The organism is Pseudomonas sp. LBUM1656 (genome assembly GCF_059716065.1).
Genome location: NZ_CP166800.1, coordinates 2,634,233 through 2,859,721, shown reverse-complemented (window position 1 = coordinate 2,859,721; position 225,489 = coordinate 2,634,233). Strand labels below are relative to the sequence as shown.

Annotated in this window: 220 protein-coding genes, 1 tRNA gene and 6 pseudogenes (2 of these 227 only partly in view); 110 read left to right on the top strand and 117 right to left on the bottom strand. The window is 59.6% G+C overall.

The window, feature by feature from the left end; genetic code table 11:
* A protein-coding gene (locus ACA072_RS13090; protein WP_497624669.1) for an NEL-type E3 ubiquitin ligase domain-containing protein crosses the window boundary here: on the bottom strand, positions 1-2,494 show its 5' portion. The gene continues 2,366 nt to the left of window position 1, outside the view; 2,494 of the gene's 4,860 nt are visible here — the first part of the coding sequence; it begins with the start codon at positions 2,492-2,494; its stop codon lies off the left edge, out of view.
* Between the two features lie 131 nt (positions 2,495-2,625).
* On the bottom strand, positions 2,626-3,648 hold the full coding sequence (sohB, locus tag ACA072_RS13085; RefSeq protein WP_497624668.1) for a protease SohB: 1,023 nt from the start codon (positions 3,646-3,648) through the stop codon (positions 2,626-2,628).
* A gap of 205 nt (positions 3,649-3,853) precedes the next feature.
* On the opposite strand from sohB, the gene ACA072_RS13080 reads away from it, so the two are divergent.
* The 3 genes from ACA072_RS13080 (at position 3,854) to ACA072_RS13070 (ending at position 7,086) form a co-directional block, all read left to right on the top strand.
* Positions 3,854-4,564, top strand: a complete 711-nt coding sequence (locus ACA072_RS13080) for a histidine phosphatase family protein (protein WP_497624667.1) — start codon at positions 3,854-3,856, stop codon at positions 4,562-4,564.
* A gap of 64 nt (positions 4,565-4,628) precedes the next feature.
* The gene (locus ACA072_RS13075) at positions 4,629-4,943 is read left to right on the top strand and encodes an SCP2 sterol-binding domain-containing protein (RefSeq protein ID WP_007946492.1); all 315 of its coding nucleotides are present in this window, start codon (positions 4,629-4,631) and stop codon (positions 4,941-4,943) included.
* Positions 4,944-5,238: 295 nt separating this feature from the next.
* A complete protein-coding gene (locus ACA072_RS13070) occupies positions 5,239-7,086 on the top strand; it encodes an amidohydrolase (RefSeq protein WP_497624982.1) in 1,848 nt (615 codons plus the stop codon).
* Between the two features lie 141 nt (positions 7,087-7,227).
* On the opposite strand, the gene ACA072_RS13065 is transcribed toward ACA072_RS13070, so the two are convergent.
* A complete protein-coding gene (locus ACA072_RS13065; protein ID WP_497624666.1) occupies positions 7,228-9,858 on the bottom strand; it encodes an MGH1-like glycoside hydrolase domain-containing protein in 2,631 nt (876 codons plus the stop codon).
* A 261-nt stretch (positions 9,859-10,119) separates the two neighbouring features.
* Between ACA072_RS13065 and ACA072_RS13060 the strand changes: the two genes are divergently transcribed.
* The 3 genes from ACA072_RS13060 (at position 10,120) to ACA072_RS13050 (ending at position 13,316) form a co-directional block, all read left to right on the top strand.
* Positions 10,120-10,983, top strand: coding sequence for a LysR family transcriptional regulator (locus ACA072_RS13060; RefSeq protein WP_497624665.1), 864 nt, complete (start codon positions 10,120-10,122; stop codon positions 10,981-10,983).
* A gap of 99 nt (positions 10,984-11,082) precedes the next feature.
* Positions 11,083-12,228 carry a sterol desaturase/SRPBCC family protein gene (locus ACA072_RS13055; RefSeq protein WP_497624664.1) on the top strand — a complete coding sequence of 382 codons (1,146 nt, stop codon included), beginning with the start codon at positions 11,083-11,085 and terminating at the stop codon, positions 12,226-12,228.
* Entirely contained in the window at positions 12,225-13,316 is a 1,092-nt protein-coding gene (locus tag ACA072_RS13050; protein WP_497624663.1) for an SMP-30/gluconolactonase/LRE family protein, read from the top strand. The genes ACA072_RS13055 and ACA072_RS13050 overlap by 4 nt, the downstream gene beginning before the upstream one ends.
* A gap of 139 nt (positions 13,317-13,455) precedes the next feature.
* On the opposite strand, the gene ACA072_RS13045 is transcribed toward ACA072_RS13050, so the two are convergent.
* Entirely contained in the window at positions 13,456-13,698 is a 243-nt protein-coding gene (locus ACA072_RS13045) for a hypothetical protein (protein ID WP_497624662.1), read from the bottom strand.
* 111 nt (positions 13,699-13,809) lie between these two features.
* Entirely contained in the window at positions 13,810-14,052 is a 243-nt protein-coding gene (locus ACA072_RS13040; RefSeq protein ID WP_497624661.1) for a hypothetical protein, read from the bottom strand.
* A 218-nt stretch (positions 14,053-14,270) separates the two neighbouring features.
* On the opposite strand from ACA072_RS13040, the gene ACA072_RS13035 reads away from it, so the two are divergent.
* A complete protein-coding gene (locus tag ACA072_RS13035) occupies positions 14,271-14,792 on the top strand; it encodes a DUF4142 domain-containing protein (protein WP_497624660.1) in 522 nt (173 codons plus the stop codon).
* A gap of 54 nt (positions 14,793-14,846) precedes the next feature.
* On the opposite strand, the gene ACA072_RS13030 is transcribed toward ACA072_RS13035, so the two are convergent.
* Entirely contained in the window at positions 14,847-15,119 is a 273-nt protein-coding gene (locus ACA072_RS13030; RefSeq protein WP_497624659.1) for a hypothetical protein, read from the bottom strand.
* A 282-nt stretch (positions 15,120-15,401) separates the two neighbouring features.
* On the opposite strand from ACA072_RS13030, the gene ACA072_RS13025 reads away from it, so the two are divergent.
* Genes ACA072_RS13025 through ACA072_RS13000 form a run of 6 tightly spaced genes read left to right on the top strand, consistent with a single transcriptional unit; the run spans position 15,402 to position 20,829 of the window.
* Positions 15,402-16,253, top strand: coding sequence for an STAS domain-containing protein (locus ACA072_RS13025; protein WP_497624658.1), 852 nt, complete (start codon positions 15,402-15,404; stop codon positions 16,251-16,253).
* A 4-nt stretch (positions 16,254-16,257) separates the two neighbouring features.
* Positions 16,258-16,620 (top strand): STAS domain-containing protein, encoded by a 363-nt coding sequence (locus tag ACA072_RS13020; protein WP_109632121.1) that lies wholly within the window; start codon positions 16,258-16,260, stop codon positions 16,618-16,620.
* Complete coding sequence (locus ACA072_RS13015) at positions 16,617-17,021, top strand: anti-sigma regulatory factor (protein WP_109632122.1); 405 nt, start codon at positions 16,617-16,619, stop codon at positions 17,019-17,021. Before ACA072_RS13020 ends, ACA072_RS13015 begins: the two co-directional genes overlap by 4 nt.
* Positions 17,018-18,028: an ATP-binding protein gene (locus tag ACA072_RS13010; protein WP_497624981.1), complete on the top strand. Its 1,011-nt coding sequence runs from the start codon at positions 17,018-17,020 to the stop codon at positions 18,026-18,028. Before ACA072_RS13015 ends, ACA072_RS13010 begins: the two co-directional genes overlap by 4 nt.
* Complete coding sequence (locus tag ACA072_RS13005; protein WP_497624657.1) at positions 18,021-18,896, top strand: sensor histidine kinase; 876 nt, start codon at positions 18,021-18,023, stop codon at positions 18,894-18,896. The genes ACA072_RS13010 and ACA072_RS13005 overlap by 8 nt, the downstream gene beginning before the upstream one ends.
* Positions 18,886-20,829 (top strand): PAS domain-containing hybrid sensor histidine kinase/response regulator, encoded by a 1,944-nt coding sequence (locus ACA072_RS13000; protein WP_497624656.1) that lies wholly within the window; start codon positions 18,886-18,888, stop codon positions 20,827-20,829. Before ACA072_RS13005 ends, ACA072_RS13000 begins: the two co-directional genes overlap by 11 nt.
* Before the next feature lie 26 nt (positions 20,830-20,855).
* Here the strand turns inward: ACA072_RS13000 and ACA072_RS12995 are convergent, their stop codons facing one another.
* The 3 genes from ACA072_RS12995 to ACA072_RS12985 all read right to left on the bottom strand — a co-directional run bounded on the left by ACA072_RS12995 (position 20,856) and on the right by ACA072_RS12985 (position 26,747).
* On the bottom strand, positions 20,856-23,483 hold the full coding sequence (locus tag ACA072_RS12995) for an excinuclease ABC subunit UvrA (protein WP_497624655.1): 2,628 nt from the start codon (positions 23,481-23,483) through the stop codon (positions 20,856-20,858).
* A 143-nt stretch (positions 23,484-23,626) separates the two neighbouring features.
* Positions 23,627-25,738 (bottom strand): hybrid sensor histidine kinase/response regulator, encoded by a 2,112-nt coding sequence (locus ACA072_RS12990; RefSeq protein ID WP_497624654.1) that lies wholly within the window; start codon positions 25,736-25,738, stop codon positions 23,627-23,629.
* Positions 25,739-26,057: 319 nt separating this feature from the next.
* Positions 26,058-26,747 carry a GntR family transcriptional regulator gene (locus ACA072_RS12985; RefSeq protein ID WP_222586402.1) on the bottom strand — a complete coding sequence of 230 codons (690 nt, stop codon included), beginning with the start codon at positions 26,745-26,747 and terminating at the stop codon, positions 26,058-26,060.
* A gap of 140 nt (positions 26,748-26,887) precedes the next feature.
* On the opposite strand from ACA072_RS12985, the gene ACA072_RS12980 reads away from it, so the two are divergent.
* The 7 genes from ACA072_RS12980 to ACA072_RS12950 all read left to right on the top strand — a co-directional run bounded on the left by ACA072_RS12980 (position 26,888) and on the right by ACA072_RS12950 (position 34,241).
* Positions 26,888-27,973 (top strand): ABC transporter ATP-binding protein, encoded by a 1,086-nt coding sequence (locus ACA072_RS12980; protein ID WP_497624653.1) that lies wholly within the window; start codon positions 26,888-26,890, stop codon positions 27,971-27,973.
* Position 27,974: 1 nt separating this feature from the next.
* A complete protein-coding gene (locus tag ACA072_RS12975; RefSeq protein WP_497624652.1) occupies positions 27,975-28,892 on the top strand; it encodes an ABC transporter permease in 918 nt (305 codons plus the stop codon).
* A complete protein-coding gene (locus ACA072_RS12970; RefSeq protein ID WP_461958577.1) occupies positions 28,889-29,677 on the top strand; it encodes an ABC transporter permease in 789 nt (262 codons plus the stop codon). The genes ACA072_RS12975 and ACA072_RS12970 overlap by 4 nt, the downstream gene beginning before the upstream one ends.
* A 17-nt stretch (positions 29,678-29,694) precedes the next feature.
* Positions 29,695-30,747 (top strand): extracellular solute-binding protein, encoded by a 1,053-nt coding sequence (locus tag ACA072_RS12965; RefSeq protein ID WP_497624651.1) that lies wholly within the window; start codon positions 29,695-29,697, stop codon positions 30,745-30,747.
* A gap of 138 nt (positions 30,748-30,885) precedes the next feature.
* Positions 30,886-32,082 (top strand): amidohydrolase family protein, encoded by a 1,197-nt coding sequence (locus ACA072_RS12960; RefSeq protein WP_497624650.1) that lies wholly within the window; start codon positions 30,886-30,888, stop codon positions 32,080-32,082.
* Entirely contained in the window at positions 32,079-33,566 is a 1,488-nt protein-coding gene (locus ACA072_RS12955) for an amidohydrolase family protein (protein WP_497624649.1), read from the top strand. Before ACA072_RS12960 ends, ACA072_RS12955 begins: the two co-directional genes overlap by 4 nt.
* 12 nt (positions 33,567-33,578) lie before the next feature.
* The gene (locus tag ACA072_RS12950; RefSeq protein WP_497624648.1) at positions 33,579-34,241 is read left to right on the top strand and encodes a flavin reductase family protein; all 663 of its coding nucleotides are present in this window, start codon (positions 33,579-33,581) and stop codon (positions 34,239-34,241) included.
* Between the two features lie 47 nt (positions 34,242-34,288).
* Here ACA072_RS12950 and ACA072_RS12945 read toward each other — a convergent pair whose 3' ends face one another.
* The 8 genes from ACA072_RS12945 to ACA072_RS12910 form a co-directional block, all read right to left on the bottom strand.
* The gene (locus tag ACA072_RS12945) at positions 34,289-34,948 is read right to left on the bottom strand and encodes a DUF799 domain-containing protein (RefSeq protein ID WP_497624647.1); all 660 of its coding nucleotides are present in this window, start codon (positions 34,946-34,948) and stop codon (positions 34,289-34,291) included.
* Complete coding sequence (locus ACA072_RS12940) at positions 34,945-35,286, bottom strand: DUF4810 domain-containing protein (protein ID WP_370654478.1); 342 nt, start codon at positions 35,284-35,286, stop codon at positions 34,945-34,947. Before ACA072_RS12940 ends, ACA072_RS12945 begins: the two co-directional genes overlap by 4 nt.
* A 60-nt stretch (positions 35,287-35,346) precedes the next feature.
* Entirely contained in the window at positions 35,347-36,021 is a 675-nt protein-coding gene (locus ACA072_RS12935) for a CsgG/HfaB family protein (protein ID WP_497624980.1), read from the bottom strand.
* Positions 36,022-36,349: 328 nt separating this feature from the next.
* On the bottom strand, positions 36,350-39,448 hold the full coding sequence (locus tag ACA072_RS12930; protein ID WP_497624646.1) for an error-prone DNA polymerase: 3,099 nt from the start codon (positions 39,446-39,448) through the stop codon (positions 36,350-36,352).
* Entirely contained in the window at positions 39,424-40,839 is a 1,416-nt protein-coding gene (locus tag ACA072_RS12925; protein WP_497624645.1) for a Y-family DNA polymerase, read from the bottom strand. Before ACA072_RS12925 ends, ACA072_RS12930 begins: the two co-directional genes overlap by 25 nt.
* A 7-nt stretch (positions 40,840-40,846) precedes the next feature.
* The gene (gene imuA / locus ACA072_RS12920; protein WP_033061610.1) at positions 40,847-41,464 is read right to left on the bottom strand and encodes a translesion DNA synthesis-associated protein ImuA; all 618 of its coding nucleotides are present in this window, start codon (positions 41,462-41,464) and stop codon (positions 40,847-40,849) included.
* Complete coding sequence (gene lexA / locus ACA072_RS12915) at positions 41,464-42,081, bottom strand: transcriptional repressor LexA (RefSeq protein ID WP_497624644.1); 618 nt, start codon at positions 42,079-42,081, stop codon at positions 41,464-41,466. The genes imuA and lexA overlap by 1 nt, the downstream gene beginning before the upstream one ends.
* Positions 42,082-42,221: 140 nt before the next feature.
* Positions 42,222-43,157 (bottom strand): LysR family transcriptional regulator, encoded by a 936-nt coding sequence (locus ACA072_RS12910; protein WP_497624643.1) that lies wholly within the window; start codon positions 43,155-43,157, stop codon positions 42,222-42,224.
* 103 nt (positions 43,158-43,260) lie between these two features.
* On the opposite strand from ACA072_RS12910, the gene ACA072_RS12905 reads away from it, so the two are divergent.
* Both ACA072_RS12905 and ACA072_RS12900 read left to right on the top strand, forming a co-directional pair.
* The gene (locus ACA072_RS12905; RefSeq protein WP_497624642.1) at positions 43,261-45,003 is read left to right on the top strand and encodes an amidohydrolase; all 1,743 of its coding nucleotides are present in this window, start codon (positions 43,261-43,263) and stop codon (positions 45,001-45,003) included.
* Positions 45,004-45,111: 108 nt separating this feature from the next.
* Positions 45,112-45,849, top strand: a complete 738-nt coding sequence (locus ACA072_RS12900) for a TorF family putative porin (RefSeq protein ID WP_497624641.1) — start codon at positions 45,112-45,114, stop codon at positions 45,847-45,849.
* Positions 45,850-45,959: 110 nt separating this feature from the next.
* Here the strand turns inward: ACA072_RS12900 and ACA072_RS12895 are convergent, their stop codons facing one another.
* The 11 genes from ACA072_RS12895 to ACA072_RS12845 form a co-directional block, all read right to left on the bottom strand.
* A complete protein-coding gene (locus tag ACA072_RS12895; protein ID WP_497624640.1) occupies positions 45,960-46,247 on the bottom strand; it encodes a DUF971 domain-containing protein in 288 nt (95 codons plus the stop codon).
* Positions 46,244-47,206 carry a HEAT repeat domain-containing protein gene (locus ACA072_RS12890; RefSeq protein WP_497624639.1) on the bottom strand — a complete coding sequence of 321 codons (963 nt, stop codon included), beginning with the start codon at positions 47,204-47,206 and terminating at the stop codon, positions 46,244-46,246. Before ACA072_RS12890 ends, ACA072_RS12895 begins: the two co-directional genes overlap by 4 nt.
* Positions 47,203-48,051 carry an ABC transporter ATP-binding protein gene (locus ACA072_RS12885; protein WP_497624638.1) on the bottom strand — a complete coding sequence of 283 codons (849 nt, stop codon included), beginning with the start codon at positions 48,049-48,051 and terminating at the stop codon, positions 47,203-47,205. Before ACA072_RS12885 ends, ACA072_RS12890 begins: the two co-directional genes overlap by 4 nt.
* On the bottom strand, positions 48,051-48,824 hold the full coding sequence (locus ACA072_RS12880) for an ABC transporter permease (RefSeq protein ID WP_497624637.1): 774 nt from the start codon (positions 48,822-48,824) through the stop codon (positions 48,051-48,053). The genes ACA072_RS12885 and ACA072_RS12880 overlap by 1 nt, the downstream gene beginning before the upstream one ends.
* A 127-nt stretch (positions 48,825-48,951) precedes the next feature.
* Positions 48,952-50,370: an ABC transporter substrate-binding protein gene (locus tag ACA072_RS12875; protein ID WP_497624636.1), complete on the bottom strand. Its 1,419-nt coding sequence runs from the start codon at positions 50,368-50,370 to the stop codon at positions 48,952-48,954.
* 265 nt (positions 50,371-50,635) lie between these two features.
* The gene (locus ACA072_RS12870) at positions 50,636-50,881 is read right to left on the bottom strand and encodes a 4Fe-4S dicluster domain-containing protein (RefSeq protein WP_007946457.1); all 246 of its coding nucleotides are present in this window, start codon (positions 50,879-50,881) and stop codon (positions 50,636-50,638) included.
* A 25-nt stretch (positions 50,882-50,906) separates the two neighbouring features.
* Positions 50,907-52,637 (bottom strand): fumarate reductase/succinate dehydrogenase flavoprotein subunit, encoded by a 1,731-nt coding sequence (locus tag ACA072_RS12865; protein ID WP_497624635.1) that lies wholly within the window; start codon positions 52,635-52,637, stop codon positions 50,907-50,909.
* Positions 52,634-53,386: a GntR family transcriptional regulator gene (locus tag ACA072_RS12860; protein ID WP_497624634.1), complete on the bottom strand. Its 753-nt coding sequence runs from the start codon at positions 53,384-53,386 to the stop codon at positions 52,634-52,636. Before ACA072_RS12860 ends, ACA072_RS12865 begins: the two co-directional genes overlap by 4 nt.
* 292 nt (positions 53,387-53,678) lie before the next feature.
* A complete protein-coding gene (locus ACA072_RS12855) occupies positions 53,679-54,647 on the bottom strand; it encodes a Gfo/Idh/MocA family protein (protein ID WP_497624633.1) in 969 nt (322 codons plus the stop codon).
* A 16-nt stretch (positions 54,648-54,663) separates the two neighbouring features.
* Positions 54,664-55,551 carry a Dyp-type peroxidase gene (locus ACA072_RS12850; protein ID WP_497624632.1) on the bottom strand — a complete coding sequence of 296 codons (888 nt, stop codon included), beginning with the start codon at positions 55,549-55,551 and terminating at the stop codon, positions 54,664-54,666.
* A 205-nt stretch (positions 55,552-55,756) separates the two neighbouring features.
* Positions 55,757-56,806: an AraC family transcriptional regulator gene (locus tag ACA072_RS12845; RefSeq protein WP_497624631.1), complete on the bottom strand. Its 1,050-nt coding sequence runs from the start codon at positions 56,804-56,806 to the stop codon at positions 55,757-55,759.
* Positions 56,807-57,013: 207 nt separating this feature from the next.
* Here ACA072_RS12845 and ACA072_RS12840 point away from each other — a divergent pair, with 207 nt between their 5' ends.
* Positions 57,014-57,958, top strand: a complete 945-nt coding sequence (locus ACA072_RS12840; protein ID WP_497624630.1) for a SphA family protein — start codon at positions 57,014-57,016, stop codon at positions 57,956-57,958.
* A gap of 128 nt (positions 57,959-58,086) precedes the next feature.
* Here the strand turns inward: ACA072_RS12840 and ACA072_RS12835 are convergent, their stop codons facing one another.
* The 3 genes from ACA072_RS12835 to ACA072_RS12825 form a co-directional block, all read right to left on the bottom strand.
* Positions 58,087-59,295 carry a DSD1 family PLP-dependent enzyme gene (locus tag ACA072_RS12835; RefSeq protein WP_497624979.1) on the bottom strand — a complete coding sequence of 403 codons (1,209 nt, stop codon included), beginning with the start codon at positions 59,293-59,295 and terminating at the stop codon, positions 58,087-58,089.
* Positions 59,296-59,369: 74 nt separating this feature from the next.
* A complete protein-coding gene (locus tag ACA072_RS12830; protein WP_497624978.1) occupies positions 59,370-60,698 on the bottom strand; it encodes a D-arabinono-1,4-lactone oxidase in 1,329 nt (442 codons plus the stop codon).
* An 85-nt stretch (positions 60,699-60,783) separates the two neighbouring features.
* Positions 60,784-61,173: a c-type cytochrome gene (locus tag ACA072_RS12825; protein WP_497624629.1), complete on the bottom strand. Its 390-nt coding sequence runs from the start codon at positions 61,171-61,173 to the stop codon at positions 60,784-60,786.
* Positions 61,174-61,437: 264 nt separating this feature from the next.
* Between ACA072_RS12825 and ACA072_RS12820 the strand changes: the two genes are divergently transcribed.
* The gene (locus tag ACA072_RS12820; protein ID WP_497328606.1) at positions 61,438-63,063 is read left to right on the top strand and encodes an NADP-dependent glyceraldehyde-3-phosphate dehydrogenase; all 1,626 of its coding nucleotides are present in this window, start codon (positions 61,438-61,440) and stop codon (positions 63,061-63,063) included.
* Positions 63,064-63,110: 47 nt separating this feature from the next.
* The gene (locus ACA072_RS12815) at positions 63,111-64,151 is read left to right on the top strand and encodes an FUSC family protein (protein WP_497624977.1); all 1,041 of its coding nucleotides are present in this window, start codon (positions 63,111-63,113) and stop codon (positions 64,149-64,151) included.
* Positions 64,152-64,157: 6 nt separating this feature from the next.
* On the opposite strand, the gene ACA072_RS12810 is transcribed toward ACA072_RS12815, so the two are convergent.
* Positions 64,158-65,051 (bottom strand): DMT family transporter, encoded by an 894-nt coding sequence (locus ACA072_RS12810; RefSeq protein WP_497624976.1) that lies wholly within the window; start codon positions 65,049-65,051, stop codon positions 64,158-64,160.
* Positions 65,052-65,186: 135 nt separating this feature from the next.
* On the opposite strand from ACA072_RS12810, the gene ACA072_RS12805 reads away from it, so the two are divergent.
* Both ACA072_RS12805 and ACA072_RS12800 read left to right on the top strand, forming a co-directional pair.
* A complete protein-coding gene (locus tag ACA072_RS12805; protein WP_008006559.1) occupies positions 65,187-65,624 on the top strand; it encodes an Lrp/AsnC family transcriptional regulator in 438 nt (145 codons plus the stop codon).
* A gap of 57 nt (positions 65,625-65,681) precedes the next feature.
* Positions 65,682-66,011 carry a YceK/YidQ family lipoprotein gene (locus ACA072_RS12800; protein ID WP_497624628.1) on the top strand — a complete coding sequence of 110 codons (330 nt, stop codon included), beginning with the start codon at positions 65,682-65,684 and terminating at the stop codon, positions 66,009-66,011.
* A gap of 59 nt (positions 66,012-66,070) precedes the next feature.
* Here ACA072_RS12800 and ACA072_RS12795 read toward each other — a convergent pair whose 3' ends face one another.
* On the bottom strand, positions 66,071-66,742 hold the full coding sequence (locus ACA072_RS12795; protein ID WP_008006561.1) for a Bax inhibitor-1/YccA family protein: 672 nt from the start codon (positions 66,740-66,742) through the stop codon (positions 66,071-66,073).
* Positions 66,743-66,865: 123 nt separating this feature from the next.
* On the opposite strand from ACA072_RS12795, the gene ACA072_RS12790 reads away from it, so the two are divergent.
* Positions 66,866-66,953 (top strand) — tRNA-Ser (locus ACA072_RS12790).
* A 309-nt stretch (positions 66,954-67,262) separates the two neighbouring features.
* Here the strand turns inward: ACA072_RS12790 and ACA072_RS12785 are convergent.
* On the bottom strand, positions 67,263-67,628 hold the full coding sequence (locus ACA072_RS12785; protein WP_497624627.1) for a LysR substrate-binding domain-containing protein: 366 nt from the start codon (positions 67,626-67,628) through the stop codon (positions 67,263-67,265).
* Here ACA072_RS12785 and ACA072_RS12780 point away from each other — a divergent pair.
* A pseudogene (locus tag ACA072_RS12780) lies at positions 67,603-67,809 on the top strand (DUF1206 domain-containing protein); the annotation flags it as partial. The gene ACA072_RS12785 and the pseudogene ACA072_RS12780 sit on opposite strands and share 26 nt — an antisense overlap.
* A 488-nt stretch (positions 67,810-68,297) precedes the next feature.
* Here the strand turns inward: ACA072_RS12780 and ACA072_RS12775 are convergent.
* The 12 genes from ACA072_RS12775 to ACA072_RS12720 form a co-directional block, all read right to left on the bottom strand.
* The gene (locus ACA072_RS12775) at positions 68,298-68,789 is read right to left on the bottom strand and encodes a CS1 type fimbrial major subunit (RefSeq protein WP_497624626.1); all 492 of its coding nucleotides are present in this window, start codon (positions 68,787-68,789) and stop codon (positions 68,298-68,300) included.
* A gap of 62 nt (positions 68,790-68,851) precedes the next feature.
* Entirely contained in the window at positions 68,852-69,598 is a 747-nt protein-coding gene (locus ACA072_RS12770; RefSeq protein ID WP_497624625.1) for a molecular chaperone, read from the bottom strand.
* A 43-nt stretch (positions 69,599-69,641) separates the two neighbouring features.
* A complete protein-coding gene (locus tag ACA072_RS12765; RefSeq protein ID WP_497624624.1) occupies positions 69,642-70,916 on the bottom strand; it encodes a hypothetical protein in 1,275 nt (424 codons plus the stop codon).
* A 35-nt stretch (positions 70,917-70,951) separates the two neighbouring features.
* On the bottom strand, positions 70,952-73,477 hold the full coding sequence (locus ACA072_RS12760; RefSeq protein ID WP_497624623.1) for a TcfC E-set like domain-containing protein: 2,526 nt from the start codon (positions 73,475-73,477) through the stop codon (positions 70,952-70,954).
* 115 nt (positions 73,478-73,592) lie between these two features.
* Complete coding sequence (locus ACA072_RS12755; RefSeq protein ID WP_497624622.1) at positions 73,593-74,093, bottom strand: CS1 type fimbrial major subunit; 501 nt, start codon at positions 74,091-74,093, stop codon at positions 73,593-73,595.
* A 167-nt stretch (positions 74,094-74,260) separates the two neighbouring features.
* Positions 74,261-74,863 carry a histidine phosphatase family protein gene (locus ACA072_RS12750; protein WP_497624621.1) on the bottom strand — a complete coding sequence of 201 codons (603 nt, stop codon included), beginning with the start codon at positions 74,861-74,863 and terminating at the stop codon, positions 74,261-74,263.
* Between the two features lie 142 nt (positions 74,864-75,005).
* A complete protein-coding gene (locus ACA072_RS12745) occupies positions 75,006-76,211 on the bottom strand; it encodes an MFS transporter (RefSeq protein ID WP_497624620.1) in 1,206 nt (401 codons plus the stop codon).
* Positions 76,201-78,606: an ATP-binding protein gene (locus tag ACA072_RS12740; RefSeq protein WP_497624619.1), complete on the bottom strand. Its 2,406-nt coding sequence runs from the start codon at positions 78,604-78,606 to the stop codon at positions 76,201-76,203. The genes ACA072_RS12745 and ACA072_RS12740 overlap by 11 nt, the downstream gene beginning before the upstream one ends.
* 20 nt (positions 78,607-78,626) lie before the next feature.
* Positions 78,627-79,292 (bottom strand): response regulator, encoded by a 666-nt coding sequence (locus tag ACA072_RS12735; protein WP_497624618.1) that lies wholly within the window; start codon positions 79,290-79,292, stop codon positions 78,627-78,629.
* Positions 79,293-79,442: 150 nt separating this feature from the next.
* The gene (locus ACA072_RS12730) at positions 79,443-80,603 is read right to left on the bottom strand and encodes an EAL domain-containing protein (protein ID WP_497624617.1); all 1,161 of its coding nucleotides are present in this window, start codon (positions 80,601-80,603) and stop codon (positions 79,443-79,445) included.
* A 694-nt stretch (positions 80,604-81,297) separates the two neighbouring features.
* A complete protein-coding gene (locus ACA072_RS12725; RefSeq protein WP_497624616.1) occupies positions 81,298-82,659 on the bottom strand; it encodes an oxygen-independent coproporphyrinogen III oxidase in 1,362 nt (453 codons plus the stop codon).
* Between the two features lie 120 nt (positions 82,660-82,779).
* A complete protein-coding gene (locus tag ACA072_RS12720; RefSeq protein ID WP_497624615.1) occupies positions 82,780-83,223 on the bottom strand; it encodes a CopD family copper resistance protein in 444 nt (147 codons plus the stop codon).
* A 445-nt stretch (positions 83,224-83,668) separates the two neighbouring features.
* On the opposite strand from ACA072_RS12720, the gene ACA072_RS12715 reads away from it, so the two are divergent.
* From ACA072_RS12715 to ACA072_RS12705, 3 genes are all read left to right on the top strand, one after another.
* On the top strand, positions 83,669-83,857 hold the full coding sequence (locus tag ACA072_RS12715; protein ID WP_497624614.1) for a hypothetical protein: 189 nt from the start codon (positions 83,669-83,671) through the stop codon (positions 83,855-83,857).
* 123 nt (positions 83,858-83,980) lie between these two features.
* On the top strand, positions 83,981-84,208 hold the full coding sequence (locus ACA072_RS12710; protein WP_497624613.1) for a hypothetical protein: 228 nt from the start codon (positions 83,981-83,983) through the stop codon (positions 84,206-84,208).
* Positions 84,209-84,338: 130 nt separating this feature from the next.
* Complete coding sequence (locus ACA072_RS12705) at positions 84,339-84,569, top strand: DUF6555 family protein (protein ID WP_497624612.1); 231 nt, start codon at positions 84,339-84,341, stop codon at positions 84,567-84,569.
* An 18-nt stretch (positions 84,570-84,587) separates the two neighbouring features.
* Here ACA072_RS12705 and ACA072_RS12700 read toward each other — a convergent pair whose 3' ends face one another.
* The 3 genes from ACA072_RS12700 to ACA072_RS12690 form a co-directional block, all read right to left on the bottom strand.
* Entirely contained in the window at positions 84,588-84,809 is a 222-nt protein-coding gene (locus ACA072_RS12700; RefSeq protein ID WP_497624611.1) for a hypothetical protein, read from the bottom strand.
* 105 nt (positions 84,810-84,914) lie between these two features.
* Positions 84,915-85,250 carry a hypothetical protein gene (locus tag ACA072_RS12695; protein ID WP_497624610.1) on the bottom strand — a complete coding sequence of 112 codons (336 nt, stop codon included), beginning with the start codon at positions 85,248-85,250 and terminating at the stop codon, positions 84,915-84,917.
* Between the two features lie 71 nt (positions 85,251-85,321).
* Entirely contained in the window at positions 85,322-85,540 is a 219-nt protein-coding gene (locus ACA072_RS12690) for a hypothetical protein (protein WP_497624609.1), read from the bottom strand.
* Positions 85,541-85,717: 177 nt separating this feature from the next.
* Here ACA072_RS12690 and ACA072_RS12685 point away from each other — a divergent pair, with 177 nt between their 5' ends.
* Positions 85,718-85,966 (top strand): hypothetical protein, encoded by a 249-nt coding sequence (locus ACA072_RS12685; RefSeq protein WP_497624608.1) that lies wholly within the window; start codon positions 85,718-85,720, stop codon positions 85,964-85,966.
* An 11-nt stretch (positions 85,967-85,977) separates the two neighbouring features.
* A pseudogene (locus ACA072_RS12680) lies at positions 85,978-86,073 on the top strand (osmotically-inducible lipoprotein OsmE); the annotation flags it as partial.
* Between the two features lie 19 nt (positions 86,074-86,092).
* On the opposite strand, the gene ACA072_RS12675 reads toward ACA072_RS12680, so the two are convergent.
* Entirely contained in the window at positions 86,093-86,440 is a 348-nt protein-coding gene (locus ACA072_RS12675) for a hypothetical protein (protein ID WP_497624607.1), read from the bottom strand.
* A gap of 118 nt (positions 86,441-86,558) precedes the next feature.
* Positions 86,559-86,759: a DUF2188 domain-containing protein gene (locus ACA072_RS12670; RefSeq protein ID WP_497624606.1), complete on the bottom strand. Its 201-nt coding sequence runs from the start codon at positions 86,757-86,759 to the stop codon at positions 86,559-86,561.
* A 212-nt stretch (positions 86,760-86,971) separates the two neighbouring features.
* Between ACA072_RS12670 and ACA072_RS12665 the strand changes: the two genes are divergently transcribed.
* A complete protein-coding gene (locus ACA072_RS12665; protein ID WP_497624605.1) occupies positions 86,972-87,334 on the top strand; it encodes an NUDIX hydrolase in 363 nt (120 codons plus the stop codon).
* Positions 87,335-87,349: 15 nt separating this feature from the next.
* Here ACA072_RS12665 and ACA072_RS12660 read toward each other — a convergent pair whose 3' ends face one another.
* The 8 genes from ACA072_RS12660 to ACA072_RS12625 form a co-directional block, all read right to left on the bottom strand.
* Positions 87,350-88,123 (bottom strand): 1,6-dihydroxycyclohexa-2,4-diene-1-carboxylate dehydrogenase, encoded by a 774-nt coding sequence (locus tag ACA072_RS12660; protein ID WP_497624604.1) that lies wholly within the window; start codon positions 88,121-88,123, stop codon positions 87,350-87,352.
* Positions 88,124-88,336: 213 nt separating this feature from the next.
* Positions 88,337-89,350 (bottom strand): benzoate 1,2-dioxygenase electron transfer component BenC, encoded by a 1,014-nt coding sequence (gene benC, locus ACA072_RS12655; RefSeq protein ID WP_497624603.1) that lies wholly within the window; start codon positions 89,348-89,350, stop codon positions 88,337-88,339.
* A gap of 10 nt (positions 89,351-89,360) precedes the next feature.
* Complete coding sequence (benB, locus tag ACA072_RS12650; protein WP_461981499.1) at positions 89,361-89,849, bottom strand: benzoate 1,2-dioxygenase small subunit; 489 nt, start codon at positions 89,847-89,849, stop codon at positions 89,361-89,363.
* Positions 89,846-91,210, bottom strand: coding sequence for a benzoate 1,2-dioxygenase large subunit (benA, locus tag ACA072_RS12645; protein ID WP_497624602.1), 1,365 nt, complete (start codon positions 91,208-91,210; stop codon positions 89,846-89,848). The genes benB and benA overlap by 4 nt, the downstream gene beginning before the upstream one ends.
* Positions 91,211-91,487: 277 nt before the next feature.
* Entirely contained in the window at positions 91,488-92,447 is a 960-nt protein-coding gene (locus tag ACA072_RS12640; protein WP_497624601.1) for an AraC family transcriptional regulator, read from the bottom strand.
* A gap of 158 nt (positions 92,448-92,605) precedes the next feature.
* Entirely contained in the window at positions 92,606-93,535 is a 930-nt protein-coding gene (catA, locus tag ACA072_RS12635; protein ID WP_497624600.1) for a catechol 1,2-dioxygenase, read from the bottom strand.
* 55 nt (positions 93,536-93,590) lie between these two features.
* On the bottom strand, positions 93,591-93,881 hold the full coding sequence (gene catC / locus ACA072_RS12630; protein WP_497624599.1) for a muconolactone Delta-isomerase: 291 nt from the start codon (positions 93,879-93,881) through the stop codon (positions 93,591-93,593).
* Between the two features lie 10 nt (positions 93,882-93,891).
* Positions 93,892-95,040, bottom strand: a complete 1,149-nt coding sequence (locus ACA072_RS12625) for a muconate cycloisomerase family protein (RefSeq protein WP_497624974.1) — start codon at positions 95,038-95,040, stop codon at positions 93,892-93,894.
* Between the two features lie 127 nt (positions 95,041-95,167).
* Between ACA072_RS12625 and ACA072_RS12620 the strand changes: the two genes are divergently transcribed.
* Positions 95,168-96,052 carry a LysR family transcriptional regulator gene (locus tag ACA072_RS12620; protein WP_497624598.1) on the top strand — a complete coding sequence of 295 codons (885 nt, stop codon included), beginning with the start codon at positions 95,168-95,170 and terminating at the stop codon, positions 96,050-96,052.
* Between the two features lie 130 nt (positions 96,053-96,182).
* Here ACA072_RS12620 and ACA072_RS12615 read toward each other — a convergent pair whose 3' ends face one another.
* Both ACA072_RS12615 and ACA072_RS12610 read right to left on the bottom strand, forming a co-directional pair.
* The gene (locus tag ACA072_RS12615) at positions 96,183-97,082 is read right to left on the bottom strand and encodes a polysaccharide deacetylase family protein (RefSeq protein WP_497624597.1); all 900 of its coding nucleotides are present in this window, start codon (positions 97,080-97,082) and stop codon (positions 96,183-96,185) included.
* A 146-nt stretch (positions 97,083-97,228) separates the two neighbouring features.
* Entirely contained in the window at positions 97,229-98,176 is a 948-nt protein-coding gene (locus ACA072_RS12610) for an ABC transporter substrate-binding protein (protein ID WP_497624596.1), read from the bottom strand.
* A gap of 296 nt (positions 98,177-98,472) precedes the next feature.
* Here ACA072_RS12610 and ACA072_RS12605 point away from each other — a divergent pair, with 296 nt between their 5' ends.
* The 6 genes from ACA072_RS12605 to ACA072_RS12580 all read left to right on the top strand — a co-directional run bounded on the left by ACA072_RS12605 (position 98,473) and on the right by ACA072_RS12580 (position 102,823).
* Complete coding sequence (locus ACA072_RS12605; protein WP_497624595.1) at positions 98,473-99,459, top strand: aliphatic sulfonate ABC transporter substrate-binding protein; 987 nt, start codon at positions 98,473-98,475, stop codon at positions 99,457-99,459.
* A 143-nt stretch (positions 99,460-99,602) separates the two neighbouring features.
* The gene (locus ACA072_RS12600; protein WP_497624594.1) at positions 99,603-100,439 is read left to right on the top strand and encodes an ABC transporter permease; all 837 of its coding nucleotides are present in this window, start codon (positions 99,603-99,605) and stop codon (positions 100,437-100,439) included.
* Between the two features lie 3 nt (positions 100,440-100,442).
* Positions 100,443-101,156, top strand: a complete 714-nt coding sequence (locus ACA072_RS12595; RefSeq protein ID WP_497624593.1) for an ABC transporter ATP-binding protein — start codon at positions 100,443-100,445, stop codon at positions 101,154-101,156.
* A gap of 49 nt (positions 101,157-101,205) precedes the next feature.
* Positions 101,206-101,913: an SOS response-associated peptidase gene (locus ACA072_RS12590; protein ID WP_497624592.1), complete on the top strand. Its 708-nt coding sequence runs from the start codon at positions 101,206-101,208 to the stop codon at positions 101,911-101,913.
* Positions 101,914-102,137: 224 nt separating this feature from the next.
* Positions 102,138-102,410, top strand: a complete 273-nt coding sequence (locus ACA072_RS12585; RefSeq protein WP_497624591.1) for a hypothetical protein — start codon at positions 102,138-102,140, stop codon at positions 102,408-102,410.
* A 185-nt stretch (positions 102,411-102,595) separates the two neighbouring features.
* Complete coding sequence (locus ACA072_RS12580; protein WP_497624590.1) at positions 102,596-102,823, top strand: DUF6555 family protein; 228 nt, start codon at positions 102,596-102,598, stop codon at positions 102,821-102,823.
* Positions 102,824-102,893: 70 nt separating this feature from the next.
* On the opposite strand, the gene ACA072_RS12575 is transcribed toward ACA072_RS12580, so the two are convergent.
* Genes ACA072_RS12575 through ACA072_RS12565 form a run of 3 tightly spaced genes read right to left on the bottom strand, consistent with a single transcriptional unit; the run spans position 102,894 to position 104,118 of the window.
* The gene (locus ACA072_RS12575; protein ID WP_497624589.1) at positions 102,894-103,049 is read right to left on the bottom strand and encodes a hypothetical protein; all 156 of its coding nucleotides are present in this window, start codon (positions 103,047-103,049) and stop codon (positions 102,894-102,896) included.
* A gap of 59 nt (positions 103,050-103,108) precedes the next feature.
* Complete coding sequence (locus ACA072_RS12570; protein WP_162130447.1) at positions 103,109-103,420, bottom strand: AzlD domain-containing protein; 312 nt, start codon at positions 103,418-103,420, stop codon at positions 103,109-103,111.
* Positions 103,420-104,118 carry an AzlC family ABC transporter permease gene (locus ACA072_RS12565; protein WP_497624588.1) on the bottom strand — a complete coding sequence of 233 codons (699 nt, stop codon included), beginning with the start codon at positions 104,116-104,118 and terminating at the stop codon, positions 103,420-103,422. Before ACA072_RS12565 ends, ACA072_RS12570 begins: the two co-directional genes overlap by 1 nt.
* Before the next feature lie 167 nt (positions 104,119-104,285).
* Here ACA072_RS12565 and ACA072_RS12560 point away from each other — a divergent pair, with 167 nt between their 5' ends.
* The gene (locus ACA072_RS12560; protein WP_497624587.1) at positions 104,286-104,660 is read left to right on the top strand and encodes a DUF2784 domain-containing protein; all 375 of its coding nucleotides are present in this window, start codon (positions 104,286-104,288) and stop codon (positions 104,658-104,660) included.
* Positions 104,661-104,681: 21 nt separating this feature from the next.
* Positions 104,682-105,599: a LysR family transcriptional regulator gene (locus ACA072_RS12555; RefSeq protein ID WP_497624586.1), complete on the top strand. Its 918-nt coding sequence runs from the start codon at positions 104,682-104,684 to the stop codon at positions 105,597-105,599.
* 2 nt (positions 105,600-105,601) lie between these two features.
* On the opposite strand, the gene ACA072_RS12550 is transcribed toward ACA072_RS12555, so the two are convergent.
* The gene (locus ACA072_RS12550; protein WP_497624585.1) at positions 105,602-107,179 is read right to left on the bottom strand and encodes a sensor domain-containing diguanylate cyclase; all 1,578 of its coding nucleotides are present in this window, start codon (positions 107,177-107,179) and stop codon (positions 105,602-105,604) included.
* 154 nt (positions 107,180-107,333) lie between these two features.
* On the bottom strand, positions 107,334-107,861 hold the full coding sequence (locus tag ACA072_RS12545; RefSeq protein ID WP_497624584.1) for a DUF3087 domain-containing protein: 528 nt from the start codon (positions 107,859-107,861) through the stop codon (positions 107,334-107,336).
* Positions 107,862-108,087: 226 nt separating this feature from the next.
* Here ACA072_RS12545 and ppnN point away from each other — a divergent pair, with 226 nt between their 5' ends.
* Positions 108,088-109,461 carry a nucleotide 5'-monophosphate nucleosidase PpnN gene (ppnN, locus tag ACA072_RS12540; RefSeq protein WP_497624583.1) on the top strand — a complete coding sequence of 458 codons (1,374 nt, stop codon included), beginning with the start codon at positions 108,088-108,090 and terminating at the stop codon, positions 109,459-109,461.
* 811 nt (positions 109,462-110,272) lie between these two features.
* On the opposite strand, the gene ACA072_RS12535 is transcribed toward ppnN, so the two are convergent.
* Positions 110,273-110,518 carry a DUF2790 domain-containing protein gene (locus tag ACA072_RS12535; protein WP_497624582.1) on the bottom strand — a complete coding sequence of 82 codons (246 nt, stop codon included), beginning with the start codon at positions 110,516-110,518 and terminating at the stop codon, positions 110,273-110,275.
* A gap of 295 nt (positions 110,519-110,813) precedes the next feature.
* On the opposite strand from ACA072_RS12535, the gene ACA072_RS12530 reads away from it, so the two are divergent.
* From ACA072_RS12530 to ACA072_RS12510, 5 genes are all read left to right on the top strand, one after another.
* Positions 110,814-111,554 (top strand): response regulator, encoded by a 741-nt coding sequence (locus tag ACA072_RS12530; RefSeq protein ID WP_497624581.1) that lies wholly within the window; start codon positions 110,814-110,816, stop codon positions 111,552-111,554.
* The gene (locus ACA072_RS12525) at positions 111,551-112,864 is read left to right on the top strand and encodes an ATP-binding protein (protein WP_497624580.1); all 1,314 of its coding nucleotides are present in this window, start codon (positions 111,551-111,553) and stop codon (positions 112,862-112,864) included. The genes ACA072_RS12530 and ACA072_RS12525 overlap by 4 nt, the downstream gene beginning before the upstream one ends.
* Positions 112,865-113,087: 223 nt before the next feature.
* A complete protein-coding gene (locus tag ACA072_RS12520; RefSeq protein ID WP_497624579.1) occupies positions 113,088-113,468 on the top strand; it encodes a hypothetical protein in 381 nt (126 codons plus the stop codon).
* A gap of 239 nt (positions 113,469-113,707) precedes the next feature.
* Positions 113,708-114,442 carry a substrate-binding periplasmic protein gene (locus ACA072_RS12515; RefSeq protein WP_497624578.1) on the top strand — a complete coding sequence of 245 codons (735 nt, stop codon included), beginning with the start codon at positions 113,708-113,710 and terminating at the stop codon, positions 114,440-114,442.
* A 108-nt stretch (positions 114,443-114,550) separates the two neighbouring features.
* On the top strand, positions 114,551-114,775 hold the full coding sequence (locus ACA072_RS12510) for a hypothetical protein (RefSeq protein WP_497624577.1): 225 nt from the start codon (positions 114,551-114,553) through the stop codon (positions 114,773-114,775).
* Between the two features lie 229 nt (positions 114,776-115,004).
* On the opposite strand, the gene ACA072_RS12505 is transcribed toward ACA072_RS12510, so the two are convergent.
* From ACA072_RS12505 to ACA072_RS12450, 12 genes are all read right to left on the bottom strand, one after another.
* On the bottom strand, positions 115,005-116,438 hold the full coding sequence (locus tag ACA072_RS12505) for an FAD/NAD(P)-binding protein (RefSeq protein ID WP_497624576.1): 1,434 nt from the start codon (positions 116,436-116,438) through the stop codon (positions 115,005-115,007).
* A gap of 14 nt (positions 116,439-116,452) precedes the next feature.
* A complete protein-coding gene (locus ACA072_RS12500) occupies positions 116,453-117,220 on the bottom strand; it encodes an ABC transporter ATP-binding protein (RefSeq protein ID WP_497624575.1) in 768 nt (255 codons plus the stop codon).
* Positions 117,221-117,223: 3 nt separating this feature from the next.
* Complete coding sequence (locus tag ACA072_RS12495) at positions 117,224-118,564, bottom strand: ABC transporter substrate-binding protein (RefSeq protein ID WP_497624574.1); 1,341 nt, start codon at positions 118,562-118,564, stop codon at positions 117,224-117,226.
* 27 nt (positions 118,565-118,591) lie between these two features.
* Positions 118,592-119,641 carry a branched-chain amino acid ABC transporter permease gene (locus ACA072_RS12490; RefSeq protein WP_497624573.1) on the bottom strand — a complete coding sequence of 350 codons (1,050 nt, stop codon included), beginning with the start codon at positions 119,639-119,641 and terminating at the stop codon, positions 118,592-118,594.
* A gap of 4 nt (positions 119,642-119,645) precedes the next feature.
* Positions 119,646-120,527, bottom strand: coding sequence for a branched-chain amino acid ABC transporter permease (locus tag ACA072_RS12485; protein WP_497624572.1), 882 nt, complete (start codon positions 120,525-120,527; stop codon positions 119,646-119,648).
* Positions 120,527-121,303: an ABC transporter ATP-binding protein gene (locus ACA072_RS12480; RefSeq protein ID WP_497624571.1), complete on the bottom strand. Its 777-nt coding sequence runs from the start codon at positions 121,301-121,303 to the stop codon at positions 120,527-120,529. Before ACA072_RS12480 ends, ACA072_RS12485 begins: the two co-directional genes overlap by 1 nt.
* On the bottom strand, positions 121,300-122,205 hold the full coding sequence (locus ACA072_RS12475; protein ID WP_497624570.1) for an AMP-binding protein: 906 nt from the start codon (positions 122,203-122,205) through the stop codon (positions 121,300-121,302). Before ACA072_RS12475 ends, ACA072_RS12480 begins: the two co-directional genes overlap by 4 nt.
* Positions 122,206-122,444: 239 nt before the next feature.
* On the bottom strand, positions 122,445-123,848 hold the full coding sequence (locus tag ACA072_RS12470) for an LLM class flavin-dependent oxidoreductase (RefSeq protein ID WP_497624569.1): 1,404 nt from the start codon (positions 123,846-123,848) through the stop codon (positions 122,445-122,447).
* Positions 123,849-124,137: 289 nt separating this feature from the next.
* Positions 124,138-124,449, bottom strand: a complete 312-nt coding sequence (locus ACA072_RS12465; protein WP_497624568.1) for a hypothetical protein — start codon at positions 124,447-124,449, stop codon at positions 124,138-124,140.
* 264 nt (positions 124,450-124,713) lie between these two features.
* Positions 124,714-125,142, bottom strand: a complete 429-nt coding sequence (locus tag ACA072_RS12460) for an acyl-CoA dehydrogenase (RefSeq protein ID WP_497624567.1) — start codon at positions 125,140-125,142, stop codon at positions 124,714-124,716.
* 10 nt (positions 125,143-125,152) lie between these two features.
* The gene (locus tag ACA072_RS12455; protein WP_497624566.1) at positions 125,153-126,355 is read right to left on the bottom strand and encodes an SfnB family sulfur acquisition oxidoreductase; all 1,203 of its coding nucleotides are present in this window, start codon (positions 126,353-126,355) and stop codon (positions 125,153-125,155) included.
* Between the two features lie 156 nt (positions 126,356-126,511).
* Positions 126,512-127,075: a helix-turn-helix domain-containing protein gene (locus ACA072_RS12450; RefSeq protein WP_497624565.1), complete on the bottom strand. Its 564-nt coding sequence runs from the start codon at positions 127,073-127,075 to the stop codon at positions 126,512-126,514.
* Between ACA072_RS12450 and ACA072_RS12445 the strand changes: the two genes are divergently transcribed.
* Positions 127,070-128,107, top strand: a complete 1,038-nt coding sequence (locus tag ACA072_RS12445) for a DMT family transporter (protein ID WP_497624564.1) — start codon at positions 127,070-127,072, stop codon at positions 128,105-128,107. The genes ACA072_RS12450 and ACA072_RS12445 overlap by 6 nt on opposite strands.
* A gap of 55 nt (positions 128,108-128,162) precedes the next feature.
* On the opposite strand, the gene ACA072_RS12440 is transcribed toward ACA072_RS12445, so the two are convergent.
* Positions 128,163-128,624: a hypothetical protein gene (locus tag ACA072_RS12440; RefSeq protein WP_497624563.1), complete on the bottom strand. Its 462-nt coding sequence runs from the start codon at positions 128,622-128,624 to the stop codon at positions 128,163-128,165.
* Between the two features lie 484 nt (positions 128,625-129,108).
* Here ACA072_RS12440 and ACA072_RS12435 point away from each other — a divergent pair, with 484 nt between their 5' ends.
* The 8 genes from ACA072_RS12435 to ACA072_RS12400 all read left to right on the top strand — a co-directional run bounded on the left by ACA072_RS12435 (position 129,109) and on the right by ACA072_RS12400 (position 135,978).
* Positions 129,109-129,393 carry a DUF3077 domain-containing protein gene (locus ACA072_RS12435; RefSeq protein WP_497624562.1) on the top strand — a complete coding sequence of 95 codons (285 nt, stop codon included), beginning with the start codon at positions 129,109-129,111 and terminating at the stop codon, positions 129,391-129,393.
* Positions 129,390-129,656 (top strand): short-chain dehydrogenase, encoded by a 267-nt coding sequence (locus tag ACA072_RS12430; RefSeq protein WP_497624561.1) that lies wholly within the window; start codon positions 129,390-129,392, stop codon positions 129,654-129,656. Before ACA072_RS12435 ends, ACA072_RS12430 begins: the two co-directional genes overlap by 4 nt.
* Before the next feature lie 258 nt (positions 129,657-129,914).
* Positions 129,915-132,833, top strand: coding sequence for a monovalent cation/H+ antiporter subunit A (locus tag ACA072_RS12425; RefSeq protein WP_497624560.1), 2,919 nt, complete (start codon positions 129,915-129,917; stop codon positions 132,831-132,833).
* A complete protein-coding gene (locus ACA072_RS12420; protein WP_003192163.1) occupies positions 132,833-133,177 on the top strand; it encodes a Na+/H+ antiporter subunit C in 345 nt (114 codons plus the stop codon). The genes ACA072_RS12425 and ACA072_RS12420 overlap by 1 nt, the downstream gene beginning before the upstream one ends.
* Positions 133,174-134,859 carry a monovalent cation/H+ antiporter subunit D gene (locus ACA072_RS12415; protein WP_497624559.1) on the top strand — a complete coding sequence of 562 codons (1,686 nt, stop codon included), beginning with the start codon at positions 133,174-133,176 and terminating at the stop codon, positions 134,857-134,859. The genes ACA072_RS12420 and ACA072_RS12415 overlap by 4 nt, the downstream gene beginning before the upstream one ends.
* Complete coding sequence (locus tag ACA072_RS12410) at positions 134,856-135,344, top strand: Na+/H+ antiporter subunit E (protein ID WP_497624558.1); 489 nt, start codon at positions 134,856-134,858, stop codon at positions 135,342-135,344. Before ACA072_RS12415 ends, ACA072_RS12410 begins: the two co-directional genes overlap by 4 nt.
* Positions 135,341-135,619: a K+/H+ antiporter subunit F gene (locus tag ACA072_RS12405; RefSeq protein WP_007935991.1), complete on the top strand. Its 279-nt coding sequence runs from the start codon at positions 135,341-135,343 to the stop codon at positions 135,617-135,619. The genes ACA072_RS12410 and ACA072_RS12405 overlap by 4 nt, the downstream gene beginning before the upstream one ends.
* Positions 135,616-135,978 (top strand): Na+/H+ antiporter subunit G, encoded by a 363-nt coding sequence (locus ACA072_RS12400; protein ID WP_497624557.1) that lies wholly within the window; start codon positions 135,616-135,618, stop codon positions 135,976-135,978. Before ACA072_RS12405 ends, ACA072_RS12400 begins: the two co-directional genes overlap by 4 nt.
* Positions 135,979-136,091: 113 nt before the next feature.
* On the opposite strand, the gene hcnC is transcribed toward ACA072_RS12400, so the two are convergent.
* The 5 genes from hcnC to ACA072_RS12375 all read right to left on the bottom strand — a co-directional run bounded on the left by hcnC (position 136,092) and on the right by ACA072_RS12375 (position 141,093).
* The gene (gene hcnC, locus ACA072_RS12395; protein WP_497624556.1) at positions 136,092-137,342 is read right to left on the bottom strand and encodes a cyanide-forming glycine dehydrogenase subunit HcnC; all 1,251 of its coding nucleotides are present in this window, start codon (positions 137,340-137,342) and stop codon (positions 136,092-136,094) included.
* Complete coding sequence (gene hcnB, locus ACA072_RS12390; protein WP_497624555.1) at positions 137,335-138,744, bottom strand: cyanide-forming glycine dehydrogenase subunit HcnB; 1,410 nt, start codon at positions 138,742-138,744, stop codon at positions 137,335-137,337. The genes hcnC and hcnB overlap by 8 nt, the downstream gene beginning before the upstream one ends.
* Complete coding sequence (hcnA, locus tag ACA072_RS12385; protein WP_497624554.1) at positions 138,741-139,055, bottom strand: cyanide-forming glycine dehydrogenase subunit HcnA; 315 nt, start codon at positions 139,053-139,055, stop codon at positions 138,741-138,743. The genes hcnB and hcnA overlap by 4 nt, the downstream gene beginning before the upstream one ends.
* 236 nt (positions 139,056-139,291) lie before the next feature.
* Positions 139,292-139,831, bottom strand: coding sequence for a hypothetical protein (locus tag ACA072_RS12380; protein WP_497624553.1), 540 nt, complete (start codon positions 139,829-139,831; stop codon positions 139,292-139,294).
* Positions 139,832-140,151: 320 nt separating this feature from the next.
* Positions 140,152-141,093, bottom strand: coding sequence for a hypothetical protein (locus tag ACA072_RS12375; protein ID WP_497624552.1), 942 nt, complete (start codon positions 141,091-141,093; stop codon positions 140,152-140,154).
* Between the two features lie 391 nt (positions 141,094-141,484).
* Between ACA072_RS12375 and ACA072_RS12370 the strand changes: the two genes are divergently transcribed.
* Both ACA072_RS12370 and ACA072_RS12365 read left to right on the top strand, forming a co-directional pair.
* Positions 141,485-142,168 carry a response regulator transcription factor gene (locus ACA072_RS12370; RefSeq protein ID WP_010455216.1) on the top strand — a complete coding sequence of 228 codons (684 nt, stop codon included), beginning with the start codon at positions 141,485-141,487 and terminating at the stop codon, positions 142,166-142,168.
* Entirely contained in the window at positions 142,146-143,540 is a 1,395-nt protein-coding gene (locus ACA072_RS12365) for a sensor histidine kinase (RefSeq protein WP_497624551.1), read from the top strand. The genes ACA072_RS12370 and ACA072_RS12365 overlap by 23 nt, the downstream gene beginning before the upstream one ends.
* 179 nt (positions 143,541-143,719) lie before the next feature.
* Here the strand turns inward: ACA072_RS12365 and ACA072_RS12360 are convergent, their stop codons facing one another.
* The 3 genes from ACA072_RS12360 to ACA072_RS12350 are packed head-to-tail and all read right to left on the bottom strand — an operon-like array spanning position 143,720 to position 145,974.
* Positions 143,720-144,130: an SRPBCC family protein gene (locus ACA072_RS12360; protein WP_497624550.1), complete on the bottom strand. Its 411-nt coding sequence runs from the start codon at positions 144,128-144,130 to the stop codon at positions 143,720-143,722.
* Between the two features lie 27 nt (positions 144,131-144,157).
* Positions 144,158-144,955 carry an SDR family NAD(P)-dependent oxidoreductase gene (locus tag ACA072_RS12355; protein ID WP_497624549.1) on the bottom strand — a complete coding sequence of 266 codons (798 nt, stop codon included), beginning with the start codon at positions 144,953-144,955 and terminating at the stop codon, positions 144,158-144,160.
* A gap of 11 nt (positions 144,956-144,966) precedes the next feature.
* On the bottom strand, positions 144,967-145,974 hold the full coding sequence (locus ACA072_RS12350) for an aldo/keto reductase (RefSeq protein WP_497624548.1): 1,008 nt from the start codon (positions 145,972-145,974) through the stop codon (positions 144,967-144,969).
* Positions 145,975-146,173: 199 nt separating this feature from the next.
* Between ACA072_RS12350 and ACA072_RS12345 the strand changes: the two genes are divergently transcribed.
* From ACA072_RS12345 to ACA072_RS12330, 4 genes are all read left to right on the top strand, one after another.
* Positions 146,174-147,061, top strand: a complete 888-nt coding sequence (locus ACA072_RS12345; RefSeq protein WP_497624547.1) for a LysR substrate-binding domain-containing protein — start codon at positions 146,174-146,176, stop codon at positions 147,059-147,061.
* Positions 147,062-147,295: 234 nt separating this feature from the next.
* Positions 147,296-148,483: an MFS transporter gene (locus ACA072_RS12340; protein WP_497624546.1), complete on the top strand. Its 1,188-nt coding sequence runs from the start codon at positions 147,296-147,298 to the stop codon at positions 148,481-148,483.
* A gap of 614 nt (positions 148,484-149,097) precedes the next feature.
* Positions 149,098-149,457 carry a DUF6124 family protein gene (locus ACA072_RS12335; RefSeq protein WP_497317496.1) on the top strand — a complete coding sequence of 120 codons (360 nt, stop codon included), beginning with the start codon at positions 149,098-149,100 and terminating at the stop codon, positions 149,455-149,457.
* A gap of 328 nt (positions 149,458-149,785) precedes the next feature.
* Positions 149,786-150,706, top strand: coding sequence for a LysR substrate-binding domain-containing protein (locus ACA072_RS12330; protein ID WP_497624545.1), 921 nt, complete (start codon positions 149,786-149,788; stop codon positions 150,704-150,706).
* On the opposite strand, the gene ACA072_RS12325 is transcribed toward ACA072_RS12330, so the two are convergent.
* The 3 genes from ACA072_RS12325 to ACA072_RS12315 all read right to left on the bottom strand — a co-directional run bounded on the left by ACA072_RS12325 (position 150,627) and on the right by ACA072_RS12315 (position 152,955).
* Entirely contained in the window at positions 150,627-151,220 is a 594-nt protein-coding gene (locus ACA072_RS12325) for a DinB family protein (protein WP_497624544.1), read from the bottom strand. The two genes, ACA072_RS12330 and ACA072_RS12325, sit on opposite strands and share 80 nt — an antisense overlap.
* A gap of 339 nt (positions 151,221-151,559) precedes the next feature.
* Positions 151,560-152,498, bottom strand: a complete 939-nt coding sequence (locus tag ACA072_RS12320; RefSeq protein WP_497624543.1) for a cyclase family protein — start codon at positions 152,496-152,498, stop codon at positions 151,560-151,562.
* A gap of 274 nt (positions 152,499-152,772) precedes the next feature.
* A complete protein-coding gene (locus ACA072_RS12315) occupies positions 152,773-152,955 on the bottom strand; it encodes a hypothetical protein (RefSeq protein ID WP_497624542.1) in 183 nt (60 codons plus the stop codon).
* On the opposite strand from ACA072_RS12315, the gene ACA072_RS12310 reads away from it, so the two are divergent.
* The 7 genes from ACA072_RS12310 to ACA072_RS12280 all read left to right on the top strand — a co-directional run bounded on the left by ACA072_RS12310 (position 152,945) and on the right by ACA072_RS12280 (position 161,179).
* On the top strand, positions 152,945-153,949 hold the full coding sequence (locus tag ACA072_RS12310; RefSeq protein WP_497624541.1) for a GlxA family transcriptional regulator: 1,005 nt from the start codon (positions 152,945-152,947) through the stop codon (positions 153,947-153,949). The two genes, ACA072_RS12315 and ACA072_RS12310, sit on opposite strands and share 11 nt — an antisense overlap.
* A 346-nt stretch (positions 153,950-154,295) precedes the next feature.
* Positions 154,296-154,571, top strand: coding sequence for a hypothetical protein (locus tag ACA072_RS12305; RefSeq protein WP_497624540.1), 276 nt, complete (start codon positions 154,296-154,298; stop codon positions 154,569-154,571).
* A gap of 287 nt (positions 154,572-154,858) precedes the next feature.
* Positions 154,859-157,579, top strand: a complete 2,721-nt coding sequence (mgtA, locus tag ACA072_RS12300) for a magnesium-translocating P-type ATPase (protein WP_497624539.1) — start codon at positions 154,859-154,861, stop codon at positions 157,577-157,579.
* Between the two features lie 188 nt (positions 157,580-157,767).
* On the top strand, positions 157,768-159,423 hold the full coding sequence (locus tag ACA072_RS12295; protein WP_497624538.1) for a Na/Pi cotransporter family protein: 1,656 nt from the start codon (positions 157,768-157,770) through the stop codon (positions 159,421-159,423).
* Positions 159,411-159,764: a DUF2493 domain-containing protein gene (locus tag ACA072_RS12290; RefSeq protein ID WP_497624537.1), complete on the top strand. Its 354-nt coding sequence runs from the start codon at positions 159,411-159,413 to the stop codon at positions 159,762-159,764. Before ACA072_RS12295 ends, ACA072_RS12290 begins: the two co-directional genes overlap by 13 nt.
* 218 nt (positions 159,765-159,982) lie before the next feature.
* Positions 159,983-160,753, top strand: coding sequence for a PA4824 family protein (locus ACA072_RS12285; RefSeq protein ID WP_497624536.1), 771 nt, complete (start codon positions 159,983-159,985; stop codon positions 160,751-160,753).
* A 108-nt stretch (positions 160,754-160,861) separates the two neighbouring features.
* Positions 160,862-161,179, top strand: a complete 318-nt coding sequence (locus ACA072_RS12280; protein WP_497624535.1) for a DUF2388 domain-containing protein — start codon at positions 160,862-160,864, stop codon at positions 161,177-161,179.
* A 60-nt stretch (positions 161,180-161,239) separates the two neighbouring features.
* Here ACA072_RS12280 and ACA072_RS12275 read toward each other — a convergent pair whose 3' ends face one another.
* Both ACA072_RS12275 and ACA072_RS12270 read right to left on the bottom strand, forming a co-directional pair.
* Positions 161,240-162,160, bottom strand: coding sequence for a pyridoxal-phosphate dependent enzyme (locus ACA072_RS12275; RefSeq protein WP_497624534.1), 921 nt, complete (start codon positions 162,158-162,160; stop codon positions 161,240-161,242).
* A 101-nt stretch (positions 162,161-162,261) separates the two neighbouring features.
* Positions 162,262-163,053 (bottom strand): SDR family NAD(P)-dependent oxidoreductase, encoded by a 792-nt coding sequence (locus ACA072_RS12270; RefSeq protein ID WP_497624533.1) that lies wholly within the window; start codon positions 163,051-163,053, stop codon positions 162,262-162,264.
* A 125-nt stretch (positions 163,054-163,178) separates the two neighbouring features.
* Here ACA072_RS12270 and ACA072_RS12265 point away from each other — a divergent pair, with 125 nt between their 5' ends.
* Positions 163,179-164,126: a GlxA family transcriptional regulator gene (locus ACA072_RS12265; RefSeq protein WP_497624532.1), complete on the top strand. Its 948-nt coding sequence runs from the start codon at positions 163,179-163,181 to the stop codon at positions 164,124-164,126.
* A 3-nt stretch (positions 164,127-164,129) separates the two neighbouring features.
* Here ACA072_RS12265 and ACA072_RS12260 read toward each other — a convergent pair whose 3' ends face one another.
* The gene (locus ACA072_RS12260; RefSeq protein WP_497624531.1) at positions 164,130-165,146 is read right to left on the bottom strand and encodes an MBL fold metallo-hydrolase; all 1,017 of its coding nucleotides are present in this window, start codon (positions 165,144-165,146) and stop codon (positions 164,130-164,132) included.
* Positions 165,147-165,254: 108 nt separating this feature from the next.
* Here ACA072_RS12260 and ACA072_RS12255 point away from each other — a divergent pair.
* Positions 165,255-165,356 (top strand): annotated as a pseudogene (locus tag ACA072_RS12255) (isoprenylcysteine carboxylmethyltransferase family protein); the annotation flags it as partial.
* Between the two features lie 208 nt (positions 165,357-165,564).
* Here ACA072_RS12255 and ACA072_RS12250 read toward each other — a convergent pair.
* Together ACA072_RS12250 and ACA072_RS12245 are read right to left on the bottom strand one after the other, a co-directional pair.
* Positions 165,565-166,233 (bottom strand): HAD-IA family hydrolase, encoded by a 669-nt coding sequence (locus ACA072_RS12250; protein ID WP_497624530.1) that lies wholly within the window; start codon positions 166,231-166,233, stop codon positions 165,565-165,567.
* A 47-nt stretch (positions 166,234-166,280) separates the two neighbouring features.
* Positions 166,281-166,688, bottom strand: a complete 408-nt coding sequence (locus tag ACA072_RS12245) for a response regulator (RefSeq protein ID WP_497624529.1) — start codon at positions 166,686-166,688, stop codon at positions 166,281-166,283.
* Positions 166,689-166,886: 198 nt separating this feature from the next.
* Here ACA072_RS12245 and ACA072_RS12240 point away from each other — a divergent pair, with 198 nt between their 5' ends.
* Positions 166,887-167,828, top strand: a complete 942-nt coding sequence (locus ACA072_RS12240; protein WP_497624528.1) for a class I SAM-dependent methyltransferase — start codon at positions 166,887-166,889, stop codon at positions 167,826-167,828.
* Between the two features lie 142 nt (positions 167,829-167,970).
* Here ACA072_RS12240 and ACA072_RS12235 read toward each other — a convergent pair whose 3' ends face one another.
* Positions 167,971-168,744, bottom strand: a complete 774-nt coding sequence (locus ACA072_RS12235) for a helix-turn-helix transcriptional regulator (protein ID WP_497624527.1) — start codon at positions 168,742-168,744, stop codon at positions 167,971-167,973.
* Positions 168,745-168,855: 111 nt separating this feature from the next.
* On the opposite strand from ACA072_RS12235, the gene ACA072_RS12230 reads away from it, so the two are divergent.
* Positions 168,856-169,959, top strand: a complete 1,104-nt coding sequence (locus ACA072_RS12230; protein ID WP_497624526.1) for a polyamine ABC transporter substrate-binding protein — start codon at positions 168,856-168,858, stop codon at positions 169,957-169,959.
* A gap of 162 nt (positions 169,960-170,121) precedes the next feature.
* Positions 170,122-171,249, top strand: a complete 1,128-nt coding sequence (locus ACA072_RS12225; protein ID WP_497624525.1) for a DmpA family aminopeptidase — start codon at positions 170,122-170,124, stop codon at positions 171,247-171,249.
* A gap of 50 nt (positions 171,250-171,299) precedes the next feature.
* Here the strand turns inward: ACA072_RS12225 and ACA072_RS12220 are convergent, their stop codons facing one another.
* Positions 171,300-171,752, bottom strand: coding sequence for a cupin domain-containing protein (locus ACA072_RS12220; RefSeq protein WP_497624524.1), 453 nt, complete (start codon positions 171,750-171,752; stop codon positions 171,300-171,302).
* A 145-nt stretch (positions 171,753-171,897) separates the two neighbouring features.
* Complete coding sequence (locus ACA072_RS12215; RefSeq protein WP_497624523.1) at positions 171,898-172,347, bottom strand: winged helix-turn-helix transcriptional regulator; 450 nt, start codon at positions 172,345-172,347, stop codon at positions 171,898-171,900.
* 206 nt (positions 172,348-172,553) lie between these two features.
* Between ACA072_RS12215 and ACA072_RS12210 the strand changes: the two genes are divergently transcribed.
* The 5 genes from ACA072_RS12210 (at position 172,554) to msrA (ending at position 176,171) form a co-directional block, all read left to right on the top strand.
* Positions 172,554-173,336: an SDR family NAD(P)-dependent oxidoreductase gene (locus tag ACA072_RS12210; RefSeq protein WP_497624522.1), complete on the top strand. Its 783-nt coding sequence runs from the start codon at positions 172,554-172,556 to the stop codon at positions 173,334-173,336.
* Positions 173,337-173,507: 171 nt separating this feature from the next.
* Complete coding sequence (locus ACA072_RS12205; RefSeq protein WP_497624521.1) at positions 173,508-173,927, top strand: organic hydroperoxide resistance protein; 420 nt, start codon at positions 173,508-173,510, stop codon at positions 173,925-173,927.
* A gap of 552 nt (positions 173,928-174,479) precedes the next feature.
* Positions 174,480-174,932: an Ohr family peroxiredoxin gene (locus ACA072_RS12200; RefSeq protein WP_497624520.1), complete on the top strand. Its 453-nt coding sequence runs from the start codon at positions 174,480-174,482 to the stop codon at positions 174,930-174,932.
* A 109-nt stretch (positions 174,933-175,041) separates the two neighbouring features.
* The gene (locus ACA072_RS12195; protein ID WP_497336043.1) at positions 175,042-175,494 is read left to right on the top strand and encodes an Ohr family peroxiredoxin; all 453 of its coding nucleotides are present in this window, start codon (positions 175,042-175,044) and stop codon (positions 175,492-175,494) included.
* A gap of 170 nt (positions 175,495-175,664) precedes the next feature.
* Entirely contained in the window at positions 175,665-176,171 is a 507-nt protein-coding gene (gene msrA / locus ACA072_RS12190; protein WP_497624973.1) for a peptide-methionine (S)-S-oxide reductase MsrA, read from the top strand.
* 46 nt (positions 176,172-176,217) lie between these two features.
* Here msrA and ACA072_RS12185 read toward each other — a convergent pair whose 3' ends face one another.
* Positions 176,218-177,306 (bottom strand): polyamine ABC transporter substrate-binding protein, encoded by a 1,089-nt coding sequence (locus tag ACA072_RS12185; protein ID WP_497624519.1) that lies wholly within the window; start codon positions 177,304-177,306, stop codon positions 176,218-176,220.
* A 38-nt stretch (positions 177,307-177,344) separates the two neighbouring features.
* Positions 177,345-178,646: an NAD(P)/FAD-dependent oxidoreductase gene (locus ACA072_RS12180; RefSeq protein WP_497624518.1), complete on the bottom strand. Its 1,302-nt coding sequence runs from the start codon at positions 178,644-178,646 to the stop codon at positions 177,345-177,347.
* Positions 178,647-178,793: 147 nt separating this feature from the next.
* Here ACA072_RS12180 and ACA072_RS12175 point away from each other — a divergent pair, with 147 nt between their 5' ends.
* Positions 178,794-179,690 carry a LysR family transcriptional regulator gene (locus tag ACA072_RS12175; RefSeq protein ID WP_497624517.1) on the top strand — a complete coding sequence of 299 codons (897 nt, stop codon included), beginning with the start codon at positions 178,794-178,796 and terminating at the stop codon, positions 179,688-179,690.
* 132 nt (positions 179,691-179,822) lie between these two features.
* Here ACA072_RS12175 and ptrR read toward each other — a convergent pair whose 3' ends face one another.
* On the bottom strand, positions 179,823-180,701 hold the full coding sequence (gene ptrR / locus ACA072_RS12170) for a putrescine utilization regulator PtrR (RefSeq protein ID WP_497624972.1): 879 nt from the start codon (positions 180,699-180,701) through the stop codon (positions 179,823-179,825).
* 101 nt (positions 180,702-180,802) lie between these two features.
* On the opposite strand from ptrR, the gene ACA072_RS12165 reads away from it, so the two are divergent.
* Positions 180,803-182,194 carry an aldehyde dehydrogenase family protein gene (locus ACA072_RS12165; RefSeq protein WP_497624516.1) on the top strand — a complete coding sequence of 464 codons (1,392 nt, stop codon included), beginning with the start codon at positions 180,803-180,805 and terminating at the stop codon, positions 182,192-182,194.
* A 68-nt stretch (positions 182,195-182,262) separates the two neighbouring features.
* Positions 182,263-182,376: pseudogene (locus ACA072_RS12160) on the top strand (glutathione S-transferase family protein); the annotation flags it as partial.
* A 3-nt stretch (positions 182,377-182,379) separates the two neighbouring features.
* Here ACA072_RS12160 and ACA072_RS12155 read toward each other — a convergent pair.
* Positions 182,380-183,324 carry an aldo/keto reductase gene (locus ACA072_RS12155; protein ID WP_497624515.1) on the bottom strand — a complete coding sequence of 315 codons (945 nt, stop codon included), beginning with the start codon at positions 183,322-183,324 and terminating at the stop codon, positions 182,380-182,382.
* Positions 183,311-184,597: an NTP/NDP exchange transporter gene (locus ACA072_RS12150; protein WP_497624514.1), complete on the bottom strand. Its 1,287-nt coding sequence runs from the start codon at positions 184,595-184,597 to the stop codon at positions 183,311-183,313. The genes ACA072_RS12155 and ACA072_RS12150 overlap by 14 nt, the downstream gene beginning before the upstream one ends.
* Positions 184,598-184,721: 124 nt before the next feature.
* Here ACA072_RS12150 and ACA072_RS12145 point away from each other — a divergent pair, with 124 nt between their 5' ends.
* Complete coding sequence (locus ACA072_RS12145; RefSeq protein WP_497624513.1) at positions 184,722-185,486, top strand: alpha/beta hydrolase; 765 nt, start codon at positions 184,722-184,724, stop codon at positions 185,484-185,486.
* Between the two features lie 278 nt (positions 185,487-185,764).
* Positions 185,765-186,057 (top strand): annotated as a pseudogene (locus ACA072_RS12140) (bestrophin family protein); the annotation flags it as partial.
* A gap of 138 nt (positions 186,058-186,195) precedes the next feature.
* On the opposite strand, the gene treS reads toward ACA072_RS12140, so the two are convergent.
* On the bottom strand, positions 186,196-188,262 hold the full coding sequence (treS, locus tag ACA072_RS12135) for a maltose alpha-D-glucosyltransferase (protein ID WP_497624512.1): 2,067 nt from the start codon (positions 188,260-188,262) through the stop codon (positions 186,196-186,198).
* A 371-nt stretch (positions 188,263-188,633) separates the two neighbouring features.
* Between treS and ACA072_RS12130 the strand changes: the two genes are divergently transcribed.
* From ACA072_RS12130 to ACA072_RS12110, 5 genes are all read left to right on the top strand, one after another.
* Complete coding sequence (locus ACA072_RS12130) at positions 188,634-189,191, top strand: phage infection protein (protein ID WP_497624511.1); 558 nt, start codon at positions 188,634-188,636, stop codon at positions 189,189-189,191.
* Between the two features lie 195 nt (positions 189,192-189,386).
* On the top strand, positions 189,387-190,937 hold the full coding sequence (locus ACA072_RS12125) for a sensor histidine kinase (RefSeq protein WP_497624510.1): 1,551 nt from the start codon (positions 189,387-189,389) through the stop codon (positions 190,935-190,937).
* Between the two features lie 31 nt (positions 190,938-190,968).
* Positions 190,969-191,616: a response regulator transcription factor gene (locus tag ACA072_RS12120; RefSeq protein ID WP_497624509.1), complete on the top strand. Its 648-nt coding sequence runs from the start codon at positions 190,969-190,971 to the stop codon at positions 191,614-191,616.
* A 104-nt stretch (positions 191,617-191,720) separates the two neighbouring features.
* Positions 191,721-192,095 (top strand): response regulator transcription factor, encoded by a 375-nt coding sequence (locus tag ACA072_RS12115; RefSeq protein WP_497624508.1) that lies wholly within the window; start codon positions 191,721-191,723, stop codon positions 192,093-192,095.
* A gap of 176 nt (positions 192,096-192,271) precedes the next feature.
* On the top strand, positions 192,272-192,532 hold the full coding sequence (locus ACA072_RS12110; RefSeq protein WP_497624971.1) for a transmembrane sensor/regulator PpyR: 261 nt from the start codon (positions 192,272-192,274) through the stop codon (positions 192,530-192,532).
* Between the two features lie 103 nt (positions 192,533-192,635).
* Here the strand turns inward: ACA072_RS12110 and ACA072_RS12105 are convergent, their stop codons facing one another.
* Positions 192,636-194,039, bottom strand: a complete 1,404-nt coding sequence (locus ACA072_RS12105; protein ID WP_497624507.1) for an MFS transporter — start codon at positions 194,037-194,039, stop codon at positions 192,636-192,638.
* A gap of 128 nt (positions 194,040-194,167) precedes the next feature.
* Between ACA072_RS12105 and ACA072_RS12100 the strand changes: the two genes are divergently transcribed.
* Positions 194,168-195,067, top strand: coding sequence for a LysR family transcriptional regulator (locus ACA072_RS12100; RefSeq protein ID WP_497624506.1), 900 nt, complete (start codon positions 194,168-194,170; stop codon positions 195,065-195,067).
* A 193-nt stretch (positions 195,068-195,260) separates the two neighbouring features.
* Positions 195,261-196,943, top strand: coding sequence for a dihydroxy-acid dehydratase (gene ilvD / locus ACA072_RS12095; RefSeq protein WP_497624505.1), 1,683 nt, complete (start codon positions 195,261-195,263; stop codon positions 196,941-196,943).
* 181 nt (positions 196,944-197,124) lie between these two features.
* Here ilvD and ACA072_RS12090 read toward each other — a convergent pair whose 3' ends face one another.
* From ACA072_RS12090 to ACA072_RS12075, 4 genes and pseudogenes are all read right to left on the bottom strand, one after another.
* On the bottom strand, positions 197,125-197,850 hold the full coding sequence (locus tag ACA072_RS12090) for a methyl-accepting chemotaxis protein (RefSeq protein ID WP_497624970.1): 726 nt from the start codon (positions 197,848-197,850) through the stop codon (positions 197,125-197,127).
* Between the two features lie 132 nt (positions 197,851-197,982).
* Positions 197,983-198,738: pseudogene (locus tag ACA072_RS12085) on the bottom strand (MCP four helix bundle domain-containing protein); the annotation flags it as partial.
* A gap of 155 nt (positions 198,739-198,893) precedes the next feature.
* Complete coding sequence (locus tag ACA072_RS12080) at positions 198,894-199,253, bottom strand: hypothetical protein (protein ID WP_497624504.1); 360 nt, start codon at positions 199,251-199,253, stop codon at positions 198,894-198,896.
* Positions 199,254-199,289: 36 nt separating this feature from the next.
* Positions 199,290-199,850, bottom strand: coding sequence for a MarR family winged helix-turn-helix transcriptional regulator (locus tag ACA072_RS12075; RefSeq protein WP_497624503.1), 561 nt, complete (start codon positions 199,848-199,850; stop codon positions 199,290-199,292).
* Between the two features lie 133 nt (positions 199,851-199,983).
* Between ACA072_RS12075 and ACA072_RS12070 the strand changes: the two genes are divergently transcribed.
* From ACA072_RS12070 to ACA072_RS12060, 3 genes are read left to right on the top strand one after another with little or no spacing between them, the layout of a single operon-like run.
* Positions 199,984-200,724, top strand: a complete 741-nt coding sequence (locus tag ACA072_RS12070; RefSeq protein WP_497624502.1) for a hypothetical protein — start codon at positions 199,984-199,986, stop codon at positions 200,722-200,724.
* Positions 200,724-200,984, top strand: a complete 261-nt coding sequence (locus tag ACA072_RS12065; RefSeq protein WP_497624969.1) for a DUF2024 family protein — start codon at positions 200,724-200,726, stop codon at positions 200,982-200,984. Before ACA072_RS12070 ends, ACA072_RS12065 begins: the two co-directional genes overlap by 1 nt.
* 4 nt (positions 200,985-200,988) lie before the next feature.
* Positions 200,989-201,267 carry a Rho-binding antiterminator gene (locus tag ACA072_RS12060; RefSeq protein ID WP_497624501.1) on the top strand — a complete coding sequence of 93 codons (279 nt, stop codon included), beginning with the start codon at positions 200,989-200,991 and terminating at the stop codon, positions 201,265-201,267.
* A gap of 17 nt (positions 201,268-201,284) precedes the next feature.
* Here ACA072_RS12060 and ACA072_RS12055 read toward each other — a convergent pair whose 3' ends face one another.
* The 3 genes from ACA072_RS12055 to ACA072_RS12045 all read right to left on the bottom strand — a co-directional run bounded on the left by ACA072_RS12055 (position 201,285) and on the right by ACA072_RS12045 (position 203,193).
* Entirely contained in the window at positions 201,285-201,716 is a 432-nt protein-coding gene (locus ACA072_RS12055) for a DNA methylase (protein WP_497624500.1), read from the bottom strand.
* Positions 201,717-201,733: 17 nt separating this feature from the next.
* Positions 201,734-202,006, bottom strand: a complete 273-nt coding sequence (locus ACA072_RS12050) for a hypothetical protein (protein ID WP_497624499.1) — start codon at positions 202,004-202,006, stop codon at positions 201,734-201,736.
* Between the two features lie 209 nt (positions 202,007-202,215).
* The gene (locus ACA072_RS12045; protein WP_497624498.1) at positions 202,216-203,193 is read right to left on the bottom strand and encodes a TerC family protein; all 978 of its coding nucleotides are present in this window, start codon (positions 203,191-203,193) and stop codon (positions 202,216-202,218) included.
* Between the two features lie 387 nt (positions 203,194-203,580).
* Between ACA072_RS12045 and ACA072_RS12040 the strand changes: the two genes are divergently transcribed.
* The 5 genes from ACA072_RS12040 (at position 203,581) to katG (ending at position 211,432) form a co-directional block, all read left to right on the top strand.
* Entirely contained in the window at positions 203,581-204,483 is a 903-nt protein-coding gene (locus ACA072_RS12040) for a universal stress protein (protein WP_497624497.1), read from the top strand.
* Between the two features lie 342 nt (positions 204,484-204,825).
* On the top strand, positions 204,826-206,124 hold the full coding sequence (locus tag ACA072_RS12035; protein WP_497624496.1) for a sialidase family protein: 1,299 nt from the start codon (positions 204,826-204,828) through the stop codon (positions 206,122-206,124).
* Positions 206,121-206,735, top strand: a complete 615-nt coding sequence (locus ACA072_RS12030; protein ID WP_497624495.1) for a hypothetical protein — start codon at positions 206,121-206,123, stop codon at positions 206,733-206,735. Before ACA072_RS12035 ends, ACA072_RS12030 begins: the two co-directional genes overlap by 4 nt.
* Before the next feature lie 31 nt (positions 206,736-206,766).
* Entirely contained in the window at positions 206,767-208,803 is a 2,037-nt protein-coding gene (locus ACA072_RS12025) for an LTA synthase family protein (protein ID WP_497624494.1), read from the top strand.
* 373 nt (positions 208,804-209,176) lie between these two features.
* Positions 209,177-211,432, top strand: coding sequence for a catalase/peroxidase HPI (gene katG, locus ACA072_RS12020; protein WP_497624493.1), 2,256 nt, complete (start codon positions 209,177-209,179; stop codon positions 211,430-211,432).
* A gap of 75 nt (positions 211,433-211,507) precedes the next feature.
* On the opposite strand, the gene ACA072_RS12015 is transcribed toward katG, so the two are convergent.
* From ACA072_RS12015 to ACA072_RS12000, 4 genes are all read right to left on the bottom strand, one after another.
* Positions 211,508-211,909, bottom strand: coding sequence for a fe2+ zn2+ uptake regulation protein (locus ACA072_RS12015; protein WP_497624492.1), 402 nt, complete (start codon positions 211,907-211,909; stop codon positions 211,508-211,510).
* 87 nt (positions 211,910-211,996) lie between these two features.
* Positions 211,997-214,225, bottom strand: coding sequence for a TonB-dependent receptor (locus ACA072_RS12010; RefSeq protein WP_497624491.1), 2,229 nt, complete (start codon positions 214,223-214,225; stop codon positions 211,997-211,999).
* A gap of 133 nt (positions 214,226-214,358) precedes the next feature.
* On the bottom strand, positions 214,359-214,760 hold the full coding sequence (locus ACA072_RS12005) for a transcriptional regulator (RefSeq protein ID WP_497624490.1): 402 nt from the start codon (positions 214,758-214,760) through the stop codon (positions 214,359-214,361).
* A gap of 25 nt (positions 214,761-214,785) precedes the next feature.
* Positions 214,786-215,676 (bottom strand): HpcH/HpaI aldolase/citrate lyase family protein, encoded by an 891-nt coding sequence (locus ACA072_RS12000; protein ID WP_497624489.1) that lies wholly within the window; start codon positions 215,674-215,676, stop codon positions 214,786-214,788.
* Between the two features lie 610 nt (positions 215,677-216,286).
* On the opposite strand from ACA072_RS12000, the gene ACA072_RS11995 reads away from it, so the two are divergent.
* From ACA072_RS11995 to ACA072_RS11960, 8 genes are all read left to right on the top strand, one after another.
* Positions 216,287-217,681, top strand: a complete 1,395-nt coding sequence (locus tag ACA072_RS11995; RefSeq protein WP_497624488.1) for a Y4yA family PLP-dependent enzyme — start codon at positions 216,287-216,289, stop codon at positions 217,679-217,681.
* Between the two features lie 15 nt (positions 217,682-217,696).
* Positions 217,697-218,740 (top strand): PLP-dependent cysteine synthase family protein, encoded by a 1,044-nt coding sequence (locus tag ACA072_RS11990; RefSeq protein WP_497624487.1) that lies wholly within the window; start codon positions 217,697-217,699, stop codon positions 218,738-218,740.
* Between the two features lie 28 nt (positions 218,741-218,768).
* Positions 218,769-219,917 (top strand): NAD/NADP octopine/nopaline dehydrogenase family protein, encoded by a 1,149-nt coding sequence (locus ACA072_RS11985; protein WP_497624486.1) that lies wholly within the window; start codon positions 218,769-218,771, stop codon positions 219,915-219,917.
* 48 nt (positions 219,918-219,965) lie between these two features.
* Entirely contained in the window at positions 219,966-221,816 is a 1,851-nt protein-coding gene (locus tag ACA072_RS11980) for an IucA/IucC family protein (protein ID WP_497624485.1), read from the top strand.
* A gap of 16 nt (positions 221,817-221,832) precedes the next feature.
* A complete protein-coding gene (locus ACA072_RS11975; RefSeq protein ID WP_497624484.1) occupies positions 221,833-223,077 on the top strand; it encodes an MFS transporter in 1,245 nt (414 codons plus the stop codon).
* A 15-nt stretch (positions 223,078-223,092) separates the two neighbouring features.
* On the top strand, positions 223,093-224,277 hold the full coding sequence (locus tag ACA072_RS11970; protein WP_497624483.1) for an aminotransferase class V-fold PLP-dependent enzyme: 1,185 nt from the start codon (positions 223,093-223,095) through the stop codon (positions 224,275-224,277).
* A gap of 86 nt (positions 224,278-224,363) precedes the next feature.
* Complete coding sequence (locus tag ACA072_RS11965; RefSeq protein WP_497624482.1) at positions 224,364-224,879, top strand: sigma-70 family RNA polymerase sigma factor; 516 nt, start codon at positions 224,364-224,366, stop codon at positions 224,877-224,879.
* A protein-coding gene (locus ACA072_RS11960; protein WP_497624481.1) for a FecR domain-containing protein crosses the window boundary here: on the top strand, positions 224,880-225,489 show its 5' portion. It continues 368 nt past the right edge of the window; only the first 610 of its 978 coding nucleotides appear in the window; it begins with the start codon at positions 224,880-224,882; the stop codon falls past the right edge of the window.

Sequence of the window (225,489 nt, the reverse complement as noted above, 5' to 3'; positions counted from 1 at the left end):
GACTGACACGCATCAGCTGCAAGTAGCGACGGGCTTCTTCTGCCAGTCGCAACGGAACGTTGCCAGCATCCAGACTGTGTGTTTCTCCGGCTTCGGCGTACCGCACCAGTTCTTCGGCAATCGCCGTGGGTAAATGGGGAATCTTGTGCATCAACACCGTCACTCGAGCATCACTCGCCACTTCGGTGCGTTTATAGATCCGCTCGAACAATGCGAGTTTATTGCTTTCGGCTTGATCGGCAATGATCTTTGTCAAGGTCGCAGCCCCGGAGGTTGCGTCCGAAGTGTTCGAGCCCAGAAGGGTTTTGCGTTGAGCACTGTCCAGGGCCGTCAGCAGCGAGCTATGCAACTGCCCTTTGTGCAACGCGTCCTGATTGAGACTGACAGTTTTTCCCGATACCGCAGTGGCCGCGCCATAAAAGCCCGTTTGCCGACCGACAGCATTCAGGACTTTGACGGCGGAGTAGCTCGGCCAATGGCTGGACGTCGTCAGCAGGTGCAATTGCAGATCAGGGTCTGCCAGGGAAGCCGAGGATGGAGTTTTCAACTGCTCGATGAAGTTCGTGACCGCAGCATCAGCCCGAAACCGTTGCACCGTATCGACCAGCAAGGCCGGGGGCCTGCTGCGGTCAACGTGTGCCTGGCGCAAAACGGTGTCATCGATCCCGCAGACCGCAAGGATTTGCGTTGCGGCGGTATCTGGAAACTGATCGCTGGTGTAACCGAAACGGCGAAACAATTTAAGCCGATCCCATTCCTGCGGCAGTTCCGAGTCATGGCGCCATGCCCCGGCATCGTTGGTTTCGAGCAAGGGTGAATAGGTCCCATCATTACCGACCGGAAGCATCACCTCCCATAGATCAGTCTCCGTTTTTGGACGTACCGCATAAAGACTCGTATCGATGGGAAGGTACGCCTGGCCCCCCATCCAATGCAGTCCTCGGGCATCAGGCGCGAGCTCGCGGGGTAATCGCCGGCTCTGTTGATAGACCGCCAAGTCCGGATTCCACAACCGGCCTCGGGAGTCCGCGCCCGGGACTTTCCTCAGGCGCTCTATGAATATGGATGTCCTGATGGTTTTGTAGGCTTTGCCGACGGCCGCCGAACCTGCTGCAAAAGCAGCCATCAGGATCAGGTTTTCGATGGTATCGAACAGGTAATCCGTAGCCTGCTCCTGCTCGCCCCTGGACCAACTGGCGACGCCTTCATAAACCTCAGACAGTAGATCCATGACCGTCACTGCCAACAGGATATGGCCAACAAACGGAACGAACGATGCACCGAACAACAGAATATTGAGGCTTATGGACTTGTAGGTCTCCAGCCTGTCCAGTCGGGACTTTTCGTCCTCATCGTCGGTGGGTACCACCAGAAGCCGGGAATCGGCAATAACCTGGTTGGCATGCTGACGAAAAATCTCCTGAAATACATCGCCTTGTACGGCTGCACCAGACACAGACACATAAATGCTGGTCGCGGGGAGCGGCGAGGAAACGGGCGAAGACAACCCTTTATCAAGGGCTTGCTGAAAAGCCGACTGTTCACCCAGCTTGATGTAACGCATGAAGAATTTCCGGAATACGGCGCCCTTCAATCGGCGGCTCAACTCCACCTCGAAATCATTGAACGACACATACTCCTTCAACGGATGCAGCGGGTCGTCCGGCAGATAGACCACGCAGCGGTTATCGTCATGCTTTCCGGTCGGCCCGATAAACATTGCACCATTGATCGTTACATCAAACATCTTCAGCGTCTGATAACCCAGTGTGTTGTCACCCAGTTTGACAGGCTGCTGATCCTTGACAGCCTTCAACGCCTTATATACGTCTGAACTGACAGTCTTTTTCATCAGTGCCACATGCCGCTGCACTTCAAAGCTGTTCTTTGCGTGTGCAACATAGTTGTTGCGCAACTCGTTAACCCCGGATGCCGGTTGGAACAATGACTTCACATGAGCCTGGTATTGCTTTCCCAAGTCAAGTTTGCGGCACAATGCAGCAAACTCATGGGGCTCTATCGATACTATTTTATTGGCCGTACCAGTGATTGTCTCGGGGATATAAATTAATGACGTATCACTATAGTTTCCGGCCAGCGTCTCGCTGAGCTCGAAGTTTTCGCAGGCGGCGCAGAGCAAGTCCCGGTCAATCGGCAGGACCAGTTTCTTACGCAGCCCCAGCAGGCTGGACGTTGAACGTACGTGCTGGAAGATAACGCCTGCCGTATCAAATGGTGTGCCCAGCTTGTCCGACATGGCTTTGGCCAGCAACGGCGTGCAGAAACTTTCAGGCGATTCCAAGCCTTTCAGGATATCGGCAAGTTCATTTCTTGAATGATGACTGGCGATCAGACTTGTATAAAGTTCACCCCGCAGTTGACTCGACGCGGTCAACAGCCAGGCGGGGGCATTACTTTTAATCAGATCAAAAAAAACACCCTGTTGATCTGGCGTTAACACAGGCGTGTTTGAGTTTGTGGGTAAAGAAGACATTGTGATCACTCGAAACTGACTAGGACCCCTAGCCTATCGAGCCGATTTTTTTGAAAGTGCTACATATATATCGCCACAAAAAAAGGCCCCTTTCACTGCATGACAATGAAAGAGACCTTTGTTTGAAATTGTTACCAGAAGCGTTGCTGGGTCAAGCGGCTCCACCAACTCAGCAATACGCGATCGACCGAACCACTGGCCGCCATGCCGATGCGCTCTTGCAGGCTTTTGCGTTCGGCGTAATGCAAGTGGTACAGCTCGGACTTCTTCGCCCGTTCAGCGAGGTACTCGTCGCTGGTCTTGAGCTCGTCCACCAGCTGTTTGTCCAGCGCAGCGATGCCGAGCCAGATTTCACCGGTGGCGACCTCGTCGATGTCCAGTTGCGGGCGATAGCGCGAGACGAAGTTCTTGAACAGCTGGTGGGTGATGTCCAGGTCTTCCTGAAACTTCTCGCGACCTTTCTCGGTGTTTTCACCAAACACGGTCAAGGTGCGCTTGTATTCACCGGCGGTCAGGACTTCAAAGTCGATGTCGTGTTTTTTCAGCAAGCGATTGACGTTAGGCAACTGCGCCACGACGCCGATCGAGCCCAGAATCGCGAACGGGGCGCTGATGATCTTCTCGCCGATGCACGCCATCATGTAGCCGCCGCTGGCCGCGACCTTGTCTATGCAGATGGTCAACGGCACGCCCGCATCGCGGATACGCGCCAGTTGCGAAGACGCCAGGCCGTAGCTGTGGACCATGCCGCCGCCGCTTTCAAGACGCAGCACGACTTCGTCCTTTGGCGTCGCCAACGTCAACAGCGCGGTGATCTCGTGGCGCAGGCTTTCAGTGGCCGACGCCTTGATGTCGCCGTCGAAATCCAGCACGAACACCCGCGGTTTGGCCTCGGGTTTCTTCTTTTGCTTTTTATCGGTTTTAGCCTGGGTCTTGCGCAAGGCCTTGAGCTGGTCCTTGTCGAGCAAGGTTTGCTCCAGGCGTTCGCGCAGCCCTTTGTAGAAATCGTTCAGCTTGCTGACTTGCAACTGCCCGGCCGACTTGCGCCGACCTTTGCTGCGCAACGCCGCGAAACTGGCCAGGACCACCAGAATGGCGATCACCAGTGTCACAGTCTTGGCCAGGAAACTGGCGTACTCGGACAAAAACTCCACAGTCACTCCTTCAAAAACGATGCGCGGCCTGATAAACGCGCGGGATAACACCAGCATACCCATGCTCCGCCCCGGCGGCCAGCCGTGAAACCTCTGGCAACAAGCCTGTAACGGGCATTTCAAACAAGCGTATGTTTTTTCATTGACAGCTCCCTGCCATCCTCATAACCTCGCCAAACCTTCAACGTACCGGGATGACGCGGACGTGGGCAGCATCTATCTGATTCGACATGGCCAGGCCTCCTTTGGTGCAGACGACTATGACGTCCTGTCGCCGACCGGTGTTCGCCAGGCAGAAATCCTCGGCCAGCACCTCGCCGAGCTGGGTGTCAGCTTCGACCGTTGCCTGTCGGGCGACCTGCGCCGCCAGCAGCATACGGCCACCAGCGCATTGGAACAGTTCGCTGCCGTGGGCCTGCCGGTGCCGCCCCTGGAAACCGATTCCGCTTTCAACGAATTCGACGCCGACGCGGTGATCCGCGCGCTGCTGCCAGCCATGCTGGAGGATGAACCGGAAGCACTGGAGATTCTGCGCAACGCGGCGCAAAACCGTGCCGAGTTCCAGCGCATCTTCGCCCTGATCATCGAACGCTGGCTCGCCGGCACCTATGACACACCGGGGCTTGAAAGCTGGCTGGGCTTCGTCGAACGCGTGCAGGCCGGTCTTCACCGGATCCTCGAAAGCGCCGACAACACCCAGAAAATCGCCGTATTCACCTCCGGCGGCACCATCACTGCCCTGCTCCACCTCATTACGCAAATGCCGGCACGGCAGGCATTTGAACTGAACTGGCAAATCGTCAACACCTCGCTCAACCTGCTGAAGTTTCGCGGGCGCGAGGTGGCTCTGTCTTCTTTCAACAGTCATGCGCACTTGCAGCTGTTGAAGGCACCGGAACTCATCACGTTTCGCTGAGTCCGGACTATTGTGACCCTGGCTGTAATCACCCAGCTCTAATTACCCAAGAAAGGATCGAACCATGACCTCCGTAGCTGATGCCGTACAAGCAATGAAAGCCAAGTTCAACCCAGCCGCCGCTGCCGGTCTGGACCTGGTCTTCGGTTTCCGCATCGACGACACCAAGAACTTCTCGCTGATCGTCAAAGACAGCACCTGCGAGCTGCAAGAAGGCGAAAACCCTGACGCCCAGGTCACTCTGGTGATGGACGGCGAAACCCTGCAAGGCATCGTCGACGGTTCGACCGACGGCATGCAAGCGTTCATGGGCGGCAAACTGCGCGCTGAAGGCGACATGATGCTGGCGATGAAACTGTCCGAGCTGTTCCCAAGCTAAGACGACGGTTTCCGTCTTCGGAAACCTTCCTGGTTGCACACGAATCCCGCCCCTCGAGGCGGGATTCGTCGTTTTCCGCCCCCCGAAAACGGCTACCTGCGGATTTGCCGTCTATATTCCTTCTGGCCGCATGCGTCAGACATCGGTCTGCTTGCCTCCCAAATGAATTGCGCGGAGCACTGCCATGAGCCCACCTGACGACCACGACGGTTTCAACCGCCGACGTGTACTGCAAGGCCTTTCGGCAGGTGCCGTCGGTGCCTGGATCAGCCCGCTATTCGCAGGGAGTAAAACCATGCCCGACGCCCCGGCCGACCTCATTCTGTACAACGGACGCCTGCACACCGTTGATCGCAAGAAACCCCAGGCGAGCGCCGTCGCGATCAAGGACGGACGCTTCGTGGTGGTCGGCAGCGACGCCCAGGCCATGGCCCTGCAGGGCCCCGGCACGCAAATCGTCGACCTGCACGGCCGCACGGTGATTCCCGGTCTCAACGACTCGCACCTGCACCTGATCCGCGGCGGCCTGAATTACAACCTCGAACTGCGCTGGGAAGGCGTGCCTTCGCTGGTCGATGCGTTGCGTATGCTCAAGGACCAGGCCGATCGCACGCCCACGCCGCAATGGGTGCGCGTGGTCGGTGGCTGGAACGAATTCCAGTTCGCCGAAAAACGCTTGCCGACGATTGATGAGCTGAACAAGGCCGCGCCGGATACGCCGGTGTTCGTGCTGCACCTCTACGACCGTGCCCTGCTCAACCGCGCCGCGCTGAAAGTGGTCGGTTATACCCGTGACACGCCGAATCCACCGGGTGGAGAAATCCAGCGTGACGCCAACGGCGATCCCACCGGCATGCTGATCGCCCGCCCGAACGCGATGATTTTGTACTCGACCCTGGCCAAGGGACCGAAGTTGCCGCTGGAGTATCAGGTCAACTCGACCCGCCAGTTCATGCGCGAACTCAATCGCCTTGGCGTGACCAGCGCCATCGATGCCGGCGGCGGTTATCAGAATTACCCGGACGACTATCAGGTCATTCAGCAACTGGCCAAAGACCAACAACTCACGGTGCGCATCGCCTACAACCTGTTTACGCAAAAGCCGAAAGAAGAGCTGACCGACTTCAAAAACTGGACCAGCACTTCCCATTACGGCCAGGGCGACGACTTCCTGCGGCACAACGGTGCCGGGGAAATGCTGGTGTTCTCGGCGGCAGACTTCGAAGACTTTCTTGAGCCACGTCCGGACCTGCCGCAAACCATGGAACAGGAGCTCGAACCAGTGGTCCGGCATCTGGTGGAACAACGCTGGCCATTCCGCCTGCACGCCACCTACAACGAATCCATCAGCCGCATGCTCGACGTGTTCGAGAAGGTCAATCGCGACATTCCGTTCGACGGTTTGCCGTGGTTTTTCGATCATGCGGAAACCATCACCCCGCAGAACATCGAGCGGGTGAAAGCCTTGGGCGGCGGCATCGCGATTCAGGATCGCATGGCGTTTCAGGGCGAATACTTCGTCGACCGCTATGGAGCCAAAGCCGCCGAACACACGCCGCCAATCGCGCGCATGCTCGCCGAAGGCCTTCCGGTCGGCGCCGGCACCGACGCCACGCGGGTGTCCAGCTACAACCCCTGGACGTCGATGTACTGGCTGGTCAGCGGCCGCACCGTCGGTGGATTGGAGCTGTACCCGCAAGGCTTGAGCCGCGATACGGCGCTTGAACTGTTCACCCACGGCAGCGCCTGGTTTTCCTCCGAGCAAGGCAAGAAAGGCCAGATCAAGGTCGGGCAACTGGCGGATCTGATTTCGCTGTCGGCGGACTACTTCCACATCGACGATGAAGCGGTGAAATGGATCGAGTCGGTGCTGACCATTGTTGACGGCAAGATCGTCTATGGCGCCGTCGAGTTCGAAAAACTTGGGCCGCCGCCAATTCCTGTGGTGCCCGAATGGTCGCCCGTGGCCAAGGTGCCGGGCCATTGGAAGCCCATCGCGCCACTGACGGCGCAGGTGCATCAATGCGTCGGCGCGTGCGCGGTGCATGCGCACAGTCATGAGCGAGCGCGAATGTCGTCAGCGCCGGTGAGGGATTTTCAGGGATTTTGGGGGGCGTTTGGCTGCTCCTGTTTCGCTTTTTAACAGAGATTTTCGCCCATACCGATAACCCCTGTGGGAGCGGGCTTGCTCGCGAAGGCGGTGCATCAGTCTAAGCAGATATCGACTGACACTACGCCTTCGCGAGCAAGCCCGCTCCCACAGGAGTTTTGCGTAGGGCAGAAATCAAGGCTGCAACAACAACGCAATCAGCGCGCTCCATCCCGTTTGATGGCTGGCCCCCAATCCGCGTCCGGTTTCCCCATGAAAATATTCATGGAACAGCACAAGATCGCGGCTGGCGGGGTCCGCTTGCAACTGCGGATACGCCGCCATTGACGGCCGATTGCCCTCTTCATCGCGAAGCACAAGCCGGGTCAGTCGTTGGCTCAAGCTGTCGGCCACCTCTTCCAGTGACGCCAGAAACCCCGACCTCGTCGGGTATTCCACCGAAAAGTTCTGATCGTAGTAGCGATGAAACTCGCGCAGGGATTCGATCAGCATGTAGTTGATCGGCATCCACACCGGCCCGCGCCAGTTGGAGTTTCCGCCATACAGGCGCGATTCGGATTCTGCCGGCTCGTAATGGGCACAGAGCCGCTCGCCATTGATCTGCAGACCGAAAGGCTGTTCGGCAAAGGCTTTGGACAATGAGCGGATACCGAATTCGGAGAGGAATTCGTTTTCATCGAGCATGCGCTTGAGCAGGTCCTTGGTGCGCTCGCCACGCAACAGCGCCAGGAGCATCCGGTTGCCTTCGCCCGGTTCGGTCCAGCGTGAAACCAGGCTGGCGAGGTCCGGACGATGACGCATGAAACCGAACAAACGCTCACGCAAACCGGGTAAGCCTTCATGCTCGTGTTGCTCCAGCACTTGCACGGCAAACAGCGGCATCAGGCCGACGATAGAACGCAATCGCAGTGGTTCATTCACGCCATCGGGCCGATGCAGGACGTCGTAGAAGAACTGATCCTGTTCGTCCCACAGACCTTCGGCATCAGAGTCGACCCGATTGATGGCCCCGGCAATGTAGAGGAAGTGTTCGAAGAACTTCACCGCGATATCGACGTACACAGCGTTACGCCTGGCCAGCTCCAGTGCGATGCGCATCAGGTCCAGCGCATAGGCGGCGACCCACGCGGTGCCGTCGGCCTGGTCGAGCTGATAACCGGGCGGCAACAGCGCCGAGCGGTCGAACAGGGCAATGTTGTCCAGCCCCAGAAAACCGCCCTGAAACAGGTTGCGGCCTTCGGCGTCCTTGCGATTGACCCACCAGGAAAAATTCAGCAGCAGTTTGTGGAAGATCCGCTCGAGGAAATCCATGTCACCTGTGCCGGTCAGCGCCTTGTCCTGCCGATACACCCGCCAACTGGCCCAGGCATGCACCGGCGGGTTGGCATCGTCGAAACGCCATTCGTAGGCCGGCAGCTGGCCGTTGGGGTGCATGAAGCGGTCTTTGACCAGCAGCAATAATTGATGTTTTGCGAACCCCGGATCGATCAGCGCGAACGCCACGGCCTGAAAGCCCAGATCCCACGAGGCGTACCACGGGTATTCCCAGGTGTCTGGCATGGACACGATGTCGAAATTCGACAGGTGGCGCCAATGGGTATTACGAATATGCGAACGCCCGGGCGGCGGCGAAGGTTGCGCCGGATCGCCGTCGAGCCACTGGTTGACGTCGAAGTAATACAGCTGCTTCGACCAAAGCAAGCCGGCCAGGGCTTGACGCTGGACGTTGCGCGCATCCGCATCGCCGATACCGGATTGCAGCGCCGCATAAAAGTCATCGGCTTCGCGGCGACGCCGCTCGAACAGCGCCTTGGCGTTGACCCGAACCGCGCCGGCCGGAGCGAAACGCAGATAGACGCTTCGCCTTTGTCCGGCTTCAAAATCCAGGGCGAAGTGCGCCGCCACTCTAGTGCCCGCGTCATGTCGGATAGCATCGCTGTCACCGGCTACCAGGAAATCATTGATGCCGTCCTTGAAGGGACCACTCGCCGGCACGCCATCGAGCTTGGGAAAGTTGCTCTCGTTGTTGCAGAACAGCCATTGGCAGTCTTCCGCGCCCCAGGCGCTGACCTGCCGGTCGGCGAGTTGCGGGTGCCGGGCCAGCACCTCATCACCGTTCAGCGTCAGGCTCGGTGGTTGACCGTCCGCTGCCCAGCTCCAGGTGTTGCGAGCCCAGAGCTGCGGCAACACGTGAAGCCGTGCCGGCTGATCGGAACGGTTGTGCACGGTGACGCGCATGAAGAGGTCATCGGCGGTGTGTTTGGCGTACTCCACCGTGACGTCGAAATAACGGTTGTCCTCGAACACGCCGGTGTCGAGGATTTCGTACTCGGTGTCGGCCAGACCACGGCGAGCGTTTTCGGCCACCAGGTCGGCGTAGGGGAATTCGGCCTGCGGGTATTTGTAGAGCATGCGCATATAGGCATGGCTGGGTACGCCATCGACGTAGAAATACAACTCCTTGACGTCCTCGCCGTGATTGCCTTCGGCATTGTTCAAACCAAACAGACGCTCTTTGAGAATCGGGTCACGCTCGTTCCACAGGCCCAGTCCGAGGCACCAGTGCTGAGCCTTGTCGGAAAACCCGGCCAGTCCGTCCTCGCCCCATCGATAGGCACGGCTGCGGGCGTGATCATGGGGAAAATAACGCCAGGCATCGCCATCGGCGCTGTAGTCCTCACGCACCGTGCCCCATTGGCGTTCGCTCAAGTACGGGCCCCATTCACGCCATGCCTCTGAGTCGCTACCGGCAAGACGCTGGCCTTCAGTCGTATCGAGGATGTTTGCTGTGTGCTTTGCCGTCATGGGTGGCGCCGATGGGCTGAAGACGGTTGCAGTGTAGTGCTTCGCCGCGCCCCATAACTGAACAGCCCCTGTAGCATCTGCCGAAGGCTGCGTTCGGCTGCGAAGCAGTCGTCAATCCGGGTATCTCGGTCTATCTGAAATACCGCGGTGCCTGATATTGCGACTGCTTCGCAGCCGAACGCAGGCTTCGCCAGCTGCTACATAAGCCCGCCCCCCGCGGTATCCGTTTACAATGCGTGCACTTCCCGCACCGGCCGCCCCATGGACATCGATCTCGCTCGCACCTTTCTGGAAATTGTCCGCCACGGCAGCCTGGCTGCCGCCGCTGAGAAACTCCACGTCACCCAGACCGCAATCACGGCGCGCGTGCAAAAACTCGAGAGCCAACTGGGCAGTACGTTGTTCGTGCGCAACCGAGCCGGGGCGCGTCTGACGCCCAATGGCGAGGCGTTTGTGGTGTACGCCAATCAACTGGTCGAGACCTGGGAAGCGGCGCGTCGTGACTTGCCATTGCCCGAGGGTTACCGCGACGTGCTGCACATCGGCGGCGAGGTCAGTCTGTGCAACCCGCTGATGCTCAGTTGGGCCTGCGAACTGCGCGAGAAGATTCCCAGCCACGCCCTGCGCATGGAAATCCGCGACGGCGAGAACCTGTTGCGTCAACTGGAGCTGGGGGTGCTGGACGCGGCGCTGGTCTATCAGCCGGAATATTGGCCGCGCCTGCAAGTCGAGCAGATCCTCGAAGAAAAACTCATCCTGGTTCGCCTGGCCGGGCGGCCCGATCCTTACGTGTATATCGATTGGGGGCCGGACTTCCGCCGCCAGCACGATGCCGCCCTGCCGGAAAAAGCCAAGGCCGCCCTGAGCTTCAACCTCGGGCCACTGGCCCTGCAATACATCCTGGAAAACGGCGGCAGCGGCTACTTCCGCACCCGAGTGGTCCAAAGCTACCTGGAAAGCGGCGTGCTGGAGCCCGTGCCCAAAGCCCCGGAATTCAGTTACCCGACCTACCTGGTTTATTCGCGTGATCGCGACTCCGCGACCCTGCAACGGGCCTTCGATTTATTGCGTGAAGTGATCAAGACTGATGACGACTGGTCCCAGCGCTGGAACCCGCTGACCTGATACACCGGATCATGGCATTTGTGTCATCCAGGTTTGCCCGAGCCTGTGCGGGCAGATCAGCTAATCTGCTGGTGATAACAATAACCAGAGGTGACCGCAGTGAGGCAGACCACCCAGGCATTCCGCAGCCGCTATCGCGCTGACATTCATCCGCTCTACAACCCCTGGCTGCACGGCGCCTTTGTGCTGCTGTTCGGCGTGCTGGCCATCGGCGGGTTCTGGAGCACCGTGCATCAGGTCCAGCCGTTGGAATGGCTGGCGGTACCGTTGACGCTGTTGTTTTTCAACTTCGGCGTGTACATGGTGCACCGGCACCTGGGGCATCACAAAAAGAGCTTCGCGCGGATGTTCTACGCTCGCCATGCCGGCGACCATCACAGCTTTTTCGCCCCCGGCCACATGACCTACGACAGCGCCCGGGACTGGCGGGTGATTCTGTTCCCGGCCTGGTTGATCGTGTTGCACACCGTGGTCATCACCCTGCCCCTCTGGTGGCTGTTCAAGCAGGTCGATGCCAACGTCGCCGGACTGTTTGGCGGCTGCCTGGTCCTCGGGTACCTGATGTACGAGGTATTTCATGCCTGCGAGCACTTGCCCCCGGACAACCCGGTCACGCGTCTGCCGTGGATCCGTCAGATGCGCCGCCTGCATGAACTGCATCACCGCCGCGAGCTGATGCAGGAACGCAATTTCAATATCGTTTTTCCGCTGATGGACTACCTGTTCGGCACCCTGTACTGGGAACCGGAGCCTGCCCCCCTGCCGCTGACGAGAACGACCATGACCCGCATGCAGCACCAGATCGCTATTGCTGGAAATCCGATTGACGTACTCGCCTATGCCAGCACCGTCACCCGGTGGCCGGAGTGGCATCCGTCCTCCCTCAAGGTCCAGGGGCAAACTGGCCCGCTGCATGCCGGCCAGCGGTTCGAGGAAGACATCCGTGCCGGCGGGCGTACGGGACACTTGAGCTGGGAAGTCAACGAATACCTGCCAGGACGGCGCTGGAGTGCCTGGGCCCGCGGTGATCATGGGTTGTCGCTGGTCGTGACTTACGAATGCGAGGCGCAGGGCGAAGGCACGCGCTTTGTGCGGACGCTGGAGTATCAGTTTTCGGGCCTGGCGATGCGGATCACCAATCGCTTGCTGCTCAAGCGTCGTATCGAGCTTGAATCCGCCGCGTCGATGCTGGCGCTGCGCGAAATGGCGCAGAAAAACCTGACCCCCGTAGGAGCCAGCGTGTGAGAAGAGCCTTCAGGTTTCGCCATCTGCTATGGCTGCTGATCATTGTCCTGGGGGCTTTTCTGTTGTTGTTCCCGACCAAGGTTCGGCCAGTGGCCTGGACACCGTCGCCAGCGCCTTCCCTCACCAGCGGTGTATACGCCGACAATCAGCGGCTCAAAGGGGTGGAGCGTGTCGGCCCGGAGAACATCGAGGGGCCCGAGGCGCTGTTGCTGGAAGACAACGCACTGATCACCGGGCTGCACGATGGCCGTTTGATCCACACCAGTCTCGACGGCAAGGACACCAAGGTGCTGGCCGATACCGGCGGGCGGCCTCTGGGCCTGGCACGGCACCCGAGCGGGTTTCTGGTGATCGCTGACGGCGTCAAGGGTTTGCTGTCGCTGGATGCCCAGGGGCAGTTGATCCCGCTGACCACCGAGGCCGACGGCGTGCCTTTCGGCTTCACCGATGACGTGGTCATCGACAAGTCCGGGCACTACGCCTATTTCAGCGACGCTTCCAGCCGCTGGGGCTACGGCAAGGATGGCGAGGCGATCATCGAGCACGGTGGCGACGGCCGTTTGTTGCGTTATGACTTCCAGACGGGCAAGACCTTGGTATTGCTGGACAAGCTTGAGTTTGCCAACGGCGTGACGCTGGGGCCGGACGACAGCTTTGTGCTGGTCAACGAAACCGGCGCTTACCGCATTACCCGCTTTTGGTTGAGCGGACCGAACGCCGGGACCCACGACGTGTTTATCGACAATCTGCCGGGGTTGCCGGACAACCTCGCCTTCAATGGCCATGACCGCTTCTGGGTGGCGCTCTACGCACCACGCAATGCGCTGCTCGACGCCACGGCGCCGCACCCGTTCGTGCGCAAGATGATCGTGCGTGCCATGACAGTATTGCCCAAACCGGTGGAAAAACGCGCCTTTGCGCTGGGCCTGGACCTTGACGGCAAGGTGATTGCCAACCTGCAGGATGCGGGCAACGGCAATTACTCGCCGATCACCACGGTGCGCGAGTATGGGGACTGGTTATACCTGGGTTCGCTGAAGGCAATGAACATGGCGCGCCTACCCCTGACCACAGCCCTCCAGAAATAACGCAGATCAAAATGTGGGAGCGGCGGTGCGGCGATCCGACTTGCTCGCGAAGGCGTCGTTTCAGTCGATATCTGCTTTGACTGATACACCGCTTTCGCGAGCAAGCCCGCTCCCACAGGGGATGTGTATGTAGAGGGGGTTAGCGGGGATCCATCTGGTTATCGCGGACGGCGTTATCCGTCTCTTCACGCACGCGCTCAGGGTCCATCGCGGTGGAGTCATCCTCATCCAGCGGACGTACACCCTCATTGTTCGGCAATTCGTCGATGCCCGGCTCGTCTTCCGGGTTGACCGTCGTGCGGCCGGGGCTCAGGGGATCGGGATGAGTCGGGATCGGGTCGAACCCGCCCTGCTCTTCACTGGGAAATTTCGGGTCGGTCATAAGGCACCTCGCAGGGAGTCGAAAGAGTCGGACTCTGATCTTTCGAGGTGCCGGTTTTGATCACCGTTCCAATTATTCAGTCACCGGTTGTCGGTGGGTGGGCAAGGCGTGTCAGGACGGCAATTGGAGCCGATCAACGATCTTTTGCTTAACCTCCACGCGCTTTGCCTTGAGTTTCTTCAGTGCGTCATCGCTGGGCGCATCCGATTGTGCGGTTTCAGCCTTGACTACCTCGGCGTCCGCTTGCGAATACTTGTTGATCAGCGAATCCAGTAACGGATCCTTGGTGCGTTTTTGCTGGATATCTTCCTTTGAAAGTTTCAAGTCCTGATAAAGGTCGTGTGGCACCGGCATGGAACACCTCCGTTTGTTGATCGGCAGCAAACGCGATCGATTGCGTTCGCCAACTATCAGAATGGCCTCGGTTGACAGGTTCTGTCGACCGCCTATCAGACCAGCGGTGTCCGTTCGTCGTCCGGTCGCAAACCCGATAAAACCTTTGCGTGAGCGCCTGCCTCCATTGAATAACGATCACCTCGATCGCCTACTCAACCCTGTGTGGAGAATGACCAATGGACGGATTCACCCTGCGCCACCTCGCCTTGGCCGTAGCCTTGTGCACCAGCATGGGCACAGTTTTTGCCGCCACTTCCAATGACTTTGTCGACAACGCAGCCGCCGGCGGTATTGCGGAAATCGAAACCAGCCGTCTGGCGCTGGAAAAAAGCTCATCGGCCGACATCAAGGAATTCGCCACCATGATGATCACCGATCACTCCAAGGCCAACGATGAACTGGCGGCCCTGGCGAAAAAGAATGACATCGAGGTGCCGGACGAGACGACGCTGGTCAAACAAGCCAAGGAAAAAATCCTCGACATGCGCGACGAGTCCTTCGACGCGGCCTATGCCAATAATCAGGTGAAGGCCCACGAAGACACCATCAAGCTGTTCGAAAAACAGGCCAACACCGTGACCGACGATAAGGTCAAAGGCGCCACCGAGCTGAAAGGCTTCGCGCAAAAAATGTTGCCGGCACTGGAAAAACACCTGGAGATGGCGAAAAAACTCCAGGCGGCTCACCCAAGCAAATAACGCGAAAAAAGAAGGCCGCATCAATGGATGCGGCTTTTTTGCATGCTGCCGGAACTAGCCGCCATCGGTGTCGATGTCGGCATCCGTGTCTTCGCCGGGTTTTGGCCGGTCCGGAGTCGGTTTGAAACCGGGGCTGAATTCGTTGTCGTTGTCAGTGTGGTGATTCTTCTGATCCACCGCTGCATCGGCGCTCTGCGAGTCGGTGGACTGGCTCTGCCGCTGACCCTCTGGCGCGGCTTCACCCGGAGTCTGCGGGTCTATGGCCGGGTCATTGCGGTCGACCGGCGTCCCCGATTGATCCTGTCGTTGTGTCGATTCGTCTTTCATACGTACCTCGCTTGTGACGGCCAGCCGCGATTGAAACAGCCGGGGCCTTGAACGTTCGAAGCCATCCAGGGACAGGGGTTCAATCCAATGGACCGGCACCCGCCTGGATCAAAGTCAAAAAGTCGCCGTCGACGGCGGTGCCGACTAGAGTTACCGGGCAAGTGCTGGCCAGGTCGAAAAAACCTGAGCGCAGCAGACAACTATTTCAGACGGCAAATGTCACTGATTCGGGTCGATTGTTTTTTGGGGAATCGGCTCGTCATTTTTCAGGAGCACAAGGACATGGCAGCAATGCAAATCAGCACACTCGACGCGATGAAAAACAACCACACGCAATTGCTTGGCGAATGGATCACCAGCCTGGAAGCCAGTGGTGCCAATCGTAATCTCAAGGACCAGGATCTAAAGCAGCAGACCGCGGATTTCCTGCAACTGGTGGTCGCTGGCCTGGAAAACGGCAACAGTCAGAACATCGCCGCGCCGGGCTGGGATGAGGCTCGCCAATTCCTCGAAAAACTCTCCCACAGCCGCGCCCTGCTCGGCCAGGACTCGCACCAGACTGCCAGCTTCATTTTTTCGCTGAAAGGTCCGCTGTTTTCCTTGCTGCAATCTCATTACAAAGACAATCCGGCTGTATTGGCCGAACAGCTCTGGGAAGTGTCCGAGCTGCTCGATGCGCTGGGCATGCACACCATCCGCACCTTCCAGAAATCCCGCGAAGCGGTGATCAAGCGTCAGCAGGAAGAACTGCTGGAGCTTTCCACCCCGGTGGTCAAGCTCTGGGACGGCGTACTCGCCCTGCCGATGATCGGCACCCTGGATTCGCAACGCACCCAGGTGGTGATGGAATCGCTGCTGCAACGGATCGTCGACACCGGTTCGGAAATCGCCATCATCGACATCACCGGCGTGCCGACCGTCGACACCCTGGTGGCGCAGCACTTGCTCAAGACCGTGACCGCGATTCGCCTGATGGGCGCCGATTGCATCATCAGCGGCGTGCGTCCGCAGATCGCCCAGACCATCGTCCACCTGGGCCTGGACCTGCAAGGCGTGGTCACCAAGGCCAACCTGGCCGATGCCCTCAAACTGGCGCTGACCCGTCTGGGAATCACCGTCAGCAAGGCAGCCTAAGCCGATGGATAGAATTCCAATTCTGCAGATGGGCGACCTTCTGCTGGTGACCATCCAGGTCGACATGCACGACCAGCTTGCCCTAACGCTCCAGGACGATCTCTCCGAGCGCATCAGCAAGACCACGGCGCGCGGGGTCCTGATCGATATTTCCGCCCTGGACATGGTCGACTCGTTCATTGGCCGCATGATCGGGACGATCTCCGGGCTGTCGAAAATCATGGACGCCGAAACCGTGCTGGTGGGCATGCAGCCTGCGGTCGCCATTACCTTGGTCGAACTGGGCTTGACCTTGCCCGGCGTCAGCACCGCGCTGAACGTCGAGCGCGGGATGAAACTGCTTCAGGATCGAGTACGCGAACAATGACCCTGCGCAGCAGCGGCACTCAGCCGATTCAGATCGAGCAGGACGTGGTCCTGGCTCGGCAGACTGCGCGCAAACTGGCCACCGAATGCGGCATGCGCCTGATCGACCTGACGAAACTGGTGACCGCCGTCAGCGAGCTGGCGCGCAACACCATGGTCTATGGCGGTGGCGGCGATATGGATTGGCAGATCCTCGACGAAAATTCGAGGGTCGGTTTGCGCCTGACCTTTCGCGATGAAGGCCCGGGCATCCCGGACATCAAACTGGCCATGACCGACGGCTGGACCTCCGGCAGCGGCCTGGGTCTTGGCCTGACCGGCGCCAAACGGCTGGTGGATGAGTTCGAACTGGACACCGCGCCCGGCCAGGGCACTCGCATAACGATCACCCGATGGACATGAACATCGGAGGGTCGCTGACCCAGGTGCTGCTGATCGAGGACAGCAGCCAGATCGGCTTTGCCCGGCGCACCGCGCAGAAGCTCGCCGAAGACAATGGCTTCGACACAACGGATGCCGGACGCGTGGCGCTGGTGGCCACTGAATTGGCCAGCAACGTGCTCAAGCATGCAGCACGGGGCGAATTGCACCTGCGAATCCTGCCGGGTAAAAGCGCCACCGGCATCGAAATGCTGGCGGTGGACCGTGCCCAAGGCTTTGACCTGCAAGCATGCATGACTGACGGGTTTTCCACGGGAGGCACTCAGGGCATCGGACTGGGCGCGGTGTCGCGCCAGACCGAGGTCTTCGATGTTCACACCGACTCGCGCGGCACCGTGTTGCTGGCCCGTTTGTATCCGCGCGCCAGCAAGGACGCGGATTTGCGCATCGGTATCAGCCAGCACTCGTTGCACGACGACCCGGCGTGCGGCGATGTCTGGCACCTGGCGTTCGACGGGGCAAACCTCAGCGTCCTGGTGATCGACGGCCTGGGCCATGGCGAAGAAGCCGAACGTGCCGCCCGTGCCGGAGAGAAAGCCTTCGCGCTGGCACCGTTTGCCTCGCCGGTGTTCCTGTTGGAAGACATTCACCACGCCATGATCGGCACCCGCGGCGGCGCCTTGGCGATTGCCCAGTTCGACGGCCACCGCGGCACCCTGAAGTTCACCGGCATCGGCAACATCGGCGGCAGCCTGATCAGCCTCGACAAGTCCCGCGGCCTGGCGTCCCACCCGGGGATCGTCGGCGGGCAATACCGCAAAGCGCAGCCTTTTGACTATGCACACGTAAACGGACATCTATTGATCATGTACAGCGACGGCCTTCAGTCCCGTTGGAACCTGCACGACTACCCCGGCCTGGTGCACCGTCATCCCGCCGTGATTGCCGCGGTTCTGCACCGCGATTTCTGTCGCGGCCGGGACGATGTGACCGTGCTGGTCGTTGCCCTGGAGGCCGCCCATGACTGAGTCGCCCCTGCCACCGATTGACGAACAATCGGCGCTGATCGAGCGTTTGCAGAGTGAAACCGCAGCGCTGCGCGAAGAGCTCGATGAAACCAACCAGGGCGTGCTCGCGCTATACGCCGAGCTCGACAATCAGGCTGAAGAACTGCGCCAGGCGTCAGACCTCAAAAGCCGCTTCCTGTCGTACATGAGCCACGAGTTTCGCACGCCGCTGGGCTCGATCCTGAGCATCGCCAGCCTGCTGACCGATGAACTCGACGGGCCGCTGAGCCCCGAGCAACACAAGCAGGTCGCGTTCGTCAGCACCGCCGCGCGGGAGCTGAGCGACATGGTCGACGACTTGCTGGACCTGGCAAAAATCGAGGCCGGGCGCATCACCATCTCGCCCGCCTGGTTCGACATGTTCGACTTGTTCGCCGCCCTGCGTGGCATGTTTCGCCCGATTGTCGACGCTTCGGCGGTGGACCTGATCTTCGAAGAACCGGTCGGTCTTCCGCGCTTGTACACCGATGACAAGAAGCTGGCGCAAATCCTGCGTAACTTCATTTCCAACTCGCTGAAGTTCACCACCCGTGGCGAAGTACGGGTTTCGGCTTCACTCGAAGGCTCAAGCCACGTACGCTTTGCCGTCAGCGATACAGGAATAGGTATCGCTGCCGAGCTACATGGGGCATTGTTCGAGGACTTTTCCCAAGTCGATTCGCCCCTGCAAAAACGCTTGCGCGGTACCGGTCTGGGTTTGTCTTTGTGCAAACGCTTCGCCGAACTGCTGGGTGGCGAGGTCGGGGTCGAGAGTACTCCCGGGGTCGGTTCGACCTTTTTCGTGATCATCCCGCTGGCCATCGCCATGGAGCCTGCCGATGAAACGTGACATTCGCCTGTTGATCGTCGATGACAACGTCGCCACCCGCTACGCCCTGCGCCGACGCCTGGAGCCGCACGGCTACATCGTGCTGGAGGCCGGGACGGGCGGCGATGGCCTGGCGCTGATCGACAGCGAATGGATCGACGCGCTGATCCTGGACGTCAATCTGCCTGACATGAGCGGCTTCGACATTGTCCGCAAACTGCGCTCCGAACCTGCGACGGCGTTGTTGCCAGTGATTCACGTGTCAGCGGCGTCGATCCAGACTGGCGACATTATCACCGGCCTGGACGCCGGGGCCGATGCCTATCTGATCCACCCTGTGGACCCGGATGTGTTGTTGGCGACCCTGCGCACCTTGCTGCGGGTGCGTGATACGGAAAACGCCCTGCGTGAAAGCGAGGCGCGTTTTCGCGAGATTTTCGTCAACGTCTCGGCGCCCATCGCGGTGCTGGATGCCCAGTTCAAAGTCCACGAATGCAACCATGCCTTCTCCCGACTGATTCAGGACAACCGCGACCCGGACTCCTTGCGCGAATGCTTCGCCGACCAACAACAGGCGATCCTTGACGAATTGCGCCTGCGCCTGACCGCCGGTGAGCGCTGGAAGGGCACGCTGAACATGCGGATCGAGGGCGAGCTGCGGGAAACCGAATGGCAGATTTCGCCTTATCGCACCCCTGAGTTGAGCCTGGTGTTCGTCGAGGATGTCACCGAACATCGTCACCGCGAACGCTCGCACCTGGCCCGTCTCGACGACGCCACGTCGCAACTGGAACACGAGATCGCCGCCCGCGTGCGCACCGAGAGCCAGTTGTTGCAAGTGCAGAAAATGGACGCACTGGGCAAGCTCACCGGCGGCATCGCCCATGACTTCAACAACCTGCTGACCGGCATCATCACCAGCCTGGAACTGATCCAGAAACGGGTGGCCGATTCGCGTACCGACAAGGTCCAGCTCTACGCCGAAGCGGCGCTGAACTCAGCCATGAGCGCCGCGTCCCTGACCCATCGCTTGCTGGCCTTCGCCCGCCAGCAGCCGCTCAATACCCGGCCGGTGGACATCAACGAACACATCCGTTCCCTTGAGGAATTGCTGGTGCGCACCATCGGCGAACACATTGCGCTGAAACTCGAACTGACCTCCAAAGCCGCGATTGCCCTCGTCGACCCGATTCAGCTGGAAAGCGCTGTACTCAACCTGGTGATCAACGCGCGCGATGCGTTGCCGCAGGGCGGGAATATCTGGGTCAGCACTTACGCGGCGTATTCCCACGGCGATCTGAAGCTGGCAGACGGGGCGTATGTCGCGCTGTCCGTGCGCGATGACGGCACGGGCATCGAACACAATGTGATCGACAAGGTCTTCGACCCGTTTTTCACCACCAAGCCACTGGGCCAGGGCACCGGGCTGGGGTTGTCGAGTATTTACGGGTTCGCCCGGCAATCAGGTGGCGACGCGCACATCCGCAGCGTCGCCCGCCGTGGCACCGAAGTGACCATCATGCTGCCCGCCAGCGCCGATCCGACCACCGCGCAAGCAGAACCGGCGACCGTCGATCAACAGGGTGCGGGCGAGCATGTGTTGATTGTCGAAGACATGCCGTCGGTGCGCATGTTTGTCACCGAGGTGTTGGTGGATGCCGGCTACCGCTGCACGCAAGTGGGCGATATCGAAACCGCCCTTGAACGCCTGCAAAACGATCCCTCGATTGACCTGATGCTGACCGACGTGGGGCTGCCGCGCATGAACGGCCGGGAACTGGCGGATGTCGCTCGTGGCTGGCGTGAAGACTTGCCGATCCTGTTCATGACCGGTTACGCCGAGAACGCCATCAACCGCCAGGTGTTCCTCGGTGAGGGGATGGAGATGCTGATCAAGCCGTTTCAGATCAATGAGCTGCTGGACAAGGTCCGGCGCACGCTCGACTGCGCCTGACACTCCCACGCGGAGCGTCGGAACGATCATAGGACCCGGGCGAGGAACGGTGCCGTGCGGCTCTTCTTGCTCCTGGCCACTTTCTGCGGCGTGCCAGCAATGACGATCTTGCCGCCCTGATCCCCCGCCCCCGGCCCGATATCAATCACCCAGTCGCTCTGCGCAACCACGCGCATTTCATGCTCAACGACAATCACCGTGTGCCCCGCAACCACCAGCGTATTCAACTGTTCAAGCAGCCGGTCAACGTCCCGTGGATGCAAACCGGTGGTGGGTTCGTCGAGCACATACAACGTCGCACCACGCTGGTTACGTTGCAGCTCGGTCGCCAGTTTGATGCGCTGGGCTTCGCCCCCCGAGAGCTCCGTGGCCGGCTGACCGAGGCGCAGATAACCCAGGCCGATGTCACGCAGCACTTCCAGCGAACGGCGAATACCCGGTTGCTCGGCGAACACCTCGACCGCTTCATCCACCGTCAACTGCAACACCTGGGCAATGTTCAAACCTTGCCAGATGATCGCCAGCGTCTCGGGGTTGTAGCGAGCGCCGTGGCAGGTCGGGCACGGCGCATAGACGCTGGGCATGAACAGCAACTCAACGCTGACAAACCCCTCGCCTTCGCAGGTCGGGCAACGGCCCTTGGCGACGTTGAAGGAGAACTGTCCGGCGTCGTAGCCCTCGGCCTGTGCCTGGGGCGTGGCGGCGTACAATTTGCGCACGTTATCGAACAGCCCGGTGTAGGTCGCCAGGTTTGAGCGTGGCGTGCGCCCGATGGGTTTCTGATCGACCTGCACCAGGCGCTTGATCGACTCCAGCCCCGCCGTCACCTGACCGCCGCTGACTTGCGGCGCATCGTCTTCAAGGCTCAGCTCTTCAGGTTCGCTGGCACTGGCGCCGCGGCCCAGATGCGCGCCGACCAATTCCAGCAAGGCCTGACTAACAAGGCTTGATTTTCCTGAGCCGGAGACGCCGGTCACCGAGGTAAAACAGCCCAGCGGAAACTCGACGCTGAGGTCGTTCAGGTTATTGCGTGTGATGCCTTCCAGGCGCAGCCAATCGGTCGGCTTGCGGCTGGTTCTGGCCTCAGTGACTTGCTCGGCGAACAGGTAGGCGCGGGTCTGGGAATCTTTGATTTCCGTCAGCCCCTGCGGCGGTCCGCTGTAGAGGATCCGACCGCCATGTTCACCCGCCGCCGGGCCGACATCGATCAGCCAGTCGGCACGACGCATGGTTTCCAGATCGTGCTCCACCACAAACAGCGTGTTGCCCGCCGCCTTCAGACGTTGCAGCGCTTCGAACAGCGCTTCGCCATCCGCCGGATGCAGACCGGCCGACGGCTCATCCAGCACGTAGATCACGCCGAACAATTGCGAACCCAATTGAGTGGCCAGGCGCAGACGCTGCAACTCGCCGGACGACAGCGTCGGCGTGCTGCGTTCAAGGGCCAGATACCCGAGGCCCAGATCGGTCAGGGTGCTGACCCGTTCCAGCAAGTCCTGGGCGATCCGTTGCGCGGCCAGGCGTTTTTCCACCGACAGGTTGGGCGTATGCCGTACGTCCGGCGCGTTGGCGTGAGCGCTGGCGCCGTGGGCCACACGCTGTTCACGGGCCTCGCGGGTCTGGTTGTGCGTCAACACCTCGCCCGCCTCGTCGGCCTGTTCGAGGTAACTGTGCGCCGCCACCGGTTTCAGTACTTCGGCCACTTGCAGCAACGGCATCTGCGACAACTCGCCGATGTCGTAGCCGGCAAAGGTCACCGACAACGCCTCGCGCTTGAGCCGCTTGCCGTCGCACAACGGGCAAGGGCTGCCGAGCATGAATTGCGCAACGCGCTTCTTCATCAGTGCACTTTGCGAGTGGCTGAAGGTGTGGAGGATGTAGCGTCGAGCACCGGTGAAGGTGCCCTGGTAGCTGGGCTCCATTTTACGTTTGAGCGCGACTTTGGTTTCTTCAGGCGTGAGCCCCGCATACACCGGAACGGTCGGGGTTTCCTCGGTGAAGAGGATCCAGTCACGCTGCTTTTTCGGCAGGTCGCGCCAGGGTTTATCGACGTCGTAGCCCATGGTCACGAGGATGTCGCGCAGGTTCTGTCCTTGCCACGCCGTAGGCCAGGACGCCACCGCGCGTTGGCGGATGGTCAGGCTCGGATCCGGGACCATCAGGGCTTCGGTGACTTCATAGACCCGGCCCAAGCCATGACATTCGGCGCAGGCACCTTGAGGTGTATTGGGCGAGAAATCCTCGGCGTACAACATCGGCTGCCCCGGCAGATAGCTGCCGGCCCGGGAGTACAGCATGCGGATCAGGCTCGACAGCGTCGTCACGCTGCCCACCGAAGAGCGCGTACTCGGTGTTCCGCGCTGCTGCTGCAGGGCCACGGCCGGTGGCAGGCCTTCGATGGAATCGACGTCCGGTACACCGACCTGGTCGATCAGCCGCCGCGCATACGGCGCCACGGATTCGAAATAACGACGCTGCGCCTCGGCATACAGAGTCGAGAATGCCAGCGACGACTTGCCCGAACCGGAGACGCCGGTGAACACCACCAGCGCATCCCGGGGAATGTCGACGTCAATGTTCTTGAGGTTGTGTTCCCGGGCACCACGTACCCTGACCATGCCGGAAGGAGGGTTGGAGGTGCGCGTTGAAGTCATCGAGTGGCCTTAATTGAATAGCTGAGAAAACACAAAACATAATGTGGGAGCGGGCTTGCTCGCGAAGGGGCCGTGTCAGTCGACACATATGGCGACTGAGTGACCGCTTTCGCGAGCAAGCCCGCTCCCACAATGGGATGTGGTTAGCCGCTGAGGACGGTGTGAATCATGTGCGTCAGTGCCTCGGGCCCATACGGTTTGCTCAGCAGATGAGTATCCGGGCTGAGCTGGTGATTGCGCGAAATGATGTCCCGGGTGTGGCCGGAGGTAAACAGCACCGCCACCGGGGGATTCTGCACCTTGGCCCAGGCCGCGAGGTCCGAGCTCTTGATCAGGCCGGGCATGACCACGTCGGTGAAAATCAGGTTCACCGCCACGCCCTCCAGCAACATCTGCATCGCCTGGTCGCCGTTGGCCGCGGTCAGGACCTGGTAGCCCTCTTCGCGCAGCAGTTCCACTGCCGAGCTGCGCACCGCTTCGTTGTCCTCGACCACCAGAATGGTTTCGTGCCCGCCCCGTTGGGGTAATCCCCGCAACGTCGTTTCAGTAGGCAACGCACGCAAGCTGCGCGGGAAGTAAAGCTGTACCCGAGTGCCCTGCCCGACTTCGCTGGAGATGTCGATGTGCCCGCCGCTCTGTTTGACGAAGCCAAACACCATGCTCAATCCCAGCCCCGTGCCCTGACCGTCACCCTTGGTGGTGAAAAACGGCTCGAACGCCTGACCGAGTACTTCGGGTGACATGCCGGCGCCAGTGTCGGCCACCGCGACCCGCACATAATCGCCCGCCACGATGCCCTTGCCGGCACAGAATTTACGGTCGAGCGCCACATTCTCGGCGCTCAGCTCAATGGTCCCTTCGCCCTGCATCGCATCACGGGCATTGATCGCCAGGTTGAGAATGGCGTTTTCCAGCTGGTTGCGATCGACGTTAATGTGCCAGGGCTCTTGCGGCACCTGCACATTGATCTGAATGGTTTCCCCCAGCGCCCGCTGCAATAACTCGCCCAGGCCTTCGAAGATCTGTTGTGGATCGCACACCGCCGGCGACAGCGGTTGGCGGCGGGCAAACGCGAGCAGTTGCGAAGACAATTTGGCGCCGCGCTCGACGGCCGCAATGGATGCGCTGACCCGGCGCTGCACGTTGGCGTTGTCCGGCTCATGCCGTGCCAGCAAGTGCAGGTTGCCGGCGATCACCTGCAGCAAATTATTGAAGTCGTGGGCCACGCCGCCGGTGAGGCCGCCGATGGCTTCGAGCTTCTGCGATTGGCGCAGTTGTTCTTCCGCCGCCAGCCGAGCGTCGACTTCATCGGCCACGCGTTGCTCCAGGTTGCGGGTGAACCTGAGCAAGGATTCTTCTGCAATCTTGCGTTCGTGAATATCGATCAACACGCCGGGAAAGCGAAACGGCTCGCCCTGCTCGTCGAACTCGCAGCAGCCGCTCGCCTGCACCCACAAATAGCTGCCGTCGGGTCGCAGAACCCGGTATTCGGCATTGAACGGCTCTCCGGTGGCCACCGACTGACTGACCTGTTCCTGGACCCAGCTGCGGTCGTCGGGATGAATCTTGGCTTCAGCGATGTCGGTAGGAAGGTCGGCGAGATTCTGCTCGGAGGGGTAGGAAAATGTCCGGGCAAAACGCTCGTCGCCGGAGAGCACATTGCCCTTGATGTCCCAGACGAACGAACCGAGTAACGCCCCGGCATTGAGCGCCAGGCGCACCCGTTCGTTGTCGGCGCGGTAAGCATCTTCGGCTTCCTGGCGCCGGCGTTCGGAAATCACATGTTCAGTGGTTTCGACGACCATCGCCATGACCCCGGCAGGGCAACCTTCGTCATTGGCGACAGGGCTGTAATAGAGGTCCAGCCAGACGTCTTCGGGGACCCCGTCGCGCAGCAACTCCAGCTCTTTATTGCGATAGGACAAGGTGCCGCCCGCCAGGCAGGTATCGACCACATGGCGATTGAAATCGGCCACTTCCGGCCAGCCCAACTCCACCGGAGCACCCAGCAGATAAGGATGGCGGCCACCGGCAAATTGCGAGTAAGCATCGTTGTAGATCATGTAACCGGCGCGGCCCCAGAGCATCACCATCGGCAGAGGCGACGCGAGCATCAGTTGCACCGTGCTGCACAGGCTGGCGGGCCAGGCGTCGATGTCTCCAAGCTCGGTGTGGCTCCAGTCGAACGCGCGGATGCGCCCGGCCATTTCACCGTTCCAGCCGGCACACCCGTGGCTATCAGATAGAAACTGCATCGACTGGCTTTATGTCCCTGTGTTGGCTGGCTTGCAAGATCGCAACGACGCGAGGACGGCGCGGGCCCGTTTGTTTCGAGCATAACCGACGCCAATGGTTTCATAGAGATTAGCCGATTCTTGATCTGCGGATTCTTATGGTCTTGTTTGACGAACAGCCCTGTAGCAGCTGCCGAGCAGCGCGAGGCTGCGTTCGGCGGCGAAGCCGTCGTAAAACCAGAACGCACGGTCTATCTGATACACCGCGTGGTCTGAATTCACGACGGCTTCGCCGCCGAACGCAGCCTCGACAGCTGCTACAAATATCGCGGGGCAACCCTTAAACCTCGATCAGGTGCTTGAGCGGGTGGTAGCCGGTTTTCAGCGTGGCGGCGACGTCGAGGATGGCCTTCTCGATGCCATTCAGATGCATGCAGGTCAGCTCAATCGCCGCGCTCTGATTGCCGGCCTCGATGTACTCGATCAACCGCAGGTGTTCGTCGTCGCGGCACGCCTCGTGGCTGTCGTCATCCAGCGCGGCAGCGTACAGCGAGGCGCGGGAAATCAGCTTCTGGAACCAGTCAAGCAGCACCGGGTTATTCAGGCTACGTGCAAGCTTGATGTGGAACTCGCCGAGCAGATGAATCAGCCGTTCATGGTCGCCACTGCGGTGCGCTTCATCTTCCAGCAACAGGTGATCGCGCAGGTCCTGGGTCACCGCGGTGTCCCGTCGACGGCAGAGTTCGCTGACGATGCCGATTTCGATCAGCCGCCGGGTTTCGAACAGCGAACGGATCTCTTCGTCACTGGGCAACGACACCGACGCCCCTTTATTGGGCTCCGTGGTGACCAGCCCGTCCGCTTCCAATTGCTTGAGCGCGGCACGAACCGACGTGCGGCTGACATTAAAAAGTTCGGCCAGCGACGCCTCGCCGAGCTTCATCCCGGGACGCAACGAACGTTTGCTGATCGCCTCGTAAACCCCTTGGTAGACGCGGTCGACCGTAGTTTCGAGTTTCTTCTCGGTCATTCCAACACTCCTTTAGCGCTAAACAACCGGCCCCAGGCGATGAGCAGCCTTTGAAAAAGGGGGTTGCACGAGCAGATTAATCCGGTTATTTCTAGATTGCATCCAGATATTGCATACAATAATTAGAGGAATGCACCAATATGGGTCATCCAACAGCGATTGAAGTGCGTAACGTCTCCAAGCGGTATTCCGACGACCCGGGGCTGGCTCCAGCCCTCGACAACGTGTCAGTCGACATTGCCGACAACGAATTCTTCACCCTGCTCGGCCCTTCCGGCTGCGGCAAAACCACCCTCCTGCGCACCATCGCCGGCTTCGAACACGTCAGCGACGGCGAGATCCGTCTGGCCGGCGAACCGGTCAACCATTTGCCGCCGTTCAAGCGCCGGGTCAACACCGTCTTCCAGAGCTACGCGCTGTTTCCGCACATGAGTGTCGCGCAGAATATCGCCTTCGGCCTCGAGATGCAGGGTCTTGATACCAAGCAAATTACACAGCGTGTCGATGAGATGCTCACGCTGGTGCAAATGCAACACCTGGCCAGGCGCAAACCGGCCGAATTGTCCGGCGGTCAGCAGCAACGCGTGGCCCTGGCCCGGGCCCTGGCGCCGAAACCCAAAGTGCTGTTGCTCGATGAACCGCTGTCGGCGCTGGACCTCAAGCTGCGCAAGGAAATGCAGGTCGAACTCAAGCGCGTGCAGAAGGAAGCCGGCATCACTTTCATTTTCGTTACCCACGATCAGGAAGAAGCGCTGACGCTGTCCGACCGCATTGCCGTGATGTCCGCCGGCAAGATCCTGCAGATCGGTACGCCCAACGATATTTACGAACGCCCGCAGCATCAATTCGTCGCCCAGTTCATCGGCGACATCAACTTCCTTCCCGGCCACCTCAAGCGCGGCCAGCAGAACGAAAAACTCTTCGTGCCGAGCGGCATGCCAGTGGAAATCCCTTGCCCGGCTCAAGGCTTCGACGGCGCCAACGTGCAATTGGCCTTCCGCCCGGAGCGTTCGCAACTGGTGGACCCCGCGCAACCCCATCACCTGCGCGGCGTGATCGAAGCGGTGTTGTACGTCGGCACCGCGACGCTTTACCAGTGCCGCTTGAACAACGACATCAAGGTCATGCTGCGCGAAAACAACGAAGGCCTGAACCAGGGCCGGGGAATTGGTGATCGTGTGGCGGTCAACCTGCCACCTCACGCCTGTCTGCTGATGGAGGCCTGAGATGAGCGTCAGCAGCACTTCTCCCGCCCTCAACCGCGCGCTGTTGCTCAGCCCGGTGGTTCTGACTTTGCTGGCGTTGATCGCCATTCCGCTGGGCATCATGGGCTACATCAGCCTGCTGCCGCGCAACGTGTACGGTGGCGTCGACTGGCAAGCCGACTGGCAATTGCAAAGCTACGTGCAGCTGTTTTTCCAGGAAGGTTTCGACGGTGAACTGGAGCTGAACTGGGTCTACGCCCAGGCGTTGTTGCGTTCGGTGTTCCAGGCCGGCGGCACCACCGTGTTGTGCTTCCTGTTCGGCTTTCCGGTGGCGTTGTGGATGTCGAGCCTCACGCCGCGTCGGCGCAACCTCATGGTCTTGCTGATCACCATTCCGTTCTGGACCAACCTGCTGATCCGCAACTACGCGTGGCTGATCATCCTGCGTGAGCATGGTTGGGTCGCCCAGAGCCTCAACGCGCTGTTCCCGCAGGCCGGTGGCATCACCCTGCTCTACAACGACTTCGCGGTCAGCGTCGGGCTGGTCTACAGCTTCCTGCCGTTCATGATTCTGCCGATCTACTCGACCCTGGAAAAACTCGATTGGCGCCTGGTAGAAGCCGCCTACGACCTCGGCGCCAATCGTTGGCATGCGCTGAAGCGGATCATCCTTCCGCTGTCGATGCCAGGGGTGATTGCCGGTGCGCTGCTGGTGTTTGTGCCGAGCCTCGGCGCCTTCATCACCCCGGCGATTCTCGGCGGCGGTAAGACGCTGATGATCGGCAACCTGATCCAGCAACAGTTCGGCACCGCGCGCAACTGGCCGCTGGGCAGTTCGCTGTCGTTCCTGTTGCTGGGGATTCTGCTGCTGTCGCTGGTGGGTTACGCGCTCTACAGCCGCAGCGCCGCCAAAACACTTCGCCGGGGAGCCTGCGCATGATTGCCCTGCACCTGAAAAAACTGCCGCTGACCCGTGAAGTCAGCCTGCTGATCCTGGCCTATCTGTACGTGCCGATCTTTGTCTTGATCGCCTACAGCTTCAACGCCAACCGCTCGGCAACAGTGTGGACCGAGTTCTCATTTGCCTGGTACGGACGGATCCTGGCCAACCCGTCGATCCAGACCGCGGCGTTGAACTCGATCATCGTCGCCAGCATCGCCACGGTCTGTGCCACGGCGATTGCGCTGCTCGCGGCACTGGCGACCTACCGGCCTTTCTATGGACAGAAGATGGTCGAGGGCGGCATCAATCTGCCGCTGATCCTGCCGGAGATCGTCACCGCCGTGGCCACCCTGCTGCTGTTCATGGCGCTGGGGATCAAGCTCGGATTGCTGACGGTGATCGTCGCGCACATCGGCTTCTGCATTCCCTTCGCCTACCTGCCGATCCGCGCTCGACTCAACGATCTGGACAAGAGCTTGCTGGAGGCGGCGAACGATCTGTACGCCAACCCGTGGCAGGTGTTTCGCCGGGTCACGCTGCCGCTGTTGTGGCCGGCGGTGCTGTCCGGTTCGGTGCTGGCGTTCGTGGTCAGCCTCGACGATTTCATCATGACCTTCTTTGTTGCCGGGCCGGGTTCGACCACCTTGCCGGTGTACATCTTCTCGGCGATCAAGGCCGGCGTGACGCCGGAGATCAACGCGATCTCGACCCTGATGCTGTTGATTTCCATCGTGCTGGTGGTGCTGGCCTTCTGGCTGGGACAGCGCGGCAAAAACCAATAATCCTGGAGCGTTCTCACATGAAGTTGAAAAACATGCGTTACGGCGTCGCCGGTCTGGCCCTCAGTTGCTTCAGTGTTTTTACCGTACAGGCCGCCGAGCCCAAGGAATTGTTCTTCTACAACTGGACCGATTACTACCCGGTCGACCTGCTGGCCAAGTTTGAAAAGGAGACCGGGATCAAGGTCACCATGGACGGTTATGACAGCAACGAAACCCTCCTGGCCAAGTTGCAGGCCGGCGGCGCGGCGTATGACGTGATCGTGCCATCGCAGTCGATCATGCGCACCTTGATCAACCAGAACCTGCTGCTGCAAATCGACGCAGCCGCCCTGCCCAACTTCCAATACGTCAAACCGGCGTTCCGCGATCCGGTATTCGACCCTGGCCGCAAGTTCTCCGCGCCGTATTTGTGGGGCACCACCGGGTTTTCCTATGACAGCGCACGGGTGCCTGGCGGCAAACTCGATGACTCGTGGAAAGAGTTCTTCGAACCGCGTAAGGAGCTGCAAGGACAACTCGCCGCCCTCGACACCTCCAGCAGCGTGATCAACGCCGCCAGCCATTACCTGAACGTCGACGAATGCAGCGAAAACCCGCAGGACGCCAAACGCATCCTCGAACTGCTGCAAAAACAGAAACCGTTCCTGAAGATGTACAGCTCGGACAACACCGTCGACCGCATGGCCTCCGGTGAAGTGATCATGATGCAGAACTGGAACGGTTCTACGGCGCGGGCCACCCTGCAGAAGAGCACCATCAAGTACGTGTACCCGCGCGAAGGCCTGGCGATGTTCCAGGACAACTTCGCCGTGCCGAAAAGCGCGCCGCACCCCGGCAACGCAAAGATTTTCATCGACTGGATGATGAAACCGGAAAACGCCGCCGCCGTGTCTAACTCGATTGCCTACGCCAACGGCATCCAGAGCGACAAGCTGCTCGATGCCAAGTGGAAAGTCATGGACGCCATCAACATGCCCGACGAATTCGCCTCGCGCCTGCGCCCGGAAAAAGAGTGCAGCAACAAGGCGCGGGAGCTGCAGGATCGGGTTTGGTCGAAGCTCAAGGGCTGATTGCCTGGCTTGAGACCGAGTCGCGGCTATCGCTAGCAGGCTAGCTCCCACAGGGGTTTTGTGAACACCGCAGATCCATGTGGGAGCTGGCCTGCCAGCGATGAGGCCCTCCCAAACAACACAGAATTCGAGGTTTAGATGACCCAATCCCGCTGGCTACGCAACGTGCGGCCCTACGGTTCCACCGCCGAAGATTTGCTGATTGAGAATGGCGTGTTCAAACAACGGCGCCCGGCCTCCAGCGCGTCACTGACCGCCACCGACATCGACGGTCAACACCAGCTCCTGACCCCGGCCCTGGTGGAAAGCCATGTCCACCTCGACAAAACCCTCTGGGGCCAACCCTGGCGCCCGAACAGCGCCGGGGCGACGCTCAAGGACTACATCGCCAACGAGCGCCGCGTCCTGCGTGAAGTCGACGCGCCCATCGCCCAACGCGCTGGCGCGCTGCTGGAAAACTGCATCGCCCGTGGCTCGCTGACGATGCGCTGCCACGTCGACATCGACCCGGAATTCGGCCTGCGCCATGTCGAAGCCATGCAACAACTGCGCGAACGCTACCGCGACCTGATCGACCTGCAACTGGTGGTGTTCCCGCAAACCGGCCTGATCAGCCGTCCCGGCACCGCCGAACTGATGCGCGACGCCATGGCGCTGGGCGTGGAAAACGTCGGCGGCCTCGACCCGTGCGGCATCGACAACGACCCCGTCGCCCAACTCGATTTCGTGTTCAAGCTGGCCAGCGAATTCGACCGTGGCGTCGACATTCACCTGCACGACAAAGGTGAACTGGGCCTGTGGCAAATCGCGTTGATTGCCGACTACACCGAGCGTTTCGGGCGTCAGGGCCGAGTGATGATCAGCCATGCTTACTGCCTGGGGATGTTGCCATGGAGTCAGGTCAAACCGGTGGCCGAACGCTTGGCGGCGCTGGGGATTTCGCTGATGAGTTCGGCGCCGGCCGATTGCGCTGTGCCGCCGTTTCTCGCGTTGCGCGAAACAGGCGTGAATGTCTGCCTCGGCTCGGACGGCATTCGCGATGCCTGGTCGCCCATGGGCAACGGCGACATGCTGGAACGGGCGATGCTGTTGGCGTTCCGTTTTGATTTGAACAAGGACGAGGAGCTGGCGGCAGCGTTCGAAGCGGCAACGGTGAACGGCGCCCGGGCGCTGGGCTGTGAAGGTTATGGGCTGGAGATCGGTCACCCGGCGGACTTCCTGCTGATGCCAGTGCAGACATTGGGAGAAGCCGTGGTTTCACGACCGGTGCGCCAGGTTTATCGCGGCGGTGAGTTGATCGCCTCTGGTGGTCGCCTGCTGGAAAGCCGCTTGTGAAACGCATCGGACTGAAGGCCAGTTGCGTGGTCGGTTTCGACGGCACGCAGCACGTGCTGTGGCGCGACGGCGAAGTGGTGTTCGAAGGTTCGCGCATTGAGTTTGTCGGCCGTGGTTATGGCGGGCCAGTGGATCAATGGATCGACTACGGCAACGCACTGATCGGCCCGGGCTTCATCGATCTGGATGCGCTGGGCGATCTGGATTCCACGGTGCTGACGCTGGACAACGGCGATGAACGCCACATGGGCCGGATGTGGTCCGAAGACTCTCTGGCGGCCGGTCCGCGCGAGAGTTTCAACCCCGACGAAGAAGTCTTCAAATACCGCTACGCCTTCACTCAACTGATCCGCAACGGCATCACCACCGCCATGCCGATCACCTCGATGTATTACCGCGAGTGGGCCGAGACCTACGACGAATTTGCTGCTGTGGCGGGTGTAGCTGCCGAGTTAGGGCTGCGGACGTATCTCGGCCCCTGCTACATGAGCGGCATGAGTTATTGGCGCGCCGATGGCAGCCTCGGGCATCACTGGGATGAAGCGCGGGGAATGGCCGGGCTGGACGCCGCTGTTCAGTTTTTCCATGATTTCGAGGGTACGCATGAGGGTTTGATTCGTGGTGCGTTGTTGCCGGACAGAATCCAGACTTGCACCCCGGCATTGCTGCAACGCACCGCCGCGCTGAGTCGCGAATTGAACGCGCCGATGCGTCTGCATTGCTGCCAAGGGTTGAGTGAGGTGGCGATGGTCGAGCAACTGCGCGGTGCGTCGCCGTTGCGCTGGTTGCAGCAACTGGACCTGCTGACCCCGCGCAGCCTGCTCCCCCACGGCATTTACACCTCAGGCGATGACGATCTGCAACGTGTGGTGGATGGCGGCGCCAGTCTGGTGCATTGCCCGGTGGTGTTTGCCCGCGACGGTGAGGCGCTGAATTCCTTTGGTCGTTATCGGGCCAAGGGCATCAACTTCGCCTTGGGCACCGACACCTGGCCGGCGGATTTGCTGGAGAACATGCGCCAAGGATTGAACATCGCTCGCTTGATGGAGGGCGGCAGCGCTCTGACCAGCACGCTGGACATGTACAACGCCGCTACGCTCGGCGGCGCCAAAGCCTTGGGCCGCGACGACCTCGGCCGTCTGGCGCCGGGAGCGAAGGCTGACATCACGGTGTTCAGCCTTCGCGGTTTGCACCTGGGGCCGTTGTTCGATCCACTGAAAAACCTGGTGCTGGCCGGGCGCGGCGACGACTGCATCGCCAGTTACATCGACGGCCGCTGCGTCATGCAGGACGGTCAGATTCAGGGCATCGATTACCCCGCCCTGCAACGCCAGTCCCAACAACAATTCGAAAAACTGATGCGCAGCCACAGCGACCGGGCCTTTGGCCGACCGGACTGGAAAACCCTGTTCAAACCGGCCATTCCGTTCGCCGACGACTACAGCGCACACGCGCCGCTGAGCGCGATCGATCCCCTTCTTTAGAGATGTCTGCCTATGCAAAGCTTCGACTTCAGCAAAATGAGTGCGCGGGACAAATACAAGATTCTGATCGGCAGCGTCGTGCCACGGCCAATTGCGCTGGTCACCACCATCGACGGCGAAGGCCGGATCAATGCCGCGCCGTTCAGCTTTTTCAATGCGCTGTCCGCCGACCCGCCGATCCTCGCGCTGGGCGTGGAGAACTACGGCGATCAAAGCCCCAAGGACACGACCCGCAACATCCAGCTCAATCAGGAATTCACCGTCAACATCGTCAGCGATGCGCTGGTGGAGGCGATGAATGTGTGCGCGGTGCCCTTCGCGCCTGGCTTCGATGAACTGACGGCGGCGGGGCTTACCGCAATTGCCGGCACCACGGTCAAATGCCCGCGCATCGGCGAGGCGCCGGTGGCGTTGGAGTGTCGGCGGATGATGGCACTGTCCATCGGACAGTCGCGGGAGATTATTTTTGGGGAAGTGTTGATGGCGCATGTGCGGGACGAATTGATCGACCCGAAAACCTTGTACATCGATCAGTTGGGGCTGGATGCGATCGGGCGCATGGGTGGGCATGGTTATGCACGAACCCGGGATTATTTTGATTTGCCAACGCGGTCGTTGCAGGCGTGGACGGAGGCGCCTGGGGGTGGGGAGCGGTTTTGGCCTGCCACCAAGTAGAACAGATGATCGTTCCCACGCAGAGCGTGGGAACGATCTCACGGGGTTCAGTCAGTACCGTATTTCGGCGAGCGCGGTCCGTACAGCAAGCCCGCGGGTTGCCCGGCCGACAACAGTCGCGCACTGGTCACACCGGCAATCGGGTGGCCGGCGTCGGTGGAGCTGTTGATCACTTGCTTGACCGCTGCCGTAATCAGCATGCCAACCAGACCACCGCCACCGTTGTTGCCGCCCTCTTCGCTCGACGCCCGGGCCGAGCCGGTCCACAGGGTGGTGCCGCTCTTGAGGTCCACCAGTTTCGCGGTGGCGGTTACCACAGTTTCACTGCTGATGATCAAGTAGCGCGTGCCGTAATCGGTCACGGTGATGTACAGCGCCGCATCGGCACCGAAAATTTCCTGCAGCTTGTTGGCCGGTGCCTGGTGAATGTCCGCCGGTGTGGTCAGGCCGTTCTGGCGGAATGTCTCATCGACCAGGGTGATCGGCAGCACGTAGTAACCGGCCTCCGCCAGCGGGTACGTGACCTGCGACAACATGCTGTAGGACGCCTTGACGTCCGGCGAATTGTTCAGCGGCGGCAGCACCAGAATGGTTTTCGGACGGGCTTGCTTGTACGCCGAATAGTCCACGGTCTTGGGCTTGACGCAGCCACCGAGTACCGCCAGAGCAAGCAACCCGGCCATCAGTTTCAATGAGCGCGCGATCATTGGGTGTCTCCGGTCTTGGCGTTTTTAAGCAGGAAATCCATGTACGGCGTCGACTCGGGAAACAGGGTTTTCTCGGTCCTGAACTGCTGCACCATCTGATCGTCCTTGCCCATGCTCAGGTACAACAGACCCAGGTGAGCGTGGTAGCCAGGCGGCGGCGTCTTGCCGGTGGACTTGATCTTCTGCAGGTCACGCTCCAGCGCTTCGGCCTGAGCTTCCTTGGGTTCTTCGCCCTTGAAGTACTCATAGACCTCAGGCTGGTAGCTTTCCCACTGGTAAAGGGTTTTCGGGCCTGCGCAACCGGCCAACAGGCCACTGACCAGCAATGTCGACGCCATCAGCGCCCACGACACATATGTCTTGAACATGCTTTTACCGCTCCTTGTCATCGACCTTGATCAGTTACCCGGTTTCCATGCCCCGGCGTTCATACCGTCCACCAGACGATTGATCGCCTCGCGCATGGCCAGGTCGAGCACTTTGCCGTTGAGGGTCGAATCGTAGGCCGCGGTGCCACCGAAGCCGATGATTTCACGGTTGGACAAGGCATACTCGCCTGCGCCCTGAGTCGAATAAACCACTTCGGAGGTGCTGATGTTGACGATGTTCAGGTTGACCTTGGCGTAGGCCACCTGGGTCTTGCCGCGACCAAGAATGCCGAACAGCTGATGGTCGCCGGTCTCTTTGCGGCCGAACTCGGTGACATCACCGGTGACCACAAAGTCTGCACCCTTGAGGCGCTGGGACTGGCCCTTGATCGCGGCTTCCTGCTGGATCTCGCCCATGTTGTCGCGGTCCAGCACGCTGAAGCGGTTGGTCTGCTGCAAGTGAGTGATCAGGATGGTCTTGGCCTGGCCGCCGAGGCGATCCACGCCGTCGGAGAAGATTCCGCGCATGTAGCTCGAACGGTTGTCGAACTTGCCGACCGCCATGGGCACGCGAACACCGGCATAGGCCACGCTGGCGCTTTCGACTTTTGCGACCGGCAAGGCGCGCGAGCTTTCGGTGGCGCAACCGGCCATGCCGCCCAAAAGGGCAAGCGCTGCCGCCGATACCAACATCCGAGAGATCATTCTCACTGTGCATTCCTTCTGAAAAAACGGTTTATCCCGGCACGGCCATAGCCAACCGCTGCGGGGGGCAGCGGCGAAAAAGCGAGGGGGAATCGAATCGATAATCGACGTGCGGGACGTCGGCGGCCGGCATTATGCCAAAGTGCCATCACTGAGAACAGTGTTAAATTTTTTATGACGCCAGATCTTTGACCAACGCTTGATCGTTCCCACGCTCCGCGTGGGAATGCCTCCCGTGACGCTCTGCGTCACAGCGGGGACGCGGAGCGTCCATGGCTGCATTCCCACGCGGAGCGTGGGAATGATCAGTGACGTTCAGTGGTTGGGATCAGCGGAAATCGCGGCTGCGCACGCTGATGCCGTCCAGCAAGGGGCTCAGGTCGCTCAAGCGTCCGGCAATCAGGTGCCGCACCTCGCCTTCCTTTTCCCAGCGGCCATCGACCTTGAGCAACTGCGAGCCGACGAGGACCTTTCGCTGCCGGTCGGCGAGGTCGCGCCAGACGATGACGTTGATGTTGCCGAACTCGTCTTCCAGGGTGACGAAGGTCACGCCACTGGCCGTGCCCGGCCGTTGCCGACCGGTGACCAGCCCGGCGACGCTGACCGGGCGCCCGTGTTCGACTTCCATCAGTTCTTTCGAACTGCGGCAACGTCGGGCTTTCAATTCACCGCGCAGCAACGCCAGCGGATGCGGACCGAGGGTGGTGCCGACACTGTTGTAGTCGGCCAGCAAATCTTCGCCCACCGTGGGTTTGGGCAGATAGATCGCAGGTTCTTCCTGGCTCGGCAAACCGGCAAACAACCCGAGCTGCTTGTGCACCCCCGCCACTTCCCAGCGCGCCCGATGACGGTCACCGGCCAGGCCACGCAGCGCACCGGCATCGGCCAGTTGCTCCTGGGCGCGGGCATCAAGCCGCGCACGCTCGCCCAGGTCGGCGATGTCGACAAATACCCCCTTCGCCCTCGCCGCTTCGATGCGCCGGGCATCGTCCTCGCGAAAGCCCTTGATCATCCGCAGCCCCATGCGAATCGCCGGTTGCGCGCCGGTGATCGGTTCCAGGCTGCAATCCCAGTCACTGGCGCGCACGTCCACCGGGCGAATCTGCAAATGATGCCGACGCGCGTCCTGCAGAATCTGGTCCGGGCTGTAGAAGCCCATGGGCCAGCTGTTGATCAGGGCACAGGCGAAGGCCGCAGGCTCATGGCATTTCAACCAGCAACTGGCGTAGGTCAACAAGGCGAAACTGGCAGCGTGGGACTCGGGAAAACCGTAGCTGCCGAAGCCCTTGATCTGTTCGAAGATCTGCGCGGCGAACTCGGCCGTGTAGCCGTTTTTCTTCATTCCGGCGGCCAGCCGATCCTTGTGCGGCTCCAGTCCGCCGTGGCGTTTCCAGGCCGCCATGGAGCGACGCAACTGATCGGCCTCGCCGGGGCTGTAGTCGGCGGCGACAATCGCAATCTGCATCACCTGCTCCTGGAACAGCGGCACACCCAAAGTTCGTTTGAGCACGACTTCCAGTTCCGGTGAGGGATAGGTTTCGGGCTCTTCCTTGTTCCGGCGGCGCAGATACGGGTGCACCATCCCGCCCTGAATCGGCCCCGGACGGACGATGGCCACCTCAATCACCAGGTCATAGAACTCGCGGGGCTTGAGTCTGGGCAGCATCGACATTTGCGCCCTGGACTCGATCTGGAACACGCCAATGGTGTCGGCACGGCCGATCATGTCGTAGGTCAGCGAGTCTTCGGCCGGGATCGTCGCCAGGCTCAAGTCCTGATTGCGATGACGGCGCAGCAGATCAAAACAGCGGCGGATCGCGCTGAGCATGCCCAACGCCAGAATATCCACCTTGAGCAACCCCACCGCATCGAGATCGTCCTTGTCCCATTGAATGATGGTGCGCTCGGCCATGGCGGCGTTTTCCACTGGCACCAGAGTGTCCAGCGGCTGCTCGGAAATCACGAAACCGCCGGGGTGCTGGGACAGATGTCGGGGGAAACCGATCAGTTGCCCGGTCAAACTCAGCACCCGGCGCAGCACCGGGCTCTCGGGGTCGAAACCGCCTTCAAGCAGGCGTTCCACGGGGGGCGTTGCATCGCTCCAGTGGCCACAGCAATCGGCCAACGCGTTGATCTGATCCGGCGGTAACCCCAAGGCCTTGGCCACGTCACGCACCGCCCCGGCCGCGTGATAGGTGCTGACCACCGCCGTGAGCGCGGCGCGGGTCCGGCCATAACGCTGGAACACGTACTGCAAGACTTCTTCGCGACGTTCGTGTTCGAAATCGACGTCGATGTCCGGCGGTTCATTGCGTTCTTTGGAGAGAAAGCGTTCGAACAACAGCGTGGTGCGATCCGGGTCGATTTCCGTGATGCCCAAGGCGAAACACACTGCCGAGTTCGCGGCAGAACCACGGCCCTGACAGAGGATTTCTTGCGCGCGGGCGAACCGCACAATGTCGTGAACCGTGAGGAAGTAGCTTTCATAGCCCAGCTCGGCGATCAGTTCCAGTTCCTTGTCGATCTGCACCAGCACCTTGGCTTGCGGACCGTCTGGCCAGCGCCACGCGATCCCCTCGTCCGTCAGATGCCGCAGCCAGGACGTGGCCGTCTGGCCTTCCGGCACCAGCTCGCGAGGATACTGATAACGCAACTGGCCGAGGTCGAAAGTGCAGCGCCGGGCGATCATCAGCGTTTCGTCGAGCAGTGCTTGCGGGTAGATCGATTGCAAAGCATCGAGGCTGCGCACATGCCGCTCGCCGTTCGGATGCAGGCGCAATCCGGCCTCGGCCACCGGCAGGTGATGACGGATCGCGGTCATGGTGTCCTGCAAGGCGCGCCGCCCACGGGTGTGCATGTGCACATCGCCACTGGCCACCGCTGGAATCCGCAGTTCCCGCGCCAGGGTCAGCAGTGCGTCCAGTCGCCGGGTGTCGTCCTGACCTCGATGCAACTGCACCGCCAGCCACAGGCAATCGCTGAACGTCTGTTTCAGCCAGTGACCGCTGGCCACCTCATCGACCGTGTCCGGCACCCACAACGCCAACAGCCCCGGCATCGGTTCGCTGAAGTCCTCACGCAGCACCTGATACTGGCCTTTCTGCGTACGACGTCGCGCTCGGGTAATCAGCCGGCACAGGGTCTGGTACCCCTCAAGGTTTTCCACCAGCAGCACCAGTTTCGGACCGTCCTCGATGCGTATTTCACTGCCGATGATCAGCGGCAGCTCCACCGACTTGGCCGCTTGCCAGGCGCGGACGATGCCGGCCAGTGTGCATTCATCGGTGATCGCCAGCGCTTGATAGCCGTGCTTTTTCGCCCGTTGAAACAACTCAAGGGCACTAGAAGCACCGCGCTGGAAACTGAAGTTCGACAGGCAGTGCAGCTCCGCATACTCGACGCTCATGCGAACCAGCCTTGCAGCCACAACGGGCCGCCCTCGCCCACCGCCCGGTAGGCCCAGCCCTGCTGGCCGGAACGGGTTTCGATCAAGTAGTAATCGCGGCGCACGTCGTCGCCATCCCACCAGCCGGACTCGATGCGCTCCGGCCCCATGAGGATCCGCGTCGAGCCTTCATGTACGGCCTGCGGCTCCGTCAGCAACCAGCCCGGACGCTGCACGCCCGCCAATCCCGCACACAGTTGACTGTCGGCCCGCGCCTGCCACGCGCACTCTGGCCGGTGATCGGCCTGGAAGCGCAAGCCATGCACCGCCTCATCCCCAAGCCGCGCGCGCAGGCGTTCGCGCAGTTGCTCCCAGGGCAAGGACTGCTGCGGACGGTCGTCGAACAGTTCCTGACGCTGCGGGACGAAGCTCGGCAGGTCTTCGGCGCGCAGCCGGAAACCGCGCACCGGGGCCGCGACCTGGACCTGTTCCAGCCGCCCCCGGGCCAGTTCGAAGAGCATCGCCGGATCGCGCTCGGCGCTCAGCAGGCCGACCTTGATCACCGAGTCCGGTAAACCTGCATGTTCCAGGTGCAGGTCGAAACGCTGCACGCCACTGTCCCGGCCGCAGAGGAATGCCGACAGATCGCCGGTCAAGCGACGTAATGGAAACAGCAGCGCCTGATGGGATTGCACATCGAAGTTGAGCTCGATGCGCACATCAAACCGGTCCGGTGGCAGGTAGAACGCCAGCGCCAGCCGCCGCTCACCGAACAAGGCATCCAGGTGCTTGAGCACCTGCGCCTCGAAACGTCGCGCCAGGCTATTGCGCGGCAACGCCTGCACCTGACTCAAGGTGCGCAACCCCATGCGCGACAACGCCGTGGCCACCGCCGGCTCCAGGGCAACCCGGTCGACGGGCAACTGCCCCAGGTGATACCGCAAGGCTTGATCGTCCGGCACCACCAGACCGTCATACACGTTGGCCAACACCCGCGCGGCCACCGGGTTGGGCGCGGCGACGATCCGATGACGAAAGCCCAGCTCACCGAGTTCAGCGCGCAACCGCGCCTCGAACTGCGGCCAGGGCCCGAACAACCCCAGGCTGGATTCAATCTCAAACACCACGGCACGCGGGTAATGCACGCTGACCTGAGAGCTGAAGCGATAGGCCCACGCCGCCAGGAACTGCTGCCAGTGTTCGATCTCGGCGACGTCGTATTCGGCCGTGACAAAGCCTTTGCTCAAGGCTTGGGCGGCGGTCATCGACTGGCCCGGACGCAAGCCCAGCGCCCGCGCCGGAGCGTTGACCGCTTGCAGCACCCGACGCTGCGCCGGGCCGGTCAGCAGCGCCAACGGTTCATCGGGATCCGGGCGCTGACGCAGTACCGCGTCCAGCGCCAATTGCGGGAAGAGAATGCAGACCCAGCGCATGGCAACCTCAATGCCCCACGGGAAAGGCAATCGGCGCCGAACGGGCCAACCCGCCCCGACACTTGAGCACGCGCAATTGCGCAGGCCTGGCATCGATGGCGATACGCAGGGCCGCAGGCGATGGGTTGATGGCTTCGTTGATCGAGCGGTAAGCAAACGCCAGGGTCGAGCCGGTTTCCGCCGCCACCTGCAAGCGCCGCAGCGCCCGGTCATCAGCCTTGTGCGGCCAGCACAGCACCGCACCGCAACTGCCCGAACGCAGGCATTGTTCCGCTGCCCACAGTGCATCGCGCTCGCTGGCCTGGATGATCGACAACTGGCGCAAATCGACCCCGGCGTTCTGCCAGGCCTGGGGATACGGCACGTAAGGCGGTGCCACCAGCACGATACGTTCACCCGCTGCCGACAGCCGCGCCAGCGCCGGCCACACCAGTTGCAACTCACCTACGCCCTGCCCGGCCAGGAGGATTTCCGTCAATGCCGCTTCCGGCCAACCGCCCGTGGGCAACGCCGCGTCCAGCGCGGCATGCCCGGTGGGTTGCGGGCTGACAGCCGGTGGCGCAGGCCGGCCCTTCCAGACCTGGCCGCCATTGAACAGCGTGTCCAACGCAACAACGGCGCCCATCACCCTTGCCTCACCAGACCGCAGAACACCCCTTCGATGGCCAGGTCCTGACTGGCCTCGACGATGATCGGCTTATAGGCCGGGTTGCGCGGCAGCAACCGGACAAGGTCGCCGACCCGCTCGAAACGCTTGATGGTGACTTCGCCGTCGAGCCGCGCCACGACAATCTGGCCATTGAGCGCCTCGGGATTGCGGTGCACGCCCACCAGATCGCCGTCGAGAATGCCGTCCTCGATCATCGAATCACCCTGGACCCGCAGCATGTAGTCCGGCACCCGCGAGAAGATCGACGGATCGAGCAGCAAGCGGCTGTGTACCTCGGCATCGGCTCCGATCGGCGCACCCGCCGCCACCCGACCGAGTACCGGGATGTCCAGCAACTCGGGCCGCGCCGGTTGCCCGAGCAAACGAATGCCCCGGGCCTGATGCGGGTTGACCTCGATAAAACCGGCCTCGGTCAGCGCCAGCACATGCTTGCGCGCCACGCTGCGGGAGGCGAAACCAAACGCCTCGCTGATTTCAGCGAGGCTCGGGGACTGACCGTGCTCCGCGATTCGATCGCGGATAAAGGTCAGGATGGCGGTACGGCGGGGGGTTAGAGTCGTCATGGAGTACATTTGTACTCTTTCGGCATTTTCCTGGCAAGGATTTGCAGACGACGTGTAGGAGCTGTCGAGTGAAACGAGGCTGCGATCTTTTGACGTTGCTTTTAAAGATCAAGATCAAAAGATCGCAGCCTCGTTTCACTCGACAGCTCCTACAGGGAAACCACGTCGTCATTCAAGCCACGAGACACCAGAAACCCTGCGATGTAATCGATGAAAGCCAGCACTTTCGCAGTTGCCCGCCGATGACTGGGGTACACCGCCAGGATGTACGAGCCGAAGCTGTCCGGATCGATGGCGTAATCGGCCATCACCCGCACCAGCCTGCCATCGGCCAGATACGGCGCGGCACTCCACAACGGCGTGTGCAGCAAGCCGCGCCCGGCCAGCGCATTGGCCAGCAACAGGTCGTAATTGTCGCTGCGCAACCGTGGCGACTGCGTTAGCGGCAGGCACAAACGCTGGCCGTCGCGCTCGGCCCACCAGAATTCGCGGCTGAGCAACGGATGCCAATAGAGCAGCCATTCGTGGTCATCGAGGGTGTACGGAGTCACCGGCACCGCCTTGCGCGCCAGATACGCCGGGCTGGCGCACAACGCCAGCCGATTGCTGCCGACAACGCGAGCAATCAACCCCGGCAAGTCGTCATGCCCCTCGCGCAACGCCAGGTCGTAGCCGCTTTCCAGCAGATTGACGAACTCATCGCACAGGTCCACTTGCAGGTTGATCTGCGGGTATTGCTCCAGAAAACCGCCGCACACCTGATCGAGAAAAGCCTGACCGTACGCCAGCGGCGCGGTGATTTTCAGGTTGCCGCGCAGGCCATGCTGCAACTGCTCGATTTCCTCGCCGGCCTCCTCCAGCCGCTGCAAGACTTGGCGCGCGGTCTCCAGATAAAGACGCCCCGATTCGGTCAGCAATATCCGCCGGGTGCTGCGCTCGAACAACCGGGCGCCGAGCTCCGCTTCCAGATGATTGACCGCTTTGGTCAGGGCCGACGGGGTCTTGCCCAGTTGCTCGGCGGCACGGCTGAAACTACCCAGCTGCGCCGTGACCACGAACATTTTCAATGCACCCAACTTGTCCATTCTTTTTCCATTCAGGCAAAAACGTTTTTCGTGAGCGAGGCGTTCTGCTGGCCGTGACAAGCCACTAATCTGGCCATCAGACGCAATAACAAGGAAACATTCAATGAAAAGATTCATCCCGAATCTATTGATGGCCGCCGTCAGTTTTGCCTCGATGGAAGCCATGGCAGCGGCCGATCTGGTGCTGATCAATGGCAAGATTTTCACCGCCGACCGCGCCCAACCGAAGGTGCAGGCGCTGGCGGTACAGGACGGCAAGGTGCTGCAAGTCGGCAGCGATGCGCAGATCAAGGCCCTGATCGACTCGGGCACCAAAGTCGTCGACCTCGGCGGAAAAGCCCTGATGCCCGGCCTGATCGACAGCCATTCCCACGCGGTTTTCGGCGGCCTGGAAATGGTCTCGGCCAACATGGAAGACGAGGTGGTCGACCTCGACGAACTGGAGAAACGCCTGAAAGCCTGGCGCGATGACGGCAAGGCGAGGCATGGCGATGTGTTGAGCGTGGCCGGCATGAGTTCGACTTATTGGGCCCAGGCCGAAGCCTTCGGCAAGAAATTCAACAGTGGCGAATGGGCCAAGGTGCCCGTGGTGTTCACCGGCAGCGATCACCACACCGCGTGGGCCAACAACGTGATGCTCGAACGCGCCGGGATTGATGCGGCGCTGCTCAAGTCATTGCCGGACGCCGAGAAAGACACCATCGGCAAACTCGCCGACGGCAGCCCCAACGGTTTCCTGGTGGACGCCGGTTGGGATCGCGTCGCCTCGAAGATGCCGGTGCCGAGCGCCGCCGACATGTTGAAAGCCGCGCAATCCGCCGTGCGCTACAACAACAGCCTGGGCATCACCGCGTGGATGGACCCCGCCGCCAACGCCGCGCCCGGCGAGCCGGTGTTCGCGCTCAAACCCACAGAGAAGACCGTCGGTGTGCTGCCGGTGTACAAGGCGCTGGCCGAAAGCGGCGGCATGAGCGCCCACGTCGCCGCGCTGCTGGTGGCCAATTCGAAAAGTGTGCCGGCCGATCTCGATACTCTGGACAAGGTCCGCCAGCAATTCCAGGGCATCCCGAACCTGACATTGCCCGGTATCAAGATCTTCGCCGACGGCGTGATCGAATACCCGGCGCAGAGCGCGGCGATGATCGATCCGTACAGCAACTCGCACAAACAGGGTGAACTCCTGATCGATCCGAAGCATTTTGGTGAACTGGTCAGCGCCATCGATCAGCGTGGCTGGCTGGTGCACATCCACGCCATCGGCGACCGCGCAGTGCGTGAGTCGTTGAACGGCATCGCCCAGGCGCGCAAGGATCGTCAGAGCGGCGTGACCCACTCGATCACCCACCTGCAAATGGTCAATCCGAAAGAGTTCGCGCGGTTCAAGCCGCTCAACGTCATCGCCTCGATGCAACTGCTGTGGGCCAGCGCCGACGAGTACACCCTGGACATGATCAAGCCATACGTCAGCGCGCTTGCCTTCCGCTATCAGTACCCAGCGCATTCGCTGCTCAAACAGGGCGCAACCATCGCCGGTGCCAGTGACTGGGCGGTGTCCTCTCCGAATCCGTGGAACGCCATGGCCCAGGCCATCACCCGCGAAGGTCCGCTGGGTGTGCTCAATGCTGATGAACGCATCGATCGCGAAACGATGTTCTACGCCTACACCCTGAACGCTGCGCGCACCATCGGCCTGGAGAAGCAGATCGGTTCGTTGAGCCCTGGCAAGCAGGCCGATTTCATCGTGCTGGACCGCGACGTGTTCAGCGTCGACAACAAAGCCCTGCACGACACCCAGGTGCTGCAAACCTGGTTCGCCGGTCGCGAAGTTTACGCACCGACTCTCTAAGAAAAATCAGCATTAACCCCTGCCCGCCCCTCGCGTTATACGCCGGGGTTCGGCGCAGCCTTGCCGCAAAAAACTGCCCATAACAATCACAATAACGGGACGCACCCCATGAAAGCTTTCACCCTGCTCGCCCTCGGATCCTTGAGTCTGCTGCCCTTGAGCACCCAGGCCCTGCCCTTGAATGATGACTTTGCCCTGCTGGTCGACCTGACCCTGGCCAGCGACTACCGCACCCGCGGCATTTCCCAAACCCAGAACGACCCCGCCGTGCAGGCCGGTTTGACCTTGGCGCACAGCAGCGGCCTGTACCTCGGTGCATGGAGTTCAAACGTCGATTTCGGCGGTGGTTTGAAGACTCGACAGGAAGTCGATTACTACGCCGGCTGGCTCTGGCAAGCGACCGATGCGATCAGCCTGGACCTTGGCTATCTCAAATACGCTTACCCCAAGGAAAGCCAGTTCAACCAGGGCGAGACCTACGCCATCCTCAACGCTTATGGCGTGAAGCTGGCGGCCTATTACTCGGCGGATGCGCCGGGCATCGACAGCAAGCAAAGCTCGCTCTACAGCTACGTTGGCTATGAAACCGAGTTGCCTTACGACACAGGCTTGAAGCTGCGATACGGCAACATGGACTTCAAGGATCCGCACCTGTACGCGATGTCGGGCGAAGCCGAAGACTCGTACCGCGAATGGGAAGTGAAACTGACGCATGAACTGGCGGGTGTGATGCTGGGGTTGAGTTACATCGATACCGATCTGTCGAAAAGCCAGTGCACCAGCAATTGGGGCTTCGACGATGTGTGCAGCGCCACGGTGGTAGCGAGCATCAGCAAATCCTTCTGACAACCACTGCCCCCTGTGGGAGCGGGCTTGCTCGCGAAGGCGGTGGGCCAGACGACATCAATGTTGACTGACACAACGCCTTCGCGAGCAAGCCCGCTCCCACAGGGTATTCAGTCGTTCTCAAGGGTGAGTTGTGCCAGGTAGGGCCACGGGTAGATGCCGCGTTCGTGGCCGTCGCTGAAGATCAGTTGCAGGCCGTACCCCTGCTGGTTGAGTTCAATCACGCGGATGCGCTCGTCGACTTTCACTGTCAGCCCCTGCAGCCGAAACGCCCGGCATTGCGAGCACGGGCACTGACGGCGCAACTCAGCATGGCCCAGCAACTGCTCACGACCGTCCGGCCAGTTCAATCGCAGCTGTTGTTGACCTTGGGAATTACCAATCGCCACCGGGTTCATTGCAATTGACTCAAGGCAATGCGCACGGCTTTGCGCACTTCCGGGTCGCCGTCGTCCTGGGCGGCCTGCAAGGGTGCGATGGCGCCTTTATCGTTCAGTTCGCCGAGGGCCAGCGCGGCTTCCTTGCGCAGGTTGCTGATGCGGTGGCCGAGAGTTTCGATCAGGGCGTCGAGGGCCGGGGCAAAACGCAAACGGCCGAGGCTGCGGGTGGCGCGCAGGCGGACTTGCCAGTAATCGTCGCTCAAGGCTTCGACCAGGGCGGAACCGGCATCGACGTGACCGACCTTGCCCAAGGTGGTGGCGGCTTCTTCGCGCACTTGCCAGGCGTGGTCCTGCAAGGCTTGGCGCAGCGCCGGCAGCACTTGAGCATCGGAGGCCAGGCCGAGGGCGCCGGTGGCGGCGCGGCGGACTTCGGTGTCCGGGTCGTCGCTGGCCAATTTCGCCAGGGCTGGCAAGGCATCGAGCTGTTTGAGCCAGCCAAGCACGCCAACCGCTTCGCGACGAACGCCGGCGTCTTCATCGTTCAAGGCGACGACGGCGACAGCGGCGGCATCGGGAAAGCGCAATTCGCGCAAGGCCCTGAACGCGGCAATACGCACGCTGATCTCGGCATGCCCGGTCCACGGCAGAATTACCCTGCCCGCCGCCTCGCTCTTGAGCAGACTGAGGCTTTGCGCGGCGGCAGACTGCACCGCCGAGGATGGATCGGTCAGGGCCTGGCACAGCGCTTCGACCACCGGTTCGTCCTCCCAGGCTTCGAGCAAGCGCGCGGCTTCGGCGCGAACTTCTTCGGTCGGGTCTTCGGCCAGACGATTGACCAGCCACAGCAGGCCATCCGGCTCTTCGAGGTCGGCCAGTTCGATCAAGGCAATTCTGCGCACGCCGGGATCTTCGTCCGTGAGGCGCGGTTGCAGGGCGAGAATGTCGTCGTTGTCGGTTACATCGAATAGAGAGGTCATAGGGCAAATCGCGGCAGTTTGTTTTCAGGAGGAAGTCCGAGAGGGTTCAGGCGGGGTAACTGCCGACCGTCTTCGTGACGCAGTAATTCGAGGCAATGACGCTTCAAGCGGGAGAACTCGTGGCTGGTGACCAGTTCGGTGGTGCGTGGCCGCGGGAAGTCGAGGCGCAGGTCTTCGATGATGCGACCGGGGCGCGAGCTCATGACCAACAGGCGATCGGCGAGGAACAGCGCTTCGTCGATGTCGTGGGTGACGAACACCACGGTGGTGCGAATCCGCGTCCAGATGTCCAGCAGCAGTTCCTGCATGTTCAGCCGGGTCAGCGCGTCGAGGGCGCCGAAGGGTTCGTCCATCAATAACAGGCGCGGACGATTGATCAGCACCCGGGCGATCTCCACCCGTTGCTGCATGCCGCCGGAGAGCTGATCGGGCCAGCGGTCTGCGAAGCCTTCCAGCCCCACCAGCGCGAGGATTTCATCGGCGGCTGTGTGGCGTTCGGCTTTGCCGATGCCACGCATTTTCAGGCCGAAGGCGACGTTATCGCGCACGGTGCGCCAAGGGAACAGGGTGTGGTGCTGGAAGACCATGCCGCGCTGGGGCGATGGACCCGATATTTGCGCGCCGTCGACTTTCAGTGTTCCGGTAGATGACTGCAGATGCCCGGCCAGTGCGCCGAGCAAGGTCGATTTACCGCACCCGGACGGCCCGAGAATGCAGACGAATTGCCCCGGTTCGATCTGGCAATCGAGGCCTTGCACGGCTTCGAAAGCGTGCTGGTTTTCGCCGAGGACGATGGACAGTTGGCGGATGTCAATCCGCCCTTCAGGGGTTTGCATCACGCTCATCAGGTTTTTCCTCGTGGTCGGTGCCACGGCGTGAACAGCCCGCCGAGACGCTTGATCAGCAGGCTGCTGCCCATCCCGAGTACGCCGATCAGCAACATGCCGACGACGATGTCGGCGTAGTTCTGGATGGTGTAAGACTCCCAGGTGTAATAACCGATGCCGTACTGGCCAGAGATCATTTCCGCAGTCACCAGGCAGAACCACGAGGTGCCCATGCCAATGGCGAGGCCGGTGATGATGCTTGGCGCCGCGCCCGGCAGGATCACCTCCAGCAGAATCGCCCGGCGCCCAGCCCCAAGGCTCTTGGCCGAGGCAATCAGGCGTGGGTCGACGCCTTCGACGCCGTGCACGGTGTTGAGCAGGATCGGGAACAGCGCGCCGGTGAAGGTGATGAAAACCATCGACAGTTCTGAGGACGGGAACATCAGAATGGCCAGGGGAATCCAGGCCACGGCGGGGATCGGGCGCAGGACTTCCAGGGGCGGCAGCAGTAAATCCTCGGCCCATTTCGAGCGGCCGATGGCCAGGCCCAGGGCTATGCCGATAACCAGCGCCGCGAGGTAACCGGCGAAGACCCGGCTGAGGCTGCTGCCTAGGTGCTGGGCGAGCTTGCCGGAATCGCCGAGGCCGAGTGCGGCTTCAATCACGGCCACCGGCGTCGGCACGTTGGCGAAGGTCACCAGGCCGAGGTTCCAGTGGTGGCTGGCGGCGAGTTGCCAGAATAGAAGGCAGAGCAGCAGCGAGGCGGCTCGGGGGATCCAGCGTGAAAACATATATCACCTCTGATCGTTCCCACGCTCTGCGTGGGAATGCATCCCGTGACGCTCCGCGTCACATCTAAAGCGGACGCAGAGCGTCCATTGAGGCATTCCCACGCAGAGCGTGGGAACGATCTATAAATCAGCGGGTGGCAACGGCCTGGTTGGTGGCGTCGGTGAAGTCGAGGACTTTGCCGCCCTGGGCCGTAGCAAATTGTTGGGCCTGGCCTTTGAGCAGGAATGCACTGAGGCGGCCCTTGGCATCACTGGCAAACCACGCCTGATCCGCCAGCAGTTTGATCCCGCTGTCACTCGCCTGGGCATACACCGCTCGGATGTTTTTGCCTTCGGATTTCAAACTGGCCAATGCAGTGAATGCCGACTCCGCCGAGGCGTATTGCCGGACCTTCGGCTCGCCACGCACCCAGATCTCGGCCACATGGCTGAAGTCGGTGATGGCGTTGCCGCTCAATGCATCCGTCGCTTTAAGTGGTGTCTGTGCGTAGTTGGCCAGTTGCGCGGTGTAGTCCAGATTCGACGCCTTGAACGCGGCGCGGATGTATTGGTCGTCAATAAAGGTATTGAGATCGAGACCGCGATCCGCCTTCTTCAACAGCTTGAGGGTGTCGATCGCGGTGCCCACGGCCTGACGGTATTCCGGCTTCCAGCTGAGGTCGCGGGTCTGCACGCCGAGCGGGCCGTAGAACAAGTAATTGACCTCGGCATCGACGCCCGTGACCTTGGCAATCAGCTCGCTGTATTTCTCGGGCTCAGCGGTCAGCAGTTGATTGGCTTCAATGCTTGCGCGCAGGTAAGCGACGACGATTTCCGGGTACTTTTTCGCGTAGGCCTGATCCACCAACGCACCATGAAAGGTCGGCGCATTGGCCTGGGAACCGTCGTAGATCTTGCGAGCAAAACCACGGCTCGGGAACAGTTCCGCGAACGGCACGAAGTCGGCGTGAGCGTCGATTTTCCCGGCCTGCAATGCCGAGCCGGCGACTTCCGGCGGTTGGGCGATGATGTTCACATCCTTCAGCGGATCCCAGCCTTGTGCCGCGACGGCGCGCAACAACATGCCATGGGCGGTGGACGCGAACGGCACGGAAATGGTCTTGCCTTTCAATTCGGCCAATGACTGCACGCCGGAGGCACTCGGCACCACGATGCCATTGCCGCTGCCCTTGATGCTGCCCGAGAGCACACTGATGAACAGGCTGTGCTTGCCGGCGGTTTCGAACGCCACACCGTTGAACGAACCGGGGAAATCGGCCATGGCGCCGAAGTCGAGTTTGCCGGCGACCATTTCGTTGGTCAGGGGCGCGCCGCTGGTGAAATTCTTCCACTCGACTTCGTATTTGGCGTCCTTGTATTGGCCGTCGTGGGGCAGGTATTTGTCCAGCAGGCCAAGCTCGCGAATCAACAGACCGCCGGCGGCGCAGTTGATCGTGGTGTCCTGGGTGCCGATGGCAATGCGGATGGTTTCGGCCGAGGCCGACAGGGTGAATGAGGCCAGTACCAGACCGGCGAATGCTGCACGCAGCGATGTGGGCAAAGACATGGTGAATCCCCTCGAATCATTTATAGGATGTTCGTCTCCGCCACGATCAGGGCGTGGTGGGAAACGAGGGGTGTTTTGAAGCAAGCGTCCGGGGGTGGCCGGGTAGCGTTTTATGTTGTCTGGGCTGGCCTCTTCGCGAGCAAGCCCGCTCCCACATAGGAACTCGATCAACTGTAGGAGCCGGCTTGCTGGCGATGGTGTGTCAGCCAAGAAGATGTCAAATGACACTCCATCGCCAGCAAGCCGGCTCCTACAGGGTCGGTGTTCAACGTAAGAGGTACGGGATTTCGACTTTCACGGCACCGGTCGGGCAGTCCTTTTCACATGGCATGCAGTACCAGCATTCGTCGAAGGCCATGTAGGCCTTTTGCGTGGCCGGGTTGATCGCCAGCAGGTCCATCGGGCAGACGTCGACGCACACGGTGCAGCCTTTGTGGGCGATGCAAAGGTCCTCGTCGACCGTGACCGGCGCGTTGGAGCGGAAGAAGATTTCCTGGGGTTGATAGGCCATTTCACGGTTCTCTCTTTTGTAATACTCAGGCCGCAAACGCGCCGACCCGCAGCCGGTCGTAGGCCTGCATTTCTTCGGCGTCGAGCGGGATGATGTAAGGCTCGACGGCTTTCTTGAAACTGGTCATCTGGCCGTCGTCGCCCTTCTTCAAATGGCAATGGCAGAACCAGTCGCTGTCGTTGCGTTGCGGGTGATCGACCCGATAGTGGTAAAGCCCCCAACGACTTTCAGCGCGGAACAAGGACGCACGGGCAGCCATTTCGGCGCAGTCGCGGATCATGCTGACTTCCATGGCGCGCATCAGTTCGTGGGCGTTGTGGGCCTTGATCTGATCGAGGTCGCGCTGGATATCGCTGAAGCGTTGCAGGCCGATTTGCATCTTCTTGGTCACTTTCGGCGGTTGCAGGTAATCGTTCACAAAGCGCCGCAACTTGTATTCGACCTGGGCTGGCGGCAGACCGTGTTCGCGATCCAGTGGCGCGTAGACCCTGAGTTTTTCCGTTTCGATCTGCCTGGCATCGACCGCTGAAAACTCGCGACCGGCGACAAAATCCGCCGCGTTGGTACCGGCAAACCAGCCATAAGTGAACGCGCCGAGCATGTAGTTGTGCGGCACCGCCGCCATGTCACCCGCCGAGTACAAACCCTTGACCGAGGTCTCGGCCTTCTCGTTGACCCACACGCCCGATGCCGAGTGGCCGCTGCAAAAGCCGATTTCGGAAATGTGCATCTCGACCATCTGCGTGCGGTAGTCGGTGCCACGATTGGCGTGGAACTGGCCGCGGCTCGGGCGTTCGTTGCTGTGCAAAATCTCTTCGATGTTCTGGATGGTTTCCTCGGCCAGGTGATCGAGTTTGAGAAACACCGGGCCGTTGCCGCTTTCGAGTTCCTGGTGGAATTCCCACATCATCTGCCCGCTCCAGTAGTCGCACTCGATGAAGCGTTCACCCTTGTTGTTGGCGGTGTAGCCGCCCAACGGGCCGGTGACGTAGGCGCAGGCCGGGCCGTTGTAATCCTTGATCAACGGGTTGATCTGGAAGCATTCGAGGTTCGCCAGCTCGGCGCCGGCGTGATAGGCCATCGCGTAGCCGTCGCCGGCGTTGGTCGGGTTTTCGTACGTGCCCATCAGGTAACCGGAAGACGGCAAGCCCAGTCGCCCGGCAGCACCGCAGGCGAGGATCACCGCTTTGGCCTTGATCACATGAAAGTCGGCAGTGCGGCAATCGAAGCCCATCAGGCCGTTGACTGCGCCCTCGTCGTCCGTCAGCAAGCGGGTGCAAACGACGCGATTGGTAATGCTCACCCGTGCCCGTTTCAACTGGCGGTACAGGACTTTCTTGATGTCGTGCCCTTCCGGCATCGGCAGCACGTAGGCGCCCATGTGGTGGACCTTTTTCACCGCGTAGTCGCCGGTCTCGTCCTTCTCGAACTTCACGCCCCAGCGGTCCAGTTGCTCAATGGTTTCAAAGCTGTGGGTCGCGTAGGCATACACCGCCGCCTGGTTGACGATGCCGTCGTTGGCGATGGTGATTTCCTTGGTGTACTGCTCGGGCGTCGAGTGGCCGGGAATGATCGCGTTGTTCAGGCCGTCCATGCCCATGCTGATCGCGCCGCTGCGCTTGACGTTGGCCTTGTCGATCAGCAAAACCCGCAGATCGCGATTGCGCTCCTTGGCCTTGATCGCCGCCATCGGGCCAGCGGTGCCGCCGCCAATGACGACGATGTCGTATTCCTGTTCAAGCGTCCTTCGAGTCATGCCTGCGCCCCTTTTTGCCGGTCAATCCGCAAGCGGTACTGGAAGGCATCGCCGCGGTAGTAAAGGTGTTCGAAATCCACGGGAACGCCTGCGGCATCGTGGGTCAGGCGCTCGATGCGCATGATCGGCGAACCGGCCTCGACGTTCAGCGCCTGGGTCAGATCGCTGTCGGCCAGCACCGCGTCGATGGCCAGATCAGCATGACCGAGCGCCAGGCCGCAGTCGTTTTCGAGGATCAGGAAGATGTCGCGGGTGACCAGATCGGCCTTCTCCAGCCGTTCGCCGATGGCTTTGGGCAGGTAGGTGATTTCCAGCGAGATCGGCTCGCGGTTGATCAGCCGCACGCGTTTGATCTGCGCCACGGTCTCGCCTTCTGCGACCTGTAAGCGCTCGGCGACGAGCTTGTCGGCGGGGATGAATTTGAAGCTGCGCAGGCGGTTGATCACCTCATAGCCGCGACCGGTCATGGACTCGGCCAGGCCTTGCAGGGTGCTGACGTTCTGGAAGGTTTTCGGCTTGGCGACAAAGGTGCCTTTGCCGTGAATCTTGAAGATCAACCCTTCCTTTTGCAGATCGCCCAAGGCTTGGCGCACGGTGATGCGGCTGACTTTGAACAGCGCGCCGAGTTCGCTTTCGGAAGGCATCTGGCTGTCTTGCGGGTATTCGCCGTCGAGGATGCGGGCACGCAGCACATCGCGCAGTTGCGTGTGCAGCGGGATGCTGCTGAGGGATAGAACGTTATCGGTCATGGCAGATCACTTGTTATAACGAGTTATGACGTGATCTTAGAGAGGCGGCGTGGGGATTGAGAAATACTGAATAAGCATAAGGTTAGATTCACAGCCAACCGCAAACCTTTGTAGCAGCTGCCGAGCAGCGCGAGGCTGCGTTCGGCGACGAAGTCGTCGTAAAACCTGCGCATGCGGTCATCCTGATGCACCGCGTGGCCTGATTTCACGACGACTTCGTCGCCGAACGCAGCCTCGCGCTGCTCGGCAGCTGCTACAAGGGCTCCGGTTTCGGCAGTGAGATTGCCTGGCTTTAGGTGCGCTTTAGGATCTGGTCCATCACCCAGTCGGTTTTCAGCGCGTGTTCGGCCACTGCGGGATGCTGCGCCTCGCCCCGGATGTGGGCGTTCATGCCCAGCACGTGATGCCACTGGATGTGCTCGTGATGGGCGATGTGCAGGCTGAGGTGTTCATCGGCTTCAAGCTGCACCGGGTGCTCATCGAACACCGAAAAACTGATCCGGCCCCGGCTGCCGATCAGCTCGACCCGGTCTTCGCGGCGATCTGCCACAAAATTCCAGCAGCCCATGCCCAGTGCTCCCGAAGCGAACCGCCAACTGGCGCTGACGGCGTCTTCGGCGGCATACAAACCCGCCTGCCGCGCGGTGAAACCGGCGACTTCGACGATATCCCCGAGCAGATACTGGAACAGGTCGAAGCCATGACTGGCCAGGTCAGCGAAGTAGCCGCCACCGGCAATGAGCGGGTCAGTGCGCCAATTGTCGGCGCCACCCAGATCGTTCGGCGAAGGCGCCTTCGTCAAGGTCCAGGTCAGATGCCGCACCCCGCCGATGCGCCCTTCCTCCAGCCACTGCCGCACTTGCTGAAAGCGCGGCAGCGAGCGTCGGTAGTAAGAAACGAACAGGTGCAATCCGGCGTCGGCGAAGATCTGGTGCATCTCGCGGCTTTGCCCGGCATTCAGCGACATCGGTTTTTCGACACAGCAATGCTTGCCGGCCGCCGCGACCATCAAACTATAGGCGTGGTGACTGTCGGGAGGCGTGGCGATGTACACCGCGTCCACCTCAGGATCATTGATCAGGGCCTGCGCGTCGGTGTAAACCCGGGCGATGCCGTGTCGTGCGGCGTAGTCGGTGACCGCCTCCAGCCGCCGCCCCATCACCGCCACCAGCGCCGAGCCGGGCGCCTTGTAAAAGGCCGGCCCGCTCTTGCGTTCGGCGACACTGCCACAACCGATCATGCCCCAGCGTACGACGTCCATGTTCTCTCCTTGGCCCTTAGCCGATGCGCAAGGCGCGCAGGTCCAGATGACCGTCCTTGAGCGGCGGGCACCAGTAGTAGCCGCCGGTGATCGGGCGGCTGATGCGGTACAAACCGTCGGTGATGCCGTCTTCCAGTCCGCTCATGCGTCGCAGTTGGGCTTCGAAAGCGTCGAGGGAAAACCCGAACGCCAGGAACATCAGGCCCGCGCGGTCACCTTCGATCCACGGCATCGAGCGCCGGACCACGAACGCTTCGGGGGCGAAGCTTTCCTGGGCGGTGCGTTTGACGTGGGCAGAAATCGGCGCGTCATCCAGCTCTTCGTTATCGCTCAAGCGACGGCCCATGATGTTGTCCTTTTCATGGGATGGCATCGCGTGGAAACCTTTCAGGTCGTGCTGCCATTGCTGGATCGCGGCGAAGCTGCCACCGACCAGGCCTTCAGCGCCTTCACCCAACAGCGCGGCAGCCACGGCGGCTTCGTCGTGCGGGTTTTCGGTGCCGTCTTCGTAACCGGTCAGGTCGTGGCCGGTCATGTGGCGGAAGGTTTCGTTCATCTGCACCAGGCGCAGGGCCGGGGCCAGCGCGGCTTCGATGGCGTGGCTGCGATTGAGCAACTCGCCTCGGTCGACGCCATGCAGCCAGCACCAGAGCGCGTGTTGGGTCGACGGGTTGTCGACGCCGACACCGGTCAACGCTGGAAACGGTCGCAAGCCATCGATCTGCGCGTGCAGCGCCTTGACCAGGGATTCACCAAAGCCGACCACCGCCGATTTCCCGTCCACCAGTTGCATCAAGTTATCGAGCGCGGCCGGTAGTGCATCGGCAGACTCGAGAGCGAAGAACATATGACGGGCTTGAGGCGGAACGGGGGTGGCGAGAATGCCCGGCTGGTAGTAACTCATATGAACTCCTTAAAAAGAGCGCGGAGTTTAACCGGGGAACGGGATTTTGTGTGCACCGACCTGTAGCAGCTGCCGAGCAGCGCGAGGCTGCGTTCGGCTGCGCAGCAGTCGTAAACCCTATGGGCAAAGTATTCCTGACACACCGCAGTGCCTGATTTCACGACTGCTGCGCAGCCGAACGCAGCCTCGCGCTGCTCGGCAGCTGCTACAGGGGACTCGTTGAGAGTGGGGCTTCATTGCGGAAGGCGCTCGGGCTCATGCCGGTCCAGCGCTTGAAGGCCCGGCGGAAGCTGCGCACGTCGCTGTATCCGACTTCTTCGGTGATGCGCTCGATGGACAGGTCCGGGTTGGCCAGCAGGCTCATGGTGCGGGCCTGGCGCACTTGCTCCAGCAGCGTTTCGAAGGTCAGTGCATGTTCGGTCAGGCGGCGGCGCAAGGTGCGGCTGCTCATGTTCAGGTCGCCAGCGATCTTCTCGATATGACTGCCCTCGGTCAGGTCCCGGGAAATCGCTCGCTCAACGGCCTGGATCAAGTCCATCTTCTGATGAACCTGCGCCGCTTCCAGTTCAAGCAATTTGATCGCCTGACGCAGCGCCAGGGAATGGTGATTGGGCAAATGCACGTCCAGCCAATGGGCGGCGATCACCATGCGGTTTTGCCGGCAACCGAAACGCACGTCCGGCCCCAGCAACCGCTGATATTCACTGAGATAGTCTGGCGCCGCGTGCATGAATTGCACCCCCATCGGCTTGAAATCGGCGCCTACCAGTGCCCGGCCGTACACCAACAGGCTGGCGAAAAACTCCTCGACTGCAAACAACTGCACGTCAGCAAACGGCAAGCGGCATTCGACGTCGACAAATACCCGATCACCCGCCTCCTCCACGCTCGACACCACGATGCCGCCCGAAGTGTGTTGATGCCGGATGCCCAGCGCAAAGGCATCGCGCAGAGTCTTGCACAGCGACAGCACATGCCCGAGCAACCCGAGCGTGCCCAGCACATTCTGCGCACCCACCCACAAACCCAGCCCCTGATTGGGCAAGACCTTGAGGGCGCGCTGGATCATGGCCACGGCTTGCCGATAGGAAATGCGTTGCGCAGGATCCTGGAGATCGTCAAGGGTAAAACCCAGGCCTCGGCAAAGGCTGTCGGGGTTGACGCCTTTTTGCTCGGCGACTTCGGCCAGGGTTTGCAACAGAAAAGGCGACACCAGCGCCAATTCAAAGGTGGGATCGATAACTTTTATCTGCATGGGGCTAGACATTCCGGATCAGGCTGCATTCTTATTTTTGTTACCGGTTATGTCGAAGGAAGTTAGCACAGGGTTTAAAGGCTGTCCGCAGAAGTCCCCCTAATGGCCGCCAATACCCTGCCCCGCATGGCACAGACAGCTTATTTCTAGGGTGCGGCCTGCGTGTGGCCGCCGGTTCGCCCGCTAACAATAATAATGAGTACACACATGAACCCGACCCGCACGACATTTCCCCTGTTGGTCATCAGCCTGACCGGCGTCTGCGCCCTGCAACCGGCACTGGCCACCGAAACCGGCGTGGACAACATTGGCCCTGGTACCGACGGTTTTTTCATGTTGCCGCTGGAGGTCGACAGCCTTCCGGACAACATGGTTGTGTTCAACCTCTACTACAACCACTACAAGTCCACGAAGCTGAACATCAGTTCGCTGGGCGGCAAGGTGCCGAATGTCGAGATCGAATCCACGGCGGTTGTCCCGCGCCTGGATTACCTCAGCCCGGTGCGCATTTTTGGCGGTCGACTGGCGGGCTACATCGGCCAACCGTGGCTGAAACAGGAAGTCTCGGTGTTCGGCTTGCAGGACACCCGTGAAGGCATGGGCGACACCACCTTCGCGCCGATCATTCTATGGGACATGGGCAAGAACCTGACCCTCGGCGCCGCCGTGGAAATCACCGTGCCGACCGGCGAATACAGCGTCGATCGCCTGGCCAACACCAGCAACAATTTCTACACCTACAAACCGCTGTTCTCCTTCACCTGGTTGCCGACGGAAAGGACCGAGGTGTCGATGAAGACGACGTACAGCTTCAACGAGAAAAACAAGGACACCGATTACAAGTCGGGGCAGATTTTTCACTTCGATTATTCGGCGAGCTACAAGATCACCGACAACCTGATGCTGGGGCTGAACGGCTACTACTTGAAGCAGACCACGGATGACAAGCAGTTCGGCAGGACCGTGCAGTTCAATGGCGAGGACGTGAATGACGGCGTGCGCGGGCAAGTGTTCGCGATCGGGCCGGCGTTGCACCTGACCTTCTTGAAGTACGCCAGCGCGGAGATCCGCTGGGCCAAGGAGTTCGATGTGGAGAACCGGCCTGAGGGCGAGATGCTGTGGGCGAAGGTCAGTATTCCGTTTGCGTTCTAGCGATTAGATCGTTCCCACGCTCTGCGTGGGCATGCAGCCCGGGACGCTCTGCGTCCCAGAGCGGACGCGGAGCGTCCATTGAGGCATTCCCACGCGGAGCGTGGGAACGATCAGTCACCAAAAATTGTTCAGGAGTAAACGGGCCAGGTGTCGACAATCCGCCCACCCCGAACCGCCAACAAATCCCCAAACTGCAACAACACCGACTCAGTCTGGGTCGGCCGCAAAAACACCTGATCCTCAACCCCAAACCCCACCGCCGCCGAGCCATTCACCATCTCCTGGTTCGAGCTGCGCCCATACACCCCGTTACTCTGCAACCCCGAAGGCGATTCAAACTCCGCCATCCAGTTACCGCCATAAATAAAGAAAGTCTCACGCTGATTCGTGTCCCACCACGAAAACAACCTCGACTTGCCGTCCAGCGCCGGAATGTTCACCGCACCCGTGCTTTTCAACACCGGCGTCGCGATAAACGCCGCCGGTACATGCTCCACCAGCGACGGCAAATCGTAGTGCGTCGGCTTGAGCATCGCCGTGCCCACCGACACTTCGCTGCTCAGGCTTTCCTGTTCGTGCATGCGATAACTTGGGCTACCGGCGGTATTGAATGTCAGACCTTCACGCCACAGCCCCGGGAATTGCTGACGGGTGAAATCGACGCAGCGGTTGTAAATCAGCATGACCTTGGCAAACAGTTCCTCGGGCGAACCCAGAATTCCCGGCACACCCATGCCCACGAATGGGTCGTAGCCCATGAACCCGGCGAACTCCAGGTGCTGCGGGTTCGCGCTGATCAGCGTCAGCATCTGTCCGAGCACCGCCAGATCACCGACACCACCGCGATGCAAACCCACGTCCAGTTCGATGTTCACCCGCAATCGCGTGCCCAAACCCTTGGCCAATGCCAGGTACTGCTGCAAGCGCTCCGGCGTATCGAGCAGCCATTGCAACTGCTTCGACGGGTCGAACGGTCCTGTATGCGACGTGTAAAACAACTCGGCCGAACGCACCGGCAGCGGCTTGCCCAGCAAAATGTCGGCCTGGGGAAACTGCACCGCGTCATGGTTGAGAAACGGCTGGTGAAACGACATCAAGCGTTGGGTGCCGGTGCGCTTGGCGATGTAGCTCAACAGCCCCGGTGCCGGCAGTGATTTCTCCACCAGACGCAGCTGCTTGCCGCCGCGCTTCACCGACAGCATGACAACATCGATGTTGTGATCGAGGCGGTCCAGGTCGATCAGCATCACCGGCCGCATCGGCCCGTAGGCCTTGAGCTCATCGTTCAGCGCCCGGAAATAGTCGCTGTACGGACCGCCCCGGTCACTTGGTCGCAGCCACGCGCCAACGCCCGCGAGCAAGGCGCCGACACCGACGGTCCCGAGCAGAAAGTTACGACGATTGACCGCCATCAGGTCACCCCCAGAATCGACGACAAATGTGCGTTGAGAAATTTGCCGCCGGGGTCGAGTTCCTGTCGAACCTGAATGAATTCCTGCCAGCGCGGGTATAACGGCTGCAAGTTTTTCGCGTTGAGCGTGTGCAACTTGCCCCAATGGGGCCGGCCGTTGTACTTCCAGAAAATCGGTTCGATGGCGGCGAAGAAATTGTGGTGGTCCATCTGGTAATGCTGGTGGACCGAGATCGAGCAACTGTCGCGGCCTTCAAACATGCTCAACGGAATGTCATCGGCTTTGACGTAGCGGTACTCGATGGGAAACCAGGTACGCAGGTCCTTGTCCTGAATCAGCTTCAGGATCTCACGCAAGCAGGCCGGGCCGTGTTCCGCCGGCACTGAATATTCCATTTCGTTGAAGCGCACCGTGCGCACATTGGCGTAGATGTCGAATGAGTCGCCCACCCGGTCATCAAAACTGGCCAGGTGGCGCAGGTTGTTCAGCATCGTGCGGCGCAGGTCGGGGAAGTCGCTGATGTATTTGTCGATCTTTTCGATCAGCGTCACGAACTCATTGCCGCCCTCCTCATCCGGCGGGATCGACGGTGTGGTCGGGTCGGTGGTTTCGTTCAGGGCGATCGACAAGGCGTAGTCTGAATGGGTCACCACGAGCATTTCCCAGTGCTGGTTTTCCCGGGTGTTCTTGTCGAGGTCTTCCAGCAGCTCTTCGGTCTTGGCGATCCACTGGCGCTCTCGCAAGCGATACGCCGGGCGGTTTTGCAAGCGCACTTTGGTGGCCACGCCGAGTGCGCCGAGGGACACCCGCGCTGCGCTGAACACCTCGGGATGGCGCGTGCTGTCGCAGTCCAGCACATCGCCATTGGCATTCACCAGTTGCAGCCCGCAGACGTGGGCCGAGTACGATTGAAAGTTCTTGCCGGTGCCGTGGGTCGAAGTGGCGATCGCGCCGGCCAGGGTCTGGTAATCGATGTCGGCCATGTTTTGCAGGGCCTGACCGATGTCCTTGAGCGGCGTGCCCATGCGTGACATCGGCGTGCCGGCGGCGAACTCGGCCTGCAGGGTTTGAGCGTCGTGATCGAGCAGACCGGTGAAGTAGCTCAGCGACAGCAACGTGCCGTCGGTGGGCACCAGCGCGCTGAAGGAATGCGCCGAGCCGACCGGGCGAACCTTGCCCGGGGCCTGGCGGATGACCTCGGTCAGTTCGTCCAGGGTCTTGGGCGCCAGCCGCGCCGCCGGCAGGCAACTCTGGCCGCCCGACCAGTTGCGCCAGGGAATCAGCCGTGGCGCGCGCAGGAACTCGGCCAACGCCGGGGTTGAGCCCAGCGCGGTGAAGGCGCCAATGACACTCGCCCGCTGCAGCAACTGACGCCGTGTTAAGTCCATCGTCATGAATCGCACCCTGCCGTTCTTATTGTGGGATGGTCTGGCCGGACATAAAGGCAATCAGCGCCACGAACTCTTCCTGCGAACACTGCATGCACATTCCCATCGGCGGCATGCCGTTGTAGCCGTTGATCGCGTGGTCCAGCAGCGTGTCGGCGCCCTGCTGCACCCGCGGCTCCCAGGCTTTCGTGTCGCCGGTCAACGGTGCGCCGGCCGCCGGATTGGCGTGGCAGAGCTTGCAGCTGTTGTCGTAGACCTGTGCCAGCGCGGCGTCGGCGGGCATGGCGCTGGCCGCTTCGTTGTATGTCGCCGGGCTTTTCGGCTCATCGCCACAACCGCTGAGCAGCGCGGCAAAGACGCCGCCCACCAACGCCAAACAAAGGCTAGGCTTTTCAGAGACTCGATTGGCCCGCATGGTTGTCCTCTCGTTGGGCATCCCTCGCGGGGAGCACCTTTTTTATTGTGATCAGGCACAGGCCAACACTAAGGCACCGACGCGCACGGGTTGAGGGCATTGGGGGCCAACAAGGGGGGCATCTGAGGCCATGACCGAAGGCGCCGGCCGTTCCACGATCGAAAACCCTGAACCGCCGAACGATGAGATGAGTCATGACAAGCGAGGCCGAGGTCTGCTAAAACGATTCATCAGTTCATCACCCAATCCAGACGGGGTAGCGACATGACCACAGCACACATCCTTGGCAACCTGTTTCCCGACTCAAGCGACATCCCGGAAAAATACCGCCTCGACGGCCAGACCGAGCAGCGTGAATACCTGGTCGATGGCGAACTGAAAACCTGGTCCGGCCCCCTCGCCCAAGTCCGCAGCCCGGTGTACCTGACCGGGGAAAATGGCGACGAGCAAGTCATCCTCGGCAGCACGCCGCTGCTCGACGCAGAAACCGCATTGACTGCACTGGACGCCGCCGTCCGCGCCTATGACCGGGGCCAGGGTTTGTGGCCGACCATGCGCGTGGCCGAACGCATCCAGCACGTCGAAACGTTTCTGGGCCACATGCGCGAACAGCGTGAGGCGGTGGTCAAGTTGTTGATGTGGGAGATCGGCAAGAACCTCAAGGACTCGGAAAAAGAGTTCGACCGTACGTGCGATTACATCGTCGACACCATCAACGCCCTCAAGGAACTCGACCGCCGCTCCAGCCGCTTCGAGCTGGAACAGGACACCCTCGGGCAGATCCGCCGCGTTCCACTGGGCGTCGCCTTGTGCATGGGGCCTTACAACTACCCGCTGAACGAAACCTTCACCACGCTGATTCCGGCGCTGATCATGGGCAACACCGTGGTGTTCAAACCGGCCAAGCTGGGCGTGCTGTTGATTCGTCCGCTGCTGGAAGCTTTCCGCGACAGCTTCCCGGCCGGGGTGATCAACGTGATCTACGGCAGCGGCCGCGAGACCGTCAGCGCGCTGATGGCCAGCGGCAAGATCGATATCTTCGCGTTTATCGGCACCAACAAAGCCGCCAGCGACCTGAAAAAACTCCACCCGAAACCTCACCGTTTGCGCGCGGCACTGGGGCTGGATGCGAAGAACCCGGGCATCGTGTTGCCGGAGGTCGATCTGGACAACGCGGTCAACGAAGCCGTGACTGGCTCATTGTCGTTCAACGGCCAGCGCTGCACCGCCCTGAAAATCCTTTTCGTTCATGAAGACGTGGTCGAATCGTTCATCGAGAAATTCAACGCCAAACTGGCCACCCTGAAACCGGGTATGCCGTGGGAAAGCGGTGTTGCGCTGACGCCGTTGCCGGAAGCGAGCAAGGTCGATTACCTGCACTCGCTGGTCGCGGACGCGGTCAGCAAAGGCGCCAAGGTGGTGAACCCGAATGGCGGTGAAGCGCGGGCGTCGTTCTTCTACCCGGCGGTGTTGTTCCCGGTGACGCCGCAGATGCGCGTCTACCAGGAGGAGCAGTTCGGCCCGGTGGTGCCGATCGTGCCTTATCGGCATCTGGACACGGTGATCGACTACGTCCTGGAATCGGACTTCGGCCAGCAGTTGAGTATCTTCGGCACCAACCCGGTGGCGGTCGGTCGACTGGTGGACACCTTTGCCAACCAGGTCGGCCGGATCAACCTCAACGCCCAGTGCCAGCGCGGCCCGGACACCTACCCGTTCAACGGCCGCAAGAACTCCGCCGAAGGCACGCTGTCGGTGCATGATGCGCTGCGGGTGTTTTCAATCCGCACGCTGGTGGCGACCAAGTTTCAGGAAACCAACAAAGAACTCATCAGCGAGATCATCAGCGGACGCAGTTCGAGTTTCCTGACCACCGATTACATCTTCTGAGGACACCGAGCCTGAACACGTTCAGAGCCCATCGACTGCCACCGCTGCTGCGCCGGCTATTGCGTCCGTTACTGGACCCGTATCGGCGCTACCGCCACGCGAAACTGATCCACGCGATCCGAGTGTCGCTGGGGTTGCTGGCGTCGATCATGCTGACCACCGGCATCAACCTGCCCCACGGTGAGTGGGCGTCGGTGACGATGCTGGTGGTGATCGGCGGCTTGCAGCACCACGGCAACATCGGCAAAAAGGCCGCCGAGCGCGCCGTCGGCACGTTGATCGGCGCCACGATCGGCCTGCTGCTGGTGGCACAACAGGCCTGGCTCGGGATGCCGTGGCTGACCTATTTCGTGATGTCGGTGGTGTGCGGATTCTTCTCGTATCACGCCATCGGCAAGGGCGGTTACACCGCACTATTGGCGGGGATCACCGTGTTTATTGTCGCCGGGCATGGTGACAACCCGATCTCTGATGGGTTGTGGCGCGGTGTGGACATTCTGATTGGCGTTGCGTTGGCCCTGGCCTTTTCCTTCGCCCTGCCGTCGTATGCGGTTTATTCCTGGCGCTACAACCTGGCCAACGCGCTGCGCGATTGCGCGACGATTTACGGACGCATCATCGATGGACAGCCCGTCTCCGCTGACGAACACCTGAAGCTCATGAATCGCCTGAACACAGCGATGGTGCAATTGCGTTCGCTGATGCCGTCGGTGTCCAAGGAAGTTAAGATTTCCATGACCGAACTCGATGCCATTCAGCGCAATTTGCGCATGTGCGTCAGCACCCTGGAAATCCTCGGCAACACCCGGCCGGATGCCAACGACCGCGATGCCATGGCGCATCTGCAATCGAGTTTCAAAGCCGAACACCGGCAGATTCGCGTGCAACTGATCGGCATGGCCCGGGTGTTGAAGACCGGCGCGTCGCAGCGACTCAGTCGCCCCGCCGATGTGCCAGTTGATTCAAGTCTCGAGGCGCCGGTTTATAACTCACTGGACGGCTATCGGTTACTGATCCGTCAGTTCGCTTCGAACATCAGCGAGATGCGCCAGCGACTGGCCAAGACCGCGCCGCGCTGGAACATCTGACGCCGTTTATTGTGCGACCGGCCGACGAAACTTCAAGCCCCAGCCCTGCTGCATGCCAGCGGCCGCCAGCAGAATCGCGGCAACACCGATCCATTGCAGCGGTTCCAGGCGATGGCCGAAGGCAAACCAGTCCACGAAAATCGCCGCAATCGGGTAGATGAACGACAACGCGCCGGTCAGTGCCGTCGGCAGTTTCTGAATCGCGCCGTACAGCAGCACATACATTACGCCGGTGTGAACGATGCCCAACGTCACCAGGCTGGCCCAGGCACTTGGCGCTTGCGGCAACGCTGAAAAGTGCGCGAAAGGTGCGAGCAGCAGAACGCCGGTGCTGACCTGGATCAGGGCAATCAAGTGCGGTGGCGTGCCGGTCAGGTGTTTGATGATCAACGCCGCAATCGCGTACAGAAACGCAGCACCCAAGGCCAGACCGATGCCCATCAGGTAATCGTTGCCACCCGCGCCCTGCTCGCCATGCGCGCTGACAATCGCCAGCATCCCGAGAAACGAAATACCCAACCAAAACAGCTTTTGCAGGGTGATTTTTTCGCCCAGAAACAGCGCCGCCAGCCCGACCAGCATGAACGGTTGAACGTTATAAACCGCCGTACCGATGGCAATCGATGCGCGAGAATAAGAGGCGAACAACAGCACCCAGTTGCCGACAATCGCCACGCCGCTGAGCACCGCCAGCAGGAAGGTGGTGCGGGTCAGAATGCCCGGGCGCAGAAAGCCGAAGGCCGCGCAGATCAATAACAGCGTGCCGGCGCCGAACACGCACCGCCAGAACACCACGTCCAGCACCGGTTGCCCGGACACCAGCACGAACCAGCCGATGGTCCCGGAGATCAGCATGGCGGCGCTCATTTCGAATGAACCGCGACGAATTGTGTTGTCCATCATCAGACTCCCGTGATTGAGCCCAAATTATGCCAATCAGCCCAAGGGCTTCTCCAGCGCAAAAAGCAGGCTAAACTCGGTTTCTGCCTTTTTTATCAAGGCGTATTCCGTCAACTGCCTAACAGGGGATTTGCCATGACCGACGACATCGACCAAGTGCTGATCAGCGCATTAATGGAAGACTCACGCCGCTCGCTCAAGGCCCTGGCGCAGATCAGCGGCCTGTCCTCACCCAGCGTTGCTGAACGTTTGCGCCGCCTCGAAGAGCGCGGTGTGCTTAAAGGTTACACCGTCGAGATTGATCCCAAGTGCTTTGGCTATCAACTTCAGGCCATCGTGCGGATCCGCCCGTTGCCAGGGCAATTGCAGGAAGTCGAACGGCAGATTCAGGCCATTCCAGAGTTCACCGAGTGCGACAAAGTCACCGGCGACGACTGCTTCATCGCGCGCCTGCATGTGCGCTCGATGGAACAACTGGACACCCTGCTCGATCGCCTCAACAGCCACGCTGAAACCAACACCGCCATCGTCAAGAAGACCCCGGTCAAACGCCGCTTGCCACCGATGGCGTGAGTGCGGTTTTGACTGGAAAAGCGTAAATTGACAGCTTTCCGGCGAAGGATTGGCGGTATGAAAATTCAGGTGGGTTTAATCGCGGCGCTGATGCTGGCGGGCTGCGGCACGATACAAACAGTGATTCGCAGTGACGAAGTAGCGGCGAAGGATCTCAAGGATCACAAAAGTTACTGCGGCGCCGTTCCCCGTATCTACAGCGGTGTGACGTACGATTTCTGCATGCTCAATGCGCCACTGGAAAAAGGACGGGATGCGCAGGTGCATGACAATGCTCCGGCCATTGTCCTCATCGACGTGGTCATCTCCGGCGCCCTCGATACGTTGCTCCTGCCCTACACCATCTACCGTCAGCAGGCTGACGGCAGCATTATCATCACAGAATGAGCCCGAATTCCGGGCAATAAAAAACCCGCCTAAGCGGGTTTTTTACTTAAAGCCTGCGATTAATCATCGCGGCTCATGATGCCGAACAGCTGCAACAAGCTGACGAACAGGTTGTAGATCGATACATACAGGCTGATAGTCGCCATGATGTAGTTACGCTCGCCGCCATGAATGATGGCGCTGGTCTGGAACAGAATGCAGACCGAGGAGAACAGCACGAAACCTGCGCTGATCGCCAGTTGCAGACCGCTGATCTGGAAGAAGAAGCTCGCCAGCGTCGCGCCCAGCAGAACAAAGAAGCCTGCGGTGATGAAACCACCGAGGAAGCTCATGTCCTTGCGGGTGATCAGCACGTAGGCCGACAGACCACCGAATACCAGCGCGGTCATTGCGAAAGCCGAACTGACGACTTCAGCGCCGCCCTGCATGCCCAGGTAACGGTTGAGGATCGGGCCGAGCAGGAACCCCATGAAACCGGTCAGGGCAAATGCCGACACCAGGCCCCAGGCCGAGTCACGGAGCTTGTTGGTCAGGAAGAAAAGCCCGTAGAAGCCGATCAGCACCACGAAAATATTCGGGTAGCCGACACGCATCTGCTGAGCGACGAACGCCATCACGCCGCTGAATGCGAGGGTGAGAGCGAGCAAGCCGTATGTGTTGCGCAGGACGCGGCTAACCTCTAGCTGCTCAGCCTGCACGCTGTTATTAACTGCGTAATCCTGTTCGCGCATGGCGACACTCCTGTTGGTTTGAAACGTTCAGTCGCAAAGATCATAACAGACGCTCTGTAACAAGCCATGCAGAGAGTTTGACAGTGTGTTTCATTCAGGTATTATGGCGCCCGCAACGCAAACGGAGGTGTGGCCGAGTGGTTTAAGGCAACGGTCTTGAAAACCGTCGACTGTAACAGGTCCATGAGTTCGAATCCCATCGCCTCCGCCATATTTGTATCGACAAAGCCCTGATTATTCAGGGCTTTGTCGTTTCTGCGGCACACGCTTTCTGTTGCATCATTTCTGGATCGTTTCCGCATCTTTTCGGTCATTTCCGCAACCCTAGCTCTGCGCGTGCCCTTCTCCCACTACAAATCAAATAGCTCGACCGGTTGAATCCACAGCCAAAAGCGGACGCTCATCTGGCGCTACTCAAACCGAAGCTTACAGCCGGCAGCAACTTGGATCACAGTGATCGGAGGGAGAGTGAGGGTAAGCAACACTATCTCACCAATCCCTCGGCAAAATCCTCTACGACTTAGTTTACAAAGGCTCGCACCTTAGGTGCCATTTGCCTGCTGCTGGGCCATACGACGTGAAAGGAGCTGCCCCCTACAAGGCAGGGACTGAGCACCTTTTCCAATCGACTGACCGCCAAACTTTCTTTGACAGCGAAGTCTGGAACGCACGCGATGCCTCGGCCCGCCTCTGCAAGGTAGATCAGCGCCTCCACATTGCTACAGACAATTGCGACCGGGAGTGATGAGATGCGCTGAAGCATCGGTGATTTCTTGATAGACCATTGATACAGCTCGCCTGTGTTTTGCCACCGGTAATCGAGGCAGGAATGGGTAAGAAGATCTTCTGGCTTGACCAGCCTGCTCGCCTTCGCCGCTTGGCGCACACTGCAGGCTATACGCGATGTGGATCATCACGGTAAAAATATTAAGGGATTGGTGATTCGTACAGGCTTGTTGGCGGGAGGCATAGTCAACGATGCGTTGGCGTTTTTTACTTTGGGCCTTCTAATTAGCGGTCTCAACAGCTCTGGCATTTCCGGAGGTGGGCAAGCCAAGGACTTCTTGACGTACCGAAAAGGTCAGGTGCTGCAGTCAGTTTTTTCCGTCGGTCTCGTGAGTAATTCTGACAGTCCTAATGGCAGCGTTGGTTTGAAAATTTTGATGACCCCCACCAGAATTAAATTGTTGCATTGTAACGTTGCTTTCTATAATCCACTGCCCATCTTTTATAGCCATCGAAAACACTGATCTTCGCGAAAAAGTGGAATCACTCAGCTATCGACTTTGCTTGACAATTACAGTGGTAACGGTTGGTAATTCGCCACCACTTACACTTTTCGTGATATTCAGATCAGTTACGCCGTTGCGAAAACTATTTTTCATCGGGGCCAAGGCCATCATGATCGGAGGGCCATGATAAGATCGTTTTTCAGGCTTCGAACTTACGTCTTGGCACCCGGCCAGTAGAGAGTTCAGGCTAACGACTACAATCCTAGCGTTTACCTTGAAGGGCACAGCGTCAGTTCCAGTTTAAATTCCCCAAGCGGTACATATCAGAACGGCGCCACCGCATTAAACAACAGGTGGACGCTACCAAAGTAGTTACCCGGACGATACCCGCTCGCGGGCTTCACCGGCGAGATTTCAAGAAGGACTCGTTTACCGACGTTTGCGTCGGCAGCTGATACTGCGTCTGCCTTGGAAAACTCACTTAAGGTTGCACCATTGAAAACAACGGTCAATGCAATTTCCTGACCTGGGATACCGTTAGAAAGTAAAGGTTTACCGGCCAGCTCTGCTGTAATTGCCCCACTATTATTCCGCACATCGAATTCTTTGCGCAAACCACCCAGTGTCGAATTAAGAATATTCCACTCCAAGTATTGGCTACGGTGAATCCAATCTGGGCCCACGGGCAATACGTAAAATATCGGTTTGGGGACATCCAGTGACACGTCAAACACATGAGCTATTTTATCCGCATGCGCAGATGAGCTCATGACCATCAAAATCGCAATAGATAACCACGCGAACTTATCTATCATACCCCACCTCTTATCAATCATCAGGCACGCGCCAGGCATTTATACATGCCGTCCGACGCTGGTTAGCGAGTGGACACCTCAACCTCTTTGCTGCTGCTCCCCTCTATAAGTTTAAAACGATATTCACGGCCAAGCTCCTTGCTAAACTGATACGTGCGCCCCGCCAGAATGTGGTGTTTGCTTGTGGGCCTGCAGTCTGCCTCCTTTTTCAGCGCGCAATCTTTGAACTCATCAACAATGACGACGCTATTACCGTTATTCTGCAGGGAATATCGATCAGCGGTGTTGCTTATCTGCGTATCAAAACGGGTGTCCTTAGGTCGAACAAAGAAAATAGTGCCGTAGCCTGCCAATATATTTAATCCCGCTGACAAGCTCTTTTTGTAACGGTCACGCTCTTCAGCAGAAACGGCAAACTGATCTTCTTTTTCCGGTAATACGGGGACAAAGCGCACGCGAAAGTAACGTTCTTTATCTCGCCCCCCCATGTATAGCAACCGTGTACCCTGCGCGCCCCCCGCCGGGACAATAAGGCGAGCCGGACTGGCCATCAAACCATTACGCACAAAAGTGGTAGTGTCGGTTGCGACGGGGACTTCGGTGGACGTGCCATTGGCATCGTAGACAATCTCGAAAATATTCACTTTGACGAAGGCCGTACTGTCGCCACTGTTAAACACCCGTTTAAGGTAGGTGCTCTGATCAGCCTCCAGGTAATCGTAGATCACGCCAACATTGATACTCGGACCCGCTTGGGCAGTGACAGATAACAACAAACAGACAGACCATAACAATATTGTAAATTTCATCACATTAACTCTCAACTAAAATAGGTTGCTATACAAAACAGTACTAAATATCGGAATCCCAAATGACGGTGATTTTGCCGTTATAGCGAGACGACCCATCTTTCTTAAGTACCTCGTCTACCCCCTGTTTGGGCACCTCAAAATGCAACATCGCGGGGGATCTATCGACGTAATACGCGGGTTTCACTTGCAGCGCGCTACCCGCCGATGCCGCACTCATACCTTGAATATGATTAAGTGCGCGCCGTTGGATACTCGCTCCTGAATGATCGGAAAATCCACCGGGCAAAGTAACGCTTACCTGCACCGGAACCGAACTCGTCCCGGTCGGATCATCGAGATTACAATAGTCACCACTGCGGCTCCCACACTCTATATACATTTTAAACGGGGTACTGGATGAGATAAGAAAAGTCTGATCTCGAAACAAGCGAGACGGAGCCTTGCCACCATTCAACCAGCGTTGCCAACCGCCCTCTGGCACCAACTCAACCCTGTCACCGCCTGGTGGTATTTCAATCTTGAGGGAATGCACCACCTCAAGTGAGAAATCGAACGAGACAACATTGTCTACGGGCGTCATCCCGTTAAAATCAAAATCTTTGTTTGGCCCCACTTCAAAAATTAGGCTGCCTGTGTAGGTACCCGAATGCATCGCCAACGGATTAGGCGTACGCAACTCATAGGAAAAATCGATATTATCAAAGGTAAAACCGGGAAGTTCATAGCTGGATTTTTTGGAGCAGCGACTTGAGTCCAGGACCTTCCAGAAAAAATTGTAGGTAACCGCACTTACATACGACTTCCCGGTATAGGCACAACCGCTTGGCACGAACACCCAGTCGCGGCCGTTCGCCGCGCCCCAAAGCAAAGAGTGCTGAACTTGAAGGCTGCCCGAATTTGTACCTGAGATAGTTTTAGCAGAGCTACCCAAGCGATAAGTTGAACCGACCCCTCCAATTCTGATTTCAACTTCTTGCGAACCTGCAGTCGGATGGGTGACCTTTACTTTTCTCCAATCCCCAGGCGCTTTGATGTAAACGTCTGCATTCTGGGGGACTGTTTCTGGGACGAAACTCAGCTTCGCTTCAATACTGAATATTTTTAGAGCTTTGCAACCTGCGCGAGGCTCTGTGCAATAACCGCTGATGGGTGTCAAGTTCACAAACTCATTGACTCGGGTGTTATTCGGGTCCGGTGTGAACTTTGCTTTGATCGGTACATTCACAGCCCAGGCCGACGGGCTGGCCAGCACGAACAACAGTGCAAGAAAAAGACGGCTACCCATCCATACACGCGTCAACTTTAAAGTACTCATCATTTGATCCTGTGATACATCGCCAGAAGCACGGCTTAGCCGGCGTTTTCGCTGTTGTTCGTAGTGACAGCCAGTGTTTTCGGATCGCAACGCAGGTCACCGATCATCAGCACATTGTTTTCCATGTTCTGACTCGAAGTGTCGACGCGGAATTGGCACAACAACCGATCGCCATAGCGAACTTCGAGGGTCGGTGTTCCTGCATTCATTTCCATTGAAAAGAACCCATCGACTTCACTAACGCCACGACTGGCGTGATTGATGATGTGGTGCCCTTTCAGTGGTTCGCCCTTCGGGCTGAGCAGGCGCCCCAGAACTGTTACCGTTTTCATCACGCTGATCTTGCGATACGCCACCGCTCCCTTGTTCAGGTGATAAGCGCTGCGCGTAGGCTGGATGCTCGCCGCCGGCACGTCAGTGCCTTCGAAGTCGAAGCTGACGGAGCTGTTTTTGTAAGCCGTGATCGGTATGAAGTTACGGCCACCTCGCAACATTACGCTGCCGCCGGACAAGTCATCGGCGCGCAAGACGATATCGTCTAGGTCCGATTCGACATCGATGATCATTCCCGCCCCACCGGCTTGCCCAGTGCGCGCCAACGTCATCTTTTGCCCGCCAATGGCGACTGTACTATCGAGGTTCAAACCACCGTTGATTGAACCGTTGTAGGAAGAACGCTGAGCAAAAACGTCGCCGGTGACGACATCGGTTTCAAACTGCGCCAAACCGGAAACGCCCACACCGTAGGTGTCGACGGTCGCTGTCGCGGAGACACTCTGCAACGTATGGTCACGCAGGTCACGCCGATAACTGATCGAGCCATTGTTGTCGCGGTCTCCATCGCGCGAGGTCCGCGTACCAAGGCTGGCGGTCCACTGCTCGCCCTCCGCCCCCAGCGCCAGATTCACACTCAACTCAACGCCACGATTACGTTCGTTATCGGTACTAATGCTGCCTGGGCGATCAAACACCGAGAAGCGCCAACTGGCATCACTGCCCATCCAGTTGGTTTGTTGGGTGAAGCCCAAGTCAATACCCACGCCCACTATGTTGCCTTGGCTGTGAGACACCCTAGCGTTGAATGATCGCTTGCGATCAACCCGATGATTCCACGACGCGGAGGAGGAGCTGGTTTGGCCGACATACTGGTTGCGCTGGCGTAGCCGTGTACCATCCGGCAACACTTCATAGGTGTTGCGGGTGTCAAGCCAACTTCGGTTGTGACTCAAAGACACACTACCAGGGCCATAGACGTACTGAGTCTGCATGTCGACTCCCGTACCGTAATCCTGTGTCTGATAAAGGTTGGCGAAGACTCGCACTTCGTCAGTCAACGTCCAGTCCAGGGTCGTGCCGTATTGCAACTGCTGGCGGATTTGCCGGCCCGACAGCCCAACAATTACGCGAGGATGCAGTAAATAGTTGAACGCTGCGCCGGCCGTCAGTTCTTCGCCGGCTTCGGCCTCCTCCCAGTTGCTCCACAGCTGACTTTCACGCCCCGCAAACAGATTGTAGCGCCAGCGCTCGTCGGCGTTACCCCAGTTGCTTGGCTTATAGACCAACTCCTTACTGGTGGAAGTAACATGCCCATCTTCAACGATGCGCACTTCCACCTCATAAATACCGCTCGGCAAGTTACGAGTTTCAAGTGTCTGCAATCCCGCCGATACAGGCTGGGTGTTAACCAGAACACCATTGCGATAGATCTCTACCGAAGCCTGACGGTTGGTGGTGACATAGATCGGATAAACGCTGGGTTGCGCGCTGTTGATCGCCAGACTATCGGAGCTGCCATACATCAACCCGAGAGTCGTATCCAGGGAGTTACCCATCAACCGTGGCTGAAGGCTCACACCGGTGGAGCTAGGGGTAAAGTAGCCAAGGCGGACGAAGTTGCCCTGCAGCTCACGCTGGGTATAAAGGTCTTGAACTGAGTGATACAACTGCTCGTCATCCCCACCCAAGCGGGCCATTTGCAGCCCGAAGGTTTGCGTCCAGTTACCCAGACTGCCCGTGGCTTCCAGCCCATAACGCCCGCCAGGGGATTGCTCCTGCCCACCGTTGAGGTTCAATTGATTCCGAACGATAAGGCCGCTGCTGCCATCCTTGGGCTGCTCGTAGTAACGAGGTGTATCGACACTGCGCTCAGCCTGTTGCGTCACGATCAACAACTTCGAGTTTTCAAGACTGTAATGCACGGCAAGGAGCCCGTTTGCACAATTATCTGCACACGCCCCCAGACTCACACCCTGCTTCAGATAAGCAGTCCAAGTATCAAGCTCCTTCAAGCTGATTTGGCCGTGTGCACTTTCGATCAACTCAATAAGGGTGACTTTATCGTCACGTGACAAGACCACGATGGCCTCACCCAGAAATTGTTTGTCCAGCTCTACGCGAACTGCCAGTGGCACATCAAAAAAGTGCTCGGCAAAATCCGAAGGCAGCCCCGATGCTTGCGCCAGCAAACTTTTTGGCGAACCGGTGTTTGCCTCGGACGCGGCGAACGCACTAAAACACAGCAACGGCAATAGCGCCGCTACAATGAGCGTTATAGGGAACATGCTGGAGATACTCTTGCCTGGAACAAGCCCACTGGAAAGCAGATCGATTAGACACGTCCAATCGATCTGCTTGAATCACCGCCAAGTTAGTGCGCGAGTCATTGCGCTAAACTAATTATTTAGCAGCGACGACAGCATCAAATGTCAGTGCCACAGTGCCTGTGTAATCGCCTGGCGCGTAACCAGTAGGGGCTGTTGCAGCTGCCGGAGTAATTTTCAAATCAACGCGAGTACCCGCCTTGGCATTGACCGCGCTGATCACTTCCTGGCCGGTGCCGTTCAGCTTCACACCATTGAACTCAACGCCCAAATCAATCTTGGTATTGCCGTTGTACAGGTTGGCAGTCGCCATATCGACGCTTGCGTTGATCGAGCCCGCCGTGTGCTTCGCATCGAAGCTCTCTACGAATGGTTTGAACTTCATGCTTGGCACATCGTAAACGATTACTTGTTCAGCACTGATGATTTCAGCGTTTACAGGTAAAACGTAGAAGCTGTTAGTAGGTACGTGCGCTTTCAGATCAATGCTGTGAGATGCCTGTTCAGCAGCAAATGCAGCGGTAGAAGCCATAGCGAGGAAAGCCATTGGAACTACGATAGCGAGTTTCTTGAACATGGTTGAAACACCGTTAGTGAGTGAGCCCCTATGATGACTGCTCGACGCACCTCTGGATTTAGGAACAGTCTGAATTGTGTTTTCTTGCTGGTTTTAGCTTCAATAATTAGCTCAGCTAACTGCCAGTGAAAGGCAAGTGCTTGCGTTTCGATCGCCGATTCAATCAATTAATCTAAATTCAGATTTCCGACAATTTCGATCTCGCCTTGCGGTAAAAACTTTACGAAAAGCAAACTTCCATAATCAGGCTCACCCTCACCGCGATAACCCGCCGACTTGATCAAATCATTGATACACGTACTGTGAGTCATCAATATCAGGCTCCTATCACTGTCCTTGTGTTCGCTCAATCGACGAACGACATCTTTCCCGCAAATCGTGTGTCTGCTGGGTAGTTGCCTGGCGCCACCGAACATAAATTGCGCTGTCTGAACGGTGCGCACCATGGGACTTGTCAGCCTGTCTACATCGTCGAGGCCAATTTGCTCCCTTAGTTTTGCACCGATTTTTTTCGCCCGCTCGCTGCCAACTACAGTGACACCGTCAGCCGGTCCGAAGCAAAGATTGCTGGAGCGATCGCATCGCTCTTCATGCCTGATCAATATAGCCAGATCACCGTTCCTCCAGTCCTGGATCAGCACCAAATCCGCCAACCCATTTGTTTTACCGAGATCCTGGATCGCATCTTTTGCAAAACACGCAAGCGAAAAAGCCAACACGCCGAACACGCCAATGCCAACAATAATTCTTGAAACTGTTTGACTAAACATATTCGCTCCACGCTACAGATTTGCTTGTAACAACAAACCTGAGCGTGGCGAGCGCTGGGGGAATTTAAAATCGGACCAATCTGAAAAAAATAGAAGTAGCGTTAAAGCATCATTTGTAGATAGTGCCAGTAATGAATCTTAATCATACTCTATGGTGCTTCTTTGGCGGCGTCGGCAATCGGGTTGCGAGTACCGCAGCGATCAATGCGCTACCTGACATCAGCAGCAAGCCCGCCGCCGCATGTCCGATTGCACCCTCCACGGACTGACACAGCCCATTGGAAAAGATATTGGGCAAAAACAGGCAGCCGAAAAAGAGGCCGATAACGGGGCCCCGTTGCGCTGCCACAACAGATCCAATCATTTCTGAGAGCAATGCGACCGTCGCAATCCCACCCAGGCTGATACCCAACAACATGGACAATACGACGTGGACGCCGGCGTATTCCCAATCCGTGATAAAAATAAAAAACGACAAGATGACCGTCAGCGCCAATGACGCGATCAGCACACGGCGGGCGCCGTACCGTTCAAATACCGATGCACCATAGAATGCGAACAAATTTCCGAATGCGTACGCGCTGACTGCCAATTGTCCAAATTGCCAGGTAAAGCCACTCTCCTCACGCACATGGTAAAGATAGTTATCACGAAAACTGGAAATGCACAGACTCAGTAATACGGTCATGCCCCCCAACAGTAGGACGCGATATGAGCACATCGATTTGGCCAGTGACAGTTGGGCTGGGTAGCTGTCCAGCCGTCGCGGCTCAACCGCCTCGCTGAACCAGGGTTTGAGCAAAATGAAAACCGCAACCGCCATTGGCAGCCCCGCTAAACCGAACGCAATCAGTGGATCATCCCAGCCCGTCGTTTCGTCGATAATAGTGCCCAGATTGACCGCAATTAAAGAGCCTGCCCCCGTGAAAAACAACACCGCAGCGACGACGTTGGATCGGTGGCGCGGGAAGTTACTGATGCCAATCGCCACCATGGCCACGAGATTCAACGCGATCCCGATACCGACCATCAATCGAGCAGCGAACATACCGTGGAAATCCAGGGCGTACGCGGCCCCGGACGTCGCCATTGAGGCTATCAACAGCCCCACCATGGCCACCCCTTTACGGTTGAAGGCTCGCACCAGATACCCTGCCGCCAGACTCGCTGCCCCCAAGCCAAACTGTGTGGCTTCAGAAGCCATTTGCACCTGCAGCTGCGTGAGCCCCAGTTCGTATCGAACACCGCTGGCGAGCACCCAGAAAATGCGTCGGTCCATGGAAACCAACAGGCACGAAAAGCCGAGTAACGCGAACATCCAAAGTGCTGCCGAGTGCTTATCTTTCATGTGCGGGTGCCGATAGTTCCTGATCGAGGCGACGCCACTGCTGCATGATCTCTCGCAAGTGCGCACGGGCATGCATTTCGTCCAACGATGTGTCGGAGCGCAGCAGGCTTTCGAACTTTTGTGTGGCCAATGCAATGTCGATCCAACCCATGGCAAGTGCTGCACCGTGCAAACGATGGGCTCTGTGCAACGCAAGCTGCGAATCGCCGTGAATCACAGCCTCCAGCAAATGTAACAAGTCGTCGAGAATCGACGTTCGGATCTGGTTCAGACCGAGGCTGACTTGACCGGCGGGCTCAAGTTGTTTTTGCACGACAGCCACCTCACACCAAAGCTCAATGGTTGATTTCAACTTGGCAAGTTGAATTGGCTTACTCAGCATGCCGTCCATATCGTAGTCAAAGCAGCGCTCGGAATGGTCATGCCCGGTGGACGCAGAGATCGCAATAATCGGGCAGCGCGGCCGTCCCAGGTCAAGCTCAAGCGCGCGCAGTTCAGTGGCGACGGTGTAGCCATCCTTATCCGGCAAATCACAGTCCAGCAACACCAGATCAAATACCTGCTGTTCAAATTGCAACACGGCCTGCGCTGCATCGGGGGCGAGTGCCGCGACGAATCCAAACTGGTGGAGCTGGGCCAGTAACACTTCCTGGTTGGCACGAGTATCCTCCACCACCAGTATGCGCAGGGTTGCAGTCAGCTCGCCCGCACGCGGTTCGGCAACCTCCGGCGACGTCAAATGCGATGGTTCGAACTGATTACCTAAGGCGAGCTCTCCAGCCGGCGCCGTCGTGACTTCAGCGTACAGCGAGAGCGCCATCACCGTTCCCTCGCCAACGGCGCTAGTGAGCGACAGGGTGCCGCCCATCAGCTCAACCAGCTCTCGACAGATCACCAGGCCAAGCCCGGTTCCTCCGGATCGTTTGTACGAATGTTCTGCCTGTGAGTAAGGTTCGAACAGACGTTCTTGAATGTGAGGAGAAATACCGATTCCGCTGTCGATCACCAAGATATCGAGTTTTTTCAGATCAGGGAGGGCAGTTTCACCCATGACGACCTTCACCTGAACGGAACCGCGCTCGGTGAATTTGATCGCATTGGAAATCAGGTTGTGCAGGATCTGACTCACCCGCCCCTCATCCAGCATCAAAAACCTAGTCGTATCGGGCGCTTCCAGGGTCAAACCGATGCCCTTGGCCTGGGCACGAAGTCCGTAAAGCGCTATCGCCTTCTCCGCCAGCGCTGCGGGATTCACAGCCTCCAGCTCCAGATGCAATTGCCCGGCATCAAGCCGGGACATGTCCAGCACGTCATCGAGCAGGGCCAACAACGTGTTGGCGCCGCTGGTGGCGAGTGTCGAGAGATGACGCTGTTCATGATCGAGCCGGGTCAGGGACAGCAGCTCCACGGCCGCCAGGATTGCGTTCATGGGCGATCGGATTTCGTGACTCATCACCGCCAGGAACTTCGCCTTCTCGCGCTCGCTGCGCACTGCCCTGCGACGCTGACGATGGGTCTGATGGACCAGGCCCAGTAATATTGCGAGCATCAGCCCTGCCAGGGTGACTTCGTGCAGATGCTCATCAAGGATCGACTTGGAATCCGCCGTTGCTCCATATCCCGAGGCGACGAGCCAATGCTTGTGCATATGGTAGGCGCTCTCCACCGATATCGATGCCAGTGTTTTTTGGAGTATGGACAGCAGTATGGTTTGGTCTTCACCCACTGCCATGCTGATCGCGGAATTCATTGAGGCGATCACTCCGGACAACTGCAACACACCTTCAAATTGCGAGCTGAAATAGGGCATCAGGTAAGTTTCGGTACCCAGCACCACGTCAGCGTCCCCCACTTCGACTAGCCTCAGGGCTTCCAGCGCTGAACTGCTTTTTATCACACTGACGTTCTTGACGCTGGCATGTAAAATTGGTTCAAAAGGCCCCTTGGCTGCGATCACGACTCGCTTGCCTTCCAATTGGGCTAGATCAAATATCAAAGGCATTTTAGCTCGTGAGATTACGATGGCAGGACTGACATGGTACGGATCAGTCAATGCGAGGCCAGGGATCGCCAATATCGGGCCGATGCTGCGCACCGTAGAGATCAAGTCCACTTTGCCCTGTTGCAAAAGGGCGATTCGCGCGCCGCCGCCCTCTGTCACTACATAGCTGAAGGTTATGCCCAGCTTGCTCGAGATCGCGTTCAGGTACTCGACTGACAGTCCCGAGAGCTTGGAGTCCTGCATGTACTCCAGCGCACCAAAACCCTCCATGACTGCAACGCGCAGCACCGGATGCTCGGCAATCCAGACGCGTTCGACACCGGTTAGCTGGAGTGTACTGTCCGGCTCACCGGCATACGCCTCTACACGAAACAAGGCGAAGACGAGTATCAAACTGGCGCCCCACAGACACCTCATGGCGAGCCAAGGGTATCTTTGAGTTTGAACAGGCCGTTATTGGACGTCACACCCAGTTTGCGAAATGCAGCCGTTTTTTGCGTGCTGATCGTCTTGATACTGCGGTTAAACTTTTCGGCGATTTCCGAAACGGTCATCCCGGCCAGGTAACAGCGAATGACCTCCTGCTCCCGCGCAGATAGCGATGCCGCTTGCAACGCATCGGGTGACTCCTCGGCGGGTTTTACGCTGGTTTGCGTGGTTGCCTCCGCGACGCTATACGACATCTCCGCAGTTAAATAAACAGCGCCTGATGCCACCGCGTGGATGGCACGGATGAGATTTGGCAGGTCTTCGCCCTTGCCGATAAAACCACGCGCACCCACTCTCAAAGCGAGCGCGACAGTAGAAGGATCGTGATGTGCAGATAAAACCAATATGCGGCAATCAGGGAATTTCATTCGGATCGCTCGAATCAACGAAACCCCGTCCAGTTCATCCGGACCCAATGCGTAATCGAGTAACAACAAATCCGCGGGGTTTATTGGCAATCCAGCCATCAGTTCACGAGTGGTTCCGTAGTTGCCAACCAATTCAAACAGAGCTTCCTTACTGAGGCGGGCACAAAGACCATGGCGAACAATCGCGTGGTCGTCCAAGAGCGCAATACGAAGACGTTTCATATTTGGGTATACCAAGCTCGCGAGACAGCATGACAGCGGTGATCTGACGTTGAAGACTAGTCAGTTTATGGGTGCACGCGTTGATTTTCGTGCGGTCAGAACCAAAAGTTATTTAAAGTGGTGCGATTAGCTTACGCACCTCTACAAGCCTTAGGCGAGAGATTCCTGCATCACACCCGATTGCTTGTCCACCGTCAGCCTGCTCAGGAAAGTTTCAACCTCCATCGGCCTGGAGAGTGCGAAGCCCTGACCATAGGTGCAGCCAAGCCGGCGAAGCAATATCTTGCACGACTCCGTTTCAATACCTTCGGCAACCACCGTCATGTTCAAGCGGCGTGCCAGCGCGAGTGTCGCCGCCACCACCCGACGCGCCGTAGATTTGGTGTCCAGATCGCGAATAAGCGCGCCGTCTATTTTCACTTCGTCGAACGGCATGCGCGCGATTTGCCGCAACGTTGCAGAGCCAGAGCCGAAATCGTCAAGCGACACACCGAAGCCTCGAACTTTGAGCGCGTTGAGCGCGGCCGACAAACACAATTCGTCCATCACTGGAATGTCTTCCGTAAGCTCGATCTTCAGCAAGTGGTTCGGCAAACCCGCCCGTATCATTCGTTCGGCCAAGCGGGCTGAAAACCCTACAGTGCACAGGGTATCGACCGAGGCATTGACGGAGACGGGTATCTGCAGTTGCATCGATTGCAAAGAAGACAGCACCTCAAGCACCTTGGCCTTCACAAAACTGAACAAAAGCAAGTGCAAGCCCAATTTGTTGACCAGTGGGATCAGTATCACGGGTGAAATATCGCCATGCCTCGGATGACACCAACGCACTAACGCTTCAGCGGCAACAATCTCTCCGGTTCGCAAATCATGCTGCGGCTGGAACACCACGCGAAGCCCCTCCCCGGTAGCGAGCGCAATGATGACATCCTCTTCACTCGGCACATCTCGCCTTGCGGGCAGCGACCGATAGGCCATCTTCGGCATAGCAAGAAGTGCGTGCAACGCATCAGCTACGGCTGTGGGACAGAAGGAGTACAGATTTCTTGCGATGAACCCTGCGGCGCACGCCAATTGAGCGTGAGCATCGAGCGCGTTGATGGAAACACCTTCACGCCTTTCTCTGGGCGGGACAACAAGAGAAGTTACACCACTGTATCGCTCCGTCAGCGAAGATACCGTTGACGACTGCTCAGCTTCAGCCAACCAGAGAATCCGCGGAGATTGGGAGCGACATGCCGAGCCATAGTGCATTTTTAACGCGCTGGGCAACATCAGCCCATCGTTACTGGTCGGATTAATCTCAGCCACAAGCACATCCACCTGACTCTGGCTAAGCTGAGGGCTGAGATCCTGCAACCCGCATACAACGCTAAGCTTGCAGATGCCCAGAGACCGAAATAATGATAATAAACGCGCCGCCCGCGGGACATCAGACTCCACTACCATGACGTGCAGGCTCACTAGGTCACTGGGCCCGCAGGCACTGATTGAATTCACGATAATTGTCCCAGAGTTTATTCTTCGGACATTTTAAAGAGGACTGAATGCGCTCGACATAGGACTAGGACTAAAAACGCATACCATCTGGGCCCCATCACTCGCCCTGTTCTTATAGATGTACTCCGCCACCACCACGTCGCTGTTTTGGTAGGTCAAGGGGTTTGTAGGCGCGACGGATCCGCTCTGGGCATGCTAGATCCGGTGTAATGCCCAAGTGCTTTTGCAAAACTGCTCCAGCGCAGCTATTTAGATAATTCAGACTGGTCCTATATCTGTTTTGTGGATTAAGGATCGTAATTCCTGCGTACGATTATTAGTAGGCAGGTGATTGTTAGATGAGCAAGTCCAGCACATGGTTTCAGCTACGCAGTGATTATTTGAGGTCGGTAATTCGTAAGAAATCATTGCTTTCGGCAGTGTTGTTCACTCAAAACGCGGCCCCGGACGGTCATATTTTTCGACCAGGGCGCGATTGAAATCAAATGATGTCGTCATGATCAATTTACTCGCAATGGGGTTCATGCCCCGCACCGCCCGAATCCTTTTCAAACAGGTTGCAGATGGCATCCACTTGCGGCCTGCCGGCCTCAAGAATGCAGATGAAACGGTCGGACAGTTCAATCAACCCGTCACGACTCAGTTGCTCCAACACCGACCAGATGGATGAAAAGTACTGGCGAAAAATCAGTCCGTGACGCGTTTCGACAGCCTGAATATCCAGCTCCAGATCACACGCCAGTCGCTCCATCACGAGTTGCCTGATCTGGCTCCCGGCCTCGCAGCGCCAACCGCGACTGGTCGGCAGCTGATCCATGTCCAGTTGCTGACAATACCGTTCAAGCGCGTCGGTGTTTTGCGCGTACAAATCGTCAATCTGGCTGATAGCGCCCAAACCGAAGCCGATGTGATCGCAATACCCGTGACGGGTAAAACCCTCACAGGTGCGGCGTAACCGGCCCCGCTCCTGCGCAATCGCCAAATCATCATCGGCCCGGACGAACTGCCCCAGGCCAATGTAGTGATAACCCGCGCCGATCAACTGTTCAAAGCAGCTCTGGCGCATCGCGCTTTTATCATTATCGCCACACAGTGCTCTGATTTTGTCCCCGGGTATCGGTCGATAGCGTTGGGGTGGCCGGGAATAATCAAATACCAGCAGGCGGTCCGGCTCCAGTTCGATGATGGTGGCCAGTTTCAGCGCAAAACTTTCGGGTGTCTGCCAGGCATGACCATAACCCAGGTCAACATTGATCGATCGATATCCAAAGGTGCGAGCGGCATCGATCAGCGAATGGATGGGTGCCGGGTTCTGGTAGCAGTCCACCGACATTTCACTGTCGGCACCGATGTCGGGAACGCCGATGCTGACATGGTTGAATCCCAGGTCTCGCAGCACGCCCATGGTCGACCAGTCGGTGTGGTGAAGATCAACTTCAATGCTGTAGTCACCGCACTCATGCCCGAGAAAGTTGAATCGGCCATGAAGATGACTCATCAGCCGTCTGAGGTGGGCGATTGCGGGGGTTCCGCCCCCCAAATGAAACTGCTCGACCCGCTGCCCGGTCCCCAGATGACAACCGACGAGGTCAATCTCGTGCAGCAGACGCTGAAGATAGTGTTCGACCCCCCTGTGCTCGCATGAAATATCGCGGGGGGAACACAAGGCAGGCCTCAGGTTAGAAGGCAGCTGCACACTCAGCGACAGCGGACGGCACTTCTGGCGGCTGACACGTAAGGCACGGAGCAAATCAAGCGAGCCGATACCGTCATGGAATTTTTCAGTGCCAACAGGGCAGTTGGGATCGAACACACCTTGATCGCACCGGATGTCCAGCTCGCGGGGATGGGGGAAAAAATTGAGCATGACGGGTCTCCGAGACGGGCTGCGGACTACCAGTGTCGGGTTCTGGCGACTCATGCACCTTGATTTGTATCAAGCGCGGGCACAGTGCTGGTTGTGCAACAGACCACCGGTCGAGCCTGGTCACCACGTCAGGTAAAACATGCCCTTGGCCAGCAGTACGATGACGACCATGTGGCAGAACAGGCTGCCATGAATGAGATGCAGGTACCGAGCACGCATCCGGTCAGTTTTGAACAGGTACATGGCGACCAGGAAGTGCAGCAGTACGCTGACCGCGACCACGATCTTCAACATCAGCAACGTGCCGAACGATGAGGCCATTGGAGTGGCAAGGGTCGGCCAGTAGCGCAACCAGACCATCCCTGCCCCGGCACCGAACAGCGCCAGCAACACCCATGGCATCAAGGTGCGTGCGCGACCACCGATCCCCTGTTCGACCAGTAGCATGACCTTGACGGGCAACTGTTTGCGGATACTTTCAAGGAACAGGACTTCGAAGAATACCGTGCCGATGAAAATCAGCGCGGCAAACAGATGTAACGTCAGAAATAGCGGGTAGAGCATGGGATTCTCGCTCCTGGCTCCAATGAACACGATTCACTCACAGTGGCTGTCATGTTCATCGTTTTCCCTAGCGTACAGGGCAGTCCGATGCTTACGGTTGATGTCAATCAAGTTCTACCGACAGCCGAGCGGGATATACAAACTATCGAATCTCAACAGAATCAACTCGCCCAGGAAGAGCGCGCTGAATCCGCGCATTTTCTTCGCCTTTCAATTTTGCTTACCGTCAAATTTCCAGCCACAAAGGATAGGTGAGGTGGGTTGTATCCAATCCTCGTCATCCCCGGCTTGTAAGATTCGGGAACGTCCACTTTCTGGCTGAACCGCCACACGTCAACAGGCGCACCATTGCAGTGCAATTGATTGGCGAAAAGCCGTTTCCTCGACTAGGGTTTCTACCGAATCGAATGGCGCTGATTCTGTAGCGCCTGATCAAGGAGGATAGATGACGTCCATTTACAAAGCCGAAAAAATCTATCGCACCTACTCCAGCCCTATCCTGATGGAACTCAAGGAGAGAGAGCACCAGCTGGACGCTGAAAACCGCCAGGCACTTCAGAATGTCCTGGTAGAAAGGAGGCTGCTGGACACTGGCAACCCTTCTGGCAGCGAGCGGCGCCGCCCAACTTCCTGAGCGCTTCCCTGTCGGTGTCCCAACGGTAAACCCCGCCTGTTCATCAGATACTTCAAGCGCGCCCTTGCGGTGGTGGCCAGTAGCCGCTACACATTAAGGTGAATTCGGAAGGAGTACGCCTAGATGATTTCACGATTCGTTGTCGTCCCTGCAATTCCCACGGAAACGGGATCAACGCGCAACGGAACGCGCTTCTACTGCAAAACCGCCCCCATAGGGTTCAACCTCTACGACAATGAAGAAAAGCGAAGGCTCCCCACCACCTACCCAACACGGATAGAAGCCGAAAATGAATGCTCGCAGCTCAATGCTGAGTGCCTCCAGTGCATGCTGGATGAGCGCCATGCGTGATTACGCCATGAGCATGTGCAAGCTGAATGAAAGAAAAACATTGCGTTTTGCTTAAGCGGAACAAAGTCCGAAAACAGAGGGAACTGGCACTACGCCATTAATGTCGTAGTGGCAGCACCTGGAGATTCGGATGACCCGCCCTCGATATTTTCAAATCACCTATGGTTACAACAAGACTCGGCATATTTTTATTCAACCCGACTACCACATGAATGAGGCAGACGCTTGGTACTACGCCTGCCTGCATTCGGGGATCGGGCTTTCGTATGGGGACAATCACGATCAACAAAATTTCGATGCGCTGCGCAGCCATGCGCAAAAATATGGCTTGATTCAGGTTAGTTGGGAGGAGTTACCGTAAGGCCGGAGTGCGGCTCACTCAAGTGCCGCCGCCCACGCCCTCAATCGCCTTTGAAAAGGCCATGCCCGCTTCCTGCACCAATTTGCGCCATTCCACGCCGTTGATCAGTCCGGTGCGCTCCATTTCATCAGCCGCCTTGAGCAACTCGTCGTACTGATCTTCACAATCCATGCGAATTTCCGGCTCGTTGAGGAGCTTGTACCAGGCAGCCAGCGCTTGCTTCTTCTGATCATCATTCATCGCCAAACTCCCAAGGACAGTTTTCACTTGGAAGATTTCCAGCGAATAACCGTTCCTCGGTTCCGACATACGGCGCTTACAAACGAAGTTCACATGAAGTGTGTTTTACAAGCAGCTGCGAACCGCTTTACGCATTGCGTCCGACTTGGCCCACGGTGGCCCCTGATAAAGCGAAACCCGACTGCCATCCTTGTATTTCACGATATCCAGAATTTCGTCAGCCGTAATGATGCTCGGCGCGTTGATCCGGTAGCCATTGGAAATCGCAGTCTGAGTCGTTCTGGAGACTTCCTGTTGCCATAATGGCAACAGACACGCGGCATACTCTTTGGGCGGTTTGTTACTGTATTTGCTGACGTTAGGCTCACCTGGAACCAGGGATGCCGGCAATGAACAACCTGCCAGCATCGCCATCGCTACTCCCCCAATCAACATCCGCATGACGCTTCCTTATCCTGAAAAACGGGAAATGTAGCGCGTAGCGGTCCAGACATCCATCAATTGAATCACCCTCAGGGCGTTGATGGGTGATCGCCAGTGTCTGGATAGGACCTTTCATTCAAATACGCCATCCATCGCTCGTACGCCTCATGCTGCCATTGAGTGACTCGTTCCCACTCCGGACCGCTCAACTGATGAGCCGAAATCAGATTCATCATCTCCGTCGTTGCTGCGTCCAGATCAACAATCAGCGCTTGCGCATGGAATCTGAAATCATCGGTGCTGGTCATTGAAGTTGCCTCGTCCTAGCGGAAATTCGCCACCTCAGTACGACATCACTACGGTTCGTTCGGGCCCATCCTCCCGACAAGCGGTGCGTCTTCCATTCATTGGGCAGCCGACGAACGAACGCCTCGCCCGTTAATTGGGGCTACTCTTTTGTAGCGGGGTATTTGCAGGAGGTCATCATGTGGCTTAACGAAGATGAAAACGTACTTCGGCGTGACCTGCAAAGTGTTGCGTCGGACCTTAGATGGTCGGCAGTGGAACTCTTGCGCCTGGAAAAGCAGCTGCGCCTGGCTGGTAATGATGTAGATGCAGAAGCAGTGCTGAGATTGTGCGCTCTTTTTCAAGGCGATGAAGAGCGACTGGCGGGCTATGCCGAAGAAGTGAAAGCCAAAACCATCAGTCGGACGAAAGCTCAGAAAGCTCATTAGCGGGAGCGTTCAAGGTCGACCACAAAAGCTTTCTGACCTGCGCGCAATGGAGTCACGCACGGCAGAAAGCCATGGAACCTTCTCGCAGTTCAGGCGACGGTTACTAGCCGAGATGGCTGACTGGAACTAGCCGGACACCGGCTTATTACAGGTATCGCGCCATTTATCCGCGAAGGTAATAATCGCTTTGCTTTTGAGTTCTTGAGAATTGCGGACAGGCTGGCTGTACGCTTCGTTGATCAACATGGCACCCAACTTGTCATGATCAGGATTACCCGACTTCACGGCCAGCAGACTTTCTTTCGATTCGCCCTTTTGCCGGGACTGCATGATCGATCCGGCCAATGTTCGGAAAACATCGCAGACCTGTTGATTGGTGTGAATCTCGCCTTGCGTCTGGGCTAGAGCCTGACCGACAACCGCAACGTAAAGAGCTGGCACTATTGCCAGAGCAGCCCAGCGACCTTTCAACATGCTTTCTTCCTTGAATTGAAAGCGGCCACCCTATCACCCAAATGTCACGTTTAAAATCCTCTCGCTCCTGGTTTGAAGACAAAAAAAGCCCTGGCATGCCAGGGCTTCAATCGCTTGCTTATTCTGGGTTCTGGCTTGCAGTCGATCGACCCGCTCTGGCTTTGTAGGCAGGAAGAGCGGCTGCAAACGCCAGTGCCTCCTCTCTACTGCCAAAGGCACCGAGCCGGTCACCTTTGGTGCAGACCCGCCAGGGGCCGTTGTTTACGCTGATTACGTCATAACCGTTCATGTGCATTTTATTCAGCATCGGAACGCTCATAGTCACCTCCTTTTCGGCAGTGATAAGCCACGATTGACTTGGCTACCTTACACCCGCCCCTTGCCCAAGTGCCGACCAGACGTCGCGTCGGGTTTACGACATTCCTTATGCACTTTCTGCAGTTCCCTCGACTCCAACCCTTGAAACACGGGCCTCGGCCTGAATATTGCATTTTTATGACTGTTTTATGACACGCGGCGGTTTAGTAACACATGAAAGTACGGGCAACAGTCATTTGCGAGCAGGATCGGTATGTTCTCCTGGTGCGCAAACCCAGGTGTCGCTGGACCTTGCCCGGAGGAAAAGTCGAGCGTGGTGAAACCACGGCGGGCGCAGCCATGCGCGAACTCCAGGAAGAAACCGGGCTGGGGGTGGACGGCTTGCTGTACTTGATGGAGCTGGAAACGGGCAGTACCCGGCACCATGTTTATGAGGCGTCGGTGCTCAACTCGGACGAAGCCCGGCCACAGAACGAAATTTTCGATTGCATGTGGTATCCGCTGGACGCGGTCCAGAACCTGAACACAAGCGACGCCACGCTCAAGATTGTCAGAGCTTTTCAGCGTCGCCTGTAGGTTTGCGCAGTCGTCTCAGCCCTGGTCGCCGCCACCCACCGGCATGATCATGCCAGTGATGTACGATGCTTCGTCGCTGGCCAGAAACAGGATAGCGCCCGCCTGCTCATCCAGCGTGCCGTAGCGTTTCATCAAACTGCTGTCGAGCGTCTGGTCGACGATCTGCTGGTACCAGGCCTTTTCTTCGGTGCTCTGCTCGGCGCTGTTGCGCGGGATGACCCGCGGCGGTGCTTCGGTGCCGCCGGGCGCGGTGGCATTGACCCGAACCCCACGCCCGGCGGTTTCAAATGCCAGGCAAGCGGTCAGCGCGTTGACGCCGCCCTTCGCGGCGCCATACGGCACGCGATTGATGCTGCGGGTGGCGATGGAGGACACGTTGACGATCGCGCCACTGCCCTGCGCCAGCATGAATGGCAGCGCGGCATGGCAGCACCATAATGTCGGAAACAGCGAACGGCGGACTTCGGCCTCGATCTGCTGCTCTTCATAGTGCTCGAAAGGCTTGGCCCAGATCGTACCGCCCACGTTGTTGACCAGCACATCCAGACGCCCGAAGCGCTCGACGGCGGTGCGCATCACACGGCTGCATTCGCTGTATTGCTCAAGGTCCGCGGTCAGGGCAAGCACCTGGCTGTCCTGCGCCAAGTGTTGCTGCACCTCGAACACCAGGTCCGAGCGATCAACCAGAATCAATCGCGCTCCTTCAGCCGCCATACGCTCCGCCACCCGCCGACCGATGCCTTGTGCGGCGCCGGTGATCAGCGCGACTTTTTCCTGAAATCTGTTCATGTGTACCTCAAGACGAAAATCAATTTCGCGGGAACGGCTATCTCTGTAGCAGCTGCCGAGCCTGCGAGGCTGCGTTCGGCTGCGCAGCAGTCGTAATACTTGAGTGCACAGTCTTCCTGATGCACCGCATTCACTGATCTCACGACTGCTTCGCAGCCGAACGCAGCCTCGCAGGCTCGGCAGCTGCTACAAAGACGGTGTCGTTGCTGATATTTATGCCGCGCTGGCGGCGAATTTTTCGTAGTAGAAGTTCGCAGGTGCGACACCCTGTTCGCGAATGAACTGGCTGACCGCTTCGACCATCGGCGGCGGGCCGCACAGGTAGACGTCGACGTCGCCATCGTTCAAATGCCGTGGCTCGATGTGCTGGGTCACGTAGCCCTTGAGCGGGTGCTGGCTGTCGGGGTTGGCCACGCAGGCACTGAAGCTGAAATTCGGGATTCGCGCGGCAAACACTTCGAGCCGATCCAGTTCCACCAAATCGAAATCGTTGGTCACGCCGTAGATCAAATGCAGCGGATGTTCACTGCCCTGCTCGGCGATTTTTTCCAGCATCGCGGTGAACGGCGCCAGGCCCGTACCGCCGGCCAGCAGCAACAAAGGACGGCGAATGTCACGCAGATAGAAACTGCCCAACGGCCCGGCTAGGCTCATGCTGTCGCCGGCCTTAGCCATGCCGGTGAGGAAGCTGCTCATCAAGCCGCCAGGCACGTTGCGGATCAGGAAACTGACTTCGCCATCACGCTGCAGCGAGCTGAAGGAATAAGCACGGGTCTGCTCGCTGCCGGGAATCCCGAGGTTCACATACTGGCCCGGCAAAAACGCCAGTTTGCTCAGCGCCTCGCCCTTGATCGACAACGCGATGGTGCTGTCGGACAACTGCCGCACGGCGCTGATGGTGGCGTCGTAACTGGCCTGCTGCGTACGGCAGACTTGCGATGACGTCGGCACCCGCACCACGCAATCGCTCTGGGCGCGCATCTGGCAGGTCAGGACAAAACCCTGTTCGGCTTCGTCCGCCGTGAGGGCATCTTCGATGTATTCCTCGCCCAAGTCATAACGACCGGCTTCGGCGAAACACTTGCAGGTGCCGCAGGCGCCGTCGCGGCAATCCAGTGGAATGTTGATGCCTTGGCGATACGCCGCATCGGCCACGGTTTCGCCCACATTGGCGTCGATGAACCGAGTGACGCCGTCTTCGAAATTGAATGCAATGGAATGAGTCATGACGGCCGCCTCAGAGGTGGTAGACATCGATGACCTGGCGAACGTAATCGTTCTTCAGGATCACTTTCTTGGCCTTGATCAGCGGGTTTTCACCGCGCACATCGAGGGTGTAGAAACTGCTGCCGAAATAGCTGTCGACGGTCTTGTAGCGAAAGCTCAGGGTGTGCCAGTTGAAGCGCACCTTGCACAGGCCGTCGGCTTGCTCAAGCAGCTCGATGTTGCTGATGTTGTGCGAAGTACGGGTGTCCGGAACGCTGGCGCTGGAACGCTCGGTCTTGATGCGGAAGATGCGGTCTTCCAGGCCGGTGCGGTTGCCGTACCAGATCAGCGAGATCTCACGCTGCGGGTCCTCGGTCAACTCATCGTTGTCGTCCCAGGACGGCATCCAGAAGGAGGCATCGGCGGCGTACAGTTCCAGCCAGTCGTCCCACTGCTTGTCATCGAGGTAGCGCGCTTCGCGGTAGAGAAAATCGCGCACGGCGTCATAAGTGATGGTCATTGCACGGCCTCCACAGCGATCAAATCGGGCTGTTCGGCGGCCAGGGCCTTGAGCATGGTTTGCTGCCAATACTTGTGTTGCAGCACGAACAGGCCTTCGTCTTCGGTGCGCACGCCGCTGAGCAGCGGATGTAGGTCAATTTCCTTGGCCGCTTCATCGGCACCTTCGACCCAGTGCTCGGCGCCGCGGGACATGTCATTCCACGTCGTGACGCTGCCCTGATAGCTGGTCTGGCACGAGCGGAACTCTTCCAGATCATCCGGGGTGGCCATGCCGCTGACGTTGAAGAAGTCTTCGTACTGACGAATCCGGCTCGAACGGGCGTGGTCGCTTTCACCTTTGGGGGCGATGCAGTAAATGGTGATTTCCGTGCGGTCGACCGAGATCGGCCGGGCGATGCGGATCTGCGAGCTGAACTGGTCCATCAGGTACACGTTCGGATACAGGCACAGGTTGCGCGAGTTCTCGATCATCCAGTCGGCGCGGGCCTTGCCAAAATCCTGGGCCAGTTCATCGCGACGCTCGTAGAGCGGACGATCCTCGGGGTTGGACCAGCGGGTCCAGAGCAGCATGTGGCCCTTGTCGAACGAGTAGAACCCCCCGCCCTGTTTGGCCCAGGTCCCGGCGCTCATGGTCGGGTTGCTATCGCCGGCTTCACGCTGTTTGCGCTGATTCTGGGTGGCGGCGTAGTTCCAGTGCACGGAGCTGACGTGGTAGCCATCGGCGCCGTTCTCGGCGGTGAGTTTCCAGTTGCCTTCGTAGATGTAGCTTGAGGAACCGCGCAGCACTTCGAGGCCATCGGCGGACTGGTCGACGATCATGTCGATAATCTTGGCCGACTCGCCCAGGTGTTCAACCAGCGGCACCACATCAGCCTTCAAGCTGCCGAACAGGAAGCCGCGATAGGACTCGAAACGCGCGACTTTGGTCAGGTCGTGGGAGCCTTCGCAGTTGAAGCTCGCCGGGTAGCCCGCAGCGGCCGGGTCTTTGACCTTGAGCAGCTTGCCGGAGTTGTTGAAAGTCCAGCCGTGGAACGGGCAGGTGTAGGAGCTTTTGTTGCCGGTCTTGTGCCGGCACAGCGTCGCGCCGCGATGGCTGCAGGCGTTGATGAAGGCATTGAGCACACCTTCCTTGTTGCGCGCGATGAAGATCGACTGACGCCCCATGGTGGTGGTGTAGAAATCGTTGACATTGGGGATCTGGCTTTCGTGCGCCAGGTACAGCCAGTTGCCTTCGAAGATGTGTTTCATCTCCAGGTCGAACAGCCGTGGATCCGTGAACATCTCGCGCTTGCAGCGATAGATGCCCTGTTCTTTGTCGTCTTCAAGCAGGGAGTGAAGGTATTCGGGTCGCAGGGACATGGCCGCCGCCTCCATTGTTTTTATTCAGGCAGGGCCATGCTAGGACGGGGGGATGCGGGGGACTATCCGATGGGTGCAGACGTGTATCCGATTACTGCAAACGGCGCACTTCCCTGTAGCAGCTGACGAGCAGCGCGAGGCTGCGTTCGGCGACGCAGTCGTCGTAAACCCTGCGAACGCGGTTTTCCTGATGCACAGCGGGGGCTGATTTCACGACGACTTCGTCGCCGAACGCAGCCTCGCGCAGCTCGGCAGCTGCTACAGGGTTTGTGGTGAGTCAATCGCGGCGCTTGAGGGTGTCGGAGGGCAATTCGCCGAACTGTTTGCGGTAGCTGTCGGAGAACCGTCCCAGGTGCAGGAAGCCGTAATCCATGGCCACTTCCGTGACGTTGCGCACGTTGCAGGTCGGGTCGCTCAGGCACAGGTTGATGCGTTCGAGTTTCTTCTGCCGGATGTAGTTTTTCGGCGACGTGCCGGCATTGCGCTCGAACAAGCCGTACAGCGAACGCAGGCTCATACTGGCCTGGCGCGCCAGTTCTTCACTGTCGATGTCTTGCTTGAGGTTGCGCGCGATGTAATCGGCAATCCCTTCGAACGTCGCCGACGACGAACCGAGGCTGCTGCGGATCACGTTGGTCTTCATCAGGCTGAGCATCTTGCTGACGATGATCTGCGCGTAGTGCTCCTGTACCCGGGGGATCTGCTCGGTGGCTTCAGCCTCCTGGCAAATCATCGCCAGCAGACCGACGAAACCTTCCAGCTGATCGAGCTGATAACGGTTCTCCAGAAACCGCACGCCCTGCCCCGGATAGCGCCAGCGTTGCTCCTCGCACACCGATTCAAACAGCCGGGTCGGCACTTTGAGAATGAATTTTTCGCAATCGTCGGAGTACGTCAGGTCCACCGGATCGTCGGGGTTGATCAGCAGCAACTCACCCGGCGCAAAGTAATGTTCCTGACCGTGACCGCGCCACAGACAGTTGCCACGCAACAGCACTTGCAGGTGATAGATGGTTTCCAGCGCGCCGGAGGTCACCCGCACGCTGGCGCCGTAGCTGATGCGGCACAAGTCGAGGCTGGCGAATTTGCGATGATCGAGGCTGGCCAGCGGACGGCCGGCCCTGGGCATGAGGATGCAATGGTTGCCGACGTGCTGATTCACGTAACCCGACACCGCGTAAGGGTCGGCATGGTCGAATATTCTGCTGCGCTGACTCAATAATTGCGCGTGCATCATCGGGTCACTCTCGTTGTTGTTATAGGTGTTGTCGGGCCATTCTAAGGCAGGACCTGCAACGGTGTGTCAGTGGGCTGACCTGTGGAATGCTCTGGCCCCTTCGTCGGAACGCCGCCCGGAGCAAGCCCGTTCCCACAAGGGTCAGCGGGTCGAGGCAATCAATCCTCCAGCGCGCGAACCCGTTCGTGACGCTGCTGCTCTTCAGGTTGCGCCGACGTCTGCAAAGTGAAATCAAAGTCGATTTCGGCAAACCGGCCACTGACACCATGCGCCGCCGCACGCTGCGGATCGTCGCTGAAGGTGATGTGGGCAATCAGCTCGTCGCGGGTGGCATAGGCGAAATCGTCGTGCAGGTACTGGTCACCGTCGAGGTTGATCTGGGTGGTCAGGTGACGATGGTCCGGCGCGGAAATGAAGAAGTGAATGTGCGCCGGACGCTGGCCATGACGGCCCAGTTGATCGAGCAGTTGCTGGGTCGGACCGTCCGGCGGGCAACCGTAGCCCGACGGCACGATGCTGCGGAAGCGATAGCGACCCTCGGCATCGGTGACGATGCGGCGGCGCAGGTTGAACTCCGATTGAGTGGTATCGAAATAGGAATAAGTGCCACCCGTGTTGGCGTGCCAGACATCCACCACCGCGCCGGCCAATGGTTCGCCAGCGGTATTGCGCACCTGGCCCTGCATGAACAGGACCACGCCTGGATCAACGCCATCATCCAGTCGCGCCTCACCTTCAGACAGCGGCGCACCCGCTACATACAACGGGCCTTCGATGGTCCGCGGCGTACCGCCCGCCTTCCCCGCCTGCTCGTCTTCGGCGTCCATCAGCAAGTCCAGGTAATGCTCCAGACCGAGCCCGGCCACCAGCAAACCGGCTTCCTGACGCGCGCCCAGCACGTTGAGGTAGTTGACGGCTGTCCAGAACTCTTCCGGGGTCACGGCCAGGTCTTCGATGATGTTCACCGAGTCACGCAAAATGCGATAGACCAAGGCTTTGACTCGCGGGTCGCCGGCGTCGTTGAGCAAGCCGCTGGCGTCTTCGAGAAACTTCTGGGCACTGGCAGTGTGGGAAATCTTGACGTTCATTTTGGATGGTTCCTCATCTTGTAATTATTAGCGTAGCGAACTGAACAGGCTGGGTTCAGCGGTCATCCTCGCGAATGGAAGAAGGATGCCGGCACATCGCGTCGACCTCGATCGCCATGTACGGAAACAGTGGCAATTGCATCAGCAAGTCGTGCAGCTCCTGAACGCTGTCGACGTCGAAAACGCTGTAATTGGCGTAGTGCCCGGCGATGCGCCACAGGTGACGCCACTTGCCTTGCTCTTGCAGGCGCTGGGCCAGGGCCTTTTCATCGGTCTTGAGCCGGGTGGCGAGCTCCGGATTCATGTCGACCGGTAGATTCACGGTCATTTTTACGTGGAATAGCATGATGCTCTCCTCAGGCTTGATGAACGGAAGTGGATGTTTTGTCACGACGGAAAAACGCCAGGCGTTCTTCGTCCAGGCTCAGGCCAAGGCCAGGTGTTTGTGGCACGTGCAGCGCAAAATCGCGATAGACCAGCGGCTCGCTGAGCAGGTCTTCAGTCAGCAGCAACGGGCCGAACAGCTCGGTGTCCCAGGCCAGTTTATTCAGGGTGATAAAGGCATGGGCCGAGGCCAGCGTGCCGATCCCACCTTCAAGCATAGTGCCGCCGTACAGACCGATACCGGCGGCCTCGGCGATGGCGGCGGTGCGCAGCACGGCGCGCGGCCCGCCGTTCTTGGCGATCTTCAGGGCGAACACCGAAGCGGCCCCTTCGCGCGCCAGGTTGAAGGCATCTTCCACGCACTCGATGGATTCATCGGCCATGATCGGCGCCGGACTTACGGCATTCAGGCGCGCCATGCCGGTGCGGTTGTTGCGCGAGATCGGCTGTTCGATCAGGTCAATGCCGTTGCTGCCCAGTATCCGGCAGGCGCGCAGCGCGACCGCTTCGTCCCACGCCTGATTGACATCGACCCGCACGCTGGCGCGATCGCCCAGGGCTTTCTTGATGGCGATGACGTGGGCCAGGTCGCGATTGACTTCGCCGGCACCGATTTTCAGTTTGAAGATCCGGTGGCGACGCAGGTCGAGCATTTTTTCCGCTTCGGCGATGTCCTTGTCGGTGTCGCCGCTGGCCAGGGTCCAGGCCACCGGCAACGCATCACGAACGCGGCCGCCGAGCAACTCGCTGACCGGTAGGCCAAGGCGTTTGCCATGGGCGTCGAGCAAGGCGGTTTCGATACCGGACTTGGCAAAGGTGTTGCCACGGATGCTGCGCTCCAGGCGCAACATCGCGGCGTTCACATTGCCGCTGTCCTCACCGATCAGCAGGGGCGCGAAGTGTTTGTCGATGTTGGTCTTGATGCTGTCCGGGCTCTCGTTGCCATAGGCCAGGCCACCGATGGTGGTGGACTCGCCGATGCCTTCGATGCCATCGGCGCAGCGCACGCGGATGATCACCAGGGTCTGGTTCTGCATCGTGTGCATGGCCAGTTTGTGCGGGCGAATGGTCGGCAGATCGACGATGATCGTCTCGATCGATTCAATGGCAGTTGCACGCATGTCGATACCCGTCAGGTTCTTGAAGTTCTGAAACGGATTCTCGTACGGCTTTTTGCCCACGGCCAATATAGAATTGGTCTGGCTCGATACCTTAAAGGTATTCAACTGATCAATGCCTGGAGGCCCCATGGAACTGCGTCACCTGCGGTATTTTCAGGTGCTGGCTCAAACCCTCAACTTCACCCGCGCCGCCGAGCTGCTGCACATTGCCCAGCCGCCCCTGAGCCGGCAGATCCAGCAACTGGAAGATGAACTCGGGGTGTTATTGCTCGAACGCGGCCGGCCGCTGAAGCTGACCGACGCCGGGCGTTTCTTCCATGAACACTCCACCGCCCTGCTCGAACAGCTGACCAAGGTCTGCGACAACACCAAGCGGATCGGTCTGGGGGAAAAGACCTGGCTGGGCATCGGTTTTGCGCCCTCGACACTGTATGGCGTGCTCCCGGAACTGATTCGCCGGTTGCGCAGTGGCGAGCCCCTGGAGCTTGAGCTTGGGCTGTCGGAAATGACCACCTTGCAGCAGGTGCAAGCGCTCAAGGCCGGGCGCATCGACATCGGTTTCGGGCGAATTCGCATCGACGACCCGGCGATCATTCAGACGGTATTGACCGAAGACCGACTGGTCGCCGCCCTCCCCGCCGGCCATCCGCTACTTGCCGGGCCGATCAGCCTTCGCCAACTGGCCAAGGAACCCTTTGTGCTGTACCCCGGCAATCCGCGCCCCAGCTACGCCGATCATGTGATTGCACTGTTCGAGTCCTACGGCGTGAGCATCCACGTGGCGCAATGGACTAACGAGCTGCAGACAGCGATTGGTCTGGTGGGGGCTGGAATCGGCGTCACGCTGGTGCCCGCATCGGTGCAGTTGCTGCACCGCGACGACATTGGCTTCACGCCACTGCTGGAAGACAACGCGACCTCGCCGATCATTCTCAGCCGGCGCGTGGGCGATGTGACGCCAGGGTTGAATCATTGCTTGAAGATAATTGACGAGTTACTGCCCCCGAGCTAAAGCCGTGATGCTCTCTGTAGCAGCTGTCGAGTGAAACGAGGCTGCGAGCTTTTGACTTTGAATCTTAAAAAACAAGATCAAAAGATCGCAGCCTCGTTTCACTCGACAGCTCCTACAGTGACTGGGGGTTCTAATGAGAATCCCCATCCCACAGCCAATTCCAGATCCCCGGCAACTTCTCTGCCTCGGAACTGCTGCTGACGGTGCGCGCCAGAGCCGCCCGTTGCAGCGCTGCCGTGTCGTCGTAAAACGGCTTTTGTGCCACCGTTACCCCAGTAGCACGGGCGCTATCGAGCAGGATTTGCAGGTATTCGCGGGCATGCCGGGCGGTATAGCGGTTCAGGTCGTGAAAGGTCACCACCACCGGAACCACACCGTCCACCGTCGGCAATTCGCCCAGCGCAATGCGTTCACGCACTTCGGACAGTTGCCGCAGCATGTTGGCCCGCCGCCGAGGGCTGGCGTTGAAGCCCCAGATCTTGCCGTCGTTGGCGCTCAGGTCGGTCAGCAACAGGTGCATGCCGTGGCGCTGGTAGGCGGCGAATACGCGCTTGTCGTAATTCCAGAACGGCGGACGCACTAAAGTAGGTGGCGCACCGGTGATCGCGGCGATGTCGGCACTGCCTTTGCTCAGCGACTGCTCCAGCTCTTGCGGGCTGAGCGAGCGGTGATTGGTGTGCGAGTGAGTCGCCGTGTGGAAACCCAGCACATGCCCTTCAGCCTGTTCCCGGTGCATGACCCCGCGTCCGATGTCGCTGTCGCCGGCCCGTGGGGCACCGGTCTGGACGAAGAACACCGCTTTGATCCCCGGTTGCACCGGGTTCTGCGCGAGGCTGTCGAGTACCGTCATGCTCGGGTTCCAGAAGCTCGACGCGCTGGGACCGTCGTCGAAGGTCAGCAGGAAGCGGATCGGTGGCTGCTCGCGCAGACGCTGTTCGGTCTGCGGGGTCAGTTCGATCGGTGACGCAATGCAGCCAGCCAACCCGACAACGAGGGTGAGCGCACAGAGAACCTTGAACAGCTGTTTCATGGTTTGCCTTGGGCCGGACCGTTATGGTCATCACGTTAAACGGCAAAAACCCATCGCCCATTGATCCATTGTCAGCCCACAGGTAACTGCAGGCCGAGGTTGGATCAGGGTACACAGTGTTTGGTTCCAGCGCTCACCCTCGTGCTTTACTGCGCCAGCGACTGCTGGAACGAGTTGTCAATAATCGGCGCGGTCGCCAATGCCGTTGGCAGCGCCTTGACCTTGAACAGGAAGTCCGCGGTGCTCTGCAGATCCTTGGCAGCCTGCGCATCCACCGGGCCGACGGTCATGTGCGCCTGGCGCAGCCAATGGCGCGACACGTTCTGGTCGAGGTTGGCCTTCTTCGCCCAAAGATCGGCGTACTCGTCGGTGTGGTTGTCGACCCAGGCCCGGGCTTTTTTCAGGCGCACCAGGAAGTCGGCAATGGCTTCGCGCTTGCTGTCGATCGACGGCGTAGACGCGGCAATGGCACTCAGGCCAGGCATAAGATTTTTCGCCGTGAGAATCGGCCGGGCGCCGGAGAACAGAATCTGCTGGGAAATGTACGGTTCCCACACCGGGAAGGCGTCGATGCTGCCTTGCGGCAACGCGGCGGCGGCATCGATGGGCATCAGTTTGATGAAGTCGACGTAGTCTTCTGGCAGATCGGCTTTTTCCAAGGCGCGCAGGGTCAGTTGCTGGCTCCAGGCACCGGGCCAGTAGGCGACTTTCTTGCCCTTCAGGTCGGCAATGGTTTTGACCGGTGAATCCTTGGGCACCAGCAAGGCGATGGTGTCAGGGTTCTGCCGCGACACGCCGATCAACTTCACCGGCGCCTGTTTGGCCGCCAGGAACAGGAAGCCGGAATCACCGAGAAAGCCCACATCCAGGGCGCCGGTGTTCAGCGCTTCGGCCAACGGCGCGGCAGCCTGAAAGTGCTTCCAGTCGACGGTATAGGGCGCCCCTTCCAGCACACCCGACGCCTCCACCGAAGCGCGAACGTTGTAGTAGTTCTGATCACCGACGTGCAACACGACGGGTTCTGCGGCATGGCTCAGTGGTGCGGCAAATATTGCGCTGGTCAGCAGACCACGCACGAATCGGGACAGGTTCATCGAAGGCTCCAGGATCGTATTTTTATAGACCCTAACGCTCTTACAGCATCGCTTATAAATTCTATTTATGCATAAGCTCATGACACGAAAAAAACCGCTGTTGGCCCAGCAACAGTGACTCAACAGACTGTTTTCATCGGAACAGCCAATCCCCTCCTCCTAGCCACCAAAGCCCTGAAAAACCTGTCACTGCGCGACATGGCACAGAGCCTGCAATATTCCTTTTATGCAGGAAGCATTCGTTAAAAATAATTTTTTGGACATAAGAATCTCGCCGCCTTGCCCGGAGCCGTTTCATGAAACCGACCTTCCGCTTTCCTAACCTCAAGTTCCTGCTGAGCGCCTGCGCTCTGGCCCTGACCCTGCAACCCATGGCGCAGGCAGCCGAGACCGCACCGGCCGAAGTGCACCTGGATTACGCCTATTACTCGCCGGTGAGCCTGGTGCTCAAACACTTCGGTTTCCTCGAAAAAGCCTTGCCGCAGACCAAGGTCAGCTGGGTGTTGAGCCAGGGCAGCAACCGCTCCCTGGAATACCTCAACAGTGGCGGCGTCGACTTCGCTTCGTCCGCCAGCCTGGCCGCTGTGCTCAGCCGCGCCAACGGCAGCCCGATCAAATCGGTCTACGTCTACAGCCGCGCCGAATGGACCGCGTTGGTGGTGCGCAAGGATTCGCCATACAAAACCGTGGCTGATCTGAAGGGCAAGAAAATCGCCGCCACTAAAGGCACCGACCCGTACCTGTTCACCTTGCGCAGCCTGCAACAGGCCGGCCTGAGCAAGGACGATGTCGAGCTGGTGCACTTGCAGCACCCGGACGGCCGTACCGCGCTGGAAAAAGGTGACGTCGACGCCTGGGCCGGCCTGGATCCGCACATGGCGGCCAGCGAAGTCCAGGCCGGTTCGCGCCTGCTGTATCGCAACACTAACTTCAACAGCTACGGCGTGGTCAGCGTCACCGACACCTACGCCAAAGAACATCCGCAGACCATCGAAACCGTCCTGAGCGCCTATGAAAAGGCCCGGGACTGGGCGGTGAAAAACCCTGAAGAACTGGCGAAATTGCTCGCCAGCGAATCCGGCCTCCCGTTGGAAGTGGCCAAGCTGCAACTGTCGCGCACCGACCTGAGCAGCCCGCAATTGACCGCCAGGGATGTCATTGCCTCCAAGGCTGCGGCACCGATCCTGGTCTCTGAAGAACTGGTTCGCCGTGGGGTGAATGTCGACCAGGTGATCGATCAATTGATCGACACCGGCTTCAAGGAAACCGTGGCGCGTCAATAACAGCAAAAGCTCGCAGCCTCGTTTCACTCGACAGCTGCTACAAGGAACGCAATTTTCCTTGTAGCAGCTGTCGAGTGAAACGAGGCTGCGAGCTCTTGATTTTCCCCGCGCCCGTCGCGGATTCGTCGTGACTGGAGAAACCCATGGTCAGCAAAAGCAAAGACCTGCCCTCCCCCCTGGCACTGCCTGCACCCGGAGGCCTGAGCAACGCCTGGAAACTACGCCTCAAGGGCCTGGCGCTGCCGGTACTCATCGTGTTGGTGCTGGAATTCGTCGTACGCATCGGCTGGCTGCCGTCCTATCAAATGCCGGCCCCGAGCGAGGTCGCGTTGACCCTCAGTGACCTCGCTGAGGGCGCGCTGTGGAAACACATCAGCGCCAGTCTGCTGCGGGTGCTGCTGGGTTTCGCCATTGGCGCCAGCCTGGCTTTGGTGTTCGCCGCGTGGGTCGGTTTAAGCCGCGAAGCCGAAGCCTATCTGGAACCGACGTTCGCCGGATTGCGTTCGATTCCGAGCCTGGCCTGGGTACCACTGTTGCTGCTGTGGCTGGGGATCGACGAGACCTCGAAAATCGTCTTGATCGCCATCGGCGCATTCTTCCCCGTGTACCTCAACGGCGTCGCGGCCATCCGCGACATCGACCGCAAATTGGTGGAAGTCGGGCAAATGTACGGTTTCAGCCGTCGGCGTCTGGTGCGGCGGATTCTGTTGCCCGCCGCCCTGCCCGGCCTGTTCACCGGATTGCGCAGCGGCATGAGCCTGGCCTGGATGTTTCTCGTGGCTGCCGAGCTGATCGCCGCCACCAAAGGCCTGGGTTATCTGCTCAGTGACGGGCGCGAAACGTCTCGCCCGGACATCGTCCTGGCCGCCATCATCGTACTGGCGCTGCTGGGCAAACTCAGCGACGGCCTCCTCGCAGGCCTGGAGAAACGTTTCCTGGCCTGGCGCGACACCTTCAACGGCCAAAGCGCAGAGGATTGAGCCATGACCGACCACCTGCTGGACATTCGCGTCGAGCGCAAAACCTTCGCCGCCATTACGGTCCTCAAGAATGTCCATTTGCAACTGCAACCCAGGGAAACCGTCAGCCTGCTGGGCCCCAGCGGCTGCGGCAAAAGCACTTTGCTTCGAATCGTCGCCGGCCTGGAAAAGGACTTCCAGGGTGAGCTACGCAACAACGCCGGGGAGGTCGCGTTCGTGTTTCAGGAACCCCGGCTGATGCCCTGGCTGACGGTGGAGCAAAACATCGGTTTCAGCGCCGACAATCATTACGACAAGGCCTGGGTCGCGCAACTGATCGAAGAAGTCGGTCTCGGCGGCTTTGCTCAGGCGCTGCCCAAAGCCTTGTCCGGCGGCATGGCGCAACGGGTGGCGATCGCCCGCGGCCTCTACTCGCGACCGCAGGTGTTGTTACTGGACGAACCCTTCAGCGCTGTCGATGCTTTCACGCGGATGAAACTCCAGGACCTGTTGCTGCAACTGGCCAAGCGTCACGCCATCGCCCTGCTGCTGGTGACGCATGATGTCGATGAAGCGCTGTACCTCAGCGATCGCGTGTTGGTGATGGACAATCGCCCGAGCAGCATTCGTCAGGAACTGGCCGTGGAGTTGCCCCATCCGCGCGACCGGCGTGACCCGGTGCTCGCGCAGCTGAAGGCGTTGTCGCTGACCGAGTTGCAGCGTGCGCATGTGATTTGAAGACTAAGCTGAACGCTCCAGCCAGCGCTTTCCAGCCGGAGATCAGTCAATGTGCGGACGCCTGTCGCAGTACCGTGGCATCCACGACTTTGTCGCGGTGCTGAGCATTCCCGACGCGCTGATCAACCATGTCGGTGATGAACCGCTGGCCCGCTACAACGCCGCGCCCACCACCCAACTCGCCCTGCTGCACCTTGAGACCGACGGGTTGCACGCCGATTCGGTGCGTTGGGGATGGCGTCCGCACTGGGCCAAGGATCGCGCGGCGCCGATCAACGCCCGGGTCGAGAAAGTCGCTCACGGCCCGTTCTTCCGGGCGATCTGGCCGCACCGTGCGATTGTACCGATCGACAACTGGTTCGAATGGGTCGACGCCGGTGATTCGACGCGGCAGCCGTGGCTGATTCGTCGACAGGATCGGGCGCCGATCTGCTGCGCGGCGATCGGCCAGTTTCCGTCAAGTGCAAACGAGCAAAAGGACGGCGACGGTTTTGTCATCATCACGGCGGACAGCGCCGGCGGCATGCTCGATATTCATGACCGGCGGCCGGTTGTGCTGTCGGCGGAACTGGCCCGCGAATGGCTGGACCCGGCCACGCCTAAAGAGCGCGCCGAGCAAATGGTGCTGATGCAGAGTGAACCCAGCGAAGTGTTCGAGTGGTACAGGGTCGACAAGGCAGTGGGAAATGTCAGGAACCAGGGTGCGATGTTGATTAATAAGCTTATTAAAAGTGGATCCATTCCTGAACCTGAATAACAGAACGACAACAACGTTACACAGACTGTTTCATATTAGAAACACTTGCCGGATTGCGGCAAAAGGACGCACTAACCGCTTGTCCGACAATTGAATCCCCGTACATACATTTAGTGATGCTACAGCTAGCATGCGCGCCGCATTTCCATCGGCAGCACCCAATTGACCAAAGAGTCAATAAACAAGGAAATCCCTAAATCTAACAAGCCTTGCAGAGAACTAAGTTGCGCGACGATCTTGTAATTAATCAAGTCAGCGGTCTGGAGTGCGTGTACCTGTCGCTGACAGAACGCTATCAACTTGACTGTTTTATCGGGCAATACATACAGACCCGAAACCTGCGTTCCATCCCCAATATCAACGACATCCTGCGCTCAACCCTCGCAGCCTACTCCGGCGTACCGCCGGTCATGGTCAACGAGCTGAATGCGTGGATCGACAAGACATTGGGCTATCGGGCCACCCACCCGGATTTTCCGTCACTGGAAGATCTTTGAAGTGAAGCACGGTTCAGTCCAGCTCCAAGACTGAACGAACCGGACACCGTTGCACTCTGAAGAAGAGGCCCATCAGGGCCTCTTTTTTTTCAACCCTCATTATCTGCGCAAGGATGGCACCGCAGACTTTTTCAATGACCCATTCAAAGACTGAACCAGAGCCCTGCGGATTTAAGGAGGAATACATGAGCGAACTCGTTCCCTATGCCGTGCACTATTTGCTCGACGGCGTTCGTCAGCACTTTTTCAAACTGGCCGAACAGTTCTCCGACGTGGACGCCATTCATTCGGCCTCCGCACATGCCTTCCCGCAATCCGAGCGAAAGATCGCCGCACATGCCTCCCTCGAAGCGGCGTGCCTGAGCGCGCAACAATTGGGCATCACGAAGGTTCGCTGGAATGAGGCGATCTGACTGATCCGGGAGGCGCCCCAATGAAAAGCCCCGCGTTGGTCGCAGGGCTTTTTTTGTATAGGCAGATCGGTCAAGGCTTCAGCGGGCGCTCTTCGTCACGGTCTGACAGCTCTCGACTGTCGTCATGTTTCCAGGTCTGGGTTGAACGCCTCTGCCGCTCAAGCTCTTCTTCAGTGGGTTCATCCTCTTCTTCATCCAGGTCCGTACGCTTGGGTTCGTTAGCCATGCTCACCTCTCTTCCTGAAGGATTTCCCATTAAGCGTAGAACAATTTCCAGAGTGCGACTCAAAGCCACCAACGCAGCAAAAAGAAAAACCCCATGCTCAACAACATGCTGAGCAAGGTATTGCGGGTGTAAAGCACCAACCCCACCGCCACCAGCGAACTGATCAGGTACGGATTGTCCCACTGCAAATTCAGCTGTTTTTCCGGCATGAACACGATCGGTCCGCAGATCGCGGTCAACATCCCTGGCACGGCAAAACCGAGAAACTGCCGGGCATTGCTGCTCAAGCGCACCGGCAATCGAGGTTCGAGGAACACGTAGCGGTTCAGGAAGACCAGCACGCCCATCCCGATAATCACAGCCCAGACCATCATGTGCGCCCCGTATAGAATTTGTTGCAGATGAAGCCTGCAGTCATGCCCGCCAACCCCGACAGCACCAGCGCCGACCCCCACTGCCAGTAGCTGAACAGCACCGAACAAAACAGCGAAACCGCGACGCAGACCACCGTGGGAACGTTGCGCACCACCGGGGTGATCAAGGCAATAAAGGTCGCGGCGATGGAGAAGTCCAGCCCCAAGTGTTCGAGGCCGGGAATGCTGCTGCCCAGGACGATGCCGGCCAATGTGAACAGGTTCCAGGCGATGTAGAACGTCAGGCCCACGCCCAACGCGTACCAACGATTAAACTGCTGTTTGTCATGCTGACTGGTCAGGGCGAACAGCTCGTCGGTGAGCAAAAAGCCCAGCCCCACACGCCAGCGACCCGGCAGCGGTGAAATCACCGAACGCATGCTCATGCCGTACAGCAAATGCTGCGTGGTCAGCAGCAGCGTGGTCAGCAGAATCGAAAATATCCCGGCACCGCCCTTGAGCATCCCGATGGCCACCAGTTGCGCGGCGCCGGCAAACACGATGCTCGACAAGCCCTGGCCTTGCAGGGGTGTGAGATTGGCCTCGATGGCCATGGACCCGGCCAGCAACCCCCAGGGCGCTGTCGCCAGGGACAACGGCATGATCGCTACGGCGCCGCGAAGAAAAGCACTGCGCGGCATGATTGAGTTCGACATAACGCTCTACAACCAGGGAAAGACGCCAGACTGTGCCAGCAGCTGCGGTCGATGGCTTGAACAATCTTGCGCACTTGCAGACAACGCTCGCCGAATGGTGCTGAACAGCCGTAATCAAGAGAACCGAGTACCATGGAGCCATTCGCCAAACGCGTCAGGGAGTCGACATGCTTTACCGGATCGCCGCCGATGGGCTGGTGCTGTTTCACTTGCTGTTCATTCTGTTCGTGCTGTTCGGCGGGCTGCTGGTGCTTAAATGGCGCCCCCTGATCTGGTGGCACCTGCCTGCGGCTGTGTGGGGCGTGACCGTGGAAGTCTTCCACCTGACGTGCCCGCTGACGCAATGGGAAAACCTCATGCGCGAGGCCGCCGGGCAGACCGGTTACGGTGGTGGTTTCATCGAGCATTATATTTGGCCGGTCATCTACCCGGCCGGGCTGACCCCCGCCATCCAACTGGCGTTGGGCAGCGTGGTGCTGGCGATCAACGTCGTGGTCTATCTTCGGCTGATCAGGTTGTGGAAGTTACGCCGAGCCGCCTGAAACCCCCGCCGAGGACAGAGCATGCTGTCGATTGAAGACCTGACGTTGCTTGAAGCCATTCGCGAAACCGGCAGCCTGTCGCGGGCCGCCGCCCATTTGGGCAAAGCCCCTTCAACGGTGTCCTACGCCGCGCGGCAACTGGAGGAGCGCTTCGACGCGTTGCTCTTCGACCGGCGCCGTTACCGCTTGCAACTGACCCCGGCCGGTGAGTTGCTGGTGAATGAGGCGGCGCGGCTGATGCAGGATGTCGCCCGGCTGACCCAACGGGTGCAACAAGTGGCGAATGGCTGGGAGAGCCGGTTGTGGATCGTCACCGATGAACTGCTCGAGTTCGAAGCGTTGATCCCGGTGATTCACGAGTTCGATGCGCTGGAGTCCGGCGTGCCGCTGCGCATTACACATGAAGTGCTCAAAGGCGTGTGGGAAGCCCTGCGTGAAGGCCGCGCGGACTTGATCATCGGCGCCACCAATGAACCGCCAGCCATCTCCAGTTTGCGCTGGATGCAATTGGGGCAAATGGAATGGGTGTTCGCGGTTTCGCCCAGGCACCCGCTGGCCAAGGCCAGGGAACCGATTTCGCGGGCCATGGTGGCGCAGCACCGGGCGATCGTCGTGGCCGATTCGTCCCGGGCCACGGAAGGCAGCACGTATGGTGTTTCCGGCGGCCAACCGGTCCTCGCCGTACCGACCATGCGTGCAAAAATTCTCGCCCAGTGCGACGGACTGGGCGTGGGCTGGTTACCCCGGCATCGGGTCGGCGCATTGCTGAAAAACGGCACGCTGGTGGAAAAGCAGATGGCCGATCCACGTGAACCGAACATTCTGTACGCCGGCTGGCGCGGCGATCATGACGGTCGCGCACTGGGCTGGTGGCTGGAAAAACTCAAGCAATCGTACCTGTCCACCCAACTGGTCCAGGGCAGTGATCGCTTCGTTTGAATTCAGTTGGCAATGACGCTCATGTTCCGCCCACTGGCCTTGGCCACATACAAGGCCTTGTCCGCAGCGCTGACCAGGTCGTCGGGCTGATCCTGCGAGGCCGGGTTATAGGCGCAAACCCCGACGCTGACGGTTACCGTCCCCTCCGGGCATTCGCTGTGTTCGATGCCGGCCTGCTGGACTGCGCGGCGGATTTTCTCAGCGACCAGAAACGCCCCCACATAGTCGGTGCCGGGCAGCACCACCGTGAACTCCTCGCCGCCATAGCGGGCGGCCAGATCGCCGGGGCGCTTGATGTTGTCCTTGATGATCGCGCTGATGTTGCGCAGGCACTCATCGCCTGCCACGTGCCCGTATCGATCGTTGAAGCTCTTGAAGTGATCGACATCGATCATCAGCATGGCAAGGTGGGTCACCGTGCGCCGGGCACGGCCCATTTCCGCGAGAATGAACAGATCGAACTGACGCCGATTGGAAAGTCCGGTCAGTGCGTCTTCCAGCGCCAGCAACTCAAGGCTGCGGTTGACCTCGATGAGCTTTTCCTGGGCATCGAGCAACACGCTTTGAATCTGATTCTGCTGCTTCATGAATCGAATCAGGCGATAACCGAGTCCACCCAGAAATACCAGCAGTAACAGCACGATGCCGGCGCTGAGGATGGACTCCTCGCGCCAACCGGCCAGGACGTCTCGCTTGTCCAGGCCGGCGAAGACGATCAGTGGATAACCATCGACCCGTCGAAACCCGACCACCCGTTCGACACCATCCACATAGGACTTGACGGTGGCCGTGCCGGAATTGCCCCTGGGCAACAGCTGCATGAACAGCGGCCCCTTGGCGACATTGGTGCCCACCTCTGCTTCGTTGAATGGCCGGCGAACGACGATGCTGGCGTCGTCGGCGATCAGGTTGATCACGCCGTTCTTGCCCATGTCGATGCTGTCGTACAGCCCGAGGAAATGGTTGAGGTAGATCGTTGCCAGCGCCACACCGGCGAAACTGCCATCCGGGAGGTTGATCCTGCGTGACACGGTCATGATCCATTCGTTGGTCGAACGACTCTTGATCGACGGGCCAATATGAGGCCCCCGGTCAGGATGATCACGATGGTAAATAAAATATTCACGGTCGGAATTGTTCGCACCGGGCATATCCGCGCCGTTGGAATTGGCGATCCACCCGCCTTTGTCGTCAAAGACGAACAGGCCATGGAGCTGGGTCAGCTCGCTGCGCTGGGTGGCGAGCAAACGTCGCAATCTGGGGAGTTGCGCCGGGTCCAAGCCCTCGTTTTCGAGGCGATCCACCAGGGCAAACAGCAGCGTATCGGCTTGCTTGATCGATGATTGCGCTTGCGACGCCAAGGTCTGGGCCAAGTTCGACATGGCCACTTCTTTGTCATGCAAATGGTACTGACGCGAATTCCAGGCTTCCCAGATCACAATGGCCGTCATCGACAGGCACACGGCCACGAGCAGCACAACCGCGTAGCGGACCCTGAGCCGGGACTCAATTGGCTCAGGCTCCCAAGGCGTGATCGGCCGAGCGTGTTCAATTCGGTCGTTGATGGACGGATGTCCCATGACGCTCCCTGAATCGTTATGACATGGCGACTTTTCCCGTTCGCCCTTTTAGCCCCATCCAATTGTGGATCGCGGTGCCCCATCAGAAACAAGATAGGCGATCTGTTAGCGTTGTGAAGGGTTTATGTCCGGGTGACGAGCCACACCACGGATTTCACTTCGGCGTCTGCTTCACCGCTTCAAGCCAGGCGGGATTCAACTGCGTCTGTTCGGTGTCGAGCCCCAGCGCTTCCATCCGCGCCCTGTGTTGCTCCATTTCCCGGCTCAATTGGCCATGATCGCTGGAGTTGCCGTCCAGTTCGTGCATCTGGCTCAGGCCCAGGTGGTAGAAGCGCAGCAGCTTCATAGCCGTCGTATCACCCGCCTCCACCGCCGCCGTCACCTGATGCATCACATTGGTGATGCTCATCAGGCTGCGCTTGAGCTGCCAGCCGTACACCGCCGGCGCCATCCACGCCTGATTCCAGAACGTACCGCGCATCAGCGCCGCCATCGCCAGCACCGCGACAAACACACCGCCGACGTTAAACCGCAGGTTGTCGCCCCCGGGTTCACCAAACAAGGCCACCGCCGTGGTGGACAGCACCATCGCCAGGGCCAGGAAGATCAGGGCAATGATGACCGTGCTGCGCCGCGTCTGTTGTCGAAAGTGTTCGGCGTTCATCGGCTGGATTTCGAACATCGTGACGGGGTTCCTTGCTTCAATGGTAAAAGGCTCGGTGAGCAAAAAGACTGCGGGACATTATCGCCCCTGCGCAGGATTTAGCTATGCTGGGCACCTCTTCATCTTTTCATCGTCAATCGGGGAACATGGCGATACCGCGCAGTTCGTGCCATCTTCTTTCATGGATACACACTATTCGGATGCCATTTGCCGGTATGAATGACATCGTTTTAAGGATCATTGAATGTCCCAACGACAAGTAATCAACGCCTCCGTCAGCCCTAAAGGCAGCCTGGAAACCCTTTCTCAACGTGAAGTACAGCAACTGAGCGAAGCCGGATCCGGCAGCACCTACACCTTATTCCGCCAGTGCGCCCTGGCCATCCTCAATACCGGCGCCCATGTTGATAACGCCAAGACCATCCTCGAAGCCTATAAAGACTTCGAAATCCGCATCCACCAGCAGGATCGCGGCGTCCGCCTGGAACTGCTGAACGCCCCGGCCGACGCCTTCGTCGACGGCGAAATGATCGCCAGCACCCGGGAAATGCTGTTCAGCGCCCTGCGCGACATCGTCTACACCGAAAACGAACTCGACGCCCAGCGCATCGACCTGAGCACCTCCCAGGGCATCAGCGACTACGTCTTCCACCTGCTGCGCAACGCCCGCACCCTGCGCCCCGGCGTAGAGCCGAAGATCGTGGTGTGCTGGGGCGGCCACTCGATCAATACCGAAGAATACAAATACACCAAGAAAGTCGGCCACGAACTGGGCCTGCGCAGCCTCGACATCTGCACCGGCTGCGGCCCTGGCGTGATGAAAGGCCCGATGAAAGGCGCGACCATCGCCCACGCCAAGCAGCGCATCCACGGCGGCCGCTACCTCGGCCTGACCGAGCCCGGCATCATCGCCGCCGAAGCACCGAACCCGATCGTCAACGAACTGGTGATCCTGCCTGACATCGAGAAACGCCTGGAAGCCTTCGTGCGCGTGGGTCACGGCATCATCATTTTCCCGGGCGGCGCCGGCACGGCCGAAGAGTTCCTGTACCTGCTCGGCATCCTCATGCACCCGGACAACGCCGGCGTGCCCTTCCCGGTTGTACTTACCGGGCCGAAACATGCCGCACCGTATCTGGAGCAACTGGACGCGTTCGTCGGCGCGACGCTGGGCGACGCCGCGAAACAACACTACGAAATCATCATCGACGACCCGGCTGAAGTCGCGCGGCACATGACCCAAGGCCTCAAAGCGGTCAAACAGTTCCGCCGCGAGCGCAACGACGCGTTCCATTTCAACTGGCTGCTGAAAATCGACGAAGGCTTCCAGCGCCCGTTCGACCCGACCCACGAGAACATGGCCAACCTCAAACTCAGCCGCGACCTGCCCGCCCACGAACTGGCGGCCAACCTGCGCCGCGCGTTCTCCGGCATCGTCGCCGGCAACGTCAAGGACAAAGGCATCCGCCTGATCGAAGAACACGGTCCGTACCAGATCCGTGGCGATGCAGCGGTCATGCACCCGCTGGATCAGCTGCTCAAGGCCTTTGTCGCACAGCACCGAATGAAACTGCCGGGTGGCGCGGCTTATGTTCCGTGTTATCAGGTGGTTGCGTGATCAACGACGCCTGACCAGCACCCATCCACTGCAGGAGCGAGCCGGCTCCGGGCGGCGTTCCGACGATGACGGCATGTCAGCCAACATCCATGCTGAATGGCACACCGTATTCGCGAGCAAGCCTTCTCCCACAAGGTTTGGTGTACATCTGCAAGAAAATGGTCGGTTGTCAGGCCGCCATCGCTGGCAGGCCAGCTCCCACAGGGGGTTGGTGTATATCTGCAAGAAATTGGTCGGTTGTCAGGCCGCCATCGCTGGCAGACCAGCTCCCACAGGGGGTTGGTGTACATCTGCAAAAAATGGTCGGTTGTCAGGCCGGCATCGCTGGCAGGCCAGCTCCTACAGGTTTGATGTACATCTGCAAAAAAATGGTCGGTTGTCAGGCCGCCATCGCGAGCAGGCTCACTCCACAGTAGGTCGGCGTACACCTTCCGCCCCTCACCACTCAACAGGCCGAGCGTTAGCTCGCCTGCAGCTCTTGAACTTGATCTGGCTTTTGATCTGCCCGCCCCGTCGGGAGGCTGAGTGGAGGCGTTCATCTGGGGGGTAGGCGCGCAGCGCCGTGCGGCGAAGCCGCACACATCGAGAGGAGGTCGAAGCGAAGCCGACCGGAGGCGATGCCCCCAGATGAATGCCGGAGCGAAGGAACGCCGAGCCTAGGCGAGGGGCCGGACGTTGGGGCGAAGCCTTTTGCTTACTTTTCGGCGTTTGGAAAAGTGAGTCGCTGTAAAAGCGAAACCATAAGCGGCCGTTACCGCAGGAATGGATATGTACACCTGAAAGAACCTGGTCGGCCCGAAGGCCGCCAAGGTCAACCGCCCTGATTCCCACACGCCGCAAACTTGCTGTAATCCAGCACCTTCTGCGTACCGCTGGAATCCAGATACGTCATCCGCGCATTCACAATCCCGCAATTCTCCCCGCCGTCTTCTACAGTAGAAATCACCTGCTTGATATCCAGATGACTACTGTGAGCCTGAACATCCGCATGAGCCGAAAACGTCGCAACGTTCAAGACAGCAAAAAAGCCAGCGGCAACCAGTTTGTTCCAGTTCATGATCATGTCCTCAGAGTCGTAATGGGCAGTGGAGCGAGGCAAGTCTTCCTGCCTCGATGGAACCCATTTAACCGGCCCGAGGTATCCGCCATGTGTCGTAAAACCGGGACTATTAAGGCGTAAGGTGTCAAACACGGCACCCGATACAGTTCGATACACCCGCACCTCAAAAAAGCCCTCTTGTATACCCATGTATCACAGACACCTTCAGATACAGTGAGATACAAAGGCCGGCAGGCAGGTGCGATGCGGCTCCCTAGAATGCGCGACGTGCGAATAACAAGAGGGTTGAGCAATGGAACATGTGAACCACATTTTGATCGTCGATGACGATCGCGAGATCCGCGAACTGGTCGGTAACTATCTGAAGAAAAACGGCCTGCGCACCACGGTGGTCGCCGACGGCAGGCAGATGCGCAGCTTTCTCGAAACCAACACCGTGGACCTGATCGTGCTCGACATCATGATGCCCGGCGATGACGGCCTGCTGTTGTGCCGCGAATTGCGCTCGGGCAAGCACAAGGCCACGCCGATCCTGATGCTCACCGCCCGCAACGACGAAACCGACCGTATCCTCGGCCTGGAAATGGGCGCGGACGACTATCTGACCAAACCGTTCGCCGCCCGCGAACTGCTGGCGCGGATCAACGCCGTGCTGCGCCGCACCCGGATGCTGCCACCCAACCTGCTGATTACCGAAAGCGGCCGGTTGCTGGGTTTCGGGCGCTGGCGCCTCGACACCACCGCCCGCCACTTGCTGGACGAAGACGGCACGATGGTTGCGCTCAGTGGCGCCGAATACCGCTTGCTCCGGGTTTTCCTCGATCACCCGCAGCGCGTGCTCAGTCGCGACCAGTTGCTCAACCTCACCCAAGGTCGCGACGCCGACTTGTTCGACCGCTCCATCGACTTGCTGGTGAGCCGTCTGCGCCAACGGCTGATGGATGACTCGCGGGAGTCGACCTACATCAAAACCGTGCGCAGCGAAGGCTACGTGTTCTCCTACCCCGTGGAAATGCTCGGCGCAGAATCATGAAGCTAGCCCTGTATTGGCCGCGTACGCTGGCGTCCCGGTTGTCGCTGATTTTCCTCGCGGGCCTGATCGTCGCCCACGGTCTGTCCTTCGGTGTGCAGTTCTACGAACGTTATCGCAGCGCCGAGGCGATGTTGCTGGGCAATCTGGAAAACGACGTCTCGATCGCAGTCTCGATCCTCGACCGCTTGCCGGCCGCCGAACGCGCCGATTGGGTGCCGCGCTTCGAGCGCCGAACCTATCGTTACTCGCTGGGCGAAGGCCTGCCAGGCACGCCGATCAATCTCAAGGATGCCCACGACGCGGTGCAGTCCATCCAGGACGCTGTCGGCGGGCAATATGCCCTCACGTTCACTCGCATCGAAGGCGCGCAGCAGCATTTCCAGGCCCACCTGAAACTCGCCGACGGCAGCCCGCTGACCATCGATGTCCGGCCATCGGTGATGCCGCTGTCTTCATGGTTGCCGATGGTGCTGCTGGTGCAGTTGACCCTTCTATTGATCTGCACCTGGCTGGCGGTCAGGGTTGCCATCCGCCCCCTCACCCGCCTCTCCCAGGCAGTGGATACCCTGGACCCCAACACCCATGCCGTGCACCTGGACGAAAAAGGCCCGACCGAAGTCGCCCATGCCGCCAGGGCATTCAATGCCATGCAGGCGCGGATTGCCGCCTACCTGAAAGAGCGCATGCAACTGCTGGCGGCGATCTCCCATGACCTGCAAACCCCGATCACTCGCATGAAACTGCGGGCCGAATTCATGGACGATTCCAGCGAGAAGGAAAAACTCTCGAACGACCTCAGCGAAATCGAGCACCTGGTGCGCGAAGGCGTGGCCTATGCCCGCAGCGTTCACGGTTCCACCGAAGCCAGTTGCCGGATCAATCTGGACTCGTTCCTCAACAGCCTGGTCTACGACTATCAAGACATGGGCAAGGCCGTTGAGCTGAACGGCGACAACGCCGGGGTTATCGACACTCGCCCCCATGCCCTGCGCCGGGTGCTGGTGAATCTGACGGATAACGCGCTGAAGTTCGCCGGTGCCGCCGAGTTGCAGGTGCTATCGAAGGCCGACGGCAGTCATTCCATCAAGGTGCTGGATCGCGGGCCCGGGATCGCCGAAGAGGAACTGTCACAGGTCCTGATGCCGTTCTATCGCGTCGAAAATTCACGCAACCGCAATACCGGCGGCACTGGCCTGGGCCTGGCCATCGCGCAGCAACTGGCCCTGGCCATCGGCGGTTCGCTGACCTTGAGCAACCGCGAAGGCGGCGGCTTGTGCGCTGAACTTACCCTCCCCCCACAACCTTTGTAGCAGCTGCCGAGCAGCGCGAGGCTGCGTTCGGCTCGGCAGCTGCTACAGGGTAGAAAGTCGAAGGGTTTTGTATCCGTCTGTATACGAACCCCAAACGGATACGTAGAAGCCGATTTCAGCGGTTTCAAGTACACATCACCGATACACCCGGGCGTTTAACTGTGTTCACCGGATAGCACTGGCTACCGACCCACACATACTTAAGCGCACGGAGAATCACACCATGTTCAACTTCTCGAAAGTTTCGTCCCTGGCACTCGGTCTGGCACTGGTTGGCGGCCTCGGCCTGTCGAACCTGGCATCGGCCAGCACCTCCAGCACTGCGTCCCACAGCCCGATCCAGCAACTGCTGGTGGAAGGTGGTTCGGACCGACTGCAACAGAATCGCGTTGCTGAATATGGCTCTGAAAACCTGCAAAAAAATCGTGTGGCTGAAGGGGGCTCCGATCGACTGATCGAGAACCGCGTCGCCGAGGGCGGTGCTGATCGTCTGCAAGAACTGCGCGAACGTGTCGCGCTGATTAGCCCGAAGAATGCGGTGCAAGGGGGTGTGGTCGTCGCGGAAAACCGCCCTGAGTTCGGTTCGAAATATCAGCGCTACTGAGCAAGTTCTACAGCTCAGCAAAGATCAAATGTGGGAGCGGGCTTGCTCGCGAAGAGGCCGTATCAGTCGACATTATTGCCGCCTGACACACCGTTTTCGCGAGCAAGCCCGCTCCCACAGTTGTTTAGTGTTTACAACACCCAAAAATCCTCAACTCTGTCGAAATAGTCCGACAAATTCCCGAGACAGTTGAATGAGCCCGTACTAAGATTTGCACCTCATTCAATCAAGGACGATTCATGAAGCGCATTGCCGGTTGCCTTTTGTCTTTCCTGACATTCACTGCGGTGGCGGCCGATCTGAACCTGCTCACCGACAACCATCCGCCCCTGCATTTCCAGCAAGGCAACCAACTGGTGGGGTTCGGCGTGGATGTGGTGCAGGCGCTGGCCGAACGCGCTGGCGACCAGGTGCATTTTCAACAAGTCCCTTTGCTGCGCGCCTTGCGTGTCGCCGCCACCGAACCTGCCACTGCGGTGTTTACCGTGTTGCGCACCGCCGAGCGCGATGGCCAGTACCAGTGGGTCGGCCCGTTGATGGACGTGGAAACGGCGCTCTACTCCGCCAATGACGCCCAACAACCCGTGCGCAATTTGCAGGACGCCGGCAGCCTGGGCCGCATCGTCGTCCCGCGAAAATGGCTGGTCTACAGCTACTTGCAGAAGCAGGGTTTGAACAATTTATATGGCGTGGAAACACCCGAACAAATGATGCGCCTGGCGCGCCTGGGCCGTACCGAATTCGTGGTGGCGGATACCCTCTCCATCACCGCCCTGGCGCGGGAAGTAGGCTTGGCGCCGAGTCAATTGCATTACCAGATGCCGTTGATGAAGCAAGGCACCTACATCGCCTTTTCTCCGCTCACCGATGCCCGTCAGGTAGCGCGCTGGCAGCAGGCGCTGGATGAAATGAGCCGCGACGGACGCCTCGAACAACTCAAGCAACGTTGGCTCAGCGACAACATACCCCGCTGACCCTGGATCAACGCGCTTGATAACAACTATGCGCAAGGGTGTTTTCTCATCGCGGCGCTCCAGCCCTACAGTGGCCACATCTTCTCCCCACTCTACTGGAGCAACATCATGAAAAGCATCATCGGTCTTGGTTTCGCCCTGTCGGTTCTTGGCGCTACTTCCGCCATCGCCGCCCCACACGCCACCTCGCAAGTTGTCGCAGCCGCGAAAGTCAGCCAACCGGCAACAGTGAACGTGAACACTGTCGGCGTTGATCAAAAAGACAGCCAGGCAAGCAAACTCTACGTCGCTGAAAACCGCCCTGAGTTTGGTTCGAAGTATCAGCGTTATTGATTAACGGCTTTGGGCTGCTTGAAACAAGAAACCCCGGGTAGATCCGATCTACCCGGGGTTTCTTCGTATCAGGTGTCCACCGATCCCGTAGCAGCTGTCGAGCAGCGCGAGGCAGCGTTCGGCTGCGCAGCAGTCGTAAAAACTGTGACCGCGTTGTATCTGAAACACCGCATTGCCTGATTCACGACTGCTGCGCAGCCGAACGCTGCCTCGCGCTGCTCGACAGCTGCTACAACGACCGGGTAAGGCGTTCGGCGAGGGCCTTGGCCTGGCTGGCCACGTCGGTGACAGCCGTGCTTTCCCACCACATGCCGCGCAACGGCGGGCCCATGGCGAACAGGCGTTGGGCGACCTGCCCGTCGGCGTCCAGCACCGCGCCATCTACCGCCGCCGCAATCCCCAACGCCAACGGCCCCGGTCGAATCAGCCCGCGCGCCAGCAGTTGCTGAGGCAACGGTCGAGCCACCCGGCGCCAGTCATATTCGATGCCGCTGGAATTGATCAACGCTGCGCCGCTGACCACCGTGGTTTCAACCTCGCCCCGACGGCGGATGCGGATGCTCACCTGCCCCTCTGTCGTCGATTCCAACCCTTTGAACGACGCCGCCTGAATCCGCAACCGCCCTTCCTCGTGCAGCCGCGCCACCAATTCGGCACTCAACGGTGGCGAGCGGTGGTGATGACTTTCCCACCAGGGCCGCACATGCCGCACAAACTGCCGACGCTGCACGTCCGTCGCCTGATTCCACAACTGGCCGATATGCGCCCGCACGGTGTCGAGCGGCGACTGCCAGTCGATGCCTTGAGCGATGGCGTCCCGGCAATGCCGGCGCAGTTCGCGCACCAACTGTCGAGGCGTACGAATGCTTGGGTCCTCGGCGAGAAAATCCACCCAGGCCGGCGGTTGCCGGCGCACGTGCGGTAGCAAGCCGTGACGGGAAAACACTTCGATCGGCCCGCGATGCCCTGCCTGTTCCAGCGACACCACGGCATCGACCATGGTCAGGCCCGAACCGATGATCAGCACCGTCGACTGCGGGTCCAACCGGCGCATCGCCGCGACATCCCACGGATCCAGTGCCGCAGCGTTCAAGCCGCTGGACTCGGTCTGCGGCGTGCGCGCAGCGGGAAACATCCCCGTGGCCAGCACCGCAAAAGCACCTTGCAAACGTTGCCCGTCACTCAAGGTCAGCAACACAGAATCGTCCTGGGTTTGCAGATCAACCACCTCGGCCCGCACATGCTCGACCGTTGAACCGTTCACCGCGCCCACCGCTTGTGCCTCTGCCAGGCGCTGCTGCACGTACACACCAAAAAGCCCCCGAGGCGGAAACAATTCGCTGACCGGCACATGCTGTTCATCCGACTCCGGCCAGCCACCGGCCGCGATGTGCTCGGTCAGCCATCGGGTCAGGTCATCGGCATTATCCGGGTCAACGCTCATGCGTGCGGCGTTGCCGTTGAGCGTATGGCCCAGCTCGACCGCGCTGTACGCCTCGCCCCGGCCGAGTTCGGCGCGCGGTTCAATCACCAGCACCGAACGCTTGCCAGGCAAACGCAGCAACTGCGCCGCCAGCATCGCGCCACTGAGGCCACCGCCGACGATCAGGATATCCGCGTGGCGGATGGCGTCGGTCGCCTGTCCGCGTTGGGTTTGAGTCATGGCGTTCTCACTGGTCAATGTTTACCTAAATAGAAATCGTGCAGATCGCCCCGCGCCAGCAACGACTCGCTGCTCCCGGACAGCACCACGCGACCGGTATCGAGGACGTAGGCCGTCGATGCGTAGTTGAGTGCCACGTTAATGTTTTGCTCGGCAATCAGGAAGCTCACCTGCTCGTCGCGATTGAGTTGCGCGACGATCTCGAAAATCTCCTGGACGATAATAGGCGCCAATCCCATGGAAGGTTCATCAAGCAGTACCAAAGTAGGACGCGTCATCAACGCCCGGCCGATGGCAACCATTTGCTGTTCGCCGCCGGACGTCAACCCGGCCTGGGTCTTGCGTTTGGTTTTCAAGCGCGGAAACCACGCGTAGATCCGCTCCAGATCATGGGCCATGTCCTGACGGCTCAACCGCCGGACAAACCCGCCGCTGCGCAGGTTGTCCTCGACCGTCAGTTGCGGGAACACGTGGCGACCTTCCAGCACATGGACCATGCCCTGGCGCACACGCAGGCTGGGATCGACACCCGCCACATCGCGCCCGAGAAACTCGATGCTCCCGCGACTGACCTGCGCCCGCTCGGCGCGCACCAACCCGGAAATCGCCTTGAGCGTGGTGCTTTTGCCCGCGCCATTGGCACCGAGCAGCGCCACGATGCCGCCCTTGGGCACCGTCAGCGACACCCCCGCCACGGCCAGGATCGCGCCGTCGTAAATCACCTCGATGTCGTTGACTTGCAACAGGTCCTGGACAGCAATGTCGCTGGCGGCGTGGCTCATGGCTTATTCATCCCCGGTGCAGGTGCGTGGCGTCAGGCCTTTTTCCTTGGCGAACGCTGCGGATTTTTCATCGATCAGTGGCCGCAACAGCGCGCGGTCGGCCGCGATCCAGTCGCTGATCAGCGTCCAGTTGGCGCCATCCCACTGCTGGACCCGCGCCGAACCGCCACCCTCATGATCCTTGCAGGACAGTTTGAGGTTCTGCATCAACCCGAAGTAGCCCATGTCCTTGAGCCGCGCATCGTCGATGTTCAAGTGTTCCAGGCCCCAGCGCCCTTCCTCGCCATTGAGTGGGCGCTTGCCGAATTTGCCCTGGGCGGTGCGGATCGCTTCGACCATCACGGCGGCGTTCACCAGACCGGAGTTGTAGTAGACGCTGCCGAAATTCTTCAGGTCCTTGAGGTCGCTCTTGCCTTTGTCGAGGATGTGCTGCTTGAGGCGTTTGTGGATCTCGAAATCGGTGCCGGCCGGGTATGGCGTCAGCGCCAGATAACCTTTGGCAGCGGCGCCGGCGGGCAAGACGTCCTCGCTGGAGCTGGCCCAGATGTCGCCGACGATGTGGTCCACCGGGAAGCCGAAACGCGCTGCGGTCTTGACCGCCACCGGCGTCGACACGCCCCAGGTGCGCAGGAACACCCAGTCCGGGTTGACCTGGCGAATCTGCCGCCATTGCGACGATTGTTCGTTACCTGGATCGGCCACGGGAATCTGGATGTTTTCGAAGCCGTACTTTTCGGCCAGCAACTTCAGCGGGCCAAGGGTTTCCCGGCCGTATGCCGAGTCGTGGTAGACCGTGGCGATCTTCTTGCCCTTGAGTTTGTCGAAACCGCCCTCGCGCTGGGCGATGTAGTTGATCAGGCTCGAGGCCTCGCTGTAGAAGGTCAGCATCACCGGAAAGTTGTACGGGAACACCGTGCCATCGGTGGCCTCGGTGCGGCCGTAGCCGAGGGTGATCAACGGGATCTTGTCGACTTCCGCGCGCTCGCTCAGCGCATACGCCGCCGGTGCACCGTTGGGTGAATAGATCGCCACCGGGGCGCCATCCAGGCCTTTCTTGAAGCGCTCATAGCACTCGATGCCCTTCTCCGCCGTCCACTCGGTTTCGCATTCCTGCCAGACCAGTTTCACGCCGTTGATTCCGCCTTCCACATCATTGATGTAGTTCAGGTAATCGAGCATGCCGGCCCACACTTGCACACCACTGGAGGCGTACGCGCCGACCCGGTAAGTGGCCAACGGGAAGAACTGTTGATCCGGCGAAGCCTGAACCATCGGCACCGCACTGCTGAAAACCGCTAGCGTCAACGCGGCGCCGGCCAGGGAACGTTTCAAGGATGCACGCATGTTGTCTCTCTATCTAATGGGAAGGATTCAGAAGCGCAGCGGCCAGTGGCCCAGCCGTTCACGAAGGTTGTGCAGCAGGCGGATCAGGCCTTCCGGTTCCTTGATCAGGAACAGGATGATCAGCACGCCGAAGATGATTTTTTGCAGGTTCTGCAATTGTCCGGCGTCCACCGAACCGCCGAAAAAGGCTTGCCCGGCATGACTGAGCAGGATCGGCAGCAGGCTGATGAACGCCGCGCCGACGAAGTTGCCGGCGATGCTGCCCATGCCGCCGATAATGATGATGAAGAGGATCTGGAACGACCGATTGATATCGAAACTGCTGGCACTGGCCGTGCCCAGGTAGGCGAAGGCCCACAGCGCGCCCGCGATGCCCAGATAGAAGGAGCTGACTGCGAACGCCAGGTGCTTGTAGCGCACCACGGGGATGCCGATCACCGCAGCGGCGGTATCCATGTCGCGGATCGCCATCCAGTTGCGACCGATCTGGCTTTTCACCAGGTTCACCGCGACCCAGGTCAGCAACAGCACGGTGCTCAGGGTCAGCAGATAGCGGCCCAGCGGCGTGTTCAGGTCATGGCCGAACAGCACCAGTTTCGGCGCGGAAATGGTCCCGGAGGATCCGTAGTTGTAAAACCAGGGGAATTTGACGAACAGCCACTCCAGGAAAAACTGCGCCGCCAGGGTGGTGACCATCAGGTAAAAGCCTTTGATCCGCGAACTCGGCAGGCCGAAGACGAAGCCGACCACGGCGCTGATCAATCCGCCGCCCAGCAGTGCCACGGGCAAGCCCAGCTCGGGCAGTCGCAATAGAAAGCCGTAAGTCGCAAAAGCGCCGACCGCCATAAACCCGGCCGCGCCAACCGACGTCTGGCCGGTGTAACCGGTGAGCAGGTTCAGGCCGAGCCCGGCCAGGGACAGCACCAGGAACGGGAGCAGAATCGCGTTCAGCCAATAGTCATTGCCGGTCAGTGGCACCACGACAAAGGCGATCAACAGTAAAGCGCTGAGTCCAATCGGCACACGACGCTGGATCAACACCGACGGCGCGGTTTCACGGGTAAGGGAAATAGACATGGGTTCAGACTCGCTCGATGGCGCGCTCGCCGAACAGGCCGGCGGGACGGATGTACAGGAAGGCCAAGGCCAGGACATAAGCGAACCACGGCGTGATGCCGCCGCCGATCAGCGGGCCGATGTAGACCTCCGCGAGGTTCTCCGCCGCGCCGACAATCAGCCCGCCGACAATCGCTCCGCCGATCGAGGTGAAGCCGCCGATGATCAACACCGGCAAGGCTTTGAGCACCACCAGCGACAGGGAAAACTGCACCCCTTGTCGCGCGCCCCAGAGCAATCCGGCCACCAGCCCGACAATGCCCGCCACCGCCCAGACGATCTGCCAGATGCGGTTGAGGTTGATACCGATCGACAACGCGGCGGTGGTGTCATCGGCCACCGCGCGCAGCGACACGCCAATACGGGTTTTGTTGAACAGCAGCGCCAGCACCGTCACCAGCACGATGGCCGCCGCCGCTGCGATCAGGTCGAACTGGCTGACCATCATCCCGCCGATAAACAGCGGCACGTCGTCGATGCCCAAATCCAGCGCCCGCACCTGGGAGCCCATCAAGCCCTGGGCCAGGCCTTCGATAATGAACGACAGACCGAGCGTGGCCATGAACAGGGTGATCTGCGAGCGATTGACCAAGGGCCGCAACACCAGCCGTTCGATCAGCAGCGCTCCGACGATCATCACCACCACCGTCAGCAACAGCGCCAGGACAAAGGGCACGCCTTGGTCGTGCAAGCTGACGAAGGTCAGCGCGGCGAACAGCAGCATCGCACCCTGGGCGAAATTGAACACGCCGCTGGCCTTGTAGATCAGCACGAAGCCGATGGCGACCAGCGAGTACATGGTCCCGGCGAGCAGGCCGCCGAGCAGGGTTTCAAAGAAGAACGTCATCAGTGCACCACTCCCAGATACGCCGCGATCACTTCGGGATCGGCCTGCACTTGCGCCGGCGTGCCGTCGCCGACCTTGCGCCCGTAATCGAGCACCACGACGTGGTCGGACAGGCCCATGACCACGCTCATGTCGTGTTCGATCAACACCACCGTGGTGCCAAGGTCGCGGTTGATGTCGGCAATGAAGCGGGCCATTTCCTGCTTCTCTTCGGCGTTCATCCCGGCCATTGGTTCGTCGAGCAGCAACAGGCGGGGTCCGGCGATCAAGGCGCGGCCCAGCTCCACGCGTTTTTGCAGGCCGTAAGAAAGGTTGCCCACCGGCACATCGCGATGGGCTTGCAGTTCGAGGAATTCGAGAATGCCCTGGGCCTGTCGACGAAAGTCTTCAGCCTCACGGCGGGCGCGCGGCAAGTTGAGCGCTTGCTCGATGAAGCTGCTGCGCAGGTGCCGGGACAGGCCGGTGAGGATGTTGTCGATCACGCTCATTTTCTTGAACAGCGCGTTGTTCTGAAAGGTCCGGCCGATGCCCCGCCGCGCGGCGGTCAACGGGTCGATGCGCTTGAAAGGTTGCTGTTCAAAGACAATCGAGCCGGCGTCAAAGCGGTAGACGCCGTTCAGTACATTCAGCAGCGAACTCTTGCCCGCGCCGTTGGGGCCGATCAGCGCACAGATCTCGCCACGGCGGACATCGAAGGACAGCCCGTTGATTGCCTTAACGCCTTTGAAGGACAGGGAAATACCGCTGACTTGCAGGATGGATTCGGTCGAGCTCATGCGATGTCCCGTTTGAATTCGTTGAGCCAGGTCGGCGCGGGTTTAACGTCCGGGGTGCGCGTGGCTTGCCAGATGAAATGCAGGTTGTGGAAACCCAGCAGCCGGCGAACGCGGTTTTTGATCAGGCGTTGCAGCGGTTTTTGCGGGTGAGCAATGGCCCAGTCGCAGAGACGTCGCCGCCACGAGCCTTGGGGGGCCAGGCGACTGTCGATTTCAGCGGCCAGCCGTTGCAGGCGTTCGGCCGACAGCACCAGCCCAGACGGCGCAACTTCGCGACGATCCCGACTGGCGCTGCCGGGACTTTCCGGGAAGGCCAGGGAGTGGCCGCTGTTGAGCCATTGATCAAGCACGACGGTCAGACCCTCCTGCCATTGCGTGCCCTCTTCGCTCCACAGTTGGGCGCCTTGTGCCCAGCGGTTCAAGCGTTGCGGGGGCTCTGTGGGGCCAAGCAGTGCCGCGAATTCCAGCAGTGTCTGGCCGTGGTTGAGCCAGAGTTGCTGCGTCTGCCGCCCCTGGACGTAGGCATGGGTCGGGCGGCTGCGCCACAGGGCTTTGTGCAGTGATTCGGCGTCGAGGGTGTCCGGCAACGTCAACAGCTCGCCGCCGATGTGCTGAGCGGCGAGTGCCAGCAGCAACAGATTCGGTTCGAAGGCACCGCTGAGCGCCAGCCGCGAGTCTTCGGTGAAGCCCTGCTGACGCAAGCCATCGGCCAGCCGCTCGACATCGCGCAAGACATCAATCCAGCGCCAGACAACCCACTGACCGTGACGCTTGTGCCGCAACGCCGGCTGCAACGGACTGACCTGCGCCCAATGGCGCAACTGCTCCAAAGCCTTGGGCAGATCGACCCGCCACTGGGCGGTGTCCGCGACTGGCGGACGCTTGAGTTCATGCACGCTCATGGGTTTGACCTCCTGTTCATGGGCAAAAGCGTGCGGTGGTCCGCCGGGCTGAAATCTGTAAAACAACCGCGTCCCAATGTGGGAGCGGGCTTGCTCGCGAAAGCGGTGGATCAGGCAACATCAATGCTGAATGCGCCGGCCCCTTCGCGAGCAAGCCACGCTCCCACAGGGGTTTGTGTCGTCCACAAATATCGCCAGCGAAACGCAACCTGTGGGAGCGGGCTTGCCCGCGAAGAGGCCTATGCAGACACCACTTTCTTCTCCTGCTGCCGCAACCCCGCCAGATCCCGATACCTCGCACCCGAATGAATCTCCGGCAATCGCGGCCCTGCCCCGAACAACTTCTCACGCAAGGTCCCCGGCGCGTATTCGGTCTTGTAGACCCCGCGTTTCTGCAGCTCCGGCACCAGCAACTCCACGGCGTCGATGAAGGTTTCGTGGGTCAATGCATAAGCCAGGTTGAAGCCGTCCACGTCGGTCTCCTCAACCCACTCCTGCAACAAATCGGCAACCGTCTCGGGACTGCCGACAAACAACGGACCAAACCCGCCGATGCCGACCCAATCCGCAAGCTCGTTAGGGGTCCAGACTTTGTTCGGATCGGCCGTCGAGAACGCTTCCACCGCCGATTGAATGGCGTTGGTGTGCACATGCTTGAGTGGCTCGTCCGGTTTGAACTGGCTGAAATCGATTCCGGTCCAGCCGGAAATCAAAGCCATCGCCCCTTCGTAGCTGACCCAGGTTTTGTATTCCTCGAACTTGGCTTTGGCCTTGGCATCGGTCTCGCCGAGGATCACGGTTTGCAGGTTGAAGATCAGGATCTTCGACGGATCGCGCCCAGCCTCGGCGGCGCGACGACGGATGTCGGCCACGGTTTTCTTCAGCAGCACTTTCGACGGCGCCGCGACGAACACGCACTCGGCATGTTCTGCGGCAAACTGCTTGCCGCGACTGGAGGCACCCGCCTGATAGAGCACCGGGGTGCGTTGCGGCGAAGGCTCGCAAAGGTGAATCCCAGGCACCTGGAAGTGCTTCCCGACATGCCGGATCTCATGGATCTTGCTCGGATCGCTGAAAATCCGCCGCTCGCGATCGCGCAGGATCGCCCCCTCCTCCCAACTGCCTTCCCAGAGCTTGTAGCAAACCTCCAGGTATTCCTCGGCGAAGTCATAACGCGCATCGTGTTCGGTCTGGGCTTTCTGGCCAAGGTTCTTCGCACCGCTTTCCAGATACGACGTAACGATATTCCAGCCTGCGCGGCCCTTGGTCAGGTGATCGAGCGTCGACAAGCGCCGGGCGAATGGATACGGATGCTCGAAGGACAACGAAGCAGTCAGGCCAAACCCCAAATGCTCGGTGACCAGCGCCATCGGCGGGATCAGTTGCAGCGGATCGTTGACCGGCACCTGCGCCGCCTGACGGATCGCCGCATCACCGTTGCCGTTGTAAACGTCATAGATGCCCAGCACGTCGGCGATGAACAAGCCGTCGAACTTGCCGCGTTCGAGGATTTTCGCCAGATCGGTCCAGTATTCGAGGTCTTTGTATTGCCACGAACGATCACGTGGATGCGCCCACAACCCCGGCGACTGATGGCCGACGCAGTTCATATCGAAAGCGTTAAGGCGGATTTCACGAGGCATGGAGGCGCACTCCTGAAACCACGTAGAACTTAAAGAACAAAGAACCTCGGATGGCAATAGTATTCATGATGACTTTCGGACTCCGGATGGATATAGAGTCCTAATGCACGAGTCGGGCCAAATACCAAACTGAAGAATTTTCGCAGGAAAAACTGAATATCACAGAGAAACAGCCTCCTCAATCCGAGCAAACTGTGAAAACACTGCTTGTGGTGCAACACTTGAACCCAAGTGCTCGTTCCGTTTAAAAATCTAAAGAGAAGAGCACTTGCTTCTCACTTCTGTACGCTTAGCTAAGATCAACTTCTACTTCATCAGACTCTTGCTTTTCCGCACCCTCGAAACGGGCAACGGCGTAAAACTTCGGCTTTTTCCCCCAGAGGCGTTCCACGTCTTCCACTGAAACAGTACAGGTAGTCGATGAGCCGCCTGAATCAAAATCTTTAATGTTTAAGTAAGTTTCGCTTCCATCAAGCCTGCATCGCAGCACTAGCTCTTCAAAGTCACCGGCGCCAATTTTGGCTACTGCCTCAAACCCTTTTTTATAACCTCCATTTATAGGATTGATCTCCAACCCAAATTTCGGTTCTTTAGTAGACATATATATCTTCCTTTTAGTCCATCCAAATTAAAAAGCATAAAAGTCGTCGGCAAACCGCTTCTCTGTGGCACGCCAACGCACGCGACCTATATAAATTTGTTTTCAAGCGAAGGTCTACTGTCAGAAGTAACAGGTCGGAGAGGAAATCCGACAAGTGGCACGATGGGTACACTGCAAAATCCCGACCCTACCTGTCATTGCGACAGGAGCCAGGTCGGGCACAGGAAGTACTTATCGATTAGCTGGAAACCATCAAAATGCTATTTACGCGAGCGTGAAAGGACGAATGCCGTTGAGGCGGAAATTACCGATGAGGTGGAGTTTCCAGCGCAACGGATCGTAAACAGAGCCGTGCAATGCGGTACGTTGGCCGGTGAGTTCGAACTCGGCGTTGCTGACGGCGTTAAGCGCGTCGGCGCTGGCGAGGTGCGACTCGGCGATGGCGACGCTGATTTCCGTGTCGTCTTCATGACCGCTAAGAAACGCTTCAGCGCGTTCGAGCAGCGCGGCAGCGACTTCGATGCGGATGTGCAAATCGCCGAAACGGCTGATGACATAAGGGTCATCCGTGGTTTGCGCCTGTTGGCGGACAAAACGCAGGGTTGCATCGAGCAGGCTGCGGGCGTTGTGCAGGTCGTACTGACTCTTGGCCAGGGGCTGGTCGGCAACAATCGGTTTAGTCAAAGCATTCATGGTGGGCTCCTCAGTTCCAGGCGTGGCGCGCGGGCTTCACGCCGTTGAGCAGGTAGTTGCCGATCAGGTGATATTTCCAGCGCGCCGGATCGTGCAGCGTGTGAGTCCGGGCGTTGCGCCAGTGACGGTCGAGGTTGTATTTGCCGAGCACCGAGCGGGTGCCGGCCAGTTCGAAGAGTTTGCTGCTGGCGAGCAAGGCAATTTCGGCGGACAAGACTTTGGCCTGGGCGACCACTACCGAGGCATGGGCCACCGTGTCTTCGTTGGCGTTCAGCAACGCCGCGTCGATGGCTTGTCCAGCCTTCTTGAGGATCGCTTCGGTGCCATGGACCCGCCATTCGAGATCGCCAATCGCGGCGATGCTGAACGGGTCCTGCCAGCCGTGATCCTGTCCGCTGTCGATCCACGGCCGGGCTTCGCGGGCATAGCGTTTGGTTTCTTCCAGGGCGCCGACGGCGATACCGGTGTCCACGGCCGCCTGAATGATTTGCGAGATCGGGCCGTCGGCGGTGGGTGCGTCGAACGCCTTATGGGCCGGGATCACCGCACTGAGCGGGACTTTCACCGCGTTCAGCGTCACGCCACCGCTGGCGGTGGTGCGCTGGCCGAATCCGTCCCAGCTGTCGATCACCGTCAGGCCGGGATTGTCGCGCTCAATGAAAGCAATGAAGGCCTTGTTCTCTTCATCCACTGCCACCGCCGGCACGATGTGCGCAAACAAGGCGCCGGTGCAGTAAAACTTCTCGCCGTCGATTTGCGCGGTGTCTTTGTCGAAACGAATACGGGTTTCGAAGGTCCCGGCGTTTTTGCTTTTGGCTTCGGAGAAGGCGTTGCCGAAACGATAGCCCTGCAGAACTTTGCCGAAGTAATAGCGCTTCTGCTCCTCGGTGGCGGTTTGCAGCAGGATGTCGAGCACGCCGAGATGGTTTTGCGGGATCTGACCGAGGGAGGAGTCGGCGGCAGAAATGATCTTGATCACTTCGGCGACGGTCACGTAGGAAACGCCGGCGCCGCCGTACGCCTTGGGAACCGTGATACCCCAGAGGCCGCTGGCGGAGAACTCGTCCAGCTCATCAATCGGCAGGCGTCGGTCACGGTCGCGGACGCTGGCCTCGACGGAGAAGCGTGCGGCAAGCTTGTGGGCGACGGCGATGGCTTCGGCGTCCGAGCGAATCACATGGGCGGTGCGAGGGGGTTGGGCAGAGGCTGTCATGGGCCGACTCCGGGATTCTGGTGAATACGCCAGAGCTTTTGCAGGAGTCGTGCCTGAAATTAATTTCGTTTTATTTCAATAGGTTGAGAATTTTTCCGAGAAAGACTTGCAGCTTTAAAACAGCAAAGTGTCCGTCCAGTGTTGATCGGCGAACAGTTAAATCACTACGTTCCGAACAAACTGCGCGGCCACGTCCCCGTCATTGCGATAGGAATGCGGCTGGTCACTGGCGAACATGAAGAACTCACCCGCGCCAATCTCATGCGGCGTATCACCCAGCATCAACGTCAGGCAGCCTGCGAACACATAAATCTGCTCACTCCAACCCTCCGCATCCGGTTGCGACGGATAAACCTCTCCCGGTTGCAAACACCACTCCCACTGTTCCACCTCACGTGTGGCGGTGGCTTTAGACAGTAAAACGGCTTTGCTGCCGGGAATCTTTCCGGCCCAGGCGACTTCGTTGATGCGGCTCGGATCGCGGGCATCCGGGGCCTGGATCAGATCGCTGAACGCCACGTCCAGCGCTTCGGCCACGCGGTCTAGCGTGGTGAGGCTGACATTTTTCTCGCCGGCCTCGATGGCCACCAGCATGCGGCGGCTGACCCCGGACTTTTCGGCCAGCGCGGTCTGGCTCATGTCGGCGGCATGGCGCAGGCGTCGGACGTTCTGGCTGACGTGCTGAAGGACCGAAGCCCGCGGGGAAGAATCTTTGTGCACTATATTGCTCACTTGGTGGGGTTGGGCAGTATACTGCGCAACATTCGGCGCATTGTGCGTCCCCCTCAGGTAGCGCGCAAGGTCATGACGTCTGTGAACGCCTCTCACACTTCTTCCCGTTTTTCGCGGTTCAGCAAGGCCGAGTGCGTGCTAGTGCTGATCACCATGGTCTGGGGCGGGACATTCTTGCTGGTACAGCACGCAATGACCGTCAGCGGGCCGATGTTTTTTGTCGGTCTGCGCTTTGCCGCGGCGGCGATCATTGTGGCGATGTTCTCCTGGCGTCACCTGTGGGAACTGACCCTGTTCGAACTCAAGGCCGGGGCGTTTATCGGCGTGGCGATCATGCTGGGTTACGGCTTGCAGACTGTCGGCTTGCAAAGCATTCCCAGCAGTCAGTCGGCGTTTATTACTGCGCTGTACGTGCCCTTCGTGCCGTTGCTGCAATGGCTGGTGCTGGGACGGCGTCCGGGGCTGATGCCGAGCATTGGGATCATGCTGGCGTTTACCGGGTTGATGCTGTTGTCCGGGCCAGCCGGCGCTTCCTTCAATTTCAGTCCCGGTGAAATCGCTACGTTGATCAGCGCTGTCGCGATTGCGGCGGAGATCATTCTGATCAGCACCTATGCCGGTCAAGTCGATGTGCGCCGGGTGACGGTGGTGCAACTGGCGACCACGTCGGTGCTGTCGTTCCTGATGGTGGTGCCGACTCAGGAAGTGATTCCGGATTTCTCATGGCTGTTGCTGTGCAGCGCGCTGGGGCTGGGCGCGGCGAGTGCGGCGATCCAGGTGGCGATGAACTGGGCGCAGAAGAGTGTCTCGCCGACCCGGGCGACGTTGATTTATGCGGGCGAGCCGGTGTGGGCCGGGATCGTCGGAAGGATCGCCGGGGAGCGGTTGCCGGCGATTGCGTTGGTGGGTGCGGGGTTGATTGTGGCGGCGGTGATTGTGAGTGAGTTGAAGACCAAGGGTAAAGATCGCGAGACGATTGAGGAGGAGTTGGAAAGCGAGCCTGTCGACTCAAACAAATGAGCTTCACAACCGACGTTCAAGCTTCCAACTTTCCAGGATTAGTCTGATCCCGCGCTTACTCTGGTAATGACCGGATAATGTCAGCGAGATCATCTCTGGTGAATCCGTTAGATTTTATGGCCGCAGCCACATCCTCCTTGGAGAGCGGGAAGCGCTTGAAGATTTCCTTCAGCGTATCGGCATCAATATTTGACGTCCAAAGCGGATCGATAAACGAGCCCCCATACTCCGGCTTCATCGGCACTTCTTCGTGTGCTATTGCACCCTTGTGGTTCAAGTAAACGACATAACGGTCATGCCCTTCAGGAAAGCTCTTGTCATGATAAAGCGTGGTGCCGAGGGGCAGCACATAATAGTTTTCATCGCCATTCGGCCCCTCCATAAGAAGAAGCTCTTTAGTTTTAATCATGATCACGTCATGGGGCCTCGACACATTTAATGCAAAAACCGCCAGAGCGGTTGCATTAGCCAGTATCAAAACACCCAACCAGAAAATCAGTCTTTTATTCGTAAACATCCTTTTTATGACACCTCAATTATTCCCTTGAGCATGAGGATAACCTGTGGCGAGGGAGCTTGCTCCCGCTGGGCTGCGAAGCGGCACCAAAAAAGGGACTGCTGCGCAGTCCAACGGGAGCAAGCTCCCTCTCCACGAGGCCAGTGTCACGCTTGAGATATGGGTATCATCAGTCTGTTCCTCACAATAGATTTCAGGTTGTTGGCAGACTCGGAACAGACCTACAAGCAAAGCAGCCGTTTCGGGCTTTTGGCCGGTTGACGGCCCTGCCCTCACTCCCTATCCTCGCGCCTGTCACGAACTCATTCGTGATCGGGTTTGACGGCTCGGCGTTTTCCAGGACCTTGTGCAGCGCTATGGCAGCTGTGCGTGGGGCACTTTCGAGTGCGCCGGGTTCCTGGACCGGTCCGTCAACCTGCGTACAGTTGCCACCTGATTCGTTTGACGGCGATGACGTGGCCACTCCATTTTTCAGGAGATGCACATGATCAATCCAACCACAAAATCCACCCCCTTCGCCCGCTGCGACCACGTCGACCACCACCTCTTCGCGGTACAACCCGACATCCCGCTACTCGACGCCCTCGAACACGCCGCCGTCTACCTCAGCTGTGCCGAAGCCCTCGCCCATCAAGCCCCCACCGCCACCCGCCCGGAACATAAAGCTTCGTTACGTTGGGCCAGCCAGCAAATGCTCGGTACTGCGCGCTCGCTGGTGCAAGCCTCAATTGACGGTATGCACGCAGCCCAAGCGGGAGGCGACGCATGAACCCGCACATGCCGATGACCAACAATGACTGCGACATCCCAGTGTTGCTGATCGCCACTCAAGCGCCGCTGGATGTGTTGCACAGCAACGCGGCCGCACGGTTTCTGGCCGTGACGCAGATGATGGAAAGTCTGGCCAGTCTCGATATCACTCAAGCCAAGGGGGCCGATGTGCAGCAACTCGCGCATGCAGCGGCAATGTTGCTGCGTGATGGGTGTGATGTGATGGATGTGTTGGGTAGGCAGATTAGGGCGCAATTATGAAGGTTGCGATCTGATCGCCAAGTTTAATGTTGGCTCTAAGGGCCCCTTCGCGGGCAAGCCCGCTCCCACAGGGATTGCGCTAACCCTGTGGGAGCGGGCTTGCTCGCGAAGGGGCCGGACCTGCTGAATACAGTCCTTTGAAACAATGTAAATCAGGCTTTTCCGATCTATCTTGTAGGATTCTGCGACAGCTTGGCGTTTGGTGATCCGGGAGCTGGCACGTATGATGCTTCACAAACTTCCGCAGATTAGAAGCCTATGTCCCTGATAGTTCTACTGCTTCTGCCTTTTATCGGCAGCTGTCTGGCGGCTTTGCTGCCACACAACGCGCGTAACACCGAATCTTTGCTGGCTGGCCTGGTTGCCTTGATAGGCACCGTGCAGGTTGCCCTCTTGTACCCGCAAATCGCCGATGGCGGCGTCATTCGTGAAGAATTCTTCTGGCTGCCCAGTCTGGGCCTGAACTTCGTCCTGCGCATGGACGGTTTCGCCTGGCTGTTCTCGATGCTGGTGCTGGGCATCGGCACCCTGGTTTCTTTATACGCCCGCTATTACATGTCGCCGGACGATCCGGTGCCGCGGTTCTTTGCGTTTTTCCTGGCGTTCATGGGCGCGATGCTCGGGCTGGTGATCTCCGGCAACCTGATCCAGATCGTGTTTTTCTGGGAGCTGACCAGCCTCTTTTCATTCCTGTTGATCGGCTACTGGCACCACCGCGCCGATGCGCGACGCGGCGCCTATATGGCGCTGATGGTCACCGGTGCAGGCGGATTGTGCTTGCTGGCGGGAGTCATGCTGCTTGGCCATGTGGTCGGCAGCTATGACCTGGACAAGGTCCTGGCCGCCGGCGACCTGATTCGCGCCCACTACCTCTACCCTATCCTGCTGCCCCTGATCCTGATCGGCGCCCTGAGCAAAAGTGCGCAATTCCCCTTCCACTTCTGGCTGCCCCACGCGATGGCGGCGCCGACTCCGGTTTCGGCCTATCTGCACTCGGCGACCATGGTCAAGGCCGGGGTGTTTCTACTCGCGCGACTGTGGCCGTCGCTGTCCGGCAGTGAAGAATGGTTCTACATCGTCAGCGGTGCCGGTGCTTGCACCCTGTTGCTCGGCGCGTACTGCGCGATGTTCCAGAACGACCTCAAGGGCCTGCTGGCCTACTCGACCATCAGCCACCTCGGCCTGATCACTTTGCTATTGGGCCTGAACAGTCCGCTGGCCGCCGTGGCCGCGGTGTTCCACATCCTCAACCACGCCACCTTCAAGGCCTCGCTGTTCATGGCCGCCGGGATCATCGACCACGAAAGCGGCACCCGAGACATTCGCAAGCTCAGCGGCCTGATCAAGCTGATCCCGTTCACCGCCACCCTGGCGATGGTCGCCAGCGCCTCGATGGCCGGCGTGCCGCTGCTCAACGGCTTCCTGTCGAAAGAGATGTTCTTCGCCGAAACCGTGTTCATCAACGCCACGGCCTGGATCGAGATGACCTTGCCGATTGTCGCGACCATCGCCGGCACCTTCAGCGTCGCCTACTCGCTACGCTTCACCGTCGACGTGTTCTTCGGCCCGACCGCCACCGACCTGCCGCACACCCCGCATGAACCGCCACGCTGGATGCGTGCGCCGGTTGAATTGCTGGTGTTTGCCTGCCTGATCGTGGGGATTTTCCCGGCGCAAGTGGTCGGCCCGTTGCTGGCCGCCGCGGCCCTGCCGGTGGTGGGCGGAGTCCTGCCTGAATACAGCCTGGCGATCTGGCACGGCTGGAACGCGCCGATGATCATGAGCCTGATCGCCATGTCCTGCGGCATCGTGCTGTATCTGCTGTTGCGCAATCAGCTCAAGCTCGGGCGTTTCAAATACCCGCCGATCATTGGCCGGTTCAACGGCAAGCGCCAGTTCGAGCGCAGCCTGGTGATCATGATGCGCCTGGCCCGTCGGCTGGAGCGGCGGATCAGCACCAAACGCCTGCAAACCCAATTGTTCCTGGTGGTCCTCGCAGCGGTGTTCGCCGGGTTGATCCCGATGCTGCACAGCAGCCTGAGCTGGGGTGACCGGCCGAAGATTCCAGGGTCGATCGTGTTCGTGACTCTCTGGCTGCTGGCGATTGCCTGTGCCCTCGGCGCGGCGTGGCAGGCCAAGTATCACCGGCTCGCGGCCCTGACCATGGTCAGCGTCTGCGGCCTGATGACCTGCGTGACCTTTGTCTGGTTCTCCGCACCGGATCTGGCGTTGACGCAATTGGTGGTCGAAGTGGTGACCACGGTGCTGATCCTGCTGGGTCTGCGCTGGTTGCCGCGCCGGATCGAAGAGGTGTCGCCGCTGCCGAGCACCCTGCGCAAGGCACGCGTGCGGCGTATCCGCGACTTGCTGCTGTCGACCGTCGTCGGTGGCGGCATGGCGTTGCTGTCCTACGCGATGCTGACGCGCCAGACGCCCAACGATATTTCCTCGTTCTACCTCAGTCGCGCCCTGCCCGAAGGCGGTGGCAGCAACGTGGTCAACGTGATGCTGGTGGACTTCCGTGGCTTCGACACCCTCGGTGAAATCACCGTGTTGGCGGCCGTGGCCCTGACCGTGTTCGCCCTGCTGCGACGCTTCCGTCCGCCGAAAGAAAGCCTGCAATTGCCGGCCCAGCAGCGTCTGCTGGCGCCCGACGTCGTCACCGACCTGGTCAACCCGCGTCAGGCCAGCGACACCGCGCTCGGCTTCATGATGGTCCCGGCGGTGCTGGTGCGCCTGCTGCTGCCAATTGCAGTGGTGGTGTCCTTCTATCTGTTCATGCGCGGGCACAACCAACCGGGCGGCGGGTTTGTCGCCGGGCTGGTGATGTCGGTCGCGTTCATCCTGCAATACATGGTCGCCGGCACCCAGTGGGTCGAGGCGCAAATGAGCCTGCGACCGCTGCGCTGGATGGGCACCGGCCTGCTGTTCGCTACGGTCACCGGGCTCGGCGCAATGGTCGCCGGGTATCCGTTCCTCACCACTCACACCTGGCATTTCGGACTGCCGCTGCTGGGCGATATTCACGTCGCCAGTGCGCTGTTCTTCGACATCGGCGTGTACGCCGTGGTGGTCGGTTCGACGCTGTTGATCCTCACCGCCCTCGCTCACCAATCGGTTCGGGGTCACAAAACCGCAGCCCTGCCCAGATCCGTCGCCACCAAAGGAGCCGTCTGATGGAAGAAGTCATCGCAATCGCCATCGGCGTACTGGCCGCGTCCGGCGTCTGGCTGATCCTGCGACCACGGACGTTTCAGGTGGTGATGGGCCTGTGCCTGCTGTCCTACGGCGTCAACCTGTTCATCTTCAGCATGGGCAGCCTGTTCATCGGCAAGGAGCCGATCATCAAGGACGGCGTGCCCCAGGACTTATTGAACTACACCGATCCCTTGCCGCAAGCGCTGGTGCTGACTGCCATCGTGATCAGCTTCGCCATGACCGCGCTGTTTCTGGTGGTGTTGCTGGCTTCCCGGGGCTTGACGGGGACCGACCATGTCGATGGCCGGGAGCCTAAAGAATGAATGCGATGACGCACCTGATCGCCGCACCGATTCTGCTGCCGCTGCTGACCGCCGCCATTATGCTGATGCTCGGCGAGAAACATCGCCCGCTGAAAGCCAAGATCAACCTGTTCTCCAGCCTGCTGGGCCTGGGGATCTCCGTGATGTTGCTGCAATGGACGCAGACCACTGGCGTGCCCGGCTCGATCGGCGTCTACCTGCCGGGCAACTGGCAGGTGCCGTTCGGGATCGTACTGGTGGTCGATCGCTTGTCGGCACTGATGCTGGTGCTGACCGGGATCATCGGCGTCAGCGCCTTGCTGTTTGCAATGGCCCGTTGGGACGGCGCCGGTTCGAGCTTCCACGCACTGTTCCAGATTCAGATGATGGGCCTGTATGGCGCATTCCTGACGGCGGACCTGTTTAACCTGTTCGTGTTCTTCGAGGTGCTGCTGGCGGCTTCCTACGGCCTGATGCTCCACGGTTCGGGCCGGGCGCGGGTGTCGTCGGGCTTGCATTACATCTCGATCAATCTGTTGGCGTCGTCGCTGTTCCTGATCGGCGCGGCGCTGATCTATGGCGTCACCGGCACGCTGAACATGGCTGATCTGGCGTTGAAAATCCCGTTGGTCCCGGAAGCTGATCGCGGCCTGCTGCATGCCGGCGCGGGGATTCTGGCGGTAGCGTTCCTGGCCAAGGCCGGGATGTGGCCGCTGAACTTCTGGCTGGTGCCGGCCTACTCGGCGGCCAGTGCGCCGGTCGCAGCGATGTTCGCGATCATGACCAAGGTCGGCGTGTACACCTTGCTGCGCCTGTGGACCTTGCTGTTCTCCGGTCAGGCCGGGGCGTCGGCGTACTTTGGTGGCGACTGGCTGATCTACGGCGGCATGGCGACCATCGTCTGCGCCGGCGTGGCGATTCTTGCCGCACAACGACTGGAACGCCTGGCCAGCCTGAGCATTCTGGTGTCGGCGGGGATTCTTCTGTCGGCCATCGGATTTGCCCAACCCAACCTGATCGGCGCGGCGCTGTTCTATCTGGTCAGCTCGACCCTGGCGTTGAGCGCGTTGTTCCTGCTGGCCGAACTGATCGAGCGCTCCCGTTCTGCCAACGAAATGCCATTGTTCGACGACGGCGATCTGCTGCCACGGCCGATGGAATCCCTGCAACCGCCAAAAGGCATCAACCTCGACGACGAACAGAAAGCCGTGGTCGGCCAGGTGATTCCCTGGACCATGGCGTTCCTCGGATTGAGCTTCATTGCCTGCTCGCTGCTGATTATCGGCATGCCGCCGCTGTCCGGGTTTATCGGCAAACTCAGCTTGCTGAGTGCCCTGCTCAACCCGCTGGGGCTGGGTAATGGCGCTGACGAACCGGTATCGAACGCGGCGTGGGGTCTACTGGCGTTGTTGATCCTGTCCGGGCTGGCGTCGTTGATCGCCTTCTCGCGCTTGGGCATCCAGCGTTTCTGGACACCCGAAGAACGGCCATCGCCGTTGTTGCGCCGCTTCGAGTGCGTGCCGATCATCGTCCTGCTGGGGCTGAGCGTTGCGCTGACCTTCAAGGCCGAACCGCTGATGCGCTATACCCAGGCGGCCGCGAATGCGTTGAACAATCCGCAGCAATACGTCATGGCGGTGCTTGGCACGCGTGTGGTGCCGAGCCCGGAAGCCAGGGCGGCGATGCTGGAGGTGCAGCCATGAAGCGTCTGTTTCCGGCACCGTGGTTGTCGCTGGCCTTGTGGCTGTTGTGGCTGGTGCTGAACCTGTCGTTGAGCCCCGGCAATCTGTTGCTAGGCGCGGTGCTGGGGTTCTGCGCGCCGCTGATGATGCGCAAGTTGCGGCCGCTACCGATCCGCATTCGTCGACCGGGTGTGATCCTGCGTCTGTTCTTTCTGGTCGGTCGCGACGTGCTGGTGTCAAACCTGGCCGTGGCCTGGGGCGTGCTTGACGCCGGTCGCCGTCCACCGCGCTCGCGCTTCGTCAAAGTGCCGCTGGACTTGCGTGATGCCAATGGCCTCGCGGCGCTGTCGATGATCTGCACGGTGGTGCCCGGGACGGTCTGGTCGGAACTGGCGCTGGACCGCAGCATCCTGTTGCTGCACGTGTTCGATCTGGATGATGAAGCGCTGTTTATCGAGCACTTCAAGGCGACCTATGAGCGCCCCTTGATGGAGATCTTCGAATGAGCGAATTGCTGTCGAACGCGATCCTGCTGAGCCTGTTCATTTTTTCCCTGGCGATGATCCTGACCCTGATTCGCCTGTTCAAAGGCCCGTCGGCCCAGGACCGGGTTCTGGCGCTGGACTACCTGTACATCATCGCGATGCTGATGATGCTGGCGCTGGGCATTCGTTATGCCAGTGACACTTACTTCGAGGCGGCGCTGCTGATCGCCCTGTTCGGCTTCGTCGGCTCGTTTGCCCTGGCCAAATTCCTGCTGCGTGGCGAGGTGATCGAATGAACGCGCAACTGTCTCTGTGGATTGAGATTGCGGTGGCGATCCTGCTGGTGCTCGGCAGTGTGTTTGCGCTGATCGGCGCCATTGGCCTGGTGCGCATGAAGGATTATTTCCAGCGCATGCACCCGCCGGCGCTGGCCTCGACCTTGGGCGCGTGGTGCGTGGCGCTGGCTTCGATCATTTACTTTTCAGCGCTCAAGTCCGCGCCGGTGTTGCATGCCTGGCTGATTCCGATCCTGTTGTCGATCACGGTGCCGGTGACCACGTTGCTGCTGGCGCGGGCGGCGCTGTTTCGCAAGCGCATGGCGGGGGATGATGTGCCGGCTGAGGTGAGTAGTCGGCGTACGGAAAGCGGGCGTTAAGATTCAGGAGTAGTGTTGATTGGGCGGGCCTCATCGCGAGCAGGCTCTCACATTGGAATGCGCCCCCCTGTGGGAGTGAGCCTGCTCGCGATGAACGATAACGCGGTGTGGTGTCAGGCCATTTTCTTTAGCTCAACGGCCTCCACCGCAAACCGATCCGCCAAAAACGGCGTGATATCCAGCGGCAACGGTTCGTTGTTCACCAGTTTATCCAGCAACACCCCGGTAATCGCCGACGTCAAAATCCCCGTGCGGAAATGCCCACACGCATTGAGATACCCCTCTACCCCTTTCATCGGCCCAAGAATCGGCAATTCATCCGGCGACCCTGGCCGCAATCCCGCCCAGGTCCGTTTGAGGTTGACGTCCGCCAATTCGGGGATACACCGAACAGCCCCCTGCACCAACCCGGCAATTTCCGGGTAGGTGGTGGTCACGTCGAAGCCTTTATCCTCCGTCGTGCTACCAATCAGGATTTCGCCATTGTCCTTCTGCGCCACATAACAATCGCTGGTGGTCAGGCAGCCGTTGAGGATTTTCGGCAGGCGCTCGGTCAGCAGAATCTGCCCTTTCACCGGGCTCACCGGAATCCTGATCCCGGTGGCCTGTTCACTCAGATCCGCCGCCCAGGCACCCGCCGCATTGATCAGCGTATTGCAATGAAACACCCCAGCCTCGGCCGTTTGCACACCGCTGACCCGGGAACCATGGTGCAAAACCCCGGTGACGTTGGTGTTGAAGTACAGGTCGACGCCGTTCTGCCGCGCGCCTTCGGTGTAGGCGTCGGCCAGCCGGAACGGGCTGACCTGGTGGTCGCAGAGAAACTCCAGCGCCCCGCTCGCCTCATGGCTGACACTCGGCTCGGCCTCGCGCAGTGCTGCCTGGTCGAGCCAGCGCACCTGGTCCGCAAGGTGCGGAATGCAGGCGACGATGTGCTCGGCATAAAGGCGGTCCTCATCGTCGTAGATCACGAACTTCAGGCCGGTCTTTTCGAACTTGAAATCCATCCCGTGGTTGTCTTTCAACTCCTGGTGCAGCGCCGGATACATTGCGTTGGACTGCAAGGCAAAATCGAAGAACGACTGCGGCAAAATGTGCGGCGTGCTGGCGTCCACCACCACCGCCGAACCCTGGGCTTCGCGCTTGCGATTGGCCGACATCATGCGAAAGAAAATCACCCCACAACCCAGCCCTACCGACTCGCCAATCGCCCACAAGCCACCGGCTGAAGCGCGGGTTGCGTTGCCCGGGCGCTTGCAGTCAATCAACGCGACCTTGAGGTTTTTGCGTTTCGATAATTGATAGGCGCAGGACGCCCCGATCACGCCGCCGCCGGCGATGACCACGTCATAGAACTTACTCATGATTCGCGGCCTCCGTGCCGACGGAGGTGAATGCAGAAAAAGGAATCGGATCGATCGGGAACCGCGGCCGCAACCAGCCCACGTCCTGGCGGCCCGTGACTTCGCGCAAGCGGTCGGTGCAGTAGCCGACGCACATCCGCCCCTGACAATCGCCCATGCTCACCCGGGTGCGCATTTTCAGGCTGGCCAGGTCTTGCACGCCTTGCTCCAGCGCCCGATCGATGTCGGCGCGGGTCGCGTGTTCGCAGCGGCAGATCACGGTGTCGGCGGCTGGCAACGCGGTTTGCCCGGCACCGCGTTCGGTGTAGCGGTCGACTGCTGCACGGAAGCGCACGATGGCCTTGAGTTTCGACACATAGCGGTTGCGCCGTACCAGAGCCAATTCCGCGTCCAGCACGTCGCGTTGCAACAGGATCGATGTGGCCGCGATCCGCCCCGCGAGCATCGCCGCTTCGCCCCCGCGAATCCCGCCCATGTCGCCGGCCAGGTGCACGTGAGGCTCGCTGCTTTGCTGCCAGATATTCGCGCTGGCCCGCAGGTAACCGTCGTCGCTGAAGCCATGGTTCAGGCCCATCTGCTGACTGAGTTGGGTGCGCGGAATGAAACCGTAGCCGACCGCCAGGGTTTGCGCCGGAATCTGCTCGGCACGGCCCAGGTCCGGCACCCAGGTGGTGGAATACGGCGCCACGGTCACGGCATTCAACTCGCCCTCGCCTTGCGCCGCCACCACGCCCCAGCCGTAATGCATCGGGATACCGTGCAGTTTCAGGAACGCGAGCATGCTCAAGCCATCGAGGAACAGCTGCGGCTTATTCAGCAGCGACAGGCTTTCCCGAGCGATCTTGCCGAACGCGCACGCCTCATAAACACCGGCGACGGTCACGCCGGACGCATGCAGCTGACACGCTACCAACGGCAATAACGGACCGGTGCCGGCAATTACCACCGGGCCTTGCGGCTTGACCACTCCACTTTTGATTTGCAATTGCAGGCCGCCCAGCAGGATCACGCCGGGTAAGGTCCAACCCGGAAACGGCACGCTGCGTTCATGGCAACCGGCCGCGAGCAGCAGTTGCGGGTATTCGATTTCCTGCAACTGCTCCTCGCTGTCCAGCACCACCAACGCGCGCGTGCCTTCAGCGCCTATTACCCGGTGGTTCAGGCGCACGTCGATCAGCGCCGCGTGCTCCTGAAACTCTCCATGCAAGGTGCCCAGCGCTTCAGAGTAGCGCGGCCCCAGATAGTCGAGTTGCACGCCATCGCGCAACGGTCCGCGATAGACCACACCGCCCAACCGCGAGGCTTCTTCAAGCAACGTGCAACGCACGCCGTGTCGGGCCAATTCAATGGCCGCGGCCATCCCCGCCGGCCCACCGCCGACGATCACCGGAAGCAGGCTCATACCCCCTCCTGCTCAACGATGCGGTTGACCTGGGTTTCGACTCTCATGCCGTCACGCACCACGGTCTGGCAGGCGCGACGTTTGTGCCGGCCATTGATTTTCACCAGGCAGCATTGGCACACGCCCATGCCGCAATAGGCGCCGCTGATTTGGTCGTGATCGTTACGGGCCACTTGGCGCAGGCCGAGGGATTGAATGACCGAGAGGACGGTTTCGCCGAGGGCGGCGCTGACCGCCTGGCCGTTGATGTGCACAGTCATATCCGCGCGCAGCAGCGGCTGGATATCAAATGTTCTGTCTAAGCGTGGCATTACGATGTTCATCCATGATGAGTTCAGGTGAGGTTCCACAGCTCCTTGCTGCACTACACCTTGCGGGCCAACAGCCAGGTAAAAAGCTCGCACCGGTACTTCGACAGCGCAACAAGTGCGCGTCAAAGCAATGTAGTCGAAGCCGCAGATGGGGCTTGGATCTTTTACGGTAGGAGATATTGCAGAAGAGAATATTGATCCAGGCCAGTGAAAGACGCCGCCCCCCAACCCGTCGATCAGTTGGAGAACACGTACTCGCCCTTGACCTTTTTCGAGCCGATAAAGCCCAGGTCCGGGAACAACAGGTTTTTCACCCAGGCGACGAAGAACACCATACCCAAGGTGATAACGACGCCGACCACGGTCATCACCGGGTCTTCTTCATAACCCTTGAACATCCGCGAGATCTGGCTGACGGTCAGAATCACGTAGATGGTGTAAGCCTGTGCCACGTTCTTGTAGAAACCCCAGGCAAACGCCAACGGTACTAACGCCGCAAACAGGGTGAAGAACACCACGGCACCAGGTCCGATCATCGAGCCCAGGAAAAACCCGGAGACCGCACCCAGCAAGGCCTGTACGCAGGTCAGCGCGATCAGAATGATGACCTTGCGTGAATGCTTCTCGCGCAGTGCCGGATCCGGCCTGGCACCAATCCAGTACGCCAATACCCGATCCTTGACCGCCCCTCCGGAGAACGCCTTGAACGTCTCGGTTTTGGAGCGCCCGGCGTCAAGCATCGCCACCAGTTGCCGTTTGATTTCCTTTTTGTCCAACGTACTTCTCCCCTTGAAGGCAACCCAAATCAAAAAATGTGGGAGCGGGCTTGCTCGCGAAAGCGGCGTGTCAGGCAACATCATCGTCGACTGAAAGGACGCATTCGCGAGCAAGTCGGATCGCCGCACCGCCGCTCCCACAAGGGGGCATCTTCGCTTTATTGGACGCCAGAAAGCAAAAAGCCGCTTCCACCCGAGGCGGAAGCGGCAGAGGCATGAGCCTCAGCTAATCAATGCATGAACAGGGCGATCAGGATGATGATCGGGATTGGCACGCCAAGAAAGAACAGCAGTAATGAGCGCATGGTAATTCTCCTGGGTTAGCGAACAGGTGGAAGCGTAGTGGTAGTCACGTAAGCATCGGATTCCACATACTCCACGGCATCCCGACGACGACCGCCGAAGGTAGCGGCGAGACTGGCGAAAAACGCACCGATCAGCAGCGCAATGAACATCCAGAGCGAAGTCCAGGCAGCGACTTTGGCAGCGGTGTCAGCGGCTTGTTGCGCAGCCAGTTTGGCGTCGGCCACGGCTTTTTGGGTGCGGGCGTAGACTTCATCGACGCGGCGTTCAGCATCGGCCTGGGTCAGGTTGGTGCGCTGGGCGACCAATTGGGCCAGGTAAGTCCGGTCTTCGGCAGCCAGTTGACCGTCATTGCTCAGGGAGCGGACGAAGATGCGCGTCACGGTGCTACGGGCAGCGTCATCGCTGACGGCAGCCGGACGATCATCGCGGAACAGGCTGTCAACGAAGTAGCCATACTGGTCGCTGTTGGCATTACCAGCAGCCGTGCCAGCGGCTTGAGTCGCGACACTCGCGGCGCCACCGACCACACTCGCCCCGGCTTGCACGCCCCCGCTGACGATGCTGCTGACCGAACCGACCACCAGCGTCGCGGTCACCAGCGTGGCCACGCACCAGGCCAGGAAGCCATGGGCCGTGTCACGGAAATAGACTTCATCACCGTGCATGTTGGCCCATTTGACCCGCAGGCGACCGGCGATATAACCACCGAGCCCGGACGCCACGATTTGTGTAACGGCCAGCCAGATAATCGTTGAAATCCCAAGACCCTTGGCACTCACGCCTTCGTTAGCCCAAGGCGAAACGGCCGAGAATCCCAGACCGAAACCCAGCAGCACCAGAATCAGCGACAACGCTGCCGCTGCAGCGGCACCGGCGAAGATCGCTCCCCAGGACACACCCGAGAGCGTGCTTGATTCTTCAGCGGCAGGATAGAAACCATCAGAGGATCTATTCATTGTTGTATCGCTCCAGGCAGGAAAGATGGTGTTACAACTCTTCAAAGGAGAGATTGCAGTCACCGTGCCAGTCGCCAACTTTAAAAAAATCTTGTTATGTCAATGGCTTACAAATTTTGAACTTCCAATATCCATGCAAAATGCAAGGAAGCGGCAATAGCAGCGGGTTTTATGCATTGGTAGATCAAAAGCACGCAGCCTCGTTTCACTCGACAGCTGCTACATAGAAATGCGTATCCCCTAATGCGTATCCCCTGTAGCAGCTGTCGAGTGAAACGAGGCTGCGAGTTTTTGACTTTCCTTTACGTGAAGTTTTATTTAGAAAGTCCGCAAGCATTTATTGGCAAAATGCCCCCACACTCTGCCATGAACTGACTATCAGGCCAGCCCTATGACCCGCATCTTGACCATCGAAGACGACGCCGTGACCGCCCGGGAGATCGTCGCCGAACTCAGTAGCCACGGCCTCGACGTCGATTGGGTCAACAATGGCCGTGAAGGCCTGGAGCGCGCGGTCAGCGGCAACTACGACCTGATCACCCTCGACCGCATGCTGCCGGAGCTCGATGGCCTGGCCATTGTCACCACGCTGCGGACCATGGGCGTGGCCACGCCGATCCTGATGATCAGCGCCCTCTCCGACGTCGATGAGCGGGTGCGCGGCTTGCGGGCCGGCGGCGATGATTACCTGACCAAGCCGTTTGCCACCGATGAAATGGCCGCACGGGTTGAAGTCCTGCTGCGTCGCCAGAACACCGTGACCGCCCAGGCGACCACGCTGCGAGTGGCCGATCTGGAACTGAATCTGATCAGCCACGAAGCCAGTCGCGACGACCAGCTGCTGACGCTGTTGCCCACCGAGTACAAGTTGCTGGAATTCCTGATGCGCAACACCGGGCAGATCCTGTCGCGGATGATGATTTTCGAAGAGGTCTGGGGTTATCACTTCGACCCCGGTACCAACCTCATCGATGTGCACATCGGCCGGCTGCGCAAAAAGATCGACCCGCCTGGCAAAGTCCCACTGATTCGGACCGTGCGAGGCTCGGGTTATGTCATTGCTGAACCCCTCTAACGGCTGGCGCTCTTCCAGCAGCCGCTTGCTCGCACTCTACAGTTCGCTGTTCGTGATCTGGAGCGGGATTCTGATGGGGGTCATGTATTACGAAGTGTCCGCGTACCTGGACAACCTGGCCAAGCACTCGCTGATGCAACGCCAGCATCTGTTTTCGCACTTTAAGGGCGAACAACTGGCCGACGCCCTCGCCGTCAGCATGACCTTCGACATTCGCGGCATCGACGCCTACGGCCTGTTCGATTCGCAGCACCGCTACCTCAGCGGCGCGCTGCGGCACATGCCCGAAGGCCTGCCGCTGGACGGCAAGATCCACATGCTCGGCGACTGCGCCGAATCTGACGACCCCAGCCTGCCCGCCGACAGTTGCGACGCAGTCGCGACCCAGACCAAGGACGGTCGCTGGCTGGTGCTGGTGCGCGATAACGGTTCGCTGTTTGCCGTGACTCGCATCATTCTGCACGCGTTGCTCTGGGGCGTGACCCTGACCATCCTGCCGGGGATCGCTGGCTGGCATCTGTTGCGCCGGCGTCCGCTGAGGCGGATTCGTGCGATCCAGGCCAGCGCCGAGGCCATCGTCGCCGGAGACCTGACCCGGCGCCTGCCGCTGTCAAACCGCCGCGATGAGCTGGACATGCTCGCCGCCATCGTCAACGCCATGCTTGAACGCATCGAACGCCTGATGAACGAGGTCAAGGGTGTATGCGACAACATCGCCCACGACCTGCGCACCCCGCTGACCCGCTTGCGGGCGCAGTTGTACCGGATCCAGCAGCAGGCGGATGACGGCTCGACGCTGGCCGTACAACTCGATTCCGTGCTTGGCGAAGCGGATACCTTGATGGCGCGGTTTCGCGGGTTGCTGCGGATTTCCGAACTGGAGGACCGCCAGCGCCGTTCCGGTTTTGTGCAGCTGGACCCGGTGCCGTTGCTGCAAGAGTTGCATGACTTTTACCTGCCGCTGGCGGAGGAAGGCGAACTGGTGTTCACGCTGCAATTGCCGGAGTCGTTGCCGATGTTGAACGGCGATCGGGCGCTGCTGTTTGAAGCCGTGGCGAACCTGTTGAGCAACTCGATCAAATTTACCCCGCCGGGTGGTGAGGTGATTTTGCGGGGGAGCAATGACGGTGGACGCACGCGAATCGAAGTGCTCGATTCAGGGCCCGGTATCCCGGAAAGCGAACGTGAAGCGGTGTTCCAGCGCTTCTACCGTGCCGAGGGTGGGATTCAGAAAAGCGGGTTCGGGTTGGGCCTGTCGATCGTCGCGGCGATTGTCAGCCTGCATGGGTTTTCGCTTGATGTCGGCACCAGTGAACTTGGCGGGGCGCGGTTGGTGCTCGATTGCGGGCAGGATTTGATACCCCAGACCTGAAGCGGCATACCGTTGCGTAGCAGCTGCCGAGCCTGCGAGGCTGCGTTCGGCGACGAAGTCGTCGTGAAATCAGGCCCCGCGATGTGTCAGGGAAACCGCGTTCGCAGGTTTTACGACGACTGCGTCGCCGAACGCAGCCTCGCAGGCTCGGCAGCTGCTACAAAGGTTGCGTTGTACTTCTAGGTTGGGTAGTTGGACCGCAGGGCCTCAAGCCCGCCCTGATAAATCCCGGCAAACAACTCCTCAACTTCTTTATCACTCACCCCAACCGGCAAAAACCGACCCGACCACGTCACCCGAGCGCCCTGCCCTTGGGTCTCGACCTTGATCGTCGCCAGGTACTCAGTCGCCGGAAACGGCGCCTGCAAAATCGAATAGCTGTACGTCTTCCCGGCGTTATCAAACGATTCCAACCGCTCAACCACCACCGCCCCGTCCGCCGTTTGCAGGCTACGCACCCGCCCGCCTTCGCTCAGTTCGCTTTTCGGGATAAACGGCAGCCAGTCCGGCAGCGTGTCGAACCCGCCAATCAATTGCCACACCTCATCGGCCGAAGCCGGAATGTCGATAAACGCTGATGCACTTGCCATGTAATGTTCTCGCTTAATCAATAAAATTCAGATCGCCATGCTGTCGACAACACCGCCGTCGACCCGCAAGGCCGCGCCGGTCGTGGCCGAAGACAGCGGCGAAGCGATGTAGGCCACCAGGTTGGCGACTTCTTCGACATCCGCCACGCGCTGGATGATCGACGTCGGCCGCGCCTTGCGCACGAACGCGTCGGCTTCTTCCTGGACACTGCGCCCCGATGCGGCGGTGGCGTCCTTGAGCATCTGTTCCAGGCCATCGGTCAACGTCGGGCCCGGCAGGATCGCGTTGACCGTCACGCCAGTACCCGCCAGCCGTTTGGCCAAGCCGTGGGACACCGCGAGGTTGGCGCTTTTGGTCACGCCATAATTGAGCATGTCCGCCGGGATGGCGATGCCGGATTCCGAGGACAGGAAAATCACCCGGCCCCAACCCTGCTTGACCATGTCCGGCACGTAATGCCGGGACAGGCGCACGCCGGAGATCACATTGACCTCATAGAAACGCGTCCACTCGCTGTCGGGCGTGTCGAAAAAATCCACCTCGTTGAAGATCCCGAGGTTGTTCACCAGGATGTCGGCACGCGGTTCAGCGACGAACAGTTGCTCGGCCCCTTCGGCCGTGCCAAGGTCGGCGGTCAGGCCGCGCAGTTGCGCACCCGGCACGCTCTGGCGAATGCTCGCCAACGCCTGTTCGACCTTGGCCGTCTCGCGGCCGATTACTACCACCGTGGCGCCGGATTCGGCCAGCGCCTTGCTGATGCCCAGGCCAATGCCGGCAGTGCTGCCGCTGACAATGGCGAGTTTTCCAGTCAGATCGATCTTCATGCTCAAACTCCTCAGATGGGCAATGGAGCGCGTTCGCTCACCAGTTTCGCGTCACGCATCGCCTGCCAGAAACCAGCGGGAATGACGGCCGACAGTGCGGCAACGTCTTCAGCAATCCGGTCCGGACGGCTGGAGCCCGGGATCACCGCCGCCACGGCCGGGTTGGCCAGCGAGAACTGCAACGCAGCAGCCTTGATGTCGACACCGTGGGCAGCCGCGATGCGTTTGATTTGCTCGACTTTGTTGACGATCGCCGGGCTGGCTTTCTGGTATTCAAAGTGCGTGCCACCGGCCAGAATGCCCGAGCTGTAAGGACCGCCGACCACGATCTCGACGTTCTGCGCCAAGGCTGCGTCCATCAGGCGTTGCAAGGCACGGTCGTGGTCGAGAAGAGTGTAGCGACCCGCCAGCAGAAAACCGTCCGGCTGGGCTTCGGTCAGATCAAGGGTCAGTTCGCAAGGCTCGACCTTGTTCACGCCCAGGCCCCAGCCCTTGATCACGCCTTCTTCGCGCAAACGGGTCAGCACTTTGAAGGCGCCGGTGCGGGCCTGGTTGAAGTATTCCAGCCACTGATCGCCGTAGAAATCCTGCGCGATGTCATGCACCCAGACGATGTCCAGGCGATCGGTTTGCAGGCGCTTGAGGCTGTCTTCGATCGAGCGCATCGTCGCGTCGGCGCTGTAGTCGTTGACGATCTTGTTTGGGCGGCCGTGTTCGAACACGCCGCTTTTTTCACCCAGGTCGCGAGCTGCGGCGTCTTCGACTTCATCCAGGATGACCCGGCCGACTTTGCTGCTCAGCACGTAGTCGTCGCGGTTGTATTTAGCCAGCGCGGTGCCCAGGCGAATCTCCGACAGGCCCGAGCCGTAGAACGGCGCAGTGTCGAAATAGCGCACACCGGCATCCCAGGCAGCGTGGACGGTGGCCTGCGCCTCCTCTTCAGGGATGGCGCGGAACATGTTGCCCAATGGGGCGGTACCGAAACCCAGCGTGCCGGGCAATTTGTCTTTCAAGCTCATGGAAAATACCTCTCAAATGTCTGATAAACCCTGTAGGAGCCGGCTTGCTGGCGATGGCGGCGAAACAGTCGACACATCTATCGCTTGACGAACCGCATCGCCAGCAAGCCGGCTCCTACACCGTTGAGCAGATCCTAGATTGCGATGTTCGGACCGTCCAAGACATAATGTGCAGCACTTGAGTCCCCCTAGGTCTGACATGATCGACATCCGCCAATTGCGCTACTTCGTCGCCGTCGCCGAAGAAGAACACGTCGGTCGCGCCGCCGAACGTTTGCACATTTCCCAGTCGCCCCTGAGCCGGCAGATCGCCCAGCTCGAAGAACGGCTGGGCCTGACCCTGTTCGAGCGCAGTCAACAGCGCATCCGCCTGACCCGCGACGGCCAGACCTTCCTCGCCGAAACCCGCGCCCTACTGACCCACGCCAACCGCCTCGAGTCCCTCGGCAAACGCCTCGGTCGTGGCGAAGAAGGCGGCTTGTGCATTGGCTACATCGAAAACGCCATGCACGCCGGCGTGCTGCCCAACGCGTTGCGGGTGCTGCGCGTCGACCGGCCGAACGTGCACGTTGCGCTGTACAACCAGAGCTCCGCCGAACAACTCGAAGGCCTGCGTCAGCGTAGTCTCGATATCGCGCTGGTCAGCGAACCGCCCGTCGCCGACGATCCGGACCTGCTGGGTTTTCAAGTGCTGGACGACCCGATGCTGCTGGCCCTGCCCGAAGACCATCCCCTCGCCCACCAAGCGACACTGACCCCGGCCGACCTCGCCGATCAGGAGTGGATCGGCGTGCAGCACCTCACTAGCCGCGCAGACTTCGTCAGCGCCTGCATCCGCGCCGGTTTCACCCCGGACATCCGCATGGATGCCACCGGCCCCTTCACTGCAATGGCTCTGGTGGCCTCGGGACTGGGCATCGCGATGATTCAGAAAGGCTTGAGCCGCAACGCACCGCCGGGCGTGGTGTTGCGGGAAGTGCCTTGGATTGGCTACACCAGACCGCTGTGGGCGGCGTGGCACCGGATCAATTTACGGCCGTTGGTGGAGACGTTCAGGAAGGTGCTGACCGAATCAGGTCCGCATTGATCGTTCCCACGTCGAGGCGTCGAACCGTCCGCGTGGGAATGCAGCCCGGGACGCTCCGCGTCCCTTCCGAAGCTGGAACGCAGAGCGTCCCTAGAGGCATTCCCACGCAGAGCATGGGAACGATCATCCAACGCATGAGATTTAATCAAGCGGGCCTGCGGTTTTGTGCTTTGACCCCTTTCCCTCCTGCCGACTACAACAGCAACTCGCTTGTCATTCTCAGGGGAACACCAGATGCCTGAAAACAAAACCGCATTGCCCGCCAGCCTGGCGATCACTCTGGCGCTGTGTTGCGGCTTTTCGGTTGCGACCATCTATTACAACCAGACCATGCTGCCGTTGATTGGCGCGACGTTCAGCATCTCGGGCGCGCATGTCGGCCAGATCGCCATGCTCACTCAACTCGGATACGCCCTCGGCTTGCTGCTGTTTGTCCCATTGGGTGATCGGGTCACTAGGCGCTCGCTGATCCTCGGCATGTTGAGCCTGAACTTCCTCAGCCTGATCGCCTCCGCCGTCGCACCGACCTATTCCTTTTTGCTGCTGGCCAGCGTAATGCTCGGCCTGTCCGCCGTCAGTGCGCAGATCATCATTCCCGCCGCCACCGCCCTCGCGCACCCGGAGCAACGCGGGAGCGTGCTGGGCATGATGGTCAGTGGCTTGTCGGCGGGCGGTCTGTTGGCGCGGGCCCTGAGCGGCGCCGTCAGCACCTGGATCGGCTGGCGCGGCATGTTCTTCGCCGCCGCTGCGATGAACGTGCTGCTGTTTATCGCGATCCTGATCCGCATGCCAGTGACCGCGCCGTCCAGCACCCTGCCCTATCTGGACCTGATGAAATCGATGTGGAAACTGGTGCCTGATCACCCGACGTTGCGTCGATCCTCAGTGAGCGGTGGGCTGATCTTCGGGGCGTTGAACGTGTTCTGGGGTTCGATGGCATCGTTGCTGGCGCTTGAGCCTTATCACTACTCCAGCGGGCAGGCCGGGTTGTTTGGGCTTTCCGCCATTGTCGGGATCGTTGCCGCCTCCTGGCTTGGACGACTCACGCAACACTACGGCATCAAGCTGAGTTACCTGGGAACCGGCGCGGTGCTGCTGGCTTTCATCGCCTTGTATGTGGGCGGTGCCGCAGGTTTCTGGTGGTTGATCCTGGCGTGCGCCACCGCGCTGGACATCGGCAATCGGGCTAATCAACTGGCCAACCAGGCACGCATTCTGGCCTTGGCCCCGGAGGCGGTCAGCCGCCTGAACACGGTGTTCATGGTCACCTACTTCACTGGCGGCGCATTGGGATCGGCCCTCGGGGCCAGCGCCGCCGAGTATCACGGCTGGCCAGGGTTGGCAGCGGTGGGCGCGTCGTTTGCGATGTGCGGACTGGTCTCGATCTTCCATTCCAGACGCGCTGAAAAAAACGGCTCGTAAATGATCGTTCCCACGCTCTGCGTGGGAATGCAGCCTGGGACGCTCTGCGTCCCACTCCAGAGCTGGAACGCGGAGCGTCCCTTGAGGCATTCCCACGCTGGAGCTTGGGAACGATCAAAACCGCGGTCATTCAGACAAACCGTGTACATACGTTTTACGACTGCTGCGCACCCGAACGGGGGTAAACCCCCTCGCCACAGGTAAGCGCCCTCCTCACAAATCTGCGCTAGCCCGGCAACCTTGCTCGCTTGTTTAACCGAGAAACGTCGCTTGTTTAAACACCCTCAAAGATACTTCCTGAAAGCTACAAAACCTTGCGCCGTTGCCTACGGCTGCGCCAGAATCCGCCGGCTTGTGCGCCTTGGGGCCGCTCGGTAACTTGATTCCCGTCACTGCCCATCAGTGATCGGGTTTAGTCGCCCGGCTTAAGGTAAAGCGGTCGCACGAGCATCGTCAGCAGGTATTCGCCTGTACTTCATGGCAGCTGTGCGCAAGGCGTCTTCGGACGCGCCGGATTTTTGCTTTTCCTTGCCGGTCGACTAACTTGCGCACGGCTGCCACCCCTCGTTTAGTCGCGAGATGGTTGCGGCCCCTACTACATAAGGGAAGCATCTATGTTCAAAGTCACACCTAATCCACCAGACACCGATCCAGCCTCGCCATACGAACCCGATTCAAAAAAACTCAACGAGGCCGCCGAGCGAGCGCTCGACTTCCACTTCCCATCGAACGCCGACATCAAAGCCACCCCGCGAACACGCAGCACCCTGTTCTCCGTAGACCCCGAGGCCACGGCCGAAACCCTGGCGGTTTATCTGGTCGAAATCCTGGCCTCAGTCGATGTGATGGTCCACCAGTTGGTGGATCATCTGGAGGGTGAATCGCGCTACGCCCTGCTGGGTATTTCGAACAGCATCATGGTGGCGGAGATCACGGCCAATCGGGTGTTGGATAAAATCGATTTGCCGAAGTAGGTTTCTCTTGCTGTGGTGAACGGGTAATTGACGTTCGGATGTGCAGCGGTCCCTTTTTTGGGGCCGCTGCGCGGCGCAGCGGACAGATAAATAGACGCGTCCCCTTTTCTCCAAATGGGTTGGCGCCTCCATTTCTGATGCGAAATCCGCATCTGCGGTCATTCAGACAAACCGCGCGCACAGGATTTACGACTGCTGCGCAGCCGAACGGGGCGGTGCGGCGTTCCGACAAGCCCCCTCGCCACAGGGTCCCCTCGCTACAGAAATCTCTCGCCACAGGGTTTGATGCTTTACTGAAGAGACCCCAAAACCCTGCGAGTACCCGCACATGAACCGCAACGACCTGCGCCGCGTGGACATGAATCTGCTGGTGATTTTCGAAACGTTGATGTTCGAGAAGAACCTGACCCGGGCCGGGGAGAAGCTGTTCCTCGGTCAGCCCGCCGTCAGTGCTTCACTGGCGAAGTTGCGCGATCTGTTCGATGACCCGTTGCTGGTGCGCAACGGTCGGGTGTTGGAGCCGACCCAACGCGCTTTGGTGATTCTCAAGGAATTGCAGCCGGCGATGGATACCATCTCCGGCGCGGTCAGCCGGGCCAAGGATTTCGACCCGGCTACGAGCCGCGATGTGTTTCGTATCGGCCTGTCCGACGACGCCGAGTTCGGCTTGTTTCCGCCGTTGCTCAAGCAGATTCGCGAGGAGGCGCAAAACGTCGTGGTGGTGGTGCGTCGGGTGAATTACTTGCTGATGTCGTCGATGCTCGGCTCCGGGGAGATTTCCGTCGGGATCAGCTACACCACCGAACTGCCGGCCAATGCCAAGCGCAAGAAGCTGCGGGACTTGAGTGTGAAGATCCTGCGGGGCGATGACCGTCCCGGCCCCCTGACCCTGGATGAATACTGCGCTCGCCCTCATGCGCTGGTGTCGTTTTCCGGGGATCTGACTGGGGCTATCGACAACGACCTGGCGAGCATCGGCCGCTCACGTCGGGTGGTGCTGGCGGTGCCGCAGTTCTCCGGGCTGCGCGCCTTGCTGGCCGGCACCGATATGCTGGCCACGGTGCCGGATTACGCGGCGTGCGCGCTGATCGAGGGCAGCAGCCAGTTGCGCGCCGACGACCCGCCGTTTGACATCGTGCTGTCCGAGCTTTCCATGGTCTGGAACGGGGTCAACGATAACGATCCGGCAGAACGTTGGTTGCGCTCGCGAATTGCCCAACACATGTCGGCTGAACTGCCGGTGCTCTGAGCGAGTTGAACTCCGGATCGGTCTCGCGCAAGAAGATCGGCATGTCGGTCATCGGTGGCATGGCCGGAATGTCGAAATACATCTGGATCACCCAGCCACGGTGATAACTGGCGTGATTGACCACGTGCATCAGCATCGCGCCGGCGCTCATAGTGCCGCTCTCGCCCGAAACAAATGTGAACTCGACGGGTTTATCCAGCGACGTCTCGCTCTGCCGGGCGCTCCACCGGCAATACCAGTGATCGATCTCCTTTTGCGCCATGCGCAAATCAGCCAGGTCGGGGTGCAGCAGATCGTGTGAGGTTTTGAAGCCGTGCCCTCGGCCTTCGAGGTGAGCCTGCCAGATGCAGTCCACGACGTAGATGTGGTTCAGGGTGCCGATCATGTTTCTGAACACCGACACCCGCTCTTTGTTGACCTCACCCGGTGGTAACGCGGCCAGGCTGTCAAAGAGGCGCTGATCGGCCCATTGCTTGTAATCGGCAAGCATGCGGGCAGTGCGTACGTTGATCATCAGAGTTCTCCCATTACGATGGGCGCACTGGGAAGCATAGACCGCTCGGCGGGCGGCAGCTTAACGGCTGATAACCGGCACCTCACCAAGATGCGGTCGTTGTAGCAGCTGTCGAGCCCCGGCGAGGCTGGGTTCGGCTGCGAAGCAGTCGTCAAACCATACGCCGCGATGTATCAGATAAATTGAGTTCGCAGGATTTACGACTGCTTCGCAGCCGAACGCAGTCTCGCTGGGGCTCGACACCTGCTACAAGGACTGCGTCGTCAGGTGGTTCACCACCCGATCGGCCAGTGCAAGGCAACTGGTCAAACCCGGTGATTCGATGCCGAACGGTGGGTATCAGTGAATCGCCACCGGGTTGATGTTGACCTGGGTTGAGCCCTTGTACAGCGGCTGGCCGAGGACAAACATGAACTCCCACGCCTTGTCCTTCACCAGCGCGCGGCTGTCGATCAGTTCAAGGTTGTAGATGCCGTTCTTGGCCAGCATGAATTGGTTGACCGGGAACTCCTGGCCGTCTTTGGCCGGGTAGATTTCCGAGGCCCAGGTGTCGCCGCCGAACGCGACGATCTGTTTGTCCGCCAGCCATTTCGCCGCGGCCATGCCGATGCCCGGTTCCACGGCGAGGAATTTCTCGTTGTCCTTGCCCAGCAGTTCCAGCCAACCGGTGTTGAACAGCACCACGTCGCCCTTCTGAATGCTGATGCCTTGCAGGTCCAAGGTCTTCAGGATGTCGGCGACGCTGAACTCGGTTTTCTCCGGCACGATGGTGCTGCCATACACGGCGGTCATGTCCAGCACCACGCCACGGGTGACGATGGGCGGGACTTTTTCGATGCCGAGCTTCTTCACGCCTTCCACGGTCACGAAGTCGGTTGCGCGGTTACCGTTGTAATAGACGTTGTCGATGCCGATATGGCCGATGCCGTTGAGCTGGGTGCCAACACCAGTCCAGCCGACCACCAGTTCATCGTTGAAGGTGAATCTGTTCGGCCCCATGGTGGTGCCGCCCGCCTCGCCCGGCTGGATGTTGGTCAGGTGAAAGCTGCGGTGACGGAAGGCCGGCAGGGTTTTGTCGATGGGCACGGCCAGCGGGTAGGTTTTGCCGGTCTTGATCAGTTTGGCGGCGTTGATCACCGACTCGGCGTTCAGCAGATTCAGCGCGCCGATTTCATCGTTGGCGCCGTATTTCGAGGGATACCATTTTTCGGCATCCGCCGCGTGGGCGGCATTGAGGGTGAACAACAGGGCAAACGGCAGTACCAATCGGGTCAGCATGAGCGGGGCCTTGTGAGGTTGCAGTTGACCCAAGGTACGCAGCCCGCCTGTGCGGAAACAGACAGGGATGGGCAATACAATTGTTCTGGATTGTCATGAGTGACACTTGTAGGAGTGAGCCTGCCTGCGATGACGGCGGCACATTCAACAGATGCGCTAACTGACAGATCGCTTTCGCGAGCAAGCCCGCTCCCACATTGGATGGGTGCCACCCTCAGGTCATATGACTGCCGCTGAACCCTGTGGGAGCGGGCTTGCTCGCGAATGCGGTGGGTCATTCAGCATCGATACTGGCTGACAGACCGTTTTCGCGAGCAAGCCCGCGCCCACGGGGAATGCGGTTAGCTGCCGCCACTTCGTCGTTTGGCGGTTGATCTCTGCCGGCAGCAATGACATAAACCCCGGAAATCCAGCCGCTTGAATCGGCGTCGCTGACAGCCAAGACCATGAACGACATAACCCGGACACCTCATACCGATCAGCCACGCTCTATCGTGTTCGTCGCGTTCCCGCAGATGGGCCTGCTGGATCTGACCGGGGCGCAAACCGTGTTCTGGGCCGCTTCCAAAGCCTCAGCCGAGCGCAGTTTGCCGGGCTACATCCGACACACCGCCAGCCTCACCGGCGGGCTGATTCAGACCGCGGAAGGCCTGGCGGTAGACACGTTGCGATTGAGCGACCTCGACGTACAGTCGATCGATACCTTGATCGTCCCCGGCGCGCCGGATATTCGTCACGCGATGGACAATTCCCAGGCGTTGGTCGCCTGGCTGAAATCGGCAGCGGTCAACGTCAGGCGCACCGCCTCCGTGTGCAGCGGCGCTTTTCTGCTGGCACAAGCCGGTTTGCTCGATGGCCGTCGCGCGGCGACCCACTGGGCGATGTGCGAGATGCTCAAGCGGGGTTTCCCGTCGATTGAAGTCGACAGCGATGCGATCTTCATCCAGCAGGGTTCGGTGTGGACGTCGGCGGGTGTCAGCGCCGGGATCGACTTGGCGCTGGCGCTGGTGGAAGCCGACTGCGGCCGTGATGTGGCGCTGGAGGTTGCCCGGGAACTGGTGGTGTTTCTCAAGCGCCCCGGCGGCCAGGCCCAATACAGCCAATTGCTGCAAGCGCAGACTGAGGACGGTGCCGCCTTCGACGATTTGCACCTGTGGATTGCGCAAAACCTGAGCAGCGAAAAGCTCACCGTTGAAGCGCTGGCGGAAAAGATGCAAATGAGCCCGCGAAATTTTGCCCGGGTCTACAAACTCAAGACTGGCCGCACCCCGGCCAAATCGGTGGAAGTGTTGCGACTGGAAGCCGCCCGACGCCTGCTGGAGGAGTCCGAGCGCAACATTGATCAAATCGCCCGGCAATGCGGGTTTGGTGATGAAGAACGCATGCGTTTTACTTTTCAGCGCAACCTCGGAATCTCGCCCAGGGATTATCGCAGTCGATTCTCCCGTTAATCACAAAGCCTGCAACTAACTGTCAATTAGCTGAACCAGTACCAACTTCAATATGACGATTCGAAGTTTTTTCCATTCAGACTTTGCATTTACAGCTATTGAAGGTTGACTTCACCGACCTCCCTGAGTAAATTGCCCGGGCCTTCGACGAAGGCCTTTTTTCAACTCACAAAAGAATCCAATGGACACAGTATCTAGTCGCTGTCGGGACACTGCGAATTCGCGGAACCTGGCACATAACCCAGTAAATGACGGGACTCGACTTTTCGGTCGGGTGAGCTGCGCTAGAGCTTGATGCTCCACCGTAACTTGCCTCACCGGCGTCCGTCCGGTCCAGAGGCATGTTATGAACTTCAAAACCACCGTAATGCCGGGCGTACGCGCCTTTGCATCGACCATGCGGGTCAAGCTTTGCCGTGACCGTCTGCTGACGACTCGGGTCAGCGCCCCGTTTTCCACCCCTTCGTCCCCTGCCACGGCACACCCTCGTGCCAACTGGCGCGTCTGCCCGATGACGGGTCGGCTTCAGCAACGCTGGAGCTTCGACGACAGCCAGGAACCACCGAGTCGGCGCATCGCGCGAATGCTCGGCCTGACCTTCGGGGCCCGCACTTTCAGTTGATCTGAAGGCACTTCAAAGTCCTTCCCTCAACGCTTTCCTTAATAGGGAATTCGGCAACTTCTTATTGCCTGTCAAAACACAAAGTTATTGGAGTTAGTTATGGACGAAGCCAGTAGACGGTTCGCTGCGTATCAACTTTCCATTGATACGCAGCGAACGTTAAAAACACAAGAAAACAACACTTTCGAAATTGATCGCCTGTTTGCGACTCGACATACATTCGCTCGCCTATGAATAGATGAGTGGGCTGTGTGTCGTGCCGCAAGACGGCGGCAGGAGCACACACAATGACGACTGTAAAAACTCGGGATATCCGCGCAAAAGGTGCCAGCAGCGACAACGCCAAACTGTCGATGCGTGCAGCCCGTGAAGCACAAAACGGCCTGGCCGTGACCCTCGCCAACCTCAACGCCACCCCTGACGGCTTGACCGAACTCGAAGCCGAAGGCCGTCTGGCCCGCGCAGGCTTCAACGAAGTCGCCCACGACAAGCCGCCTCACGCCATCGTCCAGTTGCTCAAAGCTCTGAACAATCCCTTCATCTATGTCCTGCTGACCCTGGCCGGCATCAGTTTCTTCACCGACTATTGGCTGCCAATCAGCCAGGGCGAAGGCGACGATGCGGACCTGACCAAGGTCATCATTATCATGACCATGGTTACCCTGAGCAGCCTGCTGCGGTTCTGGCAGGAATACCGCTCGGCCAAATCCGCCGAAGCCCTCAAAGCCATGGTGCGCACCACGGCAACCGTGTTGCGGCGCGGACAAAACGGCAACCGCCCGGTGCTGCGCGAAGTGCCGATGCGCGAACTGGTGGCCGGCGACATCGTCCAGCTCAGTGCCGGCGACATGATCCCGGCGGACATCCGCCTGATCGAATCCCGCGACCTGTTCATCAGCCAAGCGGTGCTGACCGGCGAAGCCTTGCCCGTCGAGAAGTACGACACCCTGGGCGACGTCGCCCAGAAGTCGGCAACCTGCAACGCAGCCGATCAATCCAACCTGCTGGACCTGCCGAACATCTGCTTCATGGGCACCAACGTGGTCAGCGGCACCGCCAAAGCGGTGGTGGTCGCGACCGGCCCGCGCACCTACTTCGGCTCGCTGGCCAAAGCCATTGTCGGCTCGCGGGTGCAAACCGCATTCGATCGCGGGGTGAACAGCGTCAGCTGGTTGTTGATCCGCTTCATGCTGGTCATGGTGCCGATCGTGTTCCTGCTCAACGGTTTTTCCAAAGGCGACTGGAGCGACGCATTCCTGTTTGCCCTGGCGGTCGCAGTCGGCCTGACCCCGGAAATGCTGCCGATGATCGTCAGCGCCAACCTGGCCAAGGGCGCGATGGCCATGGCCAAGCGCAAAGTGGTGGTCAAGCGCCTCAACGCGATCCAGAACTTCGGCTCGATGGACGTGCTGTGCACCGACAAGACCGGCACCCTGACCCAGGACAAGATCATTCTTGAACACCACGTCGACAGCAACGGTCGGCGCGATGACACGATCCTCGAACTGGCGTGGCTCAACAGCCATTACCAGAGCGGTCTGAAAAACCTGATGGACCAGGCCGTGGTGCAGTTTGCCAACAGCAATCCAAAGTTTCGTGTGCCGTTCGCCTACAGCAAGGTCGATGAGTTGCCGTTCGACTTCGTCCGTCGGCGCCTGTCGATCATCGTCAAGGACAGCCGCGACGATCACCTGATGGTGTGCAAAGGCGCAGTCGAGGAAATGCTGACCATCGCCAGCCACATTCATGAAAACGGCACGGTCGTGGCACTCGATGAACAGCGCCGCAAGGACCTGCTGGCCCTGGCCAACGAGTACAACGAAGACGGCTTCCGTGTGCTGCTGGTCGCCACCCGTGAGATCCCGAAAGCGCAGAGCAAAAACCAGTACAACACCGCGGATGAACGCGAGCTGGTGATTCGTGGCTTCCTGACCTTTCTCGATCCACCGAAGGAAACCGCGGGCCCGGCGATTGCTGCGCTACGTGACATGGGCGTGACCGTCAAGGTGCTGACCGGCGACAACGCCGTGGTGACGTGCAAGATCTGCCGCGACGTCGGGCTGGAGCCCGGCACGCCGCTGCTCGGGCCGGACATCGAGAACATGGACGACACCACCCTCAAGCTGCGGGTCGAAGAACGCACGGTGTTCGCCAAGCTGACGCCGCTGCAAAAATCCCGGGTGCTCAAGGCGCTACAGGCCAACGGTCACACCGTGGGTTTCCTCGGCGATGGCATCAACGACGCCCCTGCCCTGCGCGATGCCGACGTCGGCATTTCGGTGGACAGCGGAACCGACATCGCCAAGGAATCGGCCGACATCATTCTGCTGGAAAAGAGCCTGATGGTGCTGGAGGAAGGCGTGCTCAAGGGCCGCGAAACCTTCGGCAATATCATGAAGTACCTGAACATGACCGCCAGCTCCAACTTCGGCAATGTGTTCTCGGTGCTGGTGGCCAGTGCGTTCATTCCGTTCCTGCCGATGCTGTCGATTCACCTGCTGCTGCAAAACCTCATGTACGACATCTCTCAGCTGGCGCTGCCGTGGGACAAAATGGACAAGGAGTTCCTGCGCAAACCGCGCAAGTGGGACGCGAAAAACATTGGCCGTTTCATGCTGTGGATCGGGCCGACCTCTTCAGTCTTCGACATCACCACTTTCGCGCTGATGTGGTACGTGTTCGCTGCCAACAGCGTGGAGATGCAGAGCCTGTTCCAGTCCGGCTGGTTCATCGAAGGGCTGCTGTCGCAGACGCTGGTGGTGCATATGTTGCGCACCCAGAAGATCCCGTTCTTCCAGAGCACGGCGGCGTTGCCGGTGATTCTGATGACCGGGTTGGTGATGGCGCTGGGTATCTACATTCCGTTCTCGCCACTGGGCACGCTGGTCGGCCTGCAACCGCTGCCGTGGGCGTACTTCCCTTGGCTGGTGGGCACCCTGCTCAGCTATTGCGTGTTCGCGCAGATCATGAAAACGATCTACATCCGCCGCTTCAAGCAGTGGTTCTGATGGCCTGAGCCCCCGAAGCAAGGGGGCAAACCCAAATCACCTGAACACCACAATCCCCTGTGGGAGCGGGCTTGCTCGCGAATGCGGTGGGTCATTCAGCCGTGATGTTGGCTGACAGTCCGCTTTCGCGAGCAAGCCCGCTCCCACAGGGAACTGCGTTAAGCCTTATCGAAAAAGGGAGAGTCCTGATGTCGGGAACTACTCTACTGATCAACCTCGCAGGCGCCATTGCACTCTTGCTCTGGGGCACTCACATGATTTCTTCGGCGTTGTTGCGCGGCTTCGGCACGCCGCTGCGCCAGTGGCTGGGCCACAACCTGAACAACCGCCGGATGGCCTTGCTCTCGGGTATCGGCATCACCGGCATCTTGCAAAGCAGCACCGCCGTCAGCCTGATGGCGACGTCGTTCACGGCCGCCGGCACCCTGGGCCTGGCGCCCGCACTGGCGGTGATGCTCGGCGCCAATATCGGTTCGACCCTGGTGGTGCAACTGCTCAGCGTCGACGTTTCAATCCTCACGCCCATCGTGTTGCTCGCGGGTTTGATGGTGTTCCGTCTGCGCGATGACTCGCGCTACGAAAGCGTCGGCTGCGCGCTGATTGGTCTGGGGTTGATGTTGTTGGCCCTGCGCATGCTCGGCTCGACCCTGGCGGAAGTGGAAGGCGCGCCTGTCTTCCAGTTGATCATGCAGAGCCTGGACGGCGATCTGCTGATTGCGCTGCTGGTGGCGCTCATCCTCACGTGGCTGTGCCATTCCAGCGTCGCCGTGGTGTTGCTGATCGTGTCGCTGGCCGCCACCGGCCTGCTGTCTGCAACCACCCTCGTCGCGCTGGTGCTCGGTGTGAACATTGGCGGTGCACTGCCGTCGGTGATCAATGCCGGTTCAAGTGTCGGCCGACGGTTGCCGCTGGGCAATCTGCTGGTGCGGGCGCTCGGTGCCCTGGTGGTGTTGCCGTTTGCCGGTCTGCTGGCCGAGCTGAAACTGGAGCCGACGGTGTTGGTAGTGTCGCTGCACACGGGTTTCAATCTGCTGCTGGCGCTGGTGTTCATCGGCCTGACCGATGTCCTCGCCAAATGGCTCACTCATCTGCTGCCGGCGCCGGAGCGGGATGTCGATCCGGGCATGCCGCACTACCTCGACGAAGCGGGTCTGGAAGTCGCCAACATCGGCCTGTCCAATGCCGCCCGGGAAGCGCTACGCATGGCCGACATGCTCTCGGCGATGCTCGGCCGGTTGGTGCAGCTGTTCCACACCTCCGCGCCGGCCTGTGCCGATGAAGTGCGGCGCATCGATCAATCCCTGGACCTGTTGGGCGCGGCCATTCGCGCTTATCTGGCGGACATCGGCAAGGAAGGCATCAGTGACAGCGATGCCGATCGCTCCCAGGAAATCCTGCTGTTCGTGATCAACCTGGAACATGCCGCGGACATTCTTTCCAGCAGCCTGACGCAGTTGGCCATGCGCCGCTTGCGCCGCGGCGAACAGTTCTCGGCGTTTGAGCTGAGCAACATTGCGCCGCTGCACGATGCGCTGCTGGAAAGCCTGAGCCTGGCGATCACCGTGTTCCTGCGCGAAGACATTCCCACCGCGCATCACTTGATCCATCGCAAGGAGACCGTCAGAAGACTCGAAGCGCACGCCAGCCGCGAGCACTTTCGCAAGTTGCAGGAGGACAAAAACACCTGGGCCGAATCCGGCGACATCTTCCAGCGAGTGCTGCGTGACTACCGCCGCGTGCATCACCACATCGCCGCCCTGGGCTATCCGCTGCTGGAGCGAGCCGGTGAACAACCGGTCGAGAGTCCGGACCTGATCAAGGAAAACCCGTCATGCGCCTCTTGATCTGCGCGGGCCGCCATTACGCCGACAGCCGTCTGTGTCGGCAGGTCCTTGACGCCTTCCAGCGCATGCACCCGGTGCGTGTGCTGATCCATGGCGGCAATCAATACCTGGGCGGCGACATCGAAGAGTGGGCCCGGGAACAAGGCGCCGACATCGTGCGCTACCCGCCCAACTGGCAGCGCCACGGCAAGTCGGCTGAACGCCTGCGCAACCACTTCATGTTGCTCGACAGCCGACCGGATGTGGTCATCGCCCTGCCCGGTGGCGAAGACACCGAAGAACTGGTCGCCCAGGCCCGGACGGCCGGTTTGCAAACCTTATCGGTAGAGGATCGGGGCTGACACAACGCGGCCCTGTAGCAGCTGCCGAGCAGCGCGAGGCTGCGTTCGACTGCGCAGCAGTCGTAAGTCCGGCTGATGCGGTCTGCCTGATGTACCGCAATCGCTGGTTTTACGACTGCTTCGCAGCCCAACGCAGCCTCGCGCTGCTCGGCAGCTGCTACATGACCGCATCAGGGCTCAACCGCTTCTCGCCATCAAAAAATCTTGAGGTAAATTTCATGCAAAAACCAACTCGCCTGTTTGCGTCTTTCGTGCGCAACTTGCCGCCCTCCCAAAGCCGGAGCCTGCGGCGCAATCTTTTGTTCATCAGCCTCACCCTGGGCCTGATCGCGCTGCTCAGCATCATCTCCAGCGCCAACGCTGCCGGCGGGCCCTATGTGGTCGACGACGCCGGAATCAACGCCCCTGGCGAATGCAACATCGACGCTTGGTATCAAAACGGTCGGCACAATTCATCCAGCACCAGCGTGGTGTCACAGGACTGCACGTTCAAGGGCCTGCCCAACGTGCAACTCGGCGCCGCCGTACAACACAGCCGCGATGACGGGGATTCGGAAACGCAGTTGAGCCCGCAATTCAAGACGCAACTATTCTCACGGGAAGACCTTGGCCTTGAGCTGGCACTGGCGGGCTCAGCGCACTTGGCCTTCAACCGGGCTCATGCCTTCGATGGCGCAGACCTGAACCTGCCTTTCACCTACCAACCGCTGGAAACCCTGCGCCTGAACCTCAATGCCGGTTGGACCCACGCCCATGACGATGGCGAGCAAAACCATCGCTGGACCTGGGGCAGCGGCGTCGAATACGACCTGGCCCGCTCCCTGACGCTAATCGCTGAACGCTACGGCCAACAAGGCGGCGAACAGGCGTGGCAGGCCGGGCCGAGGGTGCATATCGGTGAGCGCATCGACGTCGATCTGGTGGTGGGACGCAACCTGACGGGGGAACGGGATCAATGGCTGACCACTGGGGCAACACTGCGATTCTGAACGCTATCGGACGCGGATAACGCATCAACAGGGAACTCCTGACGTTCGTAGGGCATCCTAAATGATGAGGTACTTCCTTTTTGCTTCACGCTTTCAGAGGACACCGTCATGCGCCGTCTGATTATCATGTCTTCCCTTTTGCTGTGTTTACCCTTCGGCTCCGCGATGGCCAAAGTGGACGCAGGCGATGTCGCCACCTCTGCCGGGGTTTCCGCATCGCTGTACTCGACGTTCAAGGATCACAAACTGGCGATTCCCGCCCGTGATGACGCCTCCAGCTTCGTTGCCAGCGGCGGCACGATTCGCGGTGTGTACCTGGAGTCGGTGTTGAATCAGATTCGCCAGGAAAATCCCGGACTCAAAGCCAGCGACGAAGAGCTGGCCAGAGCCATCCTGATCCGGGAAGGCGTTGCTGCTGGCCAATGAAGGTTGAAAGGGTAACGGTGGGGCATGCGACAGCCGGAGAGTGTGCAGCCCTGCCTTGCTTCACCCAGCGGACAAGCGCGCCCACCCGGCCACCAGCTGCGCGCTGATGCTGACCCCGCCACACACCACAATCACCACGTCATGGGCTTCGGCGATCGCCGGATGGTCCAGGTACGCCACTGCCAACGAAACCCCGCATGCCGGTTCGACCAACTGGCGCAGGTCGTTGGCGTAACGCACCACGCCCATGATCGCCTCGTCATCACTGAGCACGACACATTCGTAAGGAAAATCGAGGAGATGCTGTACCGGCCACGCGGCCACTTTGGCAGCGCCCAGCGATGTCGCGACGGTGTCGATGCGGGCCAACCTGACGGGATGTCCGGCCTCGATGGCGGCAGCGAAGGAGGCTGCACCCCGGGTTTCGCAGGTGACGATCCGGCAGTCCATGCGATGGTGCCGCATCAATCCGGTCAGCAGCCCCGCCAGCAATCCGCCGCCGCCCACCGACGTCACCAGCGCATCCACTTGAGGACAATCCTCAAGGACTTCATCAATCAGCGTGCTATGCCCTTCCCACAATACGGGATGATCGAAAGCTGGCACGTATTCGGTATCCGCATCCTGTGAAAGCTCTTTGGCCCGTTGATTGGCCTCGTCCCAGACCTTGCCGTGAACGATTACCTCGGCGCCGGTTTTCCTGATCCTGGCGCGGGTGGTTTCCGGGGTGGTGTGCGGGACGATAATGCAGGCTTTGAGCCCGAGGGCAGCGGCGGCCATGGCGGTGGCAAAACCGGCGTTACCGCCTGAAGGACAAACGACTTTGCGCATGCCCTGGGCCTTTGCCTGACTGCACAAAAGGCCCATGCCACGCATTTTGAACGAGCCGCTGGGTTGCAGGTTTTCCAGCTTGAGCCAGATGCGCCGGGTTGGCGTTGACAAGCCTGGGTGCAGAATCAAAGGCGTCCTGATGTGTAGCATCGCGAGCTCCCTTTGGCAGCACCGGCGTGTCGAGGTTTCGACGCGCCGGTGATGAACAATCCTTATCCAAGCTTAGTTCACCCTGCCCCACGGTCACCGTCTTACTGATAACGCGGTGCCGCCGATGAGTGGCCAAACGATCCCGACAGCACCTGGCGCTGAGCCTCGTAAGCGTCCCATTTGTCGCCCTCGTGCAGGCCCGGAATGGTCACCACTTCCCCTTGCGCCAACCCGGCCAGCGCGGCATCGACCATATTCTGCGCGGACATCACGATCTCTTGCGGCAGGTTCTCCACCGGGTTGCCCGCCTCGCTCCAGAAGTCAGTGGCGGTGGCGCCGGGCAACACCGCCTGGACGCGAATACCCTTGTCGGCCAACTCATGGTGCATCGATTGGCTCAGGCCCAGTACGAAAGCCTTGGTCCCGCCATAAACGCCGTTGAGGATTTGCGGAGCGATGGCGACGATGGAGGAAATGTTGATGACGGTGCCGCCGCCCCGTGCAACGAAGCCAGGCACCACGGCATAGGACAGGCGCATCAGCGCAGTGACGTTGAGGGTGATCATGTCCTGCATGTCATCCACCGGGCTGCCAAGCAAAGGCATCACGCCGCCAACACCGGCGTTGTTGACCAGCAAGGTGATGCTCGCGTCGTTGCGCAGAATGCTTTCAACCCGCAGCAGGTCGGCCTTGTCTTTAAGATCGGCGGCGACCACTTCAACGGCGCGGCCGGTTTCGTCGCTCAGGTGGTTGGCCAGGGCGTTGAGTTTGCCCTGGCTGCGGGCGACCAGAATCAGGTCGTAACCCTGCCGGGCGAGACGGTCGGCGTAGACCGCGCCGATGCCCGAAGAAGCGCCAGTGATCAGTGCGGTGCCTTTGGATGAGAGAGTCATGTTCAATTTCCTTCACAGTGAGGCGATAAGGTCGCCGGGTGTGAACCGTTATAAATTGACTCACGCTCGTCTCAAATGACGTTTAATGTACGTTTTCAGGACACTGGCTTTTCGAGGGCTTCAACATGACTTCCGTGGCGTTTGTGGTTTTCGAGGGTTTCCAGTCCATGGCGCTGGCGGCCATGCCGGTGTTCGAGTACGCCAACTTCAGCGCCGGCGAAGCGCTATATGAGGTCAGCGTGATCTCCGAGGATGGCCTTTCCCTGCGGGCTTCCGGCGGTTTGAGCGTCGGCACCCAAGCGTTTGATGAGCGGGTGTTCGACACGGTGATTGTGGTCGGCGGTGATTCGATTCTCGAGCAGGCGCCCGAGGGCGTATTGGCCTACCTGCGCGACAGCGTGAAAACCGCCCGGCGCACAGCGTCGATCTGTTCGGGGGCGTTCGTGCTGGCCCAGGCCGGTCTGCTCGACGGACGGCGCGCCACCACGCATTGGGCGTACGCGCGAGACCTGCAAGCGCGGTTTCCCTCGATCAAGGTTGAAGAGGACCGGATTTATGTGATCGACGGTTCCATCTGGACTTCCGCCGGCATGACCGCTGGCATCGACCTGGCGCTGGCCATGGTTGAAAAGGACCATGGCGCTGAACTGGCCCGTTCCGTCGCGCAGAAACTGGTGATGTACCATCGCCGCGCCGGTGGCCAGTCGCAGCATTCGGCCTTGCTGGAACTGGAGCCCAAATCCGACCGTATCCAGACCGTCCTCGGCTATGCCCGGGAACACCTGACATCCGCGTTGTCGGTGGAGCAATTGGCGGACGTGGCGCGCCTCAGTCCAAGGCAGTTCAGCCGGACCTTTCGCGCCGAGACCGGGCAGTCGCCGGCCAAGGCCATTGAAAACCTGCGTCTGGAGGCGGCACGACAGCTGCTCGAACGCGGACGCCTGACCCTCGACCAGATCGCCGCCGAGGCCGGCTTCACTGACCGCCGTCGCATGCGCGAAGCCTTCCTTCGGGCTTTCGGTCAACCGCCGCAGGTGATTCGGCGCAATGCCAGGTCGCAAATGCCGGCGTGAGGGTTAGCGCGCGGGAAGCGCCGCCCGCAGGTCGACCGCTTGATACAGCGGCATCAGCCGCAAGGCCACGTCATCGGCCAGGGCCAGTGGCATCAGCCTTTGCATCGCCACCTCGAAGGGGTCCATCCACGCAGGCATGGGGTGCAAGCCCTTGTCGAGCGGCTCGAAAAAATTATCCCAGTGGATCGGAATCACCAGCCGTGCGCCAGTGACTTGCACCACTTCGTGCCAGTAATCCCGGGCAAACTGCAGGTCTTGCTTGCCGAGCATACCGATGCCCAGAAACACAACGTCTGCCTTCACGTTCTTGAACATGCCTTGCGTGAAGTTTGCGCTGGGGTGGATCAGGATTCGTAGACCTTTGTGTTCGATCAAGTAAGAGTAATTGCCACCCTCCTTGTATTCTCTGGCTCTGGCGGGCGGTTTGAGCGGCACGTCGATAACCCCGGGGTATCTTGCGCCAGGAGAGTGAGGTGACAGGAAGGCTGTCACCGTGAACTTGCCGAACTCGAAAGGTTGTTGTTCGACAGTCGTGATTCGCTCGGGTGGAAGTCCTGCACCTGAGCCGATCGTGGCGACCGATGCTGACCCTACCAGCTTTGCCCCCGTGCGCAAGGCGACCACCGCAGAGTCGAGCGCATGGTCGTAGTGCGCGTGGGCCACCATCACCGCCGCCAACGTCGGGTTGCCAGCCGCTTGCAACGCCGCATCGATGCGGCCCCTGTCCGGTGCGATCTGCCCCAGCGCCACCCTCCAGAATCCCGGCCGCGAAAAGAAACCGTCGGTCATGATCGATGTGTTGCCATCGCTGACGATCAAGGTCGACACCCCCATGAATCGCGCTGTCACAGGGCCGTTGGCCAGCGATGATGGAGGCAGAACGAGTGCGGAATAAGGTTCGAGCGAAGGTGTCGAGCAAGCGACGACACCGCCCCCGATGACGGCGAGGAGCATCGTCAGCGCCATCAAGCGCCGAACACTTCCCAAGGCTATTTCACCGACAAAAAATGAATGGTTCATGCGCCCCTCCCTTTGCTCGACAGAACCGCTCATTGAGGCTAGCCCAAACCGGCGAATCAACAGGAGCACCCACACTGAAAACATCAGTGCAAAGAGGGATTGGGTGCCATGAAGATCTCGGCAAGGCTGGCGTTTATCGCCTTCGTCTCGACCCTCGCCTAACTCGGTCTCGCGGTGTGGGGGCTGGGCGGATTTGCGGCGTTCTTCGCCCTGCGCCGCTGGTGGTCGAGGCGTTGTTGAGGGCGCAGTTCGGGGGTGAATATGAGGCTTGTTGCGCGCGGAGTTAGCGATTGACTCCCGGGCTGTACTGAATAAACACAATCCAAATGTGGGAGCGGGCTTGCTCGCGAAGGCGGGGGGCAGTCAACATCAGTGTTGAATCTGACGGCCCCTTCGCGAGCAAGCCCGCTCCCACATTTTAGATTTTTGTCAGGCGGATATGGTTTTCGGGAGCCACTTGCGCCGCAACGCAGTCATAGCCGGCCAATGTCGCATGCGCCGTCTGAATCGGATGGTCATGGGTTGAGGTGATGATTACGAGGTCTGCCCCAGCCGCCTCTGCCGCGAGAATTCCCACAGTGGCATCCTCAAAAATCAGGCATTCGCTCACCTCGACACCTAAGCGCTTAGCCGCCAGTCGGTAACCCGCAGGATCCGGTTTGCCGGCGCTGACATCTTCGGCCGTGACCATGACATCAGGCTCGGGAATCCCCGCCGCTGCCATCCGCCGCAACGCCAGTGCCCTCGGTGCCGAGGTGACGATCGCCCATTGATTTGCCGGCAAGGACTTGAGGAAAGCCGCCGCACTGGCGACCTCGACAATCCCCTCCACGTCCTCGATTTCCGCCTCGGTAATCCACATCGCCTCGGCCTCGGCATCCACCCCGGGTAACGCCAGGCGGTTGATGGTATCGATGGCACGTGCACCGTGAATGGTCGGCAGGAAGGACTCGACATCCACGCCGTGGCGCAACGCCCAGGTGGTCCAGATGCGCTCGGCGGCGGCGATGGAGTTGAGGACGGTGCCGTCCATGTCGAACAGGAACGCGCGATACGGCGTATCAAAAACGGAGTCGTGGGCAGACAAGGATGAGCTTCCTTCGTGTGTCAGGCAGGTCCGTCAATGTACACGACCTACGCGGACCGTCGCGACCTGAAGGCCCCTTCGACGCAATCCAGCAGTTGCCCCAACGCCCAGGGTTTCTTGATGAATGACACTTCATGCCGCACCCCGGAGCTTTCGGGAGTTTCATATCCGGACATGATCATGATCGGCTTGTCGGGCCAGCGATCGCCAAACTCATTGGCCAGATCCGCGCCATTACGTTTTCCGGGCATGGTGATGTCCGTAAGCAACAGACCCACCTCATTCGCGTGCAATTCCAGATACTGCGACGCGGCGTCCGCGCTGACGTGCGGCTCAACCTTGAAACCTTCCTCCTGAAGAATTTCGCAGAGAAATTCAAGAATCAACGGGTCATCTTCAACCACCAGAATCAACCCGTCAGGAAGATGCCCGCCCGCTGTCGTTTTTGGACACATGACTTTGCCACTCCCTGATTGCCTAAATGATTTCGCGGGCTCAAATCCGCTGCCTACAGGTATGAGCAGCGGACTCGGCGGAAATTCATTTTTGATACACGCGTCTTGAAATTTGTGAGTACATCCCGACCATCGCAGCCGTTCGCCAACCCACAATTGTGTAAAATGCCGCCCCCTCAAACTGCTGGCCCCTGCCCGATGAACGCTGACGCTCTCTCCACCCTTCACGACCATTTGCTGACGGCCCTGGCAGATGCACCCGCAGAAACCCGTCGGCTGTTCCATGGTCGGGGCCGTTGCTGGCCGGGGTTGGAACAAGTGACCGTCGACTGGCTGCAGGGCGTAGTGCTGGTGTCGCTGTTCAAGGAACCTGAAGCGACGCAGCTGGAGGATCTGAAGCAGATGCTGATGGCGATCACTGAATCGGCGCAGTGGCAAAAATCAGGGGCGCAGACTCTGCTGCTGCAACACCGCTACCTGCTGCAAAGCACCACCGAATGGCTGCTTGGGGAAGCGATCGAGGAATTGATCATCACCGAGGGCGGCCTGCGGTATCGCGTGGACCTGGGCCGCAAGCAGAACACCGGCCTGTTCCTCGATATGCGCTACGGCCGCGACTGGGTACGGGCGAATGCCGAGGGCAAGCGCGTGTTGAATCTGTTCGCCTACACCTGCGGTTTTTCGGTCGCCGCCATCGAGGGTGGCGCCGAGCACGTGGTCAATCTGGACATGTCCAGCCCGGCCCTGAACCGTGGTCGCGACAACCATCGGCTCAATGGCCACGACATGAGCAAGGTGAGTTTTCTCGGGCACGACTTGTTCAAATCCTGGGGCAAGGTAATCGGCAAGGGGCCTTATGACCTGGTAATCATTGACCCGCCGTCGTTTCAGAAAGGCAGTTTTCTGCTGACCAAGGATTACCAGCGTGTGTTGCGTCGGCTGCCGGAGTTGCTTAGCCCGGAGGGGACGGTGCTGGCGTGCATGAACGATCCGGCGTTCGGTGCGGACTTCCTGATCGACGGTGTAATGCGTGAAGCGCCGGGCTTGAGGTTTGAGCGGCGGCTGGAGAATCCGCCGGAGTTTGCGGATGCCGATGTTGAGTGCGGGTTGAAGGCGTTGGTGTTCAAACTCGGGAGCTAAGTGCTGTTTACTGTGGGAGCGGGCTTGCCCGCGATGAGGCCGTCAGATCCAACATTGATTTCGTCAGTTACACTGCCATCGCGGGCAAGCCCGCACACACAGGGATCTGTAGCGGACCCAAGATAGGTAGGCGGCCTCGGATTCAACGCGGCTGCAACACCAGCGCAAACAGCTCGCCGTGACCGTTCACGTTGAGCTTGTGATAGAGATTGCGTCGATGCACTTTCACCGTCTCCGGGGAGATGCCCATTTGCTGGGCGATGGCTTTGCTGGAGAAGCCCTGGAGAATCAGTCGCGCCGTTTCTACTTCCCGCATGGACAATCGCGCGTCGAAGCGATCCAGCAGGGTCGCCAGATCGCCGGCCACGGCCTCGGCAGTCGTGCCTTCCGGCGGCATCAACTGCAGATGCCGGCGCATTGCCGACAGCACCCAATCCCGCACGCACAGCAGACGGCCCTGCTCTTCGAGGGTGAACCGCGTCGAGCGCCCCAGCGATAAACCGAGCACGGCGCCGTCGACGTTGACCATGAACTGCAACTCGTCACCGCCCACCACCAAACGGAAGTAGCTCAGGTAATACTCGCTCTGCTGAAACTGGTCGGGGGCCACCGAATCGAGGCTGTGCAAGCCATCGGCAATGCCGGCGCAAGCCGCCTGGTAAAACGGATCGAGCAGGTACATGCCGGCGCTGTAGTCCGCCAGTTCTTCTTGCTCGGTGGCGCCACCTTTTGAGTCGAAGTCGATCAGCAAGCGTGGCACTCGCCCCGCCCGCATCACCGCAACCAACGCGTTGTCCAGCGGCACCAGCAGCCGCAGCGTGTCGACCAGCGCGCGCCAGAAACCGTCCTGACCCAACGCGCCAAATACCCGCGCCAGCCCCTGGTGCACCGGCAACTCTTTCAACAACGCGTCCACGCACTACCCCTTTCGAGTAACCCATGATGGGAATGGGTGAGTACCCCGCCTGCCGATACGCTGCAAGCACCTGTTCATCACCGGCCTGCAGCAGGCCAGGAGTGCCGCATCATGAGTCGTCCCCGTCAACAGATCAATCTTGGACTGAGCGCCTGTTTGTGCGTTTCGCTGTCGGCGGTTGCTGCCGAAGGTCCCACGGTTCATGTCTACAACTGGTATGACTACATCGGCCCCACCACCCTGCACGACTTCAAGCGCGACACCGGTATCGAGCCGGTCTACGACACCTTCGACAGCGCCGAAGTACTGGAAGGCAAACTGCTGACCAGCCGCAGTGGATACGACGTGGTGGTGGCGAGCAACTTCAGCCTGCCGACCCTGATCAAGGCCGGCGCCCTGGCACCACTGCCCCGCGCGCAGATGCCGGACTTCAAGAACATGGACACCGATCTGCTGGCGAAACTGGCCAACAACGACCCGGGCAACCTGTACGCCGTGCCGTACCTGTGGGGCACCAACGGCATCGGCTACAACATCGACAAGGTGCGTGCCGCGTTGGGCGACAAGGCGCCGGTGGACTCCTGGGATCTGGTGTTCAACGAAGAGAACCTGGCCAAGCTCGGTCAGTGCGGCGTGGCGATGCTCGACTCGCCGTCGGAGATGCTGCCGGTCGCCCTGCACTACCTGGGCTTGCCACCGAACAGCACCAACCCCGAGGACTACAAAAAGGCCGAAGCGCTGCTGCTCAAGCTGCGTCCGCACATCGCCTACTTCAACTCCTCCAAGTTCATCAGCGACCTGGCCAATGGCAACATCTGCGTGGCGGTGGGTTGGTCCGGCGCGATGCTCGAAGCCAGGAAAAATGCCGAGCAGGCCAACAACGGCGTGAAGATCGCCTACAGCCTGCCGAAGGAAGGGGCGCCGGTCTGGTTCGATACGCTGGTGTTGCTCAAGGACGCACCGCATCCGGAGCAAGGCCTGGCCTTCATCGACTACCTGATGCGCCCCGACGTCATCGCCCCGGTCAGCGATCACTTGTCCTACCCCAACGGCAACCGCAGCGCCACACCGTTGGTGGCCGAAGCGACCCGCAACAACCCGGCGGTTTATCCGTCAGCCGAAGCGCTGGCCACGTTATTCACTCTTCAGCCCTTGCCGCCAGCCACTGAGCGGGTGCGCACGCGGATCTGGAGCAAGGTGAAGAACGGCCAATAAAACACGACCGCCCAATGTAGGAGCTGTGTAGGAGCTGTCGAGTGAAACGAGGCTGCGATCTTTTGACTTTGATTTTTTAGAAGCAAGATCAAAAGATCGCAGCCTCGTTTCACTCGACAGCTCCTACAAAAACTTAATTATTCGGTAAAGATGAGAGAAACGATGAAACCACGTGCCCGCGATTTGAATATCCAGTTCGGCCAACTGCAACCCGGCCCCCTCAATGCCATCACCGATGTGCCCGGCGTGCGCGTCGGCCACAGCGATGTGCGCGGCCGCACCGCCAGTGGTCGCGACATTTACACCGGCGTGACCCTGATCGAACCGCGTGCCGGATCGACCAATCAGCAACCGTGTTTTGCCGGCGTTCATGTGCTCAACGGCAACGGTGACGCCACGGGGCTTGAATGGATTCGTGAAGCCGGCCTGCTGACCAGCCCGATCGCCTTCACCAACACCCACAGCCTGGGCGTGGTGCGGGATGCGCTGATTGCTTTGGATCGCGAGGCCCAGTCCGATGACGGGCGACTTTACTGGAACATGCCGGTGGTGCTGGAGACCTTCGACGGCCTGCTCAGCGACATCAACGGCTTTCATGTGAAGCCCGAGCATGTGGCCGAAGCGCAGCGCAATGCCGTCGGCGGACCGGTGACCGAAGGCGCGGTAGGCGGCGGCAGCGGGATGATCTGTCACGAATTCAAGGGCGGCATCGGCACGTCCTCGCGACAATTGAGCAAGGCTCAAGGGGGCTGGACCGTCGGCGCCATCGTCCAGGCCAACCATGGCATTCGCAATGAGCTGCGCGTCGATGGTTATCCGGTCGGGCGCTATATGGAACAGGCAGACTCACCGTTCCTGAGAGCATCGTTGCCCTATCCGGGCATGGGCTCCATCGTCGTGTGCCTGGCCACCGATGCGCCGCTGCTGCCGCATCAATGCACGCGCCTCGCACAGCGCGCCAGCCTCGGGCTTGCCCGTACCGGGGGCGGCAACGAAGACCACAGCGGCGACATCTTCATCGCCTTCGCCACCGGCAACCAACACGTGCCACCAGCCGCGTATGAAGGCAAAGGTGCGCCCACCTGCGACAACCTGAGCATGGTCAACAACGATCACATCAGCGAGTTGTTTTTGGCCGCGACTGAAGCGGTGGAGGAAGCGATCATCAACGCTTTGCTGGCCGCTGAAACGACTGAAGGTAACGGCCACACGGTGCCGGGACTGGACGCGAAAACACTGCTCAAGGCGTTGCGCCAGGCCGGTTGGCCAGGGGAAACAGTCGGGATCTGAAGACGCTGTTTAACGATGACGCCCGATGCACTGCATCGGGCGGCTATCGCTTATTTATCCAGGATCAACAGCGGTGTGCCTTTTTTCACGAGGTAGGTCGCCAGCTCCGAGGCCTTGCCGTCACCGACGTTCTTCGCGACGTGCGCTGTGCCTGCGGGGATGTACAAGGAGTCGCCGGCTTTGAGCGTCACTGGCGCCCGCCCTTCGAGCTCATACACAAACGTGCCCGAGATGACGTAGGCGACTTCCACGCCAGGATGCGAATGCTTGGGGGATACAACGCCCGGGTCGAAATCGACACGAACCTGAATCACCTCACCCTTGGAGATGTCGAGGTCCTGGCGCACCAGGTCCGTGCGGTGAAGGCCTGTCTGCCAGCTCTTTGCCGGAGCGGCTTGCGCGGGCGCTTTTGCTTCTTCAGCCGCGAATGCGTTGAGTGAAACGGCGGCAGCCAGGGCGATGCCGAGCAGGCCTGCGGTGTGACGGGATGTGATACGGGACATCGCAATTCTCCAATGAATGCCGCGGTTGCGGTGGCTTCATTAGGCGGTCGCGGTGTATCGCGCAAGTGTCGGGAACAGCATGGTTTTGTATGCCCAGGTAACGACCGGCGCTGGGGATACGTTCGGATACAACCGAGCACGCACGTCAGTGCGGTACGCCGAATTTGGTCACGATATCTTCTGGCTTGAGCGGTCGTCCGTCCGTTGAAACCAACTGCAGTTTCTGGATCGGCTGGCGATCCTTTGCGTCGACCATGACGGATCCCGCTTCGCCGGGTTCGTACAAAAACTCGTTGCCCCACTGCGACAAGGCAATCAGGACGGTCTGCAAGGCCCTGCCCTTTTCAGTCAGCACATACTCCTTGTAAATGCTCCCGTCAGCCGCCGGCTCCATGCGCATCACCCCTTCTGCCACCAGGCCTTTGAGGCGGGTACTCAGAATGTTCTTCGCGACATTCAGGCTTTTCTGAAAATCACTGAAGCGTCGCGTGCCAGAGAGCGCATCACGAATGATCAGCAAGGACCACCAGTCGCCAATGAGATCCAGGGATCGAGCGACCGGACAGGGATTGCCTTGCAAGCTTTTGCGCTTCATGTAAACCAACCTCCAACAAAAAGGTGCCAACGCTGACGCAAATCCGTCAGATGGCAGGTGGTTGCATAATACAACCCATGCTGGTAAAAATCACTCCCATCGGTTTCATAATGAAACCGACAACCCTGTTTCGAGTGCTGACCTGTGCCGAATGCACAATGATGTCGCCCTCAATGGTTGCATGATAAAACCGTAGGAGATTCCCAATGAAACTGGCTGGAAAAACTGCATTCATCACCGGCGGCAACAGCGGCCTCGGCCTGGCCACCGCCAAACTGTTCATCGCTGAAGGCGCAAAAGTGGCGATCACCGGTCGCAGTCAGAAAACCCTGGATGAAGCCCGGGAAGCGCTGGGGCCAAACCTGCTGGCGATCAAGGCAGACCTGACCGACGTGAAAGAGATCGAGCGCGCCGTAGCAGAAGCCGTCGCGGTATTCGGCAAGCTGGACATTGTGTTCGCCAATGCCGGCATTGCGGGGTTGACCCCGGTGGGCGGCACTACGCTGGAAACCTTCCAGAACATCATCAACACCAACCTTACCGGCACTTTTTTTACCGTGCAGGCGGCTGAACCACACCTCAACCCGGGCGCTTCGATCATCTTGAACGGCTCGGTGCACGCCGATATGGGATGGCCTGCTTATAGCGCTTACGCAGCTACCAAAGGCGCCGTTCGCTCCATGACCCGAGTGATGGCCGCAGAGTTTGCGCCGCGTGGCATTCGCGTCAATCAGATTACCCCCGGGGCTGCGCGCACACCGGTCTGGAACCCTCATGCCGCCAAGGTTGGAATGGATGCGCTGGAGGAAAAATTGAAGACCACCATCCCGCTCGGTCGCATAGGAGAAGCTCATGAAGTCGCCACCGTCGCCTTGTTCCTGGCCTCCAGCGATTCTTCAAACGTCGTAGGCGCAGAGATTGTCGTCGATGGCGGTGCAACCAGTTCGCCGTTGGGCGCACCGGCTCACCGAAAAAACTGGCAGGCGTAACGGGTTTGTATCGGTGTGTATTTTCACCGGCGATCTTACACAGCGATACACAACCACCTGATCAGGACATATAGGCACTACAAAAAAGTGAAAAAGTGGGGACCTCACCCGTTCGACCCTCAAACCGGCGACATACCGGGTGATGCCCCCAACACTTAGCAGGAACCCGTCATGATCAATGAAATCGACACCGTGCTTTATACCGGCAAGACCCACACCACCGGCGGCCGCGACGGCGAATCGAAGAGTTCGGATGGACGTCTGGACATCAAGCTTTCCCCGCCCGGCTCTTCAGGGCCTGGCACCAACCCCGAGCAGCTGCTGGGTGCGGGCTGGTCGGCCTGCTTCATCGGCGCAATCGGTAAAGCCGCTGCCGCGCTGAAGGTGACCTTGCCGAGCGGCGTCGCGGTTGATGCCGAAGTGGATCTGGGCAAAACCGACAATGCCTTCTTCCTGCAGGCCCGCCTCAATGTCAGCCTTCCGGGCCTGGATCCGGTTATCGCACGGGCGTTAGTGGATGCCGCGCACCAGACCTGCCCGTACTCCAAAGCGACCCGTGGCAACATCGACGTCGAGATCAACCTGGTTTAATCCAGGCATCGCGTGCGGCCTGTCTTCCCGGCAGGCTGTACCGGGTTGTTCCCTATAGCATTTATCCATCCTGCCGCCCTTGCCCAAGGACGAAATCGGTCTAAAAAGTCCGCTTTGCGTTTCGCAGGCTTTGCTATTCTGAATGCTGTAGGTGAAGACGCAGACTGATGCGCAAGAGGATAGCGAGGAAGCGTAGGGCGCGCTCCTAAGGGTACACGGTTAGAAAGACGCTCCGAGGTGAGGTCCAGCCCTTATGCCGTGTGAAGCAGGACAGCACAAAACTGTTCTGTCAGAAGCCTGATAAACCTTGTAAGCCAGAGACCAGCGCTGGCCACCTACTCGATTTCGAAGCCCGCCCTGTGCGGGCTTTTTCGTTGTGCGCAGGAACCGGGAGCCAATGCCACCTCCTCCAACTCTAACCATTCGTCGCCAAGCACACGTTTCCCCTATTGACTTCGATTGGCGACTGCGCGAGTATTATTTCAATCGCATACGATACAAACGTATACGACATACAAACAAAACCCTACTGCACCTTTGAGGATTCACCCCATGAGCAAGATCGAAAAAGTCCTGGCCTCCGGCAAAACCCACACCACCCTGAGCAGCACCGGCACCACTTCGCGCGGTCATAACGGCAGCCTCGACATCGTGCTTTCGTCACCTGGCAGCGACAAGCCCGTTCATGAATTCAAAGGCACCCAGCCACACCCGAAAGCCGAGCAACTGTTTGCCGGTGCCTGGTCGGCCTGCTACATCGCCGCCGTCGGTCTTGCCGCCAAGCAGCGCAACGTTGAGCTTCCATCCGATTTGTCCGTCGATATCGAAGTCGACCTGGGCCAGACCGGCGACGCTTACTTCCTTCAAGCACGCCTGACGCTGCGCGCTCCCGGCCTGGATCAAGCTGTGGCGACTGAAATCGCCCACGCCGCCGACCAGATCTGCCCGTACTCCAAGGCAACCCGGGGCAACATCGACGTGGCCCTGAACGTTCTCACGGCCTGAAACACCGCCAAGCTTTGACCTTAATTTGCACCTTGGAAACATCATACATATCGCATGCGATACAAGCGCATACGAATACCAAACTTATTAAACATTCAGGTAATCACCCATGAGCAAGATCGAAAAAGTACTGGCTACCGGCAAAACCCACACCACCGCCAGCAGCACCGGCAACACCTCGCGCGGCCATAACGGCAGCCTCGACATCGCACTCTCGTCGCCCGGCAACGCCCAGCCTGCGCACGTGATCGCCGGCACCCAGCCGCACCCGGCTGCCGAGCAATTGTTCGCCGGCGCATGGTCAGCCTGCTACACCGCCGCTGTCGGTCTGGTGGCCAATGACTTGAACGTGGTGCTGCCGGCAGACATGTCCGTCGACATCGAAGTCGACGTCGGTCAGACCGGTGCCGAGTACTTCCTTCAAGCTCGCTTGACCCTGCGCGTGCCCGGCCTGGCGGATGATGTCGCAAAGACCCTGGCGCACACCGCTGACCAGATCTGCCCGTACTCGAAGGCAACGCGTGGCAACATCGACGTAGACTTGAACGTCCTCACGGCGTGATGCGCCGCGCGGCGGGTTCGACGTTGCCCTGCACGTCGGCCCGTCGGAAGGCAGAAACGAGGTTCTCGGGCGCGACCGGTCTGATGCAGAATGAGTTCACGCCACTGCAGCCGTCGACCGAGACCCTGCGCAACAAACTGATCGAATCAATCAACACTGAGGAGCAAGCGATGACCACGCACACTGAAACCGCAATCCTGGCCGGTGGCTGCTTCTGGGGCATGCAGGATCTGATAAGGAAACAAAAAGGCGTGCTGTCGACCCGCGTGGGTTACTCCGGCGGCGATGTACCGAATGCGACTTACCGCAACCATGGCACCCATGCCGAAGCGATCGAAATCGTGTTTGACCCGGCCATCACCAGCTACCGGCAGATCCTCGAGTTTTTCTTCCAGATTCATGACCCGTCGACCGCCAATCGCCAGGGTAACGACATCGGCCTCAGCTACCGCTCGGCGATTTTCTATCTGAACGAAGAGCAACAAGCAGTGGCCGAAGACACCGCGGCCGATGTCGACGCCTCCAAACTCTGGCCCGACCGGGTCGTGACTGAAATCGTTCCCGCCGGCCCGTTCTGGGAGGCCGAGCCTGAGCATCAGGACTACCTCGAACGACTGCCGACCGGTTACACCTGCCACTTCATTCGGCCGAACTGGAAACTGCCGAAACGAGCGTGATGCTTTGAGGCCTGGGTTCCGTCAACGGAGTCCAGGCACCTTTGGGTCAGGTATTGGTTTTCAACTTGGTCCACAGTCGTGTGCTCAGCCGGGCAATCGCCGCAGGCAGGTCCTCGACGGTGAACAACTTGTCCATCACGGTTTTCGGCGGATAAATTGCCAAATCCTGCTTCACCGCCGGATTGACCAGAGTGTCCGCCGCCAGGTTCGGGTTGGCGTAATGAATGCTGTTGCTGATGTTGGCGATGACGTCAGGCTTCAACAGGTAATTCATGTAGGCATAGCCATTCTTCTCGTGGGGCGCGCTCTTGGGCATGACCACCATGTCGAGCCACAGGGTCGAGCCTTCGTCCGGGATCGAATAGGCGATCTCGATGCCGTTGTTCGCTTCCTTCGCGCTGGCCGCCGCTTGCACCACGTCTCCGTTAAAGCCGATCACGGCGCAGACATTGCCATTGGCCAGGTCACTGACGTACTTGGAGGCGTGGAAATACTGGACGTAAGGCCGGATCTTGAGCAGTGCTTGCTCGGCTTTCTTGTAATCCGCCGGTTCGTGGCTATGGGGAGGGAGGCCCAAGTAATTGAGGGTGATCGGCAGGATTTGTGTCGGGTTATCGATAATCGCGACGCCGCATTCACTCAGCTTCTTGATGTTGTTCTCATCAAAAATCAGGTTCCAGGAGTGGGTGACATCGGTGGTGCCGAAGATCGCTTTGATTTTCTCGACGTTGTAACCAATACCGGCCGTGCCCCACATGTACGGATAGCCGTACTGGTTGCCCGGGTCATTGACCTCGAGTTTTTTCAGCAACGCAGGATCGAGGTTTTTCCAGTTCGGCAACTGGCTCTTGTCCAGCTTCTGAATGGCGCCGGCCTTGATCAGTCGCGACAGGAAATGGTTCGACGGGCTGACCACGTCATAACCGGTGTTGCCGGTCATCAGTTTTGATTCCAGCACTTCGTTGCTGTCGTGAATGTCGTACGTCGCCTTGATCCCGGTCTCCTTGGTGAAGGTGTTCAAGGTGTCGTCGGCGATGTAGCCATTCCAGTTGGAAATGTTGACCTCTTCAGCTGCATGGGTGGCCGCCGAAAACGCCGTGAGCGCAACCATCAGGGAAATAGTATTGACCTGCATGTTCAATCACCTTTTTGTTCTTTTGTGATAACCGGAATCTAGATTTCTGTCCTGGCCCGAACGGCTTCAACGCGCATCCGAAACAAGGCGCCGATGTCGAGCAACGGTCGCGGCGGGAGCCAGCCGGGCCGGGCTCGACCCATCACGGAATCGAGCAGCGGCGAGCCAACACCCGATGCCAGCTCGGCGAGCAATCGGCCCCAAAGGGTGCCGCGCGCCACGCCCGAACCGTTGCACCCGGCCACGGCAAACACGCCCTCTTCCACCCTGGAGAAAAACGGCTGCCCGGACCGCGAGGCGCTCAGGTGTCCGGTCCAGGTGTGCTGGATATCCTGCTCGGTCAGCCACGGGAAGCGCCGCTGCAAACCCAGCACGTGGTGCTGGCGACGGATCGCCAGTTCACGGCCGGACAAATCCCGCGAGCGGTACTCCGCGGTGTTGCGAATCATCACCCGCCGATCAGGTGTCAGCCGCACCGTGGCGCCAAGCGGACGGGTGGACAGCACGCCCCAGGGCTCGACGCTGCCGATGTGGCGAAATTCTTCGTCACTCAACGGCCGCGTGAGGCTGGCGCTGAGCTCCATGGCGAAGGTGCCGCTGTCCTGGATGCCGGCGCGAGGCACGAAAGCGTTGAGGCAGATCAGCACCTGCCTGGCCTCGATGCTGCCATCGATGCCGTTGGCCCGCACACGCCCTTTCCCCAGACGTTCGAGGCCGGTGATGTCGGTATTTTCGTAGACGCTCACGGAGTCCGGCAGCGCCTCCAGTAAGCCCTTCACGTACTTCGCCGGTTGCAGCAACGCATTGCCCTTGCCACACCAGATCGCGGCGCGGTAATGCCCTGTGCCGAGTTTTTGCTTCAGTTGCTCGCCTTCGAAAAACTCCGCGGAGGCGCCAAGTGCCCGCAAGGTTTGCAGCTTGGCATCAATGTGGGTCAGCTTGCCGGGATCGCTGACGGCAAAGAAATAGCCCGAGTCCCGGAAATCGCACTCGATGCCATGACGGGCAATCACCTTGCGCACTTCGGCACTGGCGGCACGTGAAATCGTCGTGTCCACTTCAAACCCGGCAAACCCGGGATTGCCGATCAATTCATTGTTGGCGGGGTGTTCGTGGGCCACCACGAACCCGGAATTACGCGCCGAAGCGCCCTGCGCTGCGCGCTGTCTGTCGACCACCACGATGCGCGCCTGCGGGTGCATTTGCGCCAGCGCATGGGCGGCACTCAGGCCGGTAATGCCGGCGCCGATGATCAGCCAATCAGCTTTTTGTGCACCGACCAGACGATCACGTGCCGGAACACTTCCTGCTTGCGCGATCCAGCCACATTCATTATTCATGCGTCACCTGCCTAGACTGTCGTTCTGCTAGCCGGCCATGCGGTAACTGCATAGGCAATGTGTGATGGCGGCTGCTAGCACTAGAATCTATTAGGTCTTTGGTGCTACAACCAACGTTATAAATTCATTGAGCCATTCATAAAACGCATGGATAAGATTCGTCACGTCCCTTCCCTCCAAGCCATGCAAGCACTGGTGGAAGTCGCTGATTCCGGCAGCTTTACCCAAGCGGCGCATAAGCTCTGCCTGACCCAAAGTGCCGTCAGCCGGCAAATACAGCAGCTGGAAAGTCACTTCGGCGTGCCGATGTTCGTCAGGAGCAGCCGCAGCATTCACCTGACCCCCGAAGGCGAACAGGTATTGGCCAGCGCGCGCAATATTCTCGATCAACTGAAAACCCTTGAGGATCGCCTGTCTCCGCAGAAACGCCCGTTCCGCATCCGCATGCACGTGTCGCTGGCAGTGCGCTGGTTGTTGCCGAAACTGAGCGATTTCTATCGCTGTCACCCGGACATTTCCATATCGATCGAAACCGTGGCGACGGAGATCGTCGAACCGGCCAGCGACAGCGACGCCTACATTCTCTACCTGCCCGAACCCTCCAGCGATCCCGCCTGCCTGACCCTGTTCGAGGAAGCTCTGGTGCCGGTGTGCGCCCCCGGCCTGGCCAGCGCCAGCCAGCCGCTGGCGTCGATGGAGGATCTGGTGCGTTTCCCGCTGCTGCATCGTTCGGCGGACCAGCAAGCGTGGATCGAATGGCTGGCCGCCAATGATGGCAAGCCGCTGGAGGACTATCGGCACATTCCCTTCAACCTCGACGAACTGGCGCTGGATGCTGCGGCACGCGGGCTTGGGGTGGCGGTGACCGACCTGACCCTGGCGCAAGAGTCGATTGATCGTGGTGTGCTGGTCGTCCCATTCGGGCGTCCGTTGAAGACCCGGGGTATTTATTCGCTGTGCCTGCAACCGTCGGCGGCGACTCATCCGGCGTGCGCGCAGGTGATGCAATGGTTTGGCGGGCAGGCTGAACAGAGCACCGATTGACGTCGAGTTGAAATCCAATGTGGGAGCGGGCTTGCTCGCGAAAGCAGTGCTTCATTCAACATCGATGCTGACTGACACACCGCTTTCGCGAGCAAGCCCGCTCCCACATTGGATTTGTGATGTTCTTGGGATTCAGGTTTCTTGCTGCACCACGCCCCGCTCCTCCAGCAGCCTCACAAACATGGTCAGGCTCTGCGACACCGTGCCTCTGCGCCACACCAGCCAGGTGCGCAAATACCGGAAGGATTGCGACAACGGCCAGACGCTCACCGTGGTGCAGCCCGGCATGCTTTCGAGCATGCTGCGCGGCATCAGCGCCAGGCCGGCGCCGGCGCTGACGCAGGCCAGCATGCCATGGTAGGACTCCATTTCGAAGATTTTGCCAGGCACCGCCGCATCCTTGCTGAACCAGCTTTCGAAGTGGTGGCGGTAGGAGCAATTGGAGCGGAAGGCATAGATGTTTTCGCCGTTGACCTCCCGCGCGCGGTGGATCGGGGCATGGTTGAGCGGCGCGATCAGCACCATTTCTTCCTCGAACGCCGGCACGCCTTCCAGTGCCGGGTGCAGCACCGGGCCGTCGACAAACGCGGCAGCCAGTCGGCCCGACAGCACACCGTCGATCATGGTCCCGGACGGTCCGGTGGACAGGTCCAGTTCGACCTTGGCGTGCTTCTGGTTATAGGCGGCCAGCAGCTCGGGGATGCGCACCGCCGCCGTGCTTTCCAGCGACCCCAGCGCGAAGGTGCCCTGGGGTTCTTCACCGGCCACCGTCGCCCGGGCTTCCTGCACCAGGTCGAGAATGCGCCGGGCGTAATCGAGAAAACTCCAACCCGCCGGCGACAGGCGCAAACGACTTTTCTCGCGGATGAACAGGTCCACGCCCAAGTCCTGCTCCAACTGCTTGATCCGCGTCGTCAGGTTCGACGGCACCCGATGGATATGCTGGGCGGCCACGCTGATGCTGCCGTGCTCGGCCACTGCCTTGAAAATTTCCAGCTGAACCAGATCCACAGTCATTCTCCAAACGTGAACGATATGCTCAGCATTATTCAGTTTCCAGAAAACAAACGCCACTTTAACCTGAGCACATTCCCACCTAGCAGGACGGTGCCATGACCAACGTTTCCAGCCTCACCCACGCCATTTCGATCAACCCCGCCACAGGCGAGCAGATCGGCCACTACCCTTTTGAATCCGATTCGGCGCTGCAAGCTGCGCTGTCCCGTGCCGCTGCCGGATTCCGCGTCTGGCGCAGCACAGCGGTTTCGCAACGCTCGCAACGATTGATCACCCTGGCCCGGGTTTTGCGCGACAACGCCGCAGCGATGGCGAACATGATTACCCTGGAAATGGGCAAGCCGATCACCCAGGCCCGCGGTGAAATCGAAAAGTGTGCGCAGCTCTGCGAGTGGTACGCCGAACACGGCCCGGCCATGCTGACCGCCGAGCCGACCCTGGTTGAAGGTGGCAAAGCACGCATTGAATATCGCCCGCTCGGCCCGATTCTCGCGGTGATGCCATGGAATTTTCCGGTCTGGCAGGTCCTGCGTGGCGCCGTCCCCGCGCTGATCGCCGGCAACACCTACGTGCTCAAACATGCCCCGAATGTGATGGGCAGCGCTTACCTGCTGCTGGAAGCCTTCACGCAAGCCGAGTTCCCTGAAGGCGTGTTCGAGGTCATCAACGTCACACCGGAGGGCGTTTCCACAGCCATCGCTGATCCACGCATCGCCGCAGTGACCCTCACCGGCAGCGTGCGCGCCGGCATGGCCATCGGCGCGCAGGCCGGTGCAGCGTTGAAGAAATGCGTACTGGAACTGGGCGGTTCGGATCCGTTCATCGTGCTCAACGATGCCGACCTCGACGAAGCGGTCAAAGCTGCTGTGATTGGCCGTTATCAAAACACAGGGCAAGTCTGCGCAGCCGCCAAACGTTTGATTGTTGAGCAAGGCATCGTCGAAGCGTTCACCCGCAAGTTTGTCGAGGCCACGCGCAAACTGGTGGCTGGCGATCCATTGGCGGCTGAAACCTACATTGGCCCGATGGCTCGATTTGATCTGCGTGATGAACTGGATCAACAGGTGCGCGACACATTGGAAGAAGGCGCGACGTTGTTGCTGGGCGGCAAGAAGGCTGAAGGTCCTGGTAACTTCTACGAGCTGACTGTGTTTGGTGATGTCACCGACCAGATGACCTCGTTCAAGCAAGAACTGTTTGGCCCGGTGGCCTCAATCATCACCGCACGTGACGCCGCCCATGCACTGGAACTGGCCAATGACAGCGAATTCGGTCTCGCCGCGACGATCTACACGGGCAACGTGGAACGTGCCCAGCAGATGGCTGGCGAACTGGAAACCGGTGGCGTGTTCATCAATGGCTACTGCGCCAGCGACCCGCGCGTCACCTTTGGCGGCGTGAAGAAAAGCGGATTTGGCCGCGAACTGTCGCACTTCGGCGTGCGCGAATTCTGCAACGCGCAAACCGTGTGGCTGGATCGTCGCTGATCGCCTCCCGTGGCCCGGGCGTCTTTTGACGCCTGGGCCACTGCGTTGCGGTGACTATGCTGAGGGAAGCGTATTTCGAAAGGCTGATGGCCCGGCCGTCGGTCCAGCGGGTCCTCGATGAAGCCAAGCCCTATTTTTCGATGTACCCGTTTTCCGAGGCCATCCCGGAACGGTTTCGCTAGGGCCTAGCCAACGATATCGATCAACTGCTCACGCTGCGCGCCGGTCAACATCGGTCCGAAACCGGCGCCGGCATTGTCCGCCATGTAGCGCGGGTTGCCGGTGCCGGGAATCACGCAGGTCACCGCTGAATGCGACAGCAGGAACTTCAGCGCCATTTGCGCCCAACTGTTGACCCTCACGTCCGCCGCCCAGCGGGGCAAGGGTTTGTCCTTCAATCGAGCGAGCAAGTCACCGCCGCCAAACGGTCGATTGCAGATCACCGCCACGCCGCGCTCGCGGCACAGCGGCAGGATGCGTTTCTCGACGCCACGGTCATCCAGCGCATAGTTGATCTGCAAGAAATCCAGTGGTTCGGCCTTGAGCACCGCTTCGACCTCGTCATACGCCGAGGCCGTGTAATGAGTGATGCCGATGTAGCGGATGCGCCCTTCTTCCTTCCATTTGCGCAAGGTCGGCAGATGGGTTTGCCAGTCTAGCAGGTTGTGGATCTGCATCAGATCGATTCGATCGGTTTGCAGCAGTTTGAAAGACTGCTCCATCTGCGCGATGCCTTCTTCGCGGCCCCGGGTCCAGACCTTGGTGGCCAGGAAGGCCGGCGAGCGCGGCTCGTGAATCGACAGCAATTCACCGGTCGTCTCTTCGGCCCGGCCATACATCGGTGAGCTGTCGATCACCGTCCCGCCCTTCTCGAACAATGCACGCAAAACGGCAGGCAACTGCTTGTAGGCGGGGCTCGACGGCTCGACATCAAAACCGCGATAGGTGCCCAACCCAACGATGGGCAATGGCTCGGAGCTGGAAGGAATGGCGCGGGTCAGCATGTTCTTGCCTCCTGTTTCCTTCGACGGCGTGGTTTCTGCAAAAGCCGGGCCGAAGGTAAAAACCGCCGAAGCCCCGGCAGCCAGCGTGAGTATTTGGCGACGCGTGTATCCATCAGTGTGGCTCATGGAATGGTCCTTCCACCTTTTTGCTGTCAGCCCGTTGTTCCTGGCGCCGGGCCAGCCACAGGCATAACCAGCCCCACAGCCCGGCAAACGGCACGATCACCAGCGCTACCAGACCAAAACCGGCGCCCAGTGCGGTCAAACCCACCGACAACCAGCCACTGGCGGCATCTCCACCGCGGTACACCAGTGTTTCGATCACATTCTTGGCCTTGTACTTTTCCTCGCGGCTCACCACGGTCCACAACACCTCGCGCGCCGGGCGCACGATGGCGAACTCGACCGCACGACGCAGCCCCTGCGCCAATGCAACCGTGGCGGGCACGGGCGCCAGGGCCATGGCGGTAAATGCCACGATCGTCGCCAATGGCAACGTCACCAGCGCCCCGCCGACACCGACCAGACGAATCAACGGCGCCGTCAGCAACAGCTGAAAGATCAAGGTCAACGCCGACACGATCAAATCGACCACGGCGAAGAATTGCGTGCGGCTGGCCACATCAGCATAGCTACCCGCCACAATCCGTCCCTGTTCGAAATACAACAAGGTCGCGGCGCTGGTGTGCAGAAGCATGAACACCACCAGCCCCAGCAGATAAGGCGAGCGCACAATCAGTGTGATCCCGGCCAGCATGCTGCCGCCCATGCGCCGATCATCCAGCAAGCGGCTGCCGGACTGCGACCGTGTCCGGGACAGCAGCGCCCGATAGCAGCGCACCGCGACTTCCAGCAGCACCGCCGCCGCTACAGTCAACGCCACCGGGCCCAGGCGCGTGGCCATGGTCGCCGCCAGCAACGGTCCGATAAACGTGCCCAGGGTCCCCCCCGCCGCGATGAACCCGAACAGCCGCCGTCCTTGCTCACTGGAAAACCGGTCGACCAGCACGCTCCAGAAAATGCTGACGATGAACAGGTTGTAGATGCTGATCCAGACGAAAAACACCCGCCCGACGGCCACCGACGCGATGTGGTTGGCGATCAACACACCAAACACCAGCATCGACGCGGCAATCACGCGATAGATCAACGGCACGAACTGCGTAGCCGGCAGCCGCGAAGCCAATGCGCCAAACACCGGCACCATCAGCAACATCACCGCGAAGGTCGCCGTGAACAGCCACTGCAATTTGTCGGCGCCACCCTCAAGGCCCAACGCATCGCGCAACGGTCGCACCAGGTAATAACTGGCCAGCACGCAGAAATGGAACGCGAACCCGAGCATCAGGGCGGTTCTCTCGCCGGGTTGCACGTTGAGCCACTTTGCAGCGATGGGCATGGGCGCCCTCCTCTGTAGCCGGGCTCGGTGTGCCCTGCTACCGATGAACTAAACTCTGGCTCCGATCCAGTGGATTGGGTTCATCAGCCCAGAGCCGTCAATGTCGCCCACTAAAGTTAGTCGAATGCCACGAACCCTGGTGTTAATCGTCGTCATCCTTGCAGCGTTGTACATGGCGCTCTGTGCGGCGCTGTTCGTGTTTCAGCGCGCGCTTATCTACTTCCCGCAGCCCAGCGCCATCGAGACACCCGAAACGTTGCTCAAGTTGACCGTAGAGGATGCCGAGGTGATGGTGTCGGTCAGGCCCCACGACGGGCCGAAGGCGTTGATCTATTTCGGCGGCAATGCCGAGGACGTCTCTCGCAACCTGCCCGGGTTTGCCCAGGCTTTCCCGGAGCATGCGATCTATCTGCTGCACTATCGAGGCTTCGGCGCAAGTTCCGGCGCGCCGTCCGAGGAGGCCATCCAGCGCGATGCCATGACCTTGTTCGACAAGGTCTACGACACCCATCCGCACATCGCCGTGGTCGGACGCAGCCTCGGTTCGGGGGTCGCCGTGCGCCTCGCCAGCCAGCGCCCGGCCTCGAGCCTGATCCTGATCACGCCCTACAACAGCCTGGAAGACCTCGCAGTGCGCCAGTTCCCGTGGTTTCCGGTGAAGTGGCTGCTGCAGGAGCGCTTTGAATCATGGAAGTACGCGGCGCACATCACGAAGCCGACGCTGCTGATCGCCGCGGAGCACGATGAAGTCATACCGCGCTCAAGCACCGAGCAGCTCTACACCCATTTCGCCAAAGGTGTGGCCACGCTGAAAGTCATACCGGGCGTGGGCCACAATTCCATTTCCGAGAGCCCCGAGTATTTAAAATTGCTGGGCGATGCGCTGTGAACAACGCTGCTCCGCGACCTGTAGCAGCTGTCGAGCCTGCGAGGCTGCGTTCGGCTGCGAAGCAGTCGTAAAACCAGAGCTCGCGGTGTATCAGTCAGACCACGGAAACCGGGTTCACGACTGTTGCGCAGCCGGACGCAGCCTCGCAGGCTCGGCAGCTGCTACAAGGTAAGCGTGGGAGTCATAGAGCCCGTCGATCACTCGGTCATCAACAGTGATTGGACGGATGGCCCGCATGCTCTTTAGCCTGCGTCCGTTTTTTCCGTAGGCGGAACACCATGATCGTCAGACCGAAACCTAACTTCCTCAACATCATGAGTGCGATCAAGGGTCGATCGCCAAACGGATTGCCCTGCGTTGCCTGATGGTGACACTGCTCGCCTCTGTCATCGTGCTCGTCGAGACCTGGCACCCGAGCTATTTCTCCAAGGTCAGTGCCACGCCTTTTACCCTGTTGGGTTTGTCGCTCTCGATCTTCATGAGTTTTCGCAACAACGCCTGTTATGACCGCTGGTACGAAGCCCGCAAAGCCTGGGGCGATGTGACGATCGCGATTCGCTCGATGATTCGCACCTGCCGCTCGACACCATCGTGCGCACTATCGAGCGGGAAGTCCTTGCAGCGCTGGGGGAAACACAGCTACCACCGGCACTCGAACCGGTGGATTTCGTGCTGGGGTAACTCTAACCTGCGGCACCTCGCACGGCCCTCAAATCATCGGCGAAGCACTCACCACTCGCAGCGCCAACCCTTCATAGGCATCCAGCGTAATAGTGAAGTCACCCTCAGGCGTCAGATCCCCTTCAACCCGCTCGTTAATGATGTCGACCACCGGCCCCGGTGCAATATTGGGCAGGTGCAAGGTTTCGGTGATCGGCGTAGAGCCAAAGTTCAGCGCGGTGATTTGCGTACCCTTACCGGCCGGCAATTCGTGAACCATGACCAGCAGCCCGGGGTGCTGCACATCCGGAATCAGGATCTGACGACTCGCGGCAATATCGTAGGCGCGGCGCGCAGCGAGGATTCTTTTCAGTTGCGAGACGAACGAATCCGGGTCCTTCAATTGGCTGGGCAGGCTGCCATACAACGTCTTCGGACGCGGCATTTCACCCGCAGACAGCGGTGCATCCGGATTAAGGTCCACCAGATCGTAGGCGCCGCGATGAATCCAGCGTGTGTCGCCGTCGCCCATCAAATGCTCGACCTGTTCGGCCGGCAACGGCAACGCGCCGACCAGGTCCCAGCCGGATAACGCGAACACGCCCGGTTGCATGGCGTTGTACATCACCAACAGCACATGCACCTGGCGAATCTGCTGGATATCCGCCGCCGTGATCGCGTCGAGATCACGAATCCCCAGCGCCGCCGTGATGATGCTGGCGGTGGTGCACGACACGCCGTTGGTGACGAATTTCAGATTGTAAGGTGCGTGTTCACCCGCCAGACGCTCGTACATCTGCTCGCGAATGTGTTCACGCAAGATGCTGCCGGGAAAGGTCTGGCCCTGATAGAGGTAGGTGTCATGGGCGTGCAGCGTCCAGAAATGCACCAGCTCCAGGGTCAGTTCGTCGTGGTTTTGCAAGGCATGGATCAGCGAACCGGGGTCGATGCCCTGGGTATGCATCTGCCGCAGCATCAAGCGCAGGAATTCGGTGTCGCCCATCAGCAACGCATGCTGATAGGCCGGTCGGGTGATGAAGTCGTAGGAAAGATCGGCGCCGCCATGGGACATGCTGGCGATGTCGTCGATGGTCAGGTTGAGTTCCTGGAAACTGAAACCGCCGGCCTTGCGAATCGCCCCGGCCAGCAGTTGGTTACCAGTGATCGACAACGGATGGCTTTCAGACCAGGCCGTGCCGTCGAGCTTGCGCTCCACGCCGAGAAACCCGTTGGCGTCCAGGCGCAGGATTTTCGCGCCCATGACGTCGATGGCGTGCAGGGCGTCGCCGATGATCATCTGTTGTGCGGCGAAGGTCGGGTCCAGCCAGTTCAGCGACGGCTGCCCTTCCTTGAAGTAATGCAGATAGACCCAGCGCCGTGGTTTGCCATCGACGCCGATCACAATCGGTGTCGCGCTCCAGTCGGTTTCCTTGACCCCCGGCTCGAAGAAAATCACACGCTGCAACTGACCGACGATGTAGTGCTTGTCCCGGAGCACGTCGACCTGCATAGGGCTGAGGTTTTGCGCATCACGGCCGTCGGCAATGTCCGGCAGCAACGGCCAGTCCTCTTCGCGGATTTCGACCATGTGGTAGAGACCCGGATAGTCCTCGTAGGCCATCTCGGCCAGGCGGAAATCCGCGCCTTTGCCGGTGTGCGAAGGGATCACGTCATCAATGATCACCGCGTTGTGCGCGGCGGCCATGCGCACCAGCGCCTGGAGCTGCGCCTCGGTGCCCAGTTGCGGGTCGATCTCGAAACTGATGCGGTCAAAATTGCCGTCAATGGTCGGTGTGCGTTGGGTGCCGGTCAGGCCCCCAGACATTTTCAGCGGACCGTTATGAATGCCCTGGATGCCGATTCTCGACAGTGCATGCCATAAGGTTTCATCGCCCAGGGCTTCCAGCACGGTGCCGTCTTCGCGAGTGACGATGGACGCCGGGTAGGCAGTGAACCATACCGACGCCAGGGCCGAGGCATCACGGGGCCGGGTATGGGCATAAGGCTGTTGCCACAGCCGACCTTGTCCCGAGTAGAGCTTGGCCCGCTGCCTTGCGGCATGAAGCATCGATTGTTCAACCAGCCAGGTCACATGATTTTTGTCAGCCGCGGTCATAAAAGCAGTCACCTGTTGTCGGGGAAAATTTGCGCTTGGCCATCCCATGCGTACCTGCACCGGCGGACCCGTCCTTTTCATATGAGGCCCTGAGATGGCATTCGTTGCATTGATGCTGGACGAATCAGAACCCGCCTCCTGTTTCAAGTCATACCTGGGGATGAGTCGTTAATACCTATATATCCCCGCGGGCAACCTAGGCATAAGTGACGCGATTACGCCTCTCTTTAAGATACAGCCATCAAATACCCACGCCTGATCAGACAAAAAACGTGCCGGCGACGAGTCACTACGACGGTCGCTCTTGAACCGTTGCACGCATGCAAAACCCTTGATGCTTGAACATCCCTTGATCAAATAAGGAGAACAGGATGAAAACTCCAAACGTCGTACGGGGCATTGCCCTGCTGGCTACCACTGGCTTGATAACGGCGACGATTCACGCAGCTGAACCTCGCGACGGAGCTGCCAGCGGCAGCCGAACAGGCGGTGATCGGGATGCTGTTGCACCTTTGGTCCAACACGCCTCCGACAAACCCATCCACCCACACGTTGCCGAAGGCGGTGCCGATCGCTTGAAAGAACGACAACTGGCCGCGGACGGCTCTGATCGACTCAATCAGAACCGTGTCGCCGAGGGCGGTGCCGACCGCTTGAAAGAACGGCAATTGGCGGCCGACGGTTCCGATCGACTCAATCAGAATCGTGTCGCCGAGGGGGGCGCTGATCGCCTTAAGGAACGGCAATTGGCAGCGGACGGTTCCGATCGCCTTGAGCAGAATCGCATCGCTTTCGGGGCCAACAGCCGGATGCGCGGCACGCGTGTAGCGGAAGGCAGCTCGGATCGTTTGATGCAGAACCATGTTGCCGACGGTGGCTACGATTCCGGTTCAGACATGAACGCCGACTTCTGCTTCGCCTGCCGCTGATCGAGCATTGATTCAACCCCCGACTGCCGGGTTCGTTAACAGAAAGCCCCTTCATGAGGGGCTTTTTTGTTCCGCCAACATTCAGGACGATTTTTTGGCCGAAATTCAGGGGTTTATGTCCTATTGAAGGACAAACGTTTGCTTCTAGCATAGGCCCCCGACTCCGCCCCTCGATACCAGGAGTGCATGACCGAGATGAACAACAACAGGTCTTTGAATGCGCGTAAAGCCTTTCCATTTTTCAACAGTGCCAACGGCAAAGGGCAACGCATACCCTGCGAGACGAGCATTGATGCAGCGATCGGCATCAGTTCCAACCCGCTGATCAACGCCCTGGGATGGCTGATCGGGCTCGTGGTGGCTTGCGGCATCGTAATCATCAATTCCGAGACATACATTGACCTGGCCCCGACGATTCTTTACATCACGTTGCTGTTGATGGCGGCGAACCTGTTTTCAATCAACGCCGTGATTTCAATCGCGCTGATGTGCATGCTGCTGCTGACGGCGACCTTTGTTTATAACGGCGGCTATCAACGCTGGGACTCGACAACGGGGTTCTTCCGCTGCCTGACCGCGCTGTCGGCGATCACCTTCCTGGCGCTGCGCAGCAAGTATGCTGCCGACCGGCTGCGTCATAACGAGGTGTACCTGATCGGCGCCCAGCGCCTGAGCCAGACCGGCAGCGTTGGATTCCGTGCCGGTGGCGAGGCGATCTCCTGGTCGGACGAATCGGCAAGGATTTTCGAGTACCCGCTGACCGAAGCCCCGACCTTCTCGAAGGTCCTGGCACGCACCCACCCCGATGACCTTGCACTGGTGCACGAAATATTTGCCAAGGCGACGCGCCATGAAGCGCTGATCGAGGTCAAGCACCGCTTGCTGATGCCGGACGGCCGCATCAAGCACGTTCACATGATCGCCAGCCCGCTGTTCACCCAGCATGAACGCTCCAAATACGTCGGCGCACTGATGGACATCACCGCCAGCAAGCAAGCCGAAGAAGCCCTCTTCTGCGCCCAGGCGCAACTGGCCCACGTCACACGCGTCACGTCGCTGGGCGAACTGGCCGCCTCCATCGCTCATGAGGTCAACCAGCCGCTGACGGCCATCACCAGCAGCAGCGAAGCCTGTCGCCGCTGGCTCGACCGCCCCGTCCCGGACCTGAACGAAGCGATCGCGTCCCTGGACCGCATCATCGCCAGCTCGTGCCGCGCCAGCGATGTCATCAGTCGCATCAGGACGCTGTCACGCAAGTGCGGGCCGCTGCGCCAGAGCGAGTCGCTGAACGATATCGTCAACGAGACGCTGAGCCTGGTTCAACAAGAGTTGGCGCACCACAAAATCAGCCCGAAAGTCGATTTGGCCGCGCATTCAGGTCGTGTCCATGCCGACCGGGTACAGCTGCAGCAAGTGATCATCAACCTGATCATCAACGCTTGCCAGGCCCTCGCCGAGGTCGAAACGTCTGAGCGGACTCTGCATGTACGCACGTGGGTCAAGGACAGCGAGGCGGTGGTGGAAGTGGCTGACCTGGGGCCGGGCATCGCGGCCCATGTCCTGCCGTCCTTGTTCACCCCGTTTTTCACGACCAAGGACAACGGCATGGGCATGGGCCTCTCCATCTGCCGCTCGATCATTGATTTTCATGGCGGCAGGATATGGGCCACCAGTGCCATCGGCCACGGCACCTCGTTCAAGGTCGCCCTGCCGCTGCTCGTCACCGTTGCCCGCGAAACGGCTTGAACACCAGGACAACTGCTCCCAGGGAAGCTCCATGAACAAACATCACCCCATGAACAAAGTCAGCAACAGTGAGCCCTTGGTCTTCATCGTCGATGATGATGCGCCGCTGCGTGAAGCACTCGGCAGCCTGCTGCGTTCCATCGGCCTGCAGGTCGAGCTGTTCGGTTCTGCTGCCGACTTCATGAAGTACAACCGCCCGGACATCCCCTGCTGCCTGGTGCTGGATGTGCGATTGCAAGGCACCAGCGGGCTGGATTTCCAGCAGGAGCTGGTGGCCGCCAACATTAACCTGCCGATCGTTTTCATGACCGGGCACGGCGACATTGCCATGACGGTCCGCGCGATGAAGGCCGGCGCGGTGGATTTCCTCGAGAAGCCCTTTCGCGAACAGGATTTGATTGATGCGGTATCCGCTGCCCATGCACGGGACAAAGTGCGGCGCGAGTCGGAACGCGAAAACGATGAGTTGCGCAGCCGCTTTGCCACGCTGACCCCCAGGGAGCAAACGGTCATGGCATTGGCCGTGTCGGGCTTGATGAACAAGCAGATCGCCGGGGAAATCGGCTTGAGCCAGATCACCGTCAAGATCCACCGCGGCCAGGCCATGCGCAAGATGTTCGCCCGCTCGTTTGCCGACCTTGTTCGTATGGCGCAAGCGCTGGGAATCAACCGGACATAGGGACGGGTCTATACGCAGGTATACTGTGCCGCGCTTGGGGATTGGGTATCTTGCAGTGATGGCGGGCACTCTTTATGGGCTACCCGATATCACCAGGTACTTAAATGTCCTACCCATTTATTATTTCCGTGGTCGACGATGACGAGTCGGTTCGCATTGCACTGGACAGTTTATTGCGCTCCAACGGATACACCGTCCGGGTATTTGCCACGGCTGAAGAGTTCCTCTCTACCAACGGGCCGCAAATCACCTCCTGCCTGATCTCCGATGTTCAAATGCCCGGCCTGTCGGGCATTCAAATGTATGAAGAACTCTCGGCCCGAGGCATTCACCTGCCCGTCATCTTCATCAGCGGATACCTGGATTCCCTGCCCCAGGTCAGCGCAACAGCCGTCGAACCCGTGGCATTTTTCCCAAAACCATTCCCCTGCGGCGAATTGATTGCCTGTATCGAAGACATCCTCAATCGCTACGCTTGATCCCGCTCACCGGCGGTCAAATCATGCGGCCTGCGCGTTTTCATTGTGCCCGCTTAATACATGGGTATGTGTTGCTCATACTCATGCGTGTTTGCACTGACCCCTGGTAGAAGTGTCTCGCCCTCTCCCCATCGATAACATCTCCCTTGTCTTCAGGCGTATTTGCGGTGACTGGCGTGTATGGCTTTTTTGAAAATCCTTATCGGGTGTTGACGTTGTCTCATGTGCTGCTGATCGGCGGGCTGATCATGCTGGTGGTCGGGATCATCCTGGCCTACGGCTGTGATGCCTACCTGACGCTGCCTGCCCTGGTGGGTGCGCACGCCATGACCATTCTCGGTCCAACGGCGATCAAGCTCGGCTATGTCATGCGGTTGCTGGCCCATAACCACCTGCGCCTCAATCTGAAAGCGCAACTGCAGGGCACCGCTGCCTGATCCACATTTTATTAAAGACCCGGTCAGCTCCCTCCTTGCTGGACCGGCGATTCCCAAACGCCCGCCAACCCGTTTTTTTGGCGGGCTTTTTTTTGCTTCGGATTTACGCCACCGCGCGTTCATTTTTCAGGGCTGGCAACGCGATGGCGAGCGCCAGGCCAATCAGCCCCGCTGCGACCGCAAAGGTAATGGCCATGCCACGGGCGAGCGCTTCCGGGGTTGCGCTGGTGATGTCGATCGTCGATGACGCCAGCGCAAACACTGCACCCATCACCGAGGCACCGCTGATGAGCCCGAGATTACGCGACAGGCTGAGCAGGCCGGCAATGACGCCGCGCTGATCCTGACTCACGCCGGTCATGATCAACGTGTTGTTGGCCGCCTGAAACAGTGCATAGCTGGCGGTGATCACGGCGATGGGCGCGAGGTAGCCGAAGACGCCGAAACGCGTCGGCATCATCGACAGAACAGAGGCGCCGAATGCCATCACCACCAGCCCGGAAACGCTCATGCGCTGAGCGCCAAAACGGTCAACCAGACGACCAGCAGGTACACCAGCCAGCGCGGCCACCAGCGGGCCGACTGACAACGTGAGCCCGACCAGCGCTGCATTCAACCCGAGCGCGCCTGAGAGATAGAACGGCCCAACCACCAGCGTCGCCATCATCACCGTCGAGACGAGCATGCTCATGGCCAGACCCGCGCTCAACCCCCGCTCACGCAACAGCGCCAACTTGATCAGTGGCGATGCAACCGTCGCCTCGATGAACAGGAAGACCCCGCTGCCGGCAACGGCGATCAGCAATAACGCGAGGTTGAGCGAACCCCAAACCCCTTCACCCAACGTCATCGCCAGTGCATACGCGCCGAGTGTCAGCGCCAGCACCACCGTGCCTGCAACGTCAAAACCGCCACGTTGCGCCTTCGGTACTTGGCGATCCGCAGGCAAGTAGAGATACGCGAGCACCCCGTTCAAAATGCCCAGCGGCAGGTTGACCAGAAAAATCGCCTGCCAGCCAAAGCCGGAGATCAGCACGCCGCCGAGCGCCGGCCCCAGCGTGGTGCCGATCGCCGACATCGTGCCGAGCAATCCCATGGCGCTGCCGGTCTGCGCCTTGGGCACCGTCTCACCGACAAACGCCACGGTGAGCGCCAGCATGATTGCCGCGCCGAGGCCTTGCACCGCCCGGGCGGCGACCAGCCACCACAACGAAGGCGCCAGGCCACAGGCCAGTGAAGCCAGGGTAAAGATGCCGATGCCGGCCAGCATCAACCGGCGGCGACCGACTATGTCACCCAAGCGTCCTACGCTGACGATCAACGTCGTGATCGCAAGCAGATACGCGAGGACGATCCACTGGACCTCCTGGAAGGAAGCATCGAGTGCCTGTGACAAGATCGGCAAGCCCGCATTGGCGATGCTGGTGTCGAGTGAAGGCATCAACATCGACAGCGAAAGGCTGGCGAGCGCCCATCGGACCGAGCCGGATTGCGTGGTGAGTGTCATGGTTGGGCCCTTGATGAAGTGTTGGCCTTCAGCGTATGCCCGCACCTGACAAGGCGGAAGACGCACCACTTGCACTTGATACCTGCACGTGGCGCCATGTCATCACTCAGCCGTGCTACCGTTTAAGCATGACGACTCCCGACCTGAACTTGCTGATTACCCTTGATGCGCTGCTCGCCGAAGGCAGTGTGGCGCGTGCCGCCCAACGGCTGCGGCTGAGCCCGTCGGCGATGAGCCGGGCACTGGCGCGATTGCGTGAAACTACCGGCGATCCCCTGCTGGTCCGCGCCGGGCGTGGGCTGGTGCCGACACCCCGGGCGCTGGAGCTGCGTGAGCAAGTCAGCCAACTGGTGCAGCACGCCGAAGCAGTGCTGCGCCCCGCCGAGCACCTCGACCTCAAGCAACTGGTGCGCACCTTCACCCTGCGCACCAGCGACGGTTTTGTAGAGAACTTCGGGCCGGCGTTGATTGCTCGCCTCAGCGAAGAAGCACCCGGTGTTCGGCTGCACTTTTTGCAGAAACTGAACCAGGACAGCACGCAGCTGCGCGACGGCACGGTCGATCTGGAGACCGGCGTTGTCGCGGACACCACCAGCCCCGAAGTGCGTACCCGCGCGTTGTACCAGGACCGTTTCATCGGCGTGGTCCGCCCGGGACATGCACTGTGCAAGGGCAAGATCACCCCCGCCCGCTATGCATCCGGCCGGCATGTCCTGGTCTCGCGGCGTGGGCGTGACAAGGGGCCGATGGATGACGCCTTGAAACCGCTTGGGCTGGCGCGGGAGATCGTCACCATCGTTGGCGGCTTTTCCGCATCTTTGGCGCTGGCCCGGGCGTCGGACCTGATCGCAACCGTGCCCGAACGCCATACCCACAATCTGCGCGCCGGCCTGCACAGTTTTGCCCTTCCGGTGTCCACGCCTGTGATCACCATTTCAATGCTCTGGCACCCGCGAATGGACGCCGATGCCGCGCACCAGTGGTTGCGCGGATGTATTCGGGAGGTGTGCGCGGGACCTCTGGATTAGCTCCTTCGGGTACGTTCGACCCTGTGGGAGCGGGCTTGCTCGCGAAGGCGGTGTGTCAGCCGACAATAATGTTGAATGACACACCGCCTTCGCGAGCAAGCCCGCTCCCACAGGTCGGCGAACCGGGTCTAGACTCAATGCGTTGCTTCGGGCCACACCGGTCGGGCCAGCGATCTGGATATGAGGGAACGTCATGAGCGACAAAGTCGATTTACGTAAGTACTCCTCGCAAGTGGTCGACGGCGTGGAGCGCGCGCCGGGCCGTTCCATGCTGCGTGCCGTGGGCTTCACGGATGAGGATTTCAAGAAACCGCAAATCGGCATTGCCTCCACTTGGGCGATGGTCACGCCGTGCAACATGCACATCGACAAGCTCGCCATCGAGGCCGAAAAAGGTGCGAATGCCGCCGGCGCCAAGGGCGTCATTTTCAACACCATCACCATTTCCGACGGCATCGCCAACGGCACCGAAGGCATGAAGTATTCGCTGGTGTCGCGTGAAGTGATCGCCGACTCCATTGAGGTGGTGGCCGGTTGCGAAGGCTTTGACGGCCTGGTGACCGTGGGCGGTTGCGACAAAAACATGCCGGGCTGCCTGATCGGTATGGCGCGACTGAATCGCCCGTCCATTTTTGTCTATGGCGGCACCATCCGCCCGGGCGCCGGCCACACCGACATCATTTCCGTGTTCGAGGCCGTGGGCCAAAATGCACGCGGTGATATCAACGAGATTCAGGTCAAGCAGATCGAGGAAGTGGCGATCCCCGGTCCGGGTTCCTGCGGCGGCATGTACACGGCCAATACCATGGCCTCGGCCATCGAGGCATTGGGCATGAGCCTGCCCGGCTCCAGTTCCCAGGACGCCGTCGGCAGCGATAAGGCGTCCGACAGCTTTCGTGCCGGTCAGCAGGTCATGGAGCTGCTCAAGCTGGACCTGAAACCGCGCGACATCATGACCCGCAAGGCTTTCGAAAACGCCATCCGCGTGGTGATCGCCCTCGCCGGCTCGACCAACGCCGTGCTGCACCTTTTAGCCATGGCGCATGCGGTGGATGTCGAACTGACGCTGGATGATTTCGTCGAGCTGGGCAAGGTGTCCCCGGTGGTGGCCGACTTGCGCCCCAGCGGCAAATACATGATGAGCGAGCTGGTCGCCATCGGCGGCATCCAGCCGCTGATGAAACGCATGCTCGCCGCCGGCATGCTGCACGGCGACGTGCTGACGGTGACCGGCAAGACCCTGGCGGAAAACCTGGAGAACGTGCCCGACTATCCCGAAGGTCAGGACGTGATTCTGCCGTTCGACCAGCCAGTGAAAAAAGACTCCCATCTGGTGGTGCTGCGCGGCAACCTCTCACCGACTGGCGCGGTGGCCAAGATCACGGGCAAGGAAGGCTTGCGCTTTGAAGGCACAGCGCGTGTGTATCACGGCGAGGAAGGCGCGTTGGCCGGGATTCTCAATGGCGAAGTCAAAGCGGGTGATGTCATCGTGATTCGCTACGAAGGGCCCAAGGGCGGGCCTGGCATGCGCGAAATGCTCTCGCCGACTTCGGCGGTCATGGGCAAAGGCCTGGGCAAGGACGTCGCGCTGATTACCGACGGCCGCTTCTCCGGTGGCTCCCATGGCTTTGTGGTGGGGCACATCACGCCGGAAGCTTTTGAAGGCGGGCCGATTGCGCTGATTGAAGATGGCGACAGGATCACCATCGATGCTGAAACCCGGCAGATTACGGTCGATGTCTCCGACGCCGAACTGGCCGAGCGCAAGACCCGTTGGGTACGTCCGGAGACCCAGTACAAACGCGGGGTGCTGGCCAAGTATGCCAAGACCGTGTCCAGCGCTTCGGAGGGCGCGGTGACGGATAAATACCTTTAAGGAGGAGCAAGGCCTGGGGTTCAGTGTTGTCTGATCTGACGCATTCGCGAGCAAGCCCGCTCCCACATTTGATCTTCGCTGAACACGGAATTTGTGTTCGATGCGGATCACATGTGGGAGCGGGCTTGCTCGCAAAGAGGCCCTCACCATCACCGAAAATCAATTGATCGGCACACCAGCCTCAAAGCCGAAACCGATCCACCGACTGCGACAGCTTGCCCGCCAAAGTCGACAGTTCATCAGTCGTCGAAGCCGTCTGTCCAATCACCTTGCTGTTGCCTTCCGACATCCCCGCAATCATGTCCACCTGATGAGCAATTTCGTTACTGGCCAGGCTCTGCTCACCGATGGTGCGGGTGATGTCGTTCACCAGCTCGGTGGTACTGAGCGTGGCTTGGAGGATTTCGCGGATGGCGCGTTCGACGTCGGCGGTCACGGCCATGCCTTTGTCGACCTGCGCAACGCCCGCCTCCATGCTGGTCACCGCCTCGCGGGTGCTTTGCTGGATGCGCGAGACCATGCTGGCAATTTCCTGCGTGGAGGCGCTGGTGCGTCCCGCGAGGCTGCGGACTTCGTCGGCCACCACGGCAAATCCACGGCCCTGCTCACCGGCGCGGGCGGCCTCGATCGCGGCGTTGAGCGCCAGCAAATTGGTTTGATCGGCGATGCCCTTGATCACCTGAATGATGCTGAAAATCCCCTCGGACTCCTTGTCCAGCGTGCGGATCACCTGGGCTGACTGCTGCGCCGAACGCGCAATGCCGTCCATGTCATTGACCACCTGATGGATCACACGACCGCCATCCTTGGCCAGGGCCTCGGCCTGATTGGCCATGTTCAACGCGCGTTCGGCGTGGCGGGTGATTTCCTCAATGCTGGCGGTCATTTCACTGGCGGCGGCAGCCATGGTGCTGGCGGCGACGCTCTGCTGCTGGCTGCTGTCGGCGACCTGATGGCAGCCGCTGCTCAACTGCACGCTCATGCCACTGACGCCATGGGCGTTGCTGCGAACCACCTCGATCATGCCGCGCAAATCACGCTGCATGGTCGCCAGGCTGCGGATCAACGCACTGGCCTCGTCCTTGTGGGTCGGTTCGACAATAGGCTCGCTCAGGTTGCCATGGGCGATGCTTTGGGCAATGCGGCTGGCAGTCTGCAACGGCCCCATGATGCTCAGAATCACCCAGCGTCCCTGGATGAGCAGCAACAACAGGCTGGCGATCAGCACGATACCCAGCGTGAAGTTGGCGCTGCTGATAGCCTGCTCGGTACCTTGGCTGGTCTGTTGAGTGTTGGTTTCGATCAGCTCGCTGAGGGCCGCCATCTGGTCTTCCAGTAGGCTGAACGCGGTATTGAAGGTGTCCAGTTCCTTTTGCGCGGAATCCGGGTTTTCCAGGGCCAGCCCGACGATGCGCTCGGCCGCACTGATGTAGGTGTCGAGGCTCGGCTTGACCTTGTTCAGGCCAGTCTTGATGGTGTTGTTGACCGGCAGTTTGAGATTTTCACCCAGCACCTCGCGAAAATGCGCCGCATGTTCCTCGATGGAACTGCGCACCTCGGCTTTGCTGCTGGTGCTTTTGCCCAGCCCGACCACCATCGCGGACAGCACATCGGCGCGCAGTGCGTCGTGCATCATGTCGGCTTCGAGGTGATTGCGCAGCGCGGTCATGCTGACCTCGTTGTCCTTCACCGCTTCCGCCATCCGGGTGTTTCCCACGTAACTGACCAGGCTCACGATCAACGCGGTGAGCAAGCTCGTACCAATCAGCAGCAACAAGCGTAATTTTATAGACATGGGGTAGCCCTCTCGGTACGTCGCTTTTATGAACACGTTATCGGCTGCGTCGGCCAGTCTTTGAAGCCGGACGCCGGACTTTCGGTGTTTTGCGACATGCGGTAGGTGCTACCTGGACCTGGATTGAGTCAAAAGGCTGTTGGTACGAAGAAGAACTAACGCTTGCGCGCCAGACGCTTCTGCCAATTGCCGCCATTGGCACGCTGGCATTGCTCTTCAGAATCAAACTGCACGTGGGCTGAAACCGGGCTGACGAGAACATCTGCTTCGCTTAACGCGATGGCCGTCAGTTCGACCATGCGCTCGCCCTGCCCGCTCGCCAGCGCTTGATTCATGTTGGCTTGGGTGTCGAAGACCCAGACAACCCTCAGGCTGGAAGGAAATTCGTTGAAATCGACTTCGTGCGTCAGCCATTCAAATCCGACGATTTGCGCTTTGGCCGTTTCGCACGCCTCAGTCAATGTGGCAATCAGGCGGCGTTCGATGTGTGCCTGATCGCGTTTGCTTAAAATCATGGGGAATCCTTGTGTTGTCGCAATGCTAGACCGCTCTCAATCGTGCACGCCTTCGGGCACTTTATGCTCCCTGCAAATCAAACCGGTTTCGCCGGATTCCAGGGGTTCCTGAGTCAGTCCACAAAAAGCCCCGCCTGCCACGGTCTGATGGAAGTGGCAGCTTCGGCAAAGCCCGAAGCTCGGTACATTTTCCCCTCGCTGGATATTCCTCAACAGCTCCAGCAACAACCCTTCCAGATCCTGCGATCGAGCGCCCATGCGCTTGGCGGCTGCGACCAGAAAATCCGGTGGCATCACCTCGTCCAACAAGGCTCTGGCCGGTGCAGTCAGTTCCAGGTGCACGCTGCGCTTGTCCTTGGCATCCGGGGTCTTGATCAGCAGCCCATGGGTTTCCAGCGCCTTGAGCGATTGCGACACCGTGCCCTTGGTCAGTCCCAGGTACTCGGTCACCGCCAACGGCGTGTTGGAGTAGCGATTACAGCGCCCCAGATACAGCAGCGCGCTCAATTGAATCGGCTGCAGATCCGTCAGCTTCGGGTGCTCGCGAAACCAGACGCGCGTCAGGCTCGACAGTCTTTCCAGCAGATCGAACAACACGGGGCAATTCCAGATCAAGGGTGTTGATAAATAGTATCGGATAAAAACCATATTGACAAAAGTCAGCCTTGGCTTAGGCTAGTCAGTATCGAATCGAAACTATAAGTCACGATCAACCGAGATGGAGGTAATTATGAAATCTGCACTGGCACTGGCCATGAGCACGTTGCTGATAGCACCGGCATGGGCCCACGATTCGGCAGGCATCAGCAGCAAGAAGAGCACGACTGACGCTGCGTTCGATCTTGTCCATACCCGTGTCTTCAAGGAAGGCAACAACCTGGTATTCGAACAATTGGTCGACGGCAAGGCCGGTAGTCGGGTGCCGACAGCTAAAGGGGCGTTCGCGGGTGCGGACGTCTACAGCTATGTCTGGCCGACCAGTCTGGACAGCGCAACCGTCGGGTTTGACGCGAAGTCAGGCATTCTCGCCTTGGCACTGACCTCGCACCCGGACTTCGACGACACCCCGCAACTGGACGAAAACAAGGACGGCAAGAAGGACAACGACGGTGGTTTGTGGCATTCCCACTGGGTGGTGCTGACCAAAGATGAAAGCTGCGGCCCCGGAGGCCTGAAAGTTCGCGACATCCCCAAAGATGCCAAACCCAAGCTACCGGCGACCTGGCCGGGTGCGCCGATCTACATCGACTCCCCCGGCTACGACCTGAGCGTCGAGAAAAACGCCGCGAAAATTCGCGTGCCGCTGGCAGCCGTCGGCTTCCCTGAAAGCTTCAACTATGACGGCGTCACCGCGGCCCTGAAGGTCAATGCCGACCTGCACAACCCACTGCTTTGCGTGAGCAGCGTCTATGACATTGCCTCGGGCGACCTGTCCCTGCCCGGCACCTGGAAACTGAAGGAGAGCAAATGATGAGCGTTAAAGTGTTCGATACCCACGTGCGCACCAAAGATGGCCGCTACCTGCATTTCGACGTGTTGATCGACAGCAACGACCCTGAACTGGCGAAGTCCTACGCCCGGCGCTTCCTTGATGAACAGGGCGTTCAGGACGAAGATATTTCCCAGAATGAATGCCGGTTCTGCCACGTTGAACCGACGAACCCGGTCGTCGCAGAAGCGATCAGCAAGCAAGGTCATTTCATCATCAAACTGCAAGGTTGCCAGGAGTAACGAGATGAACGCGTATCAGCCTTTGAACTGCGATCTGCACGACTACCTGGAGATCGCCTGCCTGCACGGTTATCGACTGGATATCGAACTGAACGGCGGCGCACGCCTGGTCGCCAAAGCGCTGACGACGCGAACCTCCAGCGACAAGGAAGAGTTCCTCTGCCTCGAAACGGCTGACGGTCCGCAGGAAATCCGTCTGGATCAGTTGCTGGCCGTCACGCCGCTGGACGCCAATGCGCCGTTCGGGCGGGTGGTGTTTCAGGGAGCCGTTTGCAGTTTTTGAGCACCCCCCTGGGTGATTCAATACAGCACGGCCCCGGCATCACGCATGAAAATTTCGAGGGTCTTGGGCCCTACCCCTTCGAACGCCGCCAAGCGCTTTTCGAACGCCTGGCGGTTTTCACTGGCGCGCTGAATGTTGCCGATCTTCCCGGCGTATTCTTCTTGCAGTCTGGCGCTGAGCTTCAGCAATCGCCGGGCCGTGGTTTCGTCGTAGCGCACGTAATGGGCTTCGCCCAACATGGCGACCAGTTGCCGATGTGTGCAGTGCCCAAGCTTGAGTGCGGTATCTCGCGTATGTTTTTCGACGATGACGCGATACGCCTGCACGGCGATTTCCGCCTGAATCCGCTTGCCCATCAGAAAGCTGGCGATGAACCATTTGAACAGCGCACTTTCGCCCTCGTGCTTCAGATCGATGCCCAGATCAGTGGCGCTGATGGTTTTGTTCATGCTGCTACGCGGTTCAATCAGCCACTCCCCGTATTCAGCGTTCGGTGATAATCCTCGCCTGCGATCGCGCGCAGATACGCTTGATCCGCCTCAACCCTGAGATCGCGCCACTCCTGCCAACTCACGATGCCCAGGCGATCCATCTCGTCAGACTGACGAATCAGTTCTTCGTGATAGGCGTCGGGACACTCCATGCGCAGCCTCAAGTCCTCAAGAGCGTAATGCCAGGCGTTGAGCGCTCGCAGCTTTAGCTCTTGAGCCGGTGTCAGCAGATTGGCAAACGAGTGCATGGCAGCGTACCCCGGCAGTTCTTTCAGAATGGATCAACCCATCCTGAAAGCGGTTCAGGTACGCCGACCAAAGGCAGGTTTTTCAAGGCTGCGCCCCAAGTGTGAGGCGCTGTCCAGACACGCATAAACCATCGATTACCAAGAATTCGGGTAGGTCGTTGATTTCCGGTAGCCCGAGTCAAAACCGCATCAGCGCCAACATCTCTGATTCATCTTTGTTCTCCCGTAATCCGTGTTTTGCTCTTCGTCAACGTCAGGCTCAACAGTACCGAAATCAATATGATGCCGCCGACTGTGGTCAGCGACCATTGGATCGGCACGTGCCACCACGGAGCGACCAGCATCTTGCCGCCGATGAACACCAGTACGATGGCCAGACCATATTTGAGCAAGTGGAAGCGTTGGGACATGTCGGCAAGCAAAAAATACAGTGCGCGCAGGCCCATGATGGCGAAGATGTTGGAGGTGAACACAATGAAGGGGTCGGTGGTGACGGCGAAGATAGCCGGGATGCTATCGACCGCGAACACCAGGTCGCTGGCTTCGATCAGTACCAGCACCAGGAACATCGGCGTCGCCCAGCGCAGGCCGTTCTGACGCACAAAGAAGCGCTCGCCGTGAAAGCCGTCGGTGATGCGAAGATGGCTACGCAGCCAGCGCAGCAAAGGGTTCTTTTCGAGGTCTGGCTGCTGGTTGGCAAAGATCAGCATCTTGATGCCGGTGATGACGAGGAAAGCACCGAACACATAGAGTAGCCAGGCAAATTCCTGCACCAGCCAGACACCGGCGAAAATCATACCGGCGCGCATGATGATGGCGCCGAGCACGCCATAGAGCAGGACGCGGCGCTGCAACTCTGGCGGCACGGCGAAGTAGCCGAAGATCATCACGAAAACGAACATGTTGTCGATCGACAGCGACTGCTCGATCAGGTAGCCCGTCAGGAATTCGAGCGTTGTACGCTGGGCCACTTCCGCGCCGTACATGCTGCGCAGATACCACCAGAGCAGGACGGCGAAGACCATCGCCAAACTGGTCCAGGCGATGACCCACGCCAGCGCTTCGCGCACCGAAACCCGATGCGCCTTGCGTCCGCCGAAAACGAACAGATCCAGCGCCAGCATGGCAAGGACGAACACGATGAAGGCGGCCCACATCCAGGATTGGCCGACGCTGATGGCGGTCATTTACTGTCTCCGCATGAAGCAGCAATAGGCTGGAGGCGTCATGCTAACGAGCCAGTTACATCAACAAAAATCGTTTATTCGTTGCGAATAGTTCGTTTTTTACGAAGTATTGATTCAGGTGCTCAACTAGCGGCAATCGCATTGGTTCTGCTCCGTGGTCAAGGCGGTTGGCATGGCGCGCGGTTACAGCAGTCCCCTCTCCTGCTCGTTCGTGATGAAAAGGTCTGCTACACCCTTCGACAGGCTTGGCAACTGCTAAACCGGTGATGCAGGCGTATATTGATAGTGTCGATCCAGGTAGTTGAGGCGATAAAAGATCGCCAATGGTGAGACAAGCGAGAGTGCTGGGGGCGCTAGCGGATAACCCGGAACGTCTGGAGGTGCCACATGAGGCAGTATCAACGACTCTTTCTGATAGCAGCTCCAACCATGCGTCACTCGCCGGCGATGGAGCGGGCAATCGCACTGGCCGACGCCACAGGCGCAGCACTGCATATCGCAGTGTTCATCGAAGACTTCGACCTTATGAGGTTGATGAGCAACAGTGAACAACTTCGTGAGAGTTGCCGGCAAGAGAACCAGCAGTGGTTGACGGATGAGGCCGAACTCCTGCGCAGGAAGGGCATCAATGTGACCACCGAAGTCGTTTTGACCCGCGACCCGCTGCAAGAGATCCTTGAGCATGTGGCTGAAATGCAACCGGACCTGATTATCAAGGACGTACACCATGTATCAGCGCTCAAGCGCGCCTGCATCACGCCTTTGGATTGGCAGTTGTTGCGTGAATGTCCGACTGCTATACATCTGGTCAGCGAAGTCAGGTGCCCGCTTCCTCGGGTGATAGTGGCGGCGGTTGATCCATCCCACCCAGAAGGTCAGATCAGCGGAATCAACGACAGCGTCATTCAGGCGGCGAACGAATTGGCGGCGCAATGTGATGCTGAGTTACACATGCTGTATGCCTATGAACTGACACACACACATTTTTCGGATGCCGGTGCTGGCGCCGTGACGATGCCAGGCTTCAGCAACGACGTACGCCGGTCACTTGAAAAGTGCTTCGTTGCCTTGGCTGGACGCCACGGCGTGCCACCTGAGCGACAACACTTCATTGCAGGGCCGCCAACCAAAGCGATGGCCGACTTTGCGACTCATACTCGAGCGGATGTCTTCGTAATGGGGAATACCCATCACAAAGGGGTGGAAAAGCTGGTTGGCAGCACAACGGAGCATGTTCTGTATCGGGTGCCTTGCAGCGTTTTGGCCATCAAGGGTGAAGCGGATCAATAAACGAAAAAACCGTCACTATTGCAGCCGACTGACCCTCGATTATCGAGTATTCAGGTAGGTCTACGATTTCCGGTAGCCTGGGCGACGAAGCCGGAACAAACAGCCCAAAACCCGATGACTCTCTTGTGACGGCCCTGACTTTTGCGACCAACGGCGGAAAGCCCCCCGACCAAACATAATCCCTCTAGGCCAACACTCTCAGCCCCTCAATCAAACCCCGCGCACCGACATGGCCGCTTGCTACAAATACCTGCTTACAATTTAGCCAATCATAAAACCCGATCGTGTACTACCGAGTGTTACGTTGAGCGCCTAATCGGGCCATGAAATGCCAACGTAGTCATGCGCATCAAACTTCCAAGTATTCCTGCCTTCTGTGCCTACCTCGCTCTGTCCTGCCTTTTTGCGACCGCGTGGTTGATCAATCCTGCCAATACGCATTCTTCCTTTGCGCTGATCAGTCCAGTGATGGCAGTGGCCGGCAAAGTGGCCGAACCCATTTATACCAGTCGATTCGCCTCCTCCGGGCTGGTGGATTTCGTGCATTCCTCGGCGGTCACCGCCTTGCCCGACGGCAGCCTGATGACGGTCTGGTTCGCCGGTTCCCGCGAAGGCGCCGCCGATGTGCAGGTGCGCTCCGCCCGGTTCGATTCGAAAACCGGCGAATGGGGGGCGGAACAGGTCTTGGCAACTCGGGATTCGACCCAACAGGGCACCCGAAAATATATTCGCAAACTGGGCAATCCGGTGGTGGCCCTCGCACCGGATAATCGCGTGTGGTTGTTCTACGTATCGGTGTCCATGGGTGGCTGGGCCGGTAGCGCGGTCAATGTGATGGTTTCCGACGACTTCGGTGAACATTGGTCCGCTCCGCGCCAACTGATCACCTCGCCCTTTCTGAACATCAGCACCCTGGTCCGCTCGGCGCCGGTGTTTCATGCCGACGGCTCCATCGGCCTGCCGGTCTACCACGAGTTTCTGGGCAAATTTGCCGAGTACCTCTACCTGAGCGCCGACGGCGATGTGATCGACAAATTCCGCATCAGCCACGGCATGAATTCCTTGCAGCCCACGGTGGTTCCGCTGGATGGTCAGCGCGGCATCGCCTTGCTACGGTATGCCGGCAACACCCACCACAGAGTGCTGGCGGCCCGCACCGAAGATGCCGGCCAGACCTGGAGCGAACCTTATCCGCTCGATCCCTCGAACCCGAATTCCTCGCTGGCAGCCGTCGCGACGCCCGAACACGGCTTGCTGGTGGCACTCAACGACCTGCAGGAGGGGCGCTTCAAGCTGAGCCTTTACGGGACCGACGCCAAAATGGACGATTGGCGCTCGCTGCGCGACCTGGACAAATCACCTGATCCACAAGGCGCTCCGTTTTCTCCCGAGGCCTACAAGGAGATCATCGGCCGGGAGTTCCGCGGCTCCAGCGGCGCGCGTCGCCAACCGCTGGAAGCAGAGTTCCTGGATAACCTCGACAACCGTGTCTGTAAAAACCAAGGGTGTGAATTCGAATACGAATACCCCTACTTCATCCGCAGTCCTGACGGCATGTATCACTTGGTTTATTCCTGGAACAACACCTTCATCAAGCACGTTACTTTTAACGATGCATGGCTCAACGAGCGTCTCAAATGATCAGCCTGTGGCAAGCCCATGTCAGCTTCGCAATGATCATCTTCCTGATGCTGCCTTCGTTCGGCCTGTCCAGGGCCTGGCGGATCACGCTGTTGGCCACGTTGCTGGCAGCCAGCTTCATATCAATGGAAGGGTTATCGTTGGCCGCGTATTTGCGCAGTCACATTGATGACCTGGCGATCACCACTCTGGTGTTCATGGCGTGGGGCTGCCTGCGGCGGCTGGACATGCTGCCAACGGCGCGGGGCAAAACCGGCGTATTGATCCTCTTCGCCGTGATGGCCCTGGTGCTGTATCCGGCCACACTGGGCATGAGTGATGTGGACCCCTATCGCCTCGGCTACAGCCCGCGGCCCATGTTGATTTTTTTCGCCCTGCTCACACTGGGCCTGTTTTACCTGCGCAATGGCCTGGCCGTCTTGATGCTGGCCAGCGCAACCCTGGCCTTCATCGCCGGGATCAAACCTTCGCAAAACTATTGGGATTACCTGGTCGATCCGCTGCTGGGTCTGTATTGCTGCGGCGCATTGCTGATGCTTGCCGTACGCTGGACGTATCGCCGCTCAAGCAAGCGCCATAGTGCAATGAGCGACCAGATTAAATCCGTTTGAGATTTAACGACTTTTTAACAGGGGAACAGGGATGGGTTGGCTGCACTCGAGACGTTTACATTATTGGCTAGGCGCTACAGCAATTGCGTTTGTGCTGTTTGCACTGCTGAGAGTGGTGTTTTTCTTCGGCTTTTCCGGGTTCGAGCCCAAAGCCCTGAGCGACACACAAGGCGTCTGGGAAACCCTGAGCATCGGCTTCCGTTTCGATCTGCGCCTGGCCATCCTGATGATGTTGCCACTGGCGTTGCTGGCCTGGATTCCCCGCTGGAACCTGCTCCGCAGCCATCTGCTAAGGCGCATCGCACGCGTCTACCTGGTCGCAGCCCTGAGCGTACTGCTGCTGATCTACATCATCGATTTTGGTCATTTCGCCTACCTCGGCGTGCGCATCAACGCCACCGTCCTGCGCTTCATCGAGGATGCGCAAATCTCCCGCGACATGGTCTGGCAGACTTACCCGGTGATCTGGATTTCGCTGGGTTGGCTGGCAACAATTGCGTTTGTGACCCTGGCACTGGTGCGTCTGGAACGCGTCACGCTGGATCGCCCGCGCAAAGTCATTCACCCGCTCTCCGCAACATGGGGTGGCGCGGTCATGGTCGTTCTGGTGCTGCTGGGCATTCTGGGGCGTGTCGAAAACATGAACCTCGAAAACCCGGTGCCGTTGCGCTGGAGCGATGCGTTCTTCTCGGGTAATAACCAGATGGCCGCGCTGGGCCTGAACCCGGTGTTGTTCCTCTACGACACGGTCAAGGTCGGCCAGTCGCGTTACGACGAAGCGCAAGTGCGTGAACATTACGCGGTCATGGCCAATTACCTGGGGGTTGAAAAACCCGATCCGCAGACCCTCGATTTCGTCCGGCACCAGGCGCCACAACCGTACAAAATCCCGGGTTCGCGTCCGCCGAACGTCATGTTCATCATGCTGGAGTCGCTGGGCACCAGTGCCGTCGGTGCCTATGGCAACCCGATCAATCCGACGCCCAACCTTGATCGCCTGGCCACCCAGAGCTGGTTCTTCGAACACTTCTACGTGCCCGTGACAGGTACCGCGAAAACCGTCTGGGCCAGCATCAGCGGCGTGCCTGACGTCACGCGTCAGGAAACCGCAACACGCAATCCGCTGATCACCAAGCAGAACACGCTGATCAATGCCTTCACCGGTTACGAGAAGATCTACACCATCGGTGGCAACTCCGGCTGGGCCAACATGAATGCCCTGATCCGGCAGAGTATCGACGGCGTGCGCTTGTTCGAAGAACGGGACTGGAAATCGCCGGTAGTGGATGTCTGGGGCATTTCCGATCTGGACCTGTTCAAGGAAACCGATCAGATCCTGCAAGCACTGCCAAAGGACAAACCGTTCTTTGCCTATGTGCAGACAGCCGGCAATCACCGCCCGTTCACGATTCCCAAGAGCAATGACGGCTTTGAGGTCAAGCACCCTACCCTGGCGGAAGTACAGGCCGCAGGATCGCGCAGTGTCGAGCAGTACAACGCCGTACGCTTGCTGGACTTCAACCTCGGACGCTTGATGGAAATCGCCAAGGCCGGTGGCTGGTATGAGAACACCATTTTCGTGATGTTCGGCGACCACAACACCCGGATCGCTCAGATTCCGTTTCTCGCACCGGCCTACGAGCAACTGGGCCTGGAAAGCAACGCGGTGCCGATGATCATCCATGCACCGGGCTTGATCGGGACGCGCAAGGTCAAGGAAGCGGTCGGCCTGGTAGACTTGCTGCCCACCGTGGCGGGTATGGCCGGTCTTGAGTTCCGTAACAGCGGCATGGGCCGTGATATCCAGCAGCCTGCGCCCGAGGGTGAACGTGTGGTGCCGTTGGTATTGCGTGAAGGCACCTTCCCGCTGATTGCCGGCGTGACTCAACACTACATGGTGCAGATGGAGCACGATGGCAGCTCGCCGACCCTTCACGACCTGGCCTCCATGACGCCACTGGACAACGTCGCCGAGAAAAACCCTGAAGAGTTCAAGCGCCTGTCAGCGCTGACCCGCGCCATGCATGAAACTTCAAGGTTGATGCTGTACCAGAACGTTCGCAAGTAACCGTTCACGCCCTGCAAACCCGCGTCTATGCTTTAGATAGACGCGGGTCCTCCCCGCAACATCCGTAAAAGAATCTGCCTATCATCGCCCAATACTCCACCTATTAGCTGACTCCCCAAGTGGGGTCTAACCTGTATCCAGCGCTGGCGGAACAAGCTGGCCGGTTTAGTGCTGATAAGGAGACAGGAATGAGTCCGAAGCTTGACTAGGCCACCCGTGGGCCACCGCCGCTGTCCAGATTTCCCGTGTGGTCCAGACAATCAGTTGACCCAACTGTTGGTCCTGCAGCCTATGTCATTGAGTTCGCTCGTTGCTATCTAACGCCCACCCCGGGCCGATAGCCGGATGAAACACGACCAAAGGTAGCTCACACATGGCAAATGAATCGAAATGCCCGTTCAATCACGCCGCTGGCGGTGGCACAACGAACCGCGATTGGTGGCCGAACCAACTGAATCTGAAGATCCTGCACCAGCACTCGTCCCTGTCCGACCCCACGGACGAGGGTTTCAACTACGCCGAAGCATTCAAGACCCTGGACTTTGAGGCGGTCAAGCGCGACCTGACGGCGCTGATGACCGACTCCCAAGACTGGTGGCCGGCCGACTTCGGTCATTATGGGCCGCTGTTCATTCGAATGGCCTGGCACGCCGCAGGCACGTACCGCACGAGCGACGGTCGTGGCGGCGCCGGCTCCGGTCAGCAGCGCTTTGCACCGCTCAACAGCTGGCCGGATAACGTCAGCCTCGACAAGGCGCGCCGGCTGCTCTGGCCGATAAAGCAAAAGTACGGTCGTAAAATTTCCTGGGCTGACCTGATCGTCCTCACCGGCAACGTTGCGCTCGAATCCATGGGCTTCAAGACCTTTGGTTTTTCCGGTGGCCGTGCGGACGTCTGGGAACCGGATGAAGACGTCTACTGGGGTTCGGAAAATAAATGGCTGGGTGGTGACACCCGCTACGGCAAAGACAACGAACCGATGCAGGAGCCCGGCGAAGGTCCGCTCGTTGCCGAGCCGGGGGAGAATGAGGAAAGCCGTACCGAACAAGGACGCAACCTGGAAAACCCCCTCGCCGCCGTGCAAATGGGCCTGATTTACGTGAACCCCGAAGGCCCTGAAGGCAACCCGGACCCGGTCGCTTCGGCCAAGGACATCCGTGAAACCTTCGGGCGCATGGCGATGAATGACGAAGAGACCGTGGCGCTGATCGCCGGCGGCCATGCCTTCGGCAAAACCCACGGCGCCGGACCTGCCGACAACGTCGGTGCCGAGCCCGAAGCCGCCGGCCTGGAAGCCCAGGGCTTTGGCTGGAAGAACAGCTTCGGCACCGGCAAAGGCCCGGACACCATCACCAGCGGCCTGGAAGTGACCTGGACCACCACGCCCACCCGGTGGAGCAACAACTACCTGGAAAACCTGTTCGGCTTCGAGTGGGAATTGAGCAAAAGCCCGGCCGGGGCGCACCAGTGGGTCGCTAAAAACGGCGCGGGTGCCGGCACCATTCCGGATGCTCATGATCCGTCCAAACGGCGCAACCCCACCATGCTGACCTCGGACCTTGCGCTGCGCTTCGACCCGATCTACGAGCCTATTTCACGGCGTTTCCTGGAAAATCCAGACCAGTTGGCCGACGCCTTCGCCCGTGCCTGGTTCAAGCTGCTCCACCGAGACATGGGCCCCCTCTCCCGCTACCTCGGCCCGGAAATGCCCAGCGAAGAATTGCTGTGGCAAGACCCGATCCCAGAGGTCGATCATGCGCTGGTCAACGACAGTGACGTCGCCGCGCTCAAGAGCAAAGTGCTTGCTTCGGGCCTGAGCGTTTCGCAGCTGGTATCAACGGCGTGGGCAGCCGCTTCCACTTTCCGTGGCTCCGACAAACGTGGCGGCGCCAATGGCGGTCGTCTGCGTCTGGCGCCACAGAAATTCTGGCAAGCCAACCAACCTGATCAACTGGCGAATGTGCTGGCGAAACTCGAAGGCATCCAGAGCGAGTTCAACAACAGCGGCAAGAAAATCTCGCTGGCCGACCTGATCGTGCTGGCCGGTAACGCGGGCGTCGAACAAGCGGCGAAAAATGCCGGGCACAGCGTCACGGTGCCTTTCACACCGGGGCGGGCAGACGCCTCGCAAGAGCAGACGGACGTCGAGTCTTTCGGCTTCCTCGAACCCATCGCCGATGGCTTCCGTAACTACCTCAAGTCCCGCTACAGCGTGTCAGCCGAGCATCTGTTGATCGACAAAGCGCAACAACTGACGCTCACCGCACCAGAAATGACCGCGCTCGTGGGTGGTCTGCGCGTATTGAACACCAATGTAGGGCAGACAAAACACGGCGTGTTCACCCAGCAGCCAGAAGCGTTGACCAATGACTTCTTCAAGAACCTGCTGGACATGGGTGTGGAATGGAAACCGACCTCAGAGGCAAACGAAGCGTTTGAAGGACGTGATCGCAAAACCGGTGAAGTGAAGTGGACCGGGACCCGTGTTGATCTGGTCTTTGGCTCTCATGCGCAGTTGCGGGCGCTGGCTGAGGTTTACGCGAGCAGTGACGCGAAGGAGAAATTCGTGAAGGACTTCGTGGCGGCGTGGACCAAGGTGATGAACCTGGATCGCTTCGACGTGAAGTGATGCGATTGTTGAATCCGTAAGGCTTGAAGGGGCCACCCCGACCCGGTGATACGGGTCGGGGGAATCCCTCTGAACTCACCTGCCTTTATAGGCTGCTGAGTCTTCGCGATCCGAGTGCGTATCCAGTATCGCGATTGCCTGCTCAGTAAAACAGTAACTCTTGTCGGCCCCAAAAACGATGACACCCTCGTCACAGAGACGCCTGAGCACTTCCCGCACGCTGATAAACGCTAAATCGGTTGAGAAGGATTGCAGATAGGAATGCACTCCGCGCACACCGATGGGCGTTCCTTCCCTCGCGGCGACCAGCAAGGCATCAATCACCTTCAAGCGAATAAGGCTGGTGCGCAATCCGTAATAGCGCAGCAACGCCCGGATATGCTCATTGGAACTGCGCTCGAACTCGAACGCCCGATGAGCAGTCGTCGATTGGAATTTCAAGGGGGCGAGGGTCGCCGATGCTGAGGTGTTTAACATTCGAATACTCCTTTTCAAAAACTGTCAGGCATCAAAAAATGCCGTCGCGGCTATTCACCAAGCGTTGTCGCCGACGACCCGTCCCCATCAGAAATCGACCGTAGCCGACAGCTGCAGCGTCCGCGGATAACCCGGGGAGAACGCACCATACGAGGCGACGCCAGACCAGTACTCTCGATCGAAGACGTTCTGCACCGTGGCGCGGAACGTCGTCGGTCGACCTTCGATTTTGGTGGTGTAGCGAGCGCCTGTGTCGAAGCGCGTCCAGGCATCCAGCTCCTGGGTATTGGCCTGATTCACATATTGGCTGCCGGTGTAGATCGCGCCGCCAGTGAGCGTGAAGCCCTCCAGCCACGGGGTGTCCCATTCGGCCCAGAGGTTGGCTTGTACGTCGGGCACGCCCACCGGTTCGTTGCCCCGGTTAGCGGCTGTGGCGGAATCCGTCAGTTCGCCATCGAGGAAGGTCACGCCGCCCATCAAGCGGGTGCCCGGCGCGACTTCGCCGAACATGCTCAGCTCGACGCCACGGTTGCGTTGTTCTGCCTGTACCGAGAACACGTTGCCAGCGCCGATTTCGCCGCTGGGCTTTTCAATCTGGAACAACGCCAGGGTGGTCATGAACCTACCATGCTCGTACTTGACGCCGAGTTCGTGTTGCTTCGACTCGTAAGGCGCGAAGGTTTCGCCGGAGTTGGCGGCGGTGCCCGGTGCAATATCACCTTTACTCAAGCCCTCCACATAATTGTAGTAGAGCGACACGTCTTCCCAGGGTTTGACCACCACACCCACCAGCGGCGTCGTGGCGCTGTCGTCATATTTGGAGCTGACCGAACCGGTCGCGGTGTAGTTGCGCGACTCGATGTCCTGTTTACGCACGCCCAAGGTCAGCTGGATGCGGTCGTCCAGCACGGACAGGGTGTCGGTCAATGCCACGCCAGACAACTCCGACTCGGAAATGCGCAGCACCTTTGGCGCGTTGATGAATTGCTCGGGCACCTCCACCGGGTGGTAGATGTTCGAATTGATCGCCGTGCCGTTGGTGATGCCCCGGGACAGTTCGTCCTGATACCGGGTCGCCATCAGCGTGGTGGTGTGGGTGACAGGCCCGGTGGCGAACACGCCACGGATACCCACGTCGGCGGTCGAGCGATCGACGTTGAATTTGTAGTAGCCGGGAATGTTGCTGGTGTCGCCTGCGTTGTTGAGGATTCTCGGCACCTGGTCGGACTTGCGCTCGACGTCTGCCTTGCCGCCACCGGCATGGGCGAATACGGTGACCGCGTCAGTCAGGTCATATTCGCCGCCCAGCAACGCCGACTGCTCCCGGGTGTCGGACCATCCCCAATCCTGCGTATTGTTGGTACGACCATTGGGCGCAGAAGGAACATCGATGCCCGGCGCCACTGTGAAGGGCCGCGAAGGTGCCTCGAAGCTTTCTTTCTGGCTGATGAAGTCCAAGTTCAGGCGCAGACGCTCCCCTTGATAATCGAGCGCAATGGCCCCGATGTCGACCGATCGTTCCTGATCGTCAACGGCGGTATCGCCACCTTGTAGGCTGCCGTTGAAGCGCACGCCGAACTGATTCTCGTCACCAAAACGACGGCTGATATCCAAGTGACCGCCCGCTTGCGAGTCCGACGCGTAACTCGCGGTAAAGCGCGTCAGGTCTTCGGCCAGTGGCCGCTTGGGAACGATATTGATCACGCCGCCGACACCGCTGTTCGGCGAGATCCCGTACATCAGGGCACCCGGCCCCTTGAGCACTTCGACACGTTCGGCATAGTCGGTGAACACCCGATAGTTGGGCGCCACGCCATACACACCGTCGAAGGCCAGCTCGCCCAGGTTGCCTTCGCCCACCGCGAAACCGCGAATGAAAAAGGAATCGACGATGCCGCCGGTTTGACCGGTGGAGCGCACTGATGGATCTCGTTCCAGGGCATCGGCAACGGTCACCGTTTGCAGGTCGGCCAGTGTCTTGGCGGTGTAGCTGGTGACGCTGAACGGCGTATCCATCACATCCTTGTTGCCCATCATCCCCAGACGCGCACCGCGAGCAACCTGGCCACCGGCAAGGACGCCCGGCAGTGCGGTCGGGTTGTTGTAATCGGCAGTGACGTTGGTAGCGCCGAGCGTCAGGTCATCGGCATTCGGGTTTACGGAAGTGTCAGGTGTCTTGGCGGCGTCAGCATCCTGTTGCTGTTGGGCGGCGGCCCAGGTGTTGGCGCTTCCTGCGACCAGGGCAAAACTCAGCATGGCGGTACGAATGGCCTGCGTTAACGCGCGCTCACCGCATGGTCGACTGGCAACGGACATGACGTAAGGATCCTTTTGGGCAAGAGAAAATGGTAATCACTCCTATTGCCAGTCGACCCTCGAAAAAGTATCACCCTCTCTTCGAAAATTTTTGCGCCCCTCGGCCGTAAAGCCGAGGAGCCTGCCCGGTCAATCACGCGTACAGGCAGTCCAGCGGTATCGCGATCACCGGCAGGGCCGGGTCGAACGCATGCCGCGTGGTCTTGTACGGAAACAGCTCGCCACGGGCGATCGTGGTGAAAATCCGTGCCACCTCGAACGTGTGCCCGGTTTGCCAATGCCGCACACAAACGCGCGGGTCGGCGTAATCGAGCTGGATGCACGGCACCCTTTTCAACCCCAGCTGCAGCGCCGCATTGAACCGGTGATTGCCGTCCATCACGATGCCTTTCGAGCGCTCGACGATGATCGGTTCCAGCCAATGCCCGGCGCGGATGATGGCCTCGCGCAGCAACGCCACATTGGCGGGATCGACCTGCTCCGACTGCAGCACCTCGCACAATGGCCGCAGCGCAATCTGATAACCGTGCCCCATGATTCATCTCCTGTTCGACGAAGGTTCAGCAGGCATCTGCCTTGGCGACCAGCGCGTATCGGCTGGCCACGTCCAGCAGGCGCTGTGCGTGTTCGATGAGGGGCAGATCGACCATCTCGCCGTCCACTTGCACCGCATGACTGCCTCCGGCCACGGCGCTCAGGACTCGATCCGCCCAGGCCAGCTGACGCGCATCAGGCAGGAAGGCTCGCTGGACCGTACCCAACTGTGCGGGATGGATGCACAGCTTGGCGCCAAACCCCAGGGACCGGGCGTAATGCGACTCCTGCGCAACCACCGTCATGTCACTGATCGCCGGTGTCACGCCATCGATCGGTGCCGGCAAATCGGCGGTACGCGAGGCCAGCACAATCCGGTTTCGAGCGAACAGAAACGCTTCGGGGATCTGGCTGCAATTGATGTCCAGGGAAAAATCCAGTGAACCAAATGCCAGGCGCGCCAGCCCGGGTATTGCGGCAATGTCCTCGACCTGTTGCAGGCCTTTGGCGGTCTCGATGATGGCGACGATCTTGAGTTCGGGGTTCCAGGCCAGCAGGTCTTCGACGACCCGCGACAGGTCCTCGGGGCGTTCCGCCTTGGGCAGGAAAATACCCGCGCAGCGCTCGGGATAACGCATGTCCCTGAGCCAGGTCAGGTCCTGGCGAAAGAGCGCACTGCTGACACTGTTCAGACGGATGTAACGCTGGCAGCGGACAGTCGGCGTGCTCTCCTGCCAAGCCCAGATTGCGGCTCGCGCAGCAGCCTTGCTTCCCGGATGAACGGCATCCTCGAGGTCAAGAATGATCGCATCCGGAGCCGAATCGACCGCTTTGGAAAAACGCTCGGGACGATTGCCTGGAACGAACAGGTAGCTGATGGGAAGCGTGGCTTGGGTGCTGAGACGATCAGTTGTCATGAATCTCTCCTGGGCATGCATCAGTCGTGGGTTTTAAAAAAATTTCGGGTATCGGGATCGTTGAATTTCCGAGCCTGGAAACGGCGTGTTGCATCAACCCTCAACGCCTTGTTCATCAAGGTTTTAAGGTGATTTTTTATGCAGGAACGAATGCTTGCAAGAGCGGGCAAATAATCGCTTTTGCACTCTTGCTCAACGAGTGGGTATCCAAAATATTTGAAAACCTTACTTGATAATCGTTCGCGTTAGCAATATTGTTCTCGCCGCCAAGAGAAACAATTCTTGAATCAAAGCAAGCGTTCATGTTCACGGAAAGTACAGAGCAGTGGTGTCATTTGAATATCAGCTGCTGGCACTTTACAGGGGGTCGGGCCATCTATTAATGGCCGATCAATCTGTCCCTATAAACCTTATGGAATGGGGTTCTCATGCAATTGTTTTGTATAGCATTTATTACGATTATTACCCCTGACACATTCTCGGGTTTTGTCTGGGATCCGCCTCCTGAATCATTAAGTGCTCGTACCTGACGAGCGCAAAGATTACATCTGTCGATAACGCTTAGTTGTCGAAATATGAATGGCCAGATTTTCGATGCCAGGGGTTAACTATGCCTATTACAATTGCGCCACCATTAAATGAGCAGGTCGAAGTTCATCAGCCAGAACTGCTTAAACCGCTGCTCGACCCGGTGGTGGCACAACTGATTCACCATTATCCACAAACAATTCTGGAACTGGTGTCTCAATACGGATCGCCCTTGAATCTGGTGTGGCCACATGCCTTTGAGCACAATACCGGCGCCCTCTTGGCGGTGTTGAAACAGCACGATGTGCAGCACGCTATTTTCTATGGTGCCAAAGCCAATAAATCACAATGCCTGCTTGGCGCGGCCTCAAACGCTGGCATCGGCATCGATGTTTCAAGCCTCCACGAAATGGACGCGGCGCTGCGGACCGGCATGCCTGCGCAACGTTTGTGCGCCACGGGACCGGCCAAAACCACGGTGTTTCATCGGGCGTTGGTGCAGGCCGGCTCACTCATTTGCGTGGACTCGCTGGAAGAATACGATCAACTCACAGCACTGATCGAATCCATGCCGGAGCTTGTGAAAGCCAGGGTTCTACTGCGTTACAGGCCACAGAGCTGCCCGGCGAGCCGATTCGGGATGGGCGCGCAAGAGATGCTTCAATGCCTGCAACACCTGACTGACCACCGCGAAACTTTCCACTTTGAAGGTTTCCATTTCCACCTCGGCGGCTATGGATTCGAAACCCGGGTACAAGCCTTTCGTGAGGTGACCGGATTCGTCGAAGCCGCGCGGGAGATGGCGTTAAACCCGACCATGATCGACATCGGCGGAGGCTTGCCGATGCGTTATGTCGAGCCTCAGGCCTATAGCAGTTTTTTACAAAACGATAATAAGCCGAGCAACTATGAAAACCAGAAAGTTCCAGCCTCTTTTTACCCATACGGCAGCAGCCTGACGGCCTGTCAGTGGCTGGCCTTATTTCTCGAAGCTGATTATTCAGCAGGACAGTCCATTGCAAGCTATTTGAAAACCCAGCAGATAACGCTGGCACTGGAACCCGGCCGAAGCCTGGTAGACCAGGCCGCCATTTCAATATTTCGTATTACCCGCACCAAACAGCTGGCCGACAACAAAACCGTCATCTTTGTTGAAGGCAGTAGTTTCAGTGCCTGCGAAACGTGGTTCTCATCCGAATACCTCGTCGATCCGATACTTGTCAGCACCCGCCAACTACCGCACAAATCGGTAAAAGCCTACATCGCCGGTCACAGTTGTCTGGAGGACGATGTCATCACCCACCGCTTGATCAACTTCAGTACTTCACCGCAAGCAGGTGACTTATTGATTTACGTCAACACCGCCGGTTATCAGATGGACTTGCTGGAGAACGAGTTTCATCGCCATCCCCTGCCCCGGCGATTGATGGCGACCTGTTGTACGGAAGGTAACTACGCGTTTTCACCGGACTACTAGAAGGGAATATTTCAAATGATATTGAATAAAGTCTCGGACCTTATTGGCAATACGCCAATATTGGGTATTGATGTTCCAGATACAAACGCCAGGCTGTTGCTCAAGATTGAAAAGAACAATCCCGGCGGCAGCATAAAAGACCGCATGGCACGCAACATGGTGCTGGCGGCGCTCAAGTCCGGAAGGCTGAAACCGGGTGGCGTGGTCGTCGAATCGTCTTCCGGCAACACCGGCATCGGCCTGGCCATGGCGGCCGTCGAGTTCGGCCTGCATTTCATCGCCGTGGTCGATCACCACGCGGCTCAAGACAAGATCGCCGTGATGAAGGCACTGGGCGCTGAAGTCCGGTTTGTCGCCGGGACCTATCGCGAAGATGAAGTCGCCGTGGTCGAGCGCCAACGGTTAGCGGCCGAACTCGCGGCGCAGATTCCGGGCGCCGTGTTCATGAACCAATCCGACAATGCCGCCAATGCCGGCGGGTATAGCGACTTCGTGCGCGAAACCATTGCCCAGGCCGAAGGTCGCGTCGGCGCCTACGTCGGTTGCGTCGGCACCGGCGGCTCGATGACAGGGATCGCTCGCGGGTTGAAACTGCACAACCCCGACACCGTCACTGTCGCTGTCGAACCGGCCGGTTCCATCGTCTTCGGCCATCCCGGCTATCCGTACTATCAATCAGGCACCGGCACCCCGGCCGGGGACACCGTGGGCCTGGTGCTCGACTACAGCTGCATCGACCTGGGCGTGCAAGTCACCGACTCTCAAGCCTTCGAAACGGCACGGTACATCGCTCGCAACCTGGCCTTGCTGGTCGGAGGATCAACCGGTGGTGCGATTTTCAAAGCCCTGGAACTGATCCACAAAGGCGTGCTGACCGGCAACGTCGTGGTGCCGATAGCCGATGGCGGCGAAAAGTACCTGCACACGGTATTCGACGATCAATGGCTGGAAGAGCGCGACTTGCTGGATCCGGATGTCGCGCCGCAGCTGGATATCTGGCTGGGCAAAACCCAGTGGCTGGACTCGGTCTCCACGCCTCTGCAATTGAGCGTCGCATGACGCTTCTCCCACACAGGAACGCCTCTCAATGAAACCGCTGAAAGTCGCCATCTGTGGCGGAGGCAGGACCGGTCACCTCAATGCCATCCTGTTCAAACAGCTGCCCAACGTTCAGGTCTCGATGCTCACCAGCAACCTGGAGATCGTCGACCAACACACTCGCCACACGCCGATGCAGGCGTTGATGCCGGACGGCTCGACGCTGAGCGCCCGGCTGGACCGGGTGACCACGGACGCCAGCGCCGCGGTCGAGGATGCCGACATCGTCATCATCACCGTGCCGGCCCATGCCCGACCACACACCCTGCAAGCCATCGCGCCGCATCTGAGTTCGAGCAAACCGGTGTACATCGGCGCGATTCCCGGCTTCTGCGGTTTCGACTGGCTGGCCGAAGCCACGCTGGCCGACCGGCCGAACCTGGTGATCTGGGGCATGAAGGATGTCCCGCACACGGCGTTCGACCTCAAGCCCGGTCTGTCGATCAAAATGGGCGGCGGCAAAAGCCAGCTGTATGTGGCGACCCACGCCCGCGAGTCGCAAGCCTCCCGCCAGCACCTGCACGAAATCCTCTCCGTACTCTACGGTCCATGCGTGACGATGCTCGACAACTACCTCGAAATCACCCTCACCCCGGGCAACCCGATCATGCACAGCTCGGTGATTTACGGGCTGATCGGGCCCTACGGCCAATGGCATCGCAAGATCTTTCCCCAGCGCATGTGCTGGTGGACCGAATGCCCCGAATTGGGCGCCTACTTCCTTGAGCGCATGGATCAGGAAAGCCAGGACTTGTGCGCCGTCATCAGCCAGCGAATGGGCGTCGACCTGTCTTCGGTCAAATCCCTGAAACAGGAAATCGTCGAGGCGTACGGCGAACAGATTCGCGACCAGAGCAGCATGCTGTCGATCCTGCGTACCAATCAGGCCTACAACGACATCCTCGCGCCAATGGTGCCCGCCGATGACAACCGCGCCGGTTACGTCATCGAACGCGAGAGCCGCGCCTTCAACGAAGACGTCGCCTACGGCCTGGTGCTGCTGGTGGAAATGGCCAGGCGTTTCGAGCTGAAAGTCCCCTACATCGAGGAAGTCCTGCACTGGAGCGTTTCCTACATGCAAGGCCTGCGCGACTCGGCGCTGGATTACTTCCCAAGCCACTGGCCACGCACGGCATGACTCGCGCCCTCGCCTCTTCATTTACTTACCGACGAGCAGATAGCTGATATGGATGACCTCAAGACACTGATCGCCTACTCCCGCAAAAACGCCCTGCGACGGTTGATCCGTTGCCTGTTTGCCGAAAACATTCTGGACCGTTCGGCCCTGGTGTTTTCCGCCGAGGGCAACCAGGCCACCTACCCGCTGAAGAACGCCCGTGCGCACGTGTTTTTCACCGACATTGCCATGGGGCCGGCCGACACCCTGGTCAACGACGGTGATGTGGTGCTGGTGACCGATGAAGGCGTACGCCAGCTGATTTACAGTCACCAGGACTTGCTGGACGTGCTGCGTGACAGCTTCGACTTCGAACCGACCGACGAAGGCATGGCCGGGCTCAAGTCGGACATGGAAAACAGCTTGCTGAACGATGCCCATGCTCGCCAGTATCGCCAACAATGGAACGCGCGACTGGCCGACGCCGCCAAAAGCCATGGCCTCGACAGCCTCACCGACTACCTTCACCAACACGCCAGCACCAAGGACGCCGCCATCCTGCTGGACCAATGGGGTTCGCTGGAAGGTCACCCGTATTACCCGACGTGGAAATCCCGTCCGGGCCTGAGTGACGCCGAAGTCGAGCAACTGTCACCTGAGTTCAACGCCCAAGTGCCGCTGCGCATTGCCGCATTGCGTGCCGACATGGCCAAAAGCGAAAGCATGCCGCACGTGACCAGCTACCACGCCTGGTTTGCCACGAACTTCCCGGTGCATTGGGAACAGTGGAAGGCTTCGCTCAATGAAAAGGGCCTGGATGAAACCCAGTGGCTACCGCTGCCGATTCACACCTGGCATTTGCAGGCCTACGTACTCAAGACGTTTGCCGCAGAAATCGAAGACGGCATCCTGATCACTGAGGGGCCGGACCTTCAAACCCTGCCGACCATGTCGTACCGCACGATGATGCCGGTGCTGGAAGAAACCGCGCCGCTGATCAAGTTGCCGATCGCGTTGTGGATGACCAGCGAGCTGCGCAGCCTGCAAGCCAAGTCTATTCACATGGGGCCGCGCATCAGCACGGTGATCACAAAAATCCTCGCCGCCGAAAACGGCTTCGACCAGCAACTGGAGATCTTCCCGGAAGAGATCGGCGTGCGTTACAAAAACGCGATCACCCAGGACGACGCACCTGGCCGTCATCTGTCAGTGGTCTATCGCGCCAGTCAGCAGGCGTTTGAACGCAGCGACGATTGCCTGCCGATTACCGTGGCGTCGTTGTTTACCCGTTTGCCCGGTAGCGGTCGTCCGCTGTTTACCGACCTGATCGAACGCGACGGCGTTCGGGCCAGCGCCGACACGGTCGAGAACTGGTTCCGCCAATACGCCAACGTGGTCACTCGCCCGGTGGTGGCGATCTATCTGCTGTACGGCATCGGGCTCGAAGCGCATCAACAAAACACCATGGTGCTGTTTTCCCCCGATGGCAAAGCACGTAGTCTGCTGATCCGCGATTTCGGCGATGGCAGGACCTATGCTCCATTGCTGGAGGAGCGCGGCTATACCCTGCAACCGCATGTTCAGCCTGGCATCTTGCCGACGGTGTTTGTCGAGGATATCGAACCGGTGCGCATGTTCGTGCTGGACGCGGCGTTCCTCACACACCTTCACGAAATGGCCCTGTGGCTGACGAAGGAGTACGCCTTGAACAGCAAAAGGATGTGGGAGGTCTTGCGTGAGGAAACCGAGAACGCCTTCGCGGCCGTCCGCGATCGGGTCTCGCCAGCGCTGTGGGAAGTCGAGCGCAAAGCGTTCATTCAGGACCCATGGCCAACCCGGTCGTTGTTGCGCATGCATTTGATGCAGTACTCCAACTATCGTTTGCAGCACACGCTGACCAACCCGCTTGATGCCGTTTAACCACCGAGGCTGACTCATGTCCCATGCAGGTCCCATCCAGGGTTCGCGAGTAAGAATCCTGATTTACCTTCTGTTCGCGATCCAGCTCATCTCCATGGGCGCGATGGAAATGAGCGGGCCGTTCTGGCCCGTCCACCTGCGTGGGCTGACCGCTTCGGAATCGGTATTCAGCTTCGCCAGCATCGCCGTCTACGTCGGTCCGATGCTGGGCATTATTCTGACCAGCGCCTTCTGGGGCCGTATCGGTGACCGTTACGGCCACAAGTTGATGATGATCCGCGCCCTCGCCGGTTTGTCGTTGACCCAGCTTGGCCTGGCCCTGTTCAGTGACATTTGGGTGATCCTGATCCTGCGCTTTTTGCAGGGGGCTTTTGCCGGGTACATCGCCCCGGCACAGGCTTACGGCGTCAGTATCGAAGCCCCCTCGCGGCGGGCGCGACTGTTTGCGATCCTGCAGATATCGACCAACGTCGGTTCGTTACTCGGTGCCGTCGTCGGTGGACTGATCCTCGATTACGCGACCTTCTTCTGGATCAACATCATCGCCTCGGCCCTATGCGCCATTTGCACCGTGGTGGCGGCCGTGACGTTGCCGGATGTTCCCCCCGTAAAGAAGACGCCGGTCGTGGACACGGCGACGCCGGCCAGCCGTTCAGGCAGCGTCTGGCAAGGTTCTCCGCTGTTGTCGCTGCTGGGCGTCATGGGCATTTTGCTGTTGGCGCGGATGCTGCCGCAGACCTCCTTCTCGCTGTATGTCAGCTCGGTGTTCGAGGTCAGCAATTCGGTGGTCGGCCTGTGTTACGGCTTGCTGGCACTGGGGTTCATCCTCTCGGCCACGGCGTGGTCGCGCTACTTCGAGCACCGCACCCAACAGGAAACCCTGCACCGCATCACCTACATTGTCATCGGTTGCGTCGTCCTGACCGCCATCGCCGGTGTCACGCGCAACCCTGCTGTTTTTGTCATTGCCTACTTCATATGGGGCGTACTGCTGGGCGCCACCACACCGGTGCTGATGGCCCTGATCTCGAAAACGGCCGACAGCTCACAACAGGGCTATGTGCTGGGGATTGCGCAGAGCACCGCGCAATTCGCTTCGATTGCGGGGATCTCGGCGGGTGGTTTACTCAGCCAGGTCTATGGCTTGCAGTACACCTACCTGTTTGTGTGCCTGGCCTACGTGCTTGCGCTGATTCCCATTGTTGCCCTGCGCTACTGGCCAGTGGTCATGCAAACGAGTCAAGCCCCACCCGGCGACTGATCAAGGAGTCTTGCGTTGAACATTGCACAACTGCGTGCCGACACGCCCGGTGTCGAGCAGCTGATTCACTTTAATAATGCCGGTGCCTCTTTAACGCCTGACCCGGTGATCGACGTCATGACGCGCCACCTGCAATTCGAAGCGCGCCTCGGTGGTTACGAGGCGGCCGGCCAACGTGCGGTTGAACTGGACAATGTCTACGGCGCCATCGGCCGACTGATCAACGCCGATCCCGACGAAATCGCCGTCATCGAAAACGCCACCCGCGCCTGGGACATGGCCTTTTATTCATTGCCGCTGCGACCCGGTGATGTGGTGCTGACCTCCACCACCGAATACGCCGGCAACTTCATTCCCTATCTGCAACTGAAACAGCAGCGCGGCATTGAGATCCGGATCATCCCCAATGATGAACAGGGCCAGGTTTCGCTTCCCGCCTTGCAGGACATGCTGGGCGATGATCGCGTGGCGTTGGTGTCGTTGCCGGTGATCGCGACCAACGGCGGACCGGTTCAGCCCATCGAGCAGATCGGTGCGCTGGCCCGGGACGCGGGCGTGCTGTATTTGCTCGATGCCTGCCAGGGTGTCGGGCAAATGCCGATCGATGTGCGAAAAATCGGTTGTCATCTCCTCGCTGCGACCAGCCGCAAATACCTTCGAGGCCCCCGAGGCATGGGCTTTCTATACATTGAAAAGTCGCTGTGCCAGAACCTCGAACCGACATTTCTCGACCTGCATGCCGCGTCGTTGCTGACGCCAGACACGTTCAAGATTCGGGACGATGCACGACGCTTCGAAAACTGGGAGTGCAACGTGGCCGCGAAACTGGGCCTGGGTGCAGCGGTTGAATACGCGCTGGCACAAGGCATCGAGCCAATGTGGCAGCGCATTCAGCAACTGGCGAACCACATGCGGCATCGACTGGCCGAAGTCCCCGGCGTCACACTTTGCGACAGAGGTGCCCTCACGTCCGGCATCGTGACGTTCACGCATCAAGGCAGCAGCGCCGCAGACGTACAACAATGGCTTGCGGGGCAAGAGAAACGGATCAACGTCTCCACCTCGACCTTCCGCTCGACCCTGCTCGACATGCAGCAACGAGGTTTGCAGGCAGTCAGCCGTGCCTCGGTCCACGCTTACAACACCGAAGGCGAAATCGACACCCTGATTGAAGCGCTGATGTGCATGCCGCGAATCTGAAAACGGGATGCAGAATCGCCCTTGCGTCAGAGCATCTTTGTCACTTAGCATTGGGAATACTTCTCAATTGCAAAAAAGCCGCCGCCATGAGCGATACCCTTCCCGCGAATAACAGCAATCATCTGCGCGCGATCGAGGCCCTGTACAGCGGCCATCACGGCTGGCTGTACGCCACGCTGCGAAAAAAACTGGGTAACGCCATGGATGCGGCGGATCTGGCGCAGGACACCTTCACTCGCATACTGGCCTCCCAAGTCACGGTCATCGAGCAGCCCCGGGCCTACCTGAGCTGCGTGGCCAAGGGCATTCTGGTCAATTGGTACCAGCGCAAGGCGCTCGAACGCGCCTACCTTGACGCCCTCGCGCACTTGCCCGCGCCCGAAGTGCCTTCGCCGGAATTGCGCTTCATGGTGCTGGAAACCCTGCACGAGATCGACGCGATGCTCGACACCCTCCCGCCACTGGTCAAGCGCGCGTTTTTGCTGTCGCAGATCGGCGGCCTGAAATACGACGATATCGCCGCGCAACTGAACGTCTCGCTGATCACCGTCAAGCGCTACATGAAGCAAGCCTTCGTGCAGTGCCTGATGCTGGTGGAATGAATGCTCACTCGTCGCAATGACTCGCAGCTCGACCCCAAAGTCCTCGAAGAAGCGGCCGAGTGGCTGATGCGCTTCAGTGAAAGCGACCTCAGCGACGCCGAGCGTGCCGAATGGGAAGGCTGGAAGGCCAGCACGCCCGAACGGGATCGTGCCTGGTCGCGCGCGCAGCTACTGCTGAGCAAGCTCGGCGGGCTGCCATCGTCCTTGGCGATGTCGGCGCTGGATCGCCCGAGCAATCCCGAACGCCGCGTCGCCCTGGGTAAACTGGCGATGCTCCTGGCCGTGCTGCCTGCCGGTTGGGGCAGTTGGAAACTGCTGGAATCACAGCAATGGTCCGCCGACTACCGGACGGCCGTAGGTCAGCGACGCGAATTGACCCTGGCCGACGGGTCGAATATCACCCTGAATACCGACACCGCCATCGATGTGATCTTCGACGCCGATCAGCGGCTCATCAACGTGCGCGAAGGGGAAATACTGGTGCAGACCGCGCCCGATACTTCGCCGCTGGCACGCCCCTTCCTGGTCAGCACACGCCAGGGCCGAATGCAGGCATTGGGCACGCGATTTATTGTTCGCGAACAGCAGCCCCGCACGCATCTCGCGGTAC

What these genes read in the sequence shown, in the direction of transcription:
- ACA072_RS12570 (WP_162130447.1), bottom strand. Translation starts at nt 103,420, where the DNA reads ATGGTCTGGGCTGTGATTATCGGGATGGGCGTGCTGGTCTTCCTGAAC.
- ACA072_RS12990 (WP_497624654.1), bottom strand. Translation starts at nt 25,738, where the DNA reads ATGCAGTTTCTATCTGATAGCCACGGGTGTGCCGGCTGGAACGGTGAA.
- ACA072_RS12825 (WP_497624629.1), bottom strand. Translation starts at nt 61,173, where the DNA reads ATGCGGGCCAATCGAGTCTCTGAAAAGCCTAGCCTTTGTTTGGCGTTG.
- ACA072_RS12970 (WP_461958577.1), top strand. Translation starts at nt 28,889, where the DNA reads ATGATTGCCCTGCACCTGAAAAAACTGCCGCTGACCCGTGAAGTCAGC.
- treS (WP_497624512.1), bottom strand. Translation starts at nt 188,262, where the DNA reads ATGACCGCGGCTGACAAAAATCATGTGACCTGGCTGGTTGAACAATCG.
- ACA072_RS12725 (WP_497624616.1), bottom strand. Translation starts at nt 82,659, where the DNA reads ATGCTCAATTTTTTCCCCCATCCCCGCGAGCTGGACATCCGGTGCGAT.
- ACA072_RS12425 (WP_497624560.1), top strand. Translation starts at nt 129,915, where the DNA reads ATGTCCCTGATAGTTCTACTGCTTCTGCCTTTTATCGGCAGCTGTCTG.
- ACA072_RS12120 (WP_497624509.1), top strand. Translation starts at nt 190,969, where the DNA reads ATGAACAAACATCACCCCATGAACAAAGTCAGCAACAGTGAGCCCTTG.
- ACA072_RS12290 (WP_497624537.1), top strand. Translation starts at nt 159,411, where the DNA reads ATGCGCCTCTTGATCTGCGCGGGCCGCCATTACGCCGACAGCCGTCTG.
- ACA072_RS13075 (WP_007946492.1), top strand. Translation starts at nt 4,629, where the DNA reads ATGACCTCCGTAGCTGATGCCGTACAAGCAATGAAAGCCAAGTTCAAC.
- ACA072_RS12810 (WP_497624976.1), bottom strand. Translation starts at nt 65,051, where the DNA reads ATGGACAACACAATTCGTCGCGGTTCATTCGAAATGAGCGCCGCCATG.
- ACA072_RS12750 (WP_497624621.1), bottom strand. Translation starts at nt 74,863, where the DNA reads ATGTTTAGTCAAACAGTTTCAAGAATTATTGTTGGCATTGGCGTGTTC.
- ACA072_RS12315 (WP_497624542.1), bottom strand. Translation starts at nt 152,955, where the DNA reads ATGTCGTTCATGGTCTTGGCTGTCAGCGACGCCGATTCAAGCGGCTGG.
- ACA072_RS12440 (WP_497624563.1), bottom strand. Translation starts at nt 128,624, where the DNA reads ATGTTTACGAATAAAAGACTGATTTTCTGGTTGGGTGTTTTGATACTG.
- ACA072_RS12130 (WP_497624511.1), top strand. Translation starts at nt 188,634, where the DNA reads ATGAAAACTCCAAACGTCGTACGGGGCATTGCCCTGCTGGCTACCACT.
- ACA072_RS11990 (WP_497624487.1), top strand. Translation starts at nt 217,697, where the DNA reads ATGATATTGAATAAAGTCTCGGACCTTATTGGCAATACGCCAATATTG.
- ACA072_RS12040 (WP_497624497.1), top strand. Translation starts at nt 203,581, where the DNA reads ATGAGGCAGTATCAACGACTCTTTCTGATAGCAGCTCCAACCATGCGT.
- ACA072_RS13000 (WP_497624656.1), top strand. Translation starts at nt 18,886, where the DNA reads ATGAAACGTGACATTCGCCTGTTGATCGTCGATGACAACGTCGCCACC.
- ACA072_RS12795 (WP_008006561.1), bottom strand. Translation starts at nt 66,742, where the DNA reads ATGCGCGAACAGGATTACGCAGTTAATAACAGCGTGCAGGCTGAGCAG.
- ACA072_RS12460 (WP_497624567.1), bottom strand. Translation starts at nt 125,142, where the DNA reads ATGAATGCTTTGACTAAACCGATTGTTGCCGACCAGCCCCTGGCCAAG.
- ACA072_RS12280 (WP_497624535.1), top strand. Translation starts at nt 160,862, where the DNA reads ATGCGCCGTCTGATTATCATGTCTTCCCTTTTGCTGTGTTTACCCTTC.
- ACA072_RS11975 (WP_497624484.1), top strand. Translation starts at nt 221,833, where the DNA reads ATGTCCCATGCAGGTCCCATCCAGGGTTCGCGAGTAAGAATCCTGATT.
- catA (WP_497624600.1), bottom strand. Translation starts at nt 93,535, where the DNA reads ATGAACGTCAAGATTTCCCACACTGCCAGTGCCCAGAAGTTTCTCGAA.
- ACA072_RS12865 (WP_497624635.1), bottom strand. Translation starts at nt 52,637, where the DNA reads ATGACTCGAAGGACGCTTGAACAGGAATACGACATCGTCGTCATTGGC.
- ACA072_RS12505 (WP_497624576.1), bottom strand. Translation starts at nt 116,438, where the DNA reads ATGACTCAAACCCAACGCGGACAGGCGACCGACGCCATCCGCCACGCG.
- ACA072_RS13035 (WP_497624660.1), top strand. Translation starts at nt 14,271, where the DNA reads ATGGACGGATTCACCCTGCGCCACCTCGCCTTGGCCGTAGCCTTGTGC.
- ACA072_RS13010 (WP_497624981.1), top strand. Translation starts at nt 17,018, where the DNA reads ATGAACATCGGAGGGTCGCTGACCCAGGTGCTGCTGATCGAGGACAGC.
- ACA072_RS12430 (WP_497624561.1), top strand. Translation starts at nt 129,390, where the DNA reads ATGAACCCGCACATGCCGATGACCAACAATGACTGCGACATCCCAGTG.
- ACA072_RS12360 (WP_497624550.1), bottom strand. Translation starts at nt 144,130, where the DNA reads ATGGCAAGTGCATCAGCGTTTATCGACATTCCGGCTTCGGCCGATGAG.
- ACA072_RS13065 (WP_497624666.1), bottom strand. Translation starts at nt 9,858, where the DNA reads ATGACGGCAAAGCACACAGCAAACATCCTCGATACGACTGAAGGCCAG.
- ACA072_RS12405 (WP_007935991.1), top strand. Translation starts at nt 135,341, where the DNA reads ATGAGCGAATTGCTGTCGAACGCGATCCTGCTGAGCCTGTTCATTTTT.
- ACA072_RS12745 (WP_497624620.1), bottom strand. Translation starts at nt 76,211, where the DNA reads ATGAAAGATAAGCACTCGGCAGCACTTTGGATGTTCGCGTTACTCGGC.
- ACA072_RS12625 (WP_497624974.1), bottom strand. Translation starts at nt 95,040, where the DNA reads ATGCGTGCAACTGCCATTGAATCGATCGAGACGATCATCGTCGATCTG.
- ACA072_RS12800 (WP_497624628.1), top strand. Translation starts at nt 65,682, where the DNA reads ATGAAAATTCAGGTGGGTTTAATCGCGGCGCTGATGCTGGCGGGCTGC.
- ACA072_RS12515 (WP_497624578.1), top strand. Translation starts at nt 113,708, where the DNA reads ATGAAGCGCATTGCCGGTTGCCTTTTGTCTTTCCTGACATTCACTGCG.
- ACA072_RS12225 (WP_497624525.1), top strand. Translation starts at nt 170,122, where the DNA reads ATGAAACCACGTGCCCGCGATTTGAATATCCAGTTCGGCCAACTGCAA.
- ACA072_RS12605 (WP_497624595.1), top strand. Translation starts at nt 98,473, where the DNA reads ATGAAACCGACCTTCCGCTTTCCTAACCTCAAGTTCCTGCTGAGCGCC.
- ACA072_RS12575 (WP_497624589.1), bottom strand. Translation starts at nt 103,049, where the DNA reads ATGGCTAACGAACCCAAGCGTACGGACCTGGATGAAGAAGAGGATGAA.
- ACA072_RS12275 (WP_497624534.1), bottom strand. Translation starts at nt 162,160, where the DNA reads ATGCTACACATCAGGACGCCTTTGATTCTGCACCCAGGCTTGTCAACG.
- ACA072_RS12860 (WP_497624634.1), bottom strand. Translation starts at nt 53,386, where the DNA reads ATGACCGATAACGTTCTATCCCTCAGCAGCATCCCGCTGCACACGCAA.
- ACA072_RS12665 (WP_497624605.1), top strand. Translation starts at nt 86,972, where the DNA reads ATGAAAGTACGGGCAACAGTCATTTGCGAGCAGGATCGGTATGTTCTC.
- ACA072_RS12880 (WP_497624637.1), bottom strand. Translation starts at nt 48,824, where the DNA reads ATGTTTTCACGCTGGATCCCCCGAGCCGCCTCGCTGCTGCTCTGCCTT.
- ACA072_RS12105 (WP_497624507.1), bottom strand. Translation starts at nt 194,039, where the DNA reads ATGACACTCACCACGCAATCCGGCTCGGTCCGATGGGCGCTCGCCAGC.
- ACA072_RS12925 (WP_497624645.1), bottom strand. Translation starts at nt 40,839, where the DNA reads ATGCGCTGGGTCTGCATTCTCTTCCCGCAATTGGCGCTGGACGCGGTA.
- ACA072_RS12435 (WP_497624562.1), top strand. Translation starts at nt 129,109, where the DNA reads ATGATCAATCCAACCACAAAATCCACCCCCTTCGCCCGCTGCGACCAC.
- ACA072_RS12855 (WP_497624633.1), bottom strand. Translation starts at nt 54,647, where the DNA reads ATGGACGTCGTACGCTGGGGCATGATCGGTTGTGGCAGTGTCGCCGAA.
- ACA072_RS12640 (WP_497624601.1), bottom strand. Translation starts at nt 92,447, where the DNA reads ATGATGCACGCGCAATTATTGAGTCAGCGCAGCAGAATATTCGACCAT.
- ACA072_RS12660 (WP_497624604.1), bottom strand. Translation starts at nt 88,123, where the DNA reads ATGAACAGATTTCAGGAAAAAGTCGCGCTGATCACCGGCGCCGCACAA.
- ACA072_RS12545 (WP_497624584.1), bottom strand. Translation starts at nt 107,861, where the DNA reads ATGTTCGAAATCCAGCCGATGAACGCCGAACACTTTCGACAACAGACG.
- ACA072_RS12285 (WP_497624536.1), top strand. Translation starts at nt 159,983, where the DNA reads ATGCAAAAACCAACTCGCCTGTTTGCGTCTTTCGTGCGCAACTTGCCG.
- ACA072_RS12045 (WP_497624498.1), bottom strand. Translation starts at nt 203,193, where the DNA reads ATGACCGCCATCAGCGTCGGCCAATCCTGGATGTGGGCCGCCTTCATC.
- hcnA (WP_497624554.1), bottom strand. Translation starts at nt 139,055, where the DNA reads ATGCCACGCTTAGACAGAACATTTGATATCCAGCCGCTGCTGCGCGCG.
- ACA072_RS12305 (WP_497624540.1), top strand. Translation starts at nt 154,296, where the DNA reads ATGAACTTCAAAACCACCGTAATGCCGGGCGTACGCGCCTTTGCATCG.
- ACA072_RS12700 (WP_497624611.1), bottom strand. Translation starts at nt 84,809, where the DNA reads ATGAATGATGATCAGAAGAAGCAAGCGCTGGCTGCCTGGTACAAGCTC.
- ACA072_RS12720 (WP_497624615.1), bottom strand. Translation starts at nt 83,223, where the DNA reads ATGCTCTACCCGCTATTTCTGACGTTACATCTGTTTGCCGCGCTGATT.
- ACA072_RS12475 (WP_497624570.1), bottom strand. Translation starts at nt 122,205, where the DNA reads ATGAGCGTGCATGAACTCAAGCGTCCGCCAGTCGCGGACACCGCCCAG.
- ACA072_RS12695 (WP_497624610.1), bottom strand. Translation starts at nt 85,250, where the DNA reads ATGCGGATGTTGATTGGGGGAGTAGCGATGGCGATGCTGGCAGGTTGT.
- ACA072_RS13015 (WP_109632122.1), top strand. Translation starts at nt 16,617, where the DNA reads ATGACCCTGCGCAGCAGCGGCACTCAGCCGATTCAGATCGAGCAGGAC.
- ACA072_RS12895 (WP_497624640.1), bottom strand. Translation starts at nt 46,247, where the DNA reads ATGAACCCGGTGGCGATTGGTAATTCCCAAGGTCAACAACAGCTGCGA.
- ACA072_RS12490 (WP_497624573.1), bottom strand. Translation starts at nt 119,641, where the DNA reads ATGTCTATTTCCCTTACCCGTGAAACCGCGCCGTCGGTGTTGATCCAG.
- ACA072_RS13045 (WP_497624662.1), bottom strand. Translation starts at nt 13,698, where the DNA reads ATGACCGACCCGAAATTTCCCAGTGAAGAGCAGGGCGGGTTCGACCCG.
- ACA072_RS12025 (WP_497624494.1), top strand. Translation starts at nt 206,767, where the DNA reads ATGGGTTGGCTGCACTCGAGACGTTTACATTATTGGCTAGGCGCTACA.
- ACA072_RS12980 (WP_497624653.1), top strand. Translation starts at nt 26,888, where the DNA reads ATGGGTCATCCAACAGCGATTGAAGTGCGTAACGTCTCCAAGCGGTAT.
- ACA072_RS12965 (WP_497624651.1), top strand. Translation starts at nt 29,695, where the DNA reads ATGAAGTTGAAAAACATGCGTTACGGCGTCGCCGGTCTGGCCCTCAGT.
- ACA072_RS12755 (WP_497624622.1), bottom strand. Translation starts at nt 74,093, where the DNA reads ATGTTCAAGAAACTCGCTATCGTAGTTCCAATGGCTTTCCTCGCTATG.
- ACA072_RS12910 (WP_497624643.1), bottom strand. Translation starts at nt 43,157, where the DNA reads ATGGACAAGTTGGGTGCATTGAAAATGTTCGTGGTCACGGCGCAGCTG.
- ACA072_RS12985 (WP_222586402.1), bottom strand. Translation starts at nt 26,747, where the DNA reads ATGACCGAGAAGAAACTCGAAACTACGGTCGACCGCGTCTACCAAGGG.
- ACA072_RS12850 (WP_497624632.1), bottom strand. Translation starts at nt 55,551, where the DNA reads ATGAGTTACTACCAGCCGGGCATTCTCGCCACCCCCGTTCCGCCTCAA.
- ACA072_RS12145 (WP_497624513.1), top strand. Translation starts at nt 184,722, where the DNA reads ATGCCACGAACCCTGGTGTTAATCGTCGTCATCCTTGCAGCGTTGTAC.
- ACA072_RS12030 (WP_497624495.1), top strand. Translation starts at nt 206,121, where the DNA reads ATGATCAGCCTGTGGCAAGCCCATGTCAGCTTCGCAATGATCATCTTC.
- ACA072_RS12065 (WP_497624969.1), top strand. Translation starts at nt 200,724, where the DNA reads ATGAGCGTTAAAGTGTTCGATACCCACGTGCGCACCAAAGATGGCCGC.
- ACA072_RS12465 (WP_497624568.1), bottom strand. Translation starts at nt 124,449, where the DNA reads ATGTCTACTAAAGAACCGAAATTTGGGTTGGAGATCAATCCTATAAAT.
- ACA072_RS13020 (WP_109632121.1), top strand. Translation starts at nt 16,258, where the DNA reads ATGGATAGAATTCCAATTCTGCAGATGGGCGACCTTCTGCTGGTGACC.
- benA (WP_497624602.1), bottom strand. Translation starts at nt 91,210, where the DNA reads ATGTCCCTGCGACCCGAATACCTTCACTCCCTGCTTGAAGACGACAAA.
- ACA072_RS12555 (WP_497624586.1), top strand. Translation starts at nt 104,682, where the DNA reads ATGCTGTCGATTGAAGACCTGACGTTGCTTGAAGCCATTCGCGAAACC.
- ACA072_RS12960 (WP_497624650.1), top strand. Translation starts at nt 30,886, where the DNA reads ATGACCCAATCCCGCTGGCTACGCAACGTGCGGCCCTACGGTTCCACC.
- ACA072_RS13070 (WP_497624982.1), top strand. Translation starts at nt 5,239, where the DNA reads ATGCCCGACGCCCCGGCCGACCTCATTCTGTACAACGGACGCCTGCAC.
- ACA072_RS12845 (WP_497624631.1), bottom strand. Translation starts at nt 56,806, where the DNA reads ATGCAGATAAAAGTTATCGATCCCACCTTTGAATTGGCGCTGGTGTCG.
- ACA072_RS12365 (WP_497624551.1), top strand. Translation starts at nt 142,146, where the DNA reads ATGTCATTGCTGAACCCCTCTAACGGCTGGCGCTCTTCCAGCAGCCGC.
- ACA072_RS12670 (WP_497624606.1), bottom strand. Translation starts at nt 86,759, where the DNA reads ATGAGCGTTCCGATGCTGAATAAAATGCACATGAACGGTTATGACGTA.
- ACA072_RS12125 (WP_497624510.1), top strand. Translation starts at nt 189,387, where the DNA reads ATGAACAACAACAGGTCTTTGAATGCGCGTAAAGCCTTTCCATTTTTC.
- ACA072_RS12340 (WP_497624546.1), top strand. Translation starts at nt 147,296, where the DNA reads ATGCCTGAAAACAAAACCGCATTGCCCGCCAGCCTGGCGATCACTCTG.
- ACA072_RS12760 (WP_497624623.1), bottom strand. Translation starts at nt 73,477, where the DNA reads ATGTTCCCTATAACGCTCATTGTAGCGGCGCTATTGCCGTTGCTGTGT.
- ACA072_RS12410 (WP_497624558.1), top strand. Translation starts at nt 134,856, where the DNA reads ATGAAGCGTCTGTTTCCGGCACCGTGGTTGTCGCTGGCCTTGTGGCTG.
- ACA072_RS13005 (WP_497624657.1), top strand. Translation starts at nt 18,021, where the DNA reads ATGACTGAGTCGCCCCTGCCACCGATTGACGAACAATCGGCGCTGATC.
- benC (WP_497624603.1), bottom strand. Translation starts at nt 89,350, where the DNA reads ATGACTCATTCCATTGCATTCAATTTCGAAGACGGCGTCACTCGGTTC.
- ACA072_RS12080 (WP_497624504.1), bottom strand. Translation starts at nt 199,253, where the DNA reads ATGATTTTAAGCAAACGCGATCAGGCACACATCGAACGCCGCCTGATT.
- ACA072_RS12535 (WP_497624582.1), bottom strand. Translation starts at nt 110,518, where the DNA reads ATGAACTGGAACAAACTGGTTGCCGCTGGCTTTTTTGCTGTCTTGAAC.
- ACA072_RS12220 (WP_497624524.1), bottom strand. Translation starts at nt 171,752, where the DNA reads ATGTCCCGTATCACATCCCGTCACACCGCAGGCCTGCTCGGCATCGCC.
- ACA072_RS12840 (WP_497624630.1), top strand. Translation starts at nt 57,014, where the DNA reads ATGAACCCGACCCGCACGACATTTCCCCTGTTGGTCATCAGCCTGACC.
- ACA072_RS12710 (WP_497624613.1), top strand. Translation starts at nt 83,981, where the DNA reads ATGATTTCACGATTCGTTGTCGTCCCTGCAATTCCCACGGAAACGGGA.
- ACA072_RS12520 (WP_497624579.1), top strand. Translation starts at nt 113,088, where the DNA reads ATGTTCAACTTCTCGAAAGTTTCGTCCCTGGCACTCGGTCTGGCACTG.
- ACA072_RS12775 (WP_497624626.1), bottom strand. Translation starts at nt 68,789, where the DNA reads ATGATAGATAAGTTCGCGTGGTTATCTATTGCGATTTTGATGGTCATG.
- ACA072_RS11995 (WP_497624488.1), top strand. Translation starts at nt 216,287, where the DNA reads ATGCCTATTACAATTGCGCCACCATTAAATGAGCAGGTCGAAGTTCAT.
- ACA072_RS12685 (WP_497624608.1), top strand. Translation starts at nt 85,718, where the DNA reads ATGTGGCTTAACGAAGATGAAAACGTACTTCGGCGTGACCTGCAAAGT.
- ACA072_RS12345 (WP_497624547.1), top strand. Translation starts at nt 146,174, where the DNA reads ATGATCGACATCCGCCAATTGCGCTACTTCGTCGCCGTCGCCGAAGAA.
- ACA072_RS12420 (WP_003192163.1), top strand. Translation starts at nt 132,833, where the DNA reads ATGGAAGAAGTCATCGCAATCGCCATCGGCGTACTGGCCGCGTCCGGC.
- ACA072_RS12015 (WP_497624492.1), bottom strand. Translation starts at nt 211,909, where the DNA reads ATGTTAAACACCTCAGCATCGGCGACCCTCGCCCCCTTGAAATTCCAA.
- ACA072_RS12940 (WP_370654478.1), bottom strand. Translation starts at nt 35,286, where the DNA reads ATGGCGTCGACATTGCTGGTCAGTGGCCTGTTGGCCGGTTGCGCAGGC.
- ACA072_RS12610 (WP_497624596.1), bottom strand. Translation starts at nt 98,176, where the DNA reads ATGAACCTGTCCCGATTCGTGCGTGGTCTGCTGACCAGCGCAATATTT.
- ACA072_RS12735 (WP_497624618.1), bottom strand. Translation starts at nt 79,292, where the DNA reads ATGAAACGTCTTCGTATTGCGCTCTTGGACGACCACGCGATTGTTCGC.
- ACA072_RS12355 (WP_497624549.1), bottom strand. Translation starts at nt 144,955, where the DNA reads ATGAAGATCGATCTGACTGGAAAACTCGCCATTGTCAGCGGCAGCACT.
- ACA072_RS13060 (WP_497624665.1), top strand. Translation starts at nt 10,120, where the DNA reads ATGGACATCGATCTCGCTCGCACCTTTCTGGAAATTGTCCGCCACGGC.
- ACA072_RS12415 (WP_497624559.1), top strand. Translation starts at nt 133,174, where the DNA reads ATGAATGCGATGACGCACCTGATCGCCGCACCGATTCTGCTGCCGCTG.
- ACA072_RS12005 (WP_497624490.1), bottom strand. Translation starts at nt 214,760, where the DNA reads ATGGGGCACGGTTATCAGATTGCGCTGCGGCCATTGTGCGAGGTGCTG.
- ACA072_RS12270 (WP_497624533.1), bottom strand. Translation starts at nt 163,053, where the DNA reads ATGACTCTCTCATCCAAAGGCACCGCACTGATCACTGGCGCTTCTTCG.
- ACA072_RS12595 (WP_497624593.1), top strand. Translation starts at nt 100,443, where the DNA reads ATGACCGACCACCTGCTGGACATTCGCGTCGAGCGCAAAACCTTCGCC.
- ACA072_RS12485 (WP_497624572.1), bottom strand. Translation starts at nt 120,527, where the DNA reads ATGACGTTCTTCTTTGAAACCCTGCTCGGCGGCCTGCTCGCCGGGACC.
- ACA072_RS12875 (WP_497624636.1), bottom strand. Translation starts at nt 50,370, where the DNA reads ATGTCTTTGCCCACATCGCTGCGTGCAGCATTCGCCGGTCTGGTACTG.
- ACA072_RS12100 (WP_497624506.1), top strand. Translation starts at nt 194,168, where the DNA reads ATGACGACTCCCGACCTGAACTTGCTGATTACCCTTGATGCGCTGCTC.
- ACA072_RS12705 (WP_497624612.1), top strand. Translation starts at nt 84,339, where the DNA reads ATGACCCGCCCTCGATATTTTCAAATCACCTATGGTTACAACAAGACT.
- ACA072_RS12510 (WP_497624577.1), top strand. Translation starts at nt 114,551, where the DNA reads ATGAAAAGCATCATCGGTCTTGGTTTCGCCCTGTCGGTTCTTGGCGCT.
- ACA072_RS12180 (WP_497624518.1), bottom strand. Translation starts at nt 178,646, where the DNA reads ATGAATAATGAATGTGGCTGGATCGCGCAAGCAGGAAGTGTTCCGGCA.
- ACA072_RS12205 (WP_497624521.1), top strand. Translation starts at nt 173,508, where the DNA reads ATGATCAATGAAATCGACACCGTGCTTTATACCGGCAAGACCCACACC.
- ACA072_RS12370 (WP_010455216.1), top strand. Translation starts at nt 141,485, where the DNA reads ATGACCCGCATCTTGACCATCGAAGACGACGCCGTGACCGCCCGGGAG.
- ACA072_RS11965 (WP_497624482.1), top strand. Translation starts at nt 224,364, where the DNA reads ATGAGCGATACCCTTCCCGCGAATAACAGCAATCATCTGCGCGCGATC.
- ACA072_RS12890 (WP_497624639.1), bottom strand. Translation starts at nt 47,206, where the DNA reads ATGACCTCTCTATTCGATGTAACCGACAACGACGACATTCTCGCCCTG.
- ACA072_RS12885 (WP_497624638.1), bottom strand. Translation starts at nt 48,051, where the DNA reads ATGAGCGTGATGCAAACCCCTGAAGGGCGGATTGACATCCGCCAACTG.
- ACA072_RS12905 (WP_497624642.1), top strand. Translation starts at nt 43,261, where the DNA reads ATGAAAAGATTCATCCCGAATCTATTGATGGCCGCCGTCAGTTTTGCC.
- katG (WP_497624493.1), top strand. Translation starts at nt 209,177, where the DNA reads ATGGCAAATGAATCGAAATGCCCGTTCAATCACGCCGCTGGCGGTGGC.
- ACA072_RS11980 (WP_497624485.1), top strand. Translation starts at nt 219,966, where the DNA reads ATGGATGACCTCAAGACACTGATCGCCTACTCCCGCAAAAACGCCCTG.
- ACA072_RS12620 (WP_497624598.1), top strand. Translation starts at nt 95,168, where the DNA reads ATGGAACTGCGTCACCTGCGGTATTTTCAGGTGCTGGCTCAAACCCTC.
- ACA072_RS12500 (WP_497624575.1), bottom strand. Translation starts at nt 117,220, where the DNA reads ATGAGCCACGCCGCCAGCGACATTGCTGTCCAGGACCTGTTGCAAGTC.
- ACA072_RS12195 (WP_497336043.1), top strand. Translation starts at nt 175,042, where the DNA reads ATGAGCAAGATCGAAAAAGTACTGGCTACCGGCAAAACCCACACCACC.
- msrA (WP_497624973.1), top strand. Translation starts at nt 175,665, where the DNA reads ATGACCACGCACACTGAAACCGCAATCCTGGCCGGTGGCTGCTTCTGG.
- ACA072_RS12590 (WP_497624592.1), top strand. Translation starts at nt 101,206, where the DNA reads ATGTGCGGACGCCTGTCGCAGTACCGTGGCATCCACGACTTTGTCGCG.
- ACA072_RS12580 (WP_497624590.1), top strand. Translation starts at nt 102,596, where the DNA reads ATGAGCGAACTCGTTCCCTATGCCGTGCACTATTTGCTCGACGGCGTT.
- ACA072_RS12950 (WP_497624648.1), top strand. Translation starts at nt 33,579, where the DNA reads ATGCAAAGCTTCGACTTCAGCAAAATGAGTGCGCGGGACAAATACAAG.
- ACA072_RS12240 (WP_497624528.1), top strand. Translation starts at nt 166,887, where the DNA reads ATGAACGCTGACGCTCTCTCCACCCTTCACGACCATTTGCTGACGGCC.
- ACA072_RS12995 (WP_497624655.1), bottom strand. Translation starts at nt 23,483, where the DNA reads ATGACTTCAACGCGCACCTCCAACCCTCCTTCCGGCATGGTCAGGGTA.
- ACA072_RS12295 (WP_497624538.1), top strand. Translation starts at nt 157,768, where the DNA reads ATGTCGGGAACTACTCTACTGATCAACCTCGCAGGCGCCATTGCACTC.
- ACA072_RS12560 (WP_497624587.1), top strand. Translation starts at nt 104,286, where the DNA reads ATGCTTTACCGGATCGCCGCCGATGGGCTGGTGCTGTTTCACTTGCTG.
- ACA072_RS12600 (WP_497624594.1), top strand. Translation starts at nt 99,603, where the DNA reads ATGGTCAGCAAAAGCAAAGACCTGCCCTCCCCCCTGGCACTGCCTGCA.
- ACA072_RS12215 (WP_497624523.1), bottom strand. Translation starts at nt 172,347, where the DNA reads ATGAAGCGCAAAAGCTTGCAAGGCAATCCCTGTCCGGTCGCTCGATCC.
- ACA072_RS12335 (WP_497317496.1), top strand. Translation starts at nt 149,098, where the DNA reads ATGTTCAAAGTCACACCTAATCCACCAGACACCGATCCAGCCTCGCCA.
- ACA072_RS12715 (WP_497624614.1), top strand. Translation starts at nt 83,669, where the DNA reads ATGACGTCCATTTACAAAGCCGAAAAAATCTATCGCACCTACTCCAGC.
- ACA072_RS12000 (WP_497624489.1), bottom strand. Translation starts at nt 215,676, where the DNA reads ATGACAACTGATCGTCTCAGCACCCAAGCCACGCTTCCCATCAGCTAC.
- ACA072_RS12495 (WP_497624574.1), bottom strand. Translation starts at nt 118,564, where the DNA reads ATGCGTGCATCCTTGAAACGTTCCCTGGCCGGCGCCGCGTTGACGCTA.
- ACA072_RS12870 (WP_007946457.1), bottom strand. Translation starts at nt 50,881, where the DNA reads ATGGCCTATCAACCCCAGGAAATCTTCTTCCGCTCCAACGCGCCGGTC.
- ACA072_RS12155 (WP_497624515.1), bottom strand. Translation starts at nt 183,324, where the DNA reads ATGAGCCACACTGATGGATACACGCGTCGCCAAATACTCACGCTGGCT.
- hcnC (WP_497624556.1), bottom strand. Translation starts at nt 137,342, where the DNA reads ATGAGTAAGTTCTATGACGTGGTCATCGCCGGCGGCGGCGTGATCGGG.
- ACA072_RS11985 (WP_497624486.1), top strand. Translation starts at nt 218,769, where the DNA reads ATGAAACCGCTGAAAGTCGCCATCTGTGGCGGAGGCAGGACCGGTCAC.
- ACA072_RS12260 (WP_497624531.1), bottom strand. Translation starts at nt 165,146, where the DNA reads ATGAACCATTCATTTTTTGTCGGTGAAATAGCCTTGGGAAGTGTTCGG.
- ACA072_RS12175 (WP_497624517.1), top strand. Translation starts at nt 178,794, where the DNA reads ATGGATAAGATTCGTCACGTCCCTTCCCTCCAAGCCATGCAAGCACTG.
- ACA072_RS12035 (WP_497624496.1), top strand. Translation starts at nt 204,826, where the DNA reads ATGCGCATCAAACTTCCAAGTATTCCTGCCTTCTGTGCCTACCTCGCT.
- imuA (WP_033061610.1), bottom strand. Translation starts at nt 41,464, where the DNA reads ATGGGCGCCGTTGTTGCGTTGGACACGCTGTTCAATGGCGGCCAGGTC.
- ACA072_RS12765 (WP_497624624.1), bottom strand. Translation starts at nt 70,916, where the DNA reads ATGAGTACTTTAAAGTTGACGCGTGTATGGATGGGTAGCCGTCTTTTT.
- ACA072_RS12150 (WP_497624514.1), bottom strand. Translation starts at nt 184,597, where the DNA reads ATGCCCATCGCTGCAAAGTGGCTCAACGTGCAACCCGGCGAGAGAACC.
- ACA072_RS12820 (WP_497328606.1), top strand. Translation starts at nt 61,438, where the DNA reads ATGACCACAGCACACATCCTTGGCAACCTGTTTCCCGACTCAAGCGAC.
- ACA072_RS12550 (WP_497624585.1), bottom strand. Translation starts at nt 107,179, where the DNA reads ATGGGACATCCGTCCATCAACGACCGAATTGAACACGCTCGGCCGATC.
- ACA072_RS12400 (WP_497624557.1), top strand. Translation starts at nt 135,616, where the DNA reads ATGAACGCGCAACTGTCTCTGTGGATTGAGATTGCGGTGGCGATCCTG.
- ACA072_RS12090 (WP_497624970.1), bottom strand. Translation starts at nt 197,850, where the DNA reads ATGGCTGCCGCCGCCAGTGAAATGACCGCCAGCATTGAGGAAATCACC.
- ppnN (WP_497624583.1), top strand. Translation starts at nt 108,088, where the DNA reads ATGTCCCAACGACAAGTAATCAACGCCTCCGTCAGCCCTAAAGGCAGC.
- ACA072_RS12615 (WP_497624597.1), bottom strand. Translation starts at nt 97,082, where the DNA reads ATGAAACAGCTGTTCAAGGTTCTCTGTGCGCTCACCCTCGTTGTCGGG.
- ACA072_RS12770 (WP_497624625.1), bottom strand. Translation starts at nt 69,598, where the DNA reads ATGAAATTTACAATATTGTTATGGTCTGTCTGTTTGTTGTTATCTGTC.
- ACA072_RS13025 (WP_497624658.1), top strand. Translation starts at nt 15,402, where the DNA reads ATGGCAGCAATGCAAATCAGCACACTCGACGCGATGAAAAACAACCAC.
- ACA072_RS12455 (WP_497624566.1), bottom strand. Translation starts at nt 126,355, where the DNA reads ATGACAGCCTCTGCCCAACCCCCTCGCACCGCCCATGTGATTCGCTCG.
- ACA072_RS12350 (WP_497624548.1), bottom strand. Translation starts at nt 145,974, where the DNA reads ATGAGCTTGAAAGACAAATTGCCCGGCACGCTGGGTTTCGGTACCGCC.
- lexA (WP_497624644.1), bottom strand. Translation starts at nt 42,081, where the DNA reads ATGTACTCCATGACGACTCTAACCCCCCGCCGTACCGCCATCCTGACC.
- ACA072_RS12050 (WP_497624499.1), bottom strand. Translation starts at nt 202,006, where the DNA reads ATGCACTCGTTTGCCAATCTGCTGACACCGGCTCAAGAGCTAAAGCTG.
- ACA072_RS12245 (WP_497624529.1), bottom strand. Translation starts at nt 166,688, where the DNA reads ATGTGTCCAAAAACGACAGCGGGCGGGCATCTTCCTGACGGGTTGATT.
- ACA072_RS12565 (WP_497624588.1), bottom strand. Translation starts at nt 104,118, where the DNA reads ATGTCGAACTCAATCATGCCGCGCAGTGCTTTTCTTCGCGGCGCCGTA.
- ACA072_RS12805 (WP_008006559.1), top strand. Translation starts at nt 65,187, where the DNA reads ATGACCGACGACATCGACCAAGTGCTGATCAGCGCATTAATGGAAGAC.
- mgtA (WP_497624539.1), top strand. Translation starts at nt 154,859, where the DNA reads ATGACGACTGTAAAAACTCGGGATATCCGCGCAAAAGGTGCCAGCAGC.
- ACA072_RS12375 (WP_497624552.1), bottom strand. Translation starts at nt 141,093, where the DNA reads ATGAATAGATCCTCTGATGGTTTCTATCCTGCCGCTGAAGAATCAAGC.
- ACA072_RS12055 (WP_497624500.1), bottom strand. Translation starts at nt 201,716, where the DNA reads ATGAACAAAACCATCAGCGCCACTGATCTGGGCATCGATCTGAAGCAC.
- ACA072_RS12530 (WP_497624581.1), top strand. Translation starts at nt 110,814, where the DNA reads ATGGAACATGTGAACCACATTTTGATCGTCGATGACGATCGCGAGATC.
- ACA072_RS12330 (WP_497624545.1), top strand. Translation starts at nt 149,786, where the DNA reads ATGAACCGCAACGACCTGCGCCGCGTGGACATGAATCTGCTGGTGATT.
- ACA072_RS12675 (WP_497624607.1), bottom strand. Translation starts at nt 86,440, where the DNA reads ATGTTGAAAGGTCGCTGGGCTGCTCTGGCAATAGTGCCAGCTCTTTAC.
- ACA072_RS12060 (WP_497624501.1), top strand. Translation starts at nt 200,989, where the DNA reads ATGAACGCGTATCAGCCTTTGAACTGCGATCTGCACGACTACCTGGAG.
- ACA072_RS13040 (WP_497624661.1), bottom strand. Translation starts at nt 14,052, where the DNA reads ATGCCGGTGCCACACGACCTTTATCAGGACTTGAAACTTTCAAAGGAA.
- ACA072_RS12165 (WP_497624516.1), top strand. Translation starts at nt 180,803, where the DNA reads ATGACCAACGTTTCCAGCCTCACCCACGCCATTTCGATCAACCCCGCC.
- ACA072_RS12945 (WP_497624647.1), bottom strand. Translation starts at nt 34,948, where the DNA reads ATGATCGCGCGCTCATTGAAACTGATGGCCGGGTTGCTTGCTCTGGCG.
- ACA072_RS12230 (WP_497624526.1), top strand. Translation starts at nt 168,856, where the DNA reads ATGAGTCGTCCCCGTCAACAGATCAATCTTGGACTGAGCGCCTGTTTG.
- ACA072_RS12115 (WP_497624508.1), top strand. Translation starts at nt 191,721, where the DNA reads ATGTCCTACCCATTTATTATTTCCGTGGTCGACGATGACGAGTCGGTT.
- ilvD (WP_497624505.1), top strand. Translation starts at nt 195,261, where the DNA reads ATGAGCGACAAAGTCGATTTACGTAAGTACTCCTCGCAAGTGGTCGAC.
- ACA072_RS12480 (WP_497624571.1), bottom strand. Translation starts at nt 121,303, where the DNA reads ATGAGCTCGACCGAATCCATCCTGCAAGTCAGCGGTATTTCCCTGTCC.
- benB (WP_461981499.1), bottom strand. Translation starts at nt 89,849, where the DNA reads ATGACCATCACTTATGACGCCGTGCGCGATTTTCTCTACCGCGAAGCG.
- catC (WP_497624599.1), bottom strand. Translation starts at nt 93,881, where the DNA reads ATGCTATTCCACGTAAAAATGACCGTGAATCTACCGGTCGACATGAAT.
- ACA072_RS12470 (WP_497624569.1), bottom strand. Translation starts at nt 123,848, where the DNA reads ATGCCTCGTGAAATCCGCCTTAACGCTTTCGATATGAACTGCGTCGGC.
- ACA072_RS12900 (WP_497624641.1), top strand. Translation starts at nt 45,112, where the DNA reads ATGAAAGCTTTCACCCTGCTCGCCCTCGGATCCTTGAGTCTGCTGCCC.
- ACA072_RS12975 (WP_497624652.1), top strand. Translation starts at nt 27,975, where the DNA reads ATGAGCGTCAGCAGCACTTCTCCCGCCCTCAACCGCGCGCTGTTGCTC.
- ACA072_RS12690 (WP_497624609.1), bottom strand. Translation starts at nt 85,540, where the DNA reads ATGACCAGCACCGATGATTTCAGATTCCATGCGCAAGCGCTGATTGTT.
- hcnB (WP_497624555.1), bottom strand. Translation starts at nt 138,744, where the DNA reads ATGAGCCTGCTTCCGGTGATCGTCGGCGGTGGGCCGGCGGGGATGGCC.
- ACA072_RS13030 (WP_497624659.1), bottom strand. Translation starts at nt 15,119, where the DNA reads ATGAAAGACGAATCGACACAACGACAGGATCAATCGGGGACGCCGGTC.
- ACA072_RS12320 (WP_497624543.1), bottom strand. Translation starts at nt 152,498, where the DNA reads ATGCTGACCCGATTGGTACTGCCGTTTGCCCTGTTGTTCACCCTCAAT.
- ACA072_RS12210 (WP_497624522.1), top strand. Translation starts at nt 172,554, where the DNA reads ATGAAACTGGCTGGAAAAACTGCATTCATCACCGGCGGCAACAGCGGC.
- ACA072_RS12185 (WP_497624519.1), bottom strand. Translation starts at nt 177,306, where the DNA reads ATGCAGGTCAATACTATTTCCCTGATGGTTGCGCTCACGGCGTTTTCG.
- ACA072_RS12070 (WP_497624502.1), top strand. Translation starts at nt 199,984, where the DNA reads ATGAAATCTGCACTGGCACTGGCCATGAGCACGTTGCTGATAGCACCG.
- ACA072_RS12265 (WP_497624532.1), top strand. Translation starts at nt 163,179, where the DNA reads ATGACTTCCGTGGCGTTTGTGGTTTTCGAGGGTTTCCAGTCCATGGCG.
- ACA072_RS12200 (WP_497624520.1), top strand. Translation starts at nt 174,480, where the DNA reads ATGAGCAAGATCGAAAAAGTCCTGGCCTCCGGCAAAACCCACACCACC.
- ACA072_RS12310 (WP_497624541.1), top strand. Translation starts at nt 152,945, where the DNA reads ATGAACGACATAACCCGGACACCTCATACCGATCAGCCACGCTCTATC.
- ACA072_RS12525 (WP_497624580.1), top strand. Translation starts at nt 111,551, where the DNA reads ATGAAGCTAGCCCTGTATTGGCCGCGTACGCTGGCGTCCCGGTTGTCG.
- ACA072_RS12935 (WP_497624980.1), bottom strand. Translation starts at nt 36,021, where the DNA reads ATGATCTCTCGGATGTTGGTATCGGCGGCAGCGCTTGCCCTTTTGGGC.
- ACA072_RS12010 (WP_497624491.1), bottom strand. Translation starts at nt 214,225, where the DNA reads ATGTCCGTTGCCAGTCGACCATGCGGTGAGCGCGCGTTAACGCAGGCC.
- ACA072_RS12325 (WP_497624544.1), bottom strand. Translation starts at nt 151,220, where the DNA reads ATGATCAACGTACGCACTGCCCGCATGCTTGCCGATTACAAGCAATGG.